222 protein-coding genes, 1 other RNA gene, 1 pseudogene and 1 riboswitch (2 of these 225 cut by a window edge) are annotated in these 230,686 nt (G+C 33.3%); of the genes and pseudogenes, 97 read left to right on the plus strand and 127 right to left on the minus strand.

The features are described 5' to 3' along the window. The 8 genes from BN3004_RS05790 to rpsI form a co-directional block, all read left to right on the plus strand. Window positions 1–2,072 carry the 3' portion of a DNA polymerase III subunit alpha gene (locus BN3004_RS05790; RefSeq protein ID WP_058260255.1) on the plus strand. The gene continues 1,381 nt to the left of window position 1, outside the view, so only the last 2,072 of its 3,453 coding nucleotides appear in the window; its start codon lies off the left edge, out of view; the stop codon is at window positions 2,070–2,072. 8 nt (window positions 2,073–2,080) lie between these two features. After that, the gene (pfkA, locus tag BN3004_RS05795; RefSeq protein WP_058260256.1) at window positions 2,081–3,040 is read left to right on the plus strand and encodes a 6-phosphofructokinase; all 960 of its coding nucleotides are present in this window, start codon (window positions 2,081–2,083) and stop codon (window positions 3,038–3,040) included. A gap of 10 nt (window positions 3,041–3,050) precedes the next feature. After that, window positions 3,051–4,817 (plus strand): pyruvate kinase, encoded by a 1,767-nt coding sequence (gene pyk / locus BN3004_RS05800; protein WP_058260257.1) that lies wholly within the window; start codon window positions 3,051–3,053, stop codon window positions 4,815–4,817. Then, entirely contained in the window at window positions 4,817–5,260 is a 444-nt protein-coding gene (locus BN3004_RS05805; protein WP_058260258.1) for a deoxycytidylate deaminase, read from the plus strand. The genes pyk and BN3004_RS05805 overlap by 1 nt, the downstream gene beginning before the upstream one ends. A 30-nt stretch (window positions 5,261–5,290) precedes the next feature. Further along, complete coding sequence (gene mscL / locus BN3004_RS05810; protein WP_058260259.1) at window positions 5,291–5,734, plus strand: large conductance mechanosensitive channel protein MscL; 444 nt, start codon at window positions 5,291–5,293, stop codon at window positions 5,732–5,734. 12 nt (window positions 5,735–5,746) lie between these two features. Next, the gene (gene pepF, locus BN3004_RS05815; RefSeq protein ID WP_058260260.1) at window positions 5,747–7,540 is read left to right on the plus strand and encodes an oligoendopeptidase F; all 1,794 of its coding nucleotides are present in this window, start codon (window positions 5,747–5,749) and stop codon (window positions 7,538–7,540) included. 114 nt (window positions 7,541–7,654) lie between these two features. Further along, window positions 7,655–8,083, plus strand: a complete 429-nt coding sequence (gene rplM / locus BN3004_RS05820) for a 50S ribosomal protein L13 (protein ID WP_058260261.1) — start codon at window positions 7,655–7,657, stop codon at window positions 8,081–8,083. A 16-nt stretch (window positions 8,084–8,099) separates the two neighbouring features. After that, complete coding sequence (gene rpsI / locus BN3004_RS05825; protein WP_058260262.1) at window positions 8,100–8,489, plus strand: 30S ribosomal protein S9; 390 nt, start codon at window positions 8,100–8,102, stop codon at window positions 8,487–8,489. Between the two features lie 60 nt (window positions 8,490–8,549). On the opposite strand, the gene BN3004_RS05830 is transcribed toward rpsI, so the two are convergent. After that, window positions 8,550–10,061, minus strand: coding sequence for an ATP-binding cassette domain-containing protein (locus tag BN3004_RS05830; protein ID WP_058260263.1), 1,512 nt, complete (start codon window positions 10,059–10,061; stop codon window positions 8,550–8,552). A 318-nt stretch (window positions 10,062–10,379) separates the two neighbouring features. On the opposite strand from BN3004_RS05830, the gene gcvT reads away from it, so the two are divergent. From gcvT to BN3004_RS05860, 6 genes are all read left to right on the plus strand, one after another. Beyond that, complete coding sequence (gcvT, locus tag BN3004_RS05835) at window positions 10,380–11,477, plus strand: glycine cleavage system aminomethyltransferase GcvT (RefSeq protein ID WP_058260264.1); 1,098 nt, start codon at window positions 10,380–10,382, stop codon at window positions 11,475–11,477. A gap of 28 nt (window positions 11,478–11,505) precedes the next feature. Further along, complete coding sequence (gcvH, locus tag BN3004_RS05840; RefSeq protein WP_058260265.1) at window positions 11,506–11,886, plus strand: glycine cleavage system protein GcvH; 381 nt, start codon at window positions 11,506–11,508, stop codon at window positions 11,884–11,886. Between the two features lies 1 nt (window position 11,887). Further along, complete coding sequence (gcvPA, locus tag BN3004_RS05845; protein ID WP_058260266.1) at window positions 11,888–13,240, plus strand: aminomethyl-transferring glycine dehydrogenase subunit GcvPA; 1,353 nt, start codon at window positions 11,888–11,890, stop codon at window positions 13,238–13,240. Beyond that, the gene (gene gcvPB, locus BN3004_RS05850) at window positions 13,234–14,700 is read left to right on the plus strand and encodes an aminomethyl-transferring glycine dehydrogenase subunit GcvPB (protein WP_058260267.1); all 1,467 of its coding nucleotides are present in this window, start codon (window positions 13,234–13,236) and stop codon (window positions 14,698–14,700) included. The genes gcvPA and gcvPB overlap by 7 nt, the downstream gene beginning before the upstream one ends. A 65-nt stretch (window positions 14,701–14,765) precedes the next feature. Beyond that, on the plus strand, window positions 14,766–15,617 hold the full coding sequence (locus BN3004_RS05855; RefSeq protein ID WP_058260268.1) for a YitT family protein: 852 nt from the start codon (window positions 14,766–14,768) through the stop codon (window positions 15,615–15,617). Between the two features lie 18 nt (window positions 15,618–15,635). Beyond that, window positions 15,636–16,799, plus strand: coding sequence for a MalY/PatB family protein (locus BN3004_RS05860; protein ID WP_058260269.1), 1,164 nt, complete (start codon window positions 15,636–15,638; stop codon window positions 16,797–16,799). A 31-nt stretch (window positions 16,800–16,830) separates the two neighbouring features. Here the strand turns inward: BN3004_RS05860 and BN3004_RS05865 are convergent, their stop codons facing one another. Beyond that, window positions 16,831–18,525 (minus strand): gluzincin family metallopeptidase, encoded by a 1,695-nt coding sequence (locus tag BN3004_RS05865; protein WP_058260270.1) that lies wholly within the window; start codon window positions 18,523–18,525, stop codon window positions 16,831–16,833. A 173-nt stretch (window positions 18,526–18,698) separates the two neighbouring features. Here BN3004_RS05865 and rpsD point away from each other — a divergent pair, with 173 nt between their 5' ends. Beyond that, window positions 18,699–19,292: a 30S ribosomal protein S4 gene (gene rpsD / locus BN3004_RS05870; protein ID WP_058260271.1), complete on the plus strand. Its 594-nt coding sequence runs from the start codon at window positions 18,699–18,701 to the stop codon at window positions 19,290–19,292. A gap of 83 nt (window positions 19,293–19,375) precedes the next feature. Here rpsD and BN3004_RS05875 read toward each other — a convergent pair whose 3' ends face one another. Then, the gene (locus BN3004_RS05875) at window positions 19,376–20,269 is read right to left on the minus strand and encodes a DUF4300 family protein (protein ID WP_058260272.1); all 894 of its coding nucleotides are present in this window, start codon (window positions 20,267–20,269) and stop codon (window positions 19,376–19,378) included. Window positions 20,270–20,443: 174 nt separating this feature from the next. On the opposite strand from BN3004_RS05875, the gene BN3004_RS05880 reads away from it, so the two are divergent. From BN3004_RS05880 to BN3004_RS06120, 47 genes are all read left to right on the plus strand, one after another. Then, window positions 20,444–21,733, plus strand: a complete 1,290-nt coding sequence (locus tag BN3004_RS05880; RefSeq protein ID WP_058260273.1) for a M18 family aminopeptidase — start codon at window positions 20,444–20,446, stop codon at window positions 21,731–21,733. Further along, window positions 21,733–22,758 carry a lysylphosphatidylglycerol synthase transmembrane domain-containing protein gene (locus tag BN3004_RS05885; protein WP_058260274.1) on the plus strand — a complete coding sequence of 342 codons (1,026 nt, stop codon included), beginning with the start codon at window positions 21,733–21,735 and terminating at the stop codon, window positions 22,756–22,758. The genes BN3004_RS05880 and BN3004_RS05885 overlap by 1 nt, the downstream gene beginning before the upstream one ends. Then, a complete protein-coding gene (locus BN3004_RS05890; protein WP_058260275.1) occupies window positions 22,751–23,428 on the plus strand; it encodes a hypothetical protein in 678 nt (225 codons plus the stop codon). The genes BN3004_RS05885 and BN3004_RS05890 overlap by 8 nt, the downstream gene beginning before the upstream one ends. 146 nt (window positions 23,429–23,574) lie before the next feature. Beyond that, the gene (locus BN3004_RS05895) at window positions 23,575–24,405 is read left to right on the plus strand and encodes a CvfB family protein (protein ID WP_058260276.1); all 831 of its coding nucleotides are present in this window, start codon (window positions 23,575–23,577) and stop codon (window positions 24,403–24,405) included. 1 nt (window position 24,406) lies between these two features. After that, window positions 24,407–24,901 (plus strand): TDE2712 family protein, encoded by a 495-nt coding sequence (locus BN3004_RS05900; protein WP_058260277.1) that lies wholly within the window; start codon window positions 24,407–24,409, stop codon window positions 24,899–24,901. A 22-nt stretch (window positions 24,902–24,923) separates the two neighbouring features. Continuing rightward, window positions 24,924–25,715: an ABC transporter ATP-binding protein gene (locus BN3004_RS05905; protein ID WP_058260278.1), complete on the plus strand. Its 792-nt coding sequence runs from the start codon at window positions 24,924–24,926 to the stop codon at window positions 25,713–25,715. Then, window positions 25,708–27,357: a hypothetical protein gene (locus BN3004_RS05910; RefSeq protein ID WP_058260279.1), complete on the plus strand. Its 1,650-nt coding sequence runs from the start codon at window positions 25,708–25,710 to the stop codon at window positions 27,355–27,357. Before BN3004_RS05905 ends, BN3004_RS05910 begins: the two co-directional genes overlap by 8 nt. 8 nt (window positions 27,358–27,365) lie before the next feature. Continuing rightward, window positions 27,366–28,748: an MATE family efflux transporter gene (locus tag BN3004_RS05915; RefSeq protein ID WP_058260280.1), complete on the plus strand. Its 1,383-nt coding sequence runs from the start codon at window positions 27,366–27,368 to the stop codon at window positions 28,746–28,748. Continuing rightward, window positions 28,748–30,139 (plus strand): bifunctional UDP-N-acetylglucosamine diphosphorylase/glucosamine-1-phosphate N-acetyltransferase GlmU, encoded by a 1,392-nt coding sequence (glmU, locus tag BN3004_RS05920; RefSeq protein ID WP_058260281.1) that lies wholly within the window; start codon window positions 28,748–28,750, stop codon window positions 30,137–30,139. Before BN3004_RS05915 ends, glmU begins: the two co-directional genes overlap by 1 nt. Continuing rightward, window positions 30,136–31,086: a ribose-phosphate diphosphokinase gene (locus BN3004_RS05925; RefSeq protein ID WP_058260282.1), complete on the plus strand. Its 951-nt coding sequence runs from the start codon at window positions 30,136–30,138 to the stop codon at window positions 31,084–31,086. The genes glmU and BN3004_RS05925 overlap by 4 nt, the downstream gene beginning before the upstream one ends. Continuing rightward, window positions 31,086–31,649: an aminoacyl-tRNA hydrolase gene (gene pth / locus BN3004_RS05930; RefSeq protein WP_058260283.1), complete on the plus strand. Its 564-nt coding sequence runs from the start codon at window positions 31,086–31,088 to the stop codon at window positions 31,647–31,649. Before BN3004_RS05925 ends, pth begins: the two co-directional genes overlap by 1 nt. A 7-nt stretch (window positions 31,650–31,656) precedes the next feature. Then, window positions 31,657–35,133: a transcription-repair coupling factor gene (mfd, locus tag BN3004_RS05935; RefSeq protein ID WP_058260284.1), complete on the plus strand. Its 3,477-nt coding sequence runs from the start codon at window positions 31,657–31,659 to the stop codon at window positions 35,131–35,133. Window positions 35,134–35,205: 72 nt separating this feature from the next. After that, entirely contained in the window at window positions 35,206–36,252 is a 1,047-nt protein-coding gene (locus BN3004_RS05940; protein WP_058260285.1) for a peptidylprolyl isomerase, read from the plus strand. Between the two features lie 24 nt (window positions 36,253–36,276). Then, window positions 36,277–36,921 (plus strand): 50S ribosomal protein L25, encoded by a 645-nt coding sequence (locus BN3004_RS05945; RefSeq protein WP_058260286.1) that lies wholly within the window; start codon window positions 36,277–36,279, stop codon window positions 36,919–36,921. 234 nt (window positions 36,922–37,155) lie between these two features. Further along, complete coding sequence (rodA, locus tag BN3004_RS05950) at window positions 37,156–38,286, plus strand: rod shape-determining protein RodA (RefSeq protein WP_058260287.1); 1,131 nt, start codon at window positions 37,156–37,158, stop codon at window positions 38,284–38,286. Further along, window positions 38,283–40,382, plus strand: a complete 2,100-nt coding sequence (locus tag BN3004_RS08630) for a glycine C-acetyltransferase (protein ID WP_082244105.1) — start codon at window positions 38,283–38,285, stop codon at window positions 40,380–40,382. The genes rodA and BN3004_RS08630 overlap by 4 nt, the downstream gene beginning before the upstream one ends. Beyond that, window positions 40,382–40,684, plus strand: coding sequence for a DUF503 domain-containing protein (locus BN3004_RS05960; RefSeq protein WP_058260288.1), 303 nt, complete (start codon window positions 40,382–40,384; stop codon window positions 40,682–40,684). Before BN3004_RS08630 ends, BN3004_RS05960 begins: the two co-directional genes overlap by 1 nt. Further along, window positions 40,665–41,312, plus strand: a complete 648-nt coding sequence (nth, locus tag BN3004_RS05965) for an endonuclease III (protein WP_058260289.1) — start codon at window positions 40,665–40,667, stop codon at window positions 41,310–41,312. Before BN3004_RS05960 ends, nth begins: the two co-directional genes overlap by 20 nt. Continuing rightward, window positions 41,309–42,730 (plus strand): VanW family protein, encoded by a 1,422-nt coding sequence (locus BN3004_RS05970; RefSeq protein WP_058260290.1) that lies wholly within the window; start codon window positions 41,309–41,311, stop codon window positions 42,728–42,730. Before nth ends, BN3004_RS05970 begins: the two co-directional genes overlap by 4 nt. Beyond that, window positions 42,727–43,545 (plus strand): Cof-type HAD-IIB family hydrolase, encoded by an 819-nt coding sequence (locus BN3004_RS05975; RefSeq protein WP_058260291.1) that lies wholly within the window; start codon window positions 42,727–42,729, stop codon window positions 43,543–43,545. The genes BN3004_RS05970 and BN3004_RS05975 overlap by 4 nt, the downstream gene beginning before the upstream one ends. A 9-nt stretch (window positions 43,546–43,554) precedes the next feature. Beyond that, on the plus strand, window positions 43,555–44,022 hold the full coding sequence (locus BN3004_RS05980) for a tRNA (cytidine(34)-2'-O)-methyltransferase (protein ID WP_058260292.1): 468 nt from the start codon (window positions 43,555–43,557) through the stop codon (window positions 44,020–44,022). An 8-nt stretch (window positions 44,023–44,030) separates the two neighbouring features. Continuing rightward, complete coding sequence (locus tag BN3004_RS05985) at window positions 44,031–45,632, plus strand: Na/Pi cotransporter family protein (protein ID WP_058260293.1); 1,602 nt, start codon at window positions 44,031–44,033, stop codon at window positions 45,630–45,632. A gap of 110 nt (window positions 45,633–45,742) precedes the next feature. Beyond that, a riboswitch (glycine riboswitch) is annotated at window positions 45,743–45,841 on the plus strand. A 145-nt stretch (window positions 45,842–45,986) separates the two neighbouring features. Continuing rightward, a complete protein-coding gene (gene trxB, locus BN3004_RS05990) occupies window positions 45,987–46,937 on the plus strand; it encodes a thioredoxin-disulfide reductase (RefSeq protein WP_148344913.1) in 951 nt (316 codons plus the stop codon). Window positions 46,938–46,981: 44 nt separating this feature from the next. Next, complete coding sequence (gene trxA / locus BN3004_RS05995) at window positions 46,982–47,296, plus strand: thioredoxin TrxA (protein WP_058260295.1); 315 nt, start codon at window positions 46,982–46,984, stop codon at window positions 47,294–47,296. 55 nt (window positions 47,297–47,351) lie between these two features. Then, the gene (locus BN3004_RS06000; RefSeq protein ID WP_058260296.1) at window positions 47,352–48,638 is read left to right on the plus strand and encodes a glycine/sarcosine/betaine reductase component B subunit; all 1,287 of its coding nucleotides are present in this window, start codon (window positions 47,352–47,354) and stop codon (window positions 48,636–48,638) included. Window positions 48,639–48,676: 38 nt separating this feature from the next. Then, window positions 48,677–49,150, plus strand: coding sequence for a glycine/sarcosine/betaine reductase complex selenoprotein A (grdA, locus tag BN3004_RS06010; protein WP_082244106.1), 474 nt, complete (start codon window positions 48,677–48,679; stop codon window positions 49,148–49,150). A 37-nt stretch (window positions 49,151–49,187) separates the two neighbouring features. Next, window positions 49,188–50,498, plus strand: a complete 1,311-nt coding sequence (gene grdB, locus BN3004_RS06015; protein ID WP_082244157.1) for a glycine reductase complex selenoprotein B — start codon at window positions 49,188–49,190, stop codon at window positions 50,496–50,498. Between the two features lie 119 nt (window positions 50,499–50,617). After that, window positions 50,618–52,159: a glycine/sarcosine/betaine reductase complex component C subunit beta gene (grdC, locus tag BN3004_RS06025; protein ID WP_058260300.1), complete on the plus strand. Its 1,542-nt coding sequence runs from the start codon at window positions 50,618–50,620 to the stop codon at window positions 52,157–52,159. A 10-nt stretch (window positions 52,160–52,169) separates the two neighbouring features. Further along, on the plus strand, window positions 52,170–53,351 hold the full coding sequence (grdD, locus tag BN3004_RS06030) for a glycine/sarcosine/betaine reductase complex component C subunit alpha (RefSeq protein ID WP_058260301.1): 1,182 nt from the start codon (window positions 52,170–52,172) through the stop codon (window positions 53,349–53,351). Window positions 53,352–53,533: 182 nt separating this feature from the next. Beyond that, entirely contained in the window at window positions 53,534–54,202 is a 669-nt protein-coding gene (locus tag BN3004_RS06035; protein ID WP_058260302.1) for a hypothetical protein, read from the plus strand. 69 nt (window positions 54,203–54,271) lie between these two features. Then, complete coding sequence (gene pyrB, locus BN3004_RS06040; protein WP_058260303.1) at window positions 54,272–55,195, plus strand: aspartate carbamoyltransferase; 924 nt, start codon at window positions 54,272–54,274, stop codon at window positions 55,193–55,195. After that, entirely contained in the window at window positions 55,195–55,617 is a 423-nt protein-coding gene (locus BN3004_RS06045) for an aspartate carbamoyltransferase regulatory subunit (RefSeq protein ID WP_058260304.1), read from the plus strand. Before pyrB ends, BN3004_RS06045 begins: the two co-directional genes overlap by 1 nt. A gap of 1 nt (window position 55,618) precedes the next feature. Next, window positions 55,619–56,485: an orotidine-5'-phosphate decarboxylase gene (pyrF, locus tag BN3004_RS06050; RefSeq protein WP_058260305.1), complete on the plus strand. Its 867-nt coding sequence runs from the start codon at window positions 55,619–55,621 to the stop codon at window positions 56,483–56,485. After that, window positions 56,478–57,227 carry a dihydroorotate dehydrogenase electron transfer subunit gene (locus tag BN3004_RS06055; RefSeq protein ID WP_058260306.1) on the plus strand — a complete coding sequence of 250 codons (750 nt, stop codon included), beginning with the start codon at window positions 56,478–56,480 and terminating at the stop codon, window positions 57,225–57,227. The genes pyrF and BN3004_RS06055 overlap by 8 nt, the downstream gene beginning before the upstream one ends. Beyond that, window positions 57,220–58,122: a dihydroorotate dehydrogenase gene (locus BN3004_RS06060; protein ID WP_058260307.1), complete on the plus strand. Its 903-nt coding sequence runs from the start codon at window positions 57,220–57,222 to the stop codon at window positions 58,120–58,122. The genes BN3004_RS06055 and BN3004_RS06060 overlap by 8 nt, the downstream gene beginning before the upstream one ends. Continuing rightward, entirely contained in the window at window positions 58,122–59,264 is a 1,143-nt protein-coding gene (locus BN3004_RS06065; RefSeq protein WP_058260308.1) for an NAD(P)H-hydrate dehydratase, read from the plus strand. Before BN3004_RS06060 ends, BN3004_RS06065 begins: the two co-directional genes overlap by 1 nt. Next, entirely contained in the window at window positions 59,265–60,440 is a 1,176-nt protein-coding gene (alr, locus tag BN3004_RS06070; protein ID WP_058260309.1) for an alanine racemase, read from the plus strand. An 82-nt stretch (window positions 60,441–60,522) separates the two neighbouring features. After that, complete coding sequence (locus tag BN3004_RS06075; protein ID WP_058260310.1) at window positions 60,523–60,867, plus strand: type II toxin-antitoxin system PemK/MazF family toxin; 345 nt, start codon at window positions 60,523–60,525, stop codon at window positions 60,865–60,867. Window positions 60,868–60,898: 31 nt separating this feature from the next. Beyond that, on the plus strand, window positions 60,899–62,167 hold the full coding sequence (locus tag BN3004_RS06080; RefSeq protein ID WP_058260311.1) for a nucleotide sugar dehydrogenase: 1,269 nt from the start codon (window positions 60,899–60,901) through the stop codon (window positions 62,165–62,167). A gap of 46 nt (window positions 62,168–62,213) precedes the next feature. Beyond that, window positions 62,214–63,398 carry a glycosyltransferase gene (locus BN3004_RS06085; protein WP_058260312.1) on the plus strand — a complete coding sequence of 395 codons (1,185 nt, stop codon included), beginning with the start codon at window positions 62,214–62,216 and terminating at the stop codon, window positions 63,396–63,398. Further along, entirely contained in the window at window positions 63,399–63,881 is a 483-nt protein-coding gene (locus tag BN3004_RS06090; RefSeq protein WP_058260313.1) for a DUF4330 family protein, read from the plus strand. Continuing rightward, on the plus strand, window positions 63,865–64,359 hold the full coding sequence (locus tag BN3004_RS06095; RefSeq protein ID WP_058260314.1) for a DUF4330 domain-containing protein: 495 nt from the start codon (window positions 63,865–63,867) through the stop codon (window positions 64,357–64,359). The genes BN3004_RS06090 and BN3004_RS06095 overlap by 17 nt, the downstream gene beginning before the upstream one ends. Before the next feature lies 1 nt (window position 64,360). Next, the gene (locus BN3004_RS06100) at window positions 64,361–65,896 is read left to right on the plus strand and encodes an O-antigen ligase family protein (RefSeq protein ID WP_242854206.1); all 1,536 of its coding nucleotides are present in this window, start codon (window positions 64,361–64,363) and stop codon (window positions 65,894–65,896) included. Then, window positions 65,874–68,063, plus strand: coding sequence for a polysaccharide pyruvyl transferase CsaB (csaB, locus tag BN3004_RS08455; RefSeq protein WP_196792488.1), 2,190 nt, complete (start codon window positions 65,874–65,876; stop codon window positions 68,061–68,063). The genes BN3004_RS06100 and csaB overlap by 23 nt, the downstream gene beginning before the upstream one ends. Then, a complete protein-coding gene (locus tag BN3004_RS06110) occupies window positions 68,053–68,820 on the plus strand; it encodes a WecB/TagA/CpsF family glycosyltransferase (RefSeq protein WP_058260316.1) in 768 nt (255 codons plus the stop codon). The genes csaB and BN3004_RS06110 overlap by 11 nt, the downstream gene beginning before the upstream one ends. A gap of 12 nt (window positions 68,821–68,832) precedes the next feature. After that, entirely contained in the window at window positions 68,833–70,812 is a 1,980-nt protein-coding gene (tkt, locus tag BN3004_RS06115) for a transketolase (protein WP_058260317.1), read from the plus strand. A 161-nt stretch (window positions 70,813–70,973) separates the two neighbouring features. Further along, a complete protein-coding gene (locus tag BN3004_RS06120; protein ID WP_058260318.1) occupies window positions 70,974–71,378 on the plus strand; it encodes a BlaI/MecI/CopY family transcriptional regulator in 405 nt (134 codons plus the stop codon). A 422-nt stretch (window positions 71,379–71,800) separates the two neighbouring features. Here BN3004_RS06120 and BN3004_RS06125 read toward each other — a convergent pair whose 3' ends face one another. Continuing rightward, window positions 71,801–72,880 (minus strand): IS30 family transposase, encoded by a 1,080-nt coding sequence (locus BN3004_RS06125; RefSeq protein WP_058259272.1) that lies wholly within the window; start codon window positions 72,878–72,880, stop codon window positions 71,801–71,803. A 119-nt stretch (window positions 72,881–72,999) separates the two neighbouring features. Between BN3004_RS06125 and BN3004_RS06130 the strand changes: the two genes are divergently transcribed. From BN3004_RS06130 to BN3004_RS06145, 4 genes are all read left to right on the plus strand, one after another. Further along, the gene (locus tag BN3004_RS06130) at window positions 73,000–74,013 is read left to right on the plus strand and encodes a M56 family metallopeptidase (protein WP_058260319.1); all 1,014 of its coding nucleotides are present in this window, start codon (window positions 73,000–73,002) and stop codon (window positions 74,011–74,013) included. 177 nt (window positions 74,014–74,190) lie between these two features. Beyond that, window positions 74,191–75,279: an amidase domain-containing protein gene (locus BN3004_RS06135; protein WP_058260320.1), complete on the plus strand. Its 1,089-nt coding sequence runs from the start codon at window positions 74,191–74,193 to the stop codon at window positions 75,277–75,279. 17 nt (window positions 75,280–75,296) lie between these two features. Further along, window positions 75,297–75,791, plus strand: coding sequence for a hypothetical protein (locus BN3004_RS06140; RefSeq protein ID WP_058260321.1), 495 nt, complete (start codon window positions 75,297–75,299; stop codon window positions 75,789–75,791). Between the two features lie 178 nt (window positions 75,792–75,969). Then, a complete protein-coding gene (locus BN3004_RS06145) occupies window positions 75,970–77,049 on the plus strand; it encodes an IS30 family transposase (RefSeq protein WP_058259272.1) in 1,080 nt (359 codons plus the stop codon). 98 nt (window positions 77,050–77,147) lie between these two features. Here BN3004_RS06145 and BN3004_RS06150 read toward each other — a convergent pair whose 3' ends face one another. Together BN3004_RS06150 and BN3004_RS06155 are read right to left on the minus strand one after the other, a co-directional pair. Continuing rightward, a complete protein-coding gene (locus tag BN3004_RS06150; protein WP_058260322.1) occupies window positions 77,148–78,341 on the minus strand; it encodes a coenzyme F420-0:L-glutamate ligase in 1,194 nt (397 codons plus the stop codon). Continuing rightward, a complete protein-coding gene (locus BN3004_RS06155; RefSeq protein WP_058260323.1) occupies window positions 78,338–78,913 on the minus strand; it encodes a 5-formyltetrahydrofolate cyclo-ligase in 576 nt (191 codons plus the stop codon). The genes BN3004_RS06150 and BN3004_RS06155 overlap by 4 nt, the downstream gene beginning before the upstream one ends. 95 nt (window positions 78,914–79,008) lie before the next feature. Between BN3004_RS06155 and ftsE the strand changes: the two genes are divergently transcribed. From ftsE to yihA, 15 genes are all read left to right on the plus strand, one after another. After that, on the plus strand, window positions 79,009–79,692 hold the full coding sequence (ftsE, locus tag BN3004_RS06160; protein ID WP_058260324.1) for a cell division ATP-binding protein FtsE: 684 nt from the start codon (window positions 79,009–79,011) through the stop codon (window positions 79,690–79,692). Then, window positions 79,682–80,581, plus strand: coding sequence for a permease-like cell division protein FtsX (gene ftsX / locus BN3004_RS06165; protein ID WP_058260325.1), 900 nt, complete (start codon window positions 79,682–79,684; stop codon window positions 80,579–80,581). The genes ftsE and ftsX overlap by 11 nt, the downstream gene beginning before the upstream one ends. Window positions 80,582–80,589: 8 nt before the next feature. Next, window positions 80,590–81,708 carry a murein hydrolase activator EnvC family protein gene (locus BN3004_RS06170; protein ID WP_058260326.1) on the plus strand — a complete coding sequence of 373 codons (1,119 nt, stop codon included), beginning with the start codon at window positions 80,590–80,592 and terminating at the stop codon, window positions 81,706–81,708. Window positions 81,709–81,719: 11 nt separating this feature from the next. Further along, window positions 81,720–82,952, plus strand: coding sequence for a S41 family peptidase (locus tag BN3004_RS06175; RefSeq protein ID WP_058260327.1), 1,233 nt, complete (start codon window positions 81,720–81,722; stop codon window positions 82,950–82,952). Between the two features lie 10 nt (window positions 82,953–82,962). Then, window positions 82,963–83,223 carry a YdbC family protein gene (locus BN3004_RS06180; RefSeq protein ID WP_058260328.1) on the plus strand — a complete coding sequence of 87 codons (261 nt, stop codon included), beginning with the start codon at window positions 82,963–82,965 and terminating at the stop codon, window positions 83,221–83,223. A 9-nt stretch (window positions 83,224–83,232) separates the two neighbouring features. Further along, window positions 83,233–84,834, plus strand: a complete 1,602-nt coding sequence (locus BN3004_RS06185; protein ID WP_058260329.1) for a hypothetical protein — start codon at window positions 83,233–83,235, stop codon at window positions 84,832–84,834. After that, on the plus strand, window positions 84,831–86,801 hold the full coding sequence (gene uvrB, locus BN3004_RS06190) for an excinuclease ABC subunit UvrB (RefSeq protein WP_058260330.1): 1,971 nt from the start codon (window positions 84,831–84,833) through the stop codon (window positions 86,799–86,801). The genes BN3004_RS06185 and uvrB overlap by 4 nt, the downstream gene beginning before the upstream one ends. Then, a complete protein-coding gene (gene uvrA / locus BN3004_RS06195) occupies window positions 86,791–89,628 on the plus strand; it encodes an excinuclease ABC subunit UvrA (RefSeq protein ID WP_058260331.1) in 2,838 nt (945 codons plus the stop codon). Before uvrB ends, uvrA begins: the two co-directional genes overlap by 11 nt. A 49-nt stretch (window positions 89,629–89,677) precedes the next feature. Next, on the plus strand, window positions 89,678–90,490 hold the full coding sequence (locus BN3004_RS06200) for a TPM domain-containing protein (protein ID WP_058260332.1): 813 nt from the start codon (window positions 89,678–89,680) through the stop codon (window positions 90,488–90,490). A 28-nt stretch (window positions 90,491–90,518) separates the two neighbouring features. Continuing rightward, the gene (locus BN3004_RS06205) at window positions 90,519–91,097 is read left to right on the plus strand and encodes a LemA family protein (protein WP_058260333.1); all 579 of its coding nucleotides are present in this window, start codon (window positions 90,519–90,521) and stop codon (window positions 91,095–91,097) included. Window positions 91,098–91,222: 125 nt separating this feature from the next. Further along, complete coding sequence (gene tig / locus BN3004_RS06210; RefSeq protein WP_058260334.1) at window positions 91,223–92,512, plus strand: trigger factor; 1,290 nt, start codon at window positions 91,223–91,225, stop codon at window positions 92,510–92,512. Between the two features lie 12 nt (window positions 92,513–92,524). After that, window positions 92,525–93,106, plus strand: a complete 582-nt coding sequence (clpP, locus tag BN3004_RS06215; protein WP_058260335.1) for an ATP-dependent Clp endopeptidase proteolytic subunit ClpP — start codon at window positions 92,525–92,527, stop codon at window positions 93,104–93,106. A 3-nt stretch (window positions 93,107–93,109) separates the two neighbouring features. After that, the gene (gene clpX / locus BN3004_RS06220; protein ID WP_058260336.1) at window positions 93,110–94,363 is read left to right on the plus strand and encodes an ATP-dependent Clp protease ATP-binding subunit ClpX; all 1,254 of its coding nucleotides are present in this window, start codon (window positions 93,110–93,112) and stop codon (window positions 94,361–94,363) included. A 76-nt stretch (window positions 94,364–94,439) separates the two neighbouring features. After that, a complete protein-coding gene (gene lon, locus BN3004_RS06225) occupies window positions 94,440–96,824 on the plus strand; it encodes an endopeptidase La (protein WP_058260337.1) in 2,385 nt (794 codons plus the stop codon). After that, the gene (gene yihA / locus BN3004_RS06230) at window positions 96,817–97,401 is read left to right on the plus strand and encodes a ribosome biogenesis GTP-binding protein YihA/YsxC (protein ID WP_058260338.1); all 585 of its coding nucleotides are present in this window, start codon (window positions 96,817–96,819) and stop codon (window positions 97,399–97,401) included. The genes lon and yihA overlap by 8 nt, the downstream gene beginning before the upstream one ends. Before the next feature lie 99 nt (window positions 97,402–97,500). Here the strand turns inward: yihA and rd are convergent, their stop codons facing one another. After that, window positions 97,501–97,659 (minus strand): rubredoxin, encoded by a 159-nt coding sequence (gene rd / locus BN3004_RS08280; RefSeq protein WP_082244110.1) that lies wholly within the window; start codon window positions 97,657–97,659, stop codon window positions 97,501–97,503. Window positions 97,660–97,770: 111 nt separating this feature from the next. Here rd and BN3004_RS06235 point away from each other — a divergent pair, with 111 nt between their 5' ends. The 6 genes from BN3004_RS06235 (at window position 97,771) to BN3004_RS06260 (ending at window position 105,734) form a co-directional block, all read left to right on the plus strand. After that, entirely contained in the window at window positions 97,771–98,166 is a 396-nt protein-coding gene (locus BN3004_RS06235) for an ATP-binding protein (protein ID WP_058260339.1), read from the plus strand. Between the two features lie 60 nt (window positions 98,167–98,226). Next, entirely contained in the window at window positions 98,227–100,053 is a 1,827-nt protein-coding gene (typA, locus tag BN3004_RS06240) for a translational GTPase TypA (protein ID WP_058260340.1), read from the plus strand. Window positions 100,054–100,064: 11 nt separating this feature from the next. Further along, window positions 100,065–101,492: a cardiolipin synthase gene (cls, locus tag BN3004_RS06245; protein WP_058260341.1), complete on the plus strand. Its 1,428-nt coding sequence runs from the start codon at window positions 100,065–100,067 to the stop codon at window positions 101,490–101,492. A gap of 184 nt (window positions 101,493–101,676) precedes the next feature. Continuing rightward, on the plus strand, window positions 101,677–103,227 hold the full coding sequence (gene rny / locus BN3004_RS06250) for a ribonuclease Y (protein ID WP_058260342.1): 1,551 nt from the start codon (window positions 101,677–101,679) through the stop codon (window positions 103,225–103,227). Between the two features lie 176 nt (window positions 103,228–103,403). After that, complete coding sequence (locus BN3004_RS06255; protein WP_058259272.1) at window positions 103,404–104,483, plus strand: IS30 family transposase; 1,080 nt, start codon at window positions 103,404–103,406, stop codon at window positions 104,481–104,483. A 276-nt stretch (window positions 104,484–104,759) separates the two neighbouring features. Beyond that, on the plus strand, window positions 104,760–105,734 hold the full coding sequence (locus BN3004_RS06260; protein WP_058260343.1) for a tyrosine recombinase XerC: 975 nt from the start codon (window positions 104,760–104,762) through the stop codon (window positions 105,732–105,734). Between the two features lie 35 nt (window positions 105,735–105,769). On the opposite strand, the gene BN3004_RS06265 is transcribed toward BN3004_RS06260, so the two are convergent. The 42 genes and pseudogenes from BN3004_RS06265 to BN3004_RS06465 all read right to left on the minus strand — a co-directional run bounded on the left by BN3004_RS06265 (window position 105,770) and on the right by BN3004_RS06465 (window position 150,400). Next, on the minus strand, window positions 105,770–107,044 hold the full coding sequence (locus BN3004_RS06265) for a methionine gamma-lyase family protein (protein WP_058260344.1): 1,275 nt from the start codon (window positions 107,042–107,044) through the stop codon (window positions 105,770–105,772). Continuing rightward, window positions 107,037–107,990, minus strand: a complete 954-nt coding sequence (miaA, locus tag BN3004_RS06270) for a tRNA (adenosine(37)-N6)-dimethylallyltransferase MiaA (protein ID WP_082244111.1) — start codon at window positions 107,988–107,990, stop codon at window positions 107,037–107,039. The genes BN3004_RS06265 and miaA overlap by 8 nt, the downstream gene beginning before the upstream one ends. After that, entirely contained in the window at window positions 107,990–109,939 is a 1,950-nt protein-coding gene (gene mutL / locus BN3004_RS06275; protein ID WP_058260346.1) for a DNA mismatch repair endonuclease MutL, read from the minus strand. Before mutL ends, miaA begins: the two co-directional genes overlap by 1 nt. Then, on the minus strand, window positions 109,940–112,480 hold the full coding sequence (mutS, locus tag BN3004_RS06280; RefSeq protein ID WP_058260347.1) for a DNA mismatch repair protein MutS: 2,541 nt from the start codon (window positions 112,478–112,480) through the stop codon (window positions 109,940–109,942). It abuts the gene before it with no gap. Beyond that, on the minus strand, window positions 112,470–113,783 hold the full coding sequence (gene miaB / locus BN3004_RS06285) for a tRNA (N6-isopentenyl adenosine(37)-C2)-methylthiotransferase MiaB (protein WP_349267125.1): 1,314 nt from the start codon (window positions 113,781–113,783) through the stop codon (window positions 112,470–112,472). The genes mutS and miaB overlap by 11 nt, the downstream gene beginning before the upstream one ends. A gap of 123 nt (window positions 113,784–113,906) precedes the next feature. Continuing rightward, entirely contained in the window at window positions 113,907–116,036 is a 2,130-nt protein-coding gene (locus BN3004_RS06290) for a bifunctional 4-hydroxy-3-methylbut-2-enyl diphosphate reductase/30S ribosomal protein S1 (RefSeq protein WP_058260349.1), read from the minus strand. Then, window positions 116,036–116,584 carry a lysophospholipid acyltransferase family protein gene (locus tag BN3004_RS06295; RefSeq protein WP_058260350.1) on the minus strand — a complete coding sequence of 183 codons (549 nt, stop codon included), beginning with the start codon at window positions 116,582–116,584 and terminating at the stop codon, window positions 116,036–116,038. The genes BN3004_RS06290 and BN3004_RS06295 overlap by 1 nt, the downstream gene beginning before the upstream one ends. Continuing rightward, the gene (gene cmk / locus BN3004_RS06300) at window positions 116,584–117,243 is read right to left on the minus strand and encodes a (d)CMP kinase (protein ID WP_058260696.1); all 660 of its coding nucleotides are present in this window, start codon (window positions 117,241–117,243) and stop codon (window positions 116,584–116,586) included. The genes BN3004_RS06295 and cmk overlap by 1 nt, the downstream gene beginning before the upstream one ends. Window positions 117,244–117,261: 18 nt before the next feature. Then, a pseudogene (locus BN3004_RS08565) lies at window positions 117,262–117,582 on the minus strand (chorismate mutase); the annotation flags it as partial. A gap of 8 nt (window positions 117,583–117,590) precedes the next feature. Continuing rightward, window positions 117,591–118,823 (minus strand): BaiN/RdsA family NAD(P)/FAD-dependent oxidoreductase, encoded by a 1,233-nt coding sequence (locus BN3004_RS06305; RefSeq protein ID WP_058260351.1) that lies wholly within the window; start codon window positions 118,821–118,823, stop codon window positions 117,591–117,593. After that, window positions 118,823–119,692, minus strand: coding sequence for a MurR/RpiR family transcriptional regulator (locus BN3004_RS06310; protein WP_082244115.1), 870 nt, complete (start codon window positions 119,690–119,692; stop codon window positions 118,823–118,825). The genes BN3004_RS06305 and BN3004_RS06310 overlap by 1 nt, the downstream gene beginning before the upstream one ends. After that, window positions 119,667–120,260, minus strand: a complete 594-nt coding sequence (mnmM, locus tag BN3004_RS06315; RefSeq protein ID WP_058260353.1) for a tRNA 5-(aminomethyl)-2-thiouridylate-methyltransferase MnmM — start codon at window positions 120,258–120,260, stop codon at window positions 119,667–119,669. Before mnmM ends, BN3004_RS06310 begins: the two co-directional genes overlap by 26 nt. Continuing rightward, window positions 120,257–120,973: a pseudouridine synthase gene (locus BN3004_RS06320; protein ID WP_058260354.1), complete on the minus strand. Its 717-nt coding sequence runs from the start codon at window positions 120,971–120,973 to the stop codon at window positions 120,257–120,259. Before BN3004_RS06320 ends, mnmM begins: the two co-directional genes overlap by 4 nt. Continuing rightward, on the minus strand, window positions 120,951–121,499 hold the full coding sequence (gene scpB / locus BN3004_RS06325) for an SMC-Scp complex subunit ScpB (protein WP_058260355.1): 549 nt from the start codon (window positions 121,497–121,499) through the stop codon (window positions 120,951–120,953). Before scpB ends, BN3004_RS06320 begins: the two co-directional genes overlap by 23 nt. Beyond that, complete coding sequence (locus BN3004_RS06330) at window positions 121,492–122,205, minus strand: segregation and condensation protein A (protein ID WP_058260356.1); 714 nt, start codon at window positions 122,203–122,205, stop codon at window positions 121,492–121,494. The genes scpB and BN3004_RS06330 overlap by 8 nt, the downstream gene beginning before the upstream one ends. Further along, window positions 122,205–122,807: a site-2 protease family protein gene (locus BN3004_RS06335; RefSeq protein WP_058260357.1), complete on the minus strand. Its 603-nt coding sequence runs from the start codon at window positions 122,805–122,807 to the stop codon at window positions 122,205–122,207. Before BN3004_RS06335 ends, BN3004_RS06330 begins: the two co-directional genes overlap by 1 nt. Beyond that, on the minus strand, window positions 122,807–124,108 hold the full coding sequence (locus BN3004_RS06340; protein WP_058260358.1) for a thymidine phosphorylase: 1,302 nt from the start codon (window positions 124,106–124,108) through the stop codon (window positions 122,807–122,809). Before BN3004_RS06340 ends, BN3004_RS06335 begins: the two co-directional genes overlap by 1 nt. Continuing rightward, window positions 124,095–124,649 (minus strand): NUDIX hydrolase, encoded by a 555-nt coding sequence (locus BN3004_RS06345; RefSeq protein ID WP_058260359.1) that lies wholly within the window; start codon window positions 124,647–124,649, stop codon window positions 124,095–124,097. The genes BN3004_RS06340 and BN3004_RS06345 overlap by 14 nt, the downstream gene beginning before the upstream one ends. Before the next feature lies 1 nt (window position 124,650). Continuing rightward, window positions 124,651–126,318: a DNA repair protein RecN gene (gene recN / locus BN3004_RS06350; RefSeq protein ID WP_058260360.1), complete on the minus strand. Its 1,668-nt coding sequence runs from the start codon at window positions 126,316–126,318 to the stop codon at window positions 124,651–124,653. Between the two features lie 4 nt (window positions 126,319–126,322). Further along, window positions 126,323–127,105 (minus strand): TlyA family RNA methyltransferase, encoded by a 783-nt coding sequence (locus BN3004_RS06355; protein ID WP_058260361.1) that lies wholly within the window; start codon window positions 127,103–127,105, stop codon window positions 126,323–126,325. 1 nt (window position 127,106) lies between these two features. Continuing rightward, a complete protein-coding gene (locus tag BN3004_RS06360) occupies window positions 127,107–127,595 on the minus strand; it encodes a hypothetical protein (RefSeq protein WP_082244116.1) in 489 nt (162 codons plus the stop codon). 798 nt (window positions 127,596–128,393) lie between these two features. Further along, window positions 128,394–132,647 (minus strand): PolC-type DNA polymerase III, encoded by a 4,254-nt coding sequence (locus tag BN3004_RS06365; protein ID WP_058260363.1) that lies wholly within the window; start codon window positions 132,645–132,647, stop codon window positions 128,394–128,396. A 4-nt stretch (window positions 132,648–132,651) separates the two neighbouring features. Beyond that, entirely contained in the window at window positions 132,652–133,704 is a 1,053-nt protein-coding gene (gene ispG / locus BN3004_RS06370) for a flavodoxin-dependent (E)-4-hydroxy-3-methylbut-2-enyl-diphosphate synthase (RefSeq protein ID WP_058260364.1), read from the minus strand. Then, window positions 133,701–134,720, minus strand: a complete 1,020-nt coding sequence (rseP, locus tag BN3004_RS06375) for an RIP metalloprotease RseP (RefSeq protein ID WP_058260365.1) — start codon at window positions 134,718–134,720, stop codon at window positions 133,701–133,703. The genes ispG and rseP overlap by 4 nt, the downstream gene beginning before the upstream one ends. Before the next feature lie 14 nt (window positions 134,721–134,734). Then, complete coding sequence (locus tag BN3004_RS06380; RefSeq protein WP_058260366.1) at window positions 134,735–135,499, minus strand: phosphatidate cytidylyltransferase; 765 nt, start codon at window positions 135,497–135,499, stop codon at window positions 134,735–134,737. Continuing rightward, the gene (gene uppS, locus BN3004_RS06385; RefSeq protein WP_058260367.1) at window positions 135,499–136,176 is read right to left on the minus strand and encodes an undecaprenyl pyrophosphate synthase; all 678 of its coding nucleotides are present in this window, start codon (window positions 136,174–136,176) and stop codon (window positions 135,499–135,501) included. Before uppS ends, BN3004_RS06380 begins: the two co-directional genes overlap by 1 nt. Before the next feature lie 48 nt (window positions 136,177–136,224). Then, window positions 136,225–136,782 carry a ribosome recycling factor gene (gene frr / locus BN3004_RS06390; protein ID WP_058260368.1) on the minus strand — a complete coding sequence of 186 codons (558 nt, stop codon included), beginning with the start codon at window positions 136,780–136,782 and terminating at the stop codon, window positions 136,225–136,227. Between the two features lies 1 nt (window position 136,783). Further along, window positions 136,784–137,491 carry a UMP kinase gene (gene pyrH, locus BN3004_RS06395; protein WP_058260369.1) on the minus strand — a complete coding sequence of 236 codons (708 nt, stop codon included), beginning with the start codon at window positions 137,489–137,491 and terminating at the stop codon, window positions 136,784–136,786. Window positions 137,492–137,494: 3 nt separating this feature from the next. Next, window positions 137,495–138,142 (minus strand): translation elongation factor Ts, encoded by a 648-nt coding sequence (gene tsf, locus BN3004_RS06400; protein ID WP_058260370.1) that lies wholly within the window; start codon window positions 138,140–138,142, stop codon window positions 137,495–137,497. A gap of 9 nt (window positions 138,143–138,151) precedes the next feature. Beyond that, window positions 138,152–138,895 (minus strand): 30S ribosomal protein S2, encoded by a 744-nt coding sequence (rpsB, locus tag BN3004_RS06405; RefSeq protein ID WP_058260371.1) that lies wholly within the window; start codon window positions 138,893–138,895, stop codon window positions 138,152–138,154. A 266-nt stretch (window positions 138,896–139,161) separates the two neighbouring features. Then, a complete protein-coding gene (locus tag BN3004_RS06410; protein WP_058260372.1) occupies window positions 139,162–140,262 on the minus strand; it encodes a CapA family protein in 1,101 nt (366 codons plus the stop codon). A gap of 117 nt (window positions 140,263–140,379) precedes the next feature. Beyond that, window positions 140,380–140,856, minus strand: a complete 477-nt coding sequence (locus BN3004_RS06415; RefSeq protein WP_058260373.1) for a PTS sugar transporter subunit IIA — start codon at window positions 140,854–140,856, stop codon at window positions 140,380–140,382. A 1-nt stretch (window position 140,857) separates the two neighbouring features. Further along, window positions 140,858–142,321, minus strand: a complete 1,464-nt coding sequence (gene citF, locus BN3004_RS06420; RefSeq protein WP_058260374.1) for a citrate lyase subunit alpha — start codon at window positions 142,319–142,321, stop codon at window positions 140,858–140,860. Next, a complete protein-coding gene (locus tag BN3004_RS06425) occupies window positions 142,308–143,177 on the minus strand; it encodes an HpcH/HpaI aldolase/citrate lyase family protein (RefSeq protein ID WP_058260375.1) in 870 nt (289 codons plus the stop codon). Before BN3004_RS06425 ends, citF begins: the two co-directional genes overlap by 14 nt. Further along, the gene (citD, locus tag BN3004_RS06430) at window positions 143,167–143,448 is read right to left on the minus strand and encodes a citrate lyase acyl carrier protein (protein WP_058260376.1); all 282 of its coding nucleotides are present in this window, start codon (window positions 143,446–143,448) and stop codon (window positions 143,167–143,169) included. The genes BN3004_RS06425 and citD overlap by 11 nt, the downstream gene beginning before the upstream one ends. Then, window positions 143,427–143,993, minus strand: coding sequence for a Fe-S-containing hydro-lyase (locus BN3004_RS06435; protein ID WP_058260377.1), 567 nt, complete (start codon window positions 143,991–143,993; stop codon window positions 143,427–143,429). Before BN3004_RS06435 ends, citD begins: the two co-directional genes overlap by 22 nt. A 14-nt stretch (window positions 143,994–144,007) precedes the next feature. After that, window positions 144,008–144,847 (minus strand): fumarate hydratase, encoded by an 840-nt coding sequence (locus BN3004_RS06440; protein ID WP_058260378.1) that lies wholly within the window; start codon window positions 144,845–144,847, stop codon window positions 144,008–144,010. A gap of 65 nt (window positions 144,848–144,912) precedes the next feature. Further along, complete coding sequence (locus BN3004_RS06445; RefSeq protein ID WP_058260379.1) at window positions 144,913–146,151, minus strand: methylaspartate ammonia-lyase; 1,239 nt, start codon at window positions 146,149–146,151, stop codon at window positions 144,913–144,915. A gap of 22 nt (window positions 146,152–146,173) precedes the next feature. Then, window positions 146,174–147,631, minus strand: a complete 1,458-nt coding sequence (locus BN3004_RS06450) for a methylaspartate mutase subunit E (protein WP_058260380.1) — start codon at window positions 147,629–147,631, stop codon at window positions 146,174–146,176. A gap of 9 nt (window positions 147,632–147,640) precedes the next feature. Beyond that, window positions 147,641–149,020, minus strand: coding sequence for a methylaspartate mutase accessory protein GlmL (gene glmL / locus BN3004_RS06455; protein WP_058260381.1), 1,380 nt, complete (start codon window positions 149,018–149,020; stop codon window positions 147,641–147,643). Continuing rightward, window positions 149,021–149,443, minus strand: a complete 423-nt coding sequence (gene glmS / locus BN3004_RS06460; RefSeq protein WP_058260382.1) for a methylaspartate mutase subunit S — start codon at window positions 149,441–149,443, stop codon at window positions 149,021–149,023. A gap of 219 nt (window positions 149,444–149,662) precedes the next feature. Beyond that, a complete protein-coding gene (locus tag BN3004_RS06465) occupies window positions 149,663–150,400 on the minus strand; it encodes a copper homeostasis protein CutC (protein ID WP_058260383.1) in 738 nt (245 codons plus the stop codon). A 134-nt stretch (window positions 150,401–150,534) separates the two neighbouring features. On the opposite strand from BN3004_RS06465, the gene BN3004_RS06470 reads away from it, so the two are divergent. Then, entirely contained in the window at window positions 150,535–151,434 is a 900-nt protein-coding gene (locus BN3004_RS06470) for an alpha/beta fold hydrolase (RefSeq protein WP_058260384.1), read from the plus strand. A gap of 18 nt (window positions 151,435–151,452) precedes the next feature. Here BN3004_RS06470 and BN3004_RS06475 read toward each other — a convergent pair whose 3' ends face one another. Together BN3004_RS06475 and BN3004_RS06480 are read right to left on the minus strand one after the other, a co-directional pair. After that, a complete protein-coding gene (locus tag BN3004_RS06475; RefSeq protein ID WP_058260385.1) occupies window positions 151,453–152,556 on the minus strand; it encodes a SpoIIE family protein phosphatase in 1,104 nt (367 codons plus the stop codon). 16 nt (window positions 152,557–152,572) lie between these two features. After that, window positions 152,573–153,697, minus strand: a complete 1,125-nt coding sequence (locus tag BN3004_RS06480; RefSeq protein WP_058260386.1) for a THUMP domain-containing class I SAM-dependent RNA methyltransferase — start codon at window positions 153,695–153,697, stop codon at window positions 152,573–152,575. Window positions 153,698–153,828: 131 nt separating this feature from the next. Between BN3004_RS06480 and BN3004_RS06485 the strand changes: the two genes are divergently transcribed. Then, on the plus strand, window positions 153,829–154,182 hold the full coding sequence (locus BN3004_RS06485) for a class II SORL domain-containing protein (protein WP_058260387.1): 354 nt from the start codon (window positions 153,829–153,831) through the stop codon (window positions 154,180–154,182). A gap of 106 nt (window positions 154,183–154,288) precedes the next feature. Continuing rightward, on the plus strand, window positions 154,289–155,509 hold the full coding sequence (gene tyrS, locus BN3004_RS06490) for a tyrosine--tRNA ligase (RefSeq protein WP_058260388.1): 1,221 nt from the start codon (window positions 154,289–154,291) through the stop codon (window positions 155,507–155,509). 77 nt (window positions 155,510–155,586) lie between these two features. Here tyrS and BN3004_RS06495 read toward each other — a convergent pair whose 3' ends face one another. From BN3004_RS06495 to BN3004_RS06635, 29 genes are all read right to left on the minus strand, one after another. After that, on the minus strand, window positions 155,587–157,074 hold the full coding sequence (locus tag BN3004_RS06495; RefSeq protein ID WP_058260389.1) for an alkaline phosphatase: 1,488 nt from the start codon (window positions 157,072–157,074) through the stop codon (window positions 155,587–155,589). A gap of 213 nt (window positions 157,075–157,287) precedes the next feature. Then, entirely contained in the window at window positions 157,288–158,367 is a 1,080-nt protein-coding gene (locus BN3004_RS06500; protein WP_058259272.1) for an IS30 family transposase, read from the minus strand. A 119-nt stretch (window positions 158,368–158,486) separates the two neighbouring features. Then, window positions 158,487–159,104, minus strand: coding sequence for a DUF1700 domain-containing protein (locus BN3004_RS06505; RefSeq protein ID WP_196792489.1), 618 nt, complete (start codon window positions 159,102–159,104; stop codon window positions 158,487–158,489). A gap of 7 nt (window positions 159,105–159,111) precedes the next feature. Further along, window positions 159,112–159,441: a PadR family transcriptional regulator gene (locus BN3004_RS06510; RefSeq protein ID WP_058260390.1), complete on the minus strand. Its 330-nt coding sequence runs from the start codon at window positions 159,439–159,441 to the stop codon at window positions 159,112–159,114. 135 nt (window positions 159,442–159,576) lie between these two features. Further along, window positions 159,577–161,337 (minus strand): M3 family oligoendopeptidase, encoded by a 1,761-nt coding sequence (locus BN3004_RS06515; RefSeq protein ID WP_058260391.1) that lies wholly within the window; start codon window positions 161,335–161,337, stop codon window positions 159,577–159,579. A gap of 47 nt (window positions 161,338–161,384) precedes the next feature. Then, window positions 161,385–161,783: a F0F1 ATP synthase subunit epsilon gene (locus tag BN3004_RS06520; RefSeq protein WP_058260392.1), complete on the minus strand. Its 399-nt coding sequence runs from the start codon at window positions 161,781–161,783 to the stop codon at window positions 161,385–161,387. Continuing rightward, the gene (gene atpD / locus BN3004_RS06525; protein WP_058260393.1) at window positions 161,776–163,185 is read right to left on the minus strand and encodes a F0F1 ATP synthase subunit beta; all 1,410 of its coding nucleotides are present in this window, start codon (window positions 163,183–163,185) and stop codon (window positions 161,776–161,778) included. The genes BN3004_RS06520 and atpD overlap by 8 nt, the downstream gene beginning before the upstream one ends. A 13-nt stretch (window positions 163,186–163,198) precedes the next feature. Further along, on the minus strand, window positions 163,199–164,053 hold the full coding sequence (gene atpG / locus BN3004_RS06530; RefSeq protein WP_058260394.1) for an ATP synthase F1 subunit gamma: 855 nt from the start codon (window positions 164,051–164,053) through the stop codon (window positions 163,199–163,201). 9 nt (window positions 164,054–164,062) lie between these two features. After that, entirely contained in the window at window positions 164,063–165,568 is a 1,506-nt protein-coding gene (gene atpA / locus BN3004_RS06535; RefSeq protein WP_058260395.1) for a F0F1 ATP synthase subunit alpha, read from the minus strand. Then, entirely contained in the window at window positions 165,569–166,120 is a 552-nt protein-coding gene (atpH, locus tag BN3004_RS06540; RefSeq protein ID WP_058260396.1) for an ATP synthase F1 subunit delta, read from the minus strand. It lies immediately after the preceding gene. Further along, a complete protein-coding gene (gene atpF, locus BN3004_RS06545) occupies window positions 166,108–166,623 on the minus strand; it encodes a F0F1 ATP synthase subunit B (protein ID WP_058260397.1) in 516 nt (171 codons plus the stop codon). Before atpF ends, atpH begins: the two co-directional genes overlap by 13 nt. 6 nt (window positions 166,624–166,629) lie before the next feature. Further along, window positions 166,630–166,887 carry an ATP synthase F0 subunit C gene (gene atpE / locus BN3004_RS06550; RefSeq protein ID WP_019213523.1) on the minus strand — a complete coding sequence of 86 codons (258 nt, stop codon included), beginning with the start codon at window positions 166,885–166,887 and terminating at the stop codon, window positions 166,630–166,632. A gap of 21 nt (window positions 166,888–166,908) precedes the next feature. Then, window positions 166,909–167,604, minus strand: a complete 696-nt coding sequence (gene atpB / locus BN3004_RS06555; RefSeq protein ID WP_082244118.1) for a F0F1 ATP synthase subunit A — start codon at window positions 167,602–167,604, stop codon at window positions 166,909–166,911. A gap of 45 nt (window positions 167,605–167,649) precedes the next feature. Beyond that, the gene (locus BN3004_RS06560; RefSeq protein WP_058260398.1) at window positions 167,650–168,021 is read right to left on the minus strand and encodes an ATP synthase subunit I; all 372 of its coding nucleotides are present in this window, start codon (window positions 168,019–168,021) and stop codon (window positions 167,650–167,652) included. Then, window positions 168,008–168,256, minus strand: coding sequence for an AtpZ/AtpI family protein (locus tag BN3004_RS06565; RefSeq protein ID WP_058260399.1), 249 nt, complete (start codon window positions 168,254–168,256; stop codon window positions 168,008–168,010). Before BN3004_RS06565 ends, BN3004_RS06560 begins: the two co-directional genes overlap by 14 nt. 9 nt (window positions 168,257–168,265) lie before the next feature. Further along, window positions 168,266–171,502 (minus strand): FtsX-like permease family protein, encoded by a 3,237-nt coding sequence (locus BN3004_RS06570; protein ID WP_058260400.1) that lies wholly within the window; start codon window positions 171,500–171,502, stop codon window positions 168,266–168,268. Window positions 171,503–171,509: 7 nt separating this feature from the next. Continuing rightward, window positions 171,510–172,208, minus strand: coding sequence for an ABC transporter ATP-binding protein (locus BN3004_RS06575; RefSeq protein ID WP_058260401.1), 699 nt, complete (start codon window positions 172,206–172,208; stop codon window positions 171,510–171,512). Between the two features lie 23 nt (window positions 172,209–172,231). Then, window positions 172,232–173,605 (minus strand): NADPH-dependent glutamate synthase, encoded by a 1,374-nt coding sequence (gene gltA, locus BN3004_RS06580; protein WP_058260402.1) that lies wholly within the window; start codon window positions 173,603–173,605, stop codon window positions 172,232–172,234. Next, entirely contained in the window at window positions 173,605–174,465 is an 861-nt protein-coding gene (locus tag BN3004_RS06585) for a sulfide/dihydroorotate dehydrogenase-like FAD/NAD-binding protein (protein WP_058260403.1), read from the minus strand. The genes gltA and BN3004_RS06585 overlap by 1 nt, the downstream gene beginning before the upstream one ends. A gap of 127 nt (window positions 174,466–174,592) precedes the next feature. Then, a complete protein-coding gene (locus tag BN3004_RS06590) occupies window positions 174,593–175,207 on the minus strand; it encodes a DUF2812 domain-containing protein (RefSeq protein ID WP_058260404.1) in 615 nt (204 codons plus the stop codon). Beyond that, entirely contained in the window at window positions 175,207–176,520 is a 1,314-nt protein-coding gene (gene brnQ, locus BN3004_RS06595) for a branched-chain amino acid transport system II carrier protein (RefSeq protein WP_058260405.1), read from the minus strand. The genes BN3004_RS06590 and brnQ overlap by 1 nt, the downstream gene beginning before the upstream one ends. 245 nt (window positions 176,521–176,765) lie before the next feature. Beyond that, window positions 176,766–178,391, minus strand: a complete 1,626-nt coding sequence (gene groL / locus BN3004_RS06600; RefSeq protein ID WP_058260406.1) for a chaperonin GroEL — start codon at window positions 178,389–178,391, stop codon at window positions 176,766–176,768. 11 nt (window positions 178,392–178,402) lie between these two features. Beyond that, entirely contained in the window at window positions 178,403–178,687 is a 285-nt protein-coding gene (locus tag BN3004_RS06605) for a co-chaperone GroES (RefSeq protein ID WP_058260407.1), read from the minus strand. Window positions 178,688–178,827: 140 nt separating this feature from the next. Then, window positions 178,828–179,718, minus strand: coding sequence for a DNA-3-methyladenine glycosylase family protein (locus BN3004_RS06610; protein WP_058260408.1), 891 nt, complete (start codon window positions 179,716–179,718; stop codon window positions 178,828–178,830). Beyond that, window positions 179,711–180,946 carry an ABC transporter permease gene (locus tag BN3004_RS06615; protein WP_058260409.1) on the minus strand — a complete coding sequence of 412 codons (1,236 nt, stop codon included), beginning with the start codon at window positions 180,944–180,946 and terminating at the stop codon, window positions 179,711–179,713. The genes BN3004_RS06610 and BN3004_RS06615 overlap by 8 nt, the downstream gene beginning before the upstream one ends. Continuing rightward, complete coding sequence (locus BN3004_RS06620) at window positions 180,936–181,841, minus strand: ABC transporter ATP-binding protein (protein ID WP_058260410.1); 906 nt, start codon at window positions 181,839–181,841, stop codon at window positions 180,936–180,938. The genes BN3004_RS06615 and BN3004_RS06620 overlap by 11 nt, the downstream gene beginning before the upstream one ends. Beyond that, window positions 181,841–182,584 (minus strand): redox-sensing transcriptional repressor Rex, encoded by a 744-nt coding sequence (locus tag BN3004_RS06625; RefSeq protein WP_082244120.1) that lies wholly within the window; start codon window positions 182,582–182,584, stop codon window positions 181,841–181,843. The genes BN3004_RS06620 and BN3004_RS06625 overlap by 1 nt, the downstream gene beginning before the upstream one ends. Before the next feature lie 69 nt (window positions 182,585–182,653). Further along, the gene (locus BN3004_RS08615) at window positions 182,654–183,250 is read right to left on the minus strand and encodes a response regulator transcription factor (protein WP_058260411.1); all 597 of its coding nucleotides are present in this window, start codon (window positions 183,248–183,250) and stop codon (window positions 182,654–182,656) included. After that, window positions 183,228–183,830 carry a sensor histidine kinase gene (locus BN3004_RS06635; RefSeq protein WP_148344914.1) on the minus strand — a complete coding sequence of 201 codons (603 nt, stop codon included), beginning with the start codon at window positions 183,828–183,830 and terminating at the stop codon, window positions 183,228–183,230. Before BN3004_RS06635 ends, BN3004_RS08615 begins: the two co-directional genes overlap by 23 nt. Before the next feature lie 103 nt (window positions 183,831–183,933). On the opposite strand from BN3004_RS06635, the gene BN3004_RS06640 reads away from it, so the two are divergent. Together BN3004_RS06640 and BN3004_RS06645 are read left to right on the plus strand one after the other, a co-directional pair. After that, window positions 183,934–184,092, plus strand: a complete 159-nt coding sequence (locus BN3004_RS06640; protein WP_196792491.1) for a hypothetical protein — start codon at window positions 183,934–183,936, stop codon at window positions 184,090–184,092. A 262-nt stretch (window positions 184,093–184,354) separates the two neighbouring features. Continuing rightward, a complete protein-coding gene (locus BN3004_RS06645) occupies window positions 184,355–185,434 on the plus strand; it encodes an IS30 family transposase (protein WP_058259272.1) in 1,080 nt (359 codons plus the stop codon). Window positions 185,435–185,669: 235 nt separating this feature from the next. On the opposite strand, the gene BN3004_RS06650 is transcribed toward BN3004_RS06645, so the two are convergent. From BN3004_RS06650 to BN3004_RS06660, 3 genes are read right to left on the minus strand one after another with little or no spacing between them, the layout of a single operon-like run. Then, window positions 185,670–186,311 carry a hypothetical protein gene (locus tag BN3004_RS06650; protein ID WP_058260414.1) on the minus strand — a complete coding sequence of 214 codons (642 nt, stop codon included), beginning with the start codon at window positions 186,309–186,311 and terminating at the stop codon, window positions 185,670–185,672. Next, window positions 186,302–187,015, minus strand: a complete 714-nt coding sequence (locus BN3004_RS06655) for a hypothetical protein (RefSeq protein WP_058260415.1) — start codon at window positions 187,013–187,015, stop codon at window positions 186,302–186,304. Before BN3004_RS06655 ends, BN3004_RS06650 begins: the two co-directional genes overlap by 10 nt. Next, window positions 187,012–187,674: an ABC transporter ATP-binding protein gene (locus tag BN3004_RS06660; protein ID WP_058260416.1), complete on the minus strand. Its 663-nt coding sequence runs from the start codon at window positions 187,672–187,674 to the stop codon at window positions 187,012–187,014. Before BN3004_RS06660 ends, BN3004_RS06655 begins: the two co-directional genes overlap by 4 nt. 129 nt (window positions 187,675–187,803) lie before the next feature. On the opposite strand from BN3004_RS06660, the gene BN3004_RS06665 reads away from it, so the two are divergent. From BN3004_RS06665 to BN3004_RS06675, 3 genes are read left to right on the plus strand one after another with little or no spacing between them, the layout of a single operon-like run. Then, complete coding sequence (locus BN3004_RS06665; RefSeq protein ID WP_058260417.1) at window positions 187,804–189,699, plus strand: ABC-F family ATP-binding cassette domain-containing protein; 1,896 nt, start codon at window positions 187,804–187,806, stop codon at window positions 189,697–189,699. 1 nt (window position 189,700) lies between these two features. Beyond that, on the plus strand, window positions 189,701–190,333 hold the full coding sequence (locus tag BN3004_RS06670) for an ABC transporter ATP-binding protein (protein ID WP_058260418.1): 633 nt from the start codon (window positions 189,701–189,703) through the stop codon (window positions 190,331–190,333). Window position 190,334: 1 nt separating this feature from the next. Beyond that, window positions 190,335–191,105 (plus strand): ABC transporter permease, encoded by a 771-nt coding sequence (locus BN3004_RS06675; RefSeq protein ID WP_058260419.1) that lies wholly within the window; start codon window positions 190,335–190,337, stop codon window positions 191,103–191,105. Window positions 191,106–191,144: 39 nt separating this feature from the next. Here BN3004_RS06675 and BN3004_RS06680 read toward each other — a convergent pair whose 3' ends face one another. Genes BN3004_RS06680 through BN3004_RS06705 form a run of 6 tightly spaced genes read right to left on the minus strand, consistent with a single transcriptional unit; the run spans window position 191,145 to window position 195,530 of the window. Further along, window positions 191,145–191,696, minus strand: coding sequence for a DUF6648 family protein (locus BN3004_RS06680; protein WP_058260420.1), 552 nt, complete (start codon window positions 191,694–191,696; stop codon window positions 191,145–191,147). Between the two features lie 17 nt (window positions 191,697–191,713). After that, window positions 191,714–192,133 (minus strand): hypothetical protein, encoded by a 420-nt coding sequence (locus tag BN3004_RS06685; protein WP_058260421.1) that lies wholly within the window; start codon window positions 192,131–192,133, stop codon window positions 191,714–191,716. After that, on the minus strand, window positions 192,126–193,085 hold the full coding sequence (gene mnmL, locus BN3004_RS06690) for a tRNA modification radical SAM protein MnmL/YtqA (protein WP_058260422.1): 960 nt from the start codon (window positions 193,083–193,085) through the stop codon (window positions 192,126–192,128). Before mnmL ends, BN3004_RS06685 begins: the two co-directional genes overlap by 8 nt. Beyond that, a complete protein-coding gene (locus tag BN3004_RS06695; RefSeq protein ID WP_058260423.1) occupies window positions 193,078–193,428 on the minus strand; it encodes a DUF1292 domain-containing protein in 351 nt (116 codons plus the stop codon). The genes mnmL and BN3004_RS06695 overlap by 8 nt, the downstream gene beginning before the upstream one ends. Then, on the minus strand, window positions 193,421–194,758 hold the full coding sequence (locus tag BN3004_RS06700) for a GTP pyrophosphokinase (protein WP_058260424.1): 1,338 nt from the start codon (window positions 194,756–194,758) through the stop codon (window positions 193,421–193,423). Before BN3004_RS06700 ends, BN3004_RS06695 begins: the two co-directional genes overlap by 8 nt. A 19-nt stretch (window positions 194,759–194,777) precedes the next feature. Next, window positions 194,778–195,530, minus strand: a complete 753-nt coding sequence (locus BN3004_RS06705; RefSeq protein ID WP_058260425.1) for a peptidyl-prolyl cis-trans isomerase — start codon at window positions 195,528–195,530, stop codon at window positions 194,778–194,780. A gap of 115 nt (window positions 195,531–195,645) precedes the next feature. Between BN3004_RS06705 and BN3004_RS06710 the strand changes: the two genes are divergently transcribed. Next, on the plus strand, window positions 195,646–197,103 hold the full coding sequence (locus tag BN3004_RS06710; protein WP_058260426.1) for a helicase HerA-like domain-containing protein: 1,458 nt from the start codon (window positions 195,646–195,648) through the stop codon (window positions 197,101–197,103). Window positions 197,104–197,186: 83 nt separating this feature from the next. Here the strand turns inward: BN3004_RS06710 and ileS are convergent, their stop codons facing one another. The 10 genes from ileS to BN3004_RS06760 all read right to left on the minus strand — a co-directional run bounded on the left by ileS (window position 197,187) and on the right by BN3004_RS06760 (window position 209,238). Continuing rightward, the gene (ileS, locus tag BN3004_RS06715; protein WP_058260427.1) at window positions 197,187–200,297 is read right to left on the minus strand and encodes an isoleucine--tRNA ligase; all 3,111 of its coding nucleotides are present in this window, start codon (window positions 200,295–200,297) and stop codon (window positions 197,187–197,189) included. Window positions 200,298–200,299: 2 nt separating this feature from the next. After that, entirely contained in the window at window positions 200,300–201,598 is a 1,299-nt protein-coding gene (locus BN3004_RS06720) for an NAD(P)H-dependent oxidoreductase (protein WP_058260428.1), read from the minus strand. After that, window positions 201,595–202,812, minus strand: a complete 1,218-nt coding sequence (locus tag BN3004_RS06725; RefSeq protein WP_058260429.1) for a BaiN/RdsA family NAD(P)/FAD-dependent oxidoreductase — start codon at window positions 202,810–202,812, stop codon at window positions 201,595–201,597. Before BN3004_RS06725 ends, BN3004_RS06720 begins: the two co-directional genes overlap by 4 nt. Continuing rightward, window positions 202,802–203,542, minus strand: a complete 741-nt coding sequence (locus BN3004_RS06730; protein WP_058260430.1) for an NAD-dependent protein deacylase — start codon at window positions 203,540–203,542, stop codon at window positions 202,802–202,804. The genes BN3004_RS06725 and BN3004_RS06730 overlap by 11 nt, the downstream gene beginning before the upstream one ends. Then, window positions 203,535–204,755: a uracil-xanthine permease family protein gene (locus BN3004_RS06735; protein WP_058260431.1), complete on the minus strand. Its 1,221-nt coding sequence runs from the start codon at window positions 204,753–204,755 to the stop codon at window positions 203,535–203,537. The genes BN3004_RS06730 and BN3004_RS06735 overlap by 8 nt, the downstream gene beginning before the upstream one ends. Window position 204,756: 1 nt before the next feature. Further along, on the minus strand, window positions 204,757–205,827 hold the full coding sequence (gene prfA / locus BN3004_RS06740; RefSeq protein ID WP_058260432.1) for a peptide chain release factor 1: 1,071 nt from the start codon (window positions 205,825–205,827) through the stop codon (window positions 204,757–204,759). An 11-nt stretch (window positions 205,828–205,838) separates the two neighbouring features. Next, the gene (gene prmC / locus BN3004_RS06745; protein WP_058260433.1) at window positions 205,839–206,654 is read right to left on the minus strand and encodes a peptide chain release factor N(5)-glutamine methyltransferase; all 816 of its coding nucleotides are present in this window, start codon (window positions 206,652–206,654) and stop codon (window positions 205,839–205,841) included. Then, window positions 206,648–207,553, minus strand: coding sequence for a DUF1385 domain-containing protein (locus BN3004_RS06750; protein ID WP_058260434.1), 906 nt, complete (start codon window positions 207,551–207,553; stop codon window positions 206,648–206,650). The genes prmC and BN3004_RS06750 overlap by 7 nt, the downstream gene beginning before the upstream one ends. A 42-nt stretch (window positions 207,554–207,595) precedes the next feature. Further along, entirely contained in the window at window positions 207,596–207,802 is a 207-nt protein-coding gene (gene rpmE, locus BN3004_RS06755; RefSeq protein WP_019213484.1) for a 50S ribosomal protein L31, read from the minus strand. A gap of 122 nt (window positions 207,803–207,924) precedes the next feature. Then, window positions 207,925–209,238 carry a S41 family peptidase gene (locus BN3004_RS06760; protein ID WP_058260435.1) on the minus strand — a complete coding sequence of 438 codons (1,314 nt, stop codon included), beginning with the start codon at window positions 209,236–209,238 and terminating at the stop codon, window positions 207,925–207,927. Window positions 209,239–209,411: 173 nt separating this feature from the next. On the opposite strand from BN3004_RS06760, the gene BN3004_RS06765 reads away from it, so the two are divergent. Next, window positions 209,412–210,587 (plus strand): ISL3 family transposase, encoded by a 1,176-nt coding sequence (locus BN3004_RS06765; RefSeq protein WP_058259271.1) that lies wholly within the window; start codon window positions 209,412–209,414, stop codon window positions 210,585–210,587. 265 nt (window positions 210,588–210,852) lie between these two features. Here BN3004_RS06765 and BN3004_RS06770 read toward each other — a convergent pair whose 3' ends face one another. The 28 genes from BN3004_RS06770 to BN3004_RS06900 all read right to left on the minus strand — a co-directional run. Then, the gene (locus BN3004_RS06770) at window positions 210,853–211,683 is read right to left on the minus strand and encodes a polyprenyl synthetase family protein (protein WP_058260436.1); all 831 of its coding nucleotides are present in this window, start codon (window positions 211,681–211,683) and stop codon (window positions 210,853–210,855) included. Then, entirely contained in the window at window positions 211,670–211,975 is a 306-nt protein-coding gene (gene xseB, locus BN3004_RS08285) for an exodeoxyribonuclease VII small subunit (protein WP_082244123.1), read from the minus strand. Before xseB ends, BN3004_RS06770 begins: the two co-directional genes overlap by 14 nt. Next, the gene (xseA, locus tag BN3004_RS06780) at window positions 211,959–213,299 is read right to left on the minus strand and encodes an exodeoxyribonuclease VII large subunit (protein ID WP_058260437.1); all 1,341 of its coding nucleotides are present in this window, start codon (window positions 213,297–213,299) and stop codon (window positions 211,959–211,961) included. The genes xseB and xseA overlap by 17 nt, the downstream gene beginning before the upstream one ends. Beyond that, complete coding sequence (nusB, locus tag BN3004_RS06785) at window positions 213,292–213,699, minus strand: transcription antitermination factor NusB (protein WP_058260438.1); 408 nt, start codon at window positions 213,697–213,699, stop codon at window positions 213,292–213,294. Before nusB ends, xseA begins: the two co-directional genes overlap by 8 nt. A gap of 81 nt (window positions 213,700–213,780) precedes the next feature. Continuing rightward, entirely contained in the window at window positions 213,781–214,137 is a 357-nt protein-coding gene (locus tag BN3004_RS06790; protein WP_058260439.1) for an Asp23/Gls24 family envelope stress response protein, read from the minus strand. Between the two features lie 8 nt (window positions 214,138–214,145). After that, window positions 214,146–214,496, minus strand: coding sequence for a CD1247 N-terminal domain-containing protein (locus BN3004_RS06795; protein WP_058260440.1), 351 nt, complete (start codon window positions 214,494–214,496; stop codon window positions 214,146–214,148). Between the two features lie 12 nt (window positions 214,497–214,508). Then, a complete protein-coding gene (gene efp / locus BN3004_RS06800; protein WP_058260441.1) occupies window positions 214,509–215,066 on the minus strand; it encodes an elongation factor P in 558 nt (185 codons plus the stop codon). A gap of 106 nt (window positions 215,067–215,172) precedes the next feature. After that, window positions 215,173–215,988, minus strand: a complete 816-nt coding sequence (locus BN3004_RS06805; protein WP_058260442.1) for a hypothetical protein — start codon at window positions 215,986–215,988, stop codon at window positions 215,173–215,175. Then, on the minus strand, window positions 215,985–216,458 hold the full coding sequence (locus tag BN3004_RS06810) for a PulJ/GspJ family protein (protein ID WP_058260443.1): 474 nt from the start codon (window positions 216,456–216,458) through the stop codon (window positions 215,985–215,987). The genes BN3004_RS06805 and BN3004_RS06810 overlap by 4 nt, the downstream gene beginning before the upstream one ends. Then, window positions 216,433–216,783 (minus strand): hypothetical protein, encoded by a 351-nt coding sequence (locus BN3004_RS06815; protein ID WP_058260444.1) that lies wholly within the window; start codon window positions 216,781–216,783, stop codon window positions 216,433–216,435. Before BN3004_RS06815 ends, BN3004_RS06810 begins: the two co-directional genes overlap by 26 nt. Further along, a complete protein-coding gene (locus tag BN3004_RS06820) occupies window positions 216,770–217,192 on the minus strand; it encodes a pilus assembly FimT family protein (protein ID WP_058260445.1) in 423 nt (140 codons plus the stop codon). The genes BN3004_RS06815 and BN3004_RS06820 overlap by 14 nt, the downstream gene beginning before the upstream one ends. After that, window positions 217,185–217,904 carry a hypothetical protein gene (locus BN3004_RS06825; RefSeq protein ID WP_058260446.1) on the minus strand — a complete coding sequence of 240 codons (720 nt, stop codon included), beginning with the start codon at window positions 217,902–217,904 and terminating at the stop codon, window positions 217,185–217,187. Before BN3004_RS06825 ends, BN3004_RS06820 begins: the two co-directional genes overlap by 8 nt. After that, window positions 217,901–218,497 carry a hypothetical protein gene (locus BN3004_RS06830; protein WP_058260447.1) on the minus strand — a complete coding sequence of 199 codons (597 nt, stop codon included), beginning with the start codon at window positions 218,495–218,497 and terminating at the stop codon, window positions 217,901–217,903. Before BN3004_RS06830 ends, BN3004_RS06825 begins: the two co-directional genes overlap by 4 nt. Continuing rightward, complete coding sequence (locus BN3004_RS06835) at window positions 218,494–218,934, minus strand: hypothetical protein (RefSeq protein WP_058260448.1); 441 nt, start codon at window positions 218,932–218,934, stop codon at window positions 218,494–218,496. The genes BN3004_RS06830 and BN3004_RS06835 overlap by 4 nt, the downstream gene beginning before the upstream one ends. An 11-nt stretch (window positions 218,935–218,945) precedes the next feature. Continuing rightward, window positions 218,946–219,338: a prepilin-type N-terminal cleavage/methylation domain-containing protein gene (locus tag BN3004_RS06840; protein WP_058260449.1), complete on the minus strand. Its 393-nt coding sequence runs from the start codon at window positions 219,336–219,338 to the stop codon at window positions 218,946–218,948. 14 nt (window positions 219,339–219,352) lie between these two features. Continuing rightward, window positions 219,353–220,570: a type II secretion system F family protein gene (locus BN3004_RS06845; protein ID WP_058260450.1), complete on the minus strand. Its 1,218-nt coding sequence runs from the start codon at window positions 220,568–220,570 to the stop codon at window positions 219,353–219,355. Further along, on the minus strand, window positions 220,560–221,702 hold the full coding sequence (locus tag BN3004_RS06850) for a GspE/PulE family protein (RefSeq protein WP_058260451.1): 1,143 nt from the start codon (window positions 221,700–221,702) through the stop codon (window positions 220,560–220,562). The genes BN3004_RS06845 and BN3004_RS06850 overlap by 11 nt, the downstream gene beginning before the upstream one ends. Continuing rightward, entirely contained in the window at window positions 221,695–222,930 is a 1,236-nt protein-coding gene (locus BN3004_RS06855; protein ID WP_058260452.1) for a peptidase U32 family protein, read from the minus strand. The genes BN3004_RS06850 and BN3004_RS06855 overlap by 8 nt, the downstream gene beginning before the upstream one ends. Window position 222,931: 1 nt before the next feature. After that, the gene (locus BN3004_RS06860; protein WP_058260453.1) at window positions 222,932–223,573 is read right to left on the minus strand and encodes an O-methyltransferase; all 642 of its coding nucleotides are present in this window, start codon (window positions 223,571–223,573) and stop codon (window positions 222,932–222,934) included. Then, entirely contained in the window at window positions 223,566–224,597 is a 1,032-nt protein-coding gene (mltG, locus tag BN3004_RS06865) for an endolytic transglycosylase MltG (protein ID WP_058260454.1), read from the minus strand. The genes BN3004_RS06860 and mltG overlap by 8 nt, the downstream gene beginning before the upstream one ends. Then, window positions 224,597–225,100: a QueT transporter family protein gene (locus tag BN3004_RS06870; protein WP_058260455.1), complete on the minus strand. Its 504-nt coding sequence runs from the start codon at window positions 225,098–225,100 to the stop codon at window positions 224,597–224,599. Before BN3004_RS06870 ends, mltG begins: the two co-directional genes overlap by 1 nt. 28 nt (window positions 225,101–225,128) lie before the next feature. Continuing rightward, window positions 225,129–225,459, minus strand: an RNA gene (gene rnpB / locus BN3004_RS08170) — RNase P RNA component class A. 37 nt (window positions 225,460–225,496) lie between these two features. Beyond that, on the minus strand, window positions 225,497–226,264 hold the full coding sequence (locus tag BN3004_RS06875; protein ID WP_058260456.1) for a Nif3-like dinuclear metal center hexameric protein: 768 nt from the start codon (window positions 226,262–226,264) through the stop codon (window positions 225,497–225,499). Beyond that, window positions 226,251–226,934 carry a tRNA (adenine(22)-N(1))-methyltransferase gene (locus BN3004_RS06880; RefSeq protein ID WP_058260457.1) on the minus strand — a complete coding sequence of 228 codons (684 nt, stop codon included), beginning with the start codon at window positions 226,932–226,934 and terminating at the stop codon, window positions 226,251–226,253. The genes BN3004_RS06875 and BN3004_RS06880 overlap by 14 nt, the downstream gene beginning before the upstream one ends. Beyond that, the gene (gene rpoD, locus BN3004_RS06885; RefSeq protein ID WP_082244126.1) at window positions 226,934–228,187 is read right to left on the minus strand and encodes an RNA polymerase sigma factor RpoD; all 1,254 of its coding nucleotides are present in this window, start codon (window positions 228,185–228,187) and stop codon (window positions 226,934–226,936) included. The genes BN3004_RS06880 and rpoD overlap by 1 nt, the downstream gene beginning before the upstream one ends. A gap of 17 nt (window positions 228,188–228,204) precedes the next feature. After that, the gene (dnaG, locus tag BN3004_RS06890; RefSeq protein WP_082244127.1) at window positions 228,205–229,605 is read right to left on the minus strand and encodes a DNA primase; all 1,401 of its coding nucleotides are present in this window, start codon (window positions 229,603–229,605) and stop codon (window positions 228,205–228,207) included. Next, window positions 229,602–229,931 (minus strand): CHC2 zinc finger domain-containing protein, encoded by a 330-nt coding sequence (locus tag BN3004_RS06895; protein WP_058260459.1) that lies wholly within the window; start codon window positions 229,929–229,931, stop codon window positions 229,602–229,604. The genes dnaG and BN3004_RS06895 overlap by 4 nt, the downstream gene beginning before the upstream one ends. Then, window positions 229,928–230,686, minus strand: the 3' portion of a protein-coding gene (locus tag BN3004_RS06900) for a deoxyguanosinetriphosphate triphosphohydrolase (protein ID WP_058260460.1). The gene runs 264 nt beyond the window's last position; 759 of the gene's 1,023 nt are visible here — the last part of the coding sequence; the start codon falls outside the window, past its right edge — the gene reads right to left on this strand; the stop codon is at window positions 229,928–229,930. The genes BN3004_RS06895 and BN3004_RS06900 overlap by 4 nt, the downstream gene beginning before the upstream one ends.

Raw genomic sequence — 230,686 nt, forward strand, 5'->3', positions numbered from 1 at the left:
TCACCATCGACAAAGCATTAGAGAGAAATCCTGAATTTAAAAAAGCTTACGATGAAGATGAAGAAGCAAAGAAGATTATAGATATATCAAGACAATTAGAGGGCCTACCTAGAAATATAGGTACACATGCGGCCGGCATATTGATTACGGAAGAGACTATTACAAATCACTTGCCATTGGTTAAAAATAAAGAATCGATATCAACGCAATTCACAATGACGGAGCTTGAAGAGCTAGGCTTTTTAAAGATGGACTTCCTTGGACTAAGGAACTTAACTGTGATTCAAGACGCACTTGATATGATAGAGCAAAACTATAGAAAAAAAGTCGATTTTGACCATATGGAATGCGACGATAAAAACGTTATAGGCCTATTTACAGAGGCTGAGACCATAGGCATATTTCAATTTGAGTCGGTCGGTATGAGAAGGTTCTTAAAAGATTTAAGAGCACAAAAATTCGAAGACCTTATAGCCGCTAACTCATTATTCAGGCCGGGACCAATGCAATCGATACCAAAGTTTGTTGAGGCAAGGCACGATCCATCGAAGATCACATATCTTGATCCGCATCTTGAACCCATTTTGAAAGAGACATACGGCTGCATCGTATATCAGGAGCAGGTAATGAGGATATTTAGAAATCTCGCTGGATACTCACTTGGCGGTGCTGATATAGTTAGAAGAGCCATGAGTAAGAAGAAGATGAAGGTCTTGGAGCAAGAGAGAAAGAACTTTATCTACGGCAAGGATGATGGCGATGAAGTGATTATCAAAGGCGCTGTGAGAAACGGTATTAAAGAAGAGGTCGCAAACGAAATTTTTGACTATATGCTTGACTTTGCAAACTATGCCTTCAACAAATCTCACTCGGCGGCTTACTCAGTCGTTGCTTATAGAACTGCTTATCTTAAATATTACTATCCAAAAGAGTATATGGCGAGCCTACTTAGCTCAGTTATGGGCAATACAACAGATGTAATTAAGTATCTTGAAGAGTGTAAGAGACTTGGTATAGAAGTTTTAAGACCAGATATAAATAAATCATTTAGAAAGTTCACGACTGAAGGAGATGGAATCAGGTTTGGCCTTTCAGCTATTAAAAACGTTGGAACTAACGTAATTGACTCTATACTTAAGGCAAGAGGCGAGATCGATGGCTTTTCTTCCTTCGAAGACTTTTTAACAAAGACACATAGAGTTGATTCGACTGCTATGAACAAAAAGTCGGTTGAGTCCTTGATTATGGCGGGAGCACTTGATTCACTAGGCCTTAATAGAAGTCAAATGCTTGGTTCGTATGACTACATGCTAAAGAGCATACAAAAGGACGCGAAGAACAACGCTCAAGGACAGATGGGACTATTTGGTCTTGGCGAAGAGAGTTCTTCGAACGTTCAGTACAAGATACCAGAAGCGACAGAGCTATCGAAGTTCATGCTACTTGAAGGCGAAAAAGAGATGACGGGTATATATTTTTCTGGTCATCCACTTGAAGAGTTCACTGAAGAGCTTAGACAAAGTAGCGATTTTAGCTCAATTGAGATGAAAGAAAAAGTTCTTGATGAGACAGATGCAGATCTTAGGGACAATATGTTCATTTCATATGCGGGCATGGTCTCAGCTGTAACAAAGAAGGTTACTAAAAACAATCAAATGATGGCCTTTATTGAGCTTGAAGACCTTTATGATAGCATAAGAGTCGTGATTTTCCCAAGAGTTTACGAAAACTATAGAAATCTTATTAAAGAAGGGGAAAACATTGTTGTTAAGGGAAGACTGCAAATAAGTGCCAATGATGAGATCAATATCATTGCAGATAGAGTTAAGAGGCTTGAAAAGCGTAAGGAAACTCTATATATAAGGATAAAAAATGGCTTAGGCGAAGAAGATAAAAGAAAGATTTTAGATATATTAAAGAAATACAAGGGAGATAACCCTGTAGTTGTCTACTTTGAAGAGACAAACTCAAGTATCGAATCGAATGATAGCACAGCCATTGACATAGACAATGAAAAGCTATATGAAGATTTAAGAATATATTTAGATGAAGACGATATAGTTATTAAATAGGAGGAGCTATGAAGACTATTGCTATATTAACAAGTGGGGGCGACGCGCCAGGTATGAACGCCGTTATCAGATCTGTTGTAAGAACTGCTATATATAACGATTTAAAGGTTTTAGCGATAAAGGAAGGCTACAACGGATTGATTAAGGGAGACATCGAAACGATGACATTATCAAGCGTTGCTGACATTATTCACAGAGGCGGAACTATACTTAGAACTGCTAGAAGCGATGAATTTATGACGGAAGAAGGAATTAATCAAGCGCTGGAAGTGATAAAGAAGTTTAAAATAGATGCCATAGTGGTTCTTGGCGGCGACGGAACTTTAAGAGGAGCGAGGGAGCTAGCTAGAAGAGGCGTTAAAGTTATAGGCGTGCCATGCACTATAGATAACGACCTTGGCTACACTGACTACACTATCGGCTTTTTGACAGCGGTTGAGACAGCTGTTTCTGCTATAAGCAAGCTTAGAGATACATCTGAGTCACACGGTAGAGCCATAGTCCTTCAAGTCATGGGCAGAAACTGCGGCGATATTGCACTTTACTCGGGTATAGCTGGTGGAGCTGAATCGATAGTCATACCAGAAGTAGAATTAAATACGGATGCTATTATTAAAAAGATAAAAAACGGTAGAAAGAGGGGCAAAAAGCACCACATAATCGTTGCGGCTGAAGGGGCGCTTGATGCTTATGAATTGGCAAGAATTATTGAAGAGAAAGGTGCTATAGAGACGCGTGTAACTGTTCTTGGCTATGTTCAAAGAGGCGGCGTACCAACTGTTCAAGACAGGATACTAGCAAGTGATTTTGGATATGAAGCAGTAAATTTATTATTAAGTGGCAAATCAGGTTTAGCTTTAGGATATAGGAGCGGCAAGATTATAGAAGTAGATATAGACGAAGCACTTGAAACAAAGAAAGCTTTTGACAAAGATCAGCTTAAGATGGTGGATATATTATCGATATAGGAGAATTAAGATGAAAAAAACTAAGATAGTTTGTACAATTGGACCTAGTTCGGACTCATACGAAGTGCTAAAGGCGCTTGTAAACGAAGGAATGAATGTTGCTAGACTAAACTTTTCACACGGCACTCATCCAGAGCATAAAAAGAGGATAGACACTATAAAGAAGCTTAGGGATGATATTGATGAGCCTATAGCAATAATGCTTGATACAAAGGGACCTGAGATAAGGATAAAGACTTTCAAAGACGGCATGATTAGGATAGAGCAAGGACAAGACTTTACTCTCACAAGTGAAGATCTAGAAGGTGACGAGACAAAGGTCTCTGTCACATATAAGGACATTGCTAAGGATTTAAAAGCAGATGATAGAGTGCTTATTGACGATGGCCTTGTTGAGTTCACTGTAATATCAGTCGATGAGAAGAACGTTTATATGAAGGCTGTTAATAGCGGCGAGCTAAGCGATAGAAAAGGCGTTAATCTGCCATCGGTTAAAGTTAATTTACCAACGCTCACTGAAAAAGATATTGAAGACTTAATCTTTGGCATTGAAAATGATGTAGACTTCATTGCGGCCTCTTTTATTAGAAGCGCAAAAGATGTTTTAGAGATAAGAAAGATACTTGAGAGCAATGGTGGAGACGATATCAAAATCATTTCTAAGATAGAAAATTTAGAAGGCGTTCAAAATATTGACGAGATTATAGATGCATCCGACGGCATTATGGTTGCCAGAGGGGACATGGGTGTTGAACTTGATGAAGAGGACATACCATTAGTGCAAAAGGACATAATCAGAAAGTGCAATCTAAAAGGCAAATTCGTAATTACAGCGACTCAAATGCTTGACTCAATGATTAGAAACCCAAGACCAACCAGAGCAGAGGTGACTGATGTTGCCAACGCCATCTTAGATGGCTCGAGCGCAATAATGCTATCGGGCGAGACGGCAGCGGGCGCTTATCCAGTCAAGTCATGTGAGATGATGAGGAAAATTGCAGTAAAGATTGAGGACAGTCTTGATTATAAAATTGTTGTTGATAGCACAAACGATGAACACGAAATTAACATCACAAACTCCATCGCCAAAGCGACAAGAGAAGCGGCACTTGATTTGGATGCGAAAGTGATTATAGCCGCCACTACATCGGGGCTTACTGCGAGAAACATTTCAAAGTTCAAACCAAAGTCACCAATCATTGCTGCTACAACTAATGAAAAAGTCAGAAGGCAATTAGCGATTGAGTGGGGCGTCTACCCAATCAGAGCGACTCTTGCATCAAGCATAGATGATTTATTCTACGAATCTATAAATATATTAAAGAATATAAAATTTGTAAAGGAGGGAGAACTGGTTATTTTAACAGCGGGTATGCCGCTTGGAAAGGCTGGTTCAACAAACATTATGATGGTAAAGACAGTTGGCAAACTTTTATGCAAAGGCATGGGCATAGGCAAACATAAGATAAGTGCAAGAGCCTGTGTCGCTAAAAATGCTAAGGAATTAGAAGAAACTTTTTCAGATGGCGATATAATAGTAACTATAGGGGTATATAAAGATATGCTTCCATATATACAAAAGTCATCAGGCATAGTAACAGTTGAAGGCGGTCTAACTAGTCAAGGCGCTATAGTTGGCATTAATTACCATCTAGCAACAGTTGTTGGCGCTGGTGATGCTATGAACAGTATAAAAACTGGCGACATCATAAGCATCGATGCAACAACTGGAGAAATTTACGAAGGTAAAATTTTTGATGAAGAGGAAGTGATTTAATGGCTGATACAAGAAGCTCATGGCAAGAGTATTTCATGTCAATCGCTCACATGATAGCGAAGAGATCTACCTGCGACAGGGCCTATGTGGGCTGCTTACTCGTTAATAAGGACAACAGGATAGTCTCAAGCGGTTACAACGGCAGTATAAAAGGCAACCCGCACTGCTCAGAGATAGGCCACACAATGAGGGACGGTCACTGCATAGCGACTATACATGCAGAGATGAACGCGCTTTTATATTGTGCAAAAGAAGGCATTAAGGTAGATGGCTGTGTGTGCTACGTAACACACTTCCCGTGCTTAAACTGCACAAAAGCTTTGATTCAAGCAGGTATCAGTAAAATATATTATTCAAATGCATATAGGATAGACGATTATGCACTTGAATTACTTGATAAAAACCACATAGAACACATAAAATTAGATGTGGACATGGCGTAGTTAAATTTTTTAAAATAGGAGGTAAAGAAGATGTTAAAAGAATTCAAAGAATTTATTTCAAAGGGCAGTGTAATGGACCTAGCAGTAGGTGTTATCATAGGTGGAGCCTTCTCTAAGATAGTTAGCTCACTTGTAGATGACATAATCATGCCACTTATTGGACTATTACTTGGCGGAGCTGACATTAGCAATTATTTCATTACACTTGATGGCGGCAAATACGCCACACTTGCCGAAGCACAAGAAGCTGGTGCAGCTACTCTAAACTATGGATTGTTCTTAAACAGAATTATTGACTTTTTAATTATAGCTTTTGTATTATTTTTAATAATTAAAGCAATAAACAAAGCTAGAGCACTAACTAAGAAGCCTGAAGCAGAAGCAGCACCAACAACAAAAGAATGTCCATATTGTAAATCAACAATAGACATTAACGCAACAAGATGCCCTAACTGCACATCAGAACTTAAATAATTGGGGTGTATTATGACAATATTAAACAGAAGCGAAGTTGATAAGAATTTAACTTGGGATACATCGGCTATATTTAAATCAAAAGAAGAAGCTAGAAAAGAAGCAAATGATTTGTTAGAAGCATCTTTAAAGCTAAAAGAAAACTATGAAGGAAAATTAAATGATTTTGATACTATAGTCAAAGCTTTTAAAGAATACGAAGAGATAATTAAAAGATTCTCCTTAGTTATAGATTATGCATATCTAAACAAGGATGTCGACATGACAAACTCAGCTGAACTAGCCTTTTTCAATGAGCTACTAAATATGTATAACAAGCTAGATGAAAACACATTGTTCGTTGAGCTTGAGATAGCAAAGCTAGATATTCCAATGCTTGAAAAGCTTGAGAAGGTAGATGGCTTAAAAGTATATTTCCACAGCATTATTTTAAAGAAGAAAACTTATTTAAGCGATGCTGAAGAAAAAGTTATTCAAGCCTTTACACCATTGAGAATGGCGCCTGAACAATTGTATAACACAATTAAGTTACAAGACTTGACATTTGAACCATTTGAGGTCAATGGTAAGAAGTATAGTAACTCATATGCTTTATTTGAAGAAAAGTATGAGTATGATGAAGATAAGGACTTAAGAAGAGAGTCATTTAATCATTTCTATAAAGATCTATCTAAGACTGTCAATAGTACAGCGATGGCATTTAATTTGAATATGCAAAAAGATAAAATCATGTCAAAGCTTAGAGGCTACGATAGTGTAACAGATTATCTACTTGCTGAACAAGAAGTGCCTAGAGAAATCTATGAAAATCATCTAGATACTATAATGAAAGAGCTTTCACCAGTAATGAGAAAGTTTGCGAGAGTATTAAAAGATGGACTTGGCTTAGAAAAGATTAATTACTACGATTTAAAAGCAAATATAGATCCAGAATTTGATCCAGAAATAACACTTGATGGAGCTAAGGACTATATCTATAGTGCGTTAAACGTATTAGGCGATGAATATCTAGAGCAAATTAAGAAAGTCCTCGAAGGCAAAAACATTGACTACGTTGAAAACAAAGGTAAATACACTGGAGCATATTGCTCTACGCCAGCTGGCTTCCCATCATATATTCTTATGATATGGACAGGCAAGATGGACAGTGTATTTACTATGATACACGAACTTGGCCATGCAGGTAACTTTATGTTATCGCAAAAGTATCAATCATTCTTTGACTGTAACCCATCTATGTTCTATTCAGAATCACCATCTACAATGAATGAGATGATGCTTGCTAATTACTTGATGAAGAAGACCGAAGACCCTAGAATGCTTAGATGGATTTACTTCTCAATCATTGCCAAGACTTATTACCATAACTTTGTTACACATTTCTTAGAAGCTTATTTCCAAAGAAAAGCATATAACTTAGTTGATGAAGGACAAAATCTAGATGCAGATACATTAAACAGACTATATAAGGAAACACTAGAAGAGTTCTGGCAAGGTGAAGTAGAATTAAATGATGGCTGTGAAATGACTTGGATGAGACAACCTCATTACTACTCAGGTTTATACTCATACACATACTCAGCTGGTTTATCAATTGCAACAAACGTATCAAGAAAGATACTTGAAGACGATGAAGAAGCAGTAAGTAATTGGTTAAACGCAATTAAGCAAGGCGGTCTATATAACCCAGTAGAGTGGGCCAAACTATCAGGTGTTGACATCACTACTACTGATTCACTAAAGAACACAATTAGCTATATTTCATCAATAGTTGATAAAATTGAAGAATTAAGCAAAAATTTATAAAAAATTAACGAAAATACTTGACAATTAGAGTATTTTGTATTAAAATGTTTGTTAGTGTTTTAGAAAAGACCCGGAAACTTTTTTAAAAACAATGTTTTTTAAAGGAGGAAAAAAATGAGTTCATTTATGGCCAACGCTCAAAATATTGAGAGAAAATGGTTAGTTATAGACGCTGAAGGCAAAGTCCTAGGTAGACTAGCAAGCGAAGTTGCTAAGATCTTAAGAGGAAAACACAAAGCAACTTTTACACCACACGTAGATACAGGTGATTACGTTATCATCGTAAACGCTGATAAGGTAAAATTAACAGGAAAGAAATTATTACAAAAGAAACACTACTACCACACAGGATATCCTGGAGGACTTAGAGAAATCAGTTACCAAGATATGATGCAAAACAATCCTGAGATGGCAATCAGATTAGCTGTTAAAGGTATGCTTCCAAAGAACAGATTAGGAAGACAAATGTTTAGAAAATTAAAAGTATATTCTGGCCCAGAACACAATCACGAAGCACAAAAGCCAGAAAAGTATGAGTTTTAGAAAGGAGGACGAATAGATGGAAAAACTTATTCAAGGAACAGGCAGAAGAAAATCTTCAGTAGCAAGAGTAAGATTAGTGCCTGGAGATGGTAAATTTACTATCAACCATAGAGATATTGATCAATATTTAAAAGAAGAATTGTTAAAAAACATTGTTCGTGAACCTCTTAACTTAACTGATACACTTGGTAAATTTGATGTATACGTTTTAGTTAACGGTGGCGGATTTACAGGCCAAGCAGGAGCTATAAGACATGGCTTATCAAGAGCTTTACTTGAAGTTGATCCTGAATACAGATCAATCTTAAAGAAGGCTGGATTCTTAACTAGAGATCCACGTATGAAAGAAAGAAAGAAATACGGACTTAAGAAAGCTAGAAAGAGTTCACAATTCTCAAAGAGATAGTTTTATTACTATATATAGAAGTAAGACCTTGCAGATGCAAGGTCTTATTTTTGTGCAATTTTATATTTTATCTATTTTACTTAAGCCATTCTCACTTAGCTCATATATCTCATCAGCTACGTGATTAATAAAGTACCTATCGTGTGAAACAAAGAAGATTGCTCCACCAAAGTTTTTCATCTCATCACTTATAGCTGGCAATGACAAAGGTGAGATGTTCCTCGTCGGTTCATCCAAAACTAAAACATCGGGCTCCATAAGCTGCATCTTAGCAAAGAAGAGCTTTGCCTTTTGCCCGCCACTTAGTTCAGAAATTTTATTAATCACTTCATCTCTGGTAAACTTAAGAGATGCCAAATAAGTTCTTATTTTAGTTTCTTCTTCCTTAGTATAGTCCACTTTTAAATATTCAATAGCGTTATTATGAGTAATTAATTCATCTTCATAATTTTGAGGCATGTATGAAATGCGCAGGTCTTTACTAATATTATCCTTTATAATACTTAGTAGAGTAGTCTTGCCGGCGCCATTCTTTCCGACTATGGCAATTTTATTTTTGCCATATGACTCTAAATCAATATTATCGGCAAGTTTTTTATCAGCAACTTTTAATTTATCCAAATGTAGACTTAAAACACATTTACCATTCTCAATAAGTTTTTCCTTATTATAGTTAACAAAAATTTGTTCTTCAAAGTCTGGCATTTGCGTCATATTTTCTTTTTCCCACTCAATAAGTTTCTCGTGTGCTTTTACTTCGTGCATGGTCTTTTTAAGGTATCTACCTAATCTGTCATTCTTTTCTTTTCGCAAATCATGTTCAACGCTGTCGTGAACACGCCTCCAGCGCTCTTCCTTCTCTTCAATACGAGCCTTGTCATTTTTAGCTCTTTGCGCCTGAGTAAGAATTTGATCCTCTCTAAGCTTAATATAGCTATCGTAATCATTGCCGCTCACAGTGATACGAGATTTTGTCTTGTTTTGTATTAGCTCAAAGTGCATAATCTTAGTAGCGACATTTTGTATGAAGTAAGTATCGTGACTTGCAAAAATGATTTTGCCGTTAAAGTCTTTAAGAATTTTTTCAAGCACTTCCATCGATTTAAAGTCGATATCATTTGTTGGCTCATCAAGAACAAGTAGGGAAGGGCCCCTTGCAATTGCAAGAGAAATTAAAATTTTCATTCTCTCTCCGCCAGAGTAAGTCTCAAGCTTTCTTTCTAAATTGCTCACATCAACATTAAAAGCGTTTATTGCTTTATAAAAATCACTTATGTCGACAGCAAGTCCATCACTAGTGTATATAAGATCACTCAAGCTTTTATCAAGCACATCACTTGTAGCTATCTGTGGAACCATGGCTATGGATTCGTCACGGCTAATCTCGCCACTTATTTCTGCGTAGCTAAGAAAATCTTCCGCGTTTGTAATTGCTTTAAGCAGGGTAGACTTTCCATTGCCTTCTTCACCAATAAGAGCAAGCCTATCACCATCATTTATCGAAAATGTTAAATTGTCAATTATAGTTCTTCCATCTTTTTTTAGTCTGATTGTTAAATTTTTTATCTGCATAGCGTGCTCCTTTACTCTTTATTATACTAATTATACTACAATCACTCACTGAATACAATTATTTACAAATTAGTAAAAATAATAGCTATTTTATTAGTAAAAAAACGATTTATATGGTATAATAATAGTGATGGTTTGTCTATGAACTATAGTAAAGTATTTTTATAGGCATTACCACTTAAACGATAAATTGCAATATTGTTTTACTAAGGAGGCCTTATATTTTGTATTAATGCCATATAGGCATATTTTAAAATATTCCTTGTAAAAAGATTAGAAATATTGTATATTATAATTGTAGATTAAGGAGGATGAAAAATGGAAGGCAAAAAAACTGCTTTATACGATGAACATGTTAAACTAGGCGGCAAAATTGTTAATTATGCTGGATGGTTACTACCTGTTCAATACTCAGGATTAATCGAAGAACACAATGCAGTAAGACAAAAACTTGGTGTATTTGACGTATCTCATATGGGTGAAGTATGGGTTACAGGTAAGGATGCATTTGATTTTGTAAATCATCTAATTACTAATGACCTAACTGTTATTGAAGATGGTCAAGTACAATACAACATTATGTGTTACGAAGACGGTGGTGCAGTAGACGACTTACTTGTTTACAGATTTAATCAAGATAAGTTCTACCTTGTAATTAACGCTGCAAACGTTGAAAAAGACGTTGAATGGATTACAAAACAAGCTAAAAACTTTGATGTTAAGGTTGAAAACGTTTCTGATCAAACATCTCAAATAGCTGTTCAAGGACCTCTTGCTCAAAAAGCTGTACAAAAATTAACTGATGTCGATTTAGACACAATCAAATTCTTCCACTTTATTGATGGATTTGAATTAGCTGGTAAAAAAGTTTTAATCTCAAGAACTGGTTACACTGGCGAAGACGGATTTGAAATTTATACTGACAACGAATCCATAGTACATCTTTATAAAGAAGTAATGAAGGCTGGAGAAGAGTTTGGTATCGAACCATGCGGACTAGGATGTAGAGATACACTTAGATTTGAAGCAATGCTACCATTATACGGTCATGAAATATCACAAGATATTTCACCAGTAGAAGGCGGATTAAACTTCTTCGTAAAACTTAATCAAGAAGCTGACTTTATTGGTAAAGAAGCTCTTAAGAAGATTAAAGAAGAAAAGAAGAGAACACTTGTTGGCTTCGAAATGATTGATAAGCCTATACCAAGAGAAGGCTATGAAATTGAAAAAGATGGCAAGAAGATTGGCTATGTAACAACAGGATATCTTTCTCCAACACTTGGCAAAAAGATAGGTAACGCTCTAATCGATGCATCTTACAAGGAAATGGGTGCTGAATTTGATGTAATTATCAGAGGTAAGGCTCAAAAAGCTAAACAAATTAGCAGAAAATTCTTAAAAGACGTAAAATAATATTATAAAAATATAGGAGGAAATTATTATGGAAATTAAAAAAGGTTTACTTTACACAGAAGATCATGAATGGGTTAAAGTTGATGGAAACATCGCTACTATCGGTTTAGCAGACTATGCTCAACACAACTTAGGTGACATAGTTTACGTTGAACTTCCTGAAATCGATGACGAATTCGAAAAAGGCGACGCAGCAGCTTCAGTTGAATCAGTAAAAGCAGCTTCAGAAGTATTTACAGCAGCAAGCGGAAAGATAGTTGAAGTTAACGAAGAACTTGATGATGAACCAGCTCTAATCAACGAAGGACCTTACGATGCTTGGATATTCAAGATTGAAATGAGTGACCCATCAGAATTAGACGACTTAATGGACGACGAAAAATACGCTGAATTCGCTAAGGAGGACTAGTATGTATCCATATCTTAGTCAAACTCCCGAAAATATAAAAGAGATGCTTGACAAGATAGGTGTAAAGTCTGAAGAAGATTTATTTGACTGTATTCCTGAAAGTGTTAGATTTAAAGGTGAATTAAATTTACCTAAACACAAATCAGAACTAGAAGTTAGAAAGATTATGGGCGAACTTGCAGATATGAACTGCTCAACAAATAAGAAAGTTTGTTTCTTAGGAGCAGGTGCATATGACCATTATATCCCATCAGTAATTGGAGCTATCGCTTCAAGAAGTGAATTCTATACTTCATATACACCTTATCAACCAGAAGTATCTCAAGGAACTCTACAAATGATATTTGAGTTCCAAACAATGATGTCTAACTTAGTAGGTCTACCTATAACAAACGCTTCACTATATGATAATTCTAATGGTGTTGTTGAATCAGCTCTTATGTGCTGCAACACAACTCGTAAGAAACAAGTTATAGTATCAAAAGCGCTAAGCCCATCAGCTAGAATGGTTTTAGGCACATATACACACAGCCACAACATCGAAGTTGTTGAAGTAGACATTAAAGATGGCGCTACTGACTTAGATGATTTAAAGAATAAACTTAGTGATGACGCTGCATGTGTAATTATGCAAAGTCCTAACTTCTTCGGTGTTATCGAAGACATGAAGGCTGCTTGCGACTTAACTCATGAGTTAAAGAAGACTTACTTCATCGCTGACGTTGACACTAACTCACTAGGTATACTTCAAAGACCTGGCGACTACGGCGCAGATATCGTTGTTGGTGAAGCACAACCATTTGGTATACCACTATCTTATGGTGGACCATACCTTGGATTTATCTCATCAACTGATAAGTTCATGAGAAAATTACCAGGCAGAATCGCTGGTCAAACAGTTGATAAAGATGGTAATAGATCTTGGGTACTAACATTAACAGCCAGAGAACAACATATAAGAAGAGATAAAGCTACTTCAAACATTTGCTCAAACCAAGGATTAAACGTACTTTGCGCAACAATTTACATGGCACTTATGGGCAAGAAGGGCTTAAGAGAAGTTTCTGAGCAATGCGCTAAGAAGGCTCATTACCTACAAAAAGAAATCTGCAAATCAGGCAAATATAAATTATTGTTTGATAAACCATTCTACAAAGAATTTGTTATCACTAGCGACATAAGCATAGATAAGATAAACGAAGCACTTAATGCTAACGGTTTCATGAACGCATTTAACCTAACTTGGTTCTATGGCGATGAATACAAAAACACATTTATGCTTGCTGTTACTGAAAAGAGAACAAAAGAAGAAATGGATAAATTAGTTGAAGTATTGGAGGGTATTGAATGTTAGATAGATATGATAAAATAATATTTGAAATTTCAAGACCCGGTAGAACTGGATACAATTTACCAGATCTTGATGTAGAAGATACAAAGATTGACAGTTTAATTCCTTCTGATTATCTAAATAAAGAAGAATTAGACATGCCTGAGCTATCGGAAGTGGATGTAGTTAGACACTACACAAACCTTTCTATAAAGAACTACGGTCTTGACAATGGTATGTATCCACTAGGATCTTGTACAATGAAGTATAACCCTAAGATTAATGAAGAAATAGTTGGCTTAAGTGGTTTTAAAAATCTTCACCCATATCAAGGCGATGGATGCACACAAGGCGCTTTAAAATTAATGTATGATTTAGCTGAATCATTAGCTGAAATTTCAGGTATGGATGCAGCTACACTACAACCAGCAGCTGGTGCTCACGGAGAATTAACAGGTGTTCTTTTAATCAGAGCTTATCATGAAGCAAGAGGCGATATGAACAGAAACAAGATGATAATTCCTGACTCTGCTCACGGTACAAATCCTGCAACATGCTCTATGGGCGGTTTTACTCCTATAGAAATTAAATCTGATGAGAATGGCTTAGTTGATCTAGAAGCACTAGAAGCAGCTATGACAGAAGAAGTAGCTGGTTTAATGCTTACAAACCCTAACACATTAGGCTTATTTGATAAAAACATTGAAAAGATTGCTGAGATAGTTCATAAAAAAGGCGGTCTACTATATTACGACGGAGCTAATATGAACGCTGTTATGGGACACTCAAGACCTGGAGACATGGGCTTTGACGTAGTTCACTTTAACACTCATAAGACTTTCTCTACACCACACGGTGGAGGAGGACCAGGTGCAGGTCCAGTAGGATGTAAGAAGGAATTAATTCCATACTTACCTAAGCCAGTTATAGCTAAAAACGGTGATAAATACTTCCTTGACTATAACAGACCAGAAAGTATTGGTAAAGTAAAAGACTTCTACGGACACTTCGCTATCCTAGTAAGAGCTTACACATATATCTTAACAATGGGCTCAGATGGTTTAAGAAAAGCATCAACAAATGCTGTATTAAACGCAAACTATCTACTAAGCTTATTAAAAGAAAATTACAATGTGCCATATGATACAATTTGTATGCATGAATTTGTTTTAGGCGGACTTAAGAATGCTGATGCTGGCGTAACAACACTAGATGTAGCTAAGGGACTAATCGACAGAGGATTCCATCCACCAACAGTATACTTCCCATTAATTGTTCATGAAGCATTAATGATTGAACCAACTGAAACAGAAAGTAAAGAAACATTGGATGCATATGCAGCTGCTCTTAACGATATAGCTAAGGTAGCTAAAGAAAATCCAGAAGACTTACTAAATGCACCATTAACAACAAAGGTATGTAGACCAGATGAAACATTGGCAGCTAGAAAGCCAGTTTTAGTCTACACTAAAGAAGAACAATAGTAAGTAATATATGGGGGCACAAACAAGTGCCCCTAATACATAATTATTTTGTAGGAAGGTATAAAATGAACGCAAAATTAAAGTCTAATTTATTAATAGTTTTGGGAGCCTTTATGGTTGCCATAGCTGTTTATTTCTTTTTAACTCCAACTAATATGACTATAGGTGGAGCAACAGGCATAGCCATAGTCTTGTCATACTTATTAAATTTGCCAATGAGCTATGTTTTATTTGCAACGAACATAGTTTTGTTCGCACTAGGTTTTTTATTCATAGGTAATAAATTTGGTATAAAGACAGTACTTACATCACTTGGTATTTCGTTTATAATATTTATTTTAGAAAAAGTAATTCCACTAGATGGACCGATAGTTGATGACATGCTCTTACAAATGATCATTGCAGTTATAGTTTCTGCAGTAGGTATGGCCATCATACTTAATCAATATGCATCTATTGGCGGAACAGATATATTATCAAAGATCATAAATAAATTCACAGGGCTTGATTTAGGTAAGGGAGTACTTTTATGTGACCTAGTAATCACATTATTTGTAGGCATAGTATTTGGCTTAGAGATAGGACTTTATTCCTTGCTTGGAATAATAATGAACGGACTTATTATAGATTTTACTATAGATGGTTTAAACACATCTAAAAACATTATCATAAACACTGAAGATCCAGAGCTTGTTAAGAATTACATCGTTAAGGACCTTAATCACTCAGCTAACCTTTATAAAGCTGTTGGAGCTTATACTGGCGAAGAGCGTACGGTTATTATGACTGTTTGTTCAAGAAGGGATTACTTGCTTCTTAAGAGATTTATTCAAAAGAATGCACCTAATTCTTTCTTGGTTGTAATGAATGCTAGTGAAGTATATGGATTTAGATGGAGAAATATTTTAGACTTATAATTTACTTTTGGAGGTACTATGTTTGATTTTGATGAAATAATTGATAGAAGATCTTTATCAAGTGCTAAGTATGAACTTTCTCGTTTAGCAGGCAATGATGATTCAGTAATACCATTTACAATGGCAGATATGGATTTTAAAACAGCACCTGAGGTTAAAGCTGCTTGTCTTAAGAGAGCTGATAAAGATTTTTACAGCTATACTAAAGCAGGTGATGATGTATATGAGGCCATAATCAATTGGCAAAAGGATATGCATGAGCTTGATATCAAGAAAGAGTGGATAGTATTTACACCAGGTACTGTTCCTGGTCTTGATCTTCTTATTAGAAGTATAATAGAAGATGGCGAGAAGATCATTATACAGACACCGGTTTATCCACCATTCTTTAAGTTCTCTAACTTAAAGAATATGGAGATTCTTGAAAATAAACTAATTTTTGAAGATGACAAATACAAGATAGATTTTGAAGATTTAGAAGAAAAAGCTAAAGAAGCAAAAGCACTAGTCCTTTGCAATCCACACAATCCAGTTGGCAGAGTATGGACTAAGCCTGAGCTTGAAAAGATATCTGAAATTGCTTACAAACATAATCTATATATATTAAGCGACGAAATGCATCAAGATTTTACTTTTAATGGCAATTTTTATACACCTATAATGAGAGTGTTCAAAAATTATGAAAAAGTGGTTTCATTTATGGCGCCGTCAAAAACATTTAACATAGCTGGTCTAACGACTTCATATGCTATAATCCCTGATGATGATTTAAGAGCAAAGGTTAATGATGTAGCTAGTAAATCGCTTATGGGCGGAGTAAATCCATTTGGTTTATGTGCTCTTAAAGCTGCCTACAATGACAGCAGAGACTGGTATAAAGAGATGATAAAGTACTTAGAAGGCAATATAAACTATGTTTCAGAAGAATTTTCTAAGATAGATGGCATTAAATTTCAAAAGCCTGAAGGAACTTATTTAATCTGGGTAGATTTATCTGATTTAAATTGTGACCCAAAGAAAATGCATGAGATATTTATTAAGAACAAGATATTCTTATCAGACGGAACAACATTTGGTGATAAGTATTCTGTCAGAATTAATCTAGCTTATCCAAGAAAGATAATTGAGTTCTTAGTAGAACGTTTCAACAAATCGATTGAAGAGATAAAAGCATTAAGTTAATATAAAGAAAAATATAGAGAGCCTGAGCCCTCTATATTTTTTTGTATTCACTGGCTAAATTGTCTATATATTTAATTACTATATCTTTAATATTTTCCTCGATAAATGGATTTTTAAGACCACTAAGCTCTATACTTTTTAAGAAATCTTCTTTGCTGGCGTTCTCCATAAGCGTAGTCATCTTTTTTAAAGCATTTTCTCTGTCATCTGTAAAATTATTATAATAATCAAGGCCACTTAAAGCGCCTAAAGCGTAGTTAATTGATAGCATTGGCGTATTGAATAAGGTGTGGTAATTAAGCCACCACATGCCGACATCGAAAACATCTTGTTCTATTTTTAAAAAAGGAAAATACTCTGAGTGAAGCTTTCTAAAGATTTCATATCTTTCGTCTACATCAGTCTTTATATCTAGGTAGAGACTTTCTTCAAACTCATTTATCAAGCAGTAGAAGAGTATGTCATACAAAACTTTTATCTTATATGCAAGAGCATATTTTTTGTCATCTTTAGTAAATAGTTCATCGGCAAAGCTTAAGATAATGAAGGCAAAGGCAGTTGAGTATGCGCGAACTATATCGTCCTGCGGATTGGTATACTCAATAAGCTCGTTATAGGAACTCACGTAGTTAATCAAAGTGTAGCTAAGACAAGTGATAAAATTCGAAAAGTCTTTGTCGCTTCCTTTATAATTTGTAAAGATGTATGAGATATCATAGTTATGAAGGTATGAGGCGTAGGTCATATTGACCTTATTAGCTCTCGGTTCTAAGTCTAGACTGTTCTCGTCAAAGATCTTATTAATTATTTTTGAAAGGTATGGATTGTATCTCTCTAAATTTTTTGCTATAGTCTTTAATAATAGGTAAGGATCCTTTAATGGTATTGGATTGTATTCTTTGAAGTAGACTCTTAGGTCGTAGGTATATAAAGCATCTATGCCAAGTTTATCCTTTTGTATATCAGCAATTATGTGAGCGTTAGAAGCAAGATACTTCTTTATCGCGTTTCTAAAACTAACAATATCATTGTGGTCGTAATCAATTCTGCATCTGTCTTTGTCAGAGAAGTCAAGGTAGCCATCAAAGCCAAGCCTCTTAGCTATTTTATGCCTAATAACAACAAGGTCTCTGTACTTTTCTTCGTAATATCCCTTACACTCTGTGTTATTGTTATTCATAGCAATAATTAGCTTTCTTCTTTTTTCTCTATCAGCTAAGGAAATGTATTTAGATAAGTTTTTATTAGTAATTTTCTCACCATCGCAATAGATGGCTCTCGAATCTCTATAGTCAATAATTTCTTTTAATATTTTGTTCTCGTTAATATTTAAGCCAATAACATCTTTAGAGTATAGGTTTTGCATTATCTTTAGCTTATCAAAGAAGTATTTGCCCCATCTTTTCTTAAGCCTATCCAAGTCATCATCATCTAATAAAGTCTGAGCAAATTTAATACAGGCCTTATTAAACTCATCCTCATTAGCTTCAAAATATTTAAACTCATCACTAAAAAACTTGTTTGTAGTATCCTGTGTATATCTTATAAACACATACTCGTAGAAGCTATCGTAGCGCCTTTTGATTATGTCTACAGCTCTGATTATGCTGTTCTTCTCATCATAGCTTTTAGTTCTTGCTAGGCGAGTAGCGTAAAAATTAATAAGGTTTGCTTCGCTGATTATATCTATTCTTTTGTAATACTTTTCTATGTCTTCGAATTTCATTTTATTCATCCTTTATATTTATATAAATAATTATATATCATTATCAAAGCTTTTTCAATCAAATATGAATAATTAGAAAAATTTAAAAAAAGTAGTTGACAAGGCTTATCATATGTGATAGAATGTGAATGTTAAAAATATACCGCGGCAAATATATTTTTAGAGGTGTTTTAATGTCAAGTTTAAACGGACCAAGAGTAAGAACGGTCAGAAGATTAGGCTTAAATGTCTATGGATTAGCGAAAGCTAATAAGGGTATGAAAAAAGGAGCTGCACGTTCAGATAAGAAATTATCTAACTACGGACTTCAATTACTAGAAAAACAAAGATTAAGAGCTTACTACGGAGTGCCAGAAGTTCAATTAAAGAAGGCGTTCTTAAAAGCTAAGAAATCTAAGGACCAAACAGGTCACGCTCTTATCAAATTACTAGAAACAAGATTAGATGCATTTGTTCTTAGAGCAGGATTTGCTCAATCAATCAGACAAGCAAGACAAATGGTTGTTCACGGACACATCCTTGTTGATGGTAAGAGAGTAGATAAACCAGCTTATCAATTACAAGTTGGACAAAAGGTTAGCTTAAAAGAAAAATCAAGATCAAACGAAATGTTTAAGGAAAACTTCCAAACAGTTGTTGGAAACTCATATCCTTACATCGAAAAAGATATTGATAAATTTGAAGCTGTTCTAGCAAGATTACCAGAAAGAGAAGAAATTCCAATAGAAATCGAAGACGTTTACGTAGTAGAATATTATTCTCATTAATAAATTAGCTCTCAGTACATATGTGCTGAGAGCTTTTTCATGTATATACTTATTTTATTTTAATGGGATTTATCCGTCTTTTATTAGTATGTGAAAACTTTATCGTTTTCTGTAATTATTGCTTCGTGAGTATTTTCACCCATATCTTGATTGTACTTCTTCATCAAGTAGTTATAAAGGTCTTTCTTTGAATTAAACTTAAGTAATTGATATGGCTCTTGGAAGCTTAATTTTTCTAAGAAGTAAACTTTGCCTTGATCTTCATACATGAGTCCAGTGTGACCAATGAACAAAATGTTGCCGTCAATTTCATCGTTTGAGTTTAAGTAGACAGAAACTACTTTTACATCGTCATTTTTAAATTTAATACCTCTTTCATTAAACCCCTCAATGATTAAATCTTCATATTTTGCTTTTTCGTCATTAACGTTTATTGGAGCATAATAAGTAATGAATTTCTTTAATTCATCTTCATTAAGCAAGTTCTTGTCGCTTATTGCTTTTTTATCAAAATCCAAAACAGAAGATTTATCTTCAATTTCTTTAGCGACATCTAAGCTATTTTTAATAAGTGAAAATGTAGTTATTCTGCAGTTAACGTCTAAGGAATCAGGATTCTTCTCAGCAAATTTATCCATGCTATTATAATAAGCCACTTCATCATTATACTTAGTGAAGTCACTAGCTAGTTCATTTGCATCCGCACTTTTATTGTACTCATCAAGATTCTTAATGAATGCACTTACGTCTCCATCGTCAAGGCCCTTATCGCTAAGAGTCTTTTTTAATTCGTCCTTAGTCTCATCCTTTGTAAGATTAGTGTACATTATAGTGTTATCGTCCTTGTCACTTGGAGTTTGTGCGTCACTATCAACTGGCCCATCTGTCACATTGTTTGCATCATTAGTCTTAGGCGAGCAAGAGATAAGTAAGGCCGCCATTGACAATGCTAATAGAATTTTAAATATATTTTTCATATAACCACCTCAAGTAAAATTATAATTTACTGGGGAGCGCCTGTCAATTAGGTAAAGCTTACAAAATAGTAACAATTTCACCATAATTATATTGATGGAGATGTATAAACTCTTTATCTTGACATAAAATAAAGCATCGTTTATAATTGAAGTATATAAAAAGGAGGAATCGATATGAATTCAAAAGATTTAGCAATGGATTTAATTAATTTTATTGACGCAAGTCCATGTGCTTTTTTTGCTGTTAAGGCAATTGAAGAAGAACTTAATAAGAATGACTATAAAGAACTTAAAGAAGAGGACAAGTGGGACTTAAGCTTAGGCGGAAAGTACTTTGTAAAGAAGAACGACTCAGCCATCTTAGCTTTTGACATTCCAAAGACTAAGGAAGATCTTGCTTTTAAGATCATCGCATCTCACTCAGACAGCCCGTGCTTTAGAATAAAGCCAGCAGCTGATATATATCAAAACGGCTATCACAAGCTTAATACTGAGGTTTATGGCGGTGCCATCTTGCACACATGGTTTGACAGAGCTCTATCAATAGCTGGTAGAGTATATACAAAGAACGAAAAAGAGGCACTTCACCCTCAAATGCACCTTGTAAATATTGACAAGGACTTAATGAGCATAGTAAGTCTATGTATACATCAACACAGAGAAGTAAATAAGGGTTTTGAAATAAATGCACAAAAGGATACACTTCCAATACTTGAACTGATTAATGATACTATGGAAAAACTTAAATTGGAAGATATTTTAGCAAAAGAACTAAAAGTAGCTAGAGAAGATATCCTTGATTTTGATTTATTCTTATACGATAGAGAAGGTGGTAAGATACTTGGCTTAAATGACGAGTTTATGCAAATAGGTAGACTTGACAATTTAGCTATGGCTCATCTTTCATACAAGGCTTTATTAGCTAACGATGCTTCAGATGCCATCAATCTAATCTATGTTTCAGATAACGAAGAAGTTGGTTCTATGACTAAGCAAGGCGCAAACAGTCCATTCTTAAAGAATGTTATGAGAAGAGTAGTTTTAGCACTTGGCTTAGATGATGAAGAATTTTATAGAGCAAAGGCAAAATCATTTATGATATCATCTGACCTTGCTCACGCTTATCACCCTAACTATCCTGAAAAGTGTGATATAACTAATATGCCTAAGATGGGCGAGGGCGTTTGCATCAAGTATGCTGCAAATCAAAGCTACACATCAGATGCAGAGTCAGCTTCTGTATTTAAGCAATTTGCAGAAAAAGCTGGAGCAAAGGTACAAGCTTTCTTAAACAGATCAGACGTTCGTGGCGGCTCAACTATTGGCCCAATAAGCTCAACACAATTAGATATAAAATCAGTGGACATTGGTAACCCAATACTTGCTATGCACTCAGTTAGAGAGTTTGGCAGCGTTGAAGATCATTATAATTTGTATAAGATATTTACAGAGTTTTTTAAATAATGAAAAATAAAAAAACGAAAATTTTTTCCTTAGTTGTTATAGCAATATCCATTGTTGCTGTAATTTTAAGCGCTTATTTTATAGACGGACCTGAAAAAATACTTCAAACAGTTCGCCAAGCAAAGGCGCCTTACTTAGTACTAGCTGCCTTTTTAATGTTTTTATTCTGGTTCTTTGGATCTTTATCATTAAATTCTTTGTTAAAGGTTCTTGGAGCTGGATTAAGACCAGTTGATTCATTTAAAGTAACTATGACTGGAGCATTTTTTAATGCCATAACGCCGTCATCAACTGGTGGACAGCCAATGCAAGTTTTAAGGATGAAAGATTATGGCTTGGCTCCGGGATTATCATCTTCAGTTATAATACTACTGATTATTATCAATAATTTGGTTACACTAATACTAGCGATATTCTCAATGATATTTTCATATAAGAATTTAGGAGAAAAATTATTTAGCTCAGTATTGATGCTAGCAGGTGTATTTTTAAGCCTTATAGTGACTTTTGCAATTACATCTGTAATTATATTTCCAAATAAGAGCAAGAAATTCATGGTAAAAGTAGTAAGGTTTTTTAACAAGAAGAATCCTGATGAAAAAATTAAAAAATTTGAAAAGCAAATAGATTCTTTTTATGACTCTTTTAGAGTTTTCAAGTGCGAAGGCTTATACAAATTGCTTCCGTGTGCTTTTTTTGTAGCGCTACAAAACATATCACTATGGACAGTTCCTCACGTTGTTTTCTCAGCTTTTGGAGCTGTAACTACTAATGCGGTACTAAGTGTATGTGCTGCTTGTTTAGTAGCTCTTATATCTGGCTTTGTACCACTACCTGGGGCTGCCCTTGGAGCAGAGGGAGCCTTTGTAAGCATTTTTAAACCTTTATATACTAATATCTCATCAGTTGGGATAGTAGTAATCTTATGGAGGCTATTTACTTTTTATATGCCAATTATAGTTGGGGCATTTTTCTGTATTAATTTTAAAAAAGAAGTAGAAAAAGAGGTAGAAAAAAATGAATAATGATGAAAAAAAGTATGTGCCAAGCGTTGAAACAATCCTTAGAAGACACGTACAAAAGGTGCCAGAAGCTGTTTATAGATGCTCGGGCATAAATATAAAGGGTAAAAGAATAAAATCATTAGTTTTCTCAACAGACGTTGCCATCATTAGAAATACCAATGCAGATGGGGTTATAGCTGTTTATCCATTCACACCAGAGCTATCTATAACTAAGGCGATACTTGATGTATCACCAGGACCTGTTTTTGTTGGCGTTGGTGGTGGCTTAACTACTGGGCAAAGAAGTATACAGATAGCTTTTCAAGCAGAATTATATGGAGCCTTTGGTGTAGTGGTTAACGCTCCAATGAAGAACGAAGTAATTAAAGAGATGTCTGACTATATTGACATACCTGTCATAGCGTCCATTGCATCATACAACGACGATATTGAAGGCAAGATCAATGCTGGAGCAAGGATACTTAACATAGCTGGTGGCAAAGACACAGCAAATTTAATTAGACACGTAAGAAAGATTGTTGGAGATAAGTTTCCTATCATAGCTACAGGCGGCCATAGTGATGAACATATACTTGAGACAATAAACGCAGGAGCAAACTGTCTTTCATACACACCAAGAACATCACCAGAGATACTCGAAGACATTATGATTGCTTATAGAGACAAATAAAGTAATTCACCTCTAGCTTTAGAGGTGTTTTTCATGTGCCAATGATTTTATTAAATCGATTAAGACTGTTATATTGACTAGACTTATATTGAAAAAAATTATTGTTTATGATATAATTATCATGAAATTTTATGTAGAGGTATTAAATGAACAATTTAGGTAAAACAATAGAAGCAAAAGTAATTAATCACAAAGGTGATGAATATACTCTTGAAGACTTTGATAAAAACACTTATCATATTAAGTCTAATGAAAGGAATTACGACGTAGGAGATACTGTTAAAATTTTCAACTATCCAGTTGATAATGAGATTGTATCTACTTTTCGCATGCCATTTATAGAAGTGGGCGAGATTAGAGAGCTAAAGGTAGTCAGCAAGACAAGGATAGGCTACTTCTTAAACATGGGCCTCGATAAGGACGTCTTGCTACCATTTTCAGAGACAATTAGAGAGCCAAAACTTAATTCCATGGTTCTAGTCAAATTGTATATAGATAAGTCTGGTAGACTTGCGACAACTATGAAGATAAGAAAGACTTTAGAGAGATCTAGTGGTATTCACAAAGGTGACATTGTAGATGGTGTTATTTATAATATTTCAAGAGAATTTGGCTTGTTTGTTGCAGTTGACGACAAATATGAAGCCATGGTTCAAAAGAAGGATGTCTTTGAAGACTACGATCTAGGAGAGAGAATGAAGTTTAGGGTACAAGCTGTTCGCGACGACGGAAGGCTTATACTAAGTACTAAGCTTGAAAAGTCGGCTTATGACGAGCACAAGAGTGATTCACTAAAGGTTTATGAAATACTACTAAAGAATAAAGGAAAGATGAATTACGCAGATAAGAGCGATCCTGACGAGATTAGGAAGGTCTTTAACATGAGTAAGTCATCATTTAAAAGGGCAATCGCCATTTTGTACAGACAAAGAAAAATAATTATTAATGACGATTCCATCGAAATTAAGGAGGATTAATATGTCAGTAAAAATTAACACAGAAGTAATTGAGATGATGCTTTTCTTTTGGCAAAGCATTTCAGAGAGAGAAAAGGTTTCAGAAGACTACATTAGAAGCGTAGCAGAAAGAGATGAAATGAAATACACATTCTGCGAAGGTTTCAATGAAGAATCAGTTAGAAAAGTATTATCAGCTATATCAAATAATGAACTTTTAAGCGACGCTTCAAAAGAAGAAAAGAAATTCTGGAACAATAATATGTGGATGACAGAAGACTTAGGCGTTGTTAACATGATGGTTGAGCCAATCAAAAAGCTTAACCTAGACGGAATTGACGCAGATAAGACACTTATCTTTGTTCCAGGACATTTAGAAGAAAAATATATTGACGGAGACACTATAGTAGTGAACTTCTTCAAAATAAGCGTAGATATTTTCGGAGGAACAGGAGCAGTTACAGTTAACGGTAAGGATTTTAAAGACTATATCGTAGACTTAGTTAAAGCTAATTAATCTATTAAATACAGGAGGAAATATGGAAATATTAAAAGTAGAGCACTTATCTAACGCTTTTGACGGGAAAGAAATCTTAAAAGATGTAAACTTTTCTGTCAATTCTGGCGAAATCATTGGCTACATTGGACCTAATGGAGCTGGTAAATCAACAACTATAAAAATAATTATGGGTCTAAATAGAGATTACTACGGAGATGTTTCTGTATTTGGAAAGAATATTAAAGACTCCCTTGATTATAAGAAGAGGATAGGCTACGTGCCAGAAGCAAGTGAAGTTTATGAGAATTTAACTGCAAGAGAAAATATAGAGCTAAATGCAGCTCTATATGAAATTGATCTAGAAAGTGCTGTTAAAAGAGCTAAGACTATGCTTGAAGTGCTTGATATGAAAGATGCGATGGATTCACAAATATCATCATTTTCAAAAGGTATGAGGCAAAAGTACCTATTTGTCTTGTCACTATTACACGACCCAGACATAGTCTTTCTGGATGAGCCACTAAGCGGTATAGACGCAAACTCTGTACTCGTTATAAAAGAAATTCTTGCTACACTTAAGAATAAGGGCAAGACTATATTTTACTCATCACATATCTTAGAGGTAGTTGAAAAGTTATCTGACAAGATTATACTTTTACAAAATGGCAAAGTTATCTTAAACGATAGCATTGACAATATCAAAAAATCACTAAATAACAGCGAGGACAATGAAGAATCACTTGAAAATATATTTAATGAAGTAACTGGTTTTACTAATCATAAAGAATTAGCGGAAGAATTTGTTGCGGCTATGGGTGAGAGCGATGTTTAAATTATTCTCACTAAAAGTGCTTGACTTATTCAAGCCGCTTTTTAGAGGACTAAAAGTTGATTATGACAAGCTTAGAGCAATACTTAAGGCTAAGCTAATTATGGAGAATAGAAGGACATCTGCCTTTTCCAACAGCTTTTCGGGTCAAGAAAGCAAGAGCAAAGTAAGTGAATTCTTTCAAAACAATAGCTTTTTCAAGAAAGGCTACATATTATTTTTGATATATGGCTTAATTTTAGCTGGACTTTGCTATGGAGTTGATGATCTAAAAACAAGGTACACAGTTCTTTTTGCTGTAGGTATATTTTTATTCTTTGCAGGTATAGTTGTTGACTTTACTGAAGTCCTTATAGATACCAGAGACAGAGATATACTTCTTTATAAGCCTGTTGGCGAAAGAGAAGTAAACTTAGCAAGATTAATTTCACTAATTATATACATTGTAAAGCTAAGCTTAATTATGTTTGGACCGGCACTAATAATCACATTAGTTAAAAGGCCACAAGAGTTTTTAATACTACTTTTAGAAGTAATTATGCTTTCAATAAGCCTTGTAATGTTTGAATACATTTTTTATTATGTATTATTTAAATTATTTAAAAATCTTAATATAAAGTCTATCATAACAACAGTTCAAGTACTTATATTTGTTATTATTATGGTAGGATTTCAAATCATTACTAATGCTATTGACAAAGAAACAGCTTTAAGAGTATTTACAAGTGAGTCATTTAAATATTTATTTATACCAATGTGGTTTACAGGACCATTTGAATTACTTTATGGCAATTTTGATACTGTAAATATTATTTACACTGTTTTATTAATAGTACTATTCGTAGCCCTTATAGCTATAAACACAGCTATATCAAAGGATTTTGAAGAGATATTATCTAAGAAGGATAAAGTTATAATAAATAAAAAGTCAAGCTTTCTACAAAGACTTACAAATAAATTTTTTGCTAAGAACGATATGGAGAAGGCTGGGGTAAACATGGCCTTTTGGATGAAGGGATCTGATGAAAAACTAAAGTTTCAACTCGGATCTTTATCTCTTATGCTGATAGTTTATCCATTGATATTTTATTTTGCAATGTTTAAAAAGGGTAGCGACCCAATGGCTGAAACAGCTTTAAAAGATCATGCGAGGTTTGTGACTTTAATTAATTATATGTCAGCTATGATGGCTATGAGCATTTGGCAAATTTTAAATTATGCTACAAACTATAAAGCTTCAATAATACACTTGATTACAGGCAATCTAAGACTTAAAGAATATAGAAATGGCGTAAAAAAAGGAGGCTTATTTGCTTTTATATTTGTGCCAATACTCATAAATGCAATGATTATGTCATTATTTATCAGAAATGCTTGGCTTATTGATTACATTAATCCAATAATATTTATTATGCTCTCAGCAATAATAGCTTCAGATCTTATGCTTAAGAATATACCATTCTCAATGGATGTTACAAAAATTAAAAATGGTCAAAAAGGATATTTCTTGGCAGGAATGGCTGCTATGCTTATAACAGCTGTGCTTACAGGACTTAATGCTCTATTAATATTCTTAAATACACCATTTATATATTTATATTCATTACTTGGTTTAGGAGCGCTAATATATTTACTAAAGAAATAGGGGACGAGATGGCTTTAGATTTAGAAGAAAGAAAACAATTAATACTACATGGTGATATGAGAAAAGCGATTATTACGCTTGCAACACCAATAGTTTTGAATAATTTAATACAAACATTATACAATTTAGTAGATTCATTTTGGGTCAGCGGCATAGGAGAAACAAGTTTTGCAGCAACAGGTTTTGTTTGGCCAATACTATTTTTATTTATTTCGATAGGTATAGGACTTAGTATAGCTGCTACTGGAATTATATCTCAGCTTATAGGACGATCTGATTATGAAAAAGCAAAAGTATATAGAGAAAACTTATATATATTAACTTTTATACTATCTATCATAGTAGTTGTTTTAGGCATACTTTCATCTGGTTCAATAATTAGACTTATGGGCGCCAAGAGAGATTTATATACAGAGAGTAAAGACTATCTAGAAATTCTTTATTTAGGCTTTCCCTTTGTTTATTTATATTTTGCAACAAACTCAATATTTCAATCTTCTGGAGACACTAAGACGCCAACAATTATAAGCGGTATTTCCGCTGTGATAAACATGATTTGCGACCCTATATTCATATACGAAAAGGTTCCATATCTTGGCTTTAAAGGCTTTAATTTGGGAATCAAGGGAGCCGCTATAGCAACAGTTATTTCACAAGCCTTTATGGCTGTAGCGATTATAATCATAGCTAGTAAAAAAGGATTAATAGATCTTAATTTTTTAAGCTATAAATATGATAAAGAAGCTTCAAACAAAATTTTATCCATAGCACTGCCATCTTGTGTAGGTCAGTCAGGTGAGGCACTTGGCTTCATTATCTTAAATGTATTTGTCTTGTCATACGGGCAAGATACACTTACAGCTTTTGTTACTGTCAATAGAGTAACTTCAATCATATCGATGCCACCGGGAGGCATTGGTCAATCTATAGTGAGTATAGTTGGGCAAAATAAAGGTGTCAAGAACTATGATAGAGTTGAGCTGGCTTTTAGAAAGGCTTGTAATATGTCAAATATCGTTACAATATCGGGCGCGATAGTCGTTTGGATATTTAGAGACCAAGTACTAGGGATATTTTTAAAAGAAGCAAGCGAAAATGTAATGTTTTTGTCTAGACAGTTTTTGTTTTTTATACTGATAACAAATTTCTGCATGGGTCTATATAGTGTCTATCAAGGACTCTTCCAAGGCTCAGGCAAAACAGATATGGCTATGAAGATGCTTCTAGGCAGACTTTGGGCACTTAGAATACCTATGATTATAATATTTAAATACGTATTTATGATGGGACCAATAGCGATATGGCTTGCAATGAGTTTATCGAATTTATTTACAGCACTATATGGATACATATTATTTAAGAGCGGTAAATGGAAAGGAGAAATTATATAATGAATCAAGCAATAATTCTAGCAGCCGGAGAAGGCTCTAGAATGAAATCATCATTGATTAAGGTTTTGCATAAGATTAATGGAAAAGTAATGCTAAAGTATGTTTTGGATGCATGCAAAGGAGCTGGCTTTGACAAGAGTTACTTAATCGTTGGTAATAACAAAGATAAGGTTATGGAGGAGTTTTCTTCAGATACTAGCATTTCGTTCATTGAGCAAAAGATGGGCCCAGGCGAGCCTTATGGTACAGGCTATGCTGCCTCACTTGCTAAAGAGCATGTAAATGCTGGGGACAATGTACTAGTTATTTTTGGAGACACGCCACTAGTTGATGAAGAAGTACTAAAAGATTTTCTTAAATATCACGAGGATAATGATAACAATATGACTATATTAAGCGCTGTCCTTGATGACTGCGAAGGCTATGGAAGGATTGTTAGAGATGCTGATAAGAATCTTACTAAGATAGTTGAGCAAAAAGATGCGAGTGATGATGAGCTTAATATAAATGAAGTTAACTCAGGCATATATTGCTTCAAAGGCGAAGACTTTTTAGACGCTATCAATAATCTTAAGAATGATAATGTGAAGAAAGAATATTACTTAACTGATGCTGTTTCATATCTACTAAGCAAAGGCAAAAAGGTAAATGCATATATAAGTGATGATCAAAATATTGCTTTAGGTGTTAATAATCAATTAGATTTATCTAAAATTGAAGAGATTGTAAGAAAGAAAATAATTACAAAGTGGATGCTCGAAGGCGTTTACTTCAAGAATCCATCCAATGTATATATAGAAGAAAATGTAAAAATTGGCAGGGATGTAGAGATATATCCAGACGTTATACTTGAAGGTGACACTACTATTGAGGACAATGTAAAGATATATGGCTATACTAGGATAGTTAATTCACATATAGCTAAAGATGTTACGATAGAGAGCTCCTTAATCGAAGACTCATTTATAGGAGAAAGAACAAAGGTCGGACCAAACGCACATCTTAGACCAAATTCAAAAATTGGTAAAGATTGTAAAGTCGGTAACTTTGTTGAAATAAAAAATGCAAGCTTAGGTGATGGCACTAAAGCTGGGCACTTAGCTTATGTAGGCGATGCAGATGTTGGACGCAATGTCAATATCGGCTGCGGCGTAATATTTGCAAACTACGATGGCAAGGATAAATTTAGATCAAAGGTTGAGGATAACGCTTTTATAGGTAGCAACTCTAATCTAGTTGCACCAGTTGAAATAGGTGAGAATGCTTATGTCGCTGCCGGATCTACTATAATTACAAAAGTTATGAAAGACTCTTTATCTATAGCTAGAGCTAGACAAGTTGATAAGATAGATTGGGTAAAAAATAAAAAAAATATGGAGGAAGAAAAATGAATTCATTTCTAGGACAACTAAAAGTATTAACAGGAAACGCTAACAGACAATTAGCAAAAGACGTATGTAAGCACTTAGGCGCAGAACTTATTGATTCTGAAGTAACTCATTTCTCTGATGGAGAGATAGCTGTAAACATCAAAGAAACAGTTAGAGGCGCTGACGTATTTATCGTTCAACCAACTCATGAGCCAGTTAACGATAATCTAATGGAGCTTTTAATCATGATTGACGCATGTAAGAGAGCTTCAGCAGGTAGAATCAACGCAGTTATTCCATACTATGGATACGCTAGACAAGACAGAAAGACTAAACCAAGAGAACCAATTACAGCAAAGCTTGTTGCTAATCTAATCGAAAAAGCTGGAGCAGACAGAGCAGTTCTTATGGACCTTCATGCAGGACAAATCCAAGGCTACTTTGATATACCAGTAGACCATCTATCAGCAATAAAGCACTTAGCAGAATACTTCAAGACATTAAATCTAGAAGATGTAGTAGTTGTATCACCAGACCTTGGTGGAGTTACTCGTGCAAGAAATTTTGCTAATGAATTAGACGCACCTATCGCCATAATCGAAAAGAGAAGACCAAAGCCAAACGTATCTGAAGTTATGAACGTTATAGGCGATGTTGAAGGCAAAACTTGTATTTTAGTTGACGATATCATAGATACAGCTGGAACTATTTGCCATGCAGCTGAATATTTAACTGAAAAAGGCGGAGCAAAGAAAGTTTATGGCTGTGCAACTCACGGTGTATTATCTGGACCAGCTATTGAAAGACTTATCACAAGCAAGCTTGAAGAGTTTGTAATTACAGATACAATTCCTCTAAACATTGGCAATGTAACTGATAAAATCAAAGTTGTAAGCATAGCTGATCAACTAGCTAAGGCAATCGAAAGAATTCATAACAACGAATCAATTAGTTCAATATTTGATTAATGAAACTCATAGTAGGACTAGGCAATCCTGGAGATCGCTTTGACGGAACTAGACACAATGCCGGCTTTGAGACTATAGATATATTAGCGGACGAACTGAATGTAAAGCTTAATAACGCTAAGTTTCATGCACAATTTGGCTATACTAATTATAATGGCGATAAACTATATTTAATGAAGCCAATGACTTATATGAACGAAAGTGGCATAGCTATAAGAGAGTTTATGGCATATTACAAACTTGATATCAAAGACCTTATAGTTATAGTTGATGATATCGATATTAGTTTTGCTACGATTAGAATAAAAAAGTCAGGAAGCGCTGGCACACATAACGGTTTAAAGTCTATCGTTTATCAGCTTAACGACGATAAATTCACTAGAGTAAAGCTGGGTGTTGGCAATAAGCCGGAACATTTTGATCTAGCGGATTTTGTTCTGTCTAGATACTCTAAAGAAGAAAAAGTAGATATAGAAAAAACATATAAAAACGCAGCTAAAGCGTGCCTTTCTATACTTGATAAAGGCGAAGATTATGCGATGAATATGTACAACGGAAAATAGGTGGAACATGGATATTTTACAAAAAGGTTTATTAGCTTTTCAATACAAAGATATAGTAAATGACGTCAAAGACGGCGTAAGTCCTATATTTATTAACGGTCTTGTAGAAGAAGCTATAGGTCTTAGCGTTAAAACTATCCAAGATGAAACAGATACTAGCTCAATAATAATTACTTATGATGAAGCAAGAGCTAGAAGAATTTATGAGGATTTAAAAAATTCTCATGCCAATGTATATTATTTAAAAAAGAGAGAGATGCTTTTTTACAATGTAAGCGACTCCTCTTTAGAAACTGAATATTCAAGGATACAGACACTTATGTCTGTACTTAAGGACAAAAACTCTATCTTGATAATGGATGTGAAGACTCTCGACGAAGAGCTTATTAGTCAAGATATCTATAAGAGTCTAAGTTTTAGCTTAAAGACCAATCAAGTCGTTGATATAGACGGCTTAATTACTTCTTTAACTGAGCTTGGTTATAAAAGAGCAAGTATTGCCTCTAATAAAGGTGAATTTGCTCTTAGAGGCTCTATTGTGGATATCTTTGACTCGATATCTGAAATGCCATTTAGGATAGAGTTTTTTGCTGATGAAATTGATTCTATAAGAATATTTGATAAGGATACGCAAAAGACCATTGCTACGACTGAAGAGATTACAATTAATCCTGCAAGAGAAATTTTAATTCTTGATGAGTACAAAAAAAGCATTATTGACAATTTAAAGAAAGACTTTGACAAGACAAAAGAGACGAACAAGAGCTCGTACTCCTTAATGAATGAAAAGTTTAAAGAGTATTTTGAGATGCTTAGGGAAGACAGCTTTGATAAGAACAGGTCTTTACTATTAAGATACATACCTGATAATTACAAATGTAGCATCTTTGATTATTTTGATGAGAACACTTATATATATTTAGATGAGAGCAAAAGGCTTGAAGATGAATATAATAAGTATATAAATTTTCATGCTCAAGAGATGGAGTCACTATATAAAAACGGTGAGATACTTCTTAAAGAGTTTAATGCCATCATGTCTTATACTGATGTCTTAGCTAGAATTAAGAAGAATAAACTAGCTCTGATCTCAAATATTTTATTAAACACAAAGGATTTTAATCCGAAAGCCATTTACAATTTGCATTTAAATTCTGTAACGAAGTACAATTCGAAGTACGAGGCACTGCTTGATGATTTAAGGCACTATAAGCTAAGAGGCTACAAGATTGTTTTATCGATTAAGGATATTGAAAGATACGATAGAATTTACTCGCTTTTTAAGGATAACGACCTAGCTTTCATTCAAGAGAATGAGATTGAGGATAAACTTTTATCATCTCAGCTATTATTAAGGAATGACTCATCGACGAGAGGCTTTGTCTTTAGCGAGAATAAATTTATAGTTTTATCTGAAAATGATGTATACGGTTCTCAAAAGGAAAAGATTAGAAAGAAGAAATCATCTAAGAAGCTTGATATATCAGATATATCAGAAGGGACATACATAGTTCACGAGGACCACGGCATAGGTATATATAAGGGCATAGTTAAGCTAGAAGTGCTTGGCACGAAGAAAGACTTCTTATATATACAATATAAAGGTGAGGATAAGCTTTATGTGCCTATCGCTCAGATGGATAGGATACAGAAGTTTTCTGATAAGGACAGCAAAGATGTTAAGATAAATAAACTATCTACAAATGACTGGATAAAGCAAAAGTTTAAGTCAAAGAAAGCTATTGAGAGGATGGCGGAGGACTTAGTCGAGCTATATGCAATAAGAGAAGAAAAAGAAGGCTATGCTTTTTCAAAAGATACAGCTTGGCAAAGAGAGTTCGAAGAGTCGTTCCCATATGAAGAGACAAAAGGACAGCTTGAGGCCATAATTGATATAAAGAGGGATATGGAATCAAATAAGCCGATGGATAGACTTTTATGCGGTGACGTTGGTTTTGGTAAGACAGAGGTTGCTCTTAGAGCCGCTTTTAAAGCCATCATGGACGGTAAGCAAGTAGCTTTCTTGTGCCCGACAACTATACTTTGTCAGCAGCACTACGAAACAATAATCGAAAGATTTAATAAATATCCAATACGTTCAGCTATGATGTCACGCTTTAGAACAAGCAAAGAACAAAAGCAAACAGCTGAACAGCTTCAAACGCATAGCATTGACATAGTTGTTGGAACGCATAGATTATTGTCAGATGATGTTAAATTTAAAGATCTTGGTCTATTGATTATAGATGAAGAGCAAAGATTTGGCGTTAGAGACAAAGAAAAGATAAAGAAGCTTAAAGAGAACGTTGACGTGCTATCACTTTCAGCAACACCTATACCTAGGACCATGCACATGGCCTTATCAGGCATTAGGAGTATGTCTGTCATAGAAGAGGCTCCACAAGATAGGTACCCGATACAAACATACGTTTTGGAATACAACAAAAGCCTTGTTAGAGACGCTATACTTAAAGAGATGGATAGAGATGGCCAAGTATTTTTTGTCTTTAACAATGTCGAAAAGATTGAGTACATGTATAATGAATTACAAAATTTAGTGCCCGAAGCAAGAATCGCCATTGGCCACGGACAGATGACTGAGGCAAAGCTTGAAAAAGTAATGATAGATTTTATGTATCATAAGTATGACGTTTTGCTATCGACAACCATAATCGAAACGGGTCTTGATATACCTAATGCAAATACCATCATTGTATATAACTCAGAAAATATGGGTCTAAGCCAGCTTTATCAACTGCGCGGCAGAGTAGGTAGAATGAACAGAATTGCCTACGGCTACTTTACTTACAGAGAAAATAAAGTGCTTACAGAAACGCAAGAGGCAAGACTAAAGGCGATTAAAGAGTTTATCGAGCTTGGTAGTGGATACAAAATTGCTATGCGTGATTTGCAGATAAGAGGCGCAGGTAACCTATTAGGCACATCGCAACATGGCCACATCGCTGCCATTGGCTACGACTTATATATTAAGTATCTAAACCTTGCCATAAAGAAGCTTAGAGGCTACGAAGTGAAAGAGGATATCGATACAAGAGTCGACATAAACGTAGACGCTTATATACCGGATGACTTTGCACCGGATGAATATGTTAAGATGGATTTATATAAGAAGATAGCTGCTGTTGAAAATGAAGAAATGAAGAGCGAACTTATAGACGAAATTGTCGATAGATTTGCTGACATACCTAAGCCGATAGTAAACTTAATCGATATTAGTGAGATTAGATCCATGGCGAAAGAGTTTTCAATCACGTCCATTAACGAAGTGAGTGGCGACTTTAGGATAGAGTTTTTAAACGAGAAGGTCATAAATCCCGAGTGGATAGCTGATATTTATAAGAAGTATAAGAACAGACTTTATATAAATAAGAGATATATGAACGTTATAAGAATCTCTATTGAGGGAGAAAACAAGCTAAAGCTTATAAAAGATATATTAATTTTGCTTAAAATGAGCAAATAGATAAAAAAAGCTTGAAAAAATATTCAAAAGGTTATATAATAATTTTATGAGTAAAATTTAAGGGGAGATATAATGAAGAAAAAATTTAAAATTGTTTTGCTTGCATTAACGATTCTTACAATGATTTTTGCAGTTTCTTGCAAGAAGGCAGATGAAAGTGCAGTAGCAACAGTTAATGGTAAGGCAATATCAGAAAAAGAGTTCACTGAAAACTATAAAGTATATGAACTTATGTATAAGCAACAACTTGGTGAAGAAGCGCTAAAGAAAACTGATAAAGATGGTGTTTCATTCAAAGATAAGCTTAAAGAAAATATACTTGAAAAGCTTATAGTTGATGAACTAATTAATCAAGAAATTGATAACAAAAAGATCGCTATCACTGATGAAGAATTAAATAATTTATATGAACAAACTATCAAGAATATGGGCGGACAAGAACAATATGAAGAGTTCTTGAAGCAACAAAATATCACTGATGACTTCATTAAAGATAGTAATAAAAAAGATTATAAGCAACAAAAGCTTGAAGAAGCCTTCTATAAGGACAATAAAGTTACTGAAGAAGAAATTAAAGACTTCTACGATGCTAATAAAGAAAGACTTATTAAGTATAGCTTAAGTCAAATCATGGCAGATAATGAAGAAGATGCTAAGAAGCTTTATGATAAGCTTGAAGCTGGTGAAGATTTTGCTGAACTAGCTAAAAACGAATCGAGCGATACTTACTCAGCTGCTAACGGTGGCAATATGGGTGAAGTACAAGCGTCTACTATGCCTAAAGAGTTTTTAAACGCAGTAAGCACTACTGAAATTGGATCTTACTCTAAAGTATTTAAGAGTGATATGGGTTATCATATAGTGAAAGTTGATGATAAGAAAGATCAATTAGAAGATTTAAGAACTGAAATCGAACAAACACTTAAGAGTCAAAAATTCATTGAATACATGAAAGATCTTAGAGCAAATGCAGACGTTAAGAAGATGGATTTACCTGAAATTAAAGATGAAGATGTAAAGACTAAAGAAGAAGACAAAGACGCTGATACAAAAGAAGACAGCAAAGACACTGAAACAAATGATGACAGTGAAGCTGAAGACAAGTCAGATAATAAATAAGTAATAAATTTTAAGGAGGATATTATGGCTGAATACAAATTAAAAGCAGAAAAGCGTGAAGCTGTAGGAAAAAATAAAGTTGATAAAATTAGACAAAACGAACAATTACCAGCAGCAGTATTTCAAAAAGGAAAAGAAACTGAAAACATCACTATTGATGATCTAGAATTTCAAATGTTATATCAAAAAGCAGGTATGACAAGCGTTATCGATCTTGACATCGATGGAGCAGTAAGACCAGCTATCATTAAAGAAATTCAAAGACATCCATTCAAAAATCAAATCTATCATGTTGGTTTCCAAGGAATTAACATGGACGAAAAGATTAAAATTGAAGTTCCAGTTGAATTAATTAACAGAGATGAAATCAGAAAGCAACCATCTGTATTAAATCAACAACTTGATACTATCGAAGTTTTAGTATTACCAAGCAATATTCCTGATAGTTTCTCAATTGACGTTCAAAATATGGATTATGATGACTCATTCACAGTTAAGGATCTAGTAGGAGACAACGAAGATGTTGAAGTACTTATAGATCTTGATGAAGTTGTATGTTCATTATCAATGCCAAGAGAAGAAAAAGAAGAGGAAGAAGTAGAAGAAACTTCAGCAGCTGATGTACCTGTAGTAGGTAAAGAAGAAAAAGAAGAAGCTGACAACGAATAATATTAATTATTATATGGCCTTGCCGCTCATTATGAGTAGCAAGGCTTTTTATTTTGCCTAAAAGCGATCTATAAAATTCTTTATTGAGTAAAATCATTTTACGCGATTCACATTTAAGAAAAAACTACTTAATTTGTATAAGATTATTAAGAATATTTAAAATAATAATCGCTTACTCCTTGACTTATAAGTGCCTTTATTTTATAATAAATATGTATGCAAAGGGAGAGTAATATGATTAAAAAACCTAAGTTTAGAGTAGATATAATACTTGTCTTATCAATACTAGCGCTGCTTGCCTTTGGAACCATCATGGTGTATTCAACTACACTATCATTTTCAAAGCCAGTGCAAAACGGTCTAATGAAGACACACTTTTTGTCTTTAACATTAGGCATAGTCATTATGTTTGCTTTAATGCTAATTGATTATAATATTTGGGGCAAATTATACTTAATAATATACGCTGGCTGCATCTTATTATTGATTGCAACACTTATCTTCGGTAAGACTGTTAATAATGCCAAGAGCTGGATAGAGATTGGCTCAAGATTTTCATTTCAGCCATCGGAGTTTGTTAAGGTAGGCTTAATAATATCACTAGCAAAATACATAGAAAACAATATTGAAAATATCAATAATCCATTTGTTTTATTAAAGATACTTGCTTTTGCTTTTCTACCAGTTGTATTAATATTATTACAACCAGACGTAGGAACAGCAATAGTTTATGTGTTTTTTATATTCATCATGCTATTTTCACAAGGGATATCTTTAAAGTATGTTGCGTACGCCATAGGCTTAGGAGTATTATCGATACCTGCTCTTTGGTTTTCTATGAACCAATATCAAAAGAACAGAATTTATGACTTCTTGGATCCTACAAGAGACGCGATGGGCTCAGGTAGACAAGTTATTCAAGGAAAGATTGCTCTAGGCTCAGGAAAATTATTTGGAAGAGGCCTATTCAAAGGAACGCAAAATATGTATAAGTACGTTCCAGAGAAGCATACCGACTCAATCTTTGCTATAGTTGGCGAAGAAACAGGCTTTGTGGGCGGAGCTATAATGATTTTCCTATACTATAGCATGCTAAGAAGAATGATTATTATTGCTAAAAATTCTGATAATGTTTTTGGCTCAGCCATGGTATCGGGATTTTTAGGAATGTTTTTCTTTCATATAGTTCAAAACATAGGCATGATACTTGGGATACTGCCAGTTACAGGTATACCGCTACCTTTCATAAGTTATGCGGGAACCTTCCAGCTAACGAGTCTAGCTTGTATAGGTCTAGTTCTATCTGTTAATTACAACAGAGGAGCTACAAGATTTACTGACGATAGCTTTGAACTACTAAAATGATTATCAAGCACACCGATGTTGAAAAATTAATTAAGAAATATGGCGTAGACGCCTTTAGAATTACTGACGCAGAACGGCTTGAAGCTATTGGAGTGGCGGCAAATGAATTTACAAAATTCAGTGAGGAAGAGAGGCTAAATCCAAAAGATCTTTTTCCTAATGCAAAGAGCATAATAGTTTTTGGACTGAGCTATAATTATAAAAAAGCCAAGAAAAAAGATGGTACTTATTTGCTTTCAAGATCTTCGTATGGTTATGACTATCATAAAGTGCTTACGGATAAGCTTAAAGCTATTGATAGAGAGCTCTTTATTGATGCAGAATCAGAGAGTCACGTCTTTGTAGATACTGGTCCACTAGTAGAAAGACTACTTGCACAAAAGTCAGGCCTAGGATTTTTAGGCAAAAACACATGTATTATCAATCCGAACTTAGGTTCTTTTATCTTTATTGGGTATATAATAAGTAGTGAGCCTAGTGATTATTATGATGAAAGCTTAAAAATTGATTGCGGCTCATGTGATATTTGCGAAAGAGCCTGTCCAAACGAAGCCTTGTGTGACTATAAGATGCAGATGTCTAAGTGCTTATCATACATCACTCAAAAGAAGGACGAGCTAAACGATTTTGAAAAGAAGAATATAAAGACTTACATATATGGCTGCGACATTTGTCAAGAAGTATGTCCATACAATAAAGATGCAAAAAAAGTATTTCATGAAGAGTTCCACGAGTCAGATGACTATGGACTTGTTTATAAAGAAGATTTTAAATTAAGCAATAGAGAATTTAAAGAAAAATACAAAGCTATGGCCGCTTTATGGCGTGGCAAGAAAATACTTGAAAGAAATGCAAATATTATAGATATAAATAAGAATGATTTATTTAATGAAAGGAAGGGTATTATGTCAAATGTACACGAATTAGGATTTTTAAAAGACAAAATCCAAGAGTTAAAGGATCAAGGAGTTTATAGAAAATTACCTATACTAAGCTCACCTGATGACGCTGAAATTATTTTAAATGGTAAAAAGGTAATTAACCTATCTTCAAACAACTACTTAGGTTTTGCTAATAACCCTAGAATCAAAAAAGCTTCTATCGAAATGGTAGAAAAATACGGAGCAGGTTCAGGAGCTGTTAGAACTATAGTTGGTAACATGGATATCCATGAAGAACTTGAAAAAGTTTTAGCGCAGTTTAAAAGAGAAGAGAGAGCCTTCATCTATCAATCAGGATTTAACTGCAACGCCGGTACTATCCAAGCGGTAACTGAAAAAGGCGACTTAATCATCTCTGATGAGTTAAACCACGCTTCAATCATCGATGGATCAAGACTTTCTAAAGCAGATAGAGCTATATTTAAGCACTCTGATATGGATAGTTTGGAAGACGTTTTAAAAGAAAAGAGAAAGAACTATAGAAACGTACTTATTATAACTGACGGTGTATTCTCAATGGATGGAGATATAGCTAAACTTCCTGACATTGTTGATTTAGCTGAAAAGTATGAATGTATGACATATGTTGATGACGCTCATGGATCTGGCGTACTTGGCGAAAATGGTAGAGGTACAGTTGACCACTTCAATTTACACGGAAGAGTTGACTTCTCAATTGGTACTTTATCAAAAGCTATAGGCTGTATAGGTGGCTATGTAGCAGGTTCTGAAACAATGTACGAATGGTTAATCCATAGAGCAAGACCAGTATTATTCTCAACAAGTTTAACACCAGCATCAGTTGGTGCTATAACAGAAGCTATCAAGATGCTTATGGAAAGCAGCGAATATACTGATAAACTTTGGGATAACGCTAAATACTTTAAGGAAAAATTAGGCAAACTTGGCTTCAACACTGGCCACAGCGAAACACCTATCACTCCAGTAATTATTGGCGAAGAAGCTAAAGCTATGGAATTCTCAAGAAAACTACTTGAAAACGGAGTATTCGTTTCAGCTATAGTATTTCCAACAGTACCAAGAGGAACAGGTAGAGTAAGATGTATGGTTACCGCAGGACATACTAAAGAACAACTTGACGAAGCATGCAGAATATTTGAAAAAGTTGGAAAGGAAATGAACATTTTACAATAATGTTCGTTACAAATATGCTTATCAGCATAACTATATATGATGCTTTGAGCTTAAAAGACAAACGCATGGTTGTTAAATCAATCGTTGAAAGGATTAAGTCAAGGTTTAATGTATCTGTTTGTGAAGCTTCGGACAATGATAAGTGGCAGATAAGTGATTTAGGCTTTTCCTTCGTTTCAAATGAAAGTAAATATAACGAGAAAACTATCGAGAAGATTATTAACTTTATTGACAATGACGATAGAGTTGAAATTACAAATATAGATAAAGAGATGTATAGTTATGAGAAAAGTATTAAATAAAAAAGAAGTAAATACAGTTTTGGACATACTGCGTCAGGATTATCCTGACGCAGGTCCTGAGCTGCACTTTAGAAATGAATTTGAGCTTTTGATAGCAACGATATTATCAGCTCAAACTACAGATAAGCAAGTCAATAAGGTTACTGATGTGATGTTTAAGATTATGCCAGAGCCTGTAGATTACATAGAAAGACCGCTTTCTGAAATAGAGGACATGGTCAAATCCATAGGCTTTTTCAGAAACAAGGCAAAAAATATACAAAAGACTTGCGATATATTAGTACATAAATACGATAGCCAAGTGCCAAGCACATTTGAAGAGCTAATTGAATTACCAGGGGTCGGTAGAAAGACTGCAAATGTTGTCTTAGCTAATGCTTTTGGTGAACAGAGGATAGCTGTTGATACTCATGTTTTTAGAGTGTCAAACAGAATCGGTTTAGTAAATGAAGACAATGTCTTAGATACCGAAAAGGCGCTTATGAAAAAGCTGCCAAAGGACACTTGGTCACTAGCACATCACCTCTTAATCTTTCATGGAAGAAGAGTGTGCAAGGCGCAAAGACCACTATGTGAACTTTGTAATTTAAGTGATATTTGTTTATATAGAAAGGGAATTGATAAATGAAAAAAGGATTAGCAATATTTATAGTACTAATATTGATTTTAGGCGGAGGGTACTTTGGCTACACAAAGTATGCTGAAGGAAAAAGAATTGAAGCTATGGAAGAAGCTCTTAAAGGAGACGATATTTATACGGGTATTACTATAGATGGTATAGACGTTGGAGGCTTATCTAAAGAAGAAGCTAAGGATAAGATACTTACCGCAAAAGCTGATGAGTTAGAAGGTAAAAATATCAATATTAATGTAGAAGATAAGAATTATACATTTGAGCTAAAAAATTTAGATCATAAGATGGACATAGATAAGGCCATAAGCGAAGCTTACGAATATGCTAGAGAAGGCGAACTAGAAGAGAGATACAGTAAGTTAGAGGCTCTTAAAGAAAATCCATTAAACGTAGTCATAGATAAAGAGATTGATTACTCACATGTAGATGATTTTGTAGCTAAAATTGCAAGTGAAATCGATACAGAAGCGGTAAACGCAGAATTTAGCGTAAACAACGGCAAAATTACATCTACTGAGAGTAAAGATGGTAAAAAATTAGATAGAGAAAAACTTAAAAAAGATATCTTAGATGCTATTAACAATAGCACTGAAACAATTACAGCAATTGTAGAAACTATTGAACCAGAAAAGAAACATTCTGACCTTGAAAGAATAAACGGACTTATAGGTTCATTCACAACAGATATAAGCACTAGCTCAAACGAAAGAAAGACAAACATCAGAGTATCATCAAACTCTGTTTCTAAAAAATTATTGCTTCCTGGAGAATCTTTTAACTTTAATAATGCCATAGGAGATATAACAGCAGCTAATGGATATAAAAATGCACATGTTTTAAAGGGAGGAGAGTATGAAAATGGTTTAGGAGGAGGCATGTGCCAAACTTCAACTACGCTTTATAATGCACTTGTTAGATCGGGAGTTAAAATACTTGAAAGACACCCTCACTCAAGAGCTGCAAACTATGTGCCAAAAGGACAAGACTGCGCAGTTTGGAAAGGATCTAAAAATCTAAGATTTCAAAATTCTTATGATTTTCCTATATATATAGACTCAAGCGTTACAAATAACAAAGTAACATTTTATGTTTATGGTGATAAAACAAAGAAAGATTACGATATAAGTTTTAAATCAGAGATAGTTGAAGTAATAAAGTCAGAAACTATCGAGAAAGAAGATCCAAGCCTAAAACCTGGCGAAAGAGTCGTTGATGTAAAAGGATACGATGGTTACAGAGTAGTAACAAACAAGATTGTTACAAAAGATGGAAAAGTTATTTCAAATAAACAATTTACAAAAAATTATTATCCAAAGAGAGACACTATAGTTAGAGTTTCTACTGAAACTGCTGGAGAAGAAAATCCTAGTGGAGATGCTTCAAATAGTGACGATGCGGTGATGCTGCCATGATAGATATAAAAGTACTTGCCTTTGATATGGATGGAACTTTACTAAATAGCGAGAAAATGGTAAGCAGAGGTACTTTGCTAGAGCTTGAAAGATTAAATGAAAACGGCGTTGAGATAGTTCTATCAAGCGGTAGACTTCATAAGTCAATCGAAGCATATGCAAAGATACTGCCATTTAAAACATCTATAGTAGCGACAAATGGCAGCGTTGTTACTGACAGTGAAGGCAGAAGAGTCTATGAGAAACCGATCGACACAGATGCATTTATAAAAGTAGTGAATCTGCTTTATGACTACAAGATGAATTTCCATTTTTATGGCGTAAATGAGTTCTACAGACTTAAAGGAACTACATCCTTAAACACTTACTCAAGAGTTCCTAAAAATATTAAAGATACTATTGACATAATTGAATACAATAACATAGGAGAGCTTAGAGATTCATGTGAAAGTAATTCTTATTTTAAGGTTTTATTAGTAGAAGATGATGAAAGTTATCTTGAAGAAATAAGAGCCGAGCTAAAGAAGATAGATTGTGTTAAAATATCGAGCTCTTGGTCTAATAATATTGAGATTGTTCCAGATGGGGTAAATAAAGCTAAATCACTTAAGTATTTATGCAAGAATTTAGGTTTAAGTTTAGATAATTTGATGTCATTTGGAGACAATAATAACGATATAGAGATGATTGAAGAATCGAAAGTCGGCGTTGCTATGAGTAATGCAACAAACGAATTAAAGCAAAAAGCTGATTTCATAACTGATTACGATAATGATCACGACGGAATTATGAAATTTTTGAAACAATATTTTTAGGAGGAGCTCATGGCAATAAACATAGTATTACATGAACCAGAGATACCTCACAATACTGGGGCCATAGCGAGAACTTGTGTGCTCACTAATTCTAGACTTCACTTAATTAAACCTTTCGGTTTTGATTTAAGTGATAAACACCTTAAAAGAGCGGGCTTAGACTATTGGAAGTATCTGGATCTTACAATCTACGAAAACCTGGATGATTTTTTTGAAAAGAATAAAGATGCAAACTTTTATTTAGCAACAACAAAGACTAAAAACATTTATTCTGATGTTAAATTTAAAGATGGCGACTTTATATTTTTTGGAAAAGAAACAGCAGGCTTGCCAGAGGACTTAATTAATAAATACAGTGAAAGAGCAATAAGGATACCAATGATTAAAGATTTAAAAAGATCATTAAACCTAGCCAACTCTTGTACAGTAATTTTATACGAAGCTCTTAGGCAATTAGATTTTATGGAACTTATATAGGTGATTTTATGGATTATGCATTAGGACTTATGGGCGGCCTAGGTTTATTCCTATACGGAATGAGTCTTATGGGGGACGGACTTCAAAAGGCGGCAGGAAGCAAATTAAAAAATATAATTGGAGCATTAACTAAAAACACCTTTATGGGTATATTAGTTGGTACAGTAGTAACTATGATTATACAAAGCTCATCAGCAACTACGGTTATGGTTGTCGGTTTTGTAAACGCTGGTTTAATGAACCTATATCAAGCGGTTGGAATAATCTTCGGAGCAAACATAGGTACAACAATTACTGGTCAGATGCTTGCTTTGAATATATCTAGATATGCACCTATAGCTATATTTGTTGGCGTACTGCTATTCATGCTTGGTAAAAAGAAAAAAATTAAGAGCTATGCAGAAATTATTTTAGGTATAGGCATACTTTTCTTTGGTATGGCAGCAATGGGAGAAGCAATGAGGCCATTAGGAGAAAGTACTGTATATGCAAATTTGATGACAAAACTTACCAATCCTTGGCTAGGAATGTTAGTCGGTATTGTTATGACAACTATACTACAGTCATCATCAGCTGCTCAAGCGATTATACTAGCTTTAGCATCGCAAAATATTATTAATATGCACATAGCCTTTCCAATATTATTTGGTCAAAACATAGGCACAACAACCACAGCACTTATTTCGAGTATTGGAGCTAGCAGAACAGCTAAACAAGCAGCTTTTATTCATTTTATTTTTAATGTCTTCGGCTCATTACTATTTATGCTTTTATTAAAGAACCCTATTGAAGCTTATGTTGTTAATAACTTTAGTCAAACAACAACACAAATCGCCATGGCACATACTTTCTTCAACGTTATTAACGTTTTATGGATGATGCCATTTGCGAAAGTACTTGTTAAATTAGCTCAAAAGATAATACCAGAAGGTGATGATAAAGCTGATAAGCACGCAATACATCTAGACTATCGTATACTTACTACACCAGCTTTAGCAATAGAAACAGTTATGGACGAATTAACAAGAATGAACGATTTAGTTCTTCAAAATATTGATGATTCAAGAGATTTATTGATTAACAAAAAGAACGAACTAATGGACGTTATTTACGATAGAGAAGAGCTTATTAATAGTCTGCAAAAAGAAATTATAGATTACTTAGTAAAGGTATCAACGTCAGGACTTTCTAAAGAACAGCACGAGACTGTCGACGATTTATTCTTTATTGTAAATGATATAGAGAGAGCTGGAGACCATGTTAAGAATATTACTCAGTTAAGCGAAGAAAAAACTAACATGGATATACATTTTACACAAGAAGGCAAGAACGAATTAAATGAAATGTATGATTTAACATATAAAGTATTTACTATGACTATGGATGCTTATAGATCTATGTCAGAGGATAAAGCATATGACATAGTTAATACTGAAAAAGAAATAGATATTTGCGAAGAAGCATTTAGAGAAAAGCATTTTAGAAGACTGATGACAAACGAATGTGAAGAAGAGCAAGGCATCATCTTCCTAGATACAATATCAAATTTAGAAAGAATAGGCGACCACGCAGATAATATTGCAGGATATATATTAAAACATTTTGAATGATTAAGTCATTTTCTTCATAAATTGTTTTAATTCAGATATAAAAAATTAAAATATAGAAATGCTTGTAAAATTATACTAATTGTGGTATAATGTAATTAGTAAAGAACTGGACGACAGATGCGGGAGAGAACATATGTCACCGAAGGGTAAAGAATTTAAGCTCACTACTTAAATTCAAAAGTCTCAGGTAAAAGAACCGCATTTTGACAGTACTCTGGAAAGCTTATAGCACCGATGGAGCAATCTTGTTTAAGAGAATCTCACAGGTTATAGACAGAGAACAAGAGTGGCTTGTTTTCTGTTTTTTATTTTACAGATAAATTTGTTAATAAACAATATGTAGTATAAGGAGGTATATCATTAATGTATGATGTAATTATTATTGGAGGGGGCCCTGCAGGACTAGCAGCTGGCTTATACGCTTCAAGAGCAAGACTTAAAACTCTTATCCTAGAAAAGGAAAAAGCTGGTGGACAAATAGTTATAACTGACGAGGTTGCTAACTATCCTGGTTCTGTTGAAGAAGCTTCAGGTCCAAGCCTAATTAAGAGAATGAAAGATCAAGTAGACAGCTTTGGAGCTGAATTCGTTTTAGATACTGTTGAAAAACTAGAACTAAACGATAAAGTTAAAAAAGTTGTTTGCAAAGACAAAACTTATGAAGGCAAGACTGTTATAGTTGCTACAGGCGCTACACCAAGAAAGATTGGTTGCCCAGGCGAAGTTGAATTTACAGGCAGAGGCGTAAGCTACTGCGCAACTTGCGATGCTAACTTCTTTGAAGACATGGAAGTTTATGTAGTAGGTGGTGGAGACTCAGCTTTCGAAGAAGCTATGTACTTATCTAAATTTGCTAGAAAGGTTACACTTGTTTACAGAAAAGGCAAAGAAGAAGCACGTGCAGCTGAAAGTATTAAAGAAAAGGCATACAAGAATCCAAAACTTGACTACATCTGGAACGCTAATGTTGTAGAAGTAAAAGGTGACGGAATCTTAACAAGCATAGTTCTTGAAGATACTAAGACAAAAGAACAACGCGAAATATTTGCTGACGAAAACGACGGAACATTTGGTCTATTCGTATTCGTAGGATATATTCCGAAGAACGATATTGTTGAAGGCATCCTAGATATGGAAGGCGGCTATATCGTTACTGATGAAAACATGCACACAAATATCCCTGGAGTATTTGCAGCTGGAGACAACAGAAAGAAAGAATTAAGACAAGTTGTTACAGCAACTGCAGATGGAGCTATAGCAGCTACACAAGCTGAAAAGTATATTAACGAAAACTTTGCAGACTAATAGTCTAAGTATATAAAGTAAAGAAATTTTAAGGAGGAATCGTAATGTTAGAAGTAACAAAAGACAATTTTGAACAAGAAGTTAAACAAGCAGAAGGCTATGTATTAGTGGATTTCTGGGGTCCTACATGTGAACCTTGCAAGGCTTTAATGCCACACATCCACGCAATGGAAGAAGAATTTACAAACGTTAAATTCACTTCATTTGATATTTCAAAGGGTAGAAGATTAGCAATTGGCGAAAAAGTTATGGGCTTACCAGTAATTGCTATTTACAAAGACGGTTCTCAAGTAGACTCAAGAGTTAAAGAAGACGCTACTAAAGAATCAGTTAGAGAAATGTTAGAAAAATATAACTAAAGTTTATTTACTATTTTATAGTTAAATATATTCAAATTTTAAGGGAGGTGAGATTATGCGTCTAGAAATAGGCAACGTGCTTATTAAAGATGTTCAATTCGGCCAAGAGACAAAGGTAGAAAATGGAGTTCTATATGTAAATAAAGAAGACATTATCAATCTTTGCAAGGAAGATGAACACATTAAATCCGTAGACGTAGAAATCGCTAGACCGGGAGAAAGTGTTAGAATCACACCGGTTAAAGATGTTGTTGAACCAAGAGTTAAAGTTGAAGGACCTGGTGGAGTATTCCCTGGAATTCTTTCAAAAGTTGACGTAGTTGGTTCAGGTAAAACAAACGTTCTTAAAGGTTGTGCAGTAATGACAACAGGTAAAATTGTTGGTTTCCAAGAAGGTATTGTCGACATGACAGGACCAGGTGCTCAATATACACCATTTTCAAAAACTAACAACATTGTAGTTATTGCTGAACCAATTGATGGTTTGAAGCAACACGAACATGAAAAAGCTCTAAGATATTGTGGATTCAAGACTGCAGCTTACTTAGCTGAAGCAGCAAGAAACTTGACTCCAGATGAAACAGAAGTTTATGAAACACTACCTTTAATGGAAGGTGCTGAAAAGTTCAAAGGACTTCCAAGAGTTGCATATGTTCAAATGCTACAATCACAAGGACTTCTACATGACACATACGTTTATGGTGTCGATGCAAAGCAAATAGTTCCTACAATTTTATACCCAACTGAAGTTTTTGATGGAGCTATAATTAGTGGTAACTGCGTATCATCATGCGATAAGAACCCATCTTATGTACACATGAACAACCCAGTTGTTAAGGAATTGTACAAAGAACACGGTAAAACTATCAACTTTGTTGGTATGATTATCACTAACGAAAACGTTTATCTTGCAGATAAGGAAAGAAGCTCAAACTGGACTGCTAAACTAACTAGATATCTAGATCTTGATGGAGCTGTTGTTTCACAAGAAGGTTTTGGTAACCCAGATACAGACTTAATCATGAACTGCAAGAAGATCGAAGGTCAAGGCGTTAAGACTGTAATAATTACAGATGAATACGCTGGTAGAGACGGTGCTTCTCAATCGTTAGCAGACGCTGATAAGGCTGCAGATGCAGTTGTAACTGGCGGTAACGCTAACCAAGTTATTGATCTACCTAAGATGGACAAAGTTATTGGTCACCCTGAATTTATCGATACGATCGCAGGTGGATTTGATGGCTCATTAAAAGAAGACGGATCAGTAACAGTTGAAATCCAAGCTATAACAGGAGCTACTTCTGAAGTAGGTTTTGGATATTTAACAGCAAGAGGCAAATAATTAATAAAAAAATAAAAATAGGAAAGGAGAGTTTTTGAATGTCAATATTTAATGAAAATTCAAAAGTTGTTATAATTGGCGACAGAGACGGTATTCCTGGTCCTGCTATGGAAGAGTGTATAAAGACAACACCTGCAGAAGTTGTATTCTCAGCTACTGAATGTTTTGTCTGAACTGCCGCAGGCGCTATGGACCTAGAAAACCAAAACAGAGTAAAAGAAGCCGTAGATAAATACGGTGCAGAAAACATTATAGTTTTACTTGGTGGAGGAGAATCTGAAACAGCAGGCTTAGCAGCTGAAACTGTTACAGCAGGTGACCCTACATGGGCTGGTCCTTTAGCCGGAGTCTCGTTGGGACTTAAGGTATACCATGCATTAGACCCTGAATTTAAGGAAAGTGTTGATGCAGACGTTTATGACGAACAAATAGGCATGATGGAAATGGTATTAGACGTAGATGCTATTACTAGCGAAATCAAGGCTATCAGAGATGAGTACACTCAATATTAATAGTGCCCAAAAATTTTAGTAAAAGGGGGGAAATATGATGAGTAAATTAAGAGTAGTTCATTATATTAACCAATTCTTTGCCGGTGTTGGTGGAGAAGAAAAAGCTGATATAAAACCTTACGTTGAAGAAAAGGTTATGGGTCCTGGTATGGCTTTAACTGGCCAATTTAAAGGAGAAGCTGAAATTGTTGCGACTATAGTATGTGGTGACTCATATTTCGGAGAAAACATTGAAGAAGCAAAAGCAGCTATACTTGAAATGGTTAAAAAATATGAACCTGATCTATTCATCGCAGGACCTGCATTTAACGCAGGAAGATACGGTGTAGCTTGCGCTACAATAACTGACGCAGTACAATCTGAACTTGGCATTCCTGCAGTAACTGGTATGTATGTTGAAAACCCAGGTGCTGATATGTTCAAGAAATCAGTATATATTATAAGTACAAAGAACAGTGCGGCTGGCATGGTTGACGCTGTTAAGAAGATGGCTCCATTAGCTCTTAAATTAGCTAAGAATGAAGAAATCGGTACTCCAGCAGAAGAAGGATACATCGAAAGAGGAGTAAGATACAATTTATTCGCAGAAGAAAGAGGAGCAAGAAGAGCTGTTAACATGATGCTTAAGAAGTTAAATGGTGAGGAATATGTTACAGAATATCCAATGCCTAACTTCGATAGAGTTGATCCAAATCCAGCTATTAAAGATATGGCTCACGCAACTATCGCTTTAGTAACATCTGGTGGTACTTGTCCTAAGGGCAATCCTGATCACATAGAAGCATCATCAGCTTCCAAATATGGAAGATATGATATTACAGGATTAGATGCATTCACAAGTGAAAATGCTGAAACAGCTCACGGTGGATACGACCCTGTATATGCTAACGAAGATCCTAACAGAGTTTTACCTCTTGACATCATGAGAGAATTTGAAAAAGAAGGTAAAATAGGAAAATTATATAATGCATATTTCACAACAGTTGGTAACGGTACTGCCGTTGCAAATGCTAAGAAATTTGCTGAAGAATTCTCAAAAGAATTAGTTGAAAACCATGTTGATGGAGTTATATTAACTAGTACCTGAGGTACTTGTACACGTTGCGGTGCAACAATGGTAAAAGAAATCGAACGTGCAGGAATCCCTGTAGTTCACATGTGTACAGTAGTTCCAATTTCATTAACAGTTGGTGCTAACAGAATAGTTCCAACAATAGCTATTCCACATCCACTTGGAGATCCAAAACTTGACCACAAGGAAGAAGTTTCTCTAAGAAGAAAGCTAGTTGAAAAAGCATTACATGCTTTAGAAACTGAAGTTGATGGACAAACTGTTTTCGATAAATAATTATTTTAGATAATTATATTCGCCCTTTCAATTAAGGGCGAAGTACATAATTAGTTTATGTCATAGTTATGCTATGTTATAGATAATTCATAATAAAAAAATATTACGGAGGTGTATGGATGAATTATTCAGTATTAAAGGGTGCGGCTTATGTATTATTGCAAGCACCTGATATGGTAATCCACAATGGAACTACTCAAACAACAGAAAGAACTCTACATCCAGATTCAGAGTATCTAAAGGCAGTTCCAAAACATTTAAGAAGTTTTGAAGACTGCGTTAATTATTTACCTAATCAAATTTATATAGGTAATGAAGTTCCTGAAAAGTTAAGAGAAGTGCCTGAACCATGGCATGAGCATTTATTAGAAGGTGCTGATAGACATGGCAAAAAGGGTGAAATTCTTCCGCAATCAGAACTTATCGGTATGATGAAAGTTGCTGACGTATTTGAATTAGTATTTTTAACTAAAGAATTTACTGAACAAGTAAAAAAAGAATTTGAAGAACATCCACTAATAAAAGAAGATCTAATAAAAAGATTAGGTGAAGGAACTGAATTAGCAGAAATTGAAGGTTTAATCAAAGATCACGGAGCTGAAGCAATCATGAATGAAGACAAAGTTGTTGGTTGTGTAAAGAGAGCTCATGATGTTGACCAAAACTTATCAGCTCACGTAATGTTTGAAAACTTAGTAGTTAAAGCATCAGGTATATTTGCTGCTTTAAACTGTATAGAAAAGAACCATATTGATCCTGAATCAATTGAATATGTAATTGAATGTTCAGAAGAAGCATGCGGTGATATGAACCAAAGAGGTGGCGGTAACTTTGCTAAATCTATAGCAGAATTAACTGGTTTAGTTAACGCATCAGGTTCAGACGTAAGAGGTTTCTGTGCTGCACCAACTCACTCTTTAATTTCTGCTTCGTCATTAGTACAAGCAGGTACATTTAAGAATGTTATGGTAGTTGCAGGTGGTTCTAGTGCTAAACTTGGCATGAACGGAAGAGACCATGTTAAGAAAAAAATGCCAATAATCGAAGACTGTGTTGCAGGATTTGCATTTGTTGTCTCTCAAAACGATGGAGAACATCCAATAATCAGAACTGATATAGTTGGTAGACACACAGTTGGCACTGGTTCATCACCACAAGCAGTTATCACTTCTTTAGTTACAAATCCACTAACAAAAGCTGGATTAAAAATCATAGATGTAGATAAATATTCAGTAGAAATGCAAAATCCAGATATAACAAGACCAGCTGGAGCAGGTGACGTTCCTGAAGCTAACTTTAAGATGATAGGAGCTTTAGCTGTAAAGAATGGCGAAATCGAAAGAACTGCACTTCCTGATTTTATCGTTGAACATGGTATGAAAGGTTGGGCTCCAACTCAAGGCCATATACCTTCAGGAGCACCTTATCTTGGATTTGTTATAGATGATATCAAGAGCGGAGCAGTAAAAAGAGCTATGATTGTTGGTAAGGGAAGCTTATTCTTAGGTAGAATGACAAACCTATTCGACGGTGTTTCTATAGTAATCGAAAAGAACCCAGGAAAGGTTAGCGAAGAAGGCGCAGCATCTGAAGAAACTATCAAGAAATATGTAGCAGATGCAATGAGAGATTTCGCTAAATCATTCACAGAAGAAAATTAGAGGTGACGATATGTCAGACAACATTAAGAAAATGATTGGACAAGTTTTTAATGACATCGCTGATGGCTTAGAAACTGGTTCATTCGGTAAAAAAGTACGTGTTGGCTTAACAAGTTTTGGTAGTGAACACGGTACTGAAAACTTAGTTAAAGCTGCAGAACTTGCTCAATCTAGAGATTCTTCAATCGAAGTTGTCCTTATCGGTCCTAAAGCAGAAACTGAATTAACTCAATATGAAGTTTCTGATGAAGATCAAGGCTACAAGAAGATGGAAGAATTGCTAGACGCTGGAGAGATAGATGCATGCGTTACTATGCATTATAATTTCCCAATCGGAGTATCTACTGTAGGTAGAGCTGTTACTCCTGGATATGGTAAAGAAATGCTTATAGCAACAACAACAGGAACATCTTCTGCACACAGAGTAGAAGCAATGGTTCTTAATGGTATCTATGGTTTAATCGTAGCTAAAGCATTAGGTAATCAAGATCCAAGTCTTGGTATACTAAATGTTGACGGAGCAAGACAAGTTGAAAGAGCTTTTAAACAATTAAACGAAAATGGATTTAATATAAAATTTGCTGAGTCACACAGAGCAGACGGTGGAGATGTAATGAGAGGGAACGACTTATTACAAGCTTCATGCGACGTTGTAGTTAATGACTCACTTACAGGTAACATCCTTATGAAGATGTTCTCTTCATTCACAACTGGTGGCTCATACGAAGCAGCTGGCTTTGGTTATGGACCTGGTATTGGTGAAGACTTCGATAGAACTATACTTATAGTATCTAGAGCATCTGGTGTTCCTGTTGTAGCAAATGCACTAACATATGCTGCAAGCCTAGTTAAAGGTAATTTACACAAAGTAGCAAAGTCTACTTTTGAAGCAGCTAATGCAGCTGGTTTAAAAGATGTTTTAGCATCATTAAATAAAGCTAACGAAAAGAAAGATGATGGTCCAAAGGGAGCAGTAGCAGCTCCAGCAAAGGAAGTTGTTGAAGAAGCTATCGCTGGTATCGACATACTAGAACTTGAAGATTCAGTTCAAGCACTTTGGAAAGAAGGCATCTATGCTGAAAGCGGTATGGGTTGTACAGGACCAGTTATCATGGTTAGCACAAAGAACCTAGATAAAGCTAAAGAAGTTTTAGCAAAAGCTGGATATATAACAAGCGATGCAAATTGCTAATTAAAAATGAGGCGCAAGCCTCATTTTTTTATGCAAAAATTCGTTTAAACACAGCTATATAGAAATATAGAAATTAAGAAATTAAAAAGATTAATCAATACAATCTAAATATTACTATTAAAAAATTAAGATAAAGCATATGAAAATTACTTATTTAGTGATATAATATATGTGGTGATACTATGGAAAGAAATAAACAATACTTTAAAGAATATATTATGGATTTGCGTTCCATTATCGAGATATCTAGTTTTTCTTTGATGGTACTTAATCTAATCTTGTTACCAATATCAAAGGTGCATAGACTGGATATAGCACTAAGCATATCATTAATCTTTTATTATCTAATTATAAGACCAAGAATCAAGGATACACAAACATTCTATGTCTTTAGGATTATTGCGAGTAATGCAACAAGAAGGGCTTTTTTACACTTTTTAATAGTGCGTGTGATAATAAAGAGTGACCTTGAGATGTATACAAATCACTACTTCATCAAGTACACTATCATCATGATGATTATATTTATCATGTATTTAATTATACTGGCTTATATTAGTAGTAAGAAGTTTGCTAAGAAAGAAAAGTTTTTTAAAAACTTCAAGTATAATGATAAATTATTTATTGAGAACTATACATTAGAGAACTTTGAAAACTTTAAATACTATACAAATTTAAGTGCACTTTACTCAGACGACAATACCGATAGTGAATTGCTTGATGCTAGACATGAGTATCTTAAGGCTTCACTTGCAGATGAAGAGGAAGATGAAGAATTAGAAAAGATAAGAAAAGAGATTTTAAAAAAATTAGATGAAGCATATAAGTTTGTAAAATTTGAAAAAAAGTAAAAAAAGTTCTTGACTTTTAAATTTATTAGTAGTATGATTATAAGGATAAAAAAATATAGGGAGGATATTATGCTTAAAGGAAGAAATTATATTGATCCGGAAGATCTAAGCCTAGAGGAGCTTGATGAGCTATTTGCACTAGGTAAAGAAATTGTTGAAAACGAAAAGGATTTTATACACGTATGTGATGGTAAAATCCTAGCTACTCTATTCTATGAGCCCAGCACCAGAACCAGATTTTCATTTGAAGCCGCTATGTTGAGATTAGGCGGAAATGTTATTGGTTTCTCGGAGCCGGGCTCTAGTTCTGTAGCAAAGGGAGAAACACTTGCTGATACACTAAGAACAGTTAGCTGCTACTCAGACATTATCGCAATGAGACACCCAAAAGAAGGTGCTCCACAATATGGTCACAACGCATGTACAGTACCACTAATTAACGCAGGTGACGGTGGACATCAACATCCTACACAAACACTTACAGACCTGTTTACAATACTAAGCGCTAAAGGCAAATTTGACGGCATGACTATAGGTCTATGCGGCGACTTAAAGTTCGGTAGAACAGTTCACTCACTAATCAAAGCAATGTCAAGATATAGCAATAACAAATTTGTTCTTATTTCACCAGATGAACTAAGAGTTCCAAAATACTTAAAAGAACAAGTTCTTGATAAAAAGTCAATTCCATATACAGAAGTTGAAAGACTTGAAGATGTAATCGACGATCTTGATGTATTATACATGACACGTGTACAAAAAGAAAGATTCTTCAACGAAGCTGACTATGTAAGATTAAAAGACAGCTACGTTCTAGACCTTGAAAAGCTTAAGAACGCTAAAAAAGACCTAGCAATACTTCATCCACTACCAAGAGTTAACGAAATAGCTGTAGATGTAGACGACGATCCAAGAGCTTGGTATTTTAGACAAGTTAAGAACGGTATGTATATAAGAATGGCACTGATAGCAAAATTATTGGGGGTTAAATAATGTTAAGTATAAATAGTATTTCAAAAGGTATAGTTATAGACCATATACAAGCTGGACATGGTATACAAATATTTGAATATCTAAATCTTAGAGAAGCTGACTACACTGTAGCATTAATCATGAACGCACACAGTGAAAAGATGGGCAGCAAAGACATGATTAAGATTGAAAATGAAATAGACTTAGATTTATCTGCGCTAGGTTTTATCGATCCAAACATCACTGTGAACGTAATAAAAGATGAAAAGATTGAAAGAAAGATAAATCTTACTCTTCCAGAAGTTGTAGAAGGCGTTATAAAATGCAAGAATCCTCGCTGTATAACATCTGTTGAAAGAAATATTCCGCACAAATTTGTCTTAGTTGATAGAGAAAAAGGCAAATACAAATGTGCTTACTGTGATCATGTTTACGGCGAATAATATGATTATAGATAGATTATTTGAAGAAGTTCAAAAATTTGGTCCAATCTGTGTCGGTTTAGACACAGATTTGTCCTATATTCCAGAGCATTTAAATAGTATAGAAAGCATCGCAGATAGAGTTTTTAAATTCAACAAGGACATAATCGATGCAAGCTATGATTTAGTAGCTGTATATAAGCTTCAAATTGCTTACTATGAAGCTTTGGGCGTAGAAGGACTAGTAGCATACAAAAAGACTTTAGAATACCTTAGAGAGAAGAATAAGCTAAGCATAGGTGATATCAAAAGATCTGATATTGCAAAGACAGCAGAAATGTATGCAAAAGCACACTTTGAAGGCGATTTCGAAGCTGACTTCATAACTCTTTCACCATTTATGGGTTATGACAGTATAAAACCTTATTTACAATATTTGAAAAGCGGAGAAAAAGGAATATTTGTTCTATTAAGAACATCAAATCCTGGTGCTTTAGACATAGAATACCTTGAAAGTAAAGGCGAAACATTGTATAATATAATTGGTGACAATCTAAGTAAGATTGCAGATAAATACATCGGTGACTATGGCTACTCATCTCTAGGCTTCGTTGTTGGTGATAACATCATGGACAGTGGCGAACAAGATGAGATAAGAAAGAGATTTCCTAGGGAATTTTTCTTGGTTCCAGGCTATGGCGCTCAAGGCGGAAAGGCTGCAACTGTAAGAAAATTACTTACAGAGCTTAACGGAGGCATTGTAAACTCATCAAGAGGTATAATAACAAGCCATATGAAGCACATGGAAGATGCCGATTATAAGTCTGAAAATTATTTAAAATACATTAGAGAAGCTGTTATAAATATGAAGGAGGATATCTGTGGCTAGAAATGCATACAAAGAGGGTACGATATTAGAAAACAATCACATTATTGACAATATCTACGTTTTAAAAGTAAGTGGACCATTCGAAGGCGCACCGGGACAATTTTATATGATTAAATCGTGGCAAGGAACAGACCCTCTTCTAGCTAGGCCTATAAGCATCTACGATATAGATGAGGAGGGCAATATCTATCTTTTAGTAACAAATGTTGGTAGAGGAACAGATATAATGATGAAGCTTAAAAAAGGCGATAAATTATATTTACTTGGACCACTAGGAAACAAGTTCCCATTACCTAATAAAGACGAAAAAGTGGCTTTAGTTGGCGGCTCTGTTGGTATAGCGCCTCTTAAGTACCTTGCTAGATCTATACAAGATATCACTAAGAATATAGATTATTATGCAGGTTTTAGAGATAATCCATACTTAATCGAAGATTTTGAAGAATATGTTGAAAATACATATATTTCAACAGAAAGTGGCAAAGTCGGCTACAAAGGCTATATCATAGATATTTTAGAATCTGAGAAATACGATAAGATATACACTTGCGGACCATTCCCAATGATGAAAGCCTTATTACTAAAGGCTCATAATAGAAATAAAGTACTTGTAAGCATGGAGTCAAGGATGGCTTGTGGCGTAGGTACATGCAGAGGCTGCAGTATAAAGACTAAAGTTGGCATGAGACGCGTTTGTAAAGACGGACCAATATTTGGAGGAGGTGTGTTTTTAATTGACTGATTTAAGAGTAAAGATAGCTGATATTGAATTTAAAAACCCACTAATCGCTGCGAGCGGAACCTACGGCTTTGGTAAAGAATACGAGGAGTACTACGATATCTCAAAGATAGGTGGTGTCTCAACTAAGGGTCTTACACTAAATCCAAAAGACGGTAACGAAGGCATAAGATTATTCGAAACTCCAAGCGGTCTTATGAATTCTATAGGTCTTGAAAACCCTGGTATACAAGCTTTTATCGATAATGAACTAGACTTTTTACTATCAAAGGACCTTATTACACTTGTTAATATTGGCGGCAATAACATAGAAGATTACCTAGAGGCAGTTAGATTAATATCTAAAACAGAAGCTCAAATGATAGAGCTTAATATTTCATGCCCAAATGTTAAAAGTGGCGGCATGGCCTTTGGTATAAAGACTTGCGTTGCAAAAGATGTTGTTAAAAAAGTAAGAGACATAACAGATAAACCACTTATAGTTAAGCTATCACCAAATGCTAACGACATAGTGGAAATGGCAAAGGCATGCGAAGAAGTCGGTGCAGATGCGCTAAGTCTTGTTAACACATTTAACGCCATGGCCATAGACATAGACAGACGCAAAACTATATTTAACAATAAAACTGCAGGTCTATCAGGCCCTGCAATCAAGCCTATTGCCTTAAGAATGACATATGAAGTAGCAAAGGCAGTTAATATACCAGTTATTGGCATGGGCGGCATACAAAACTATAGAGACGTAATCGAATTTATCATGGCTGGTGCAAGTGCTGTACAAGTTGGCACTATGAACTTTACAGAGCCTATGATTATGGCAAATATTGCTGAAGACTTAGAAAAATATATGAATGATAATAAGATAGAAAGTTTTGAAGAGATTAGAGGAATAATTTAATGAGTATAGGTGTAGATATACTTGAAATATCTAGAATTAGAAAATTAATGGAAAATGAAAAGTTTTTGAATCGCTTCTTTAGTGATGCAGAGATAAGCTATATAGAATCATCAGCTAAGGCTGATGAAACTTGTGCTGGAATTTTTGCAGCTAAAGAAGCTATTATTAAGGCTTTAAATGGCAATTTAGCTAGACTACAATATAAAGACATCTCTATAGAGAGAAAAAATGATGTACCATTTGCTTATGTAAATGGTATAAATTTTTTTGTCTCAATCTCGCATGATGGTGACTACGCTATAAGCATTGCAAGTACTGATGAAACGCTTAGCAAAATCACTATTGAAGATGAATTTAAGGTGTTTAGAAAAAGAGATGACTTTACTCATAAAGGTGACTATGGTAAACTTGCTATATTTGCTGGATCTCTCTCGATGACTGGAGCGCCTTACTTTGCTTCGCTTGCTGCGATGAGGACGGGCTGCGGCTTATCTTATCTATACGTAGATAAAAATATACAAGATATACTCAGCGTGAAGCTGCCTGAAACTATAATTAGATGCAATGACAATTATGATTTAGCTGATATGGACGCTGTGCTTTTTGGACCAGCTTGGTCATTTTTTGAGAATAGAGATAAAATTTACAAAGACATAATCGCTTCAAATAAAAAGCTTGTGATTGATGCAGATGGTCTTCATTATTTAAAAAAGTATGGAGATAAACTAGGATACAGGGCTATAATCACGCCGCATTTTGCTGAACTTGCAAGACTTATAGATGTTGACATAAAAAAAATTATAGAAGAGCCTAAAAAATATGCGCGCCTTGCTAGTGAAAAGTTTGAAGTCGTAGTTGTTTTAAAGGGTCACAATACTATTGTCATGGATAAAGACAATGAATACATAAATCACACAGGAAACCCTGGTATGGCGACAGCTGGCTCAGGCGATGTGCTTTCTGGAATTATTGCTTCGCTTCTTGTTCAAGGCTTCACGGTCTTTGATGCAGCGAAATACGGAGTATATTTGCACGGCTTAGCAGGGGATCTTGCAAAAGAAAAATACACAGAATATTCATTAATAGCGAGCGATATCATTGAGTTTATACCGAAAGCTATTAAGATGATGGAGGTAAAATAAATGAAGGGCAATAGAGCCGCTTGGCTTGAAATTAATTTAAATAATCTTGAGTACAATATCAATTCTATTAAAAAGGCTATAAGTCCTCAAACGAAGATTATGCCTGTTATTAAGGCTGATGCATATGGCCATGGAGCTGTAGCTCTTGCAAAATTTATGGAAGGCCTAGGTATTGATAGATTTGTAGTATCTGTTGCGAGCGAGGCAATGGAACTTAGAAAAGCTGGTATTGAAGAGGATGTACTTATGCTTAATTACTTAGAGGATAATTATTTAGAAGAAGTAGTTAAGTATAATTTAACGAGCGCTATATTTAGCTATGATAAGGCTAAAAAGCTTAGTGAAGAAGCTGTAAGACAAAATAAGATTGCCAAGATACACATTGTTCTTGACACAGGTATGTCTAGAATTGGTTTTCAAGCAGATGAAGTCCATAGAACAAAGTCTGTAGAAGAAATTTTAAAGATTGCAAGCCTTAAAAATATCGATATAGAAGGCATATTTACTCACTTTGCTAATGCTGATATCAAAGATAAAACTTTAACTCATAAGCAATATGACAATTATCAAAAAACCGTTTCTATGCTCGAAGAGGCTGGACTTAATATAAGGATTAAACACGTTTCTAACTCAGCATCTATCATGGATCTAAAGGATTTAAACCTTGACTATGTTAGAGCGGGCATCATCCTTTACGGCTACTATCCATCTGACGAAGTTATAAAAGAGAATTTACCATTAAAAAAATTGATGCAATTAAAAGCTTGTATATCAAATGTTAAAGAGATAGAAGCAGGTGAGGGCGTTAGCTATACATTCTCCTTTATTGCTGATAAAAAGACTAAGGTCGCGACTATACCTATAGGATACGCAGATGGCGTAAGAAGACTTTTACAAAACAAACTAAAAGTTCTTTATAAGGACAAGCTATTGAACAACATCGGAAACATTTGCATGGATCAATTTATGGTCGACGCAACAGGGACTGATGCAAAGATTGCTGATGTGGTAACTATAATCGGTGATGGCACTAACAAGGCCATGACTTATGATGACCTTGCTAAGATTGAAGGCACTATTAACTACGAAGTTCTAACTGATATGAAGGATAGAATTTCTAGAAAGTATTTTTACGATGGAGAAGAAATAAGCTCTCACAACTACAAAGATATATAGCTTAAACCCGTAAAGTTATTGACTTATAAGCGATTTTAACTTATAATATAATTGTCTTACTTATCAGAAAGGATGTGAGAATATGATTAAAAGAGGTGATATTATATATGCAGATTTATCACCTGTCATAGGCTCTGAACAAGGCGGTGTGAGGCCAGTTATTGTCGTGCAAAACGATGTCGGCAACAAGTATTCACCGACCATCATTGTTGCGGCAATTACAAGCCAACTGAATAAATCTAAACTACCGACCCATATAGAGATAGATGGACCGGAATTTGGCTTGCCTAAGGATAGTGTAATTTTGCTTGAACAGATCAGAACTATTGATAAGAAAAGATTAAGAGAAAAGATAGGCAGTGTAACTGATAAGCTTATGGCAAAGGTTGACGAGGGACTAAAGATAAGTTTAGCATTGACTAAATAATTTTTACATATAGAAAATTTAGGAGGAAATAATGAATATTAAAAGCATTTCCGTATTAGGATTAGGATATATTGGCTTACCAACAGCCACAATACTAAGTGATCATTTCAAGGTTTTTGGATATGATCCAGTTAAGGAAAAAATCGAAAAGATTAAGAATGGAACTTTAGAGATAGATGAGCCAGGACTTAAAGAAGTTCTAGACAAAGCTCTTGAAGAAGGAAGGATAGAAGTTTCAGATAGGATTCATGAAGCCGATATGTATATAATATGCGTAGGAACACCATTTAATGATGACAAGAGCTGCGACTTAAAGTACATTAAGGATGCTTGTCACGACATATTAAAAGTTATTAAAAAAGGTGATACTGTTGTTCTTGAATCAACATCGCCACCACGCACAACTGAAGATGTGGTCAAGCCTATACTTGAAAAGTCTGGCTTAAAAGTTTCAGAAGACATATATTTAGCTCATAGTCCTGAAAGAGTTATTCCAGGAAATATTTTATATGAGCTAAAGAACAACCATAGAGTAGTAGGTGGAGTAGATGCAAAATCTGCCGAAATAGTTAGAGATGTGTATAAAACTTTTGTTGATGCAGAAGTATTTACAACAGACGCAACAACAGCTGAAGTATGTAAGCTATTAGAAAACACATTCAGAGACGTCAACATAGCTCTTGCAAATGAAATGCTTAAGATTTGTGACACACTTGGAGTCAATGTGTGGGAACTAATTGAATTAGCTAATAAACACCCAAGAGTAAATGTTCATACACCAGGACCAGGTGTTGGAGGACACTGCATATCCGTAGACCCATGGTTCTTAGTAACAGCAGATAAGGAAAATTCCAAGTTAATTCATCAAGCTAGAGATATAAATGACTCTATGCCTAAGTTTACTGCGGATAAGATAAGGAAAATAGTTGATAAAGGCTCTAAGATAGCTATACTTGGTTCTTCATTTAAGCCAAATATAGATGACTTTAGAGAAAGCCCAATAACTCATCTTATTGCTTTATTGAAAGATGATTACAATGTAGCTGTTTACGATCCATTTAAGAATGATCAAATTCTTGAATTTAATGAACTTTATGATGACATACGCGCAGTAGTTACAGGCGCAGATTTATTGGTTTTAGGAGTAAATCATGGACAATTCTGTTTCCTTGACTACAAAGAAATAAAGAAAATTATGAATAAAAAGAATATTTTTGACACAAGAAACTATGTTGATAGAGAAAAAGTAGAAGCTTTAGGCTTTAATTATTATTTATTAGGTAGTGGGGAATTTGAGTAGGATATTATTTATTGCAAATCAATTCCCGCCAATAGGTGGAAGCGGTGTGCAAAGAAGTTTAAAGTTTGTAAAATACCTATCAAGGCTTGGCAATGAAGTTTTAGTTGTGTCGAAAGACGCTAGTAAGGATTTAAAAGACGATAGCTTATTAAAAGATGTTCCAGAAAATGTCAAAGTTATTAGACTTAAGGCCCATGATATTAATAACAGCGGTCTATTTAAAAAAGTCTATGCTAAGTTTTTTGCTCTTCCTGATGCAGAAGTTTTTTGGTATAAATTTAATAAAAAAGAGATAGAAAAGATAGCTCTAGAATTCAATCCAGATGTGATATATACTACAAGTTACCCATATTCGGCTCATCTATTTGGCTTATACTTAAAAGAAAAGTTTCCGAAGATGAAGTGGATAGTTGACTATAGAGATGAGTGGACAAATAATCCATTCCATTTGGATAGCTTTTCATCAAGAATGAAGATGAAAGCATCTAAAAAGACTGAGCTTGAAATAAATTCTAAGTGCGATTACTTTATTACAAACACTAGATTTATGCTCGATAACTTTATAGCAGACTTACCTGAGCTTAAGGGCAAGTCCACATATATACCGAACGGTTACGACGAAGAAGACTTTTTAGGCATATATCCTAAAGAAGAAAGCGATAAATTTACTTTTATTCACACAGGTGCTCTATATGGCAGAAGGAATTTGCATGAATTTTTATCAGCCTTAAAAGAGCTTGTAGATGAAGGTAAAATCGATAAGAATGAGATTAGGATAAATATTGCAGGCAATGTAAAAGAATCTCAAATAGAAGAGTATAAAAAAACATATAATTTTGAAAAAGAAATTAATTATCTATCTTATCTAGCTCATGAAGAGTCAATAAGAAAGCTACTTGAAGCGGATGTGCTATTGCTTCTTATTGGTAAGGGCAAAGGCTCTGAGAACTTCTACACAGGAAAAGTTTTTGAGTATCTAAGAGCATATAAAAACATTTTAGCTATAGTTCCTAAGCATGGAGCAGCAGGAGAGCTTATAGAAGAGACAAAGACTGGCCTTGTTGCAGAACCTGGAGAGACTATAGAGATTAAAAACGCTATAATGAGGCTATACGAAAACTATAAGAACGAGAATAATTATTATGGCGATAAAGAGCTAATAAAAAAATATTCAAGACAAGCACAAGCTGAAGAGCTAAACAATATTATAAATAAAATTTTGGAGGAATAAATGAAGAAGAAATTTAAGATTAATATTTTCGATATATTTATTATATTAATCTTCTTAGTGCTAATATTTTTACTTGTCAATAGAAAAAATATTAAGTCAAACATAGGTAAAGAAGAAAAAAGAACAGTTATCATCACCGCAGAAGCTAAAGATGACATTACAAGAGACGCTATCAAGGATTTGAAGCCGGGAGATAAGCTATTTGCGCAAGAAACATTTCAAGACGGCGAAATAATAAGCGTTGATATACAAGCTAAAAAGAATGAACTAGTAAAGACTAACGGTGAGATCGTTGTAGTTGACGATGCAGAATTTGTTAACCCTATACTTAAGATTAAGGCTAATGTCAACTATACTGGTCCTTACATGTCTTTAGGAGGACAAGAGATAAAAGCAGGCGTTGATATGTACGTTAAGACTAAGGATCACGCATATCTTGGCTATATAACAAATGTGGAGGAAGTAGATGAAAATAATAGATAATAAATTAAGATTATTTGGTAAAGTAAGTCTATTAGATATAATAGCTGTATTGATTGTAATAGCCTTAGTTTTCTTTGCTTCGCTAAAACTAATGAGAAAAGATGTTGCCGACATAACTTTAGGCAAAACAACTGAAAAGTATGAGGCGACACTATATTTATATGAAGATAAAGGCAATACAGATTGTATAAGAGTAGGCGACCAACTAGGCGAAATGAAAAATCACTTCGACATCTTCGTTAAAGATATTAAAAGAGAAGACTTCTATGTAAATACAGTTGATGACAATGGTGAGGTAAAAAAAGTAATTGATCCACTTAAGGAAAAGACTATAGTTACTATAGAAGGCGATTTTTCACATGTAAACAACTCGCTTAAGTTTGGCAAGCAAGAGCTAAGACTTGGCTCAACAATATTCTTAGAGTCTGACAATTATAGACTTAGTGCGCTTATAGCTGATAGGAAGAAAGTTGATTAAGATGGAAAAACTATTTAAAGAGAGCCTTTTTTATAGAATATACATCTATATACTGTCTCTACTTAGATCAAGCTTTCTATTTGACTATACAAAACCGCAATATAAACTAAGAACTTACAATGATAGTTTAAAAGGCAGTCATCTATACAAATTATTAGCTAAACTAGATGAAAAGATGTCTAGATTTTATAAAAAGTTAAATAAGGTATACAAAGAAAGCTTTATCCGTGACATAGTCGATAAATTTAATACTGCATTTCATGAGTCAATCATTTACAAGGGCTTTATTAAGCTTACTGGTGTAAACTACTTTGGCTTTATTTTTGTTTTAGTAATTGTAGCATATATATTTACTGACTATATAATCAGAAGGATACCTGGACTTAGCTCGTTTGCAAACTACTGGGATGAATTTTACTTTTTATTCATGGTTTTTTATATAGCAATGAGAAGGATGAACTCAAATGGAAGCATTAGATATAATTTCACTCCATTTGGCTTTGTGCTAGCTGTATACTTCATTCTAGGTGTAATACATGTGCTTGTAGTACAACCGAACACTAAGATAGCTATAGAAGGCTTTAGAGCTATGTTCCAACACATTCTATGGTACTACATCTTTGTACAATTTTTAACAAATGAAAATATTGTCAAGACAAGTTCAAAGTTTATAATGCACGGCGGATTTTTACTCGGTTTACACGCCTTATATCAATTCATATTCAAAGTCAAAATGCCAGGCAACTGGATTGACTCAAGCGAATCAATAAAGGTAAGAGCCTTTTCAATAGTAGGCTCGCCTAATATACTTGGCGTACTATTTGTACTAATAATACCACTTGCAATAGCTTTATTTTTAATTGAAAAGAATAAAAAATCAAAAGCCATATATTTTATTGAAGTCATGGTTATGCTCTTAGGATTACTATTAACATACTCAAGAGGCGCGTGGATTGCCTTTGCACTAGCCATCTTCGTCTTTATACTATTTACAAATGTGCGTGTACTTACGCCATTCGTAATACTCGGCTCTTTGTTTATAGTTTCAGGCAACTCACTATCAACAAGATTATTATACATGCTAACACCAGAATACATGTTTAAATCAGCTAGTGGAGGCAGGATATATAGATGGACAATTGGCTTAAAAGTTTGGTCAAAGCATAAGTTTTGGGGCGTTGGCCTTGGTAGATATGGCGGAGCAGTTGCTTTAAATAACGATTTATCGCCATTTTACTTAGATAACTACTACTTAAAAACACTTGTCGAAACAGGCTACTATGGTATATGTGCAATAGGTTTTATGATACTTGGATTTTTAATATCTACATTAAAAGTAGTTTTTACACAAAAGAACTTAGATAATAAGATACTAGCATGCGGACTATTTTGCGGCGCTTTAGGCGTCTTAATTCAAAACTCTGTTGAAAACATATTTGAGTTCCCAGCTATGATCATATATTTTGTTATGTATGCAGCACTTATCATGGGACTAAGAAATAAAGGAATTGATTATGAAAGTACTTCATCTAATTAGTGGCGGAGACACTGGCGGAGCAAAGACACACATCATAAATCTGCTATGCGGTTTAAAAGACAAAGTAGAAGTAAAATTAGTTTGCTTTATCTATGGACCTTTTGCTGAAGACTTAAAAAAGCACGGTATAGACGTAGAGGTCATTGAACAAAGAAGCAGATTTGATTTTTCTGTCGTTAATAAGCTCAAGGACCTTATTGAGAGTGAAAATTATGAGATAGTTCATTCACATGGAGCAAGAGCTAACCTTATAAGCTACTTTTTGAAGAAGAAAGTCAATGCTAAGTTTATAACTACAGTTCACAGCGATTATTTATTAGACTTTAAAGATAATTTTTATAAGAATATAGTTTTTACCAATCTTAACAAGTTTGCCTTAAAAAGATTTGACAATTACATAGCAGTTTCTGATAGTTTTAAGGATATGCTTGTAAGTAGAGGCTTTGATAAGAATAAAATATTTACTATATATAATGGTATATTTTTAGAAGATAGAGATATTAAGGACAAAGAAAGCTATTTAAAAGAAAAAAATATTGCTTATAAGGATAAGTTCATAGTCGGTATCTTAGCTAGACTAGATAAGGTTAAAGACCACGAGACATTTTTAAGAGCGGCAAGAGAAGTAATTGATAAAGATAAATCAGTCATATTCTTAATTGCGGGAGACGGTCAAGATAAGGAGCACTTATTGAGCCTAAGTAAAGAGCTAGCTTTAGAAGATAATGTTTATTTCTTAGGCAACGAAGAGCATCCATACGATTTTCTTAACGCGATAGATATAAATGTCTTATGCAGTTTGAGTGAGTCATTCCCATACGTTATCATGGAGGGAGGCTCATTAAAGAAGGCGACCATTGCATCTAAAGTTGGTGGTATACCAAAGATCATACTTGACGGAGAGACAGGAAAATTATTCGAAAAACAAGATTACAAGGCCTTAGCAGCGCACATACTTGATTTAAAAAATAATGCTGATGAGCGAAAAAAGCTTGGCGAAAATCTTTATAATAGAATAATTGATAATTTCACTCACATCAAGATGGCTGAGAAACATGTAGATATTTACAAGAAGATAGTCTCAAAGAAAATAATTATGTCGGGCTACTTCGGCTTTTCAAACTCGGGGGATGATGCTATACTTAAATCAATTATAGAATCATTTAAGTCATTGGATCCTTATCTAAATATTAAAGTTCTATCAAAAGATCCAGACTTAACTGAGAGGGAATATGGCGTAGCTGCCGTTGATAGATTTAAATTCTTTGATGTAAGAAAAAGTTTAAAGGCAGCTGATATGCTTATAAGTGGTGGCGGAAGTTTACTTCAAGACAAGACAAGTTCAAGATCAATTTGGTACTACTTGTTAATTATGAAGCTCGCTAAGCGCTACAAGAAAAAAGTTTTTGTCTACTCCAATGGTGTTGGGCCTATAAATAAGAGATTTAATAGAAATATCACACGAAGAGTACTTAATAAAGTTGACTATATTACGCTTAGAGACAAGGACTCGTATGATTTTATAAAGTCCATCGGCGTTAACAATCCAAATATAAAAGTCTTATCAGATCCAGTCTTTAATTTAAAAGAGGCTAGCGATGAAAGTGTTCACAAGAAATTTGATATAAATGAGGATACAGTTTTGGTCTCAATTAGATCGTGGATGGATGACGAAAAGCTTATAGCTGAGCTAAGTAAGTTTTTAAACTACCTTATTGATGAGGGCAAAAACATCGTCTTTATGCCTATGCAAACACCTAGAGATACGACTATCTCAGAAAAAATTGCGGCAAATTTAAAATCAAGTAAGATTATCAATGAAAAGTATCCAGTTGAGATACTCATGAGTCTTATGAAGAACGCTGACTTTATCGTGGCCATGAGGCTTCATGCTATGATATACGCAATACATCAAAACGTGCCATTCATTGGTCTTTCTTATGATCCAAAGACAGAGACACTGCTAAAAGACTTTGATGAGAGCATAAACATCGACGTTGACGCAATTAATTATGATGATTTACTAAAAGCGTATAAGTACATTAAAGAGAATAGAGAAGCTTTTATCTCTAATTTAAGTACTATTAATGAAGAGAATAAGAAAAAGGCGATAGAGGCAAGTAAGCTTGCACTAAAACTTTTAGAGGATGATGCTAATGGACATTAAAATATTAGGTGTTAGAATAAATAATATTGACATGGATGAGACCATGAACAAGATAGATGGTTTTTTTGATAGTGATGAACTAAATTATATATATACGCCAAATCCAGAAATAGTTATGAGAGCAGGAAGAGATGAGGAGTTTAAGAAAATTATTAACTCAGCCTCACTAAACTTATGTGACGGAATTGGATTAATAATTGCATCAAAACTAAAAAAGAAGCCACTTAAATCAAGAGTAACCGGCTACGATACATCAATTAAGATCTTAGAGCTAATGAATGAGAAATGCCTCTCACTATTCTTATTAGGAGCTAAGCCTGGCATAGCTGAAAAAGCTATTGAAAGAATCAATCATGATTATCCAAACATCGTCATAGCAGGCTACAACAACGGATATTTCAATGGTAGCCACAACGGTCACGCTTCATGTTACGAAGAAGAGGCTTTAATACAAAAGATAAATGATTCAAAGGCAGACGCCATCTTCGTAGGTATGGGCGCTGGCTACCAAGAAAAATTTATCTATTATAATAAAGATAAATTAAAAACCAAACTAGCTATTGCTAATGGCGGCGTCATAGATGTACTGGCAGGCAATGTCAAGATAGCACCAGCTTTTATAAGAAAAATAGGGATGGAGTGGCTATATAGGTTAATCAAAGAGCCAAAACGATTTAAACGACAATTAGATATACCAAAATTTTTAATTAAGATAATATTTACAAAAAACGCAGTAGAGTATATAGATAAAGAATAATAGGAGGTTAATATGGACGTTAAACAAAAGGTGATAAACACAATTAGAGTTCTATCAGCTGAAGCGATAGAGAAGGCAAATTCAGGCCACCCTGGCTTGCCACTAGGAGCAGCGCCAGCAGCATTTACATTATTTAATGAGCACTTAAAACACAATCCAAAGAATCCTGATTGGATAAACAGAGACAGATTTATCTTATCTGCAGGACATGGATCTATGCTTTTATACTCACTACTTAATTTATATGGCTATGGCTTAAAGATCGAAGACTTAGAAAATTTCAGACAATTTGACTCACTTACACCAGGTCACCCTGAGTACATGCACACAAAAGGCGTTGAAGCAAGCACTGGACCACTTGGCCAAGGTATTGCTATGGGTGTTGGTATGGCGATTGCTGAAAGGCATTTAGCAGCATTATTTAATAAAGATGATAACAAGCTTATTGACCACATGACCTATATACTTTGCGGCGATGGCTGTCTTCAAGAAGGTATCTCAAACGAAGCATCATCCTTAGCAGGAACACTTAAGTTAAATAAATTAGTTGTTTTATATGACTCAAACAACATTACCATAGAAGGAGATACAGAAGTAGCTTTCACTGAAAATGTCAGAGCAAGATATGAAGCACTTGGCTGGAATACTTTATTAGTTGAAGATGGTAATGATATCGAGGCCATATCAAAGGCTATAGCTGAAGCAAAGAAGAGCACTGATAAGCCAACACTAATCGAAATCAAGACTAAGATAGGTTTTGGCGCAACTGGCAAGGAAGGTACTGCAGGCGCTCACGGCGCACCGCTTGGAGCTGAATCACTTGCAGCACTTAGAAAGAATCTTACTTATGAAGAAGAAGGCTTTAATGTGAGTCAAGACGTTCTTGATTACATGAAAGAAAAGTGCGAAGAGCTTGATAAATATGATGAAGAATGGCACAAGCAATTAGAAGCTTATAAAGCTAAGTATAAAGCTGATTATGACAAGCTTATGAGTTTCTATGACGGAGAAGTAAGTGAAGAAGTATTAAAGGCTTGTACTGATATAGAGCTTAAAGACGACGCGTCAAGAGCTTCATCTGGAAAAGTTCTTAACAAAGTAAGCCATGTATTAGAAAATATAATAGGCGGTTCAGCAGACTTAGGTCCATCAAACAAATCAGTAATGAATGATGAAAAGTACTTCTCAAGCGAATGTCCAGAAGGAAGAAACATTCACTTTGGTGTTAGGGAACATGCAATGGCAGCTATTTGCAATGGTATTTTATTACACGGTGGTCTAAGATCATATGCGGCAACATTCTTAGTCTTCTCAGACTATATGAAGCCATCAATAAGACTAGCATCACTAATGAATTTACCAGCTATATATATATTAACTCACGACAGCATAGGCGTTGGCGAAGACGGACCAACACATCAACCTATAGAGCACTTAGCTATGCTTAGAAGTATACCAAACATCAACGTAATTAGACCTGCTGACTCAAGAGAAGTAATTTACGCTTGGCAAAGCGCACTCATGAGCAAAGAAACACCAACATGCTTGATACTTTCAAGACAAGGACTAAAACTTCTTGACAATTCATCTGAAGAAGCTTTAAAGGGCGCATACATTGTTCATAAAGAAGCAAAGGATGCAATCGACGCTATAATCATAGCTACAGGATCAGAAGTAGCTTTGTCAATAGAAGCAGCTAAGGATTTAGAAGCAAAAGGCAAATCGATAAGAGTTGTTAGTATGCCATCACAAGAGATATTCTTAAGACAAGATAAAGAATACATCGAAAAGATACTTCCATCAAATGTTAAGAGAAGAGTATCAGTTGAAGCACTTTCAACAATGCCTTGGGGCAAGTTTGTCGGCTTAGAAGGTACTGCAATAGGTATCGATAGATTCGGTTCATCTGCGCCAGGAAAAGTATTATTCGAAAAATACGGAATTACTAAAGAACACGTTGAAGAAGAAGTAAGTAAACTTATAGAAAAATAGTTAAAATTATAAAACCCTCTTTACTCATTAGAAGTAGAGAGGGTATTTTTATGCGTAAAAACAATTAATAATTTATAGAAAGTACTTGACTTTTCTTATGAAATATGATATATTCGAGTTGAAAATATTAAGATAAATGAAAATGAAATAGGAGGTATAATATGGATTTATCAAATGGTGAATTACAAGTTATGGAGCTTCTATGGCAAGGAGATGTTTTAGATGAGAACGGAGAAATACAAGCTTTAGAATTGTCCAAAATTTTAAAAGAAAAATATGGAATTAGTAAAACTTCTGCTTATACATTCATCGGCAGATTAATAGAAAAGGGAGTCTTGGATAGGCGTTATCCAAAATATACGATTAGTATTATTATGTCGCGTGAAGAAACTTTACTTAGTAAGCAAAAAGAAGCATTTCAAAAATTGTTTAAAGGATCTCTTGTAAATATGTGTAAAACATTTTTAAGCACAGAAAAAGTTTCAGAAGAAGAACTTGAAGAAATGAAAAACTTATTAGAAAATTTTGAGGTAGAGGATAGTAAAGGTGATAGTAGACATATATAATGAATATGCTTTGCTAAAAAGTTTTAAAAGTTTCTTGCTAATAATATTAATTTTACTCGTAAGAAAATATTTAAACAAAAATGCTTTTAAATCAGCAAGTATTATTTTATGGGCATTCTTATTTATATACTTAATATGTCCATATCAAATTTTAATCAGAATTGAAGAATTTAACTCCAATAAGGTATTTAATTTTATATTATACATCTTAAGTTATATTGACTCAGTTATAAGATTAATGTCACAGAAGGCAAGTTATGTATTATATCCAATTAATCGTTATATAGTAACAGTGATTATTTTGTGCTATGTTCTATATAAATATATAAAATTTAATTATAAATTGCAACAATAAGTTAGCCACCCAGACATCATATAGACTAAATGTATAGTATAGCTTAAAAGTATTTATTTTTATTAAACTAGATACTTTTAAGCTGTTTTATTTCCTTTATGAACTCTTCTTTTGCAGTTTTGTAATTAAAGATTTTTCTTGGCAAATTATTCATCCACTCGTTTATTCTGTATATTTTTTCTTTTGATACTTCTTCTATTGATGTGCCTTTTTGTATAAATCTTCGTATTAATTTATGTTGACATTCACTAGTTCCTCTTTCCCATGATGTATATGGATGACAAAAATATATATCTACATATTCTGCTAATTCTGATAAGCTTGAAAATTCTGAACCATTATCTGATGTTATACTTTTAAATATTTCTTTGTTTAACTGCGCATTATCTTTTAAGAATTTAAGTCCAATGTCTACTGCATCGGGTGTTTTTCCATGTATTTTTATCAGCTTTTCATATCTTGTTTTTCTTTCTACTAATGTAAGTAGTACTGGATCTGTCTTTTTCTTTTTACCTATAACTGTATCTATTTCCCAGTGGCCGAATTCTTCTCTTGTTTGTATTTTATCTGGTCTTTCTTCTATGGATATGCCAAGCTTTTTCTTGTTTTGTCTTGTTCTTCTTGTGCTATTTTTGTTTTTTCTCTTTACTTTTTCTAGTAGATCTATATTTTTTGTTTTCATTAGTGACTTATTTATCCAGTTGTAGAGGCTTTTTGTTGATGGTATTTCTGATGATGGAAAGAGTCTATTTGCTTTTGCGTATCCAACACATACATCTGGAGACCATTTATCTTTTAACATTTTATTGTCTGCCCATTTAAGAAATTCGACTATATCTATATATTTTGGTCTTCTTCCGCAAGAAGATCTATTGTTTATATATACCTCATAATTAGTTAAGGCAAAGTATTTTTCATCGTAGTAAGTATATGTTTTGTTATTACTTTTTATTATTCTCTTTTGCTTTACTGTGCCTTTCTTTATTGCGTTGTTTATTGTCTGCGGGGCTCTATTTAGCCTTCTTGCTATCTCTCTGTTGCTATGTCCATCTATTTTCCATGCCTGTATTAATGACATTTCATGTAGTGATAGATGTGAATTTTTCTTGCGTTCTGTAAATTCTATGGTATAATTTATATGAGTCATGTGTACCTCCGTATAGTTGTTTTTTTGTTTGTTACTAATACTATACCATATGTACACATGATTTTTTTATTTGGTGGCTAAGTTAATTATACAATCTTCCTATAAAATTTAATAAAATTATGAAGGACTCAAAAATAATACATGAAAATAAGTGCATAGATTATATAAAGTCTTTTAAATTAAGAAGGACAGTCAGTATTTATATAAATAATAATTTAAAAACACCAGTGACATATGGCTTATTTAAACCTAAAATAATTCTCCAGTCATATATACTAGATGATGAAGAGTTATTAAAGTATGTTATGATGCATGAGCTGACACATATAAAAAAATTTCATATCTTATTTAATCATATAGTAAATATTGTAGCTTGTGTATTCTGGTGTAATCCACTACTTATTGTAAGTTTGAAATATCTAGAGCAAGATATCGAAATCTTTACAGACAAAGAGGTCATTTCAAGATTGGGAGATACTTTAGAATCAAGAAAAGGCTACTGTAAGTCAATGTTTCAACTTATGAGCAATTCAGTAAAAAGAGATGAAGTAACTTTAAAATTGAATCCAAATTTAGAAAGGATGATTATAATGAAAAATTACAAAAAAACAATACTAGGCTCATTTATATTCGCTTTAACATTTCTTTTTAGCATACCAGTTTTTGCTAGTGTAGTTAAATTAGAGAAAGATAGGATAGAAGTTATTGGAACAGAAGTAGAGTTTCAAAGTGTTGACAATTCTGATGGAAGAATTCATATTATAAGTGAAGAAGAATATAGTAAACTAAAATTAAATGACATATATACAGCACAATTAAAATCTGTAAATGTAAATAATAATTTAAGACTTGGAAAATTAGAATATACTAATTATTTATTTGATAACTCAAACTGGGGAGGAACAAATTATAACGGATTTACTATTAAATTGTCTGGACTAAACTGCAATGGTGGAATTAAATACACTATCATTATTATAGAAAGTAATAAAGTGGTATATGAAAAAGAATTTAATGATAACGTTATAATTAAAATGAAGACTTTAGAGGATTGCAAATATGAGGTGTTAATTAGTAACAAGTCAACTAATTCTTTGACTGGAAGAATTAGCATAAAATCATATACAAGGTAATAACCTTGAACCTATATGGTAAGCCATTAATTACTTATAATTATTATGCTAACTAAAATTTTAAGTAATTAATATAATTGTATATAAAAGAGAACAAGTAGGTGTTAAAATTTAATTTACTTATATATTAGTATATAAACATTTAATTTTGTTCGTTATTAAAAAAGGAGGATTATTATGAACAAAAAGTTAAGATTAGTAACAATATTATCATTGGTTCTTGTAATGATATTTACAACCGTACAAGCAATTAGTGCTGACGAAATCGAAAGAAGAGAAGAAATTGATTTTTCTCCAATCGTGAATCAAATAATCAATGATTATGAAGACCTATATAAGTTAGAAAATTTTGAGTTTGAAACATTTTCATTCAAGTATAATAATGAAGATTATACTGGTATTAATGTGTATGTCGATATGACTTTAATTAAACATCCTAAAGATTTTGAATACTTTAAAGGTCTTAAAGATGGCGTTGAAAAACTTGATAATATAGAAAAGATGGAAATAGAAAAAGACATTAATGCACGTTTAGAAGAGATTGAAAAAGAATGCTATGGAGTAAGAGATCGTTCTACTTTTACTTATGCTGTTAAAACATCTGATTTATCTAATAAATATACAGTTAAATACAGCATGAACCCATTGGATAAGTTCTATTATAGAGTAGATGCAGATGAAGTAACACTTTATAGTGCGAACAATCTTGTTAAGCCTAATACTGAAAAAGACTATAATAATGGGCTAATGGAAACTAAAAATATGCTAGAAAAATTACAAGTACAAAAAATTAAATCTATATCTAGAAGGAGAACGTACTACGACAGGATAGCTGCAAGAAACTGGGCATTAGACAATGCATATTCAGAGCAAGAATTTCCTTCTAGCGAAGTTAATGGATCAGATTGTGCTAATTTTGTATCAAAAGCTTTAAATGAAGGAGGAATACCTGAAGATAGAAGTGGCGATTGGTATAGAGCAAGTCATTGGGGTGGATGGCCTGGAATTAATTGGTTTAGAACAGGTCATAATAATAACGGAGGAGTTGTTCCTTATATGGTTGATAACGGATATTTCTATAGAGAAAGAGATGAATCGAGTATAAGTGCTGGTTGCATTATGAATTGGTTAGATACATCTCATGTAGCTCTAGTAACATATGGGGATTCTGTTACTATAAAATATACTGAGCATGGTAGAAGAGCATCAAGAAATACTGTTTACAGACCAGATTCTATAAATGTTTCATTCTACAATTACTATTAATAATGCGCGTGGTAAATATGAACAAGAAAAAAATATTATTATTAACAACATTATTAATTTTTACACTTTCATTATTTGCTTGCAATAAAGATGTATCAAATAATGAAAAGGGTGATTCTAAGGAAAGCGTAGTTAAAACTTACAAATTTTTAAAAGTAAATGAAACAGAGATAGAAGCACAAGAAGTTATACTTTTAAATTACTTCTTAGAAGAAGATAAAAAGGAACTAGAAAGGTTAGAAATACCTGAAGATGAATATCCAGGTGGTTTTTATTATAAGGAATTAGATAATAAGGATATGCTAAAAGTTGATGAAAATACAAAAATAACGATTATTGATAACGCAGAGAAATATTCAAAGGATATTGGTGAAGACAGGAAATATACTTTTGAAAGTTTTAAGGATTTTGCTTCCTTATTTAAAACAAACGAGGATTTAGCAAATAGAATTTATATTGCTGAAACAAAAGATGGTAAAGTAATAAAAGCAGAGGAAAAACTTACAAATTAGTTTTTGCTCAAATATGATCGGAAAACATTTTAAAGGCGATTAGAATTATTTCTAGTCGCCTTTTATATTTATTCTTTAGGAAGATTGTATAATTAACTTAGCCACCAAATAAAAAAATCATGTGTACATATGGTATAGTATTAGTAACAAACAAAAAAACAACTATACGGAGGTACACATGACTCATATAAATTATACCATAGAATTTACAGAACGCAAGAAAAATTCACATCTATCACTACATGAAATGTCATTAATACAGGCATGGAAAATAGATGGACATAGCAACAGAGAGATAGCAAGAAGGCTAAATAGAGCCCCGCAGACAATAAACAACGCAATAAAGAAAGGCACAGTAAAGCAAAAGAGAATAATAAAAAGTAATAACAAAACATATACTTACTACGATGAAAAATACTTTGCCTTAACTAATTATGAGGTATATATAAACAATAGATCTTCTTGCGGAAGAAGACCAAAATATATAGATATAGTCGAATTTCTTAAATGGGCAGACAATAAAATGTTAAAAGATAAATGGTCTCCAGATGTATGTGTTGGATACGCAAAAGCAAATAGACTCTTTCCATCATCAGAAATACCATCAACAAAAAGCCTCTACAACTGGATAAATAAGTCACTAATGAAAACAAAAAATATAGATCTACTAGAAAAAGTAAAGAGAAAAAACAAAAATAGCACAAGAAGAACAAGACAAAACAAGAAAAAGCTTGGCATATCCATAGAAGAAAGACCAGATAAAATACAAACAAGAGAAGAATTCGGCCACTGGGAAATAGATACAGTTATAGGTAAAAAGAAAAAGACAGATCCAGTACTACTTACATTAGTAGAAAGAAAAACAAGATATGAAAAGCTGATAAAAATACATGGAAAAACACCCGATGCAGTAGACATTGGACTTAAATTCTTAAAAGATAATGCGCAGTTAAACAAAGAAATATTTAAAAGTATAACATCAGATAATGGTTCAGAATTTTCAAGCTTATCAGAATTAGCAGAATATGTAGATATATATTTTTGTCATCCATATACATCATGGGAAAGAGGAACTAGTGAATGTCAACATAAATTAATACGAAGATTTATACAAAAAGGCACATCAATAGAAGAAGTATCAAAAGAAAAAATATACAGAATAAACGAGTGGATGAATAATTTGCCAAGAAAAATCTTTAATTACAAAACTGCAAAAGAAGAGTTCATAAAGGAAATAAAACAGCTTAAAAGTATCTAGTTTAATAAAAATAAATACTTTTAAGCTATACTATACATTTAGTCTATATGATGTCTGGGTGGCTAACTTATTGTTGCAATTTATATATTTATTCTTTATTATTCTTCTGAAAAATTATCGAAGTAGCCTTTTATATAGACAACAGGAGTTCCTTTATCGCCGCTACCGCTTGTTAGATCACATAAGGAGCCTATAAGGTCTGTTAATTGTCTTGGTGTTGTTCCTTGTGACTCCATCGAGCCAACCAGATTACTGTCTTTATTGTGAATCTTTTCCTTAATTGCTTCTTCTAGCTCTTCTCCTTTTAATTCTGCAAAGCTATTGTCAGCGATGTACTTAAGTTTTATTTCGTTTGGCGTACCTTTTAAGCCATCTGTAAAAGCAGGGGAGACAACTGGGTCAGCTAGTTCCCATATCTTACCAACTGGATCTTTGAAAGCACCATCACCATAAACAAGGACTTCAATTTTTTTGCCAGTCTTTTCTAGAATTTTATCTTGAATAGCGTAAACGATTTTTTCGCAATCTCTTGGGAATAGTTTTATCTTGTTTTCTGTAGATTTGTTTGAGCCAAGTAGACCATATTTTTCGTTAAAGCCTGAACCGTCAATGGATGTATCAAGTATTTCAGATAGACAGAATATCTTTTCTGCGCCTGCTTTTTTAAGCTTTTCTTTAGTTCTGACGCGAGTGTGTATACTGCATACTAAGATGTTTTTAGTGTATTTCAGTACATTTCTTTCGTTATTGCCAAATAGCATAACTGCTTCAGCACCTGCTTCTTCAATTATTTCCTTGTAGTATTCAATATAGTCAACATTAGTAAATATGTGTTTTGTATTTGGAAAGCATTTCTTGAATTCTTTTTCTTCAACTATCTCACCATAAGGATTGATGTCAAAGTTATCTAGTTCATCTGGGTCGCATAGGTGGTTACCAACTTCGTCATGAGGGTAGCTAAATAAGACATATACTTTTTTGAAAGCTTTAGCAATACCTTTTAAGCAAATTGCAAATCTGTTTCTACTCATGATAGGATGTATTAAGGCAACCTCATCGCAGTTAAATTTGTTTTTTACGTCATGAGTTATGTCATCAACTGTTGCAAAGTTATTCATAGACTTAGCAACTATCGATTCAGTTAAGCCAACGACGTCTCTGTCATTAATTTTAAAATTACCGGCTTCGCTTGCTTTTAATATAGTGTCAACAGTGATGTCAACAATATCATCGCCAGCTTTTATTATAGGGCATCTCAAGCCCATTACATTTGTACCAATATATCTTTTCATCTTGATCTCCTTTGGAAATTTCTTATTTTTCTATCTGTTATAAGGACAGGAACTTTCATATCGTACCTGCTAATAATAACTCTATATACATATAGCTCCTCAAAATTGATAGCGACAATCTTAGTTCTCTTATCAAGTGAGGCTAAGAATCTGTCGTAATAACCGCCGCCGTAGCCCATCCTGAAGCCTCTGTGGTCAAAGGCAACACCGGGAACTATGACTAGGTCAAGTTTATTTCTATCAAAATTTTCTTTCTTCTCTGGTTCTAGTATACCATAAGTAGATGGTTTTAGTTCATCAAAATTTGTAATTTCTTGTAAAAAAAGACTTCTGTCTTCTTTGATTGATATAGGTAATATGATTCTCTTGCCATTAGCAAGTGAAGTCTTGATAAAATCGTGAGTATTAACCTCGGTATCAAAGCTAGCAAAGGCCATGATATTAGTAGCGTTCTTATACTCGTGAGTTGCCATCAGCTTATCGATTATTATCTTTGACTTATTAAGTCTATCTTCTTCGGAGATATTTTTTCTTGTCTCTAAGAGCTGAGATCTTAGTGTTTTCTTGTTCAAAGAAATTCCCCCTTTATTTTTTAAGCATTTTGTATTATAATATATATGTATATTCTACCACAAAACGATTATAAATGACAAGAGGTGTTATATTTTTGATTAGATTAGAAAACGTAAGTAAAAAATATGGCGAAGTTCTTGCTCTTAATGATATAAACATACACATCAAACCGGGTGAGTTTGTATTTTTGATAGGACCATCTGGGGCAGGCAAGTCAACTTTGACAAAATTAATATTGAAAGAAATTAGGCCCACGAGCGGCAAGATATATTTGAACAATGAAGACATAACTGATGTTAGTAACAGAAAGATTCCATATATCAGAAGGTATATAGGAGTTGTTTTTCAAGACTTTAGACTTTTACCTAACAAGACTGTTTATGAAAACGTTGCTTTTGCTATGGAGATTATCGGCAAGAAGCCTAGAGAGATTAGAAGAAGTGTGCCTATTATACTAAGCATGGTTGGTCTAAGTGATAAGGCAAAGTCTTATCCCCATCAACTTTCAGGAGGCGAGTGCCAAAGGACTGCTATTGCCAGAGCTTTAGTAAATAAGCCAGATGTTATCATTGCGGACGAGCCAACAGGTAACCTCGACTCAGATACTGCATGGGAAATAATGAACCTATTGCAAGATATCAACAATAGAGGCACAACCATAGTCATGGCAACGCATGCGAAGAACATCGTTGACGAGATGAAAAAGAGAGTAATCACTTTAAACCACGGTAATGTTATAAGTGATGTTTATGAAGGTGGGTACTACTGTGAAATTTAGAGAGATAATAAATATAATTAAAGATGGATTTAAAGGGATAGCAAGGCACTTCAACATGGCCTTAGCAGCAATAGTATCGATACTTTCGGTTTTGTTAATACTTTCAACTGTATTGATTATAGTTTTAAGTGTTAATAAAGTTGTTGGTGACACTAAAGAAAAGATAAATGAAGTAAAGGTCTTTTTACTAGATGGCGTTGATGATGATGGCATTAAGGACATGGAGGAAAAGATCAAGGATATAGATGAAGTTAAAGAAGTTAAATTTATCTCCAAAGATGAAGGCCTAGAAAGCATGTTTGAACAATGGGAAAATAAGAGCTACTTACTTGAAGAATACAAGGAAGATAATCCACTACCAAATGCGTTCAAGATTCATGTTAATGATATAGAAAAGATAAATGATGTTGCTGGAGAGATCAAGATGATGCCAGGCGTTGAAGATGTAAGGTATTTATCTGATGAAGTAATACATTTACTAAAAATATCTAAGTATATGCAGATAGGCGGTTTTGGTTTAATCATAGCTTTAATATTCATCTCAATATTTTTAATATCAAATACTATAAGATTATCCATAAGCTCAAGAAAGAAAGAAATTGAGATTATGAAGTATGTTGGAGCAACTAACGGCTACATCACTGGCCCATATGTATTCGAGGGTATAATGATAGGCCTAATTGCAGCGCTTATCGCAATACTATGTGTAAAATTTGGCTACTCATATGTATACGATTATCTAGCTGGATCAAAAAATGGAATGCTTAGTGATGCCTTAGTTAGCCCAGAGAATATTATTACAGACTTTAGTATTATATTTGTGACATTAGGAGTTGGAATTGGTATGCTTGGTAGCATCAGTTCACTTAAGAAGTTATTGAAGGTATAGGTGATTATTTGTTTAATAAGAAGAGATTGATAATTGTTTTATTAATATTAGCCTTAAGTTTTCAAACTGTGTTTGCTGCAGGAAAGCTAAAAAACAAGAAGAAAAATGTTGACAAGAAGATAAAGGACACTAAAACTGAGATAAACACGAAACAAAAAGAATCTACAAACGTTTATAACAATATAGTTAAGTATGGAAATAGTATTTCATCTTTAAACTCGAGTATAGATAGTCTGAACAACGCTATTAAAAATACTGATAATAAGATAGCTCAAAAGACTATTGAGCTTGATGATGCTCAAAAAAGACTAAAAGAAAATGATGCTTTGTTTAGAAAGAGACTAAGAAGTATGTATATGAATAGTGATGATAATTATGTTACAGTACTTCTTTCATCTAAATCTTTGGATGATTATCTTTCCAAGAAAAACATGGTTCAAAAGATGGCCAAGAGAGATCAAGATCTCATCGCAAGCATTGAAGGCGAAGTTGATAACATTGTTAAGATAAAATCTTCACTAGAAAGCTTAAAGAACACTCAAGTTGAGAACAAAAACAAACTAGCTAGTCAAAAAGATGAAGTATCCAAGTTAAAATCAGAACAAGAAAAACAATTTTCAATATTAAAAAATGATATAGAAAAGGCAAAAAAGAGTCTGGCAAAACTCGAGCAAGACTCTAAGAATCTTGGTGCGCAAATACTTAAGCTTCAATCGAACACTCAAAAGTTTGTAGGCGGTAAGCTTGGCTGGCCACTACCTGGTCATACTAGAATTAGTTCAGGCTATGGATATAGAAATCATCCTATATTTAAGATAAAAAGATTACACACCGGTATTGACATACCTGCTCCAACAGGTACAAATATCGTTGCAGCAGCAGATGGCACAGTAATTTTCTCTGGCAAATATGCTGGCTATGGCAACCTAATACTAGTTGACCATGGAGGAAAGATAGTTACTGGCTACGGACACTGCTCGAGATTATTAAAGAGTAAGGGAGCGAAAGTTAAAAAAGGTCAAGCAATAGCCAAAGTTGGATCAACTGGCTTCTCAACTGCTCCGCACTTACATTTTGAAGTAAGAAAGAACGGTAATTTCACAAACCCAATAAATTGGCTTAGATAACGGAGGATAAAATGAAATTAAAGAAAGTATTAATAACTATATTGGTCCTAGCTTTATTCTTTACTAGTAATCTTATTTCGTACAATATAGGCAATTCAAAGAGCAAAGGTGTTGATTCGACAATCATTGCCAAAAAAGAGGATAACGAAAAGACGGATAAAAAACTTGATGACGAATATGTTTTAGAGAGAATAAATGAAGTTAAGAGTATGATTGACAAAAATTACTATAAGAAGGCTGATGATTACGACGTTCTTATGGGCATGCTTAAAGGCGCTGTAAGTAGTTTAAACGATCCATACTCATACTACATGACTGAAGATGAATATAAAAAGTTTAATGAAGAGACTGACGGCGAGTTCGCTGGCCTTGGTATATACGTAAGTGGGTCAATTGATGACAACTTAATAACTATAGTTTCACCAATGAAGGGCACACCAGCTGATAGAGCGGGCTTAAAGACTGATGATAAGATCATAAAGATTAACGGAGAAGACTTTACTGCTGATAAGATGGATGACGCTGTAAAGATTATGAGAGGTAAGCCTGGTGAAAAGGTTAAAATAACTATATTAAGAAGAGATAAAAATGGTAAAGCACAGTTCTTAGACTTTGATATTGTTAGAGAAATAATTAAAGTGCAAACTGTTTCATCAAAGCTTTTAAAAGATAATATTGGCTATATAAGCATATCAGGTTTTGATACACCAACATATAATGACTTCGATAAGCAATATAAAGAGCTTAAGAAGCAAGGTATGACTAAGCTAATACTAGATTTAAGAAACAATCCAGGTGGACTCTTAACAACATCAACACAAGTAGTTAATACTTTTCTTGATGGCGGCTTAATCATGTACACACTTGATAAGCAAAACAATAAAGAAACGATAAACGCTACTAAAGGCGCAGACGATATCAAGATAGTTGTTCTTGTCAACAAGGGATCTGCATCAGCTTCAGAAATAGTTGCTGGCGCGCTTAAAGATAGAAAGAGAGCAACTATAGTTGGTACACAAACCTTTGGTAAGGGCATAGTACAAACTGTATATAATATGCCAGATGGAGAAGGCCTAAAACTTACAACGAGCGCTTATTATACACCTAGCGGAGTTAATATACATGGCAAGGGCATAGCACCAGATGTAAAAGTAGAATTAAATGAAGAAGTAAAAACTATATCTATAGATAATCTTGACAAAGACAATCAAATACAAAAAGCTATAGAAATATTAAATAAATAGGAGAATTAAAATGGCAAAAGATTTTGAATACGAAATACTAGAACAATTAGGAGAATTTTCTAACAATGGAAGAGGTATGGTTAAAGAGGTAAACGTTATTTCATGGAACGGTGCCGATGGCAAAGTTGACATTAGAAACTGGAGAGAAGACCACAGCAGGATGGGTAAGGGCATATCCCTAACACATGCTGAAGCTAGAAAGTTAAGAGATTTATTAAACGATATAGACTTAGGTTCGGATGATGAATCTAATGAAGACGAAGAAATATAATTTATTTAGATGAGAAAAAATATATCTTTATTACTTATATTTATCTCGATACTTGCACTAAGCGCTTGCACTAATGGACCACTATTCATCAAGGATAGTGATAAGCGCTATGGTTTTGACGACCTTGACGCTCCTATAAATGAAGGAGAAGAGATTGAATTAAGTGAAAATAAAGAAATTCCTTTTGTGCTTAGAAAGATTAATTATTTAAAGGATCTTGAAGTGCAAAATGATAGAGTAGAAATTGACAAAAACGATAGTTCATTATTAAGCATGGTTATTAAGCCATGCTTAACTGACGATATAGAGCTTTCGTCTCTAGTATACAAGAACGGAAAGTTTCATATATTACTTAATTCTAAGAAAGACTCGAACAATGTTTGCACGCCATATATAAGTATTAAGCTGCTTAATAAACTTCCTGATGATATAGAAGCGGATGATTTTGTTATTGACAAAAGTGGTATTAAGAATATCGATATAAAGTACACTAAGGACAATGCAATCAACTATGTTAAGCAAAAATATAAGCTTATTGCGAACTTACCTGATTCAGCTGAATTAATTTATACAGACAGGTCCATTTGGCAGATTAAATATAAATTTGTTTATGAAAAGGATGATCATGAGCACCCTATAAAAAATTTAAAAATAAATTTTGATGCGAATGAGGGTAAAGTTCTTTCACTTGATGAAGAAATTATTTCAAAGTTTATTGACAATGGTAATGTCTTTAAGCTTAATACAGATAAAGCTATATACTATAATAAAAAAGACGATGAACTTAACAATATTTATATCTATGATATAGCTAGCAGACGCTCTAAGAAGATATTGTCTTTTAGTGGCGATATTAAGTCTATATACAAGAAGAATGAAAATGATGACATAATTATCAACTTTAAAGACAAGTCATCGGCTTTAAGCAGTGCTATTTACAATGAAGCAAGAGATGAAATAAAGTTTATAGATTATAAAGATGATTTAAACATAATTGACGCAAATTTTAAGAGCGATGATTCACTACTTGCAATAAGTAAAGGCGAGGCTAATATGACTACTCTATACGAAGTGGATATAAATGACGATAGCTATATAGACTTATTCAGTGCTGAGGATAATATAATAAGAGCCTCTTATATCAACGGCTTCTATGTATACTTATCAAAGTATGATATTAATCAAATGCTATATATCACGAGAGACTTTGAAGATTATGACTTCATTGATGAAGTAGAAAACTATTATTATGCTGATGATAACTCCTTTGTATATAGAAGCGATAATAAGATTGAAGGCACGAGTCTTTATATTTACAACTTAAGTGAAAGATTTTACAAGATGATAATTAAGGGCGATTACTCTTACATCAAAAAGATAGATGAAGAATATGTTTTAGCAAAAAAAGATATAAATCTTGAGTCATATGATTTATTATTATGCAAATTGGATAATAATCTTAAAGAGGAAGTTCTTTTTGAAAATGTAGATAACTTAAGTTTATATTTGACTAATGATTTAAAGAAGCTATATAAAAGTACAAAGGTTATTGATAAGAATTATACGAAGAACATTATTTATGAGATAGATATTAGTAAAGGTGATGCATAGTGAAATTCAAATTAAAGTCTGATTATATTCCTACAGGAGATCAACCAAAGGCAATAGAATCACTATCTGAAGGAATTAATAAAGGCTATAGGGATCAAGTTTTGCTAGGCGTAACAGGCTCTGGTAAAACTTTTACTATGGCAAATATAATTAAAGAGACACAAAGACCAGCATTAGTCATCGCACACAACAAGACTCTTGCGTATCAGTTATATAGCGAGTTTAAGGAGTTCTTTCCAGAAAATTCTGTTGAGTTCTTTATAAGTTACTACGACTACTATCAACCAGAGGCTTATGTAGCTGCAACTGACACATACATCGCTAAGGACAGTCAGATCAATGATGATATAGATGAGCTAAGGCACTCGGCTACAGCAGCTTTATTTGAAAGAAAAGATGTAATCATTGTTGCCTCTGTTTCTTGTATATATGGACTAGGTGACCCTATTGATTATGAAAAGCTGATGGTATCACTTAGACCTGAGATGCAAATCTCAAGAGATGATGTAATTAAAAAATTAATTAGCATACAATATGTCAGAAATGATATAAACTTCATCAGAGGCACATTTAGAGTTAGGGGAGATATACTAGACATATTCCCAGCATCTGAAAAGACAAATGCATTTAGAATTGAATTCTTTGGAGATGAGATTGATAAGATACTTGAAATTGATTCATTGACTGGCGAAGTCATTGGCACTAGAGTGCATGTATCCATCTTCCCGGCGTCTCACTATGCGACAACTGATGACAAAGTTAAAAAAGCTATTGAAAGCATTAAGCTTGAGCTCGATGATAGGCTTAAGTGGCTACACGAGCAAGGCAAACTAGTTGAGGAACAAAGACTTAAAGAGAGAACTAATTATGATTTGGAGATGCTTAATGAGATAGGTTTTTGCTCGGGTATAGAAAACTATTCTAGGCACTTATCACAAAGACTGCCAGGATCAAGACCATATACCTTGATAGACTACTTTCCAAAGGACTTTATAACCTTTATAGATGAGTCACATGTAAGCGTACCGCAAATCAGAGCGATGTACGAGGGCGATAGGTCTAGAAAGACATCGCTTGTGGACTATGGATTTAGACTACCAAGCGCTCTTGACAATAGGCCCTTGAAATTCGCTGAGTTTGAAGCTATGATGAATCAAGTTATATATGTGAGCGCGACACCTGCTCACTATGAGCTAGAACGCTCTAAAAATACTGTAGAGCAAGTTATTAGGCCAACTGGTCTACTAGACCCAGTGATTGAAGTAAGACCTACTAAGGGTCAAATAGATGACTTGATTAAGGAAATTAGAATCAGATCTAAAAAAGACGAAAGAGTCTTAATCACAACGCTTACTAAGAAGATGGCTGAGGACTTAACTAAGTATCTTGATCAATTAGGTATCAATGTTACTTATATGCACTCAGATGTCACAGCAATAGACAGAATGCAGATTATAAAGGATTTAAGAGAGAAAAAGTTTGACTGCTTGGTCGGAATAAATCTTCTAAGAGAAGGACTTGACTTACCAGAAGTTTCTTTAGTAGCAATACTAGATGCAGATAAAGAAGGTTTTTTACGTAGTGAAACATCTTTGGTTCAAACAGCTGGTAGAACAGCTAGAAACTCTAATGGACTAGTTATTATGTACGCAGATACTATAACTAAATCTATGGAGAGCGCTATTAATGAAACAGCTAGAAGAAGAAAGATACAGATTAAGTACAATGAAGACAATAATATAACGCCTATGACTATTAAAAAATCCATTAGAGATGTTATTGAAGTAACTAAGGCGATGGATGAGGGCGAAAAGTACACTTATAGCGCAAAGGGCGTTCAAGATAAGATTAAGAAACTTACGACAAAGATGAATAAGGCGGCAAAGGATTTAAACTTCGAAGAAGCTGCTAAATATAGAGATATGATAGAAGAATTGAAGAAGGAGGAATTATTCATTGGAGAATAAAATAGTTATTAGAGGTGCCAATGAAAATAATTTAAAAAACTTAGATATAGATATACCTAGAAATAAATTTGTGGTTATAACAGGACTATCAGGTTCGGGGAAGTCTTCACTTGCTTTTGACACAATATATGCTGAAGGTCAAAGAAGGTATGTGGAGAGCCTTTCGAGCTATGCTAGAATGTTCTTAGGAAACACTACTAAGCCAAATGTTGAGTTTATTAGCGGCCTAAGTCCATCTATATCCATAGACCAAAAGACTACAAGCAATAACCCGAGATCAACAGTAGGAACAGTTACAGAAGTTTATGATTATCTAAGACTTTTATATGCAAGAATTGGCCAAATCTATTGCCCAAGCTGTGGTAAGAAGATTACATCACAAACCATTGATCAGATAGCTGATATAATCATGAGCCACGAAGAAGGACAAAAGATTTATGTCTTAGCACCTATTGTTAGAGGACAAAAGGGGCAACATAAAAAAGTTATTGAGCAAATTCAAAAAGACGGCTTTGTTAGATATATATTAGATGGCGAAATGCATGATATTACAGATAAAGTAGATATAGACAAGAACAAGAAACACGATATTGACATCGTTATCGATAGGCTTGTGATTAAAGATGGTATATTATCAAGACTAACTGGCTCACTTGAGACTGCAGTTCATTATTCGAATGGACTTGTTAAGATAAATTATTTAGACTTATATGAGAAATCTTATTCAACAAAATATGCCTGTATTGATTGCGGTATATCATTTGATGAGCTATCTACAAGATTGTTTTCATTCAACAGTCCTTTTGGTATGTGTGAAAGATGTAACGGACTAGGCTACTTTAGAAGCATTGACAGGGATTTAGTTATACCTGACTATTCACTTTCACTTGAAGAAGGAGTCATAGAGCCATTTAAAAATTCAAAGAAGGGCACTTATTATTATAAGATATTTAAATTTATATTAGATAAATATGACTTTAAAGAAGACCAGCCATTCTCAGAGGCACCTAAGAAAATGATAGATGATTTACTTAATGGTACTGACTACAATGTAAGGTTTAAGTACAATTCATTATTCACAAAAACATCTAGAGAATTTAATAAGAAGTGGCCGGGTATACTCTCTGTAATGATGGACAGGCTTACAAGCTCTATGTCCCAAGCGGTTAGAGATAACACTGAAGAGTATGTTGAAGAGATTGAATGCCCTGAGTGTCATGGTGCAAGACTAAAAAAGGAAGCACTTGCTGTTAGGGTAGGCGATTTAAATATTTATGAATTTACTCAGTTAAGTATAAAAGACGAACTTGATTATATAAATAATTTAAAGCTAAATAAAACGGAAGAAAAGATTGCTGAACAAATCTTGATTGAGATAAAGAAGAGATTATCATTCTTGATAACTGTAGGACTTGATTACTTAAATCTATCCAGAATGGCGAAGACGCTATCTGGTGGTGAAGCTCAAAGAATTAGGCTTGCTACACAGATAGGCTCTGCTCTAGTGGGCGTTATATACGTTTTAGACGAACCATCCATAGGTTTACATCAAAGAGACAATTTAAAGTTAATACAAGCGCTTAAGGAGCTAACAGATGCAGGCAACACCTTACTTGTAGTAGAACATGACGAAGAGATTATGCACCATTGCGACGAGATCATAGATATTGGTCCTGGAGCGGGTATACATGGTGGACATCTTGTTGTTCAAGGCAATATCAATAAAGTTATGAAATGTAAAAAATCCATCACAGGCGACTATTTATCTGGAAGAAAGAAAATTCCTCTTAAGGATGAGTATAGAAAGACTGATAAAGATAATGTTTTGAGGGTCATAGGAGCAAGCGAAAACAATCTTAAAAACATAGACGTAGAAGTGCCTCTAAGTGAATTTGTAACAGTAACGGGTGTTTCTGGTTCAGGAAAGTCAACTTTAGTTAATGAAATTATTTATAAATCACTAGCACAAAAGATTAATAAATCAAAATATAAACCTGGTAAGAGAAAAGCTGTTGAAGGCATTGAAAATATTGACAAGGTAGTAGTAATTGATCAAAGCCCAATAGGTAGAACGCCTAGATCAAATCCAGCGACATACACTGGCACATTTGATCTAATCAGAGATGTCTTTGCTATGACGCAAGAGGCTAAGATGAGAGGCTATCAAAAAGGAAGATTCTCTTTCAATGTTAAAGGCGGTCGCTGCGAAGCATGTAAGGGTGATGGTATATTAAAGGTTGAAATGCATTTCTTGCCAGATGTATATGTACCATGTGAGGTATGTAAAGGAAAGAGATACAATAGAGAGACGCTTGAAGTTAAGTTTAAGGACAAAACTATTGCCGATGTACTTGACATGACAGTTGAGGAAGGACTAAAGTTTTTTGAAAATCAACCGCGTATAGCAAGAAAACTACAAACGCTTTATGATGTAGGTCTTGGATATATAAAGATTGGTCAAAGCTCAACAGAGCTATCGGGTGGCGAGGCACAAAGAGTTAAGCTTGCAACAGAACTTTCTAAAAAGTCAACTGGAAGAACCATATATATACTTGATGAGCCAACTACTGGACTTCATTCGCATGACGTTGCAAAGCTTATAAAGGTACTAAACACACTTGTTGATCAAAACAACTCAGTCTTAGTCATAGAACACAATCTTGATGTTATTAAACAATCAGACTACATCATAGACCTTGGTCCAGAAGGCGGAGACATGGGCGGAACCATAGTTGCCACAGGAACACCTATAGAAGTAGCTAAGAACAAAAAATCATATACAGGAAAGTTTTTGAGAGAAATATTTGAAAAGGAAGGAAAGCTTTAATTGATTAAAAGCATGACATTTCGGGTATATTTTATATACGGAGGTAAATATGAAAAGGAGCTTTCTTAAAAAATTTATAATATTATTTATAGTTCAAATACTTTTCCTACAAGGCTTTACTGCAAAAGCAATCTCAAAGCCTGATTATGGATTTGTACTTGATAATGCAAATATTATCTCTCAAGATACTATTGATCATATCAATGAAATGAATTTTAAAATGAAAGACTATGGAAGTCAAGTTGCTGTACTAACAATTAATGACTTAGGCGGCACGGATATAGAATCATTTTCTAATAAAGTATTTAGAGATTGGGGCATAGGGGATAAGAAAAAGAACAACGGAGTACTTTTATTAGTAAGCCTTAATGATAGACAGGTAAGGTTTGAAGTAGGTTATGGGCTTGAAGGCGCAATAAATGATGCTAAAGCAGGAAGAATAATAAGAAATGTAATAAAACCAAATTTTCAAGCAGAAGATTATGATAAAGGTATTAGAGATGCGTTCGATAGCGTAATTTATTACATCGGAGAAGAGTACAATGTAAAGTTTGAAGAAATAGACGTAAATGAATTAGGACTTGAAAATGATTTATCTATAAGCCCAGTAATGATAATATTATTAATATTTTTATTTATTATGATTACATCTAGGCTTAATAGATCAAGATATATCTACGGCAGAAGAGGAAGAATGTATAGACGTAGACGTAGAAATATATTTTTCGATGACGATGATCCATTCGGTGGCTTTTTCGGAGGCTCTGGTGGTTCAGGCGGATTTGGTGGCTTCGGCGGATCAGGTGGCGGCAGCTTTGGCGGCGGTTCATCTGGAGGCGGCGGAGCATCAGGATCTTGGTAAATAAATTTTAAATAAAGGAGATAAAGAAATGGAAGAAAAAAGACAAAGAAGAGGTAGGTTTTCACCACTTTTAATTATACTAGTAATAGTAATTGCATTAGGTGCATTAGTAGCATCTAAGTACAACGGCCTAGTTAACAGACAAGAGAACGTTAATAAGACATGGGCAGAAGTTCAAACTCAATATCAAAGAAGAGCAGACCTAATACCAAACTTAGTTGAAACAGTAAAGGGTTATGCTAAACATGAAGAAGAAACACTTGAAAATATTGCTAAACTTAGAAGCGGTTATACTGAAGCAAAAACACCTGAAGACTATGAAGAGCTTGATACAGAACTAGCTAAAAATATTAACATAGTTGTAGAAAACTATCCAGATTTAAAAGCTAATGAAAACTTCTTAAGTTTACAAGATGAATTAGCAGGAACTGAAAACAGGATAGCAGTTGCAAGACGTGACTTTAATAACGAAGCAACTGAATTCAATAAATCAGTTAGGACATTCCCTAACAATATCTTTGCATCGATTCTTGGCTTTGATAAATTTGAAACATTTAAAGCTCAAGACGGAGCAGAGAACGCACCAAGCGTTGATTTTGGTAAATAATATAATTAAAAGTCAAACTTTGATTTTGTTTGACTTTTTCTTGTGTAATTAAGTAAAATATTTATTTACTTATAATGATATTAGTGATATAATAACAACATAAGTAATTTTAAGGAGTGAATTAAGTGAAAGTTAATTTTGACAAAAAAGAAAAAAATAAAGTTTACTTCAATGTAGACGTGGATTGGAAGGATTTTGAGCCTAAGATAGACGAAGCTTATAAGAAGATTAGATCAAAATTTAGTATTCCTGGATTTAGAAAAGGTAAAGTACCTAAGATGATTATTGAACAAAACTATGGCGTTCAAGTATTTTATGATGAAGCTATAAACATCATGCTTCAAGAAATCTATCCAAAGGCTTTAGAAGAATTAGATTTAAAAGTTGTTGACCAACCAGATGTTGACGTTAAAGACTTTAAAGAAAATGAAAATATTAACTTTACATTTGAAGTAGAAGTAGTTCCTGAGTTTGAATTACCAAACTTTGAAGAAATAGAAGTTAAAGATATTAAAGAAGAATTCGATAAAGAAGTTGTTACTAACGAAATTGAAAGATTAAGAAACGAAAATGCTAGATACACTATCATTGAAGATAGAAAAACTAAAAAAGGTGATATAGTTAAGCTTGACTTTAAAGGTTATGTAGATAATGAAGCATTCCAAGGCGGAGAAGCAAAAGATTATGAACTAGAAATTGGTTCTAATTCATTTATACCAGGCTTTGAAGATCAATTAGTAGATAGAGCTATAGGCGAAGAATTTGATGTAAATGTTAAATTCCCTGAAGAATATCATGCAGAAGATCTAAAAGGAAAAGACGCTAAATTTATCTGCACTATAAATGAAATTAAAGTTAAAGAATTACCTGAACTTGATGATAACTTTGCATCAGATGTTTCAGAATTCGATACATTAAAAGAATTTAAAGCAGATTTAAGAAAGAAATTAAAAGCTCAATTCAATGAAATGATTGACGCTCAAAGAGAAAACAAAGTACTTGATAAAGTTATTGAAGAAACAAAATTTGATGTTCCAAATAGAATGATTGAAGACGAAGTAGAAAACGAATTAAGAAACTTCCAATATAGACTACAAGCTCAAGGCTTAAACTATGAAGATTACAAGAAGTATACTGGAAATACAGACGAAGAAATCAAGGAAACATTCAAAGAACCTGCGGAAAAAAGAGTTAAACTTGGTTTAATTCTTGAAAAATATGCTAAAGAAAATAAATTAAAAGCTACAAAGAGAGATTATGACAAAGAACTTGATAAATTAGCTGAAATGTATAAAGCAGAAGATAAAGAAGAATTTAAAAAATCAATGAGTGAAGGATCTCTAGAATTCTTAGACAGAGGCATACTTAACTCAAAAGCAATTGACGATATAAAGAAAAAAGTAAAATATATTTAATGGGGTGATAAAATGGCATTAATTCCTATGGTTGTAGAACAAAGTTCCAGAGGAGAAAGGTCATATGATATCTACTCAAGGCTTTTAAAAGAAAGAATTATTTTCTTGTCAGGTGAAATAAACAATGAGATGGCTGACTTAATTGTAGCTCAATTGTTATTTCTAGAAGCAGAAGATCCTGATAAAGATATACAAATCTATATAAATTCACCAGGAGGCTCAGTATCAGCTGGCTTTGCTATATATGATACAATGCAATATATAAAACCTGATGTTTCAACTATATGCGTTGGCTTAGCTGCATCCATGGGTGCCTTCCTATTAGCAGCAGGTACTAAAGGAAAGAGATATGCTTTACCAAACGCTGACATCATGATACATCAACCACTTGGTGGAACTCAAGGACAAGCTGAAGACATTCGTATTCAAGCAGAAAAGATTCTTGAAATTAGAAAGAGAATAAATAAGATACTGTCAGAAAAAACTGGACAAGATATTGAGATAATCAATAGAGATACTGACAGAGACTACTACTTAAATGCAGAAGAAGCAGTTAAGTACGGTCTAATAGATAAAGTTATGGAGAAACATTAATAAATGTCTAAATATGATGAAATAAGATGTTCCTTTTGTGGCAAAACTCAAAATGAAGTAAAAAGATTGATATCTGGGCCAAATGTATACATCTGTGATGAATGTATTAACGTTTGTATGGATATATTAGAAGAAGATCAATTACTAAACGAAGAAAATTATGGCTTCGAAGATATGGTTTTACCAACACCAATGGAGATAAAGAAGTCCTTAGATGATTATGTCATTGGACAAGATGACGCTAAGAAGACATTATCCGTTGCTGTATATAACCATTATAAGAGAATCACAAAGGATACAATTGATAAAGATGTAGAAATAAAGAAAAGTAATATACTTTTACTCGGTCCAACAGGAAGCGGTAAAACACTTCTTGCTGAGACTCTAGCAAGGATACTTAACGTTCCATTTGCAATATGTGATGCAACTACTCTTACTGAGGCAGGCTACGTTGGTGAAGATGTTGAAAACATCATTCTTAAGCTTATCCAAAATGCGAACTACGATGTAGATAGAGCTGAAAGAGGCATAATTTACGTTGATGAGATAGATAAGATTGCTAAGAAGAGTGAAAACGTTTCTATCACTAGAGATGTTAGCGGTGAAGGTGTTCAACAAGCTCTTTTAAAAATCTTAGAGGGAACTATAGCTAACGTGCCACCACAAGGCGGAAGAAAGCATCCACAAGAGGAGTTTATTCAAGTTGATACAAGCAATATACTTTTCATAGTTGGTGGAGCCTTCCAAGGTCTTGACGACATCATTGCAAAGAGAACTAATAAAAAGTCTTACGGCTTTGGATCAGAAATTTTCGATAAATCTAAACAAAAGTCAGAAGCTTTAAAGCATGTTGAGAGCGAAGATTTAATGAAGTTTGGCTTGATACCAGAACTAATCGGCAGACTTCCAGTTACAGTAACACTTAACGAGCTTAAGGAAGATGATTTAGTCAAGATACTAACAGAGCCAAAGAACGCACTTATTAAGCAATACCAAGAGCTTATTAGGATGGATGGCGCAGAGCTTGAGTTTACTGATGATGCAGTTAGAAGGATAGCTCAAAAAGCTATAGAAATGAAGACTGGAGCTAGAGGACTAAGAAGTATTATTGAAAAAGTAATGCTTGACATAATGTATGAACTTCCATCTAAGAAGTACGATGGAACATTAAAGATAGATAGTTCTGTTATTGATGGAAAGAAGAAGCTTACTTATCATAGTGACGATAAGGATAAAGAAGAAAAAATCGTTTCATAGATTAAGCAGATTGCTTATTTAGAAGCTCAATAAGGCCGGACAAATATGTTTCGGCCTTTTATTAAAGGAGAAAGATATGGATAATTATGAAGAAATAATCGATAATTTTTCATTTGATGATGACTATGGTGAAGATGGCATTAAAGTGCCTATCGTTTCAATTCAAGATTTGAATCTTGTTAGTAATAACTTTTACAGTATCAATCTAGATAATGAAGACTTGGTTACTTCTATAGCGAAGGCATCTAAGACTAATGGTATCTTTGCTGTTTTTCAATTAAAAACAAATAGAAAGTCTATATCAAGCGCAAAATCAGTTCACGAGATAGGTATACTTGCTGAGATTGAATCCATAGTTCCTAATAATAAGTACATGAAGATGAACTTTAGAACTCTATCTAAGGTTTATTTGACTAATGTTTTTAAGAACGATGGCATTGTTTATGGTGATCTTATAAAATTAAATGACGAGAACGACTATTCATTTGACAATCCTGAGAATATTACATACTCTGAGGTAGTTAAGAGTTCACTCGATAAGTTAAATGCACTTATTATGGAGAGTCAATCAAGTAAGGATAGGATAGCTCCAAGTACTGTTGACTACGATGTATTTTTGGATAGTATATTCTCAAGGCTTGATATTGATAAAAAAATTACTCAAGATTATAATAACGCGCTTGACAAGAAGGAAAGAACTAAGATAGTTATTGATACTATCAATAAATCCATAGTTACAATTGAGGTTTTACAAACACTTCAAGATAAAACAAAAGATGCCATGGACAAAAATCAAAGAGACTACATCCTTCATGAACAGTTAAAGATTATAAAAAATGAACTTAATGCAGATAAATCTGGAGCTAAAAATATTTTTGATGCATATAGAAGTGACATTAAAAAATTAAAGGCTCCAAAAGAAGTAGAGGAGAAGGCTTTTAAGGAGATAGAGAAGCTTGAGCAAACGCCAGTTACATCACCTGATTATCCTTCTACACTTCAATATATCGAGTTAATTAAGGACCTTCCTTGGAATACTAGAACTAAGGATACAAAGGATTTAAAGTTAGCTAAGGAGATACTTGATAGGGATCATTACGGCTTAAAAGATGTTAAGGATAGGATACTTGAATACCTTGCTATACTTAATAATAAGAAAGCTATAAAAGGCTCCATCATATGCTTTGTTGGACCTCCGGGGGTCGGTAAGACATCTATCGCTAACTCCATAGCCAATGCTACGAACAGAAATTTTGTTAGGATGTCACTAGGCGGTATCAAGGACGAAGCTGATATTAGAGGTCATATGAGGACTTATGTTGGATCTATGCCTGGAAGAATTATTTCCTTGATGAAGAAAGCTAAGTCAAAAAACCCAGTATTTTTATTTGACGAGATAGATAAGATAGGACAAGATTTTAGAGGAGACCCATCAAGTGCACTACTAGAAGTGCTTGACAGCTCTCAAAATAGTGACTTTACAGACAGATACTTAGAGCTTCCATATGATTTGTCAGAAGTTTTATTTATAACTACTGCAAACTCGCTAGATACAATACCAGAAGCGCTTTTAGATAGGCTTGAAATTATAAGGATAGAGGGCTACACTGACGAAGAAAAACTTAATATAGCAAAGAAGTATCTTGTACCAAAGTCTTTAGAAAATGCTGGTTTAAGTAAGGACGCAATAAAATTCGATGATGAGGCTCTTTATAGACTCATTGATAATTACACAAGAGAGTCGGGTGTAAGAGAGCTTGAAAGAAAGATACAATCAATAATTAGAAAGCTAGTTTATAAAAAATATATGGATGATGATCTAGAAAAAAAAGTTGATGTAAAAACTGTTGATAAATTATTAGAAGGACCTATTTTTGAATACAACTTAGTTGATAAAGAGGACAGCGTTGGTAAGGCTGTAGGCCTTGCATGGACAAGGGTAGGTGGCGATACCATAAACGTTGAAGCTCAATTGATGCCTGGTGATGGCAAACTTAATATAACTGGTAATCTTGGTAAAGTTATGCAAGAGTCTTGTCAATTAGCGATAAGCTACTTAAAGGCAAACTACGAGTACTTTAATATTGACAAGAAGAAGTTCAAAGATTACGACATACATGTTCACGTACCAGAAGGCGCTATACCAAAAGACGGTCCAAGTGCTGGTATAACCATAACAACGGCGATACTATCAGCTTTGACAGATCAAAAGATTAACAGATACTTTGCTATGACTGGAGAAATTACTTTATTAGGCAATGTTCTTGCCATAGGCGGTCTTAAAGAGAAGGCGCTTGCTGCTAAGAGAATGAAGATTAGGGATTTAATTCTTCCTATGGAAAATAAGAAAGATTTTGAAAAGCTTCCAAAAAATATTAAAGAAAGTCTTAATGTACACTACGTTAATAACTTTAAAGAGCTTAGCAAAATTATTTTCATAGATGGTGATAAAGATGCTTAAGATTAATGAACCCTTCTTAGAGAGGATGGCAGTTGATGAGAAGAGCTACCCAAAAGATGGACTTAAGGAGATAGTCTTAGTTGGTAGAAGTAATGTTGGTAAGAGCTCATTTATAAATGCACTTACTAACAGAAAGAAACTTGCTTATACATCGTCTTCACCTGGAAAGACTAGAACTATTAACTTTTATAATATGGATAATAAGTTTAGAATAGTTGACCTTCCTGGCTATGGATATGCAAAAATATCCATGAAGGAAAGAGAGAAGTGGAAGAAGATTATAGAAGAGTACCTTGTAAAGTCTCAAAACATTGCTCTTATCTGTCAAATAATTGATATTAGGCATGAGCCAACAAAGCTAGACTTAATGATGTATGATTACATTCGATCAACTGGAACGGATTATCTCATCATAGCTAATAAGCTAGATAAGTTAAAATCATCACAAATACTAAAACAAGTAAGCATAATAAATAAATCACTTCACGACTTAGATAAGGATTTACTAATACCATTTTCATCGCAAGACAAAAGAGGAGTTAAAGAAGTACTAAATAAGTTTGAAGAGATAATTTAATAAGAACAAGAAAGGCGCTTATATCAATATTGATAAGAGCGCCTTTAAATATATAGTAAAATGAAAAAGCCGAAGTGATTCGGCTTTTAATTTACTTAGTTACATTTTAGAAAACATGTCCTTACCAACACCACAAACTGGGCAAACCCAATCATCAGGGATGTCTTCAAAAGCTGTTCCTGGAGCTATACCTCCGTCTGGATCACCTATTTCAGGATCATAAACATAACCGCATGCATCGCATTCATATTTGTCCATAATGCAACCTCCTTCCTTTCGATTTATTTATACCCAAAACAGATAATTTGTAACAATTTGCGTAATAATTTTTTATCACGGGTATAAATAGATTAGTAGAGGAAGGATATAATGTATAAATTTTATGGAACAGTATCTTCAAATATTGAAAGTGTCGAGATATTTGTAGATAGAATAGTAGAAAATCTATATGAATATTTGCCTAATGAGATGATATTTAATATTAGGCTTGTTCTTAATGAGCTTATGCTTAATTCCGCATCACATGGCAACCAATATAGCAAGGATAAAAAAGTTAAGCTATACATATCTATATGCAATGAGTCAATAAAACTTAGAGTTGAAGATGAGGGGGTCGGCACTCTTAGCATATGCTCGAATAATGCTGTCTGTGACCTTGGTGGAAGGGGATTAAAGATAGTTGAAGCCTTGACAGATAGCGTTGCTAGATTGGAACATGGTATAAAATGCACTATTTTTTCAAGCTTTATTGATGATAGAGAGTAAAATACTTGTAATTATTATAAAAAAGTATTATAATAAAAGGTAGTGTTTAGGAGGAATAATATGTTAAGAGAAGATTTAAGAAATATAGCAATAATAGCGCACGTTGACCATGGTAAGACAACCTTAGTCGATCAAATGCTTAGACAATCAGGAACTTTCAGAGAAAACCAAGTTGTTCAAGACAGGGTTATGGACTCTGGAGACCTTGAAAAAGAACGTGGTATTACTATACTTTCAAAGAATACAGCCGTTATACACAACGGTAAAAAGATTAATATCATTGATACGCCCGGCCATGCTGACTTCGGTGGTGAAGTAGAGAGAGTTCTAAAGATGGTTAATGGTGTAGTTTTGGTCGTAGATGCCTTTGAAGGGCCTATGCCACAAACAAAATTCGTATTGAAGAAAGCTTTCGATTTAAACCTACCAGTTATTGTATGTATAAATAAGATTGATAGACCAGAAGTAAGACCAGTTCAAGTAGTTGACGAAGTTCTAGACTTATTCATAGAACTAGGTGCTGAAGATGAAGCACTAGAAGCTCCATTTATCTTTGCATCTGCTAAAAAAGGCTACGCATCAAATCAAGCAACTATCGAAAAAGATAATATGGACGACTTATTTGACGCCATCGTCGAGCATATACCAGCTCCTGAATCAAACGAAGACGAGCCGCTACAATTACTTATATCAACAATTGACTACAATGACTATGTTGGTAGAATTGGTATAGGCAAGATTGAAAGAGGTACTATAAAGAATGGCCAAGAAGCTGTCTTAGTTAATAAGCTTCATCCAGAAATGCAAAGAAAAGTTAAGATAGGTAAACTTTATGAATTCATTGGTCTTGACAAAGTTGAGACAAATGAACAAAAGGGCGGGGCGATAGTTGCCGTTACAGGTATTGAAGACATATCCATAGGTGATACTATAGCTGATTCTGAATGCCCAGAAGCACTAGACTTCGTTAAGATATCTGAACCAACCATATCTATGAACTTCATTGTTAATGACTCACCATTTGCAGGAAGAGAAGGTAAATTTGTAACATCTAGACAAATAAGAACAAGACTAGAAAAGGAATTACAATCAAATGTATCATTGAGAGTTGAAGAAACTGATTCAACTGACGCATTTAAGGTTTCAGGTAGAGGTGAGCTTCACTTATCAGTTTTAGTTGAAACAATGAGAAGGGAAGACTATGAACTTCAATTATCAAAACCACAAGTACTATTCAAAACTGATGAGAATGGCAAGAAGCTTGAACCTATGGAAAAGGTTACAGTAGACGTTTCTGAGCAATTTGTTGGAGCGGTTATAGATAAATTATCAAGAAGAAAAGCTGAATTACAAGAGATGAAAGAAAACTCAGCTGGATACTCAAGACTAGTGTTTAAGATGCCTGCAAGAGGCTTAATTGGATACAGAGGCGAGTTTATGACTGATACACACGGAGAAGGTATTATAAACTCGAGCTTCTTAGGTTATGAACCATATAAAGGCGATATACCTACAAGAACTACCGGCTCACTAATTGCCTTTGAAACAGGTGTTGCATCAAGCTATGGATTAAATATCGCTCAAGGCAGAGGTATATTATTCATAGGGCCACAAACTGAAGTTTATGAAGGCATGGTTGTTGGAGAAAATCCAAAGGGTCTTGATATAGAAGTTAACGTTACTAAGAAGAAACAAATGACTAATACAAGAGCAGCGGGCTCTGATGATGCTATCAGACTTAGCCCACCAAGAGTATTATCGCTTGAGGAAGCACTTGAATTTATTGAAGACGATGAGCTAATAGAAGTGACACCAAAATCTATTAGAATAAGAAAGAAAATATTGGATACAAACAAGAGATATAAATCAAAAAATACTAAGAAATAGGAGATAATGCGATGGATGTCTCATTACAAGTTTTAATTGGTTATTTATTAAACTTGCTATTAGGCCTATTTATAGTTTTTAAAGAAAGAAAGAATATAAAGTCAACATGGCTATGGTTAATGATACTACTTTATTTGCCATTTGTTGGCTTTATACTTTATATGTTCTTTGGACTTAATTACAGAAAGAGAAAAACTTTTGATGAAAAGATGATGCTAGATGAGCAAGAGAAAAGACTTATTGAGCATCAAAAAAAGTATATAGCTCTAAGTAATTCAGATAGCTTAAATGCAGATCAAAAAGATTTAATAAATTTATGCTTATCAACAAGCGATTCCGCTTTTACCGATTATAACGACATTAAATTTTACTTTGATGGAAAAGATAAGTTTAAGGACTTATTTGAGGACATCAAGAATGCAAAAGAATACATCTATGTAGAGTACTACATCTTTAAAACAGATGAACTAGGAAGGGAGCTTATAAGCCTTCTTAATCAAAAGTTAAAAGAAGGGGTAGAGGTAAGGATACTTGTCGACGCAGTTGGCTCTAGAAGCATCAGAAAAAGACACTTTATAGAGTTTAAAAGATTAGGTGGCGAAGTAGACTCGTTCTTCCCATTATTTTTCTCTAAATTTACTACAAGATTCAACTATAGAAATCATAGAAAGATAGTTGTTATTGATGGTAAAATTGCATATAGCGGCGGTTTTAATGTTGGTAATGAGTATATTAACAATGATAAAAAATTTGGATTTTGGAGAGATACTCATTTTAGATTAGAAGGGGACATAGTTGAAGAGTACCTAAGAAGATTTAACTTTGACTATAGATTTGCTACTAAGATTAAAACAAAAGGTGAATTTTATAAAGATCATGACATTAAGACTTTAAGCAGAATGCAGCTAGTAACATCAGGACCAGACTCTATGTATGAAAGTATAAAGAATGTCTATTTAAAAATGATTAGCACGGCTAAAACAAGGCTATGGATACAAAGTCCGTACTTTGTTCCTGATGAATCTATATTTGAAGCAGTTAGGATAGCTGCTTTATCAGGTGTTGATGTTAGAATTATGATACCAGATAAACCAGATCACTTCTTCGTATATTGGGCAACACAAAGCTATGTGGGACAGCTGCTTGAAGACGGGGTTAAGGTTTATGAGTATGGAAAAGGCTTTTTACACGCTAAACAAGTTGTTAAAGATGATGATATATGCACGGTAGGAACAGCTAACTTTGATATTAGAAGTTTCTCATTAAACTTTGAAGCGAATTTGATTTTTTATGATAAAGATACAAATGCATTATTAAGTGAACAATTTTTGAGGGATATGGAAGAGTCGAAAGAGCTTACTCTTGATAGATACAATCAAAGATCAAGAGTTGCCAAGATTAAAGAGTCAATAACTAGATTGTTTTCACCAATGCTATAATAAATATATACTGTATAAGGCTAAATACGATGTTTAGTCTTATTTTTTCGCATTGATATGGAAGTGCTATAAAAAATATCTATATTAATCATACTAAAAACTTGCTAATAAATCAAAAATGTGTTATAATAACTTTAAGCGTGATGCTTAAAACCAATAAAATTTAATAGGAGGTGTTTTAAGTTTGGATAAGTTTTTAACAGGCGAAGTACTGATTACAGCTTTAATTGCTATAGTTCTAGGTTTTATCATAGGATATATAATTAGAAAGATTCTAGGCGAAAAGAAGATTAAAAGTGCTGAAATTGAATCAAGTAGAATTATCGAAGACGCAAAGAACAAAGCAAGTCAAGAAGCTAAAGAGAAGATACTATCTGCCCAAGAAGAAATTCACAAACTAAGAAATGACCTCGACAAAGAAGCAAAAGAAAAAGAAATCGAACTGAAAAAATCGGAAAAAAGATTGATCAACAAAGAAGAAAATCTTGACAAGAGAACACAATCTTACGAAAAGAAGGAAGAACAACTTAAGAATAAGATGAACTCTTTAAGTAAGAAAGAAGAAGAAGTTGAACAATTAATTGAAGAAAGAAGAAAAGAAATTGAGCGCGTTTCCAAAATGAGTACCCAAGAAGCAAAAGACATCATCTTGGATGAAGTTAAAAAGGAAATGACTCATGAGTGTGCTACTTATATCAGACAAGCTACATATGAAGCTAAAGAAGAAGCACAAAAGAATGCTAGAGAAATCATAGCTGACGCTATTCAAAAGAATGCATCTGACTATGTAACTGAAGTTAGTGTTAATGTTGTTAACCTACCAAATGACGAGATGAAGGGAAGAATCATCGGTAGAGAAGGTAGAAATATAAGAACACTAGAAACTTTAACCGGAGTAGATCTAATCATAGACGATACACCGGAAGCAGTAGTATTATCAAGTTTTGACCCAATTAGAAGAGAGATTTGCAAAATTGCTTTAGAAAAACTTATAGCTGACGGAAGAATTCATCCAGCTAGGATTGAAGAGATGGTCAACAAAGCTAAGGTCGAGGTAGAGACAGTTATAAAAGAAGAAGGTGAAAGAGCCGTTATCGAAGCCGGCGTACGTAACTTACATCCTGAGCTAGTAAAACTATTAGGTAGACTTAAATTTAGAACAAGCTATGGTCAAAATGTCCTAGAGCACTCTATAGAGGTAGCTAAACTATCAGCAACTATAGCTGAAGAGCTAGGCGCAGACATAAGGCTTGCTAGAAGAGGAGGTTTACTACACGATATAGGTAAATCCATTGACCAACAAATGGAAGGAAGCCATATCGAGATAGGTGTAAATACTTGCAAGAGATATAAGGAGAATAAAGAAGTTCTAAACATCATCGCATCACACCATGGTGACGAAGAGCCAACAACAGTTGAGGCTGTTATCGTTCAAGCTGCAGACGCAATATCTGCTGCAAGACCAGGCGCTAGAAGAGAAACATTAGAATCGTACATCAAGAGGCTAGAAACACTAGAGGGTATAGCTAACTCATTTGAAGGTATAGAAAAGTCATTTGCTATACAAGCTGGTAGAGAAATCAGAATAATGGTTAAACCTGAAGTTATAGATGAAGATAAAATGCTTTTAATGAGTCGCGATATTGCTAAGCAAATTGAAGAAAATTTGGAATATCCAGGACAAATAAAAGTTACTGTCATTAGAGAAACAAGAAGTACTGATTATGCAAAATAGTATTTAAATAAAATGTGTAGATAAAAAGTCTACACATTTTTTATTTGTTTATGATATTAAATACACAAATTATAATGGAAGATTGTATAATTAACTTAGCCACCAAATAAAAAAATCATGTGTACATATGGTATAGTATTAGTAACAAACAAAAAAACAACTATACGGAGGTACACATGACTCATATAAATTATACCATAGAATTTACAGAACGCAAGAAAAATTCACATCTATCACTACATGAAATGTCATTAATACAGGCATGGAAAATAGATGGACATAGCAACAGAGAGATAGCAAGAAGGCTAAATAGAGCCCCGCAGACAATAAACAACGCAATAAAGAAAGGCACAGTAAAGCAAAAGAGAATAATAAAAAGTAATAACAAAACATATACTTACTACGATGAAAAATACTTTGCCTTAACTAATTATGAGGTATATATAAACAATAGATCTTCTTGCGGAAGAAGACCAAAATATATAGATATAGTCGAATTTCTTAAATGGGCAGACAATAAAATGTTAAAAGATAAATGGTCTCCAGATGTATGTGTTGGATACGCAAAAGCAAATAGACTCTTTCCATCATCAGAAATACCATCAACAAAAAGCCTCTACAACTGGATAAATAAGTCACTAATGAAAACAAAAAATATAGATCTACTAGAAAAAGTAAAGAGAAAAAACAAAAATAGCACAAGAAGAACAAGACAAAACAAGAAAAAGCTTGGCATATCCATAGAAGAAAGACCAGATAAAATACAAACAAGAGAAGAATTCGGCCACTGGGAAATAGATACAGTTATAGGTAAAAAGAAAAAGACAGATCCAGTACTACTTACATTAGTAGAAAGAAAAACAAGATATGAAAAGCTGATAAAAATACATGGAAAAACACCCGATGCAGTAGACATTGGACTTAAATTCTTAAAAGATAATGCGCAGTTAAACAAAGAAATATTTAAAAGTATAACATCAGATAATGGTTCAGAATTTTCAAGCTTATCAGAATTAGCAGAATATGTAGATATATATTTTTGTCATCCATATACATCATGGGAAAGAGGAACTAGTGAATGTCAACATAAATTAATACGAAGATTTATACAAAAAGGCACATCAATAGAAGAAGTATCAAAAGAAAAAATATACAGAATAAACGAGTGGATGAATAATTTGCCAAGAAAAATCTTTAATTACAAAACTGCAAAAGAAGAGTTCATAAAGGAAATAAAACAGCTTAAAAGTATCTAGTTTAATAAAAATAAATACTTTTAAGCTATACTATACATTTAGTCTATATGATGTCTGGGTGGCTAACTTATTGTTGCAATTTATACACAAATTATAATTAGAATTAGTATTATTATTAGTATAAAGATTGGAGCTAATTTAAATTAAATAAATATAAGTATTATTTAAAAAGCTTTGACATTTATATAAAAGGGTGGTATAATAGATTTAGATAAAATGTCGCTAAATATAAATTTAGTGACATAAACACATAATATCGAAAGGGGCTTCAAATATATGGCAATTACACAAAAAAACGATCCTAACTACATAAAAGACTTTTTAGGATATTTAAAATCAGTTAAGGGTTTGTCTCCTAATACTATTCAAAGTTATTATTATGACTTAAAATCCTTCCTTAACTTTGTCGCTATTCGTTTAGAAATTTTAGATGAAAACGATGAATATTATTATACAGCTGTTACTATTGATGACATTAAAAAGCTTCAAATTAATGACCTATATGCTTTCATATCCTACGCTGATGAAGATCTTGATAACACTAACTATGGTAAATATAGAAAAGCTGCTGTAGTTCATGCTCTATACGCTTACCTAATGAAGGTTAATCTAATCGATAATAACGTTGCTAATGAGTTAGAAATGCCTAAGATTGATCAGCGTCTACCAATATACTTAAGTCTTAATCAATGCGAAATGCTATTAAATACCATTATGAAGAATGAAAATAACGAAATGCGTAATCGTGACTATGCTATAATTATGCTGTTTTTAAACTGTGGTCTACGTATATCTGAGCTTACTAGCCTTAATTTAGACTCTATTAATGAGGATAGATACATCAATGTTGTTGGTAAAGGCAATAAAGAAAGACAAATATATTTAAATGATGCTACCTTTAGTGCAATAAAGGACTATATAGAAGTAAGACCGAAAGATGTTAAAGAAAGTGACAAACACGCCCTGTTCATCTCTCAAAAGAAGGTTCGTATGTCAAATCGCGCTGTTCAGTACATGTTTGATAAGTATCTACTTGAGGCTGGTCTTGACAAAAATAAGTTTACAGTCCATAAATTAAGACATACTGCCGCTACCCTTATGTATAAATATGGCTCAGTAGATATAAGGTCTTTGCAAGAGATACTTGGTCACACATCAGTTGCTACAACACAGATATATACCCATCTTGATAATAGCACTCTTAAAAAATCAATTGAAAATAATCCACTAGCTAATAGAAAAAAGTATTAGATTCGCTCTAATACTTTTATTTTGCTTATATTTTATTATAATGATATCTTCCCTGCGTCTATAAGGTTTTGTAAGGCTATCATTAAGCCAAGTTTACCTTGTTCTAAGGACATAGATCCTTGGAAATATGCTATATACGGCTCTCTTATGGGACCATCAGCTGAAATCTCTATGGATGAACCGTCTATAAAGCTGCCTGATGCCATGATTATCTTGTTTTCATAGCCTGGCATGTCCCAAGGCTCTGGCGTTAAGAATGAGTCAACGCAAGCTGCCTTTTGGATCGATTTACAGAACTTTATAAGTATATCTGGGTCTTTGAACTTTATTGCACAAACAATATCTGATTTATGCTCGTTATATTCAGGTGTGCACTCAAAGCCAAGCTTTGTAAATACATATGAGAACAAGCTTTGAGTCTTTAAAGCTTCACATACTACTCGTGGCGACATGTATAAGCCTTGAAGTGTTGTTCTAAGCGTGCCATAAGATAAGCCTAGCTCTTTACCAAGGCCTGGTGCATATAAACGGTCTGCAGCTAGCTCTATAAGATCTTTTCTGCCTACTAAGTAACCGCCACCTAAACTTATACCAGCACCAAGATTTTTAAGCAGTGATCCAGCTATGATATCAGCGCCGATATCTGTTGGCTCAATACTATCAGTAAATTCTCCATAGCAATTGTCATACATTATAACAATATCTGGATGCTTCTCTTTAAACTTAAGCATATCATCTTTTATTGCGTGAAGATTGATTGCCTTTCTAAATTCGTAGCCAATTGACCTTTGCACGACTATAGCTTTGGTATTTTTTGTGATTTTCGCTTCTAAGGCATCAAAATCGATCGTAGCGCCTTTTAGCTCCACTTGGCTATACATTATACCTTTTTTCATTAATGAGTCCCTTAAATCGCCAATTAAGCCTATACTTTTTTGTATAGTGTCATAAGGAGTGCCAGTTACGTATATAAATTCATCTCCATGGTCAAGAATTGAGGAAAGCATTATATATATAGCATGAGTACCAGAAACTATAGAAGTTCTTACTAAAGCATCTTCTGCATTGAAGATGTCTTTGAAAATTTCTTCAATTTTGTCTCTACCGATATCTCCATAACCATAACCAGTAGCATAGTAAAAGTCTGATGCAGCTAAGTTATTTTTTTGCATAGCATGTATAACTTTTATTTGATTGATCTCTTTATTTTTTTCATACTCTTTGTATGTTTCGCTTAATTCATCACTTGCGTCATTAACTAAATTTATGACAGCATCTGATAAATCGTATTTTTTGTAAATATTATTCATTCTTCCACCTTTTCATTATGTCATTATATATTGTATTAATTGTTTGCTCTATATCTTCAAAGTTCATATCAATGAAATTTGCTTCACTTTCACGTCTAAACCATGTCAATTGTCTTTTTGCATAGTTCCTAGACTTTTGCTTAATCAGCTCAATAGCTCTTTCATAAGTAATTTCTCCTTGCAGATAACTTATAAGCTCTTTATATCCAATAGCGAGGAGAGCTCTATTTGAAGCAACTTCCTCACTACTCATATCCTTTATAATGTCTTTAACTTCATCTAAGAGACCAGCTGCAAACATCTTGTCAACTCTTTTATTGATTCTATCATATAAAAGCCCTCTATCTGTTTGAAGTATATAGATTAGCTTATCATATTCGTCATTGTATTCTCTGAAGTTTTTGTTTTCTTCGCTGTATTTATTGCCACTCTTGTATATAACCTCTAAAGCTCTAATTATCCTGAAAGTATCATTCACACTAAGCTTTTCAGCATATTCTGGATCAAGCTCTTTTAATTTATTATATAAATGCTCCTTGCCATATAGTTCTGCTTCTTTATTAAGCTTTTCTCTAAGCTCTTTATCTTCAGCTTCACTACTAAAGTCTAGCTTATATAATAAGGAATTGATATATAGACCCGTTCCACCTATGATTATAGGGATTGTGCCGCGCTCATTCATATCACTAATTAGCTTTTTTGCCTTCTTTTGATAATCGTAGACAGAGAAATTATCATGAATGCTGACTTCGTCTATCATATGATGCTTAATACCAGACATCTCTTCGTCAGTGACTTTTGCAGTCCCAATGCTCATTTCTTTATATATCTGCATTGAATCAGATGAGATTATCTCAGCATTTCCAAGCTTTTTAGCGAGCTCAACAGCGACCTTTGATTTTCCAATACCAGTTGGTCCTGATATAACTATAATTTTTTCTTTCATCATTGTATCCTATAGAACATCTTTTCAATCATATTCTTCTTAAGTATAATCATGCTTGGCCTGCCATGAGGACAAGTAGTTGGATACTTACACTTCTTAAGGTCTTCGATAAGTTTATCTATCTCAATATTAGATATCTTGTCTCCAGCCTTAATAGCATTTTTACAAGCGTATTTCATGATCTTTTCTACTTTATAGTCATAGATATTCGTCTTTTCTTCATCAAGTATACCAATTATATCTTTAATTAAGTCTAAGCTGTAATTACCGCCAAATATTATAGGTATACTTCTTACTACAACATTATGATCAGGATATATATCTATAGTAAAACCAAATTTATTAAGTAAATCCATGTTTTCTTTTATAGTTTCTTCCTCATTAACTGTTAGCTTTATAGGGCTTAGGCCTTCTATATATTGAGAATTTACTTTAGAATTCTTAAATTTTTCAGAAAACTCTTCGTAAAGAATCCTTTCATGCGCCGCATGTTGATCTATCATAACAACAAAGTCGTTATTGTAATCATAAAGCAGTATGAAGGTATTGAATAAAACGCCTTCTATCTTATAAGCATCAAGTATATTAATATCATCCATGACTATTCTGTTTTTATCATCTTCCGTTCTTTCGTCAAATATTAATATCTCTTCATATTCTTGTGAAGACTTTTTAATATCTTTATTTCTATTTTGTAATAAATTTATTTCATTTGTGAACTCGTCATCATCAAAGACTGGTATATCTGCATTATTTTGATCTATATCAATACGTTCGTTATTTATAAATTCATCATCATATTCAGTATCATTAGATTTAGCATAAACTGCCTTATCTTGGGCCCTCGTATCATCTTCATAAGTAATTCTTACTGCAGCATCACTAGCTTCTTCATCTTTTTCAACTATATTAAGCTTAGTCTCCTCTTCCCTCTCATCTTTTTTATCGGAAAAAGCTATCTTAAGCTCAACATCGCTATTGATGACGCGCTTTAGATTAGAGTTAAGTAAAATAAGTAGTTCATCCATGTCTTGTATCTTAACCTCAGTTTTAGCTGGATGTATGTTCACGTCAAGCATGCTAGGATCTATATCTATAAACAAGAAGAATACAGGGAATCTATTTAAAGGTATAGTAGATTTATAAGCTTCATTAATTACCTTGTTTATAGCGTCATTTTTAACGGTTCTATTATTTATATAAAGAAGCTGATTTTTCTTGTTGCTTCTATATAGAAGATTATTCGATATATAGCCTCTAATCTTAAACTTATCGCTTTCTATATTAACTTCCTTCATATTTATGGCTGTATCATAACCATAAAGGCTGTTGATCCTTTCGTATAAGCTTTGATCACTAAATAAGTCAAAAATAAGCTTATCATTATTCATATACTTAAAGCCTATACTAGGATTTGCTATAGCAAGCCTATAAAGAAGATCATTTATAAGATTTGACTCATAAGTATCTTTTTTTAGAAATTTCTTTCTTGCAGGAATATTATAAAAGATATCTTCGACTATTATGGATGTACCTTTATTAGTGGAAATATTTTCTATCCTTTTATTGCCATTAAAAAAGCTGATTTTAGATCCAATCTCTTCATCTTCGGTCTTACTTATAAGTGTAACATTGCTTATAGCTTTGATGCTTGCCAATGCCTCGCCTCTGAAACCCATAGTGTGTATCCTATATAAGTCATCAACATTCTCGATTTTGCTCGTAGAGTGCTTAATAAAGGCGAGATTAACGTCTTCTCTGTTTATTCCGCTGCCATTGTCAGAAATTGATATCTTTCTTTTTCCGCCATCATATATCTTGATAATGATATTTGTAGCGCCTGCATCTATTGAATTTTCTACAAGTTCTTTGACAACTGATACCGGTCTCTCAATAACCTCGCCTGCAGCTATCTTTTCAACTGTTTCTTTTGATAGTACTTTTATCATCTAATCACCTAATTTTTTTGCTCTTTCAATTATCTTATTTAGCTCGTTTAGAGCATCCATTGGGGTCATTGCATTTATGTCTATATTTTTGATTGAATCTACATAAGATCTGTACTTGTATTCATCTAAGCTAATGTTAGTCGTTTCTTTCTCTTTTTTTCTAACGCTAAGGTCCTGGTATTCAAGCCTATCCATCATCTCTTGTGCGCTTGATATAACCTCATCATTAATGCCGCTAAGCTTTGCTACATATATGCCGTAGCTCTTGTCTTGCGCTTCGTTTTTAATCTTTCTCAAGAATATAAGATCTTCACCATCATCTAATATATCCATAGATATTTGCTCAACATTTTTAAACTTTTCAGTTAAATGAGGTATCTCGTGATAGTGCGTACTGAATATGGTCTTAGCCTTAATCTTCTTTGATATATACTCAAGTATTGCAAAGGCTATGGATAAGCCATCGTTAGTGCTAGTTCCTCTGCCTACTTCGTCTAAAACAATGAAGCTATCTTTTGTCGCAAACTTTAGTATCTCATTTACTTCTTTCATCTCAACCATAAATGTCGAATTGCCTCTAGATATATCATCTGATGCGCCTATCCTAGTAAATATCCTATCTACTATAGGTAATTTTGCCTCGTTTGCTGGAACGAAGGAGCCTATTTGATTTAAGTATAAGGATATAGCTATCTGTCTCATATAAGTCGATTTACCGCTCATATTTGGCCCTGTGATGACTTTTATATACTTATTGCTATCAAAGTATACATCGTTCTCAATAAAGGCAGTATCTTTGAGATTTTTCTCAATAACTGGATGTCTTGAATTTTTTAATACAAGATCTTCATCGCTTATACTTGCCCTTACATATTTATTCTTTCTAGCAATATATGCAAGATTAACTATAAAGTCAAGATATGCAATCTTTTCGCTTAAGTTCTTTATCCTAGATAAGCTATCTAATAATTTATTTTTGATATCATTAAATAGCTCTCTCTCAAGTGATTCAAATCTATCTTTTGCTGTAAGTATCTCTGTTTCAAGAGCTTTAAGCTCTTCTGTTACGAACCTTTCACTATTAACAAGAGTAGCTCTTTTCATAAAATAGTCAGGAACCATATTTAAGTTAGATTTAGTAACCTCATAGAAATAACCAAGTATCTTATTATATTTTATCTTTAAATTTTTAATCTTTGTATTTTTTCTGTCCTTATCCTCAAGTAGTAGTATCTCTTTTAAAGAATCATTTTGTAGGCTTCTGTATTTATCAAGCTCCTCGTTGTAATTAAGCTTAATTATATATTCACTTTCCATTGAATCTATCGCTAGATCAATTAGCTTAACTAAGTCATCTAAGTCATAAAACTTGAAATTCTCTTTAATATTTTCATCTTTTATAATAGCTACAGCATTTTCAGCGTAGATAATATAGTCCTTAAGCCTTAGCATATCCTGCTTTGTAACTGTAATCTCATTGATTCTGTTGGAAATTCTGTCTATGTCACGAATATTCTTAAGATAGTTTCGTATGCCTGTCATTTCTATCTCATTTTTATAAAAATATTCGACTAAATCAAGTCTATCGTTTATATCACTAGCGTTGACAAGCGGCTTTAGCATAGCATTTTTAAGGTATCTTAAGCCCATAGCTGTCTTTGTATCATTAAGTATATCAAATAATGTTTTTGATTTAGTATTATAAGATGAGTCTATCTCTAGATTTAGCCTAGTTTGATCATCTAAGACCATTGTCTTTACATTATCATTGATATTTTCAAACTTAAAGTGCTTCAAATCATTCTTTTGAGTGTATTCAAGATAATTTATAAGATAATAGATAGCAATAGCTTTTCTATATTCATTTTTCTTGAGGCTTATATTATGGCTATCTTTTAAAATTGCTATGATATCATCAAGATTTTTTTCTACTCTATAAGTCTTTACATAGTCAAGAGATTTTTTATTTAGATACGTAATAAGGTCTTCTATATCTTTATAGTCATCATTAATAAAGACTTCGGCAACATTGTACTTAAATATGCTGTCAACGACATCATATATACTGCCCTTAAGAATGTAGTCATGAGCATCAATATCGCCTGTCAGGTAGTCGCACTTGACGATTGATGCACCAATATCGTCTATATATAGGTAGATGATATACTTATTTAGCTCTTCTTCGCTTGATGTTGTTCCTGGCGTAACTATCTTTACTATGTCTCTTTTAACAAGGCCTTGAGCTAGTCTTGGGTCTTCTACTTGATCGACAATTATAACTTTTTTATTATTTTGACCAAGCTTATTGATGTAGACGTCAACAGCTTTAGCAGGCACGCCGCACATAGGCGCTCTTTCATCTAGACCGCAGTCGCGTCCTGTTAAGACTAAGTCAAGTATCTCACTTGCTTCAACTGCATCATCGAAAAACATTTCAAAGAAGTCGCCAATCCTATACATGACTATAGCATCTTGATTCTTTTCTTTAAGTTCTACATACTCCTTCATCATAGGAGATAATTTATCTTTATCAATCTTCAACTTTCTCACCATTCATAGAAAATGATTTAACATCATTTATTATTACTTTAATAATATTGCCAATGTCTTCTTCATTTGCTTTAAAGTTTACTAATTTAAACTCTTCGGATCTACCTGAGTAGAAATTTTCATCTTTTTGAGATTTTCCTTCTACTAATACATTTAGTGTTTTACCTAGGTACATCTTGTTCTTTTCTAAGCTAATATCGTTTTGAACCTCGATTAGTTTTTGTAGTCTTGCGTTTTTAATATCATCAGGAATTTGATTTTCCATCTTAGCAGCAAGAGTACCTGGTCTTATTGAATATATAAAGGTAAAGGCTTGATCGTAGCCAACAGTTTTAACTAGATCAATAGTATCTTCAAAATCCCTATCACTTTCGTCTGGAAAACCTACTATGATGTCTGTAGATAAGGCAATATCACGTTTTAAGGATTTAATAAGCTCTATCTTTTCTAGATAATCTTCTCTAGTGTATTTTCTATTCATAAGCTTAAGTATTCTATTTGAGCCAGATTGCACTGGTATATGCAAGAATGGCATAAGTTTATCTATCTCATCAAAGGCATATATAAGCTCTTTAGATATATCCTTAGGATGAGACGTCATAAACCTGATTCTTTCAAGGCCATCTATATCAGCAATCTTATAGATAAGATCAGTAAATAAAATTTTGGGATCTAAGGTTTTTCCGTATGAGTTAACATTTTGACCAAGAAGCGTCACTTCTTTTACGCCGCCATCAACAAGGTGCTTAATCTCGGCTATTATATCCTTAGCCTCTCTTGATACTTCCCTGCCTCTAGTGTATGGTACAATGCAATATGTACAAAAATTATCGCAGCCATACATAATATTGACATAAGACTTGAAATTATATCTTCTATTTTGGCCAATCTTTTCTCTTGTCTTTAGATTGATTTGATCAATATTGATAACTTGTTTTTTTGTAGATAGATGTTCTTCAAGCAAATCTTCTAAAATGGCAATGGAATTAGTTCCAAATATGATGTCTACGTGTTTGAATTTTTCTTCTAGAAATTCTCTTGAAGAGTCAATCTCCATAACACAGCCGCAAACCATAATGATCTTTTTTAAATTATTTGCTTCCATTAGATGCTTTAAATCACCTAAGTTGCCTAATAGTTTATTCTCTGCATTTTGCCTTACAGCGCATGTATTGAATATAACTATGTCAGATTCAATCATATCATCTGTCTCTACAAAGCCTAGATTTGATAGTATCCAGCTTATAGACTCGCTGTCACGCTCGTTCATCTGACAGCCATAGGTTTTAATCATAAAGCTTGGTGATTTTTTATATTTACTTTGATAATCATCGATATATTTTTTTATACTATTCAATATATGTCTTACTCCTAACTAATTAAAGGCACGCCTAGGCGTGCCTTTAAAAATCAATTATTATTGTTCTTCTGATTCAGAATTTTCTATTGCATTTTTAAATAACGCACCCATATCTTCTGATAAGTCATCATTTTGTACAGGTAATTCTTTTACTTCAGCTTCCTTTATTTCTTTTTCTTCAACTTCAGGTTTTTCTTCTTCATGAACTTCTTCAGCTGCTGGAGCTTCTTCTTCGTATTCTTGTTCTTCTTCTTCTTCTTCTTCTACTGGTTCTTCAAGTCTTCTCTTAGATACACTAACCTTCTTGTCTTCATGAATTTCAGTAATCATAACTTCGAAGCGATCGCCAACTTTTAATACGTCCTTTGGATCATTAACTCTCTTATGAGAAATTTGTGAAACGTGTAGTAAAGCATCTACGCCTTCCATAATTCTAACGAAAGCGCCGTATGATTCAATATTAACAACTTCTACTTCAACAACATCGCCTTCGTGGTATTTTTCTGTAAATACTGTCCATGGTTCAGGTACTGTTTGTTTTAATCCAAGTGAAATTCTATTTCTTTCTTTATCTACTGATAAAACTTTAACTTCGATTTCTTCACCTTGTTTTAAAACTTCCTTAGGATTTCTAATTCTTCCCCATGTAAGGTCTGTGATGTGAACTAAGCCATCGATTCCGCCTAGGTCAATGAAAGCACCATAATCAACGATTCTAGCTACTATACCTTTGACTATTTCTCCTTCTTTGATGTTTTCCCAAGCTTCTTCTCTCTTCTTATCAAGCTCTTTCTTTTCAACAGCTTTTCTAGAGAATACTAATCTTCTTTTATTTATATCAACGTCGATAATTACAACGTCTAGATTTTGTCCAACAAATTCTTCAAGGTTTTCTTTATATCTAACTGATACTAATGAAGCTGGTATAAATCCTTGGATTCCGTTGTAGTTAACAATCAAGCCACCTTTAGTGACAGATTTAACTTTTACAGAAACTACTTCGTCTCTTTCCTTAACTTCTTCAATCTTTTCCCAAACTTCCATTTCTTTCAACTTCTTAGTTGATAGAACTACGTTACCTTCTCCATCGTCAATCTTAACTACATAAACTTTGATTTTATCGCCTTGTTTATATAGATCCTTTGGATTAACATCTTCTTCAGCTAGGTCTTCTTTTTTGATTATACCGTCGCTTCTAAAGTTGATGTTAACACTAACATCGTTGTCAGTTACATAAAGAACTTCACCTTCAATGATTTCGCCTCTTGATATTCTCTTGAAAGAATCATCAATAGCTTTAATCATTTCATCTTTTTTTGTTTCTTTAGCATCCTCCTTTTTCATTGTTTCATCGTGGTTTAAATTTTCCATTACTTTAATTGCCTCCTTAATTATATCATCAGGCACCGAAGCACCTGCTGTAATACCAATATTATAATCTGGTTTTATTAAACTCATGTCCAGCTCATGAATATTTTCAAGTAAATATGTTTTAGGATTAATAGTTTTCGAAATCTCATACAATTTTTTAGTATTTGAACTGAAATTTGATCCAAAGACTAAAACCATATCTACTTTATTTGCAAGCTCCCTAACAGCCTTCTGTCTGTTTTCAGTAGCGTTGCATATAGTGTTAAATACAAGTACATCCTCATTATGCTCTTCTAAGCACTTTGACATCTTATCAAATTTATCATGAATGAATGTTGATTGTGCAAAGAATGCAATATGATTTAAGCCAATAATTTCTTTAGCTTCATCTAAATCCTTAATGATGATTGCTTCTGTTTTAGAATGAGAAACTATAGCTTTTACTTCTGGATGTTCTTTATCACACGCTATAATAACATTATAACCTATATTTGAATATTTTTCCACTAATTCGTGAATATTTTTTACTTTTATACAAGTTGTATCGCAAATATTTTTATGATTATCCTCTAGGAGCTTAGTATTTTCAATGGTTTCACCATGCGCGCGTATGATTATATTATTTGAAAATATTTTTTTATAATCATCAATTTTTTTTAGCCCACGTCTAGTAAAATCATCGATAACTGTTTGATTGTGAATTAAGTCACCAACTATCTCCGCTTCTTTATTTTCTTTTAAAAAATCATTTGCTTTTTTTACGGCCAATCTAACCCCAGAACAAAAGCCGTAGTATTTTGCTAAATATATCTTCATTATAACGATGCTATCCTATCCATTAAGTTTTCGGAGAAATCTCCTTCTAGCTTCTCAAATTCGTCTACATCAATTATTTCACCAAAAGTCATTTTAACTTTAGAAAAAATTTTGTAGCTCGATTCAATATGGCAAGGGACGATGTTCGTGCCAGTTCTCTTTGCAATTAAGTGTATTCCATCCTTTGCCTTTGCTGTTCCATCTACATTTCTAGTGCCTTCTGGAAAGAAAATCAAATTATTGCCATTCTTAAGTGTTCTCATAACATCTTTTATGGCTTTAATATCAGCTTTTTCCCTATCTACTTTTATAGCGTTAGATTTATTAAGTATAAACCTTGTAAATGGGTTTTCGTAAAGTTCTTTTTTTGCAAAGAAAGCTATATTTGTACCTAAATTCATTGCTACAAATATAGGGTCCCAGTTTGATCTATGGTTTCCTGCGACTATAAAATTTGTATCTTGTTTTAAATTTTCCTTGCCTTTTATATCAAATCTGAATAATATTCTGCAAATTATTATTCCAACAAATCTAATGACTTTATACATTATTTATCTCCATTTATATAAGAAAGCATAAGCTCAACTGTTTCTTCGATGTTCTTATCATCTGTGTTAACTTCGATAGCATCACTTGCTTTTACTAGTGGATCTACTTCTCTATGTGAGTCGTAGTCATCTCTACGGATAAGATCCTTTTTGATATCATCAAAATTAACTTCTAAACCTTTTTCCAAGTATTCTTTGTATCTTCTTTTAGCTCTCACATCAGCTGAAGCTGTTAAGAAGAACTTGTAGTCGGCATCCTTTAATACAACGGTTCCTATATCACGGCCATCCATGATTACAGATGATTTAGAAGCTATCTCTCTTTGCAAGCTTACTAGTCTTTTTCTTACATCTCTATATTGACAAACATAGGAAACATTTTTATCGATACGCTCGTTTCTTATCTTGTCATCAACACAAAGCCCATCTAGGAAGATATGGTTTTCAAAATAATCTATCTTAGTCTTTTCAGCTAAGGCCACAACATCTTCTTCGGCTTTAGGATCAATATTATTGTTTAAAACCTTTAGTGTTAGTGCCCTATACATTGAACCAGTATCTACGTAATTAATCTTAAGTTTTTCTGCTAATAGCTTAGCTATTGTGCTTTTGCCAGCACTTGTTGGACCGTCTATAGCCACTTTTATATTATTACTCATATATTTATCCTTTCTTAGAGTTTGCGTTTTTCCTATATATACATCTTTTTTATCTAGATCTTTATTATAAAATACGCTTAGTCTTATAACGCCTTGCATTTGTCCTTCGACAAGCATTTCGTTTAAGCATATCAAAGCTGTATCATTTAGGCCAATATATCTAGCTGCAAGAGCTGGATATGCCTTGTCTAAGTCTTGAGTTACAGTAAATAAAACGCATTTAATCTCTTTTTTATCTAAATTATTTACGTTTATTATCTCTTCTAATAAAATTTTGCTTTGATTAATTATTGAACTTGCCGTATTTTGAGCATCTACTGCTCCTCTAATTACTACCACAACATCACCTACTCAATGCTTATTGCTGCTTGATAAGCTGTTGAAAATGCTATTTGTAAATTATATCCACCAGTTAAGGCGTTTATATCTAAAACTTCACCAACTATATATAGCTTATTTACTAATTTTGACTCCATAGTCTTAGGATCAATTTCTTTTACATTAACTCCGCCTGCAGTGATTATCGCTTCATCTATATCTCTTAATGAGTCGTACTTAAGATTGAAGTGTTTAAGATTATTAATAATGGCAGCTCTTTCAAGTTTTGTAATATCACATGCTTTTTTATAATAATCTAAGTCAATATTCTTTAGAAATATATTTATTAATTTTTTAGGAAGAAGCTTCTCTAGGACCTTGCCAATGGATTTAAGATGTTCTTCTTCAAATAGCATTAGAAGCTTATTATCGAGCTGTTCTTCACTTAGTGCAGGTTTTAAATCTAAATAGATAGTATAATCTTCATCATCTTTCATATATGAGGATGCGCTCAGTATTATTGGGCCAGATATACCAAAGTGAGTAAAGAGCATCTCTCCAAATTCAGTAAAGATAGTCTTTTTCTTTTGATTTATGACTTTTACCACAACATTTCTTAGTGATAATCCCATAAGCTCAAGCCTATCCTCTTTACTTAAACTTGTGTTCATTGCAACAAGTGAGGCCTTTATCGGCTTTATGCAGTGTCCAAACTTTTGCGCAAGTTTATAGCCATCACCATTAGAACCAGTTACTTTATAGCTCATACCACCACAAGCTATTACAAGGTTTTTTGCATAATCTACTCCAGAATTGGATACTATTTTAAATAAATCTTCATGTTTTTCTAGATTTTTAACTGTGCATTCATTTTTAAAATTTATATTCAAGTCCTTTATAAGCTTCTTAAACAATTCAATTATTTCCATGGCGTCATCCGATTGAGGGAATACTCTATTGCCTCTTTCAACTTTAGTTTTTATGCCATTGTCATTAAAAAATTTAATAAGATCATTAGCCGAATAATTATTTAATGAGCTATACATAAATTTTTCGTTGTGTACAATATTTTTAAGTATATTGTCATTGTCAGAGTAATTACAAATATTGCATCTGCCCTTGCCAGTTATTCTTAGCTTTCTTCCAGGGTATTTATTTTTATCATATAATATTACGCTTTTGCCGCGTTTAGCACAGTGAACAGCAGTAAAAAGACCTGCAGCTCCTGCACCAACTACAGCTACATCATATACTTTATTCATTATTTATCTTCATAAGGATCAAAATCGTATATGTCGTATGACTTATAAATCCTTTCCATTTCTGTTAAATAATCTTGTGTTGAATCTAAATTTTTAAAGCTTAGTCCTGCTATGATTATATTTATTAAAGATAGTGGTGCAACAAATGAATCAATAAATAGAATTATATCGTTTTTAGCAATTAAAACTAAGTCGCTGTTCTTAGCGATGGTAGTGTTTGTATTGTCTGTAAGTGATATAACTTTGCTTCCCTTTGATTTAGCGTATTTTAATATACTTACTGACTTTTTAGAGTATCTTGGATAGCTTATACAGAAGAATGTATCTTCTTCATTCATGTGTAGCATGCTCTCAAAAACAATATCATCGTCAGAATTTATTATAATAGCATCTTTGCCCATTAATTTTAAATAAAAGCAAAAGTAGTTTGCTAAAAATGAAGAGGTTCTTAAGCCTAGTACAAATATTTTTCTACTATTGTTTAAAATATCTATGCCTTCGTACAGCTTTTCTTTGTCAAGATCGTTTTTTAACCTCTTTACGTCGTGAGCATCAGTTGCTAAACATGATTCAACTAGCTCATCCATAGTTGATATCTCTCTAAGCTTAATTCTGTCTATATTTGATAGACTTATCTTGGCTAGCTCGTGTATATCATCTTTTAATTCTTTATATCCATCATAACCAAGTAATGTTGCGAATCTTACTACTGTTGACTCACTTAAACCAAGTTCCATAGCAAGTTTTTGAGCTGTTTGGAAGGTCGATTTGTGAAAATTGTTGAGAATATAGTCAGCAATTAACCTTTGACCCTTACTAAATTGCTTTTTGTTTTGTTCAATTCTATAAATTAGATTTTTCTCCATCATCTTCACTCCTCTTCTCTAAAATATATGTTTTACATGGTTTATTCTTTTGGTTAATAAACTCTAATTTGATAACATTAAATATTTTTTGATCTAAACTTTTTAAATATTCATAAATTTTACTATCTTCCAGACTGCCTTCTTCGTGGCCAGGATATGTAGTTATCATAACGATTGCACCATAGTTAAGTTTTTTTAATAGCTTTTCTATTGAGCTCATAGTAGTATATAATCTTGTTACTAGCTTTTTATCAGCTCCAGGTAAATAGCCTAGGTTATATATAGCAAAATCAATATTTTCTTCTATATCTGATAAATCATCGTGGCTTTTATTTAGATAGATACAATTTTTATACGCATAAGACTCCAAGAGAGATTTTGTGTTTTCTATTGCCTTCTTTTGTATATCATAAAGATATAGCTTTTCATAATTTGGCGCGTTTTGCAAAATTCTTAAGCTGTCGTGCCCGTTACCGCAAGTCATGTCAACAAGAATCTTCTTATCTTTAAGAAAAGTTTTTAATAAGTAATCAATAAAATGATTCGTGTTATCTAAGAATTTATATTTCATCTAAATGATTCAACTTCTTCCTTTGATAGTCTTCTGAATTCTCCTACCTTTAGTACGCCTAATTCTAGAGTGCCTATCTTAACTCTTTTAAGCATTAGGACCTTATATCCTAAGACTTTAAACATATTTCTGACTTGATGGTTTCTTCCTTCGCATATTGATATAGATACTAAGGAACTGTCATCATATACATTTAGCACTTTTACTATGCTTGGAGCTGTCTTAACTCCGTCTAGATAGACGCCGTTTCTTAATTTATTAAGATCGTTCTTATTAGGAGCCTTATCTAGTTTAGCAATATATTCTTTATATATTTCATTTTTTGGATGCATAATGCCATTGGACCATTGGCCATCATTTGTTAAAAGCAACAAGCCAGTAGTGTTTGCGTCTAGCCTACCCACTGGATAAATCCTCTTTTTAATCTTGTAATCATATAAATCCGATATAATGTTCTTAGCATATTTATCTTTTAGTGTTGTTACGTAGCCTAGTGGCTTGTTGAGTGCAATGTATATCTTTTTATCTTTATCTACATTAATTACTTCGCCATTTAATTTAACTACGTCAATCTCTGGATCAACGAAGAATGGCATTTTCTCAACTACTATATTATTTACTGTTACTCTCTTTTTTTCAATAAGTTCGTCTGCCCTTCTGCGAGATACTTCTGCATTTTCTGCAACAAACTTATTCAGTCTCACTTTCTCCATTGTCTTGCCTTTCTATATTTATATCCATGTTTATATCTGGAAGCTCTGATAAATCCTCTATGCCAAAGTTTCTTAAAAAGATATCACTTGTCCCATAAAGTATTGGTTTACCAGGCGTATCAAGCCTACCTACTTCTTCTATCAAGCCTCTGTCAAGCAAAGTATTAACAGGACCATCCGACTTTACAGATCTTATCTTTTCTATTTGAATCTTAGTAACTGGCTGTTTGTAAGCAATTATTGATAGTGTTTCAATAGATGCATTGCTTAGATTATTTTTCGGCTTTTCACTCAGCAGTTTTTTTACGTAATCAAAGTATATATCTCTACTTATAAGCTGATAAGAGCTATTCATTCTAATGATTTTTAATCCATCATTTGATGAATCCATTTCATTTCTAAGATCTTCTATAGCTCTTTCAATTTCTTCAATATCTACTTCGCATATATCGCTAATAGTTTTGATATCGAGAGGGTCTCCCCATGCAAATAGCAATGCTTTTATAATTTGCTTTATATCATTCATGATTATCACCCAAGTATGTAAAATCTATATCTGAGAATGTTGCTTCTTGTTCGTAGCTAATAACTTTGTTTTGTATAAGCTCTAAAACGCTTATAAATAGCGTGATTACATAAGCTACGTCCACTATTTCAGGAATAAACTCACTTAGTTTTACTTTTTTATTTTTCTTAAATTTTTTAACTATATCATTTGTCATCTTTTTGACACTATATTTTTCTCTACGTATACTGCTAGATTCTTCTTTGATAATTGTTCTCTTATTAGTCAAAAGTGATACAAGTACTTTAGATAGATTGTTCAGGTCAAAGTTAAGGTCAAGAGCATCATCTTTTTCATCAATCTCATCCATTGGCTTAAAAACAAAGTTATTCGACTCTTCATACATTGTGTTTAAGTACAAAGATACATCTTTAAATATCTTGTATTCAAGAATATTTTTACTAAGTTCTAGACGTGGATCTTCCTCAATATTATCCTTTTCTACTGGTATAAGCATCTTTGATTTTATCTCCAGCAATCTTGATGCCATAACTAAAAAGTCACTACTCATTTCGACATCTATCTCTTGAGAAGTATTAATATAGTCAAGAAATTTTTCTGTTATTTCATTGATGGGTATATCGAATATATCCATCTTGTCCTTATCTATGAGTTCTAATAGTACATCAAAAGGACCTTTGTAGCTGCTTATTTCAACGTTATACATCAGACTATCTTTCCTATCATATTAATCATAAAATTAACCATTGGTATAAGTATTTTATCAAGATTATCAGTCATTATCAGTAATAAGAGTAGTATATAGCCATATTTTTCGTACTTTATTAGATAATACTCATACTTTGGTGGTAGAAATGAAAACAACAGCTTTGATCCATCTAGTGGTGGAATAGGAATAAGGTTAAATACGCCTAAAACAATATTGAACCAGAATATATTCATAAATATCTCAAATACAAAGTCACTTAGTCTTATATGTTTCATAATAATTACTGAAATTATTGCCAAGATAAAGTTAGTTAATACACCAGCAATAGAGACGAAGAAAGTACCTTTTTTTCTGTCTCTAAAGTTATTTGGGTTTATCATAACTGGTTTTGCCCAACCGAATTTGAAGAAAATCAAACAAATAGTTCCGATTGGATCAAGATGATGAAGTGGATTTAATGATAATCTACCATCATTTTTTGCTGTTTCATCACCGCAAAGGTATGCTGCGTATCCGTGTGCCATCTCATGAGGTATTATTGCAACAAGCACAGCTATTGTTCTTATAATAATATCTTGTAAATTAATATCGCCAAACATTATCTAATCACCTCTAAAATGTGCTTTTCTTTTATAGCTTTGTCGCCATAGACGACGCTAGCTTTTAAATTAGCTAATTGTTCAGAACTTAGTTCCTTATTTGATCTTATTGTAAATAATAAGTCGCTTTTATCAATCTTATCGCCAATACATTTTTCATTTATCAAGCCAACTGTGTAATCAATTTTGTCTTCTTTCTTTAATCTACCTGCGCCTAATTCATTGAGTGTCTTTGCGATATCTTTAAGCTTATACGAATTTAAATAGCCACTAGTATCTGCCAAAATCTCAGTCTCATATCTAGCCTTATCAAATTTATTAATATCTTCAATATATGATATATCTCCACCTTGATTGTGAACAAATTTTAAAAACAATTCAAAGGCTTTTCCATTATCTAAAACTCTTTTTATCTTATCTTTTACTTCATTATAATCTACATCTTCAAGGTTTAGTAGAAGTTCATAAACAATATGATTTATCTCATCATATATATCATCATAAGCTTTAAAATTACCTTTTAAAAAGTCGACTACTTCTATAATCTCTAGATTATTTCCAGCTCTCTTACCAAGAGGTTTGTTCATTGAGCTTATTATACAAGTAGTTTTTCTATTGAATGCTTTGGATACATTAAGCATAGCGTCACAGAGCTCTTTTGCCTTATCAAAGCTTTCCATAAAGGCACCGGTACCACACTTAACATCTATAAGCAAGGAATCATTTCTAAAGCTAAATTTTTTACTAAGTATAGATGAGGCTATAAGAGGAATTGAATCGACACTTGCACAAACATCTCTTAGTGCATATAAAATCCTATCTGCCTTTGCAATATTTTCTGATTGGCTTACTATGAAGAAGCCTAAATCATTAGCTGTTTTTTCTATCCACTCATCGCTTTGATCTACCTTAAATCCAGGAATTGATTCTAATTTATCAAGAGTGCCGCCTGTAAAACCAAGACTTCTGCCGCTCATCTTTAAAAATTTATATCCCATAGACGCAAGTATTGGACCAAGTATTAAGCTTATCTTGTCACCTACTCCACCAGTTGAGTGTTTGTCAAGGATTGTCGAGTCTACTCCTTCGAAATCAATATATTCACCGTTATCAATTATTGCTTTTGTTAAGTAATAAGTTTCTTCGTCGTTAAGTCCATTTAAAAATATTGCCATAAGTAAACTTGATGTTTGATAATCAGCTATAGATTCGTCTAGAATACCTTTTATAAAGAAATCAATTTCATTCTTATTTAATAATTTTTTATCTCTCTTTTTCTCAATGATGTTAATTATGTTCATTTTTACTCTTTATATAATCGTATGCATAATTAATTGCAATGATTGAGCTTGCGTTTTGAACTTCACCATACAATACTTTTTTTCTAAGCTCTTCAATTTCGATTTCTTCTACTTCTAAAAATTCGCCGTCATCAAGATTTTGTTCTGTTTTAGCTAAGTCTTCAGCTAAAAACAAATCTATCTTTTCGTCAGAATATCCTGGTGATGTATAGAACTCCATAATGTATTTTGGATTCTCGCAGAAGTATCCTGTTTCTTCTTCAAGCTCTCTACTTGCAGCTTGTACTGGAGTTTCTTGTACCTCAACTAAGCCAGCTGGTACCTCTAACAAAGTTTTTTCAACAGCTTTTCTAAATTGTCTAACCATTAAAAGCTTTGTGCCCTTTATTGCAATGATGACCACAGCAGGTTTATGCTCTACTATCTCTCTCTTTGAATACTTTTTATTAGGCATTTCAATAGTATCAATACGTAAACTTAATATTTTACCTTGATAAATCTTTTCACTTTTTAATGTTTTTTCTACTTCAATATGTTCCATTCTAGTCCTCACTTTTTAATAATTCTTTTGCATTTTTTATTGCTATATCACTTATCTTACCTGAGCTTAGTAGCCTTGCTAGTTCAATCACTCTTCCGTCGTAATCTAGTTTTTTAACGTGACTTATAGTTGCCTCGCTATCGCTAGCTTTTTCTACTAAGTAGTGTTCCTCAGCTTTAGCTAATATCTGTGGTAAGTGTGATATTGATATTATTTGATATTTATCTTTTAATTCTCTAAGTTTATTCGCAAGGCAGCTAGCAGTGTAGCCGCTAAGCCCTGCGTCTATCTCGTCAAAGATGATTGTGTCAATATTGTCAAAATCAGCGCCTAAATTTTTAATTGCAAGCATTAGTCTTGACATTTCACCGCCAGAAATGATTTCGCTTATGGGTTTAACTGATTGACCTTTATTTGCGCTCATTAAGATTTCAACGTCATCATAGCCATAATCTTTCATAGTTTTCTTTGCTTCGACCGAAATCTCGACTTGAATATTGCTCATATTTAAAGTTCTTAACTCATCTTCAAGCATTTTTGCAATCTTTTTAGCAAGAGCTTTTCTTTTGAGACTTAAATCACTCGCTTTTTCATCATAAGATTTTTTATCTTCTATGAGTGACTTTTCTAATGCTGCTTTTTCTAGCTCTATATTTCTTATTTCATTTAGCTTATTATCTAAGTCTTCTCTATATGCGTTTATTTCAGCAATACTATTGCCATACTTATACTTAATTTTATTTATTTCATCTAGCCTCTTACTTAATTCATATAGCCGCTCTTGATCGTAGTCAATAGAGTCTGAAAAGTATTTTATTTCTTCATTTATATCCTTAATAAGCTCTTGATAGTCCATAAGTTTTTCATACCAAGACTCAGCGTCTTTTGAATACTCTTTTAAGTCATCAACTAAATTACTCGCGTCGGATAAGATTGAATCTACGCTGTAATTATCACTATCTCTAAGCATTTGATTTATATTATATGCAGTCTTTTTGATATCTTCGCTCGAGTTTAGTCTTTTTATCTCAGTCTCTAGATCTTCATCTTCTCCATCTAAAATTTCAGCTTCGTCTATTTCATTTTTTTGAAATTCTATAAAATCTATTTGATTGTCGATATCTTTTTGATTATTAGGAAGCTCTTTTAAACGCTTATTGCTTTTTTCTATCTTTAAATATAATTCATTTATTTCTTTGAGCAAGGTCTTGTAAGCATTATCACCAAAATAATCAAGTATATTTATGTGCTCATTTTTGTCAAGCAGTGTAAATTGTTCTTTTTGTCCTAATATATCAATACTTAAAGCACTTATTTCGCTTAAATCTTTTAGACTTACGCTTATATCGTTGATGTAGTTTTCACTAGGCTTATCTCTATATATAATTCTCTTTAAAATAAGTGGACTCTTAATTTTAGCGTTTAAAATAGAATTTATTTTGTCTAGTTTTTTATTATCTATATCAATATGAGCTTCTATGCTTGATGAAGCATAGCCGTCTCTTATTTGATTTTTACTAGCTTTTGCGCCTAGAACTACAGCTAAGGCATCTACTATGATGGATTTACCACTACCCGTTTCTCCAGAAATAGCTGAGAATCCATCGTTGAAATCAAGATTTAATGAATCAATTATAGCAAAATCTTTTATATATAATTTACTAAGCATTTGTTCACCTACTTAAAGATTCTTTAACCAATCTTCTTATATCGATATTACTGTGATTATCATCTCTTGTAAATAGAGCGAGATACTCAATATTTCCTTCTCCTCCCTCTATAGGCGACTTGCATATATCATTTAAATATATACCTTTCTCCCTGAAAGATAGAATCACATTATTTATTGCGTTTATATGTAATTTGGCATCATTAAATATACCGTTTTTTCTCTTTATCTTACCTGACTCAAACTGAGGTTTAATTAAGACTATAAGCTTTGTATCTTCTTTCACAAGTATATTAAAAGCATCCGTTAATAATGTGAGTGAAATAAAGCTAAGATCAGATGTCACTATGTCAAAGTTTTCATTAAAAGTTTCCTTAGTAACGCCTCTAGCATCAAAAGATTCATATGAAATAACTTTTTCATTATTCTTTAATGATGGATGCAGCTGATCTTTTCCAACGTCAAGTGCATAGACTAAACGCGCTCCACGCTTTACTAAAACGTCTGTAAAGCCTCCTGTTGACGCGCCTATATCAATACATGTCTTATCATTTATATCGAGTTTAAAAGCCTCTATAGCCTTAATTAGCTTTAGAGCACCTCTAGATACATATCTTGTTATGTCGTTATCTGAGTAAATATCTATGTCGTCTTCTTCTTTGACATCATAGCTTGGATATAGTAAAGCTTTTCCGTTAACTAAAACAAAACCAGCTAAAACTAATTTCTTAGCCTTAGTTCTGCTATCAATATTTTTAAATTCACTTATATATTTATCTAATCTCATACTATTTATTCTTCTTAAATATGTTTTTAAATTTTAAAATAATTTTTGATAGAGCAAAAATAATATCTCGATACTTTAACATTGCTACAGACTTGCCTAATGATTTGCCTCCAACAGTTGCAGCAGCAACAGATGCAGTTATTAAAGTCCCTAAGATGGCGACATTAACATTATCAAAATGCAAAGCTATCTTTGTCAAAAGCGTCGCACCTAATGCACCTGAGATAATGCCCGCCATATCTCCAATTACATCATTGCAAAAACTTGATACTTTATCGGCGTTTTTAATTAGTCCTATGGCGATTTTACCTTCTTCAATATTATTTGATGCCATAGCATGAAATAGTTTTTCTTCAGCTGTTGTAACGCTTACCCCAATAATATCAAACAATATACCTATCATCATTACAAGTAAAAGAAGTATAACTCCAACTAAAATTCCAACATCTTCTAATAATATATCAATTATAGAAGAAAGTATTATAGACATAGCAAAAGTAAAGATGGTAATAGATAGCGTCCATTTTAAATCACTTTTACCAGCTTTATGTTTTTTATCTTTATTTATTTTATCAATGCTTTTATCTTTATACTTTTTTTTAAAATCTGAAATTTCTTACACCCCTTATAATTAATCGGAATTACATTGTTATTATACCATAAACAAAGCTTATATACAACAAAAAAAGCTGATAGTAATCTATCAGCTTAGTGGAAACTAAAAAAGTAAATATTACGGCTTAGGTCCAGTTGGTTTTCCCTTACTAAGGCTATATGTCACCAATCATAGCGGTTTCCCATTAATTTAGTAATTATATTGTCGCCAAATATAATACTGGATTGCCACTTAGTCCGCACTGTAATCCCTTTTTAGTCATCTTACGATTTAGTCTAGAAGTTTTCCCAAACAGTATTTTATATCCTTAGCCTCTTTTGCAATTTAGGTTTCGATAACTTTTCTTATTGATCTTTGGCCACAAGTTCAATAAAAAGACCTTATCATCCGCACTAGATCACTCAAGGCAAGCTACACTATTTAAAAAAATAGGTCTACATAAGATAAATCTCACGCCTCCGCGACAGCAGGGTCAACGCCTACATGCCGTTGTAGATCGCCCCATCTGCCTTACTCTCAAAGAATGCCCATGACTGGGCGTCACAAGCACAAATCAAGAACTTCATCGATACGCTCTTTGGCGGATTTTTAGCCCCGCCTTCATGATATAGAATACTGACTAGAATACTACACCACTATGATAATTATACTATAATTGATGTATTTTGTCAATTAAAATAAGCTTATCTGATTGGTATCATGCATGTCTTTAAAAAAATTAATTGATTTTAAATATGCGATTACCGTAGCATTTACTTGAGTCCTCTTTTGGAAGTCCTCAATGGAGTTAAACTCTTTAATCTCTCTCTCCCTTATAATGTTATTAGCAGGGTCTTTTCCAAGTCCAGCTATAACTGTGAATGGCGGAATAATTTCCCTATCGATAACAGTAAACTTTGTAGCTAGTGATCTATCTAGATCAATTGGTGCTATCTTTATATTTCTTAGCTCCATCTCTTTAACTACTTCAGCTAATGACAATAGGTCCTCATCTTTTTTCTTTGGATGAGGATTTTGGGTAATCTCTCTTACTAAGGAATCTAAATTTTCAAGTCTATGGACAAGAGCATCATAATCAAAGTCATTTATCTTTTGTGTAAAGTATGTTGCATAAAATGCTTGTGGGTAGTATACCTTATACCAAGCAAGTCTATAGCTCATCATAACATAGGCCGCAGCGTGCGCCTTTGGGAATAGATAAGATATCTTATGACAGCTGTCAAGATACCACTCAGGAAGTGGATACTTTTTAATCTCATCCTCATAATTTATAATTATAGTTTCATTGTCAACTATTTTCTTTTGTATTAATGGTTTTCCTTTTCTAACGAACTCCATAATTTTAAATGCAGTAGACTTATCCATGCCGGCATCAATCAATTGGTTCATAATGTCGTCTCTTGTTGAAATAACTTCAGACATCGGCACGTTCATTTCATTAACTAGTTTTTCAGCGTTACTGTTCCACACGTTTGTACCATGTGAAAGACCACTTATTCTTACTAAGTCTGAGAATGTTTTTGGCTTGGTATCTTTAAGCATGCCTCTAACGAAGTTTGTACCAAATTCAGGTATGGCAATAGTGCCAACGCCAAACTTTAAATCATCGCTATTAATACCTAGGGATTCTGTTGATGAGAAAAGTGATAATACTTTTTCATCGTCAAAAGGTATATCTTCAATTTTGGTATTAGTTAAGTCTTCAAGATTTTTGATTATGTTTGGAACATCATGACCAAGTAGGTCAAGTTTTAGTATCTTACCGCTTATCGAGTGGTAATCAAAATGAGTTGTTATTATATCAGTTCTCATATCATCAGCAGGTTTTTGTACTGGAGTAAAGTCTAGTATGCTCTTATTTTTAGGCACTACCATTACCCCACCAGCATGTTGACCTGTAGTTCTCTTAGAACCTTTTATTCTCTTGCTTAAGAACATTGCGTGTAGATATGAAATGCTTTTATTTTTCTTTTCAAGATAGTCTAAGATACAAGCGGCAGCAGTCTTATCAGCTAGTGTACCAATAGTTCCTGCTCTAAAGACAAAGTTTTCGCCAAATATCTTTTCAGTATTTTTATGAGCTGTAAGTTGATAGTCGCCAGCAAAGTTTAGATCTATATCTGGCTCTTTATCACCGTTAAAGCCTAGGAAAACCTCGAATGGTATCTTTTGTCCATCCCTATTCATCTCATGTGAACATACAGGACAGTTTTTACGAGGAAGGTCAAAACCCGAATCATATTTCGGATCATCAATAAATTCACTGTGTTTACAATTTGGACATACATAATGAGGTATAAGTGGATTTACTTCAGTTATATCACTCATTGTTGCCGCAAATGATGAACCAACAGAGCCTCTTGAGCCGACTACGTAGCCATCAGCATTTGATTGCAAAATAAGTTTTCTTGCTATGATGTATAAAACAGCATAACCGTTGCCAATTATTGAATCAAGCTCCTTATCAAGTCTCTTCTTGACAATCTCTGGAAGAGGGTCTCCATATATGCTCGTTGCTTTATTATAACAGCAGTCCCTTAAGTCTTTATCAGAATTTTCTATAAATGGCGGAAAGGTATCCTTAGGAATTGGTCTGAAATTTTCAAATTTTTCAGCAAAAGCAAGAGTATTATCAATAACAATTTCCTTAGCTTCTTCTGCGCTTAAATATGGAAAATTCTTTAAAAGTTCTTTAGTAGTTTTAAAATAATGATCGGTATTATTACACTCTTTTCTGCTTCCCACAAAGTTTTTTCTATTAAAAACTAAAACGGATCTATATACACTGTCGCTTTGATCTATATAGTATACATCGCCATTAGCAAGGACAGGTATATCAAGTTCTTTTGCATTATCATATACTCTTCTATTGATGTTTTTAATAGCGTTCATTTCATGAAGACTTTCATCTTCGATCAAGTATAGATATTGATCTATTGGCTGAAGTTCGATAAAGTCAAAATACTTCATCATTTCTTTTAATTTATCGTTTTCTTCGCATCTAATACAAGCGTTATATATAGGGCCATTATAAGTGCCGCTTCCGATTAAAAGGCCATCTCTGTTCGCATCTATTTGACTCTTATATACTATTGGCTGTCTATTATAATTATCTATATGTGATAGCGAAATTAGTCTATATAGGTTTTTTAAACCAACTAGATTTGTAGCAAATATTGATATTTTATAAACATTGTAATAGTTATTTGACTTTATTTTCGAGAAAGCTTCAAGATCGTTACAGCCTTGCTCTTTTAATAAATCTAAGAGCTTTAAGAAGACAAAGCCAGTTGCTGTAGCATCATCAATGGCTCTGTGATGATTTTCTAGAGTTATGTTGAATAAAGATGTTAATGTGTCAAGTTTATGCTTTTTTAAATCTGGTAGTAAGTATCTCGATAGCTCAAGTGTATCAATATATTCAAAATCAAATTTAACGCCCTTTCTGTGCATGGAACTTTTAATAAATGAAATATCGAACTCAGCGTTGTGAGCTACAAGAACTGAGTCTTTACAAAATTCCATAAACTTTTCTAGTAGATCATCGAAAGATGGACAGCCTGCTACGGTTGCATCATCAATTGTTGTTAACTCAGTTATTCTATATGGTATATGAAAGCCTGGATCAGTGAATTCAGAGAAATTATCTATGACCTTACCATCTTGTATCTTTACAGCACCCATTTCAATAATTCTGTCGTCAATAGCTGAAAATCCAGTTGTTTCCACGTCAAAAACGACAAAGGTATTCTTATTATCTCCTTTGTAATTATTAACTAGTGATTTTGTATCGTCAAATAGATTTGCTTCAACACCATATAGAGGCTTAATACCTGTTTCTATAGCTGCATCCATGATTTCTGGATAGCTTTGTACAACATATTTGTCCATAAAACCAATGGATTCGTAGCCTCTCTTTTTAGCTTCTTTAAAGTATTCTTTTGCTGATATGAAACCTTCTTGGCTTGACATTTTTGTGTGAAGACCAATCTCTACTCTTTTAATATCTTCTTCAGCTTCATCTAATTTTTCTTCATTAATAATTTCATAGCTATATATCTTTATGCTCATTATATTTTGGAAGAGATTAACATTGCCGCAAAGGTATAGCTTAACGCCATTATCTATATCATAGTCATAGTCATATTGACCTTCTTTATTCTTTCTAATGAATTTACTAACTCTTATAGCCTCTTCACCATCATCAACGGCAAACTTAAGTAAAGCGTATTCATCTCTATCAACAAATTCATACTCAAACACTTCTCCTTGTATAGTAATAAAGTCCATATCTGAGCTAATGTCTTTTATTTTAATGCATTTGTTCTTATCAATTTCCTTTTTCTTTCTGAAGAATGATTTCTTTCCGCTCGCTTCAGCGCTTGGCTCGCTCTTTTTCTTTTCTTCTTTAACAATTTTAAAGTTTTCACTTATTTGTTCGGCATTGCTCTTTAATTGATCAATAAATTCTTCCTTATTTATAATAATCTCTTTGCATTTAGTTTTTATAGTTTTACCCTCAAAGCTTGAGCATAAAGATCTCATCAATTCTAAATATGGATTTGCATTGAAACTATCAAGCAAAAGCTGATTATCAAGTGTAAATGTATATACATTATCACAGTCTTCGCAGTTAAATGATTTATCATCAATATCAGTAAACTCACTTCTTATCAAATCAAAATATACATTGCATTTTGTATATGCTACTGCATTAATATTTACATTTGATAAAGAGAATTTTAAAAAAGTAGACTTAATTACTTCGTCTACTTTTTGGCTTAGACTTTGATCTTTCAAATTATAATAATAAGTTATTTTAAGTGTCTTATCCTTAAGCACAGGACTTTCAAAAAATATCTTATCTTCATTTGAAAGAAAGTCTATATCAATATTCAGTTCTTCAGGTTTAAATAATTTTATCATTACTTCACATTCTTTCGATTTCTTTTAAGAGTTCTTCAACTACTTCACTTCTATCAAGCTTTTTTATAACCTTACCCTTTTTAAATAGATAAGCAAATTCTTTGCTCATGCTTATACCTATATCAGCGCTTTTAGCTTCACCAGGTCCATTAACCGGGCAGCCCATTACAGCTACCGTTATATCTTTTTTAATATTATTAAGTAGTGGCTCTAGTTCTTCAACAATAGGTATGATATTTATCTTAGTTCTAGCACATGTAGGACACGAAACAAGGTTTACTGAGTCTCTACGTATGCCCAAAGCGCTCAGAATCTTCTTAGCGGCTATAACTTCCTCAAGTGGATCAGATGTTAGCGATACGCGAATAGTGTCGCCTATACCATCTTTAAGAAGCGTTCCTATGGCAATAGATGATTTAACTATACCAACGGATGGTGAGCCTGCTTCTGTTAGTCCTAGATGAAGTGGATAGTCACATAGACTTGAGAACAATCTATTTGCATCTATGCATGTATTTACATCTGATGACTTTATAGAAACTTTTATATTATAAAAATCAAGTTTATTAAGCATCTCTACTTGTTCAAGAGCTCCGTATACTAAGGAATTCTCATTAAGACCCTTGTATTTATCAAGTATTTTTTTAGAAATAGATCCAGAATTTGCTCCTACTCTTATAGGCAGATTCTTATCTTTGCATATTTCGACTATTTCTCTAAGCTCGGCCTCTGAATTAAGATTGCCAGGATTTATTCTTATGCAATCGTAGCCCTCTCTTGCCGCCATTAGCGCAAGTTTATAATCAAATTGTATATCAGCGATGACTGGAACATGAATTTTTTTCTTTATTTCATTTATAGCTTTAGCGTCTTCTTCGTCGTTCACGGCCATCCTTATTATGTCTAGTCCATGATTTTCCATGTCAATAACTTGTTTAACAGTCGCTTCAATATCTTTAGTATCAGTATTTGTCATTGATTGTATTGTTATAGGCGCATCGCCACCTATGGCAACTCCACCAACAATTATTTTCTTTGTTTTCTTTCTAATTATCATTTAATCAATCCTTTGATATCATTATACGTTACAAATAAGAATAAAAGCATTAGAAGTGAAAATCCAATGATGTTCACAATATATTCCACTTTTTTATTTGGTTTTATGCCAGTTATCATTTCAAATAGAATAAACACAGCCTTTCCCCCATCTAAAGCTGGAAATGGTAATAGATTAAAGAAGGCAAGGTTTATACTAATTAAACCAAGTAAGAACATAACTGAACTAAATCCGACTTTAGCTGCACTCGATATGGTCTTAATGATAACAACTGGTCCTGAAACTTCATTCTTTTTTACTTTACCTTTAAATGCTCTTCCTAAAAATTCAAACATAGATCTGTATGCGTATCTACAGGTATTTATACTCTCTTTAAATGAGCCTAAAAAATCATAACTTACTTTAGGCATTATGCCAAGTTTTTTATACTCAATAACTTGACCATCGTCTTCAATTGTAGCCAGTTCAGGTTTAACTTCTATGTCTATAAGTTCGCCGTCTCTTTTTACTCTAAGAGTATCACTTTCATTGTTTGAATTAATAATCATATTTCTTAATTCTAAGAATAGTAGTGGCTTTTTACCATTATATGAAATTATTTCGTCATTTTCTTGTATACCGGCTATATATGCAGGTGAATTTGCTTCGATTTTATCAATTCTCAAATCTGTATATCCACTTTGCATATTAACAATCAAAAAAGCCAATATAGCCAAAACTATATTCATAAAAGCACCTGCTAGTATAACCACAAGTCTCTTATATGCTTTTGCATTGTCAAAACTTCTTTCGTCAGAGCTGTCCTCGTCCTCACCTTCCATAGCGCAGTAGCCACCAAGCGGGAAGGCTCTAAGTGAGTAAAGGGTCTCACCTTTTTGCTTTTTGAATATTGCTGGGCCCATACCCACGGCAAATTCATTAACCTTGATGCCAGCCCACTTAGCCACAATAAAGTGACCAAATTCATGAATTGTTACTAAAACTAAAAATACTAAAATTGCTACTATTATACTCATTTATAAATTGCTCCTTAAAAAAAACATATTAGTACGAACGGACATACGAGTAAAACACTATCAAATCTATCCATAATGCCTCCATGTCCTGGGAATATGTAACCGTAATCCTTAATATTATAATATCTTTTAAGCTTTGAAAATATTAAATCGCCAAATTGCGCAACAACAGGCGCTAAAATTAAACCTATATAGTAATAAGGATTTAAATTTAGATTAAAGTATCTTGTATAAAAATATGTAATCGCTACAGTTGCGATGTATGAGCCAACCGAGCCTTCTATAGTTTTATTAGGACTTATCCTTTCGATAAGTTTATGCCTTCCAAAAAGCGAGCCAAAAACATAAGCAAATACATCACTTGATATGGCGATTAAAAATATTAGTATGAGTTTATCCCTATCAATAAAGTTGTAGAAGATCGAGAACGGAAATATTATAAAATATGTTGTAAATATCAAACTTACAAAAGTTCTTGATGAAAACTTTTCGTCCACAACACTTATGATTGAAAATATTATACTCATCATCATAAATATGTATTCATTTGGAAATGTGTTTGTATAAGTATTAATATAAACTAAAATATTAAGTAAGATAGCTAGAGCATAAGAAAAATTCTTTCTTGTATCTGCCATCATGTGTAAGACTTCATATGAAGCAATAGAGGCGCATAAGAACATACCAAATCTATAGATATGGTTCATGTCATAAATTATTAATATAAGTAGTAATAAAACCACTACTGATGTAGCTAGTCTTTTAAAAAAACTCTTCATTATATTCCTCCATATCTTCTATGTCTAAGAGCAAAGTTCTCTATAGCTTCTGCAAAATCTTCTTTATGAAAGTCGGGCCATAGTTTTTGAGTAAAGTAAAGTTCACTGTATGCAGATTGCATAAGCAAAAAGTTTGATAACCTTTCTTCCCCACTAGTTCTGATTATTAAATCAGGATCTGGTATAGATGGATTGTAGAAGTACTCCTTTAAATCCTCATAAGATTTAATTTCCTTATTATCTTTTTTAGCAAGATTAATAGCCCTAATTATTTCATCTCTCGAGCCATAGTTTAAGCAGATGTTTAGAACAAGGCCAGTATTTTTAGATGTTCTCTCAATTGCTCCATCTATAACCTTCTTTGAGTCAGAATATATTTCATCCAAATCTCCAGATACAACGATCTTAACATTGTTCTTATCAAGTTCATCAATTTGGCTGTTAATATATATAATTATAAGCTTCATTAAAAACGACACTTCTTCCTTAGGTCTCTTCCAATTTTCTTTAGAAAATGCATATAGAGTAAGATATTTTATGCCTGTATCTGAGGCGTACCTTACATTCTCTATAACCCTATTCATACCTTCTTTGTGACCATAAGTTCTAGGCATATTTCTCTTCTTTGCCCATCTACCATTGCCATCCATAATTATTGCTACATGATTTAAAATCATAACTATCTCCTTGTAAATAACCCCCCTATAAAGAGGGGGGTTAATATTTTACACTTCCATTAATTCTGCTTGTTTAGCTTTTATAATCTCATCAATCTTATCAGTGTATTTATCAGTTAATTTTTGAGCATCGTCTTCAAAAGTCTTTCTATCGTCTTCACTGATATCTCCATCTTTTTCAGCCTTCTTAATAGCATCCATAAGGTCTCTTCTAAGATTTCTTATAATAATCTTAGTATCTTCACCTTTTTTAGAAACTATCTTAGTTAGTTCTTTACGTCTGTCCTCAGTTAATTGAGGGAATGGTAAACGAATAAGCTTGCCATCGTTTGACGGTGTTATACCAATGTCTGATTTTTGAATTTCTTTTTCTATTTCTGGTATTGTTGATGCATCATATGGTTGAATAACTAGTAGTCTTGCTTCAGGTGCTGAAACGTTTGCAAGTTGTTGCAGTGGAGTCATTACACCATAATAGCTAACCATAATTTTATCAAGTAGCGCTGGGTTAGCTCTGCCAGCCCTTACTGAGTTAAGATCTTCTTTAAAAACTTCTATTGTTTTATTCATCTTTGGTTCATATTCTTGACTAAATCTATCAGGCATATTAATCCTCCTTTACAATAGTTCCTATCCTTTCACCTTCAACAACTCTGACTATGTTATCAGGGTCATCTATACCAAATACTACTAGCGGTATATTGTTATCCATACATAAAGATGTTGCTGTTGCATCCATTATCTTTAAATTCTTGCTAAGTATGTCAAGATAAGATAATTTATCAAACTTTTTAGCATCTTTATTTATCTTTGGATCGCTGTCGTAGATACCGTCTACACCCTTCTTTGCTAATAGTATAGCCTCTGCATTGATTTCAGCAGCTCTGAGTGCAGCAGTTGTATCTGTTGAAAAGTAAGGATTACCAGTTCCTGCAGCAAATATAACAACCATCTTCTTTTCAAGTTGTCTAATTGCCCTTCTTCTTATATATGGTTCTGCTACAGCTCTCATTTCGATAGATGTTTGTACTCTTGTAAGTACATCCATCTTTTCTAAAGCATCTTGAAGTGCAAGTGCATTCATAACAGTGCCAAGCATGCCAATATAATCTGATGTTGCTCTTTGTATATTAAGTGAGTCTCTTCCTCTCCAGAAGTTACCGCCACCAACAACTATACCTACTTCAACACCCATTTCAGTTATAGTCTTTACTCTTTTAGCGATTGACTTGATAACCTCGTTATCGATGCCAGTCTTTTCGCTACCAGCTAAAGCTTCACCACTTAATTTTAAGACGATCCTCTTATAAGCCATATATTAGTTGCCCATTTGCTTTGCTACTTCAGCAGCAAAATCTTCTTCTCTCTTTTCTAAGCCTTCGCCAACTTCGTATCTAACGAAACGTCTAATCTTGATGTTTTCACCAATCTTAGCAATTTTATCTTTTAATAAATCATTTACAGTTATGCTTGGGTCCTTGATGAATGGTTGGTCTAATAAGCATACTCTTTCATAGAATTTATGCATTCTACCTTCAACCATCTTTTCTGCTATGTTTTGAGGTTTTCCTTCGTTTAGAGCTTGTTGAATAAGAACTTCTTTTTCTTTATCAATAGCTTCTTGAGGAACATCTTCTTCGCATAGGTATTCTGGGTTTGATGCAGCTACTTGCATAGCTATATCTTTAACAAAATCTTTGAATTCATCTGTCTTAGCAACGAAGTCAGTTTCTGAGTTAACTTCTACTAAAACACCGATTCTTCCTGAGTGAATATAAGAAGCAACTAAGCCTTCTGATGCAATTCTAGAAGCTTTCTTTTCAGCTGATGCTAGTCCTTTTTCTCTTAAAAGATCTATAGCCTTATCGATGTCACCATCAGTTTCAACTAAAACCTTTTTGCAGTCCATCATGCCTGCGCCAGTTTTTTCTCTTAATTCCTTAATTAATTGTGCACTTATAGCCATATTTACCTCCTAGTTTTCTTCGTTATTTATTTCTTCTTTTTCTTCTGTTTTTTCTTCAGAACGTTCTTGTTTACCTTGTTTTCCTTCGATAACAGCGTTAGCTAAAGTTTCAGTGATTAACTTAACCGCTCTGATAGCGTCGTCGTTACCAGGTATAGCTATATCAACTTCATCTGGATCGCAGTTAGTATCAACTAAACCAATAACAGGTATACCAAGTATTCTTGCTTCGTTTATAGCTATCTTTTCTTTCTTAGGGTCTACAACAAAGATTAATTGTGGCATTCCGCCCATTTCCTTAATACCATCAAGGTATTTAGATAATTTTTCTTTTTCTGCTCTGATTGTAGCAACTTCTTTCTTAGGTAAAACACTTAAAGAACCGTCTTCTTCCATCTTATTGTATTCTTCAAGTTTTTTGATTCTACCCTTAATTGTGTTGTAGTTAGTAAGCATACCGCCTAACCATCTTTGGTTAACGTAGTACATTTCACATCTTTTAGCTTCTGATTCGATAGCTTCTTGAGCTTGTTTCTTAGTTCCTACGAATAGAACCTTTCCGCCTTCTTCAACAACATCTTTAACCAATTTGTAAGCTTCTTCAACTTGATCAACTGTTTTTTGTAGGTCGATGATATAGATTCCGTTTCTTTCTGTGAAAATAAATCTAGCCATCTTAGGGTTCCATCTTCTAGTTTGGTGTCCGAAGTGAACACCTGCTTCTAATAAGTCTTTCATTGCAATTACTGCCATGTCTTTCTACCTCCAAGTTTTTTTCTTTACACTTCATTCACCTGCCGCCTTAACTAATGTTTAGCACCTGAGGCGTACATCGTGAAGTGTGCATATTTTTACTAATCAATTATAACATATAAGTTGATAAAATACAAGCATTTTCTATTTATAAAATTATTTTTATCTTTATCTTCTTGAATATGTTTTTCTTATGCTAATGTCATTAATAAAAATGGATGCAGAGCTAATATATAGCCTTGCATCCAATCGTTACTAATCAAATATTATTTTTCAAGTTTAATCATATATCCATTCGCTTGTACGTATGAATTGAACTTCTTGTTAATAGCGTTCATATAGTATAGCTCATTTAATCTTTCTTGGTCTTTTAATAAGACAGGCCTATTGCCTAGCATCTTTGTCGGAATGTACTTAACTTTGATTTCTTCATCAGCGCTTGGATCTATCTCTAACTGAACTATAGCTGCCTTATCTGCCCTGCCTCCCATATTTGGGAAGATAAAGTTTCCTAAGCTGTAAAAAATTATACCATGCTTATAATATTCTGTCGCTTGCATTAAATGAGGATGCGTACCAACGACAACATCAACTCCCGCATCAATTAGTTTATGTGCTGCATTGATATAATCCTTTTCGTTTTTATGATTACTTAAGCCTTGCCAATGTATCGATAGAATTAGATAATCAACTTGCGACTTAATCTCTTTAATATATGCTAGTCTTTTGTCAACCTCATATGGGTACATACTTACCTGACCAGCCCTTTTGTCTGTAGCAAGCCATGTTCTGCTAGGCACAACTGCATTGAAGGCTAAAAAGCCTATCTTTTTGTTTTTAACTTCAATTATCTTTGCGGAAATTGCCTCATCTATCTTTCTTCCACCGCCAACGTATTGTATACCAGCTGTGTCAAGTAAATTCATCGTATCAATAAAACCTTCTTGGCCATAGTCAAGTGCATGATTATTGGCAAGATTGACTAAGTCTATGGATGAATTAGCTAGCTCCGCAGCTGTATTAGAATTTGATGCGAAGTTATATTCTTTTTTTATATTTGCTGGCTTCTTACAATCTGTAATGGCAGTTTCTAAATTTATAAAGCTCATATCATCATTTTGGAATATTTCCCTAACATTCTCCATTGGGTAAGTCACGCCAAATTGATTAACTTTATTCTTTACATAAGTTGAATATAATACATCACCTGCTAGTGATATAGTTATCTTCTCATCTACTAGAATCAAATTTTCATCGCTTACTACCACATCTTCAACATCTTCTGCATCTTCAGCGAATGCACTATTGCAGATTAGCATAGATAAAAGTAATGCCAATACTATAGCAGCTTTAAATTTTTTATTCATTTAATCACCCTTTTTACATATTATAATGATTATATAATATAAGAAGAAAATATTCAAGCTTTCTATTAATAAATAAAAGGAGATATGCTCATACATACCTCCTAGTAATGAATAATATTAAAGATTAATTTTAAGAGCTATATCTTGATTGGCAACGATGTCTTTTGTCTCGCTCTTATTAAGTGATTTAACTGCATCCATATTTGTTATGACTATAGGTGTAGTAGCCTCTTTGCCTTGTGACTTGATATAGTCTATGTCAAACTCGATAAGCTTTTGGCCTTTCTTAACATGGTCACCTTCATTAACAAAGCCTTTGAAGCCCTCGCCATTAAGCTCAACTGTGTCCATGCCGATGTGAACAAGTAGTTCCACATCTTTTGCCTTTAAGCCAATTGCGTGAAGCGTATGAAATAATTGAACTACTTCACAATCGCATGGTGCATATAGAACGCCTTCTTTTGGTTCTATAGCAATGCCATCGCCAAGTATCTTTTGTGAAAAGACTTGGTCTTTAACTTCTGTTATGTCTATAAGCTTACCTGTGATTGGCGCATATAAATCAAGTTCTTTTTTCTTTGAAAATAGTCCCATATTACACCTCATAAATTGCGTCTAATATGGATCCGTCTCTATATTCACTATAGCCAATAATTCTATCTTTCTTCTTGATGTCATTAGGTTCACCCATAAAGTTATCTGCAATTGCCTTTAGCTCTTGTATTGTCATAACGTTTAGGCCGCTTGCTTTGAATTTTTCAATTAAATCTTGTCTTAATGGGTTAACTGAAATGCCTCTTTCAGTAACAAGCACGTCTATAGTTGTTCCAGGTGTAGCGATTACATCAACTCTGTTTTTAATAACTGGTAGTCTTGATGAAAATAGTTTTGAAACGATAATTGACATCTTTGCTCCAGCTGCTGTATCTTGGTGACCGCCCGAGCCTCCCATTAGCATACCGTCTGCTCCTGTAATAACGTTAACGTTAAAATCAAGGTCAATTTCAGTTGCGCCCAGGATAACTACATCAAGGTTATCAACTACTGCAGATACTTCTGGATTACCATATTCAGAGCCGCTCATTCTTAAATGATTAGCGTTCTTCTTAATGGATTCGATTGCTTTTAAGTCAAAGCATTGTACATCGTATAATGAAGTGAACAAACCTTCTTCGAGCATATCTGTTAAATAACCAGTAATACCGCCACTTGCAAATGAGCCCTTGATATTTTCTTTAATCATGTAGTCTCTTAAAAAGTCGGTAACTGCAAGTGAAATTCCACCTGCGCCACTTTGGTAACTAAAACCATCTTTTAGTAGACCTGATGCCTTCATTACTTTTAATGTATCCTTAGCAATCTTAAGTCCAACTGGGTCTTTAGTAACTTTTGTTGTACCGGATACTATACCGTTCTTATCACCAATGCTATCTACCTTTAAGATATAGTCAACATAGTCTTCAGTAATGTCGCTTGGGTAGTTAGGATAAGCAACAATAGTATCTGTTATAGCAATTTTCTTTTTGGCGTAGATAGCGTCTGCTATTGCATAACCCATTGAGCCGCATGATGCTTCCCCATTAACACCAGAGATGTTTCCCATAGGGTCGCATGATGGAGCTGCGATGAAAGCGTAGTCAATGACAACATCTTCATCAATTATACTTCTAGCTCTTCCTCCATGTGATTGCATTAGTATTTTGCCCTTTAATTTACCTTTTGAAATAGCTTTTGCTAAATCACCTGATATATATGATGTGATTATATTTGTTATAGTGCCATCTTCAAGCAAAGGAATAAGTTCTTTGTGAACTGGGAATAGTGATGAAGCCACAAGCGTTATGTCTTTTATGCCTCTTCTTTGAAGTTCAAGCATCATCATGTTTAACACAGCATCACCATTTCTTAAATGATGGTGCGATGAAACTGTTATACCGTCCTTTAAATCAAGCTTATCAAATAAATCTTTGATGCTTTCATAAACTTTGCTTGGCTTTGCTTCTTTTTTAGGATAATCTTTCTTATCTAATATTTTAATATCATCATTATAAAAGCTCATCATATTCCTCCTTATAATTGCCAGACATCTTTAATGTATTTGTTGCTCTTAGTATGATAGGTCTGTCAACCATCTTACCATCAAGTGAGAATGCGCCAAGACCTTTTTCTTTAGCCTCTTTAAGAGCTTCCATAACTCTGATTGCATGATCGATATCTTCCTTGCTTGGTGAGAAAATTTCATTAACATGATCAACATGTCTTGGAGATATTAAAGCTTTACCAGTCATACCCATAGCCTTAGCTTTCTTAGTATCCATAACTAAGCCTTCGATATCGTCTGTATCTGTCCAAGGTGTATCTATAGCTTGTAGACCTAAAGATTTAGCACATGAAACAATTCTCATTCTTGAGTATTTTATTTCATCTGATTCTTTAGTTCTCTTTGCGCCTAAATCAAGTGTTAAGTCTTCTGCACCTAGTAAAACGCCTTTTACTCTCTTTGATTTAGCAAGTATATTTCTTGCATCTTCAACGCCTTGAGAAGTTTCAATTAAGCAGAATATATCGTATTTTTGATTATTATCATCTAAGTACTTAGAAAGTGCTCCTACTGATTCTTGAGATGCTTTTGCAAGCATGATACCATCGAAGTTTAGATCTTTAAGAGCATCTAAGTCTTTGTAGAAGTAATCAGTATCAAGAGGATTAACTCTTACATATATATCTGATCCTTCTTTTTCTTCGGACTTAAATGTTTTTAGATATTCTTTAACAAGTCCTCTTGCCGCATCCTTTTCTGGTAATGATACCGCATCTTCTAAGTCTATAATTATAGCGTCTGCACCTAGTATATCAGACGATTGTAACATGCCTGGATTGTTTCCTGGCATAAATAACATTGTTCTATAGTTCATTTTGACTCCTTTCGATTGCAGTTCTCATTCTTGCTCTGATAGTAAAGTCTAAAGCGCCCTTATCTTCAATTACAATATTTGCCTTAGTAACGCCTTCTTCATCAAGAACTTCATTTATTGCCTTCAAAATCTTATCACCATATTGTTCCTTAACTACTGAATTTAGTGTGATATCTAATTTATCTGAAGGCTCTATCATAATCATTAGATCATTTGATTCAAGCGAGCCCGCTTTAGCAGCTTTACTTATTACTCGTTCTTTTCTTTCCATTCCAAATACTCCTTCTTACCTTCTATATATAGATCTTTGCCTGTAGAGTCAACTATAACAGTTGCTGGGAATTTTTCTACAGTTATCTCTCTTAAAGCTTCAGCTCCTAAATCTTCATAAGCAATTATCTTTGCAGTTTTAATTCTATCAGCTATGATAGCAGCAGCTCCGCCTATAGCGGCAAAGTAGCAAGCACCGCATTCTTTTATTTTATCTTTAACATTGTCATCTCTTTTGCCTTTGCCTATCATACCCATAACACCTGCGTCCATCATTTGTGGCGCATATGGGTCCATTCTATAGCTTGTAGTAGGTCCAGCTGAACCTATAACTCTACCTGGTTTTGCAGGCGAAGGACCTACATAGTAGATACAAGCTCCCTTTGGGTCAAATGGTAGTTCTTTTCCTTCATTAAGAAGATCTACTAATCTTTTGTGAGCAGCGTCTCTTGCAGTATATATAGTGCCTGTAATTAATACGTTATCTCCTGCTTTTAAATCCTTAAGCGTTTCTCTTGTAAATGGTGTTTTAATTTCTATAGCCATAGTAATATCCCCCTTTATAATGAAATAACTTTATGTCTAGCAGCGTGACATTGGATGTTAACAGCTACTGGTAGACCAGCTATGTGTGTTGGATGAGTTTCTATAAATACTCCTAATGCTGTTGTCTTGCCACCAAAACCTTGAGGTCCTATGCCTAGTTCGTTTATCTTTTCTAGCAATTCTTTTTCTAAATCTGCATAGAATGGATCTTTGTTATAATCATTAACATCTCTCATAAGTGATTTCTTTGCCATGATACATGATTTTTCAAAGTCTCCGCCGATACCTACACCTACTATGATAGGTGGACATGGGTTTGGTCCTGCAGCTTCAACTGATTCTAATATAAATTTCTTAACGCCTTCAAGTCCATCTGCAGGTTTAAGCATTTTTTGCTTAGACATATTTTCTGAGCCAAATCCCTTTGCTGCGAAAGATATTTCAAATACATCTCCTTCAACTAATTCATAGTGAATGATAGCTGGAGTGTTATCTTTTGTATTAACTCTATTTATAGGGTCCTTAACAACTGATTTTCTTAAGTAACCTTCTGTATATGCTTCTCTAACAGCTTCATTTATAGCGTCACTTATAGATCCATCTACATGAACATCTTGACCAATCTTAACAAAACAGATAACCATACCAGTATCTTGGCACATTGGAACGCTATCTCTCTCAGCTAGATTGTCATTATCTATAATTGTTGTGATAGTTTCTTTAGCTAGTGGCCACTTTTCTTTATCTCTTAGTTCAACAAGTCTATCCATTACATCTTTTGGAAGAACTGAAGCTATATCCAAAAGACCTTCTTTTAATTTTTTAGTGATATCACTACTTTTTACTTCTCTCAAAATTATAACCCCCTATGTATATTATGAAAGTAGCAATAAAATATTGCTACTTTCAATAAAAAATATTATCTGTTATTAACTAGTGCAACTACTCTGTTCATTTCGTTATTAACGATCATGATACCTTCGTCAACACCCATACCTGGTTTAGCTAATTGTTGGTCAGCTCCTGTAGCCATAGAAATATTTACTAAAACTTCTGCAGATCTGTTAGTTTCGTTGCAAGTACCACCGCAGTAAGCTCCTACGTGGTGATCTTTACAATACTTAACAGCTTCAATAGTGTTATTGATACCGCCTAAGTCTGGAGTCTTGATTTGAATCATGTGTCCAGCACCGTTATCTACGAAGTAAACAACATCTTCGTAAGTGTTACACCATTCGTCAGCAACTAATTCTACGTGAATGTTTTCTTCATCAAGCTTCTTAGTTAAGTCTCTAAGAACTTCCATTTGTCTAGTTCTTTCGCCCATATCCATAGGTCCTTCAATTCTAAGCTTGAATGGTTTAGCAGCTTCTTCAAGAGTCTTTAGGTATTCAGCCATCTTATCTACGTCGTTGTTGAATGCATCGCCTATAGTTCCATATACGTCGATGTGGAAGATTGGGCTATATGATTCATTGTGTCTGTGTTCGATAATTCTGTTTCTTAACCAAACAACATAGTCTCTTAAAAGTTCACCGTTTTTACCAGTTTTTTCTTCAACGTTGTTGAATAGACCGTGTGGTAAAACGTCAGCTTCTTTTATAATCATCTTATCAGCGTTAAGGTATCTGTCATCACCTGATTGAGCAAATATAGGTACTCTATTAATTTCTACGCCTGTATTATATTCTTTCTTAACTACTTCAGCCATAGTTACTTTGTTTGTCTTAGCAACTGCATCAAGTATTGCTTGAGTGATACCATATCTAATTGCTGTATGAAGTCTCTTGCCATCTACTTGCATGTGGTCGAATTCTTCAGCCATTTCCTTGAATGTAGTTATTTCTCTACCTTCTAGTTTAGGTGCAATGTTTTTATTGATAAATTCAATAAAATCTTCAGCTAAGAAAAGTGGGTCTCTTCCACCTGCTCCTGAGTATTGAACAGCTGAGCAGTCACCGTGAGCAACTTGTCCGTCTTCAAGAACAAGCATGACTGAGATTGATTCTCCTGATTGTCTTATAGCTTTAAATCCAGGAGTAACTGGATCTCCTAAGTAGAACATACCATCATGTTTTGCTCCTAATTTGATAGCCTTTTGGTCATCAAAGTAAAAACCTGTTTTACCTGCTGAGCAGATAACTTTTTTAATTTTCATAATCAAGTCTCCTTTTTATATATTAATTATTTTTTGGTCTACCAATTAATTTACCGAAGCCAACTGCAAATATGTCGTCAGTTGTCATGTCAAAGCTTACTGGACGTCCTTCGAATTTTGCTCTTTCTTCAAGTTTTGCTTTATTGATGTCTAGTATATCTTTTGTGAATGGTAAGTTTCCTGTAAATAAATATCTAACAGCACCGTTATTGTCTCTTGCTGGCATCATCTTGCCTGCATTGTACTTAGATGGTGCAAATGGTACGTCCATAACGCCTTGTGCAAAGCCTTCAACAGTACCTACCGCTAAATCGCCCTTACCTAATTCAAATAATTTATCAACTATACATTTTGTTTCAGCTTTAATTAATTCAATTTCAGCTCTTAATTCTTTACCTTCTGGAAGTAATTGTCCTTCAGTCATGTTTAGAACCATCTTAGTAGCTCTGATACCTTCAGCATTTGCTTCCTTAGTAGGAATACCTATAGCTTCATGAGGTGTCTTAACAATAACTTTTGTAGCTCCCGCTAATGAGCCAGTTGCTGCACCCCAAGAGATAACGCCAAATGCCTTAGCTTCGTCTTGAGGGAAACCACCCATCCATTGGTGGAATACAGTAGTTATTAAAACATCGTTGTAGCCATATTTCTTTAAATATTCATTTACTTGTTCTTCAAGTGATCTAATAGCTGCAACGTCTTGAATTAAGTTACCGCATTGGCCATAACCAACTGTAATGTTCTTTACACCTTGTTCAGCAGCTAAAAGTGCTTCTACTATAGCAACAGCGTTTGATGTTGATGGTGGGCAAAGTGTACCAGTTAGTGGCCCAAATGGTTCTCTGTTTATATGAACGCCATTTTCTTCATAGAAACCAACTAATCTGTCACAATATTGCCAATCATGTAAGCATCTGTCTATTGGTACTGATTTTGCATATGGAACGTTATAGCTTATAGCACCACCTTCGTTTGATGTGAAGCCACCTGCGTGAATGATTTCAGCAAGTAATCTTGAGTCTGGTGTGCCGTGTCTTGCTTGAAGTGGTTTAGATACAGCATTATAAACCATTCTACAGCCTTTAACACCATGGTTAACAGCTGGGAATCCATTTAATAATGATCTGCCTTCTTTCATTGATTCTTTGATACCAACTTCACATTCGTCGTATCTATTTTGTCTTGTATATGAGTCAATTGTTGATGGAAGTAAGTCTGCTCCGCCTTGATCTGTTAAGAACGTTAATAGTTCTATGTGTTTATCAATAAGCGCAACACCAGCTCTTGGTTGTGCTAATGTCTTACCTTCTCTTTTTGCTTTTGCCATAACTTCGGCAAAGTTCTTTTCTGCAGGTATTTTCTTTAAAAAGTCAATTGCTTCTTGTGAATCAACTTCAGCTCCTGTGGGCCATTGTTTAAGAACTTTCTCACGCTCAGCGAAAAATTCTTCATCAGTCCATCTTTTATTTTCTACTTTCATAGCTTCCCCCTATATAACTATATATTTCTTCATCATTCTAACTGCCATGTTCTTATCGACCATTGTTAGTAAACCCATAGCAGATAGAATATAATTTTTATCTACTGAAAATTCAGGATATCTTGGCTTTAATGAGTTTAAATCTTCACTATCATAAAGCCCAGCTTTTAATATTTCTTGTGGGTGTTCTGAATTAACCAGTATACCTCCAGTACCTATCATAAGATTAAGTTCAGTTAAGTCCTTACCTATCTGTTGATACATTGTTCCTAGAGGTGAATAAACAGCTTCTACATAGCCGCAATGTCTTTTCATTGATATATCTACACAAATCTTTGCCATCATTTCATCGAATTTTATTTCTTTTTCATCGGTGAAAACTAAATCAGTGTGATCGTATCTTCTTTTGAATTCTTCTTCTACATCATAATCACTGATATCTAAGTACTTCTTAATCATCCTCATTCCAGCCGCTTCATATATACTTTCGGCTGAGTATCTCATACCTAAGTCGCCTTCAACAGTTCTCTTAGAAATAGGTTCTTCCAAGCCTCTGTAAATTACTCCAGGTTTAGATGGTGCGCCATCAGCTATTGAGTGAATATCTGTTGTTGCTCCGCCTATATCAACCACAACTAAGTCACCAACGCCATCTTCATCAGGTGTTCCTAAGCTAAGTGCTTCGGCCGCTTTTAAAACAGCTTGTGGTGTAGGCATTAGTATGCCTGAGATATCATCTTCTATATGAGTCATGCCTTTAGCTTTTGTGATTCTTTCCATAAAAATGTCTCTGATTGTTTCTCTTGCAGGATTAACATTGATTTCATTAAGTTTAGGCATAACATTTTCAGTAAGTCTGTACTCAATCTTATCTTTAAATACTTTTTCAATATCGTCGTAGCTGCTCTTGTTACCCGCAACTACAACTGGCTTTGTAATACCAAAGTCAGCAATTAATTGAGCATTATGCAAAATTACTTCAGTGTTGCCTCCGTCAGTTCCACCTGCAAGAAGAATCATATCAGCATTCGAATCTCTAAGCTCTTCAATCTCATGATTGTTCATCTTATATGAATATGTCTTAATAACTCTAGCTCCTGCTCCTAAGGCTGCTCTCTTAGCTGCTTCTGCAGTTAAATCAGGTACTAGGCCTATGGCAGCTATCTTCAAGCCACCTGCTGCAGAAGAACAAGCTAGCTTCTTAACTATATCAAGTTCTCCATCGACTTTTGACATAAGCTCCTTATAAGCATTGTGATATCCGTTTGCTACATCTGTTTCAACAGTTGTGTAGCTCTTTGCTGTAGCAATAATTTCTTCTTTTTCGATATCTATTAGAGTTAATTTTGTAAATGTGCTTCCAAAATCAATAAAAAGATATGCTTTCATCTAATCAATTCCCAAGTCTTTTTTCATGTCTGCAATTGTTACGTCAGGACTTGTTCCTGGTGGATAAACCCTGTTAAAGCCCATAGCTTTAAATCTAGGTTCAACTTCTTCCCACTTTTGTTTACCAACAACGATGTTGCCTCCAACATATAGCGGAATGTCTTTAAGACCAGCTTCATCGCACGCTTCTCTCATGCCTTTACAGTCAATTTCTCCTTGACCATATAGTGATGATACACAGATAAGGTCAGCGTTAGTTTCAACAGCTGCGTTGATGAAGTCTTCTTGAGGTGATAAAACACCTATGTTAACTACGTTGAATCCAGCATTTGTAAAAGCATGGTCCAATATAGTTAATCCAACTGCGTGACAATCTGATCCGATTACCCCTAGGACGATTGTCTTACCATTTTTTTCTTTCATAGTACTCCTCCTATTTGAATTATATACTCATTTTACCACATGTCTGAATAATTTTAAAGAGCAAATAATGATTTTTTATGTGTAAAAACAAGCAATGAATAAAATTAATGTTAATTTTCAAAATATGTCATATATGTCATAAATATTGATGCATTTTTAACATTTTTGCAATTTATATTTTTTTACTTGCAAATAAGAATTGTTAAATTTTTGTCATAATTATCTAAAAGATTTTATTATCCTCTTAAGATAGTCTTCATCAGCTAAATAATATGTTCCCTCATCTTCATTTGGGTTTGTGCCAAAATATAATTTATCGTTTGCAAGAGTCGATTTATCTATACATACTTTATTAGATGATATATGGAGCTGATCAACGAGTAGATTGTTTTTAATAAAATCTACGTTATTCTCCCTCACTCCTCCAGTGATAAATTCAAGCTTGTCATGATACTTTTCATAAAGCGAATTAATTATCTTATATGTATCTGTAATCTTGTTGTCTCCGCCTTTAGTTAATACACGTTTAAAGCCAAGGTCTATAAGCTTTTTGCAATTGCCATCAAGATCTGGATCTATATCAAAGGCTCTGTGAAAAACGTTATCCATGCCTTCGCAGTACTTAAGTAAGTATTCATTAGCCTTCATATTAATGCTTCCATCATCATTTAAAGAGCCAAAGACAAAGCCTTTTACACCAAGCTCTTTGAGAGCAATGATATCTTCTTTCATAACATCTAAATCATATTCAGAATAAGAAAAACCTGCTTGTCTGGGTCTTATCATAGCGACGAAGGGTATGTCAAGTTCATTAAGTACTTTCTTGCACAAGCCATATGACGGCGTTATTCCACCAAGTACTGTCGATGCAATAAGTTCAACTCTATCTGCCCCTGCTCTTTGAGCTATAAGAGTTGATTCGAATGAATCAGTGCAAATTTCTAAAGTATATTTCATAAAAATTCCTCCAATGTGATTTCAGTACTTTTATTATATCATAAATTGACTTATAATACTTAAAATATTGATTATTACTTAGAAATATAGTATAATATCCAAAAGGGGAAGTAATATTTTTAAAGGTGAGGTAAATGGAAAAAAATTATTTAGAATTCACGGCAAAGGACAAAACTAAAATAAAATATTTAGAATGGAAAGCTGAAGACCCCAAACTTTGTGTGGAAATAGTCCATGGCATGCACGATCACGCTATGAGATACGATGAGTTTGCTAGATTCTTGCAAGATAATGGCATATCGTCATATGCGCTTGACCTTAGAGGCCACGGTATGACTGCTGAAGATAAGGATCACTTAGGTATCGTACCTAAAAACAATGCTTGGATGAAGATGGTTGATGACATCGATATGCTAAATTCAATTATTAGAAAAGAAAATCCAGGTAAAAAAGTCGTTTTGCTAGGCCACTCTATGGGCTCAATACTTGCTAGAACATATGCTTATAAGTATGGCGACCACATTGATAAAATGTTTTTACTATCAAGCGTTAAGTGCCCTATCTTCTTAAATCAATTATTTAAGGTATTCTTAAAAGTAGTTATTTCAAAGGAAGGCTACGACGCGAAGAATGAATCGCTTAATCAAAAATCCTTCGACTTCATGAGTAAAAACGTTCAAGAAGATATGCTAACATCAGATCCAGAGGAAAGAGCCAAGTTCTTGCAAGATGAATTGTGTATCTTTGAATACAGTAACGGCTTCTTCCAAATGCTTATACATGGCGTCGATAAAGCAACTAGAAGAGAAAATTTAAAATATATACCAAAAGACTTACCTATATATTTATTTTCAGGTAAAAAAGATCCTCTATCAAACTTCGAGTTAGGCATTAAACAAATATACGGCCTATTAAGAAGCGTTGGTATAGAAGATCTAGAACTTATAGAGTATGACAATTTAAAACATGAACTACTTCATGATATTGAAAAGGAAAAAGTGTTTCAGGACATATTAAAAGCTCTTCTTGCTTAAGAAGAGCTTTTGCTTTATCTATTCCATTTCGTCTATATCCACTAATAGCATCGCGAAGTCATCTCTTTGATCGCCAAAGGAGTATTGAAGCACTGCTATGTCTATAGCTTTAAGTAGTTTATTTGGCTTACTTAGTATTGTTGTTATAAGTCTATCCATACCAAATTCTTCGCCATGAGCGTTTTTACTCTCGACTATACCATCTGTATATAAAAACAATTTATCGCCTGCCCTGAGTGCAGTTTTCTTTACTTCATATTCATTTCCTAAGTCTATACTCATTATAGGTCTGCCTTTTGCCTCTAAAACAGATATCTTATTATCATTAAATATTATTGGCATCGAGTTGTGACCAGCATTTGCGTAAACAAATTCTTCTTTGTCTGCGTAATAAACCCCGTAGAAAATAGTTATATATCTGTCACTTTGTAAATTAAGTTCCAAAAACTTATCACTTATATGCTTAAGAGCAATTTCAGGCTTGTAATTATTCTTATTTAAATTTCTAACAGTTTGTCTAATAAACATAGTTAGCATAGAAGCTGCTATACCATGGCCTGCAACGTCAGCGATGTATATTACATAAGTATCCTTCTCTATCTCAAATATATCAAACATATCGCCAGATAGCGTTTCAGTCGCTTCATATAGGTAGTCTATATCAATATTTTTATACTTAGTTTTTACTGGAAGAATGCTCTTTTGTATTCTTTTAGTTATTTCCATATCATGAAAAACATTTTCATTGCTTTGAATAAGTTGAAGTTCTAGAACCCTCTCTCTTGTAACATCTCTAAAAACTTCAACTATGGCGATGGGATTCATCTTCTCATCATATATTGGTGAGCACTTCACTTGGTAGTAGTTGTCACCAATGTTTAATTCCTTTTGTATAATCTCATTCTTTTCAATTGCGCTAGTTGTTTCACTCGTATCAAGCTTTAAAAAATCATCTAAATCATCAGTATTAGTACCAGTTGGGTCGTAGCCTATCGCATCTTTTAGAGCTTGGTTAGCATAAAGTATCTTGCCTTTTATATTAACCACCTTAACCCAATCTGCCATGGCATCCAAAACTTCGACGGAGAGTATTTTATCTAATATTTCATCTTTTCTTTCCATACTTAAATATCCTCCCCTATTTCTCAGGCTTCTTGCCATAAAATTGATAGTAATACGTCTTTAAACTTCCGTTGTAAAGCTTTCTGTTCTTGTCAGCCTTTCTAGAAAAGTCTCTTTCTATATCTTCATATGAAGTCAAAACATATATCGACCATGTATCTAAATTTTTTATCTTTTTACCAAAATCACTGTATAAACTCCTTAGATTATCTTCCTCGAGACGCTTACCATATGGCGGATTTGTAATCATTACTCCGTAGTTATTCTTGATATCTACATCTCTAAAATCTTTTACAAAAAACCTTATATCATCACTTAGGCCAAGATTTTCAAGATTATGTTTCGCTATGGCAATGGATTTGTGTGATATATCACTCGCGTCGATGTACACCTTTGATTTGTAATCAATCTTTTCCATCGCTTCCATCCTTGCCTTTTTATATAAATCACTGTTTAAAAATTTAAAATTCATGCTATCAAAGTCTCTATCTAGTCCAGGAGCAATATTTCTAGCAATTAATAGAGCTTCTATAGGTATAGTACCTGAACCACAGAAAGGATCAAAGAAAGGTCTATCCTTATTGTAAAACGAAAGTTTTACAAGTGCCGCTGCCATAGTCTCCTTTAAAGGAGCAGCGCCTTGTTTGTCCCTATAGCCTCTCTTGTGAAGGCTGTCTCCTGAAGTATCAAGCGTGATACTTGCAATGTCATTTAAGAGAGATATCTCAAGTCTGTGTCTATGCGATGACTTTGTGAATCTACTTATATCATGCTTCATTTGTAGTTTCTTTATTATAGCCTTCTCAGTAATCCTTTGGCAGTCAGATATTGAGAATAGCTTTGATTTGTGCGAACGTCCCTCAACTATAAAATTAGAGTCTTCATCTAAAATATCATTCCATGGAAGTTCATATATGCCATCAAAAAGCTCTTCAAAGCTCTCTGCCTTGAAGCTCTTTAAGTTTATTAGTACTCTGTCAGCGCATCTAAGATTAATATTTGCCCTTGCTATGTCTATGGCATCGCCATTGAAATAAATGTGACCGTTATCAGTTTTTGTAACTTCTAAACCTAAATCATTTAATTCTCTTTTAACTATTGCTTCTAAGCCAAAAGAACTTGTTGCAATTAATTCATACATACTATCACTTCCATAACAATTATAACATATATTAGCTTATTAAACAATGAATATATTAATAAATATTTTCGTATAAATGTGTATTAAAAATCATCTTTGGGTATAGATTAACTACAAGGGGGTTGATAAAAATGAAATTATCAGAATTAGTTAAAAGCGCAGATTGGAAGAGCGAAAAGCACGTTCCAGTTATACACGTATCAAAAGAAGCAGACGATTTAAAGGTTTGCGTTAGTGTTGGAGATGAAATTGCTCATCCAAACACTCTTGAACACCACATAGCATGGATGAAGTTATTCTTCGTGCCTGAAGGAAAAGAAATTCCTGTTGAAGTAGCTAGCTATGTAGCATCAGCTCATGGCGAATCAGATTTATTCACTGAACCATCAATGAGCGTTAAGCTAAAAGCTAATGCTAAGGGTACTCTACTTGCATTAAGCTACTGCAATATCCATGGTTTATGGGAAAACTCAGAAGAAATATAATTTAAGCTTATAAGGATGGGACAAGTGCCCATCCTTTTTCATGCTTATAGATTGACAAATTATTTAGAAATATGTTATAATCAAGGCAGTTTAAAGGAGTGATTTTATGAACGTTTTTGACGTGTTAAAAGAAAGAGGTTACATAGATAACTGCAATTATGAAGATGAATTAAGAAATTTATTAAATAATGAAAAAATTACATTCTACACTGGTTATGATGCAACAGCAAACTCATTAACTATAGGTCACTACATTACGCTTATGGTTATGAAACACTTGCAAGCAGCTGGACACAGAGCTATCTGCCTTACTGGTGGAGCAACAACTATGATTGGTGACCCATCTGGTAAGCAAGATATGAGAAAGCTTCTTACTGAAGAAACTATTAACGAAAATGCTAGAATCTTTGTTGAGCAATTATCAAGATTTATTGATTTTTCTGATGGCAAAGCATTGCACGTTGACAATAAAGAGTGGCTTCGTGATCTTAGATACCTTGATTTCATGAGAGATATAGGTGTTAACTTTAACGTTTCTAAGATGCTTGCTTACGATTGCTATAAGAATAGAATTTCTTCTGGACTAACATTCTTTGAAATGGGTTATATGTTAATGCAAGCTTATGACTTCTTAGAGCTATATAGAAAATATGGCTGCGTTCTTCAAGTTGGTGGATCGGACCAATGGGCTAACATGCTTGAAGGAACTGAGCTTATAAACAAACTTGAAGGTAAACAAGCCTACGTTATGACTCTTAAGCTATTAACAAATGCTGATGGCGTTAAGATGGGTAAAACTGTTTCAGGTGCCGTTTGGCTTGACAGAGAAAAAACTACTCCTTATGAACTTTTCCAATACTTCAGAAATGTTGATGACAGAGATGTTATAAAATTCTTAAAGCTTCTAACTATGCTTCCTATGGAAGAAATAAACGAATTAGCAAAGCTTAAAGACAACGAAATTAACAAAGCAAAAGAAATACTTGCTTATGAAATCACTAAGGATGTTCATAGCAAAGAAGATGCTGACAAAGCACTAGAAGCAAGCCGTGCCCTATTCAGTGGCAATGCCGATTCAGAAAATATTCCAAGTACTACTATGGATAAAAAGCTATTTGAGGACGGTATTGGTCTACTAAACTTACTAAAAGAACTTAATTTAACTAAATCAAACTCAGAAGCAAGACAACTTATTTCACAAGGGGGCATACTTCTTAATGGCGAAAAAGAAAGCGATGCATCTAAAGTAATTACACTTGATGACTTTAAAGATGGAGAACTTTTAATTAAGAAAGGTAAAAAAGTATTTCATAAAGTTATTTATTAGTTAATATCAATATAAAAACAGGGAGCTTCGGCCCCCCTGTTTTCATCTGTAAGCTAATTTTATTTTATTAAAGTTTATTATTTTGCTCCTAAAGATTCCATAAGTTTACTATAGATTTCACTATCGTGATAAGTTCCTTCATATAGTTCTGCGGTTGCGCCTAGTGCATATATAGGAACTGGAACAGCTGTGTGAGCAAATGTTGACCAGCCTATACCAGCTTTATTGTCAATTATATGAGTTAGTGTAGCGCTAAATGGATCATATCCGCCATATAAAAGGTTTGTTTCTATAGATTTAGTTCTCTTGTCTTTTTCTTTCATTGATTCAGCAAAAGCTGCTTTCAATTTGCCAAGTTCATAATCATTTAATACGAATAATTCATCTTCCTTCTTAGTGTTTTTATCTTTAACTATTAGTCCAAATGATTCCTTTACTAATTTTAGTGCATCTTCAAACTTAAGATTCTTGTTGTTTTTCTTTAATTCTTCAAATTTCTTATCAAATTCAACATAGCTTAATTTTTGCTTGTCAAATATTTCAAAGTGTGTGTCGTATCCTGTTCCTTGATAGCCAAGGCTTAGTCCGCCTGTTTCATGGTCAGCAGTAACAAGGATTAGTGTTTCATCTGGATGTTTTTTATAAAATTCTATAGCTTCTTGAACTGCATCATCAAGTGCTAACACTTCATGTATAGATGAGAAAGCATCGTTAGCATGGCAAGCCCAGTCAACTTTACCAGCTTCAGCCATGATGAAGAAGCCCTTTTCATTGTCTAGTACTTCGATAGCTTTTCTAACTGTATCTCTTAAAGTCATATCACCCTTCTTTTGATCAAGTGTATATGGCATAGATCCAGAATCTTGTATTCTTTCAGTAACAGCAAATACTTTACCAGTATTTTTGTTAATCTTTTCAAAATCCTTTTTAGTTTCAGTTACTGTGTAGCCATTGGCTCTTAAAATATCATAAAGATCTTTTTCTTTTTTATTCTTATCGTCACCAGTTCTGTGTTCAAGTGAGCCACCTGCGAAGTAATCAAAACCACTTGTAGCCATTTGTTTACCTATTTCGTAGTATTGTTTTCTAGATGTAACATTAGCATAGAAAGCTGCTGGTGTTGCGTGATTTAATGTAACAGTTGATATAATACCTATCTTTTTGCCTTGAGCTTTCATCTTTTCAGCAACAGTATTAACGTTCTTTTGAAGATCACTTGTCTTACCTATTACTCCAGATTGAGTTTTATTGCCTGAGCTAATAGCTGTAGCCGTTGAAGCTGAGTCTGGGCAGAAGCTTGTAGAGTCTTCAGTGTTAACAAGACCAACTGTTGGGAACTTATAAAACTCTAATGGTTTTATCTCTACTTTATCCTTGTTTCCAGTGTAGATTTGAGCAGCGTTAACTTGAGCGGCTCCCATACCATCACCTATAAACAAGAAGACATACTTAGCCTTTTTGGCATTTTTGCTTTCAGCATAGCTTGTTTCGCTTAAAAATGAAAAACTAGATACGAATATAGCTAGTGCTAAAACTAATACAAAGAATTTAAAATTTTTTTTCATAAAATTCTCCCCTTTCTTTGTATTGATTATAGTTCTAATATGTTAAAAATAAGTATAAATGATGTAAACTTTTTGTAAAAAAACAAAAGTGTATAAAATTAATACACTTTTTCTTGTTAATATTAAATTATAAATTGCAACAATAAGTTAGCCACCCAGACATCATATAGACTAAATGTATAGTATAGCTTAAAAGTATTTATTTTTATTAAACTAGATACTTTTAAGCTGTTTTATTTCCTTTATGAACTCTTCTTTTGCAGTTTTGTAATTAAAGATTTTTCTTGGCAAATTATTCATCCACTCGTTTATTCTGTATATTTTTTCTTTTGATACTTCTTCTATTGATGTGCCTTTTTGTATAAATCTTCGTATTAATTTATGTTGACATTCACTAGTTCCTCTTTCCCATGATGTATATGGATGACAAAAATATATATCTACATATTCTGCTAATTCTGATAAGCTTGAAAATTCTGAACCATTATCTGATGTTATACTTTTAAATATTTCTTTGTTTAACTGCGCATTATCTTTTAAGAATTTAAGTCCAATGTCTACTGCATCGGGTGTTTTTCCATGTATTTTTATCAGCTTTTCATATCTTGTTTTTCTTTCTACTAATGTAAGTAGTACTGGATCTGTCTTTTTCTTTTTACCTATAACTGTATCTATTTCCCAGTGGCCGAATTCTTCTCTTGTTTGTATTTTATCTGGTCTTTCTTCTATGGATATGCCAAGCTTTTTCTTGTTTTGTCTTGTTCTTCTTGTGCTATTTTTGTTTTTTCTCTTTACTTTTTCTAGTAGATCTATATTTTTTGTTTTCATTAGTGACTTATTTATCCAGTTGTAGAGGCTTTTTGTTGATGGTATTTCTGATGATGGAAAGAGTCTATTTGCTTTTGCGTATCCAACACATACATCTGGAGACCATTTATCTTTTAACATTTTATTGTCTGCCCATTTAAGAAATTCGACTATATCTATATATTTTGGTCTTCTTCCGCAAGAAGATCTATTGTTTATATATACCTCATAATTAGTTAAGGCAAAGTATTTTTCATCGTAGTAAGTATATGTTTTGTTATTACTTTTTATTATTCTCTTTTGCTTTACTGTGCCTTTCTTTATTGCGTTGTTTATTGTCTGCGGGGCTCTATTTAGCCTTCTTGCTATCTCTCTGTTGCTATGTCCATCTATTTTCCATGCCTGTATTAATGACATTTCATGTAGTGATAGATGTGAATTTTTCTTGCGTTCTGTAAATTCTATGGTATAATTTATATGAGTCATGTGTACCTCCGTATAGTTGTTTTTTTGTTTGTTACTAATACTATACCATATGTACACATGATTTTTTTATTTGGTGGCTAAGTTAATTATACAATCTTCCGTTAATATTAAATTATAATTTATATACTTTTATTATAAATGCTAAGCTTTTTATTTTGTAAATATCTTATTATAGCTACTGTTCCTCTCCAAGTTAATATTCCTAATGTAGCAAAAACAATTGCAAATAAAATACCAACAATTAAAGCAGATATTCCTTTCAATTCATAATAAACAAAAATAAATTTAATCTTATCTAAAAAAGATATATTAATAAATCCTTTTAATAATCCCATTATACCAGCTACAAAACAAAGAATTCCTGATAAGAACAAGCCAATAGCTAGTGTGAAAAGCGTTGGTATAACAGCTAGCCAAATTAATGAAGAGTATGAAAAAAATAATATATATTTACATAGTGTTTTAATAGATAATTTATTAGTTTTAACGAAAGTATCATCAATATAATTACCAGCTAAATCTTTTGCTGAAGGCATTTTAGCAAGAATCTCTTCACTTGATTGACCAGAGATTAACCTTTCATAAAATGAACTTTTTAACTCAGATAAAATATCTGTTTTCTCACTTACAGGCAAATATCTTAAGTATCTATCAACATGAGTTAAATACTTTTCTAAATCATTACTTATTTCTACATCTTTCATGTCAATATCACTCCTTTTCTCTTCATCTTTCATATCAATATCACTCCTTTTCTATATCGTTAATATTCTCAATAAGTTTACACCAGTCACACTTAAGTTTATCCAAATATAAAGTTCCAGATTTTGTTATTCTATAGTATTTTCTTGGAGGTGTACCTTCTTCTATGTTTTGCCAATACGATTCAAGATAGCCATTTTTCATAAGTCTTCTAAGAAGTGGATAAATTGTACTCTCATTAGTATTAAGCATTGTATACTTGTTTAAAGTTTGAATTAAATCATAACCGTATCTATCACATTTATTAATTAATAACAAAACAGCATATTCTAAGGTACCTCTTTTTATTTGTGAAATCCAATCTGTATTCATTTTATTCTCCTTTCATATATACATTGCTTATCTATATACATTGTACCACATAGTATATTTAATGTCAATATATTTATACAAAAAACCTCTCTACTTAATTTAGTAAAGAGGTTTAATAATATTTATTTAATAATTTTATTCAGTTAATTTTAAGAACTCATCAATTTCTTTCTTTATAGTTTCTAGTGATGCGTCAAAGAATTCTTCTTTAGTAACGTCTATGCCAACTGATTTGCAGCAATCCTTAATGCTCATCTTGCCTGTGTTTCTTAGAAGTGTATCATATTTATCTATGAAGGCGTCTCCTTCTTTCTTATATATACTATATAAGCCTCTTGCGAATAATAATCCAAAGCAATATGGGAAGTTATAATAACCAAGGCCGCTACTGTAGTAGTGAGACTTGCATATCCACATACCCTTATTAAGCATTTCTGGATCTAGTCCGTCTTTAAAAGCTTCTTTTTGTGCATTCATCATGATTTCATCGAAGTCATCTGCATCAAGCGCACCATTTTTTCTTCTTCTAAATACTTCATCTTCAAATAAGAATCTTGAGTAGATATCAACAACTGTTTGAGCTGCGCCTGAAATAATATTTTCAAGTATAAATATCTTTTCATCATCATTTTTAGCATCTTTAAGTGCTGCGTTATATGTTATTGTCTCAGCAAATATGGATGCAGTCTCTGCTATAGGCATAGTGTAGTCTTGATTGATAGGCTCTTCATCAAATATTATTCTTCCATGATAAGCATGACCAAGTTCATGAGCAAAGGTAATCATCGAGTCAAAAGTGCCGCCGAAGTTTGCTAAAACTCTTGATTCTTTTATTGCTGAGCAACTTGAACAAAATGCGCCGCCAACTTTTCCTTCTCTAGGCTCTGTATCTAGCCAATTGTTTTCAAAGGCATGTTTAGAAAAATCACCTAATTTATCTGAGAACGAATAGTATTGCTTAATAACAAAGTCTTTTGCTTCATCAAATGTATAAGTGATACATCCCTTGCCTACTGGCGCGAATGTTTCGTAGTAAGGAAGCTTATCATAGCCAAGTAATTTTGCTTTTCTATTGAAGTACTTAACAAAATCTGGTAAATACTTTCTAACTGATGACCACATCGCATCAAGTATCTCTTTATCAAATCTTGAATCGATAAGTGTTTTTTCAAGTGGACTTTCGTAGCCTCTTAACTCGCATTCATTAATAACTTCGCCCTTGATTGAGCTTAGTGACATTGCTACTGAATCTCTGATCTTTTCATAACATTCTTCTTCAGCTACAAAACTCTTTTTTCTAAGCTCTTTATCGTCTTCATATTGTAAGTTTCTTATAGCTGGTAGATTTATTTCTTTTACTTCTCCATTTGGGAATTCCACTTTGCTAGTTACTTTACTTGTTAAATTAGAGTGAAGTCTGTTCCACTCGTATGAACCTGTTTCTTTTATACGAGCAACTGCTATCTCTACGTCATCACTTAATGAGTGTTTAGCTTGTTCACAGCCTTCATTCAAAATAAATTTATATTCTTTAAGAGTATCATCTTCATCTATTATCTTATTGATATCATCTATACTCTTTAAAAATTTTGTGTAGACAACATTTAGCTCAGTAAACTCTCTACCTATAGCTATAAGCTTTGATTTTTCTGTTAGTGCCTCTTTATTGTTAACGTTTTCACTTAAGTTTAGTGAAACATAACCATATAGTCTTGCAGCATAGTTTTCTATAAGATTGGCTTTGTCTACATATTGAAGTAAAACTTTTTTCTTGTCGTCAAAGTTATCTGTGATAAATGCTTTTAAATCTTTTACTTCTTTTAATATATTGTCATAGTCTTCTTTATATTTAGGATCTGTAAATGATTTATAGTACGCCGATAAATCCCACTTCATAATATTCCTCCTCTTTCAAAAAGAGGGTAGCAAATTGCTACCTTCTTTTAATAATTTTTATTTCCAACATTGATTCTGTTGATTGCCTTCTTAAGCGCAAGCTCTGCTTTGAATGTGTCTGTACCCTTGTCTTCAAGTCTCTTGCTTGCTCTTTCCTTAGCTCTCTGGGCTCTGTTGATGTCTATCTCTTCTTCCCATTCGCAAGCGTCTGAGACTACGGTTATATTATTGTTTCTTACGTCAATATAACCGCCAGCGCAAGCAGCAATCTTTCTTTCATCTCCATCCTTAATAACAAGTCTACCAATATCCAGTATTGTTACCAGTGGAGAGTGATTAAGAAGTATTCCTACGTCCCCTTCAATTGTTCTAGCGACAAGCATGTCAATCTCGCCTTCGAAAAACAATTTATCAGGTGTAACAACCTTAAGATATAATCTATTCATTATCTTGCCTCATACTCTCAGCTTTTTTAACAGCATCATCTATAGTACCAACGAATAAGAATGCTGATTCAGGTAAATCATCATGTTTACCATCAAGTATTTCTTCAAAGCCTCTGATAGTTTCAGCTATAGGAACGTATTGACCTTCTATACCTGTAAATTGTTCAGCAACTGAGAACGGTTGTGATAAGAACCTTTGTATTCTTCTTGCTCTAGCAACAGTTATCTTGTCATCTTCAGATAATTCATCCATACCAAGTATAGCGATGATATCTTGAAGTTCTTTGTATCTTTGTAGTATCTCTTGTACACGTCTAGCAACTTCATAGTGTTTTTCTCCAACTACTTGTGGATCAAGTATTCTTGATGTTGAATCAAGTGGGTCTACAGCTGGATATATACCTAGTTCTGAGATTGAACGCGAAAGAACTGTTGTCGCGTCAAGATGGGTAAATGTTGTTGCTGGTGCAGGGTCTGTTAAGTCGTCGGCAGGTACGTAAACAGCTTGTACTGATGTGATTGAGCCGTTCTTTGTAGATGTGATTCTTTCTTGTAATTGACCCATCTCTGTAGCTAGTGTTGGTTGATAACCTACTGCAGATGGCATTCTACCAAGAAGTGCAGATACTTCCGAACCCGCTTGAGTAAATCTGAATATATTATCAATGAAAAGTAATACGTCTTGATGCTTTTCATCTCTAAAGTATTCAGCCATAGTTAAACCTGTTAGAGCAACTCTCATTCTTGCTCCTGGCGGTTCATTCATTTGACCAAATACTAAGGCAGTCTTGTTAATAACACCAGACTCTTTCATTTCGTAGTAAAGGTCATTACCTTCTCTTGTTCTTTCTCCAACGCCTGCAAAAACTGAAAGTCCACCATGTTCCTTAGCGATATTGTTGATTAACTCTTGTATAAGAACAGTCTTACCAACACCGGCACCACCGAATAGACCTATCTTACCTCCTCTAGCATATGGAGCTATAAGGTCGATAACTTTGATACCAGTTTCAAAGATTTCTCTTGATGTAACTTGTTCATCATAAGTAGGTGCTTGTCTGTGTATTGGATCGTATCTATCATACTTAGCCTTAGGATCTTCATCAATGTTTTCACCTAAAACATTAAATAGTCTACCTAAAGTTTTATCGCCAACAGGCACCTTTATTGGGCTTCCTGTATCTAAAGCTTCAGCGCCTCTAACTAGTCCGTCAGTAGATGACATTGATATACATCTAACTATATCGTCACCTATATGTTGACTTACTTCAGCTATAAGCGGCTTGCCATTTAAATCAATTTTAATCGCGTTAAGAAGGTTTGGTAGAGAATTTTGTTTAAATCTTATATCAAGAACCGGTCCAATTATTTGTACAACTTTACCAATGTTTTGATTTTCCATAATTTCACCCCTTCTAATTTAATGCATTTGCACCTGAGACTATCTCAGTAATTTCTTGTGTAATTTGAGCTTGTCTTGCTCTGTTGAATCTAAGAGACAAACTCTCAAGCATATCGTTAGCATTATCAGTAGCATTCTTCATAGAGTTTCTTCTTGATGCTTGTTCTGAAGCTGCCGACTCAATCATAGCTCCAAATATAGTTATGGATATATAATCCTTAACTAATCTGTTTAATACTTCTTCAGCAGATGGTTCATACTCAATAAGTCTGTTCTCCATATTGCCTTCCTTTTCTATAGATTCGGCTGGTAATAGCTTAACCATACTAGGCACTAAGCTTAGTACAGTAGAGAAATGAGTATAAACTAATAGAACTTCATCAATTTCTTTTTTTCTGTATAAATCATAACAGATGCTACCTATCTTAGCAGCATTATTATATGAAGGTTCTTCTGAAATATATGAAAATTCTTCTACTATGCCATCGTATCTTCTTTTAAAGTACTCTCTTGCTTCAACACCGACAAGTATAAACTTTGTTCCTACTTTGTCATCAATATATGATTCAGCTTTTCTTATAACGTTAATGTTATAACCACCAGCTAAACCTCTATCAGATGTTAAAACAATTATGAGTCTGTTCCTAACTTCTCTTCTTTCAAGTAAATCATACTTAACACCCTTAGTGTTTGCTAGTATTTCTCTTATACTTGATTCAACAGTGTTATAATATGGCCTTGTAAGTTCAAGTTGTTTTCTTGATTTACGAAGTTTAGAAGTAGATACTAATTCCATAGCTCTAGTAATTTGCTTTATATTAGATACACTTTTTATTCTTCTTTTAATTTCTTTACTTTGTTCAGCCATAATAAACCTCTAGTTAAAAGTCTTTTTAAATTCTTCTATCTTTAGTTTTAGCTCTTCTTTTATTTCATCAGTTAATTCTTTTTTCTCTAAAATCTTCTTAGCAGTTTCGCTAGAAGTATTTTCCATGTACTCTAGAAAATCATTTTCAAAAGCCTTAACTCTGTCTACAGGAATATCATCAAGATATCTGTTAGTAACAGCAAATAAAATCATAACCTCTTCTTCGACTTTTAAAGGTTTATATTGTGCTTGTTTAAGTATTTCCATGATTCTTTGACCATGATTTAGCTTGTCAGCAGTGTCCTTGTCAAGCTCAGAACCGAATTGAGCAAATGCCAATAATTCTCTGTATTGAGCAAGTTCAAGTTTAATACCGCTTGAAACTTTCTTCATAGCCTTGATTTGTGCAGCTCCACCAACACGAGATACCGATAAACCTGCGTTTACTGCTGGTCTTTGTCCTGAGAAGAACAATTGTCCTTCAAGGAAGATTTGTCCGTCAGTGATAGATATAACATTAGTTGGTATATAAGCAGAAATATCTCCAGCTTGTGTTTCTATGATAGGAAGAGCTGTTATTGAGCCTCCACCTAATTTATCAGATAATTTTGCGGATCTTTCAAGTAGTCTTGAATGTAGATAGAAAACGTCTCCTGGGTACGCTTCACGTCCTGGTGGTCTTCTAAGTAGCAATGACATTGAACGATAAGCAACGGCGTGCTTTGATAAGTCATCGTAGATGATAAGTACGTCTTTACCTGCATACATAAACTCTTCAGCCATAGCAGTTCCTGCATATGGAGCAATGTATTGTAGTGGTGCTAATTCACTTGCTGATGAACTTACTACTATAGTGTAGTCCATCGCACCATGTTCTTCTAGTACATTAACTAATTGAGCTACAGTTGAGTTCTTTTGACCAATAGCAACATATATACATATTACGTCTTGATCCTTTTGATTTATTATTGTATCTATGGCGATGGCAGTCTTACCTGTTTGTCTATCGCCTATAATTAACTCTCTTTGTCCTCTACCTATAGGGATGATGGAGTCAATAGTTTTGATACCAGTTTGTAACGGTTCAGATACAGACTTTCTGTCGATGATACCTGGCGCATTAGCTTCGATAGGTCTATACTTTTTGCTTTCAATTTTGCCTTTTCCATCGATAGCTTGTCCTAGTGAATTAACTACTCTACCAATAAGCGCTTCGCCTACTGGAACTTCAACGATTCTACCAGTTCTTTTAACTGGATCTCCTTCTTTTAAGTTCTTATCACTACCTAAAAGTACACAACCAATATTATCTTGTTCAAGGTTTAGTGCCATAGCGTAAACGCCACCAGGTAGTTCAAGTAATTCACCAGCCATAGCATTATCAAGTCCGTAAACTCTAGCTATACCGTCTCCAACTTCAATAATAGATCCAACTTCAACCGTATCTAATTTTTTGTCATAATTTTTTATTAATTCTTTTATAACTGAGCTAATTTCTTCTGGTTTTAACCCCATTTAGATACTCACCTCACTATTATTTATTAATTCTTTTCTTAATTCGTTCAATTGACCTTTTAGTGTTGAGTCGATAAGCTTGTCACCGATCTTAACAATTGAGCCACCTATTATAGAATCATCTAAAACATTTTTTAGCTTTACATGAGACTTTAAAGATGCAGTCAATTTTTCTTCATATTTTTTTATTTCTTCATCGCTAAGACTGTTTTTAGTAATTATAGTTCCATTCAAAATATTGTTATCTATATCATACACATTGTTAAATTCATCGATTATAGACGATATCATGTCAAATCTCTTAGCATCAATTAAAACATATAAAAAATTCATAGTTAAAGTAGATAGATTTTTTTCATAAATATCTTTTACAATATCTTTTTTATCATTATTTGATAACAATGGATGCTTAAATACTTCCATCAGTCTAGGGTTTGAATCAATACTTTCCTTTACTAAGTTTAGCTCTTCATAAACTAATTTAAGACAATCATCTTCTTTAGATGCTTCGAACATAGATTTTGCATATAAAGTAGTAGCTAATTCTTCCATTGTCCACTACCTACTTCTTCTATAGACTTTTCTATGATTTCTTTGTCTTTCTTCGTGCTAATATTTTCACCAATTAGTTTTTCAGCAGCTAAGATGGCAATATTAACCATATCGCCTTTCATTTCGTCCATTGCCATTGACTTTTTATTAGCAAGTTCTTTATCAGCTTTTTCCATAATTTTTCTAGACTCTTCTTTAGCATCATTAACAGACTTATTAACGATATCGTCAGCTCTCTTTTTAGCTTGATCAACTATATCGTTTGCTTCCTTTTTAGCTTCTTTTAACTTAAGCTCATAGTCTCTTAATGCTACTTGAGATTTCAAATTATTTTTCTCGCTATCTTCAATGTTCTTCATTACATAGTCTTGTCTTTTCTTTAGTAAATCTTTTATAGGATAGTATAAAAATTTACGCAAAATAAAATACAATACGAGAGTGGCTGTAAGCTGAACAAGCATATTGACTAAATTAAAGTCAACGCTTACATTTAAGCCTTCCATACTAAACTATACTAAAGGTTTAACTAAGATAAGAATTAGGGCAATAACTAGTGAATAAATACCTGTTGTTTCGGCAACAGCTTGTCCTAAAATCATTGTTTGGATGATATCACCTTTAGCTTCTGGTTGTCTACCTACTGCTTCAGCTCCTTTACTAGCTGCAATACCTTGACCAATACCAGGGCCTAAACCTGCTATCATTGCTATACCAGCTCCTAAAGCTGACATACCTAAAATAAAATCGTGACCTGAAATTCCTTGCATTTAAAATTTCTCCTTTCAAATTTAATTTTCTTCTTGTCCCATACCCATTGCAATGTAAATCATTGTTATCATTGCGAATATGAAAGTTTGCAGTACACCTGAGAATACATCGAAGTAGATGTGAAACCATGGTGCTACTATTGGTGTAAGTAAATTACTTACGAAACCTAGCGCAGCATATACAAGTGCCATGATTAATGAACCACTGACTATGTTACCAAATAAACGGAATGATAGTGATACTGGAAGCGCAATATCACCGATAATGTTTATTGGGAATAGTATAAAGATTGGTTCAAAATAACCTTTTATGGAATCTTTTAAGCCATTAACTTTTATCTTGTTATAATGAATCAAAACAAAAGTAATTAGCGCTAATGTGAGTGTAACATTAAGATCTGATGTTGGCGGTTTAAAGCCAAATAGTCCCATCAGATTCGCTGTCAATAAAAACATCATCAAGCTAAGAATGTAAGGTGCAAAGCCTTCTCTGTTCTTTCCCATAGTTTGTTCGATTAGTGAATCAATTGATGTAACTAAGGTTTCCAGAACACTAACAAGGCCACTTGGTCTAGCTTTGTAATCTGTCTTTTTAATTTTGCCATAACAAATAAAGATAAAAATTACTAATGCTAAGACAACTATCACCGAATTGATAACGCTTGGTGTTAGTGAATATACATTCTTACCTATCTGAAAGCTTATCGACAATTCCATCTTATTACCCCCTTTTCATATATTCAAATCTACTGATTTGCAAAATTATTTACCTATGCCAAACAATTCAACTATAAGAATTGAAAATTTGATCATAGTAAAGCCTATTGCTGTCGTATAAAAATCGAAATTAGGATTCTTATATGCCGCATAGAGTATTATACCATATAATAAGAGTCTTAGATAATAATTATTTGTAGTAAACCTCTTACTAGCTTTTGCATCTTTCTCCACTGCCTTTATTGCATTTTTGTACATAAGCCTGAAGAATAGCACACTTATGAGTGTTCCTAAGTACAAACCTAAGAGTAAATCCTTTCTGAAACCAAAAAAAATTACAATAATAAGGCTTGAAACTATAGCTAAAATTATAGCAACTCTTATATATTTAAACGTAAAATCTTTATCTTTTTTCATCTTTATCTTTTTCTTGATCTTTATTATCTTTTTGTTTTACATAGTATTTAATGCTTCTATAGAAATTATAAAAGCCTGCTAACACTCCTATGACTATGAAAATTATAGAAAAAGTACCATCTGTCTTAAATAATTTGTCAAGTCCATAGCCAACAAGGTATGAAATAACAATGCTTGATACTATGTCTATGCCGATTTGACCAACTAAGGCTAAAGGTTTTAGTTTTTCTATCATATTATCACCTTATTCATATGCTTTTAAAGCTCCAACCATATCTGTAGTCTTTAACTTTTTATGAACTATAATCATAACCATGAAGATAAATACATATGTTAAAGCTGCAGAAATAACATAGTTATACCACATAATGTGCGATACTAGTTGAATGTTCATAGGCGTAATATATTCAAGAATTAAATTATTTAATCCAATACCGCCTAAGAAGCCCAAAAGTATTCCCAGTGTTGATAAAAGTATCGTTTCTCTATATACATAGCTTGTTAGTTCGCGCGGATAAAAACCAAGAACTTTTAGTGTAGCTATCTCTCTAATTCTTTCAGATATATTAACACTATTTAAATTATATAATACTACAAAGGCTAGAGTCGCTGATACAAACAATATAAGTATTATAACATATGTTAAGTTTGATAACCAGTCTTTAGCTATGTTTATAGTTTTGAATACATTAAACACATACATTACACTGTCAATTTTTGAAATATCTTTTGTGAAATTGTCTTTGACTTTAACGTCATTACTGTTTAATTTAATTATATCTGAATTATAATCATAATCTTTCTTGAATACTTCTTCATAATAAGTCTTTGAAACATAGGCATAATGTCCTAAGTAGTTTTCATTTATAGCCCTTACTTTCATTTTGAAGTAATTATTATATGAATCTCTTAGTTCTATCTCATCGCCTACGTTTTTACCTAAAGAGTCTAATAGCTTTTTATTAACAATAACTCCATCGTCTGGGATTATCATTTCACCATTGTTATTTAAGTGAACATACTCAGAAAACTTTTCGTTGTCATCAATAGCCATAAGTATAACGTTTTGATCTGGTATATCAACGGTATCTGCTATTAAATTCTCTGTTCTTATAGACATTTTGTTTTTAATTTCTTCATTATTATTTACAAAATCGTCATAATCTTTCAATTTATTCTTAGAAAAATCTTTATCATAATTTACAATTACGTCATAATCAAATATTTTTCCATATTGTCTATCAATTACTTGAGCTACTGATCCTTTTAATGCAAAACCGAAGAATAAAAGGCTCATGCAACCCGCAACTCCTAGCAAGGTCATAAACATTCTTGACTTATATCTAAATGTATTTCTAAATGTTACTTTGTATAGGAAGCTTAATCTCTTCCATATAAATGGTATTTTCTCTAAGAATATCTTTGATCCTGCCTTCGGTGCCCTAGGTCTCATAAGTTCGCTAGAGTTATGTTTCAAATGCTTTGATAAAACTATGCTTACTGGAACCACTATTGAAAAGTACGAGATAAATGCACTGATTAGTGGGAAAGTCACATTAAAATATGCTATTGGCTTTTTAAGTGTAAATGATGCTGAATATGTTTTAAATACCATATTTGTTAATATGCTTTGTCCTAGTGCTATGCCTATGAATACTCCTAATGTTGTCGCTACAAAGCCATAGAATAAATACTTCTTATATATATCAAAGTTATTGTAACCAAGTGCTTTGAAGGTACCAATTTGAGTTCTTCTTTCTTCTGCCATACGCATAAGTGCAGTTAGTGCAACAATTGAAGCGATTAAGAAGAAAAATGCTGGAAAGACTAAGGCTAGTATATCCATTCTATAACCTGAGTCGTAGAACAATTGTAGACCTTCGATATTTTCTCTATCTAAGATATTAAATGTTGGTCTCTTCATGTTTTTAAGGACTCTTTTTGCTTCATCTAGGTCGCTCTTGGCGTCCTTTATCTTTTTATCTGCCTTTATCTTTTCTGAATCATATTTTTCGATTCCGTCATCATATTCTTTTTGTCCATCAGAAATTTTCTTATTAGCATCATTAAGTTCTCTAAGTCCAGAAGCCTTCTTGTCCTCAAACTCTTTAAGACCGGTGTTGTACTTTTCTAAGCCGTCGTTATATTTATCAAAGCCTTCGTTAAGCTTAATCATGCCTTCATCGTATTTAGCTTTGTTTTCAATATAAGTTATTTCTAGCTTATCAATATTTTCTTTTAATTCATCTAATTGCGCTTTTGCCTTATCTAGCTCTTCTTTGCCTTTTTTGAACTCTTCAGCTTTATCTGCTGGTATACTTGCTTCTGGAATTCCAGCCATAGCCTCTACAGCTTTGTCAAATTCTTCCTTTTTAGCAGTATACTCAATCATAGAGCTTTCATAAGTATCTTTTAGTTCATCTAATTTAGTCTTTAATTCATCTATTTGGACTTTAGCATCATCTAGATTGCTTTTGTTTTCATCTAGTGTGATTTTGCTATCTTCTAATTCTTTTTTACTGTCAGCAAGCTTTTTCTCAGCTTCACTTATTGAGTCATTGTATTTCTTTTGACCGTCTTTATAAGATTTATTAGCCTCATCTAATTTTTTCTTTGCATCATCAAGCTCTTTTTTAGCGTCAGCAAGCTTTTTCTCAGCATCTGTTATCTTGTCATCAGCATCATCAATTTCTTCTCTAATATCGGCTTTTATGCTCTCGAATTTTTCTATAGATCTCTCATTAAAAGCTGCTATTAAATCTCTTCTGTTTTCTCCGACTATATTTTTATATTCTTTATCTGTTGTCTTTAATCCATCTGTCCCATCAATAATAATTCTTGCTTTGCTCTCATCAGTATCATTAAAAGCATCTTTAAGAACATATGCAAAAGAATCATAATCTCCTAAGCCCTTCTTGCTAGTGCCTTTCATTACTGTAGACATATTCTCAGGAGAAATAACTTTACCAACTACTTTGAATTTGTAATTCTTAAGTATCTTCTTGTTCTCAAACTCAAATTTGGATTTTTTACTATCAAATTCTATAGTATCTCCAATATTAAAAGAATGTTTTATAGGGTATGCATCGACAAGTATCTCATCGTTCTTCTCTGGTAACCTGCCCTCAACAAGTTTAGGCATAGAAATTCTCTCAGGAAGTGACTCAAGATTAATTATTGTTTCGCTTCCCTTCTCAAGAACGTCCTCACTATAGACATACTCTATGTTTTTAATATCTACTACAGATTTAATAATTTCTTTATCTTTATCCTCTAATGAAAATTGTGAGTTTAGATAAATATCCGCAAGATTTGACTCATCAATAAAAGTATCTGCTGTTTTTCTCATAAGAGGACCCACAGACTTTAGGCCAGTGTAGACAAATACTCCTAACGTGATTAAAAGAACTATAGAAATGAATCTGCCTGGAGAATTTTTAATTTCTCTAAATATATCTTTCCATAAAGCAGTTTTTTTCATAAAATCACTACCATTCTATCTCATCTATAGATTGAATATTATCATTAACAAAGACGTTTCTAACCTTTGAGTCGTTAATCTCTATAACTCTATTAGCTATTGGGGCGATGGCTTTGTTGTGAGTAATAATAACTACCGTATTACCGTCCTCCAAGCTCCTGCTTTGCAATAGCTTAAGTATCTTCTTACCTGTATGATAATCCAATGCTCCTGTTGGTTCATCACATAACAATAGTTTTGGATTTTTTGCTATGGCTCTCGCTATAGCAACTCTTTGTTGCTCGCCACCAGAAATTTGTGATGGGAAGTTATTTGCTCTGTCTTCAAGACCTACATCTATTAGAACTTGCATTGGATCAATTGCGTCCTTAACTATTTGGCTAGCTAATTCAACATTTTCAAGGCAAGTTAAGTTTTGAACTAGATTATAGAATTGAAATACAAAGCCTATATCGTATCTTCTGTAAGTGGTAAGTTCTTTTTCATTGTATTTTTGTATGTCTTTGCCATCGATAATTATCTCACCTTCATCAGCTGTATCCATGCCTCCAATAATATTTAATAGAGTTGATTTACCAGCTCCGGATGGACCAACTATGACAACCAATTCACCTTTATTAAATGAAAAATTGATATCGTTATTAGCAACTATAGTGCTGTCACCCATTTGATATCTTTTATACATATGTTTTACTTCTACAAACATTTTCTCACCACTACCTTAAATAATTACTTTGAAAGCGCCTCATCAATAGCCTTGGCAGCTCTTTTACCCGCTCCCATGGCTTCAATAACTGTTGCACTTCCAGTTACTACGTCTCCACCAGCATATATATAGTCACGTGAAGTTTTTTCTTCTTCATTAACAATTATGCCGCCCTTTTCATTAAATTTGATTCCAGTACTTGTTTCTTTTATAAGTGGATTTGGTCTTGTGCCTAGTGCCATGATTACAACGTCAGCTTCTATCTCAAATTCTGAGCCTTCAATCATAACTGGTCTTTGTCTACCAGATGCATCAGCTTCGCCAAGCTCCATCTTTACACATTTTACTTTATTAACATCGCCGTTTTCATCAGCTAAAATTTCTACTGGATTTGACAAGAACATAAAATTGATGCCTTCTTCTTTTGCATTTTCAATCTCTTCTCTACGAGCAGGCATGTCCTTATCTTCTCTTCTGTAAACAACTGTTACATTCGATCCAAAACGTCTTGCTGTTCTAGCAGCGTCCATTGCAACGTTTCCTGCACCTACTACAACTGTGTTAACACCTACTCTTATAGGTGTAGCAGTATCTTCTAGATATGCTTTCATTAAGTTTGTTCTTGTTAAATATTCATTTGCTGAGAAAACACCGTTGTAATTTTCGCCTGGAATGTTCATAAATACAGGAAGTCCAGCTCCTGTGCCAATAAATACAGCATCGTATTCATCCATAAGCTCATCAACCGTAACTGTTCTGCCAACAATTGTGTTTAGCTTAATCTTAACTCCTAATGACTTAATATTTTCAATTTCTTTCTTTACAACTTCGTCCTTTGGTAGTCTAAACTCAGGTATTCCGTATGTTAATACTCCACCCGCTTCATGAAGTGATTCAAGCATAGTAACATCGTACCCAAGCTTTGCTAAATCTGCTGAGCAAGTGATTCCAGAAGGTCCACTTCCTACTACAGCTACCTTTTTCCCATTATTTTCAGCGTTCTTAGTAAGTCTTATGCCGTGCTTTAATGCGTAATCACCAGCATATCTCTCTAATTTACCTATAGCAATAGCTTCGCCTTTCTTGCCTAAAACACAAGTCATTTCGCATTGATCTTCTTGTGGGCAAACTCTTCCGCAAACTGCTGGTAATGTTGTATAATTAAATAAAACTTCAGCAGCTTCCTTTGGCTTATTATCAGCAAGTTTTTGAATAAATGAAGGTATATTAATATTTACTGGACACATCTTCACACATTGAGGATTTTTACATTGAAGACATCTTTTTGCTTCTAAAATGCATTCTTCTTCTGTGTATCCATAACAAACTTCATCAAAATTATTGATTCTTTCATTAGGATCTTGATATTTTATTTCAGTTCTTTTAAATCTATCCATTATCTCAATCCTCCTATTAAGTTACAGAAGTGTTTACCTTCTTTTTCTATCTTAGAATATTGTCTTGACCTTCTTAAGGCTTCGTTCCAGTCAATTAAGTGACCGTCAAATTCAGGTCCATCAACACAGGCAAAAACAGTTTTTCCGTCAACAGTTAATCTGCATGCACCGCACATACCGCTACCATCTACCATGATGGTGTTCATTGAAACTATAGTTTTTATATTGTGTTCTTTTGTTTTTAAACAAGCGAACTTCATCATTATCATAGGTCCAACAACTATCGCATAAGTATATTTTTTGCCTTTATTTGAAATTAAATCTTCTAAACAATCAGTTATAAGACCGCTAAAACCATATGAGCCGTCATCTGTTGCTACATAAACGTTCTTAGCAACCTTTTTCATCTCATCTTCAAGTATAATTAACTCCTTGTTTCTTGCAGCGATTATAACGTCAACATCAACGCCATGATCGTGCATCCACTTAACTTGTGGATAAACAGCTGCAGTTCCTAAACCACCTGCTAGGAATATAATTGATTCTTTTTTTAATTCTTCTAATGGAATATTGATAAAATCACTTGGTCTGCCAAGTGGACCAGAAACATCCTTTAAAGTGTCGCCTACATTAAGCTCACCAAGCTTTTGTGTAGTCGAGCCAATTTTTTGAACAGCTATCATAACTGTTCCTTCTTCAGGATTGCTATCGCATATTGTAAGAGGTAGCCTTTCTGACTTTTCGTCGATTATAATAATTAAAAATTGTCCAGGTTCTGCTTTTCTAGCAATGTCTGGAGCTTTTATGTACATAAGAAATGTATTTAAAGCAATATCTTTTTTCTCTGTAATTTCGTACACTTTAAAAACCTCCTAAAAAAATAAATAAAATTACTCAAATATATCTATATAATATCATAAAACAATTAAATTTTCAATATTTATAAGCAAATAGGCCCATGTTTATGAGCCTAATTATCTTATTAATTTACTTCTTATTTTTACTTCTTAAAAATCTATTCTTTTTGAAGTTTAAGAATAGGATAAATATCAAGATCAATACTTCAACAGCCATCAGCACTTGTACGAAGAGCTTATTTTGTTCAAATGTTCCGCCAAAGACCCTAAAGTACGTTAATAGTAGTGGTATCATAAGTATTAGAGCTAATATAAGCTTGTTCTCCATCTGTCTTTTGTAATAATAAAGATTGTCATCTTCGCCTAATATCTCCTCTATGCTCTCTCCTACTTTTGGTTTCATAAGTACATAGATGTGTGTTGCAAATAAACTTGCCTTGTAGCTAATGTCTTGTGAGTTACTATCAAATGTAGCCGCCATAAACGAGAACAAAGAAATTTGAGAAGCGCTTATAGGATATTGAAAAATCTCAATATCCTTTTTTCTAGCATAGGTTAAAAACGACTTAACGTCCTTTTCAGGTCCTTTGAAGTAATATACCTTGTACTCATATTTAGATTCAGTTTTATCAAAATAAAAGTATGAGCCTCTTAAATTGTTCAGCTTATAATTTTCTTCTCCTACTTTATTTAGCCATTTCTCCAAAGAATAAATAGGATCTAAAAACTTTTTATATTTTTTCACTAAATAACACCCTTTTGATTATTATTATCTATCGCCATTTCCAGTACTATAAAGGCAAAGCCAAAGACTATGGCTGGTATTACCCAGGCAAAACCTTCTGATCCTAGTGGGATTCTATCTAAAAAGCTTCTTATATTTTTAAAATCGCCAATATTAGCAACAGTATCTAACAAGCTTGCCATAAATGCTCCAAGTGTAGCTCCTTTATATATAGCTTTGTATTTTATTTTACTATCAAATATATTTAATAAAATGATTACAATAGCAACTGGATATAAGACTGAAAGTATTGGTCCTGAGAATGTTATTATTGAGTCAACTCCGTTTGTTGCGATTATTCCGCTAAATAAACAAGTGAATATAACTATAGACTTGTATGTTAATTTGCCATGTGTAAGATCTGAGAAGAACTCTCCAGCTGTTGCTGTAAGGCCTATAGATGTTGTTAAGCAAGCTAAAGCTACTGTTAAAGCTAAAGCTGCTGTTCCATATTGACCCATAATCTTATTTACCATGAAAATTAAGTTAGCTACTCTATTTGGGCTTTCTGGATCAATAGTGAAATAAGCACTGCCAGTTCCGCCGATGTAAACTAGTCCGCCATAAACAAAAGCTAAACAAAAGGCTGCTATGATGCCAGATATAACTGTCATTCTAAACATGTCTTTTTGACTAGTATAGCCTCTTTTCTTAACACTGTTAATTACAATAGTCGCCATAATTATTGAGCCTATGGCATCCATTGTTTGATAACCTTCTTTAAAGCCTTTAACAAAATTTTGTGTACTTCCTGTATTTTTTGGTACACCTATTGGCTTAACTATTGAAGAAATAATAATTGTAAATAGTATAACTAATAGTATTGGTGTAAGTATCGAACCTATCTTGTCAACAACTTTTGATTGATTTAATGTAAAAAATAATGTCAATCCAAAAAAGATTATAGATACTAGTATCGGGCTAACATTACCAAATAGTGGTTGAACAGCTATCTCATATGTAGTGGCGCATGTCCTAGGTATCGCTAATAAAGGTCCTATGCATATCATAATTAATGAGCCAAATAAAATTGAGAAAGTTTTATTTACTTTGCCTGCAACATCTTCAAGTCTTCCTCCTGCCTTTGCCGATGCTACAACTCCAAGTATTGGTAGTCCTATGCCTGTCATCATAAAGCCAATCATTGCTTTGAACCATTGATCTCCTGCTATGGCTCCTAATGTCGGCGGGAAAATTAAGTTTCCTGCACCTAAGAACATCGCAAATAATGCAAAGCCTACTACCATTGTGTCGATGATTTGTTTTCTTTTCACTTCCATCCCTCCATTACCATAGACATTATACTATATCCCCGAGCTAAAGTAAATATATTTTTAAGATTTTGTAACGTTTTAAAGTATTATTAGCAGCACTGTTAGGTGCATTTAAATAGCAGTGATAAAGCAGCGATGATGAAGAATGATTTATCTATCTTGATATAAGCATCAAATGTAAGTTTAAGCAAAAAAATAACTCACAGCCTGAGCCATGAGTTATTCTATACTTTATTTAATTGATTTTACATCATTGGCATTCCGCCAGGCATGCCACCTGCCATAGGTGCATCGTCCTTAGGAATGTCTGCTACTGCTGCTTCAGTAGTTAGTATCATTGATGCTACTGATGCTGCATTTTGAAGTGCTGATCTAGTTACCTTAGTTGGATCAACAATACCCGACTTAATCATGTCAACGTATTTGTTGTTAAGTGCGTCAAAACCAATGCCAGGTTTTTCGTTCATAACATTTTCAACAACAACTGATCCTTCTAGACCTGCGTTTTCTGCGATTTGTCTAACTGGTTCTTGTAGTGCTCTTAAGATTATCTTAACACCTGTCTTTTCGTCGCCTTCAAAGTCATCTACTATAGCTTCTAGCGCCTTGATTGAGTCTGCAAGTACAGTTCCACCTCCTGGTACTATACCTTCTTCAACTGCTGCTCTTGTAGCCGATAGAGCGTCTTCTATTCTTAATTTTCTTTCCTTTAATTCAATTTCACTAGCTGCACCAACTTGAACAACTGCTACGCCGCCAGTTAATTTAGCTAATCTTTCTTGAAGTTTTTCTCTGTCGAAGTCTGAGTCTGATGCTTCGTATTGAGTCTTGATTTGTTTTACTCTTGCTTCGATTTCATCTCTTTCTCCTGCTCCGTTAACGATAACTGTAGTTTCTTTGTCAACTTTAACTTTTTGAGCAGTTCCTAGCATATCTATAGTAGCTTCTTTTAAGTCATATCCAAGTTCTTCAGAAATAACCTTAGCTCCAGTTAATATAGCTATATCTTGTAACATTTCTTTTCTTCTGTCGCCAAAGCCTGGTGCCTTAACTGCAACGCAGTTGAATGTACCTCTAAGTTTGTTAACAACAAGTGTTGCCATAGCATCGCCTTCAATATCTTCAGCGATTATTAATAATGGTTTTGATTGTTTAACAATTTCTTCTAGTACAGGAAGAATTTCTTGTATATTTGTTATCTTCTTATCAGTTATTAAGATGTAAGGATTGTCAAGTTCAGCTACCATCTTGTCTGTATCTGTTACCATGTAGCTTGAAACGTATCCTCTATCAAATTGCATACCTTCAACTACTTCAAGTGTAGTACCCATAGATTTTGATTCTTCAACAGTAATAACGCCGTCATTACCAACTCTATCCATAGCATCTGCAATTAGCTTACCTATTTCTTTATCTCCAGCTGATATTGAAGCAACTTGAGCTATAGCATCTGATGATTCAACTTTTCTTGAATATGATTTGATGCTTTCAACAGTTTTATCAACTGCTTTTCTAATACCGCTTTGTAGAATCATTGGATTTGCGCCAGCTGCAATATTCTTAAGACCTTCTCTTATTATTGCTTGAGCAAGAAGTGTTGCTGTTGTTGTACCGTCACCAGCGATATCATTTGTCTTAGTAGCAACTTCTTTTAATAATTGTGCTCCCATGTTTTCAAATTTATCTTCTAATTCTATTTCCTTAGCGATAGTAACGCCGTCATTAGTGATTAGTGGTGAGCCAAATGATTTATCAAGTACAACGTTTCTTCCTTTTGGTCCAAGTGTTACTTTTACAGTATCAGCAAGTATGTTGATACCTTCTTCCATTTTATGTCTTGCATCTGCATTGAATTTAATTTCTTTTGCCATATAATTACCTCCTAGTCTTCAACTACTGCAACGATGTCAGCGAATTTTAATACAGTGTATTCTACGCCGTCAATCTTTGCGCTTGTTCCTGCATATGTTGAGAATATAACCTTATCTCCTACTTTTACTTCTTTCGCCTTCTTTTCATCATTAGCGATGTCAGATCCTATTGCTATAACTTCAGCCATAACAGGAGCTTCTTTTGAAGCGCTTGGTAGCACTATGCCTGATTTAGTTTTTTCTTCTGCTTCTAATTTCTTAATAACTATCCTATCGGATACTGGTCTTAAATTCATAATCTATTCCTCCTTATAATATTGTTAATATTTTCTTGTTAGCACTCGTCTCTATTGAGTGCTAACAATTATATTGTAGTAAATATACCTCAAATATACAAGATAATATAATCGTATTTATTCATATTTATCATTATTATTTATTTATTATCTTGCTCATCCTCTTCTTTTTTCATCTTTTTATAATTTTCTCTCATGTAGTAAAAAAGATATTGCTGTGCATAGCCAGATAAATCGCCAAATCTTCTCATGCCATCCTCTTGTATAAGCTTCTTATTTCTCTCTTCTCCACCGTAGTATAGCTCTTCCATAACTCTCTTAACCCAAACATCGACTGGGAATGAATCAGTTCTACCTAGTCCAAAGAGTAATATGCATTGAAAGACTTTCTCGCCTATACCAGGCACTTCTAATAAAGTTTTTCTAATATCGTCTACGCTTCTTTCTTTAAGCTCTTCAAAATTTATTATACCCTCTTGAACCATTTTTGAAGCAATAACTATCCTTTCAGATCTAAAGCCAGCTCTTGCATACTCCTTTATGTCCTCAGGCTTTGCATTAGACAGAGCCGCTGGACTCGGAAAAGCATAGTACTCTTCTTCATCAAATGGATTATTTAGCTTCTTTCCGTACATTTGAGATAGTTTCTTAATTGTATTCTTAATGTTCTTAATTTGATTATTGGCACTTATAATAAAGGAAATATATGTCTCGAATGGATCCTGTTTAAGTATCCTCATTCCGCCGCCAAAGTCAATAGCTTTTCTAATAACTTCATCATTAGCTGATAGCGTCTTCTTAATTGCATCGTAATCTGTATTTAAGTCAAAATAATTTAAGATGTCCTTTTCATCTTTAAAGTCACCCGCTATCTCTATAGCATCATCTATGGCACGTGCCTCTAAGACCATGTCCCTAAATATAAATCTATATGTTTCTTCATCTAGCTTTTTCCATCTGAATGCTTGGCCACACTCAAATATATGAGAAGGGACAAAGCTAGTCTGTCCCTTTAATATTATCTTATTCATTACTCTTTGTCTTTTTGTCCTCTCTTAATGCTTTAAACGCTTGTTTAAGCGTCATTCTGTTTCCGTATTGCAGTGTTCCTAGTCTATAGATATCGCATGCAAGCTTATATATGAAGTATGCTGATACCACCAATATAGCAAAGGATGCAGCTATCTCTATGATAGAAATATTTAACATACCAGCTCTTATAAACATAACGAATGGAGATGTTAATGGAAAGTATGATAAGAATGTAACTAAACTAGATTCCGATCCAGTAGTTAATGCAAATATAGCTCCAAAATAAGCAAGCACAATCAAAAGTGTTGCTGATGATATTGATTGACTTACTTCTTCTATCTTATTAACTAGTGCTCCAAGTGTTGCAAATATGAACAGATATAAGAAGAAACCTGCTATCATAAACAAGATGAATGTTATAACTAATTGTATAGGTGCACTTGTTATGCTAAATATGTCTGACCAATACTCTTTATTAAATAAGTATCCTACAGCAAAGCCTATAAACAAGAATGATACTTGAATAACCGCACTTAGTACTGTCGCTAATACTTTACTTAGTATCAAGTATTTAGGCTTAGTTGATGTTATAAGCAGCTCCATAGTCCTGTCATTCTTTTCTTTAGCTACTGATGTTGCAGTAATTTGGCCATAAGTTAGTATAATCATATATAGCAAGAATAACAAGAAATATATGATAAAATAGTTTTGCTTTGAGTCTTTTCCTAAAACTATTTCATTTACTTGGTACTTATTTTCTTCTAAAGTTTTGATTTTTGTATAATCAATTCCTTCTGATTCAATAAGTTTTTTGTATCTGTATTCATTTAAATTTCCATCTAAGCTATCGCCCATATCAGTAAGTTTAGAGTTTAAAACGAATTTTTGAATTGAATCTACATCAATTATTGCTCCTCTATCCAGCTCTTTACTTAGTACATCATCTTTAAGTTTTTCTTCGTCAGTATATAAATGAACTTCATAATTAGATAAAAATGATTTTAATTCGCTTTTGTCAATACTCTCATCATTTATAATTACACCTAGCTTTTGTGTTTTGTTAAATTCATCTGTGATAGACTTAAATAAATTTCCTTGTATAAGTCTTGGTACAAAAGCCCCTAATAAAGCTAGAACGAAAAATACTACTGTAGTTATCTTATAAGACTTAGTCTTTATAAGCTGTTTAAACTCAAATGATGTTATTAAACCAACTTTATTCTTCATCCTTATCACCTACCGCTTCTATGAATATCTCTTCTAGACTTGGTTCATACTTTGCTATGGCTCTAAAATTGTCCTTGCTTATAGCAAACTTAGCTAGTTCATCAGCTTTATCACTTGTTCTAACGATGATGTCATTATCTTTGATGCTAACATTATCTTGTCCAGCTAAATCAAATATATCTTGTAAATAGTTTACAGCATCGTTGTAGAAGCTTATTCTTAGCTTGCCCTCGCCCATATTTTTCTTAATTTCTTTAAGATTACCAGTTAAAACATTTTTGCCATCTTTAATAAGAGCAATATTGTCACAGAAATTTTCTACGTGGCTCATTTGATGAGATGAGAATATAAGCAAAGGACCGCTCGCAACAGCTTCTTTGATTAAATCAATAAGTATTTGAGAGTTAACTGGGTCAAGACCAGAGAATGGTTCATCAAGAATAATGATGTCAGGCTTATTAATAAATGTCTGAATGATTTGTATCTTTTGTTGATTACCCTTTGATAGAGTATCAAGATTTTTAGCCTTGTATTCACTAAGCTTAACCTTTTCAAGTAGCTCTATAGCATTGTTATGGCTTTCTTTTTTATCAAGCCCTTTAATCCTACCAAAGTAAATTAACTGATCAAGTATAGCGCTCTTAGCGTACATGCCCCTCTCTTCAGGCAAATATCCTAGCTTAATCTCTTTTCTGTCGATTGGCGCGCCGTCAATCAGTATCTTGCCGCTGTCAGCTTTAAAAACGTCCATAAGTATCCTTATAGTAGTCGTTTTGCCAGCTCCATTCCTTCCTAAGAAAGCAGTTGAACTACCAGAACTAGTCTCTAGATTAATTCCGTGTAAAACTTCTTTTCCAGCGAAGGATTTTTTAATGTCGATTAATTCTAACTTCATTATTTACTCTCCTTTCTAGGTCTTCCCCTCTTTTTTGACTCTCTATACCTTCCTAATTCCTTATCATAAACAATATCTTTCGCCCTATTGACATAATCGTCACTTGTAAAAGTACCATCGTTTTTACATTTAAGTAAATAGTTTAGCGTGAATAAGCTCTCAGATAAAGGCACGTTCTCAACTATAATGTCCTTATCTAAATCAAGTACAGTCGGAGCAAAATTCCATATCGCCTTTATACCAATCTTTTCATAAGTTCTTGCAACGTCTCTAGCGCTATTACTAGTAACAGCTATGACACCTATATCAATAGTATTGTTCTTGGCAAAGTCCTCAAGCTCCGATATGTTTCTAACTTTGATACCATTAAAGCTAAGACCTATCATATTGGGATTGCTATCAAATAGCCCAATAAACTTAAATCCGCTCGATTCAAACTCACGCGATTGTATTATTGCTTGACCAATATTCCCAACGCCAGTCAAAATTAAATTCTTTTTATAATCAAGACCAAGAACGCCTTTGAGGTCCATGTATATGGTCTCAACATTATATCCATAACCTTGTCTACCCTCAGCGCCAAAAGTATTTAGATCGACCCTGATCTGAGAGGCAGTAAACTTAGTGTAAGACGATAGCTCACTTGAAGAGACCCTATGAACGCCCCTTGCGTATAGGTCTTCAAAAATCACATAGTATATGGGTAATCTTTTAATTGCGTTTATTGTAATATCACGAGCCATATCTCCACACCTTTCATTATTAAAGCAATTATAGTATAACATATAGCGAATTTCTTAGCAATAATTTTTTTACATAAGCGGATCTATGTAACCAAGCTCTATAGCTTTATTAAATGCTTGTATAGCGTTATTTACTCCCAGTTTTGAATATATGTTAGATATGTGATTATATAAAGTTCTTTCGCTGATAAATAATTTATTTGCTATATCTTTTTTATTACTGCCTTTAACTAATTCTTTCAAAACAATTTTTTCGCTATTAGTTAATAAAGGCTTATCATTGATTTCAACAATTTTATTATTCCCTTTATAAATTCTAGCTAGTCTTTCAATCAATTCATCAATTTCAATTGATTTATTAATAAAATCTCTAACACCTAATTTATAAGCAGTTTCCCTATAGTTTTTTAAATCATAAGATGTTAGTATTGCGATATTAATATCAGGATAAATTTCAAGCAAATCTTTTATTAAATCAAGACCAGTTTTTTCTGATTTTAAATTTATATCCAAAAGTACTATATCATAATTTTTTATTTGTAAATACTTGAATAAATCGTCTATTGTTGATACATAGTCACAAAGCTCAATTTCATCATGTTCTTCAAGAAGCAATTTTATTGATGCTCCAAATAGTTTATGATCATCTAATAATATTATCTTCATCACTTACCTCCAGAATTACTTTTGTTTTCAATATATCCTTATTTAATTCATAATCAAGACTACCAGAGTTCATATCAATTAAAAACTTTAGTAAAAGCAGTCCTCTTTTTGAGTCATTAATCCGTTTAAAATCTTCATCATTAGAGCCATCGCTTTCAATTTCAATAATAATGTTTTTTTCTTCTCTATATAAATTGTAATTTAAAAAGCTTGCTTTTGAATGCTTGTAAATATTGTTAATAAGTTCCTTTGAAACTACTGATATAAGTTTAATTAGTTTTACATCACTATCACTTAAGAAGTTTTCATCAATATTTAGATCAATATTTAAACTTTTATTATATAATGACGAAACATTGTCAATTATTGATCTTATTGATGTATTTATATCTGCTCTTTCAAAAAGATTAGCTTGATAAAGTTTCATTATCTGTCTTAATTTAGACTCTAGATTCGATAAAACTTTTTTCGCATACTCTACATCAGGATTTTTAAGTGATAGATAATTTCTACTTGCATAAATATCTTGTATTATCTCATCATGAATTACTCTAGCAAAATTATCTCTTTCCTCGCTCATATATTCTGCTAAATAATATAATCTATAAGTTTTTTCATAGCTAAGTTCTTTTTCTTTGATAAAAATAAGGAAAAAGCTTTCTATGAGAAGCATAATTATATGCATGAAGACATTTATTACAAATGAATTTATATCAAATAAATATATCATCAATAAAGATAAGACAGCTAAAAGAATTGTAAACACTTGTGCTGAAGCTTTAGATATAGGCAAGATGTTTATATCTTTAGCGTTATCTATGAGTAAATATCTTTTAGCATAAATAAATGAAGATACAAGACTAAGTATTATAAAAATGTATTTATAAGAGATATTTTTTTGTAAACTAAATGCTATAGGTACTAAAGATAATAAATAAAATATAATTGTATGTTTTTTATCAATATTTTTGTTAGAAAGCTCAGTATAAATAAATATATATATTGGAAGATTGTATAATTAACTTAGCCACCAAATAAAAAAATCATGTGTACATATGGTATAGTATTAGTAACAAACAAAAAAACAACTATACGGAGGTACACATGACTCATATAAATTATACCATAGAATTTACAGAACGCAAGAAAAATTCACATCTATCACTACATGAAATGTCATTAATACAGGCATGGAAAATAGATGGACATAGCAACAGAGAGATAGCAAGAAGGCTAAATAGAGCCCCGCAGACAATAAACAACGCAATAAAGAAAGGCACAGTAAAGCAAAAGAGAATAATAAAAAGTAATAACAAAACATATACTTACTACGATGAAAAATACTTTGCCTTAACTAATTATGAGGTATATATAAACAATAGATCTTCTTGCGGAAGAAGACCAAAATATATAGATATAGTCGAATTTCTTAAATGGGCAGACAATAAAATGTTAAAAGATAAATGGTCTCCAGATGTATGTGTTGGATACGCAAAAGCAAATAGACTCTTTCCATCATCAGAAATACCATCAACAAAAAGCCTCTACAACTGGATAAATAAGTCACTAATGAAAACAAAAAATATAGATCTACTAGAAAAAGTAAAGAGAAAAAACAAAAATAGCACAAGAAGAACAAGACAAAACAAGAAAAAGCTTGGCATATCCATAGAAGAAAGACCAGATAAAATACAAACAAGAGAAGAATTCGGCCACTGGGAAATAGATACAGTTATAGGTAAAAAGAAAAAGACAGATCCAGTACTACTTACATTAGTAGAAAGAAAAACAAGATATGAAAAGCTGATAAAAATACATGGAAAAACACCCGATGCAGTAGACATTGGACTTAAATTCTTAAAAGATAATGCGCAGTTAAACAAAGAAATATTTAAAAGTATAACATCAGATAATGGTTCAGAATTTTCAAGCTTATCAGAATTAGCAGAATATGTAGATATATATTTTTGTCATCCATATACATCATGGGAAAGAGGAACTAGTGAATGTCAACATAAATTAATACGAAGATTTATACAAAAAGGCACATCAATAGAAGAAGTATCAAAAGAAAAAATATACAGAATAAACGAGTGGATGAATAATTTGCCAAGAAAAATCTTTAATTACAAAACTGCAAAAGAAGAGTTCATAAAGGAAATAAAACAGCTTAAAAGTATCTAGTTTAATAAAAATAAATACTTTTAAGCTATACTATACATTTAGTCTATATGATGTCTGGGTGGCTAACTTATTGTTGCAATTTATAAAATATATATATTGTAAAAATCAATAGAACTGATACTAAGTTTATTACAGGAGCATCATTTATGCTTAAATTTAATTTATATAATATTCCCCAATATAGTATGACCGCTAAATGCCCTAATATAATTTTTAATAATTTTTTATACATAATTTAATAATAAGTAGTAACTATCCTTTCATTTTTTGTATTTATACCCAATAATATTAGAAAAACAATGAGTATTAAAGCTTTTATTATAAAATATAGCGCTAAAACATTCGTAAATATATAAGTTATATAAGAGACACTTAAAATAATTATATGCAAAACAGCGAAATTTATCTGCAATCTATTTATCTTGTTCATATTTGTAATAAAAAGTATTGTATATATAATAAGTAAAGTATATATTAAACTTGTTATGAGCATATTAAAAATTAAATAAATTGATAAACTCATTGTATACATACTTAAAACTATTGAAGGTGCTAATATTATAAGTGTTGAAAAATATAATGATGCTATATAATTTATAATGATTTTATTCTTAGAAACACCATTAGCTAAGATAAACTCTATTCTTTTACTGATCTTATCATTTACAATCGTTGACTTTGCAAGCTCAAGTGCAAATATTATAAATAGCATAACTAAGCTATCACTTTTTAATATCTGCATAATTATCTCATTATTTATTGTGCTCTGTCCTACTAAAACAGGTATTAGAGTAAATATAAATGCCATAAGCGCCATTAGAAGTGCATTCTTATCAAGATTTTTTTCTATATCGTTTTTTATTAAGTCTAAGACCATGTGCCCTCCTTATCTATAACAGCTTCATTACTTAATTTTTTGTATTTAATTATTGAAAAAGATGCAAATATTATTAATAATACAATGTTTATCCCTAATAATACATATACTAAGTTTACATTATGCTTATCTATAAACTCTATGATATGCTTTGAAAAAGAAGCTACTAAATAAATTAATAAACTTGAAACAAAGAATACTAAATTTTTAAAAAACTTAAAATTCTTTTGATATAAGCTTATTATATTAAATAAAAGCACTTCAAAATACAACATTATAACTAAACTAATATATACTGCAAATATTAGTTTAAAATCAATTTTAAAATCATATATTAAATAAGTCATGAAGAATAAAACGAATGATGGAATTGAAGAAATCACCCACATTTCTTTAGTATATGATTTTATTATATCTTTTATATCAAATCCAGATGCAAGTATGAACTCAATACGTTTATTTAATTTATCTTTAGCTGTTAAATTAACGACCATAGCGTTCGAGCCAATTATTGTAAAGCCTAGTATAAATACATATAGCATCAATAATATATAATAATCACCACGAGATGCGAATACATTTTTGTATAATAAAAAATTAAATACAATAGCTATTAATAATGTTAAAACAATATTTAAGCGCACATCAGTATCTTTTAACAAATATTTTCTACAAGCTTTATTTATATTTAAATTATCATTCATTTTCTTCCCTCCTCAATAAATAATTCTTCAAGGCTTTCTCCCTTGATATCATCTATGTTTTTTGTAAACAAAATTTTTCCATCTTTTATCATAGTAACATTATCAGCTACTTTTTCTATCTCTGCTAAATCGTGGCTTGTTATTACTATAGTCTTGCCTTTATCCTTTAGTATTTTTATTAAGTCTCTTATTTGTACTCTAGATATAGGATCTACACCGCTAGTCGCTTCATCTAAGAAAACTATATCTCGATTCATAAGAACTATAATTAAAAGAGAAAGTTTTCTTTTCATTCCTTTTGAATAAGTTGATACTTTTCTATCTAAATCATCTGTAATTCCTAATAAGTCGCTGTACTTTTTATATACATTACTTGCATATCCAAAATACAAGCCATAGATATTAATATTTTCTAAACCTGTTTTATCTTCATATAAGTAATCATTTTCAAGAAGCATTGCATGGTCGCCATTAACCAGAACACTACCTTTGTCCTCTTTGTATAAACCCGTTAATATCCTTAGTAAAGATGTTTTACCAGAACCGTTTGGTCCTACAATCGCATGAACGGTATTGGCTTCAATATCTAATGAAAAATCATTATAAAGTTTTTTCTTCTTAAAATTTTTGCTCATATTTTTTACTTCAATAATATTCATAATAAACCTCCTGTGTATTATTTGTAATTTGATTATATATTGACTAAAATTGAAATTCATGAGTAAAAACTGCAATTTTATCTTATTTTCATCTAATAAAATATGTTATAATATAATCGAGGTGTTTTTATGACTGTACTAGCATGTAATAATATAAAAAAAGTTTTTATAGACAAGTTAATTTTTGAAAACGTTTCTATTAATATAAATGAAGGCGAAAAAGTTGCCATAGTTGGTATGAATGGTACTGGTAAGTCAACTTTACTTAATATTTTATCTGGCATGCTTAATTATGATGAAGGCGATATATTTATTTCTAAAGATACTAAAATCGCCTACCTTGAGCAAAATACAACGATCAGAAGTTCTTTAAGTGTTTATGATGAGATGAAGAAGTCCATGAAGCACTTGACTGATCTTGAAGAGGAGCTTAGGAATTTTGAAGATATCATTGCCAAGGATCCTAGTCAAGAGAACTTGGATAGATATGCCTTTTTACTTGAAGACTTCGAAAAGAAAGGCGGATATACATATGATGCTGAGATAAAAAAGGTTTTGACTGGGCTTGGTTTTGGCGAAGAACAGTTTAGCCAGGCTTTTAACTCTCTTAGCGGCGGACAAAAGTCTAAACTAATGCTTGCCAAAGCACTTATACAAGAGTCTGATATACTTTTCTTGGATGAGCCGACCAACCATCTTGACATTGACTCAATGGAATTCCTTCAGGAATACATCAATTCGTTTAATAAGACTGTTGTTATGGTCAGTCACGATAGATATTTTCTAAATGCTACATGTAATAAGGTTATTCTTATAAAGGATCACACAACTCATGAGTACAATATGGGCTACGAGCAATATATCAAGCAAAGAAAGATAAATGAAGCGATTCAAGAGAAGGCTTATATTAATCAGCAAAAAGAAATTGAAAGGCAAAAAGAAATTATCAGAAGATATAGGTCTTACGCTACTGAAAAAAGCATTATTAAGGCAAAGTCTCGTGAGAAGATGCTTGCTAAGATTGAGCTCTTAAGTGATGTCAATGATGACAGCGAGATTAATTTCAAGTTTAGGATGAAGGTCGAGTCAGGTAACGATGTCTTAGCTGTTGAAAATATCAATAAAAGCTTTGGTGATTTTAAATTATTAAATGATATAAACTTTAACATATATAAGCGTGAACATGTTGGCATCATCGGTGCTAACGGTATTGGTAAATCAACTCTATTTAAAATTATTCTTGGTGAAGAAAGTCATGACTGTGGTGAAATACGCTTTGGAACTAATGTCAATGTCGGCTACTTCGATCAAGAGCTAGAAAAGCTTGACGTGAATAAATCCATTGCCGAAGAGATATGGGACAGCTTCCCTCGCCTTACTTACTTTGAGCTAAGAAAGGCTCTTGCAAAGTTTTTATTTATTGATGACGATATCTACAAAATGATTGATGAGCTATCGGGTGGAGAAAAAGCTAGAGTTTCTCTATGTAAAATAATGCTTTCTGATGTAAACTTCCTTGTCCTAGACGAACCTACAAATCACTTGGACATCGAGTCAAAAGAAGTTTTGGAAGAGGCTCTTAATTCATACGAAGGAACTCTGCTTGTAATTAGCCACGATAGATATTTTCTAAATAAAGTTGTAAATAAAATACTTGAGCTTAAAGCCGATGGTATTCATGAATTTTTAGGTAACTATGATTATTATCTTGAAAAGAAAAAGCGTATGCGTGAAGAAGAAGCTTTCTTAGAAGAGCCTGAAGAAATTACAAAGACGCAAGCAAAGCTTAATAAAAAGCGAGAGAGAGAAGAAAAAGAAAGATTAAAAAAGGAAAAACAAGCAAAGGATGCTCTTGAAAAAGAAATTTCAGAGCTTGAAAAACATAAGGATAAGATTCATAATGAGCTCGCAAATCCAGATATATACGATGACATAGACAGGGTTAACGATTTGAACTTTAAACTTACTGAGATTGATGAGAAGCTTGATGCTTTATATGAAGAGCTTATTTATATGGAGGATTAAGATGTTTGAACTGAAAAATGTAAAATTCAAAGATATTATTAACATAGAGCATCTGTCTATTGGTGATAGTGGCCTTACTATGATTATGGGGCCAAGTGGCAGCGGTAAATCTACTCTTCTAAAGATGCTTGATAACCTTATAAGCCCTGATAACGGCGATATTTTATACAAAGGCGACAATATTAAGTCATTCAAAGCGCATGAATTAAGAAGAAAAGTTATTATGCAGTCTCAATTCCCCGCTATCTTCGAAGGCAATGTGAGAGACAATTTAAATATAGCTAGAAAATTCAGTGATATAGACACTCTTGATGATGCGAAACTAAAAGAACTGCTTGATATAGTTTTGCTTGATAAAGATCTTAATGATAATCCAAAGGACTTCTCTGGCGGAGAAAAGACTAGACTATCGATAGCGAGGGTCTTGGCAATGGATGCTGAAGTCTATCTATTTGACGAGCCAACATCCTCACTTGATGAAGAGACCGAATACAAGCTTATAAGTAATGTGATTAAGTACTTAAAAGAAAGAGATAAGAAGATAATTATGGTATCGCACTCAGAAAAACTATTCTCCCTAGCTGATCAAGTGATTAGCATAAAGAATAAGATAGCGACAATTAAAGAGGCCTAGTATGTTAACTGAAATTTCAATATTACAGCTAGCCCTATCTTTTGCATTTATCATAGTACTTTTAGTAATTTCTAAGATAAAGGGTTTATCAAATCAAGGACTAATTATAGTCGCTTCTCTTAGAATGACAATTCAATTGATTATAACAGGCTATTTACTAAAATACATTTTAAAGAGCGATAGTCCGTGGATAACAGTTTTGATACTTATAATTATGGAAGCGTTTGCAATATTTAATGTCTACAAAAGAAGCAAGGTTAAATCTATCAAGCTTAAAGAGCTTATAGCAATATGCTTTATAGGATCGAGTTTAGTGTCAATATTCTACTACATCATAGTCGTTGTAGGCGTTAGACCATGGTACGACCCAAGGTACTTCATAACTATCTCAGGAATGCTTATTGGTAATACAATGACGGGCATGAGTCTTGCTATTAACTCTTATAAAAATTCTCTCAATGATCAAAGAGATACGATTGAGTCGGCACTTATGCTTGGCGCAAAACCTAAGGATGCTGTGTTAAGAATATCGAGAGAAGCATTTGGCTCCGCCATACTACCGACACTTAACTCAATGCTCGGCATGGGCATAGTGCTTTTGCCTGGTATGATGACAGGTCAAATACTATCAGGAACTGACCCAATGTCTGCTATACTATATCAAATAACGATCATGATAGCCATAGTCGGAACTGTCGGTATCACTACAAGCATATTTACATCGCTTGCGTACAAAGCTTTCTTTAATGATAGAGAGCAAATACTATTCTAATAGAAAAGTCAATATAAAAAACAAACTCTACTAAAAATACTAGTAGAGTTTATTTATATACGAATCTATTACTGACTCTTTCTTCTTTTCGCTAAAAACGTTCTTCTCTCTCAAAATGTCTACAAGCCACAAAGCTTTCGAATGGAAGATTGCTTCATTATAATCACTTAAGACTATCTCATAAAGCTTGCCATTTAAGAACTTTGAATTTGTTTTAACGTAGTACGCATCAACATTCTCAAAGTCAACCAGCCTTAGTATGCTTATAGTCGTTAAATCTTTTTGATGATACAAACTTAGCCCAGTGTTTTTGTACTCAACAAAATACTTTCTGTGCTTGTTTGTATTTTTTATCTCATTTGCAAGCATCAGATAGTACTTAGCAAGCGAATTATAGTATTGGTAGTTAAACATGCCCTTTTCAAATGAATCAATCTTAATAAAAGGTTTGATGTTTAGACTAGTAATAAAATTGAAATTCTCTTGAAGAAACTCCTTCTTCGTCAAGTCACCATTGTTGAACTGTATGATCAAAGAATGTCTCTTCTCGAAAAATACCTCAAAAAGATTCTTCCTCTTTACATAAAGCATTAAATACCACTTTCTAATTATTTGACTTCTTCTACATAACTCCTTAAGTCACTGTCTACTTCATCAGCTACGTAGTCAACGTTGATAAGTATGTCTACATCATGCTTTTCAGAAATTTCATCTAAATTCTTTACTAAGCATTTTAAATCTTCTTTCTTAATATCGATAATCTTATAAACACTGTCGATATAAATTTTTTCTAGGTCGAAGTCCATAGATAGCATTCCAAGCAAGAAGCCATAGAACTTTTCAATAGAATTTACACTGTAGTCGCTTAAGTTAATAAGTCTAACGTTAGTGTCTAGAGAAAATATGTGTTCGTCCTCAACATCTAAGAACGTAATGTTGCCGTTACCTGACTTAATGTCATCGTTAGCACCATTGATTAACCACTTAGTCTTTCCTGCACCTTTTGCTCCTAAGATTAATTTAACCATAAAAATCATCCTCCTTAAAATATTTACCTTGGTAATTTGATTTTCTTTTCATTTGTTCTAATATGGAATCTTTTATTCTCCACCAAGATTCGCCCCAGTTGCAATGAATCGTTCCCTCTTCATCGGACCTTCCAACCAATCTTTGTATAATTATATCATCTTTTATATGAGTTAAGAAAATTTCTACTCTATCTACATAGTCTTCTCTGTTTAAGAGTTTAAACTCATGAGCTTTATACATCTGGGCTATCTTAGTTCCTTCCATGATATATAAACTATGTAGTTTAACTTCATCCATCTTTGTCATGTTAATGAGCCTAGCGTCATTATATATGTCATCTATGCTATCCCACGGCAAATCAAGTATCAAGTGAGCTGCCTTTCTTATGCCGTACTTTGATAATGTTTCACACGCATCTATATAGTCCTTAGTATTGTGACAGCGGTTTAATATCTTAAGCGTCTCATCATTTGAGCTCTGTAAGCCAAGTTCAACAGTTATCTCAAGATTATACTCATCTTTTACATCCTTCAATAACTTCATGTAATCATCAAAGATTAAATCAGGCCTTGTCGATATGTTAATCCCAACAACGTCTTCCTGTATTGCGTTCATTATATTTTCCTTAAACTGATCTAGTGGCATATAAGTATTAGAAAAGTTTTGAAAATAAGCTATGAACTTAGTAGCCTTATGGTTCTTCGTGATATTTATCTTGTTTTGTTCAATCTGCTCTTTGACAGATAGTTTGTTAGATAAATTCTCAAAGCTGCCTCCCTCTGCTGTGCAAAAGATGCAGCCGCCATAAGCCTTTGAGCCGTCTCTATTGGGACAAGTTATGTTTAGACTGATAGGAAGCTTATAAACCTTAGTGTGAAATTTATTTCTTAAGTACTCTGAGTAGACTCTATAGAGTTTTTTCTCTTCCTCAAAGCTTATAATATTACTCATCTACCTCGTTTTTATTATAAAATTCTTCCATAAGTTCGTCTATGATTGCGTCATCTACGACTTCTAGTTCAACATCGACACCATTTTCATGCTCGATGTACTTATAAGGATAAACGTACTCTTCTTCCTCTTCTACGTCTAGTGGGAATAAGAAGATGTAGTCGTCTCCTTTGTAATTAAATAGATCAAGTACAGCGCATTCAAGCTCTGTTCCATCATCTAAAGTGATGATCATTGTGTCTTCACAGTCACAATCATCATGTTCGTGATCATGTCCGCAGCCGCAGTCTTCGTCGTGGCAGCAGCAATCGTGTTCATCAATGAAATCTTTATCTTTACTCATCTGTTTCTCCTCTTTCTAAAATTTGTTCGGAAAAGTCCTCAAAATTAGATATATTAACTAATTCGAGGCTTATATTTTTATTAATTTCGTTAATATTTTCATCAGTTATAAATGAAAGTTCAGGTTTTTTCTTGAACTCGTAGCTTATTTGATCAAGGTAGTAGTTAATTAAAAACTCTTTCTCTTCCTTTGACATATCCTTATTTCTAATACTTAGAGCAACTGATTCGTAGAACTTATATCTTAAAAATATTATGAAGCCCTCGAAGTCTTCAACATTAGTACCCTTTTCAATAATAAATATTATCCTAAAGAATAAATTCCACTTAAAATCAGTATTTATAAGTTTTAGTATTTCGTCACCTAAGCTTTGAGTGAAAGTATCGTTAAACACAGGCTTTCTCTCAAACTCTATATAGTTTGTTATAGGACCAAGATTTTCCTGTATATCTGATAATCTTCCTACTAAATCAACAAACTCTTGTGATGTATCCTTAGCAGATTTTCTTTGAGCCTTCATAAATAAGTACTCACTAATCATGTCGCAGGAGTCCTTGTAGTCTATAATGTAACCTAAGTCGCTCTTAACCTTTGATTTAAATATATCGTGTATAGTCTTTGATACAAGCTTAACAAGTTGCTTCTTCTTATTAACCTGTATCGTTGAGTCAGACCTATTAAGATGGTTATAAACACTCATAAGCTGCCTATCAACCATAGTTAAATTATCCTTAATAGTTGCCATGATGTCTATAAAGAAATCTTCTGTAAGAACATAGTTGTAGTTCTTATATAGGACTTTGTGGTCTATGTCTCCCCAGAATACATTGACAAGTGACTTTATTTGAAGCTCAAAGTGTATCTTCTTGCCGTCATCATCAACATACTTGCCGTCTATCTTGTAGATCTCAAAACCATTCTTTTGTAATTGTGGCTGCTCTTCAGATAGCTTTAGATATATCTTTTTATTGATATGGCTTGAGTAATAACCTCTGTCCTCTTTATAATTGAATAAGTTTAATAAGTCTCTATAAATTTTCTTTTCGTCATCAATGAACCTACATTCAATTCTAACACCTATGATATCTGAGATGTTCTCCATAAGATTCTCTGGCGTCTTGTACTCAGTATATAAATTGTTTCTAAGTATCTTCTCTCTAAGTGAAGTAGCTTCCTTCACTCTGCCTCTTGCGGCTAGAAAATGATCCTTAGCACAGAAAGTATTAGTAAAGAAATTTTCTAGAATTTCCATTACTTCTTCTAATTTATCGTTATTTTCTTCAAGTAAATCTATAGTGTCATCTATAAAATCAAATAATTCAAGCCTCATCAGCTCTCATATCCTTTCATTAAACAAATATTTCTGGTTTGTATTTATCCTTTAAGCTGTCAATTACTGCCTTAAATGCGTTCATTTGTTTAATTTGCATAACATGAGCACGCACTTCATCTTTAACTTCGTCAAATGATCTAGCTTTTGCATCATTAATCTCATTTAACTTGATTATATGGTAGCCAAATTGAGTCTTAACTGGCTCAGAAATTTCTCCAAGACTCATTGAGAATACCTTGTCGTCAAATTCCTTAACCATTTGTCCTCTGTGGAATGTACCTAAGTCTCCACCATTAGCCTTAGATGGGCATGCAGAGTGTTCTTGAGCAAGGCTAGCAAAGTCCTCACCATTATCAATTTTAGCCTTGATATCCTTTGCTTTATCTTCACTATCAACTAAGATGTGGCTAGCAGATCTTGATTCAGGTTCAGAAAATTCATCCTTAAATTCATTATAATAGTTTTTAAGTTCTTCATCTGTCGCTTCTTCACATTCAAGAGCCTTTTTAAAAGCCATATTAGTTAAGATGTTTTCTTTAGCCTTTTCCATCTCAGCTTTATATTCTTCACTCTCGTCTAGTTTTTCATCGATAGCATTATTATATAACATCGCTTGATTAACCATCTCTTCAACTAATTTTTTAACTCCGTCCTTTGATTGGAACTGCATAGTTAGTTGTGGTCCAAGCATATTTGCAAAGTTTACAACGTCTTCTTTTTTAATTTCTTTGCCGCATACTTTAGCGACTACTTCCTTATTTATTTCCAAAATATCCTCCTTAAAATTTAATCTTTCACATATTTATATTATCATATAAATTATTATTTTGCAAGACTATTTTTAATCTTCAAAATGTGTTATAATACTTATGAGAGGTGATTTTATGAAATATTTACTAGGTGGAGAGAACGAAAAAGCATATTTGAACTCTAAGATGCTAAATAGACACGGCATCATAGCTGGAGCGACTGGTACTGGTAAGACTGTTACTTTAAAAGTAATTAGTGAGATGCTTAATAACGATGGTATCAACACATTCATTACCGATGTTAAAGGCGACATTATGAGTCTAGCTGAGAATGGCGAGAGAAATGATAAGATCGACGAAAGACTTAATAAGCTTGGTATAGATGACTACCAAGTTGATAGCTTCCCTGTTGAAATTTTTGATATATATAAAAGAGGTGTTCCGCTAAGAGCATCTGTTACTGATATAGGTCCAGTTTTACTATCTAAGATGCTTGGACTGAATGATGTACAAAGCGGCGTCATCGATGTTATGTATAAAATTGCCGACGAGAACGGTCTAAAACTTATTGATTTTAAAGATTTAAAGATTATGCTTAAGTATATGGCGGACTTCTCTAGTGATATTTCAAGTAAATATGGCAATGTAGCTAAGCAAAGTATAAATGCTATACAAAGAACTCTTATTAGATTTGAAAATGAAGGTGCGATTGACTTCTTCGGCGAACCATCTTTCGATGTAGATGATTTATTAGTGAAAAATGGTGAAAAAGGCACAGCAAACATACTTAACTGTACAGAGCTCTACCTTAACTCAAAGATGTATCAATCAGTTGTAATCTATCTACTTAGTCAGATATTTACTAGTCTTGATGAAGTTGGTGACCTTGATAAACCTAAACTAGTATTATTCTTAGATGAGGCTCACTTAATTTTTAAAGACTTGAATAAAAAGATGCTTGAAAACATCGTTACTATTATCAAGCTTATCAGGTCTAAGGGTGTTGGCATCTTCTTTGTTACGCAAAACCCTAAGGATATACCTGAAGAAGTTTTAAGCCAGCTATCTAACAGGATCGAACATGCTTTAAGAGCCTACACTCCTAATGAAATTAAGAATGTTAAATATGCTGCAGATAGTTTTAGAAAAAATCCAAACTTCGACAGTGAAAAAGCTATACTTAATCTAAAAACTGGTGAAGCCTTGGTCTCAACGCTTAATGAAGATGGCGAGCCATCCATAGCTGAGATAACTCTTATAAGGCCACCTATGTCAAAGATTGGTATGATAGATGAAGCTGTGTTTAATGACATTATTAATAGTTCAGATTTTAACTCTAAGTACAAAGAGCCAATTGACAGAGAATCAGCATACGAGATACTTAGTGAAAGATACATCCAAATCAATAAAGAAATGGAAGCAGAAAAAGCAGAAAAAGATGCACAAAAAGAATACAGAACAAAACAAAATCAAAAGAAGAGAAATGAAAGTACTGCCGATAAAATGTTAAAGAGAGTCTTCAGTGCCTTTACTTATCAAATAGGTAGAACCGTTGCAAGAGACATAATGAATACGATTAAAAGAAAAAAATAATTTATAAATCAATGGCCAGAGCATTTGCTCTGGCCTTTTACTTGCAAAAAAAGACTAGAGCATCTGCCCTAGTCTTAGTTAATTTATATTCTTTCAACAAATATCTTTACAGTCTTACCATTTAAGTCTGTTTCTTCTACATCAAGTTCTTTGTATTCAATGCTATCTGCAACTGTTTCTTTTAGTATAAAGTCTTTGAACTTTTCAAAGATAGCTTTCAAATCATCATTTGCATCAACATAGATCTTTATCTTGTCTAGTACATCAAAGTCATTTTGCTTTCTAAGTTGTTGTACCTTTGATATAAACTCTCTTAAGTAGCCTTCATCAAGAAGTTCACCTGTTAACTTAGTATCAAGTATGATAAAGACACCATTTTCCATTTCAACATTAAAGCCTTCTTTGGACTCAATTCTTACATCTACATAATCTTTTTTGATTTTAGTCGCTTCGCCATTAAGCTCAACTGTTTGATCAGCGTGGTCAAGCTTGTCCACAAAGTCTATGCTATCAACATTTAATAGATATTTAGTGAAGTCCTTAATCTTTGATCCAAGTATTGAGCCAGCAACTTTGAAGTTCGGCTTCAAGTTGAAGTTCATGTACTTTTTCAAATCATCTTCGTAGTAAACGTGCTTAACATTAAGCTCTTCCTTGATTAAGTCAGTTAAGTCCTCTAAGTCTTCCCTATACTTACCGTCGATAACTATCTCGTTAAGAGGTATTCTTACCTTGATCTTAGCGTTTTCTCTTGATGATCTACCAAGTTTAACAAGTGTACGAACTAGATCCATCTTGTAAATAAGTTTTTCATCGACTAGGTCTTTATTAGCCTTTGGATAATAGTCTATGTGAACTGATTCTAAATCGCCAAGTCTTTGATAGAATTCTTCTGCTGTATATGGAGCAAATGGAGCTATGACCTTAGATACTCCAAGAAGTATTTCGTAGGTTGTTTGTAAAACTGCCTTCTTGTCATCATCAAGCTCTGTAGCCCAGAATCTTCTTCTTGAACGTCTGATATACCAGTTTGATATATCTTCAACAACAAAGTCTTGTATCATTCTAACTACATTTGTTAGCTCAAACTTATCCATCTCTTCTTCGATATTTAGAAGAAGTTTGTTATATTTAGCAAGTATCCACTTGTCTATATCGCTTCTCTTTTCATATGGCACGTCTAATGTCTTTGGATCAATGCCATCAGTTTGTAAATACATGTAGAAGAAGTTATATACATTTCTAAGTGTGTTAAAGAATTTTGAGCTAATATCTTTTAGACCATCTACATCGACTTTCTTAGTAGTCCAAGCTGGTGATACGTATAATAGATACCATCTTACAGCATCTGCACCATATTCATCAAATAGCTCGAATGGGTCTATGGTATTGCCCCTGCTTTTACTCATCTTTTTGCCGTACTTATCAAGTACTAAGTTGTTTACAAGAACGTTTTTATATGGAGCCTTGCCAGTCATATATGTTGATATAGCAAGTAAGCTGTAGAACCAGCCTCTTGTTTGGTCTATACCTTCACAGATGAAGTCTGCTGGGAACTTGTGGTCAAAGTCATCAGTATGCTCGAATGGATAGTGCCATTGGCTAAATGGCATTGCGCCTGAGTCAAACCAAACGTCGATTACATCCTTTTCTCTAGTCATCTTGCCATGACAGTGTGGACACTCTAGATGAACGTCGTCAACATATGGTCTGTGCAATTCGATATTTTCATCTATATCTTCAATAGCTTTTTCCTTAAGCTCTTTTCTTGAGCCAACGCTTTCCATGTGACCGCAGTCTTCGCACTTCCAAATTGGTAGTGGTGTTCCCCAGTATCTTGATCTAGATAGAGCCCAATCCTTTAGGTTATCTAACCAGAAACCAAATCTCTTTTCACCAACATAGTCTGGATACCAATTAACAGTATTGTTATTTTCAACAATTTTATCTTTAAACTTAGTTACTTCTATATACCAAGATGGTTTTGCATAATAAAGAAGTGGTGTGTGGCATCTCCAGCAATGTGGATAGTTGTGCTCAATCTTTTGTTTTCTGTATAATTTATTTTCTTTCTTTAATTCATCAATGATTAATGGGTCAGCATCCATAACCCACATGCCATTCCAAGGAGTATCTGTGAACTTACCTTCTTCATCAACTGGATTAAGAACTGGTAAATCATATCTTCTAGATGTGTTATAGTCGTCTTCACCAAAAGCTGGTGCTGTGTGAACTATACCAGTACCATCTTCCATAGTAACGTAATCAGCCTCTGTTATGAAGAAGGCTTTTTTATCGCATGGTAAATATGGTAATAATTGTTCGTACTCTCCACCAACTAGGTCTGAGCCTTTCATCTCAGCTATTATTTCATAATTTTCTGCATCTTTTTCAAGTGCTTGTTTGAAAAGTGCCTTAGCTAAGTAAAGTATCTCGCCATTTTCTTTGTGTTTTATCTTTATATAATCAAAATCTTTATTAACTGTTAAGCTTACGTTTGAAGGAAGTGTCCATGGTGTTGTTGTCCATGCAAGATAGTACTCGTTATCAGTACCTTTCTTTTTGAACTTGACATAAGCTGATTCAGTTTTAATCATCTCATAGCCTTGAGCTACTTCATGTGAAGCAAGTCCTGTACCGCATCTTGGGCAATAAGGCATAATCTTGTGACCTTCATAAATTAGTCCATCCTTAAACATCTTATCAAGTATATGCCAAGTAGATTCGATGTAGTCATTATCAAGAGTTATATATGGATTGTCAAGATCGATTAGATAAGCCATCTTTTCAGTCATCTGTCTCCATAGTGACTCATACTTAAATACTGACTCTTTACATTTTTCATTAAACTCTTTTACGCCATACTTTTCTATATCTTGTTTATTATGAAGTCCTAATTGTTTTTCAGTTTCAATTTCAACAGGTAGTCCGTGTGTATCCCAACCGGCTTTTCTGTTTACGTAGTAGCCTTGCATAACCTTATATCTGCAGACAGAGTCCTTTAGTGTTCTACCACTTACGTGATGTATACCAGGCTTGCCATTAGCAGTTGGTGGGCCTTCGAAGAAAACATATCTATTGTCCTTATCTCTTTTATCGTTTGTTAATTTAAGTAGATCGATACTCTTCCAATATTCAGATATTTGATGTTCTCTATCGGCTACGCGATCATTTGATAAAGCTTTTAAGTCCATAATTACCTCCTTGAAGCTTCGTACTTTGCTTCTATTTCTTTTCTAAGTTTATATACAAGCGTCTCACTATCAAGTTCTACGCTATTATAATCAATATTTTCGCCCTTTTTAATGTCTCTACTAAGGACTGCGCCTTCGTTTATGACGGATATAGGCACTAAATTCTTTTCTCTTGACTTTTCAAAGTCTATGCACTTGCCATAAAAAGTGTAGCCTCCGATGTAATCAAGCTTCTCGCCTTTCTTCATGTCCTTCTTAGCAATAGCAACTACATCTGAGTATGGTATTTCAGATATAGGTTTTATAGCTTCGAGCTTGTCGAAATGTGCCTTTAATACTGTATTTATAGTCTCTATGCTGGTCAAATGGTAAGGTCTGTATAAAACATAATTTGGACCTTCGCCCATCTTTAGAAATCTCATTAAGTGATCAATCTTCTTCAAGTCGCTCTTAACTATGACAAAGACGCCTGGCGCTATGCCATTGACATAATCAACTATGCCGTATGAATTAAGCACGCCGCCTTCTGATTTAAGACAAAGTTTCTTGTCGAGCGATTTGATATCGGATTTGATTCCGTGTCCGCCATCGACATCCACTCTAAATCCAGTCGCATTACTCATAGTAGCCATCTCGACCATGGTCTTAGTGCCATCTACAAAGCTTGCTAGCATCTCTTTTTTAATTCCCTTTTCTTTGGCAGATTCACTTACTGTGTCTGGATTAGCTTCTAAATCGACTACATTGTTCTTTCCTTTGCCAATGGCTAAAACATCAAAGCCCATTATTTTAGCTTCATTGTAAAGCTCAAGAACTGTTCCTGGCTCGTCTCCATCTATGCCTGTATATATAAGTCCTTTTTCTTCAGCTATCTTTGAAAACACTGTTCCAACGCAGACATCGCTCTCTAGATTGAATGTAATTACGTTTTTGCCATTCATTAAAGCGTTGTAACTGATTTCAGTGCCGACAATTGGCTCACCTGTCGCATCTATTACATAATCAATGTGCTCTGATTTGTATAAAAGCTCTTTGTCCTCACATATATAATACTTATTTAAATCACTAATTTCGTCAGCGCTAGTGATTTTAATAATATCTTCTCTAGCAATACCCGCTGCAAGATAAGCATCAATCGCATCTTCAATATGTCTTGAAGATATTAATAAGGGATTTAAAACCCCGCTTTGTATATATTGACTTACCAGCGCCTTACCCATAAAGCCGGCTCCTAGTAAGGAAACATTTATCTTTTTACCTTTTTCTTTATATTCATAAAATTTCTTTTGATAATTTATCAAGCCTTCCACCTCGATCTTATATCGTCATATGCCGCCATGGCAGATAACCACGCAAAGCTTAGATTGTAGCCTCCACATGGGCCGTCTATGTCAATTACCTCCCCGATGAAGTATAGTCCATGAACTTTCTTTGACTCCATAGTCTTATTATTTATCTCTTTACTAGCTACTCCACCAAGGCTTATCTGGCCAATGCCATAGCCTTTATTTTTTATAATATCTAATTCAAAATCTTTTAATATTTTTATTATTTTATGTAAATCATTATCGCTTAAATCCTTAGCAAGCATTTCTTTAGCAAGGCCAAGTCTATCTATCACAGGAATTATAAGCCTTTTGTGTATAAGACCAATAAAAAATTCATCCAGACTCTTGTGCCCTAAATCTTTTCTTCTTTCGCTTAATAAAGCAAACATTTCTTCTTCAGTAAAAGTATAAAAAAAGTCTATGCTAAATTTATAAGCACTTTCCTTGCCCTTAATGTATCTAGATAATTGAAAGACTGTTGGCCCCGATAAACCATATTTTGTAAATAAAACATCATCTACATCATCTTTAATAATCTTACCTGCTTTTTTTAAACTTAGTTTTGCTTTTACTCTAAATCCATCTAAGTGCTTTAAGTACTTATAATCACACTCGTATGGTACTAGTGCTGGCTTTGTATCAATTACAAATATACCAAGCTCTTTTATTTGCTTAAATAGATTGGCGTCTGAACCAAATTTCGGCATAGCAGCGCCGCCACAAGCTATAACTAAGCTCTTGCTCTTGTAAATATTTGCGTTTTGATCCTTAAGTATAAAGATATCACCATCTTTATGAAAGCTTTTTACAAAGACATCAGTTTTTATATCTATATTATTTCTATCATTTTCATATCTAAGTACGTCAAGGACGCTTGATGCTTGTAATGACATAGGATAGACTCTATCATCCTCCATATATGGATATATGCCCATGGCTTTGAACTTTTCTAAAATTACCTCATAGCCATATTTCTCAATCATATATGAAGTAAAGTTCTTATCGTTATAAAGGTTTTCATTAAGCTTAGTGTTAGTATAGTTGCACCTGCCATTGCCAGTAGTAAGGAGCTTTTTGCCGACTCTATCGTTCCGCTCAAGCATAAGTATATTTAATTTATCCTTATTAAGAGCCCCAAAAAATAGTGCTGCTGCACCTGCTCCTATGACTATAGCATCATATGTCAATTCTATCCACCACTTCTTTTAATATCTTTCCAAAACCCTCATGAAAAACAAGTTTTGCATATCTATCGTAAGATGTTTTATCCTTATTTATAATTACTAAATTGTCTGAATTAAAGTATCTAATTAGTCCCGCTGCTGGATATACCTTTAGTGATGTCCCAGCAACTAAAAGCAAATCAGCCATAGATATTTCATTTATAGCTTCAGACATAACATTATTGTCTAGTGCCTCTCCGTATAAAACAACATCCGGCTTAATCAATGCGCCGCACTCATCACAAGTACAAGCACCTTTTGAGTGCTTGATATACATTGCGTCAAACTCTTTATGGCACTTAGTACAATAAGATCTGTTAATATTGCCGTGAAGCTCAATAACTTTCTTGCTGCCAGCGTCTTGATGTAGATTATCTATGTTTTGAGTGATAACTGCTTTTAATATACCCATCTCTTCAAGTCTTGCAAGCGCCTTATGTCCTTCGTTTGGCTTAACATTTTCGTAAATAACTTTATCTCTACAAAAGTCAAAGAATATATCCGGATGCGCATGATAAAATAAATTGCTCAAAACTACTTCTGGTTCATATCCTTCATAAAGCCTGTCATTGTAAAGGCCACCTGCTCCTCTAAAGTCAGGTATACCGCTCTCAGTCGAAACACCTGCACCTCCAAAGAAAACCATATGCTTTGATTTTTTTACTTCTTGGACCAAAAGATCAATATCAAGCATCCTTCTTCACTCCATTAAGAATAGCATTTAATAAAATACCAACTATAGCTGCTAAGCTTAGTCCGTTAAGACTGATACTTTCAGTTATAGGAAGCTCTATAGTAAAGCCGAACAGCTCTTTAAATAAACCGCCTGAAAATCCTATGAAAAGAATTGCTGCCATAACTATGATATTTTTTATATTTAATTTAACATGATTATCTCTAATGTTTCTAAAACCAATAAAGCCTATCATTGAGAATAGCATAATTGATATGCCACCCATAACTGCTTGTGGTATAGTTCTTAAGAAACCTCCAAGCTTGCCAACAAAGCCTAGGATGATGGCAAAGACTGCTGCAAGTCTTAGTATTGATGGATCGTAGTTCTTTGTAATAGCTAAAACTCCTGTATTTTCGCCATAAGTAGTGTTAGCTGGTCCACCTATAAGTGAAGCAAATACTGTTGCTAAACCATCGCCAAGTAAAGTTCTGTTAAGACCTGGATCTTCTACAAAGTTTTGTCCAACTACTGCTCCATTAGTAGTGATATCGCCTAAGTGTTCCATAAATACAGCAAATATTATTGGAACAATGATTATAATGGCTTCAATATTAAACAGTGGCAAAGTAAAGTTTGGCACCGCAAAATATTGAGCATTATTAATTTGTGTAAAGTCAACAAGATTTAAAGCAACTGATAGTATATAGCCAAATATTACTGCAACGAGTATAGATATTTGCTTTAAGAAACCTTTAACTAAATATGGCCAAGCTACAGCAACTGCAAGTGTAAGTCCAGCTACTATATATGATGTCTTCGCCATATTAAACGCTGTTGGCAATAGATTGAAGCCTATAACTATAATCATAGGTCCAATTACTTGTGGTGGTAGTATCTTTTGTATTTTTTCTATGCCTATGCCTCTAATGAAGAACGAAAATAATACATAGACTAAACCTGCTACCAGCATACCGCCTTGAGCGTATCTAAGATCGCCATATTGCTCAGCTACTTGCACTATAACTGGTATAAATGCAAATGATGAACCCAAAAATACTGGCACTTTTTTCTTTGTGCAATAGTGGAATATAAGTGTACCACAGCCAGCACTGAAAAGTGCTACAGAAGGATCAAGTCCTGTAAGTATAGGAACTAAAACTGTAGCCCCAAACATAGCAATCAAGTGTTGCAAAGCTAAAATCGATTTCTTAATACTAAGAGATGCTTTCATCTTATGCCTCCAATTCTTTTAATTTTTCTGCTTGTTCGTGAGTTAGTAGAGCGTCTATCATCTCATCTAAATCCCCGTTCAAAAAGTCTTCCAATCTATATAAAGTTAAATTGATTCTATGATCAGTTACTCTTCCTTGTGGGAAATTATATGTTCTAATTCTTTCAGATCTGTCTCCTGAACCTACTTGGCCCTTTTTAAGCTTAGCTAGTTCATCATTTTGTTCTTGTAGCATCTTGTCATATAGTCTTGATTTAAGAACCTTCATTGCTTTTTCTTTGTTCTTTAATTGTGATTTTTCGTCTTGGCAAGTAACTACAAGTCCTGTAGGAACGTGAGTGATTCTAACAGCAGAGTCAGTTGTGTTAACGCATTGTCCGCCGTGACCACTAGCTCTATAAACGTCTATCTTTAAATCGTTTTCATTGATTTCTATCTCAACGTCATCAGCTTCAGGCATAACAGCAACAGTAGCTGCTGATGTGTGTATACGACCGGAGGCTTCTGTTTCAGGAACTCTTTGAACTCTGTGAACGCCTGATTCGTGTTTTAGTCTTGAGTAAGCGCCTTTACCATTTATCATAAAGATAACTTCCTTAAAGCCGCCTATACCAGTTTCGTTCGTACTCATGACTTCAGTTTTGTAGCCTCTCTTGTCAGCGTACATAGAATACATTCTAAATAAGTCTCCAGCAAATAGTGCAGCTTCTTCGCCGCCTATACCGCCTCTAATTTCTACGATAACGTTCCTATCGTCATTAGGGTCCTTTGGTATAAGCATAATTTTAAGGTCTTCTTCGGCCTTAGCAATATTTTCTTGTAAATTCTTTAAATCTTCCTTAGCAAGTTCCCTCATCTCATCATCAAGGTTCTCGCCAAGCATCTCTTCAGTATCCTTAAGTTCATTTAAATAACCTTGATACTCTTTATATCTATCAACTATTGGCTTTAAGTCAGAGTATTCCTTCATTGTCTTTTGATACTCTTTCATGTCCTTCAAAAGATCTGGATCCATGACTTTTTCGCCAAGTTCTTTATACTTGTCTTCAATAAAATTTAATTTTTCTAACATTTTCTCATCTCCTAAATGCAGGCAGAAACAAATCTATCAAAGCCTTCAAGGTCTTTGTAGATTTTAATATCTTTATAATTATTCTTTTCTAATATATCTTTTACAATATTTCCTTGATTGTATCCAATCTCGAAAAATACCATGCGTTTAATCTTTTCTCTAGCCTGTTTAATGATTTTCTCGTAGTATTCATAGCCCAAAGTTCCGCCTACTAAGGCAAGCTTTGGCTCCTTAAATATATCCTCTTCCAAGCCCATATATTCTTCACTAGATATATATGGTGGGTTCGATATTAGTATATCATAAGTTCCACTAATATTCTCAAATAAATCAGATAAAATGAAATTTATAGATAAATTGTTTAATTCAGAATTTTCCTTAGCTAAATTAAGTGCATCTTCAGAAATATCCGAGCAAGTAACATCAACTTTTGTATTTTCTTCTTTAATAGCAAGAGCTATAGCTCCAGTTCCCGTACACATGTCTAATACACTGTCATTTGGTTTTATAAAGCCATTAACAATGTCAATTAATTCCTCTGTACAAAACCTAGGTATCAACGCTCTTTCATCAGTTTTTAGAACAATGTTTCTAAAATACTTCTTGCCTATGATGTAAGCCATGGGCGTGTCATTTAACCTCCTATTAAGAAGCGCAAAAAACTCTTCTTCATTAATATCAAAATCTTTGTTCAAGCTTAAAAACAGCTTATCCTTGCCCGTTATATGCTCTAGAAGTATATATATCTCGCCCATTGGATTAAGTATATTTTTTCCCGATGCTTCAATATCAGCTAAAGCTTTTCTTATAATATCTTTAACTACCAAGCGTCTAAACCTTCTTCACTAGGTATTACTTCTTTAACCGCCGCTATCGCTACTTCAACCATATCGTCATCAGGCTCTTTGACAGTAGCAATCTTTTGTAACCATAGTCCTGGTTTAGCAACAGCCCTACAAAAGCCCACGTTATCGTACTTGCCTATGAGTCTATTGATCTCGTATGATATAGCAGCTACTAGTGGCAGAGCTATAATTCTTGAGACTACTCTCATTACTGGAGATGGCCATCCAAAGAATGACAGCACTACTATTGATACAAGCATAACCATAAACAAAAAGCTTGTTCCGCATCTTGGATGGTACTTGCTCATCTTTTGTACATTTTCAACAGTAAGATCAAGGCCATTCTCATAAGCGAAGATAGTTTTGTGCTCAGCGCCGTGGTACATGAATACTCTCTTTAAATCCTTTTGATTCGATATTAAACTTATATATACTAAAAATATAGATATCCTTATCAAGCCTTCAACAAAGTTTAGTAAGAATATATTATTGATTTTATCCTTTAAGAAGTTAGCTATGAATGTTGGAATTACAACAAAAAGTGCTATAGCTATAAAAAAAGAAAAAACAAAAGTAAAAATATTAAACAAAGTATCCTTAAATTTACTAGTTTCTTTTTTATCCTCTTCATCGTCATAAAAAGAGGCAGAATAATAGAGAGCTTTAGTGCCTTCAGACATTGAGTCCACAAGCTTAGATATACCTCTTATGAATGGTATCTTAAAGATGAGCTTATTATTTTTCTTGCTATCATCTTTTACACTTACCTCTATCTTGCCATCAGGTTTTCTAACGGCAATAGAAGTCTTCTCTGGTCCCTTCATAAGTATACCTTCGATTAAAGCTTGTCCACCTATACTTGTTTTAAAATTCTTTTTCATTTTTTTCACCTATATAATGAAAAATTAGCAGAAAAAAGTCTGCTAATTTTCGTCTTTTTTGTATCTCTTCTTGAATTTCTCTACACGGCCACCACGTTCAGTAAACTTTTGTTTACCTGTAAAGAATGGGTGACATTCAGAGCAAACTTCTACTTTTAACTCGTCTCTTGTTGATCCTGTAACGAATGTGTTGCCACATGCGCATGTAACAGTTACTTCTTTAAATTCTGGATGTATGTCCTTTTTCATTTTTTTCACCTCTCTTATCACATTAACCATTAGATTATATCATATAAGTATCAATATTTCAAGTATTTTTTATAAATTTTTTATAAATTTTCTTTCAATACATATTGTATATTACTTCATATCTATTTACTAAGACCAGCATCTCTCATCACTGCTTTTATAATTCTTTGATTTTCTAAATAGCCTGTCTTGTCCTCTTCACTCTCTTGAACAATTATATCTGGCACTGTTTGATCTAATTCGTTTATAGAACCAGACTCAGTTACACCCATTACATTTGAGAATCTCATAACAAAGGCCGTATTAGGAAGGTCTACTTGCATTGGGTCAAAGCCAATACCGTCACCACCTGTTCTGCTTCCTACCAAGGTAGCCAATTTAGTTTCTTTGCAAAATGAGGCAAGCATCTCAGCCGAAGAATAAACTCCATTATCTACTAAAAGATATATCTTTCCTTTGAAGTGAATAGAGTCTTCACTTGGCCCTATTATACTACCACCAACTAAATAGCCATCAAAATCTTTAAGAATATCTTTCACATCAATACTAAATGAAGACTTATCTAAAAATGTTTTTAAGTCATTATTAAAATGCATTTGTTCAAATATTTTTTTATATAATTCTCCTGATTTAATAAAAAGATAATCTTTTGTTTCGTATTTTTTATCTATTATTTTAGGAAGTAAAAAATCAGCCCAATATCTGCTGTCACCACCGCCATTGCCTCTTATATCGATTATTAAGAAAGGATAATCTTTTATTTCATTCAGATAATTAATAACAATGTCTCTATCTTGATTGATGTATTCCATACCTATAAGTGAGCTAATTCTGATATAAGCAAGTTTATCTTTAATTATATTCTCAGTCATAAGATTTTTAGAATAAGTCTTATTTACTTCATCGTCCTTCTTTATATTTGCATCGACATATTTCTTTACTGTTTCGTTATTAATATTGTATCTTCTTCGAACATTGTCTTTCTCATACATTTTAGCAATATCATGTCTCCAAGCATTCTTTGGCGTAGGATAATAATTGACATACATAAACATTGCATAATCTTCTGGCATTAAATGAGTATGTCTATTGTGAAGTTCGTCTAAAACAGAAGTCATTCTACTAAAGAAGTCTGCATCATTTTTTGATTCTGCAATATATGCTTCATACTTCTCTTTATTATTTAGCCAATCAACACCATATAATTTTTTATTAACTTCAAAAAATGGATAATGCTCTTTCAAGGTATTGTATGCGAAATTAAAATCTTCTATGTAATCCTCTTTACTTAAATTAAATTCTTTATGCTCCAAGTCTTTTAAATTAATTGCCCTTATGTCATTAGTCTTAGTGTTAATATAGTTATTATAAGAAAAAATTGATACTATTAATAATAGCATTATAAGACAAAATGATATGATAGCATTCTTCTTCATGATTTATAGCCCCCTCATTGCAAATTTATATCTATAAATATTGGCTGTATAATATCTATTGGGGAGTAAAACCTCAATAGATATTTTTTTGATAAAATTACAAAAAAAAGTTGCACTTGCACACATTTTATCCTATACTTAAAATACCACTACAACATAGGAGGTGTGTACAAGTGCAAGAATATAATACCATAAATTTGCTAGCTTGTAAAGATGTAGTTGTTAACAATTTTAAAGAAGGTGAAAATGTAGTAGTTATAGAAGCACAGACAAAAAAGTTAAAAAGCTGCCCATACTGTGGTTCTAAACATATCTGGGTTCATGATCACAGAACTCAAAAGATAAAAGATACACAGATGCATGGTAAAAAATGCATAATAAACCTAAGAAAAACTAGGTACAACTGTAAGTGCTGCGGGAAAAGAATTGATAGCAAAACAGAACTAGTAGCAAAGAAAATGACCATGACAAAAAGACTAGTAGCATCCATAGCTAGAGAGTTTAGAGAACTTTACTCAATAAAGTCAATATCAAGAAGATACTCAGTAAGCACATCAACAGTTACAAGAGTCCTATCTTACCTATCAGTAGAGAGAAAAAGTCTTCCAAAAGTACTTTTAATAGACGAGTTTAAAGGCGACAGCGGTTCATACAAGTATCAATGCTCACTTCTAGATGGCATAACACATGAAATCATAGACATAGTTAAAAGTAGGCAAGAAAATATTTTGTTTGAATACTTTAAAAACATACCAAAAGAAGAAAGAGAAAATGTAAAGATATTTGTTAGCGATATGTCAAAAACATTTAAAAACGTTAAAAACGCATACTTTAAAAACGCAGTACACATAGCAGACAAATATCACTTCGTAAGACAAGTCTCTTGGAGCTTAGAAAACGTAAGAAAGAGAATACAAAAAGATACATCAGCAGAAATGAGAATATACCTAAAAAGAAGTAAAAGCATACTTACAAAACCAATGCCAAAACTTAATGATGATCAAAAGCGAGAAGCAGCTCTAATGCTAGAGATAAGCGAAGAGCTAAGACTAGCATATGGCTTAAAAGAATCCTTCTATCAAGAAGTTCTAGTGCAGAAAAACAAAGAACAAGCACAATACAAGGTAAACGCATGGATAGACATATGTAAAAAATCAAAACTTAAAGAGTTTAAATCATGTATAACAGCCTTTACAAACTGGTCTGATGAAATTACAAACTCATTTGACTACAAACATTCAAATGGAGCACTAGAAGGAAAACATACAAAGATAAAGACACTAAAAAGAAACAGCTTTGGTATGAGAAACTTCGAGAGGTTCAGAAAAAGAATAATGCTTTTAGACTAAAATATATATATAAAACATCATAAAAACCTAATAAGCCTATATAGGTTTATTAGTCATGCAAAAATTACATAAATTTGTGTTATTTTAAGTATATAAATTAAAAACGTGCAAATGTTAGTTTTAACATAAAAAGAGAGACTTAAATCAATAAGTCTCCCCAATATTTGACATAGAGCCTAAATATTATATCACATACAGATTAATAATCAACTTAAAAAAATAAAAAAAACATACTGATTTAAAATCAATATGTTTTAGATATATATTATTTAATTAATTCTAATGAGTACTTTGTTGTTTCATAATTAAGCTTTGCTTGAAGTGCCTTCATCTTCTTTAAATTTTCTTCAAGTATCTCTTTTGCTTCTTCAAGTGAATGAAACTTAAGTATATTGTTGCCATCTATCTCTTTATTTTCTTTCAAATCATCTAAATCGTCATTAATTTGAAAGCTCATTGCAAATAGTCTTGAGAAGATTAATACGTTTTTCATTGTCTCTTCATCTTTGTCTGCTAATATGCACGGAACAAGAAAAGCTATATTAAAAAGTCTTCCTGTCTTATTAAGTATCATCGCCTTGTATTCATCATAAGTATATTCGCCTGTCTCGCCACTTTCCATGCGAATATCTTCTGACTGGCCAAGTATCATGCCTTTAATGCCTGATGATCTATACATATAGCTCATTGCTTTTAATATGTTTTTATTATCATTATCTCTAAGTTTGTGAGCTAAATACTCCATTGATAAGTTCAAAAGTGCATCACCGCACAAAATTGCGTTTGCTTCGCCAAATTTCTTGTGAACTGTGAATTTGCCGCGTCTATACTCATCGTTATCCATAGCTGGCAAATCATCATGAACTAAGGAGTAATTGTGTATTAGCTCAAGTGCGACTGCAAAGGCATTAATTAACTTCTTATCGAGCTCTAGCTCATTTCCAAGGCTATATAGTATAAAGGGTCTAAGTCTCTTGCCTGCATCGTATGAAGCGTATTCTATGGCCTCTGAGATGACGTCATCATTAAGGTAAGGCTTTAGCTCCATAGGAAGCCTCTTGTCAAAGGCCTCTTTAAATGTATTAATATTCATCATCGTCATAGTCCAGTTCGTCGTCACGTGCTTCGCCAAAGTCTTTGAATGAGTCTATAGTTTCAAAGTCATTGTCTTCAACGTCATAATCAATCTCTTTTGATAGATTTAAGTCGTCTATCTCAATCTTTTTAATTTTCATCTTAGCTTCGCTTAATTTTTTATTCAATTCTTTGTAAAGTTTAACCGCTTTTTCGAATTCATCTATGCTTTCATCCAAACTTAGCTCTTGACTTTGTAGTTTTTCAAGAATATCGTCTAAGTTATCTAATGTTTTTTCATAATTTAATGTCATTATTTACCTCCAACACATGAGCTTTAATACTGCTATTGTACGATTTAATAAATATATCCGAGTCTACTTTTATATCATTAGCATCTTTTATGGTTTTATTATCTAAATCACATACTAAGAAGTAACCTCTTCTTAAAGTCTTGTAAATATCGTTTATTGTAAGCCTTAGCTTAAACTTTTGCAAATCCTCTGTCATAGCGCTCAGCTTATTGTTCATAGCTTGATTAATATTAACAATTCTCTTGTCAATGGTGTTGTTCGCTTCGTCTATCCTTTTACTTACGGATGAATAAATTAGTCTTGAAGCAAGCATATCGACTTTTTTCTCCTTCGCATAAATGTACTTATCCATCTCTTTTTTAATTAATATCATAAGATTATTTGTCTTTGAATAAAAATTATCAATTAGGGTTTTAGTGTTTAAGCTATTAATCAAATCTCTTTTGTTCTTTAAATTGGCTTCTTCACTTGAAATATAGTGATTCATTAAAAAACTTATCTGTATTATGCTTTGATCAAGCATATCAGGTAGTTCATAATAGTACTTGGATATAATTTCAGCCGCCTCAGATGGCGTTGCGCATCTCTTATCTGCTACAAGATCAGCTATAAAGCTATCTATCTGGTGACCAACAGCTGTCATAACAGGAATCTTTGATGCAAATATCTTTCTCGCCATGCTCTCATCGTTAAAAACAGCTAGTTCTTCGTAACTGCCGCCGCCTCTTGCAATAAGAATGAGATCAACATCGTTCTTTTGATTGAAGTAATCCAGTCCACTGTTAATATTAGCTACAGCCATATCCCCTTGAACGAAGGAGTCATATAAAATTATGTCAATCATATTTGTCCTTCGTCTAAGCACCTTTACTATATCTCTAAAGCCGGCACTTGTTGATGAAGCGATTAAGCCAAGTCTTCTAGGGTACTTTGGTATTTCTTGTTTAAATTCTTCGTCAAAAAGGCCTTCCTTTTCAAGCTTTTCAAGCGTTTTTCTAAACTCTCTCTTAAGCTTACCTATACCAAGCTCTTCCACATAATCAACATTGATCTGGTAAGTGCTGTTTTGGTCGTAAGTAGATATCTTTCCTTTGATAAAGACCTTCATGCCATTCTCAAGCGTGATCTCTTCTTCATTCTTATAACAATAGAAGGCGCACTTAATCTTGGAGCTCTCATCCTTAATCAAAAAATATAAATGGCCCGAATTGTTTTTCTTATAATCAGCAACTTCCCCTTCAACGTATATCTCTTGCAAAAGAAAATCGCTGTCCAGAACGTCCTTTATGTAGTCGTTAAGAGCCGTTACCGTGAATTTATTCATGGTAATAGTTCCTTACGTAATCACCAAGTATAGCGTTAATAAATTTGTATGAGTTATCGTCTGAGAAGTTCTTTGCAATTTCTACTATATCGTTGATAATAATTTGATAAGCAATTTCTTCTTCTATATATATTTCAAAGATGGCAAGTCTTAGTAGTGCTCTGTCAATGTATGATAGTCTTTCAAGCTTAGCATCTTTAAACGCTTTTTTAAGTTCTGTATCAATTAGATCGACATTCTCAATAAATTTCTCAAGTCTATTACTAAGCTTCATTTTATTCTCATCACTTATCTCAAGCGCTTCAAAATACCCATCTAAATCACTTACTGAAGTATATTTATTTAGGTCAATTTGATATATTGCATTCATTAAATTTAATCTAGTCTTGTCGTATGACATATTATCCCTCACTTAGAAGGCAGCTGTGTGCCTAAGTTTTTATTAAAAAAACTCCAGCGCAATTACTGGAGTTTAATCAAATTATTTATTAGCCTTTTGTATTTCTTTAACGCCCTTTACATGAACATTAACTTGCAAAACATGTATGTCAGTCATCTCTTCAACAGCCGATTTTACACTTGATTGAATATCGTATCCAACCTTGTCAATCTTTGCACCATATTCGATGTCAACATATATGTCTATTATACAACCTTCTTCACTGCTTTCAATTTTAATTGGTTTATTAAAATTCTTTACTCCTAATAAATCAGTAATGTTCGATCCAATACCTGCTGATAACGAGCAAACATGTTCTACTTCACATGTTGCATTGCTAGCAATAGTTGCTATAACATCATCAGATATAGTAATCTTTCCAATATTGTTATTTTCCATATCTTACTCTATTTAGAGTCTTCCTCCTCATCTTCATCTTCTTCTGGATATTCGAAGTAATCATCATCATAATCAAAGTCGTAATCATCATCGAAATCGTAGTCGTAGTCGTCATCATCATAATCTTCGTAGTCATCGCCATAAACATCATCTTCTAAGTAAGAAAGATCTTCGTCAACTTCGAAGATGTAGTCTTCTAAGTCTTCGATAGCTACTTCGTTATCACAAACAACTTCAGCCATTTCATCAAGAATGTCGATGATTTCATTTAAAATCTTTTCTTCTTTACTTTCTTCCTTCAAGCCTAAGCCTTCTGCAAGTCCCTTTAAATAAGAAACTCTCTTTGATAGTTCGTACATTTTTCTACCTCCTTAAACTCTAGATAAATATTCTCCACTTCTTGTGTCTATTTTAATTCTATCACCAATATTAACAAATAGTGGTACATTTAATGTAAATCCTGTTTCAACTGTAGCTGGTTTAGTAGCTCCAGTAGTAGTATTTCCCTTAACACCAGGTTCTGTTTGAGTAACTTCTAGTTCAACAAAGTTAGGTGCTTGTACTGAAAATGCTTTGCCTTTGTAGAATCTTATAACTGCTGTATCATTTTCTCTTAAGAATTGAATAGCTTCGCTAACTTCGTCCTTATTTAATGGAAGTTGCTCATATGTTTCGTTGTCCATAAAGTAGTAAAGTGCATCATCATTGTAAAGATATTGCATTTCTTTTGTTTCCAATTGTGCGTCATTGAACTTTTCAGTTGGGTTGAATGTTAATTCCTTTGTTGCGCCGCTTAATACGCTTCTGATAGTTGCTCTAACAAAAGCAGCTCCCTTTCCTGGCTTAACATGTTGAAAGTCCAATACTTGATAAACGTCTCCATCCCATTCGAATGTAGCGCCATTTCTAAAATCACTTGCCGATAACATATATTTCCTCCTAAATTCTAATCTCTAAGACTATTATATCAGTTAATTTGTAATTTAACAAGTATTTTTTTAATAATATCGATATTTTTATAAATAAATATTATCTTTAATAGTTTGACCTAGTCACCTTTATTATTCCTTTGAATATTTTGCACCTTCTATACATCATATTAAGCGATTTTGAATAGTCAAGATTAGATCTCTTATCTATATCAATAAGAGCTCCCATTATATCGCTATCGCCCTCAACGCTTAGACTGCCATCAATAATTAAAAGACCTCTAAACTTAAAATTTGCTTTTATATTTACATCGCCATCTATAATCATTATACCCGAGCCGTTAATGTTCGCGTTTAGATCTTCATCGTCAGCTGTGATTTTGACTATGGCATTGCCATTGCCATAATCAAAGTTTCTTGCATCGATGTCCTCAATATCAATAAAGTAATTATTGATTTCGCTCGTGCTAAAGTTTTGCACTTCATTATCTTGAATGATTTCTTCGCAAAAATCTTTTTTCTCTTTAGTGCTAGGATTGTCTTTGAAAAATATTCTGTTTAGTAATGAATATTTTGTACTTTTAGATATTTTCTTTTTATTAGAAAATTTTTCTTCGTAATAAACATTAATAGCCTTCTTTGCCGTTGGATCATTTAGTGAGACTATCGCTTTTTGATTTTCAAAAACTGAGTAATCTTTACCAATGATATCATATATGTCGCCACCATTTAAGTAAGTCTCTTGTATATCCTTAGTAATTATATTGTGTAGCGATTCTTCATTATAAGCATATTGCTTCATCTTTGACCTATTGAGATACATCATTCTTTCAACGCTTACGTATTCAAAGAGATATATTAAGAGAGCCGTTAGTAAAAATATTACAGATAAAACTACTAAACTTGCACTGCCCTTCTTCATTCTATCACCTCGAGATACTTTGTACTAAATAACTTTTTATAGTCTTTGCCACCTACTTTGATTTGCATGCTTACAAAGCCGTCCTCAGCATTATAAGCAAAGGAAAGGTCTTCAAGTCCTGATAAAAAGTATGTTACGCCAATAGACTTAGCACCTGCAACTCTCTTTATTCTATCGCCGTCCATATAATAGTCAGATGATTTAAGTTCTCTCGAGCCTTTCTTTTCAAAATGGATAGAGTCAGCCTTAACACTCACTGCGTTATATAGAGTAAAATCATTTTCAATGAATGAAAAGAATAAATTGATGTCATCTTCTTTCTCTAAGCTTTCTTCATATCTTTTAGAAAAACTAGTAAAGTTTTTAAGTAATGAGCTTGCTTGGAACAAAACTATTGACAAGAGAAATAGAGCGATAATTAGCTCAATTAAAGACTCTGCTTTTTTATTTGATGATCTGATATTCTTCATATGTATTTCCTTCTTCATCAATTATATATAGTGTAAATGTATATAAATCTCCAGTATATGCTTCTTTAACGAGATTAAATTTACATTCTTCGCCTAAATTATCTTTTATCTTATCTGATATAGCATAGACATCGTTTGTTTCATCTGATCTAAGAATTTCCATAGCATTACTTGCAAAGGCATCAGCTTTTCTAAGTTTCTTTGTATCTGCCTCGAGCGACATAAAATTCTTCAAAAAAATAGACAGAAAAAGTATGAAGCAAGAAAGTATAGCAAAGGAAACTACAATATCCATCATTGTAAGTGCTTTTTTATACTTCTTCATACCTAACCTGTCCTCCAACTGCTGCTATAATCACATTATATTTCTTTTTACTCTTGTTTGAAAGTAATATCATATTATATGAGCCCTTAAAAGATTTTGTGCCGCCTTCACTAGTGAATTGAAAACTTTCACTCGATTCAAACTTAAGATGCTCTAGCTTATAAACTTTCTTCATATCATTGATATTTGAGACAAGAATCTCATCACCATCAAGAACTACTTCAACATCAACCATCTGCATGATAGCGCTAAGTCTAGCCTTTTTTATTATTTGAACAACATTTTTGACCTCAGCTCTCTCGCTATAATTACTGAGCTCTCTATACGCAAGTATAAACATAGATATAATTATAGCTGCCACGCATAAAGAAATGACTGTATCGATGTATGTAAATCCTTTTTTATTCATAATCAATCTCACCTATAGATAAATAAAAAGCCATATCCTTATCTCTTATAAATTCGATAGACTCTATCCTTGCCCCTTTAAACTCGTTGCCAATATAGAAGTACTTAAAATCAGATGCACCCTCTAAATCAATTACTGCTTCTTTCCCATCTTTAATGATTTTTAATTTTGCCTCACTGCAGCCAGTAAAATCGATACTTAAATATTCTTTCTTTATCAAAATATCATTCTTAGGCACTATAATAATATTTTTATTATTATTATCATCATTGCAAAAGACTATGCTCTTCTCATCTTGATAATACACGCTTCCCGCCTTTGCTTCCCACGTGTCCAGCATATGATTACTTATTTCACTTTCTAATACTATGGCCTCTTCATTACCATCTTCATCTTCTTCACCAAATTCATCTAAGATATCAAAAGGGTCTTCTTCATCAAAATCACTATAGCTAATAAAGCTATTAGTCGTAGACATTATGACCTTGTTAATGATTTCATCTTTGCTAATGGCCTTAGTGTCACTATCGTGTTTTGCAATATCAATCTTTTTTGCCTTCTTTAGCTGTGTGTCGTTCTTATCTTTGGCAAGAGTAAATCTCTTTTTTACTTCGCTATCCGCATAATTTGGCTCCTCGCTATTTATAGGTAGAAAAAGATTAGCTAGAATAAGTAAAATTATGATTAGCCCTTTATTTATATACTTTCTCATCTTATAAACCTCAGTACAAGTATTACAATTAAAGCTAGTATAATGATATCTAGAGCTATGTTTATTATAAGTGATATGTTCACCTTATTTGTATATTTTTTAGAGGCTATCTCAAATAAATCTTTTAAGTATAAAATATTATTTACTTCTTCAAATTCTTTTGTCTTAAGTAAGAGAAGAACCTTACCATCTGTGTTATTAGCTTGATTCAAAATATAGTTATTAAGCTGATCCTTGTCAAGACTGTAAAGATTGATATCAAAGTTTGATTTTTCATATGAAGAAGTGATTGCGTCATACTTATACAGCGCTTCGTCTGTAATGATTTTCATAATTTTTTCTTCTTTTAAGTTTAAGGATAAAAGATTAATTGTATCTAGGCTAGCTAAATAAAAATCTAAATCACTATCATAATCGTTTAGCTTTATAATGAGAGTATCTTTATTTAAGTATTTATTGTCTCTAAACTTTTTAAATAAGTACTTAAGGCTAGCACTTTTATCACTATCATCATAAGTAATTTGCTCAACAATGCTAGTTTTTTTATTGTTTAAAAACACATAGGATGAATCGATGTACATAATGTTCTTCATAAGACCTTCCCCTTAAATAAATCAAAGAGCATCAAGATAAAAAATGCAAAGCTTATATATGGAACTAGTCTAACTCCACTATCCTTTTTCTTACGCCAATAGTTTTTAGCTAGATTTACAAGTATTGCGCTTAGAGTTGATATTATTATTAATATCAAAAATTTTTCAAAATCAAATATCATAAATAGCAAAATATATAGGTCAACGTCACCATCGCCAATGTAATCTATGTACTTAGTCTTTAAAATGTGCGAAAGAAATAAAGCTAGGTATATAAGGCATATCTTAATATAAGATACTTCTTCTAATATAGCTATAGCTGAGATAATTATTATTAAAAAGTAAAAATAAAAACTATTGTACTCGGCTTCTTTTATGTCTTTGTACGAGATGAATAAAAGAAGAAGTGACAGAAGTATATAAAAGGCTATAAGCATTATGAATTAAATTAATGACCAGTTCCGGTCTCGTTCTTCTTCTTAGCTTCTACCTTGTCTGGGCTAACTGTTATAACACCTTGATCGTCATGAGTCACAGTATAAATCCTGCTTGTATTACCGTCTCCAGCAGGTATTGATGAAGGAACTGTAACTTTACTCTTTAAATATCCTTGAGCGTATAATTCATCTGATGTTACATCAGGATCGTCCGGAAAATCAGTAAAGTATAATAAAGCAACTGAACTGATTTGATCAACATTGGCGTTGTGAGCAGTTCTTTCAGCGCTAGTCTTAATCGCTTTGTACGCAGGTATAGCAACAGCTATAAGTATAGCAACTATCGCTATAGAGATAATTATCTCTACAAAAGTAAAACCTTTTTTCTTCTTAAAGTTCTTCATAATATTTCCTCCTCCTATGAAATAATACTAGTCATCGAGTCATACATCGGCTTAAATACCATTACAAGTATTAGCATAATCACTAGTCCCATGATTATGGTCATAAGTGGCTCGATAGAATTTACAAACTTATCTAGTCTTCTCTTTAAATCTCTCTTGTATAGTGAGAGAACGTTTTCAATAATTTCAACTAAGTGCTCTGATTCATATCCTGTTATAAGTATGGTCTTGACATCATCTAAAAATATATAGCTAGAGTCAAGAACGTTTTGCAGGGTCTCTCCTTCATTTAGCATCTTAGTCATTCTTTCGAACTCTTTTCTTAAGTATACCAAATCAAAATTTTTTGCAAAGAAATCAAAAATCTCATTAACTTTGCTGCCTGATCTAAGCATGCTAAGCATATAATACAAAATTCTGTAATTTACTCTATACTTATATAAACCGTTCTTCGATTCGAGTAAATATCTTTGCTTGATATAAAGGTAAGCGTCGTTCTTATTTAGTATAGCGAAAACTATAATTATTATAAATATAGCCGCGATATAATATATGTAATGATTTTTAATAGAATTGCTAACGACTAGAAGTATTCTTAAGCTATCAGGCATTAAGTTCATGTCGTTATCAAATAAATAAGAAAATTGCGGCACTAAGAAGACTATAATCATAATTATAAAAGCAAGTAAAGTCAACATTAAAAATTTTGGCTTAATCATGATGTTGTTTATAGTGTTTTTATACTCTTCTTTTTCATAAAGATTTTCACTAATCTCAAGTATTTGCTCTGACAAGTCTTTTGAGTTTTTGCTTGACTTTATATGCTCTGACTTTTCAGCTATCCTAAGACTTAATAAGGATAAATTGTCAAGTATATCAAGCTTTGCCAATATATCTGATAAAGTAAAGCCGTGTTCTATAAGCTCCTTGATTAGTAAATAATAATTCTTAAGTGGATCGCTAAGAGCTGATGAGTTGTTATACATTTGCTCTAAAATTTGTGGCAGGTTATTATTTATCTTTAGATTAAAGGCGATGATTCTAAAGAAGTTAGCAATATGCTTTTTGCTTACACTATTGATCTTAAGCGCTCTATAGATTTTTGCTGGCCTAAAGTATTGGACGTGCATAAAGTCAATATCTTTTTCTTTAGTTAATTTAAAAGCTTCGTAAATGTTTTTAGCTCTTAAGCTTTTTGTCCTTCCATCTTCAAAAGTGATTTCAAATTTCATTGATATCGCCCTCTTTGAACTCATCATAAGTCTTATCGTCTATAAACTTATGCTCAAGTAGATAATTTATAGAATCTTCAAAGCTAACGTAGTCAGTGAATTTCTTCATCTCATTATAAATCTCACTTGTAAGCTTTGTATTGTTCTTTAATAAAAGGTCTCTGATCTTGTCATTGATAAGCATTATTTCAAAGACAGCAATTCTACCGTAGTACACGCTGTCACTTGTATCATCAGTAAAATCAATATCATCATACGATGACTTTAAACGTTTTACAAGACGTTGATTGACTATAGCATTTAATGAGGTAAATAAATACGAAGCCTCTACATCCATCTCCAAAAGTCTGTTGATGCTAGTTACGGGGCTCATACTATGTAGAGTCGTAATAATCTTGTGACCAGTTAGAGAAGCTCTTACAGCTATCTGTGCAGATTCTTCGTCTCTTATTTCACCTATGGCTATGACATCAGGGTCCTGTCTAAGTATGGCCCTAAGTGTATTTGCAAATGTTATGTCCTTGTAATCATGTATTTCAATTTGATCAATATCGTTAACTCTGTACTCAACAGGATCCTCAACGCTAACTATGCTTAGACGCTCCTTGTCTAAGTTGTTAAGCATAGTATACATAGTTGAGTTCTTGCCTGAGCCTGTTGGTCCAGTGATTATAGTCATTTGATATTTATATTTAACTATCTTTTTAAATAGTTCTTTTGCCTTGTCTGACAAACCTATATTGTCAATGGTAAACATCTCTTTATTGTTTAAAATTCTTATACAGATTTTCTCTCCATAAATAGCCTCGATAAAGGAAACCCTTAGGTCAACATCGCCGTGACTAAATCTTCCGTCTTGTGGAGCAAATTTAATCGCAGTATCACAATCGGACTTAATCTTGATTATATTGACAATGTTTTGATAAGAGCTTTTATTAATCTTTTTAAAAAACACAAGTTCGCCATCAATTCTAAGCCTAATCAATATATACTTACTATAAGGTTCAAAGTGTATATCGCTAGCTCTATTATCAATGGCGTAGTCTATGGTATTTTTAATAAATTCTTCAGCTTTACTGCTTTGTATCTCTACTATGCCTTTATCATCATATAGAGAAGATAATCTATTCATTGGCCTTCCTTCTTATCATATAATTGTATTCAACCTTCTTATAATATGCTAGATAAGCTTCCTTCATAGGTGTATTTATATTGTCGACCTCGTTCATGTCCTCATCGTAGATCTCGTTTATGGTGAATTTGTCATAAAACTTTGGTCCAAATATCTCTACTTCGTCGCCTATAGAGAACTTATTTCTCTCTTGCACCTTCATTAGCTTTTTGTCTTCATCATAGTCAAGAACTTTCGCAACGAAATCATATAGTCTGATATATGAAGAATTGTCATAAGTTAATGAGGCTTCCTTCACATCGCCAAAGAAAAAGGCTGTAGTAAAGTCTCTATGACTAACTTTTTCTATCTCTTCTAGATAAATATTATTGTCTCTATTGTAATTATATTTTTCAATATCTTCATAATAATCATCTATAGCTCTTCTGTATTGGTTAATGACTGTCGCTACATAATATTCAGACTTTACTCTACCTTCGATTTTGAATGAATCAACTCCTGCTTCAATAAGCTCAGGAATGTAGTTAATCATGCAAAGGTCTTTTGAGTTCATGATGTATGAGCCATTTTCATCCTCTGTTATTTGGAAGTACTCACCAGGTCTTTTCTCTTCCATAAGATAGTATTTGTATCTACATGGATGTGCGCAGTCGCCCATATTAGCGCTTCTGCCTGTCATGTAGTTTGATAAAAGGCATCTACCTGAGTAGCTCATGCACATTGCTCCATGAACAAAGGTCTCAATCATTATACTGTCTTTAACTTCATCTTTTATTTCTATTATTTCATTTAAGCTTAATTCTCTAGCCAAGATAACTCTATCTGCCCCAAGGCTTTTCCAAAACTCTACTGTAGCAGTATTTGTGATATTAGCTTGAGTGCTTATATGAATCTCTTTGCTTGGTGCAAGTCTTTTTACCTTTTGAAATATGCCAGGGTCTGAAACTATAAATGCGTCTACACCTGCTTCATCTAAGCTTTGTATATACTCATCAACACCTTCTAGATCCTTGTTATGTGAAATAACATTAAGTGTTAAGTAAACTTTTTTATCTAAATCATGAGCAAGCTTCGTTGCTTCCCTTATATCATCTAGGCTAAAATTTTTAGAAGCAGTTCTTAAACCTAGCTTGTCTCCAGCTAAGTAAACAGCATCAGCTCCATATTGTATCGCAGTTTTAAACTTTTCTAAGTCTCCTGCTGGTGCTAGTAATTCAACTTTTTTCATCTTACTCCTTCCTTAAAAGCAATAAGCCGTCGTGAACAGTGAGTAGACTCGCTGTAAATCTCTTATCGCTTTTAACATCTTCTATAAATTTTTTTAAATTTTTTATTATTGTTCTATATCTTTTATTGTCTTCGTCTTTAGCTACATAGCCTCTGAATAAGATATTGTCAATAACTATGATGGCATTCTCACTTGTTAAATCGTATACTAAGTTTAAGTACTCTTCATACTGTGATTTGTTAGCATCAATGAAGCAAAAATCAAATTTCTCTTCTCTATCCATCTTTTTTAATACGCTTATAGCGTCGTCATTGACAGCTTTTATCTTATTATCTTTATCATATTCTTTAAGATTATTTTCTAGTATCTTAAATGTGTCTTCATCTTTTTCAATAGTAAATATATTAGCTCCAGAAGCATTTTGCATAAGCAAAGATGAATAGCCTATAGCCGAGCCTATCTCTAATATATTCTTAGGCTTAATCGTTTTTAGTAAAAACTCTAAAAATCTAGCCACATCCTGTGAGACTATAGGAACTCTATTTTCTTCAGCATAGCAGACTAAATCTTTAAACTTTTCTCTCTCAGAAGAAAAATCTTCTACATAGCTAAAAACATCTTCATCAATAAACTGACTAATCATTATTACTCTTGTAATCCTTTTTATCATCTAAGAACTTATTATAATCAGAAGAAAAATTATGTGCACCGTCCGAACCAGGTTTAACTACAAAGTATAAGTAGTCAACATCAGCTGGGTGAAGGCTCGCAACGATTGACGCTTCGCCAGGATTGCATATAGGTGCAGGGGGCAAACCATCATGTGTGTATGTGTTATATGGCGAATCAACCTTTAAATCTTCATTACTTAAGTTAGGCTTTCTCTCGCCAAGTGCGTATTGAATTGTGGCGCATGATTGAAGCCTAATATTCTTATCGATTCTATTTAAGAAAACTTTTGCAATGATAGGTCTTTCTTCTTCAAGTTTAGCCTCTCTCTCAACTATAGAAGCTAAAGTGATAAGCTTATTTAAGTCATCAACTTCCCCACTAATCTTGCTATAAATATTGTTAAAAGCATTAAGCATCATAGTGATGATCTCTTTGCTGCTTGAACCCATGGCAATATCATAAGTTGCTGGGAACAAAAAGCCTTCTAATGTATCATTATTAATACTTGATAAAAATTCATATTTTTCTTTGTATTCATCTACATTTTTGCATTCATTTAAAAACTCTTCACTAGATACTAAGCCCTTTTCCTCAAGTCTTTGTGCTATACGTGTAAGCTCAAAACCTTCTGGTATGGTAACTTTAACAGTTTCGCCCTTCGGAGCTTCTTCTGCTTCGCCAGCAATTACATTAGCAATTTCTAGCAAAGTCATAGATTTTTTCACCTTGAATGTACCGCTCTTAATGTGCTTTTCAAGGTCATTTTCCTTTAGCACTTCTTTAAAAGCAGTACCATTCCTAATGATTTTCATCTCATAAAGCTCTCTAGCTACATAAGACGCACCGCTACCTTCAGGTATTTCTATAGTGTATTCAGTATCATCATTTGGGTCATAAGGCTTATACATGCCTGATATGCATGAATTAACCTTCCATATAATTGCAAGAACTATAAGTATTAGTATAGTTATTGTAATTATTCTTCTTTTTTTCATTAAATCACCTTTTTTAATCTTTTATCGTAAATATAATAAATTAATGATCCAAATACTACAACACTTATTGCTTCTCCACCCATGATTCCTAAAACTGTTGTAAAATATGGTATACCAGAGAAATATGACACCCATATTGATACTAAGAAACCATTTAAAATAATTGGTGGTAACATAGCTAAGTATTTAGATTTTGCTTTTCTAGTTAAATATGCTGCAAGTAATGTAACTAAACTTCCGCATATAATATCTATCATGCCATAGCCCGACATAAATGATAAAAAAATGTTTGAGACTAAACATCCTACGAATAGTCCAGGTACTGCAGCTGCCTCCATTAGTGGAAGAACTGTAAGTCCTTCTGCTAGTCTTAATTGTATTGGTCCAAATGTCAATTGTTGGAATGGTAATACTGTCTGTAATAGTATTAGTATTGTGTATAGTGTGGCGATTACTGCCGCTTTTGTTATTGTTATTGTTTTTGTACTTGTTTTTGCTTTCATTTCATTGCTCCCTTGTTGAAAATTTATGTAAATGAGTAAACCTATAAGCCGTGTTCTGTATTAGATGGTTATCTATCTAGTTTTAGTGTTACCACTAAAATCAAGCAACTTACCTTACAGGAGGTTACGAGCAGCAACCTTTGATCCTTGTTTGTTTTGCTCCGAATGGGGTTTACATGTCACCTTTAGTCGCCTAAAAGTAGGTAGTCTCTTACACTGCCTTTCCACCCTTACCAATATGGCGGTTTATTTCTGTTGCACTATCCTTGAAGTCACCTTCACTGGACGTTATCCAGCATTCTGCTCTACGGAGCACGGACTTTCCTCATGCCTAAGCACGCAACCATCTGGTTTACTCATTACAAATTTAATTATACTACAAAATCTATAAAATTTCTATAATATTTCAATATTATCAGTAAAAGAAGAGAAATTTTTTATGATTTCTGCGTCTTCAAAATCTTTCTTGATAAGTTCTTCCATGATATTAACGAAAGCACTTTCGCTACTGTTATGGTCTTGCATAATTAAGTTGATTTTCGCGTTTCTTAGTGCTTGTACATCGTGGTAGCCTAGGTCTGATGTTATAAGAGTATCGGGTCTTTTCTCAAGAACATTGTCTAAAAAATCTTTTCCACTACCATTTAATATTATTACTCTTGTATTCTTATCGTTATTTTTATAAACTTGAATGTACTTTGCCATGTTTATGGCTTTTATTCTATTAGCTAAACTCATTATATCCATATCATAAAGCTCGCCCGCTATGCCATAGCCCAAGCCATCGTCTACTTTGATGGCAAAGTCTGTATTGACTAAGCCTAATTTATTTTCATAAAATTTATAAAAACCTGCTCTTTGTATATCAAAGGAAGTGTGCGCACTGTAGTATACTATGTCATGCTTAATCATATACTTGATGAGCTTTGAGCTCGCGCTCATGTCAATCTCTTTTATGCCATTAAAAATTAAAGGATGATGCGTTATGACCATATCCACATCATCCAGTTCATTAATATTATCATATAATAGATCAACGCTTAAATAAATTTTATTAATATCTTCTTTATCTGCATCTATAATCAATCCTGAATTGTCCCAAGGCTCTGCGTGCTCCTTTGGGAAGATGCTTTCAATTGCACTAATAATTTTATCTTTTTTCATTGATCTTCTCCATGTAATGTAAAATTTTATTTAATTCTTCTTCTAGTTCATTATACTTACTCAAGTTCTTTTCTTTATTGATCTTTTGAAGTATAGACTTTATATTTTTAATCTCATTGTCATAGTAAGTATTTAAGTAAGAAATATCATTTCTATCAAAGTTTACAGGAAATTTATAGTCAGCTACATTGGTCTTTTTATTTCTTATCTCGTAAAGCCTGTAGTATTTCTCTTTCTCTATGAAGAGGCGTTCTTTTTCTATAAAGAAATCATTCTCCATGAAATACTTTCTTATGTTTGAGCCTTCGCCCATAGCTTGCAGGATGATATGCTTAAAAGATCTTACTTTATCAATGCTCTCATTTAGTATACTTATTATAGTCTCTTCACCAATGCCAGCAATTAAAAGTGTGTCATAAGTGCTTGTGTCAATGCCTAGGAGTCCGTCGCTCACAATGAATTTAACTTTGGCCATGTACTTTTCTCCTGAAAGAAGCAGCTTTGCCTTTTCAAGTGATTTTTCACTAATATCGCTCTCTATAACTTTGACTATGGTATTTGAGTCTAAAAGCATCTTAGCGATGTAGCCGTGATCACAGCCAACATCGACTAAGGATGATCCTTCTTTAACTGATTTTGCTATCTCAGTAAGTCTAAAAGAATAATTCATTATAGTTCAAGGAAGTCTCTAAGCTTTTTAGATCTGCTTGGATGTTTAAGCTTTCTTAGTGCCTTTGCCTCAATTTGTCTTATTCTTTCTCTTGTAACGTCAAAGGCTTGTCCAACTTCTTCAAGCGTTCTTGTCCTGCCATCGTCAAGGCCAAATCTTAATGCTAGAACTTTTCTTTCTCTATCTGTTAGTGTATCTAAAACTGAAATCAATTGCTCTCTAAGCATAGTGTTTGTAGCTGCATCAGATGGTGAAAGTATTTCTTCATCTGGAATAAAGTCCCCTAAGTGTGAATCTTCTTCTTCGCCTATAGGTGTTTCAAGCGAAACTGGCTCTTGAGCTATCTTTTGAACTTCTCTTACCTTTTCTACATCCATGTTCATAAGCTCTGCAACTTCTTCTGGAAGTGGGTCTCTACCGAGTTCTTGGACTAGTTGTCTTTGTGCTCTAACAAGTTTATTTATAGTTTCTACCATGTGAACTGGTATTCTAATTGTTCTTGCTTGGTCTGCAATTGCTCTAGTGATGGCTTGTCTAATCCACCATGTAGCGTAAGTACTAAACTTAAATCCTTTTTTATGTTCGAATTTGTCAACAGCCTTTATTAGGCCCATGTTGCCCTCTTGTATAAGATCTAAAAATTGCATACCTCTACCCACATATCTTTTGGCAATACTTACTACTAGTCTAAGGTTTGCTTCAGCTAGTTGATCCTTAGCTTGCTGATCTCCTGATTCAATCCTCTTAGCTAGTTCTACCTCTTCTTCATATGTTAATAGTGGTATACGTCCTATCTCTTTAAGATACATTCTAACAGGGTCATCAGTTATAACAACCTTGTTCTTTCCTTTTTCTCTAATAGCTTCAAGTTTATCTTCTTTGCTTAATTCTTCTTCAAAAGATCTTAATTCATCTAAATCAATATCTTCGTCTTCATCATCAGAAACAATATCAAGATCCTTTTCTAAATCTATCTCCTCTTCATCTGAGTTTTTTGAGTCGACAATAGTAATTTGCACAGCATCTAAAGCGTCGTAGAAAGATAGAATCTCGTCTTCACTAAGATCATATTTGTCCAAGCCATCTTCAATATCTCTATATTCGATAAAGCCCTTTTGTCTGCTAGCATCAATTAGATTATACATAGATTGTCTTTTTTCTTCACTGACTTCTTCTTCTATTATCTTTATTGCCTCTTCATTTAAATTATCTTCTTGAATATTATTCGTCTTAGCATTCTTTTCTTTCTTCATAAGAACACTTCCCTTCATCATTCATTATCTTTTTGCTTTTTAATTAATTTTAAAAGCTCCATCACGTCACTTTTGCCATCATTAATCTGGCTCAATAAATCGCTTACGTAATCCTTTGATTTTAGCTTCTCTCTTTTTTCTAATAATTCTTCGAGATTCATGTAAGTAGATTCTTCCGATTTCTTTCTAATACTATCAATCTCTAAAAGCGCATTTTCTTTATCGGCTAAATCAAAGTCATCAAGCTCTATCTCGCCATTGCCCTCGTATTTGGACTTAAGTAGTGGCATATTAACTTTAAACACTTTACTGTAATTATCTATAGAAATTTCCTTATTAATATATTTAAAATATTTAATATCTGCAAGAGCATATATTAAAAGATTCTCATCGATAATTTCTATATCTAACTTTTTAATTCTTGGTACCTCTGGTACAGTGTATTTTTCTTTATAATTGTTAACGTACTTTGTTTTTGAAACTTGATTTGTTAATAGTCTATTGTCTATAGAGTAGACCCTTGAAATGTAGTCTATGTAAATCTCTCTTTCAATCTTATCGTTTATCTTTGATAATAAATCTGATAGTTCATTGATAAGCTGAAGAAGGCTTTCAGGATCGTTAACGTCATAAAGCTCCATAAGCTCTGAAACTTCGTACTCTACAGAATTTTTTGCTTCGTTTATCTTTGCTGTAAAGCCAGCAAGACCATACTTCTTAATATAATCATCTGGATCAAGACCCTCAGGTAGTTCAACTACATTTGCCTTAGCGTCTATTGACCTAAGTATATCAATCGCCTTGTGTGTTGCGTTTTTACCTGCCTTATCACCATCGTAGCAGATATAAATCTTCTTCGCATTTCTCTTAAGTAGATTAGCTTGGTTTATGGTAAAGGCAGTGCCAAGATTGGCAACAGCGTAATTAACGCCCGCTTGATAAAGACTCATTACATCAATGTTTCCTTCTACCAATAGTATTTTATCTCTATCAGCTTCTTTTTTATATATATTGTAGCCAAATAATAATTCTCTCTTCTTAAAAACGATATTTTCGCTAGTGTTTAAGTACTTAGGCATACTATTATCCAAACTTCTTGCGCTAAAACCGAGAACGTGGTTATGTGAGTCCACTATAGGAAAAACTAGTCTGTTTCTAAAAGTGTCGTATGAACTATCTTTTCCTTCTTTTCTCTTCGCAAGGCCTGCTCTAATTATGAAGTTTTCGTCATAACCCTTGCTTAGTAAATAGTCTTTAAGCGCTGTCCACTCGTTTGGTGCGTAGCCTAATTGATATTTTAATACAGTGTCTTTATCTAACTTCCTCTTCATCAAATAATCAATAGCAATCTTTGACTTTAGTATTTGATTTTGGAAGAAGTCAAGAGCTGTTTTATTGATATCATAAAATTTCTCTATGAGATCATTTTCAGTTTTTTTTTTGCCGTTGCTTCTTGAAGCGTAATATTTGCCCTATCTGCAAGGTACTCAACTGCTTCTTGGAAAGAGTAGTTTTTATACTTTTCTATAAAAGTAATAACGTCGCCCGCTTCACCGCAGCCAAAGCACTTGTAGTAACCGTCCTTGCTATTAACGTGGAAGGAAGGAGTCTTTTCTTTATGAAATGGGCACAGGCCAGTATAAGATGTGCCTTTTTTCTCAAGTTTAATATTTTCTCCAATCACATCTTCAATATTATTAAATTCTTTAATTTTATCAATGACTGCTGCATTAATTACTTTCATAGTATAACCTCATTTTTCCACGTTTGTGGTACATATATCTTGTTAAATTCGTTTATTGCATATATATCAGACATACCCGCGATATAGTCACATATTTGTTGATTAAGACTTGCATCTATCTCTTTAATATTCTCAGGTAATTTTTCAGGATGCTCCACATAATAATCATATAACATTGATATTATGTTTTTCGCCTTATCATGTTCTTTGGTAGTTATTGGATTAAAGTAAACTTCCTTAAACATGAAAGTTCTTAAAGCCTCCATTGCTTCGCCAATCTCCTTCGACATGGCTATGTGATTTTGTCCGTAGCTTTCATTTAATATGTCTGTGATTAAGGTATTTATTCTCTTTGAGTGAGAATCTCCTAATATTTCTATCAAATCTTTTGGTATATCCTTTTCTGATAATATACCCGCTCTGATGGCATCGTCTATATCGTGATTGATATAAGCAATTCTATCTGCAAACTTTACTAACTTTCCTTCAAGAGTAAAGGCTTCATTTTGTCCGCTATGATTAAGTATACCATCTCTTACCTCTTCAGATAAGTTTAGACCGAAGCGACCATTTCTCTTTTCAAGTACATCAACAACTCTTATACTTTGTTTGTAGTGCTTGAATCCACCAAAGTCCTTACATTTTTCATTTAATGCGCTCTCACCAGCGTGACCAAATGGTGTGTGTCCTAAGTCGTGACCTAAGGATATAGCCTCAACCAAATCTTCGTTTAGTCTTAAGGCTCTAGCTATGGT

Source organism: Fenollaria timonensis, from assembly GCF_001457835.1.
Taxonomy (GTDB): domain Bacteria; phylum Bacillota; class Clostridia; order Tissierellales; family Peptoniphilaceae; genus Fenollaria; species Fenollaria timonensis.

What these genes read in the sequence shown, in the direction of transcription:
- pfkA (WP_058260256.1), top strand. Translation starts at nt 2,081, where the DNA reads ATGAAGACTATTGCTATATTAACAAGTGGGGGCGACGCGCCAGGTATG.
- pyk (WP_058260257.1), top strand. Translation starts at nt 3,051, where the DNA reads ATGAAAAAAACTAAGATAGTTTGTACAATTGGACCTAGTTCGGACTCA.
- BN3004_RS05805 (WP_058260258.1), top strand. Translation starts at nt 4,817, where the DNA reads ATGGCTGATACAAGAAGCTCATGGCAAGAGTATTTCATGTCAATCGCT.
- mscL (WP_058260259.1), top strand. Translation starts at nt 5,291, where the DNA reads ATGTTAAAAGAATTCAAAGAATTTATTTCAAAGGGCAGTGTAATGGAC.
- pepF (WP_058260260.1), top strand. Translation starts at nt 5,747, where the DNA reads ATGACAATATTAAACAGAAGCGAAGTTGATAAGAATTTAACTTGGGAT.
- rplM (WP_058260261.1), top strand. Translation starts at nt 7,655, where the DNA reads ATGAGTTCATTTATGGCCAACGCTCAAAATATTGAGAGAAAATGGTTA.
- rpsI (WP_058260262.1), top strand. Translation starts at nt 8,100, where the DNA reads ATGGAAAAACTTATTCAAGGAACAGGCAGAAGAAAATCTTCAGTAGCA.
- BN3004_RS05830 (WP_058260263.1), bottom strand. Translation starts at nt 10,061, where the DNA reads ATGCAGATAAAAAATTTAACAATCAGACTAAAAAAAGATGGAAGAACT.
- gcvT (WP_058260264.1), top strand. Translation starts at nt 10,380, where the DNA reads ATGGAAGGCAAAAAAACTGCTTTATACGATGAACATGTTAAACTAGGC.
- gcvH (WP_058260265.1), top strand. Translation starts at nt 11,506, where the DNA reads ATGGAAATTAAAAAAGGTTTACTTTACACAGAAGATCATGAATGGGTT.
- gcvPA (WP_058260266.1), top strand. Translation starts at nt 11,888, where the DNA reads ATGTATCCATATCTTAGTCAAACTCCCGAAAATATAAAAGAGATGCTT.
- gcvPB (WP_058260267.1), top strand. Translation starts at nt 13,234, where the DNA reads ATGTTAGATAGATATGATAAAATAATATTTGAAATTTCAAGACCCGGT.
- BN3004_RS05855 (WP_058260268.1), top strand. Translation starts at nt 14,766, where the DNA reads ATGAACGCAAAATTAAAGTCTAATTTATTAATAGTTTTGGGAGCCTTT.
- BN3004_RS05860 (WP_058260269.1), top strand. Translation starts at nt 15,636, where the DNA reads ATGTTTGATTTTGATGAAATAATTGATAGAAGATCTTTATCAAGTGCT.
- BN3004_RS05865 (WP_058260270.1), bottom strand. Translation starts at nt 18,525, where the DNA reads ATGAAATTCGAAGACATAGAAAAGTATTACAAAAGAATAGATATAATC.
- rpsD (WP_058260271.1), top strand. Translation starts at nt 18,699, where the DNA reads ATGTCAAGTTTAAACGGACCAAGAGTAAGAACGGTCAGAAGATTAGGC.
- BN3004_RS05875 (WP_058260272.1), bottom strand. Translation starts at nt 20,269, where the DNA reads ATGAAAAATATATTTAAAATTCTATTAGCATTGTCAATGGCGGCCTTA.
- BN3004_RS05880 (WP_058260273.1), top strand. Translation starts at nt 20,444, where the DNA reads ATGAATTCAAAAGATTTAGCAATGGATTTAATTAATTTTATTGACGCA.
- BN3004_RS05885 (WP_058260274.1), top strand. Translation starts at nt 21,733, where the DNA reads ATGAAAAATAAAAAAACGAAAATTTTTTCCTTAGTTGTTATAGCAATA.
- BN3004_RS05890 (WP_058260275.1), top strand. Translation starts at nt 22,751, where the DNA reads ATGAATAATGATGAAAAAAAGTATGTGCCAAGCGTTGAAACAATCCTT.
- BN3004_RS05895 (WP_058260276.1), top strand. Translation starts at nt 23,575, where the DNA reads ATGAACAATTTAGGTAAAACAATAGAAGCAAAAGTAATTAATCACAAA.
- BN3004_RS05900 (WP_058260277.1), top strand. Translation starts at nt 24,407, where the DNA reads ATGTCAGTAAAAATTAACACAGAAGTAATTGAGATGATGCTTTTCTTT.
- BN3004_RS05905 (WP_058260278.1), top strand. Translation starts at nt 24,924, where the DNA reads ATGGAAATATTAAAAGTAGAGCACTTATCTAACGCTTTTGACGGGAAA.
- BN3004_RS05910 (WP_058260279.1), top strand. Translation starts at nt 25,708, where the DNA reads ATGTTTAAATTATTCTCACTAAAAGTGCTTGACTTATTCAAGCCGCTT.
- BN3004_RS05915 (WP_058260280.1), top strand. Translation starts at nt 27,366, where the DNA reads ATGGCTTTAGATTTAGAAGAAAGAAAACAATTAATACTACATGGTGAT.
- glmU (WP_058260281.1), top strand. Translation starts at nt 28,748, where the DNA reads ATGAATCAAGCAATAATTCTAGCAGCCGGAGAAGGCTCTAGAATGAAA.
- BN3004_RS05925 (WP_058260282.1), top strand. Translation starts at nt 30,136, where the DNA reads ATGAATTCATTTCTAGGACAACTAAAAGTATTAACAGGAAACGCTAAC.
- pth (WP_058260283.1), top strand. Translation starts at nt 31,086, where the DNA reads ATGAAACTCATAGTAGGACTAGGCAATCCTGGAGATCGCTTTGACGGA.
- mfd (WP_058260284.1), top strand. Translation starts at nt 31,657, where the DNA reads ATGGATATTTTACAAAAAGGTTTATTAGCTTTTCAATACAAAGATATA.
- BN3004_RS05940 (WP_058260285.1), top strand. Translation starts at nt 35,206, where the DNA reads ATGAAGAAAAAATTTAAAATTGTTTTGCTTGCATTAACGATTCTTACA.
- BN3004_RS05945 (WP_058260286.1), top strand. Translation starts at nt 36,277, where the DNA reads ATGGCTGAATACAAATTAAAAGCAGAAAAGCGTGAAGCTGTAGGAAAA.
- rodA (WP_058260287.1), top strand. Translation starts at nt 37,156, where the DNA reads ATGATTAAAAAACCTAAGTTTAGAGTAGATATAATACTTGTCTTATCA.
- BN3004_RS08630 (WP_082244105.1), top strand. Translation starts at nt 38,283, where the DNA reads ATGATTATCAAGCACACCGATGTTGAAAAATTAATTAAGAAATATGGC.
- BN3004_RS05960 (WP_058260288.1), top strand. Translation starts at nt 40,382, where the DNA reads ATGTTCGTTACAAATATGCTTATCAGCATAACTATATATGATGCTTTG.
- nth (WP_058260289.1), top strand. Translation starts at nt 40,665, where the DNA reads ATGAGAAAAGTATTAAATAAAAAAGAAGTAAATACAGTTTTGGACATA.
- BN3004_RS05970 (WP_058260290.1), top strand. Translation starts at nt 41,309, where the DNA reads ATGAAAAAAGGATTAGCAATATTTATAGTACTAATATTGATTTTAGGC.
- BN3004_RS05975 (WP_058260291.1), top strand. Translation starts at nt 42,727, where the DNA reads ATGATAGATATAAAAGTACTTGCCTTTGATATGGATGGAACTTTACTA.
- BN3004_RS05980 (WP_058260292.1), top strand. Translation starts at nt 43,555, where the DNA reads ATGGCAATAAACATAGTATTACATGAACCAGAGATACCTCACAATACT.
- BN3004_RS05985 (WP_058260293.1), top strand. Translation starts at nt 44,031, where the DNA reads ATGGATTATGCATTAGGACTTATGGGCGGCCTAGGTTTATTCCTATAC.
- trxA (WP_058260295.1), top strand. Translation starts at nt 46,982, where the DNA reads ATGTTAGAAGTAACAAAAGACAATTTTGAACAAGAAGTTAAACAAGCA.
- BN3004_RS06000 (WP_058260296.1), top strand. Translation starts at nt 47,352, where the DNA reads ATGCGTCTAGAAATAGGCAACGTGCTTATTAAAGATGTTCAATTCGGC.
- grdC (WP_058260300.1), top strand. Translation starts at nt 50,618, where the DNA reads ATGAATTATTCAGTATTAAAGGGTGCGGCTTATGTATTATTGCAAGCA.
- grdD (WP_058260301.1), top strand. Translation starts at nt 52,170, where the DNA reads ATGTCAGACAACATTAAGAAAATGATTGGACAAGTTTTTAATGACATC.
- BN3004_RS06035 (WP_058260302.1), top strand. Translation starts at nt 53,534, where the DNA reads ATGGAAAGAAATAAACAATACTTTAAAGAATATATTATGGATTTGCGT.
- pyrB (WP_058260303.1), top strand. Translation starts at nt 54,272, where the DNA reads ATGCTTAAAGGAAGAAATTATATTGATCCGGAAGATCTAAGCCTAGAG.
- BN3004_RS06045 (WP_058260304.1), top strand. Translation starts at nt 55,195, where the DNA reads ATGTTAAGTATAAATAGTATTTCAAAAGGTATAGTTATAGACCATATA.
- pyrF (WP_058260305.1), top strand. Translation starts at nt 55,619, where the DNA reads ATGATTATAGATAGATTATTTGAAGAAGTTCAAAAATTTGGTCCAATC.
- BN3004_RS06065 (WP_058260308.1), top strand. Translation starts at nt 58,122, where the DNA reads ATGAGTATAGGTGTAGATATACTTGAAATATCTAGAATTAGAAAATTA.
- alr (WP_058260309.1), top strand. Translation starts at nt 59,265, where the DNA reads ATGAAGGGCAATAGAGCCGCTTGGCTTGAAATTAATTTAAATAATCTT.
- BN3004_RS06075 (WP_058260310.1), top strand. Translation starts at nt 60,523, where the DNA reads ATGATTAAAAGAGGTGATATTATATATGCAGATTTATCACCTGTCATA.
- BN3004_RS06080 (WP_058260311.1), top strand. Translation starts at nt 60,899, where the DNA reads ATGAATATTAAAAGCATTTCCGTATTAGGATTAGGATATATTGGCTTA.
- BN3004_RS06090 (WP_058260313.1), top strand. Translation starts at nt 63,399, where the DNA reads ATGAAGAAGAAATTTAAGATTAATATTTTCGATATATTTATTATATTA.
- BN3004_RS06095 (WP_058260314.1), top strand. Translation starts at nt 63,865, where the DNA reads ATGAAAATAATAGATAATAAATTAAGATTATTTGGTAAAGTAAGTCTA.
- BN3004_RS06100 (WP_242854206.1), top strand. Translation starts at nt 64,361, where the DNA reads ATGGAAAAACTATTTAAAGAGAGCCTTTTTTATAGAATATACATCTAT.
- csaB (WP_196792488.1), top strand. Translation starts at nt 65,874, where the DNA reads ATGAAAGTACTTCATCTAATTAGTGGCGGAGACACTGGCGGAGCAAAG.
- BN3004_RS06110 (WP_058260316.1), top strand. Translation starts at nt 68,053, where the DNA reads ATGGACATTAAAATATTAGGTGTTAGAATAAATAATATTGACATGGAT.
- tkt (WP_058260317.1), top strand. Translation starts at nt 68,833, where the DNA reads ATGGACGTTAAACAAAAGGTGATAAACACAATTAGAGTTCTATCAGCT.
- BN3004_RS06120 (WP_058260318.1), top strand. Translation starts at nt 70,974, where the DNA reads ATGGATTTATCAAATGGTGAATTACAAGTTATGGAGCTTCTATGGCAA.
- BN3004_RS06125 (WP_058259272.1), bottom strand. Translation starts at nt 72,880, where the DNA reads ATGACTCATATAAATTATACCATAGAATTTACAGAACGCAAGAAAAAT.
- BN3004_RS06130 (WP_058260319.1), top strand. Translation starts at nt 73,000, where the DNA reads ATGAAGGACTCAAAAATAATACATGAAAATAAGTGCATAGATTATATA.
- BN3004_RS06135 (WP_058260320.1), top strand. Translation starts at nt 74,191, where the DNA reads ATGAACAAAAAGTTAAGATTAGTAACAATATTATCATTGGTTCTTGTA.
- BN3004_RS06140 (WP_058260321.1), top strand. Translation starts at nt 75,297, where the DNA reads ATGAACAAGAAAAAAATATTATTATTAACAACATTATTAATTTTTACA.
- BN3004_RS06145 (WP_058259272.1), top strand. Translation starts at nt 75,970, where the DNA reads ATGACTCATATAAATTATACCATAGAATTTACAGAACGCAAGAAAAAT.
- BN3004_RS06150 (WP_058260322.1), bottom strand. Translation starts at nt 78,341, where the DNA reads ATGAAAAGATATATTGGTACAAATGTAATGGGCTTGAGATGCCCTATA.
- BN3004_RS06175 (WP_058260327.1), top strand. Translation starts at nt 81,720, where the DNA reads ATGAAATTAAAGAAAGTATTAATAACTATATTGGTCCTAGCTTTATTC.
- BN3004_RS06180 (WP_058260328.1), top strand. Translation starts at nt 82,963, where the DNA reads ATGGCAAAAGATTTTGAATACGAAATACTAGAACAATTAGGAGAATTT.
- BN3004_RS06185 (WP_058260329.1), top strand. Translation starts at nt 83,233, where the DNA reads ATGAGAAAAAATATATCTTTATTACTTATATTTATCTCGATACTTGCA.
- BN3004_RS06200 (WP_058260332.1), top strand. Translation starts at nt 89,678, where the DNA reads ATGAAAAGGAGCTTTCTTAAAAAATTTATAATATTATTTATAGTTCAA.
- BN3004_RS06205 (WP_058260333.1), top strand. Translation starts at nt 90,519, where the DNA reads ATGGAAGAAAAAAGACAAAGAAGAGGTAGGTTTTCACCACTTTTAATT.
- clpP (WP_058260335.1), top strand. Translation starts at nt 92,525, where the DNA reads ATGGCATTAATTCCTATGGTTGTAGAACAAAGTTCCAGAGGAGAAAGG.
- clpX (WP_058260336.1), top strand. Translation starts at nt 93,110, where the DNA reads ATGTCTAAATATGATGAAATAAGATGTTCCTTTTGTGGCAAAACTCAA.
- lon (WP_058260337.1), top strand. Translation starts at nt 94,440, where the DNA reads ATGGATAATTATGAAGAAATAATCGATAATTTTTCATTTGATGATGAC.
- yihA (WP_058260338.1), top strand. Translation starts at nt 96,817, where the DNA reads ATGCTTAAGATTAATGAACCCTTCTTAGAGAGGATGGCAGTTGATGAG.
- rd (WP_082244110.1), bottom strand. Translation starts at nt 97,659, where the DNA reads ATGGACAAATATGAATGCGATGCATGCGGTTATGTTTATGATCCTGAA.
- BN3004_RS06235 (WP_058260339.1), top strand. Translation starts at nt 97,771, where the DNA reads ATGTATAAATTTTATGGAACAGTATCTTCAAATATTGAAAGTGTCGAG.
- typA (WP_058260340.1), top strand. Translation starts at nt 98,227, where the DNA reads ATGTTAAGAGAAGATTTAAGAAATATAGCAATAATAGCGCACGTTGAC.
- cls (WP_058260341.1), top strand. Translation starts at nt 100,065, where the DNA reads ATGGATGTCTCATTACAAGTTTTAATTGGTTATTTATTAAACTTGCTA.
- BN3004_RS06255 (WP_058259272.1), top strand. Translation starts at nt 103,404, where the DNA reads ATGACTCATATAAATTATACCATAGAATTTACAGAACGCAAGAAAAAT.
- BN3004_RS06260 (WP_058260343.1), top strand. Translation starts at nt 104,760, where the DNA reads ATGGCAATTACACAAAAAAACGATCCTAACTACATAAAAGACTTTTTA.
- BN3004_RS06265 (WP_058260344.1), bottom strand. Translation starts at nt 107,044, where the DNA reads ATGAATAATATTTACAAAAAATACGATTTATCAGATGCTGTCATAAAT.
- miaA (WP_082244111.1), bottom strand. Translation starts at nt 107,990, where the DNA reads ATGAAAGAAAAAATTATAGTTATATCAGGACCAACTGGTATTGGAAAA.
- mutL (WP_058260346.1), bottom strand. Translation starts at nt 109,939, where the DNA reads ATGATAAAAGTACTATCAAAAGAAACAGTTGAAAAGATAGCTGCAGGC.
- miaB (WP_349267125.1), bottom strand. Translation starts at nt 113,783, where the DNA reads ATGATTAAAACCTATGGCTGTCAGATGAACGAGCGTGACAGCGAGTCT.
- BN3004_RS06290 (WP_058260349.1), bottom strand. Translation starts at nt 116,036, where the DNA reads ATGAAGATATATTTAGCAAAATACTACGGCTTTTGTTCTGGGGTTAGA.
- BN3004_RS06295 (WP_058260350.1), bottom strand. Translation starts at nt 116,584, where the DNA reads ATGTATAAAGTCATTAGATTTGTTGGAATAATAATTTGCAGAATATTA.
- cmk (WP_058260696.1), bottom strand. Translation starts at nt 117,243, where the DNA reads ATGAGTAATAATATAAAAGTGGCTATAGACGGTCCAACAAGTGCTGGC.
- BN3004_RS06305 (WP_058260351.1), bottom strand. Translation starts at nt 118,823, where the DNA reads ATGAATAAAGTATATGATGTAGCTGTAGTTGGTGCAGGAGCTGCAGGT.
- BN3004_RS06310 (WP_082244115.1), bottom strand. Translation starts at nt 119,692, where the DNA reads ATGATGGAGAAAAATCTAATTTATAGAATTGAACAAAACAAAAAGCAA.
- mnmM (WP_058260353.1), bottom strand. Translation starts at nt 120,260, where the DNA reads ATGAAATATAAATTCTTAGATAACACGAATCATTTTATTGATTACTTA.
- BN3004_RS06320 (WP_058260354.1), bottom strand. Translation starts at nt 120,973, where the DNA reads ATGGAGAAAGTGAGACTGAATAAGTTTGTTGCAGAAAATGCAGAAGTA.
- scpB (WP_058260355.1), bottom strand. Translation starts at nt 121,499, where the DNA reads ATGAATGATATAAAGCAAATTATAAAAGCATTGCTATTTGCATGGGGA.
- BN3004_RS06330 (WP_058260356.1), bottom strand. Translation starts at nt 122,205, where the DNA reads ATGTATAACGTTGAAATAAGCAGCTACAAAGGTCCTTTTGATGTACTA.
- BN3004_RS06335 (WP_058260357.1), bottom strand. Translation starts at nt 122,807, where the DNA reads ATGTTTGGCGATATTAATTTACAAGATATTATTATAAGAACAATAGCT.
- BN3004_RS06340 (WP_058260358.1), bottom strand. Translation starts at nt 124,108, where the DNA reads ATGAACATAATTAACATCATTGAGAAAAAGAGAGATAAAAAATTATTA.
- BN3004_RS06345 (WP_058260359.1), bottom strand. Translation starts at nt 124,649, where the DNA reads ATGGAACATATTGAAGTAGAAAAAACATTAAAAAGTGAAAAGATTTAT.
- recN (WP_058260360.1), bottom strand. Translation starts at nt 126,318, where the DNA reads ATGCTTAGTAAATTATATATAAAAGATTTTGCTATAATTGATTCATTA.
- BN3004_RS06355 (WP_058260361.1), bottom strand. Translation starts at nt 127,105, where the DNA reads ATGAGATTAGATAAATATATAAGTGAATTTAAAAATATTGATAGCAGA.
- BN3004_RS06360 (WP_082244116.1), bottom strand. Translation starts at nt 127,595, where the DNA reads ATGTCTATAATACTTTCTTCTATAATTGATATATTATTAGAAGATGTT.
- BN3004_RS06365 (WP_058260363.1), bottom strand. Translation starts at nt 132,647, where the DNA reads ATGATAAAATTATTTAAACCTGAAGAACTGAATATTGATATAGACTTT.
- ispG (WP_058260364.1), bottom strand. Translation starts at nt 133,704, where the DNA reads ATGATAATTAGAAAGAAAACAAAGAAAATAATTGTTGGTGGAGTTGCC.
- rseP (WP_058260365.1), bottom strand. Translation starts at nt 134,720, where the DNA reads ATGAGTATAATAGTAGCAATTTTAGTATTTTTAGTTTTAGTAACAATT.
- BN3004_RS06380 (WP_058260366.1), bottom strand. Translation starts at nt 135,499, where the DNA reads ATGAAGAGTTTTTTTAAAAGACTAGCTACATCAGTAGTGGTTTTATTA.
- uppS (WP_058260367.1), bottom strand. Translation starts at nt 136,176, where the DNA reads ATGATTTTAAATCATGTAGCAATAATTATGGATGGCAATGGTAGATGG.
- frr (WP_058260368.1), bottom strand. Translation starts at nt 136,782, where the DNA reads ATGCCTGATAGATTTAGTCAAGAATATGAACCAAAGATGAATAAAACA.
- pyrH (WP_058260369.1), bottom strand. Translation starts at nt 137,491, where the DNA reads ATGGCTTATAAGAGGATCGTCTTAAAATTAAGTGGTGAAGCTTTAGCT.
- tsf (WP_058260370.1), bottom strand. Translation starts at nt 138,142, where the DNA reads ATGGCTATAAGTGCACAATTAATTAAGGAATTAAGAGAAAAAACTGGC.
- rpsB (WP_058260371.1), bottom strand. Translation starts at nt 138,895, where the DNA reads ATGGCAGTAATTGCAATGAAAGACTTATTAGAAGCAGGTGTTCACTTC.
- BN3004_RS06410 (WP_058260372.1), bottom strand. Translation starts at nt 140,262, where the DNA reads ATGAATAAAAAATTTAAAGCTGCTATAGTATTGGCATTACTTTTATCT.
- BN3004_RS06415 (WP_058260373.1), bottom strand. Translation starts at nt 140,856, where the DNA reads ATGGGACTATTTTCAAAGAAAAAAGAACTTGATTTATATGCGCCAATC.
- citF (WP_058260374.1), bottom strand. Translation starts at nt 142,321, where the DNA reads ATGAGCTTTTATAATGATGATATTAAAATATTAGATAAGAAAGATTAT.
- BN3004_RS06425 (WP_058260375.1), bottom strand. Translation starts at nt 143,177, where the DNA reads ATGAACTATAGAACAATGTTATTTATGCCAGGAAACAATCCAGGCATG.
- citD (WP_058260376.1), bottom strand. Translation starts at nt 143,448, where the DNA reads ATGGAAAGAAAAGAACGAGTAATAAGTAAAGCTGCTAAAGCGGGCTCG.
- BN3004_RS06435 (WP_058260377.1), bottom strand. Translation starts at nt 143,993, where the DNA reads ATGGCTATAGAAATTAAAACACCATTTACAAGAGAAACGCTTAAGGAT.
- BN3004_RS06445 (WP_058260379.1), bottom strand. Translation starts at nt 146,151, where the DNA reads ATGAAAATTAAAAAAGTTATCTGCTCAGCAGGTAAAACAGGTTTTTAC.
- BN3004_RS06450 (WP_058260380.1), bottom strand. Translation starts at nt 147,631, where the DNA reads ATGAAAGTAGAAAATAAAAGATGGACTGATGAAGAATTTTTCGCTGAG.
- glmL (WP_058260381.1), bottom strand. Translation starts at nt 149,020, where the DNA reads ATGAAAGCATATCTTTTTATTGATTTTGGAAGCACATTTACAAAATTA.
- glmS (WP_058260382.1), bottom strand. Translation starts at nt 149,443, where the DNA reads ATGAAAGAAAAAAATGGTAAGACAATCGTCCTAGGGGTAATCGGATCA.
- BN3004_RS06465 (WP_058260383.1), bottom strand. Translation starts at nt 150,400, where the DNA reads ATGAAATATACTTTAGAAATTTGCACTGATTCATTCGAATCAACTCTT.
- BN3004_RS06470 (WP_058260384.1), top strand. Translation starts at nt 150,535, where the DNA reads ATGGAAAAAAATTATTTAGAATTCACGGCAAAGGACAAAACTAAAATA.
- BN3004_RS06475 (WP_058260385.1), bottom strand. Translation starts at nt 152,556, where the DNA reads ATGGAAAGAAAAGATGAAATATTAGATAAAATACTCTCCGTCGAAGTT.
- BN3004_RS06480 (WP_058260386.1), bottom strand. Translation starts at nt 153,697, where the DNA reads ATGTATGAATTAATTGCAACAAGTTCTTTTGGCTTAGAAGCAATAGTT.
- BN3004_RS06485 (WP_058260387.1), top strand. Translation starts at nt 153,829, where the DNA reads ATGAAATTATCAGAATTAGTTAAAAGCGCAGATTGGAAGAGCGAAAAG.
- tyrS (WP_058260388.1), top strand. Translation starts at nt 154,289, where the DNA reads ATGAACGTTTTTGACGTGTTAAAAGAAAGAGGTTACATAGATAACTGC.
- BN3004_RS06495 (WP_058260389.1), bottom strand. Translation starts at nt 157,074, where the DNA reads ATGAAAAAAAATTTTAAATTCTTTGTATTAGTTTTAGCACTAGCTATA.
- BN3004_RS06500 (WP_058259272.1), bottom strand. Translation starts at nt 158,367, where the DNA reads ATGACTCATATAAATTATACCATAGAATTTACAGAACGCAAGAAAAAT.
- BN3004_RS06505 (WP_196792489.1), bottom strand. Translation starts at nt 159,104, where the DNA reads ATGAAAGATGAAGAGAAAAGGAGTGATATTGACATGAAAGATGTAGAA.
- BN3004_RS06510 (WP_058260390.1), bottom strand. Translation starts at nt 159,441, where the DNA reads ATGAATACAGATTGGATTTCACAAATAAAAAGAGGTACCTTAGAATAT.
- BN3004_RS06515 (WP_058260391.1), bottom strand. Translation starts at nt 161,337, where the DNA reads ATGAAGTGGGATTTATCGGCGTACTATAAATCATTTACAGATCCTAAA.
- BN3004_RS06520 (WP_058260392.1), bottom strand. Translation starts at nt 161,783, where the DNA reads ATGAATAGATTATATCTTAAGGTTGTTACACCTGATAAATTGTTTTTC.
- atpD (WP_058260393.1), bottom strand. Translation starts at nt 163,185, where the DNA reads ATGGAAAATCAAAACATTGGTAAAGTTGTACAAATAATTGGACCGGTT.
- atpG (WP_058260394.1), bottom strand. Translation starts at nt 164,053, where the DNA reads ATGGCTGAACAAAGTAAAGAAATTAAAAGAAGAATAAAAAGTGTATCT.
- atpA (WP_058260395.1), bottom strand. Translation starts at nt 165,568, where the DNA reads ATGGGGTTAAAACCAGAAGAAATTAGCTCAGTTATAAAAGAATTAATA.
- atpH (WP_058260396.1), bottom strand. Translation starts at nt 166,120, where the DNA reads ATGGAAGAATTAGCTACTACTTTATATGCAAAATCTATGTTCGAAGCA.
- atpF (WP_058260397.1), bottom strand. Translation starts at nt 166,623, where the DNA reads ATGGAAGGCTTAAATGTAAGCGTTGACTTTAATTTAGTCAATATGCTT.
- atpE (WP_019213523.1), bottom strand. Translation starts at nt 166,887, where the DNA reads ATGCAAGGAATTTCAGGTCACGATTTTATTTTAGGTATGTCAGCTTTA.
- atpB (WP_082244118.1), bottom strand. Translation starts at nt 167,604, where the DNA reads ATGGAATTGTCGATAAGCTTTCAGATAGGTAAGAATGTATATTCACTA.
- BN3004_RS06560 (WP_058260398.1), bottom strand. Translation starts at nt 168,021, where the DNA reads ATGAAAAAAGATAAAGATTTTACGTTTAAATATATAAGAGTTGCTATA.
- BN3004_RS06565 (WP_058260399.1), bottom strand. Translation starts at nt 168,256, where the DNA reads ATGATAGAAAAACTAAAACCTTTAGCCTTAGTTGGTCAAATCGGCATA.
- BN3004_RS06570 (WP_058260400.1), bottom strand. Translation starts at nt 171,502, where the DNA reads ATGAAAAAAACTGCTTTATGGAAAGATATATTTAGAGAAATTAAAAAT.
- BN3004_RS06575 (WP_058260401.1), bottom strand. Translation starts at nt 172,208, where the DNA reads ATGTTTGTAGAAGTAAAACATATGTATAAAAGATATCAAATGGGTGAC.
- gltA (WP_058260402.1), bottom strand. Translation starts at nt 173,605, where the DNA reads ATGGATAGATTTAAAAGAACTGAAATAAAATATCAAGATCCTAATGAA.
- groL (WP_058260406.1), bottom strand. Translation starts at nt 178,391, where the DNA reads ATGGCAAAAGAAATTAAATTCAATGCAGATGCAAGACATAAAATGGAA.
- BN3004_RS06605 (WP_058260407.1), bottom strand. Translation starts at nt 178,687, where the DNA reads ATGAATTTAAGACCAGTATCCGATAGGATAGTTATTAAGAAATTAGAA.
- BN3004_RS06610 (WP_058260408.1), bottom strand. Translation starts at nt 179,718, where the DNA reads ATGAATAAGATAATATTAAAGGGACAGACTAGCTTTGTCCCTTCTCAT.
- BN3004_RS06615 (WP_058260409.1), bottom strand. Translation starts at nt 180,946, where the DNA reads ATGAAGAATAAAGTTGGTTTAATAACATCATTTGAGTTTAAACAGCTT.
- BN3004_RS06620 (WP_058260410.1), bottom strand. Translation starts at nt 181,841, where the DNA reads ATGAAGTTAGAATTAATCGACATTAAAAAATCCTTCGCTGGAAAAGAA.
- BN3004_RS06625 (WP_082244120.1), bottom strand. Translation starts at nt 182,584, where the DNA reads ATGGCTCGTGATATTACAATAAACGCAATTAAAAGATTACCCATATAC.
- BN3004_RS08615 (WP_058260411.1), bottom strand. Translation starts at nt 183,250, where the DNA reads ATGAAGATAATATTATTAGATGATCATAAACTATTTGGAGCATCAATA.
- BN3004_RS06635 (WP_148344914.1), bottom strand. Translation starts at nt 183,830, where the DNA reads ATGAGCGAGGAAAGAGATAATTTTGCTAGAGTAATTCATGATGAGATA.
- BN3004_RS06640 (WP_196792491.1), top strand. Translation starts at nt 183,934, where the DNA reads ATGAAGACATTTATTACAAATGAATTTATATCAAATAAATATATCATC.
- BN3004_RS06645 (WP_058259272.1), top strand. Translation starts at nt 184,355, where the DNA reads ATGACTCATATAAATTATACCATAGAATTTACAGAACGCAAGAAAAAT.
- BN3004_RS06650 (WP_058260414.1), bottom strand. Translation starts at nt 186,311, where the DNA reads ATGGTCTTAGACTTAATAAAAAACGATATAGAAAAAAATCTTGATAAG.
- BN3004_RS06655 (WP_058260415.1), bottom strand. Translation starts at nt 187,015, where the DNA reads ATGAATGATAATTTAAATATAAATAAAGCTTGTAGAAAATATTTGTTA.
- BN3004_RS06660 (WP_058260416.1), bottom strand. Translation starts at nt 187,674, where the DNA reads ATGAATATTATTGAAGTAAAAAATATGAGCAAAAATTTTAAGAAGAAA.
- BN3004_RS06665 (WP_058260417.1), top strand. Translation starts at nt 187,804, where the DNA reads ATGACTGTACTAGCATGTAATAATATAAAAAAAGTTTTTATAGACAAG.
- BN3004_RS06670 (WP_058260418.1), top strand. Translation starts at nt 189,701, where the DNA reads ATGTTTGAACTGAAAAATGTAAAATTCAAAGATATTATTAACATAGAG.
- BN3004_RS06675 (WP_058260419.1), top strand. Translation starts at nt 190,335, where the DNA reads ATGTTAACTGAAATTTCAATATTACAGCTAGCCCTATCTTTTGCATTT.
- BN3004_RS06680 (WP_058260420.1), bottom strand. Translation starts at nt 191,696, where the DNA reads ATGCTTTATGTAAAGAGGAAGAATCTTTTTGAGGTATTTTTCGAGAAG.
- BN3004_RS06685 (WP_058260421.1), bottom strand. Translation starts at nt 192,133, where the DNA reads ATGGTTAAATTAATCTTAGGAGCAAAAGGTGCAGGAAAGACTAAGTGG.
- mnmL (WP_058260422.1), bottom strand. Translation starts at nt 193,085, where the DNA reads ATGAGTAATATTATAAGCTTTGAGGAAGAGAAAAAACTCTATAGAGTC.
- BN3004_RS06695 (WP_058260423.1), bottom strand. Translation starts at nt 193,428, where the DNA reads ATGAGTAAAGATAAAGATTTCATTGATGAACACGATTGCTGCTGCCAC.
- BN3004_RS06700 (WP_058260424.1), bottom strand. Translation starts at nt 194,758, where the DNA reads ATGAGGCTTGAATTATTTGATTTTATAGATGACACTATAGATTTACTT.
- BN3004_RS06710 (WP_058260426.1), top strand. Translation starts at nt 195,646, where the DNA reads ATGAAATATTTACTAGGTGGAGAGAACGAAAAAGCATATTTGAACTCT.
- ileS (WP_058260427.1), bottom strand. Translation starts at nt 200,297, where the DNA reads ATGGACTTAAAAGCTTTATCAAATGATCGCGTAGCCGATAGAGAACAT.
- BN3004_RS06730 (WP_058260430.1), bottom strand. Translation starts at nt 203,542, where the DNA reads ATGCTTGATATTGATCTTTTGGTCCAAGAAGTAAAAAAATCAAAGCAT.
- BN3004_RS06735 (WP_058260431.1), bottom strand. Translation starts at nt 204,755, where the DNA reads ATGAAAGCATCTCTTAGTATTAAGAAATCGATTTTAGCTTTGCAACAC.
- prfA (WP_058260432.1), bottom strand. Translation starts at nt 205,827, where the DNA reads ATGTTAGAAAAATTAAATTTTATTGAAGACAAGTATAAAGAACTTGGC.
- BN3004_RS06750 (WP_058260434.1), bottom strand. Translation starts at nt 207,553, where the DNA reads ATGAAAAAGAATTTTAAAACAAGTATAGGTGGACAAGCTTTAATCGAA.
- rpmE (WP_019213484.1), bottom strand. Translation starts at nt 207,802, where the DNA reads ATGAAAAAGGACATACATCCAGAATTTAAAGAAGTAACTGTTACATGC.
- BN3004_RS06760 (WP_058260435.1), bottom strand. Translation starts at nt 209,238, where the DNA reads ATGAAGAAGAATGCTATCATATCATTTTGTCTTATAATGCTATTATTA.
- BN3004_RS06770 (WP_058260436.1), bottom strand. Translation starts at nt 211,683, where the DNA reads ATGATGAATATTAATACATTTAAAGAGGCCTTTGACAAGAGGCTTCCT.
- xseB (WP_082244123.1), bottom strand. Translation starts at nt 211,975, where the DNA reads ATGACATTAAATTATGAAAAAACATTAGATAACTTAGACGATATTCTT.
- xseA (WP_058260437.1), bottom strand. Translation starts at nt 213,299, where the DNA reads ATGAATAAATTCACGGTAACGGCTCTTAACGACTACATAAAGGACGTT.
- nusB (WP_058260438.1), bottom strand. Translation starts at nt 213,699, where the DNA reads ATGTCATACGACAAGACTAGATTAAATTTAATGAATGCAATATATCAA.
- BN3004_RS06790 (WP_058260439.1), bottom strand. Translation starts at nt 214,137, where the DNA reads ATGGAAAATAACAATATTGGAAAGATTACTATATCTGATGATGTTATA.
- BN3004_RS06795 (WP_058260440.1), bottom strand. Translation starts at nt 214,496, where the DNA reads ATGTACGAACTATCAAAGAGAGTTTCTTATTTAAAGGGACTTGCAGAA.
- efp (WP_058260441.1), bottom strand. Translation starts at nt 215,066, where the DNA reads ATGTTATCGGCAAGTGATTTTAGAAATGGCGCTACATTCGAATGGGAT.
- BN3004_RS06805 (WP_058260442.1), bottom strand. Translation starts at nt 215,988, where the DNA reads ATGAAGAAGGGCAGTGCAAGTTTAGTAGTTTTATCTGTAATATTTTTA.
- BN3004_RS06810 (WP_058260443.1), bottom strand. Translation starts at nt 216,458, where the DNA reads ATGAAGAATATCAGATCATCAAATAAAAAAGCAGAGTCTTTAATTGAG.
- BN3004_RS06815 (WP_058260444.1), bottom strand. Translation starts at nt 216,783, where the DNA reads ATGAAGAAGTATAAAAAAGCACTTACAATGATGGATATTGTAGTTTCC.
- BN3004_RS06820 (WP_058260445.1), bottom strand. Translation starts at nt 217,192, where the DNA reads ATGAATAAAAAAGGATTTACATACATCGATACAGTCATTTCTTTATGC.
- BN3004_RS06825 (WP_058260446.1), bottom strand. Translation starts at nt 217,904, where the DNA reads ATGAGAAAGTATATAAATAAAGGGCTAATCATAATTTTACTTATTCTA.
- BN3004_RS06830 (WP_058260447.1), bottom strand. Translation starts at nt 218,497, where the DNA reads ATGAAGAACATTATGTACATCGATTCATCCTATGTGTTTTTAAACAAT.
- BN3004_RS06835 (WP_058260448.1), bottom strand. Translation starts at nt 218,934, where the DNA reads ATGCTTATAGCCTTTTATATACTTCTGTCACTTCTTCTTTTATTCATC.
- BN3004_RS06840 (WP_058260449.1), bottom strand. Translation starts at nt 219,338, where the DNA reads ATGAAGAACTTTAAGAAGAAAAAAGGTTTTACTTTTGTAGAGATAATT.
- BN3004_RS06845 (WP_058260450.1), bottom strand. Translation starts at nt 220,570, where the DNA reads ATGAAATTTGAAATCACTTTTGAAGATGGAAGGACAAAAAGCTTAAGA.
- BN3004_RS06850 (WP_058260451.1), bottom strand. Translation starts at nt 221,702, where the DNA reads ATGAATAGATTATCTTCTCTATATGATGATAAAGGCATAGTAGAGATA.
- BN3004_RS06855 (WP_058260452.1), bottom strand. Translation starts at nt 222,930, where the DNA reads ATGAAAAAAGTTGAATTACTAGCACCAGCAGGAGACTTAGAAAAGTTT.
- BN3004_RS06860 (WP_058260453.1), bottom strand. Translation starts at nt 223,573, where the DNA reads ATGATTAGTCAGTTTATTGATGAAGATGTTTTTAGCTATGTAGAAGAT.
- mltG (WP_058260454.1), bottom strand. Translation starts at nt 224,597, where the DNA reads ATGAAAAAAAGAAGAATAATTACAATAACTATACTAATACTTATAGTT.
- BN3004_RS06870 (WP_058260455.1), bottom strand. Translation starts at nt 225,100, where the DNA reads ATGAAAGCAAAAACAAGTACAAAAACAATAACAATAACAAAAGCGGCA.
- BN3004_RS06875 (WP_058260456.1), bottom strand. Translation starts at nt 226,264, where the DNA reads ATGAAAAAAGATAAAATTATTAGTGCAATTGAAAGCATCTTCCCAAAG.
- BN3004_RS06880 (WP_058260457.1), bottom strand. Translation starts at nt 226,934, where the DNA reads ATGAATTATTCTTTTAGACTTACTGAGATAGCAAAATCAGTTAAAGAA.
- rpoD (WP_082244126.1), bottom strand. Translation starts at nt 228,187, where the DNA reads ATGAAGAAAGAAAAGAATGCTAAGACGAATAATATTCAAGAAGATAAT.
- BN3004_RS06895 (WP_058260459.1), bottom strand. Translation starts at nt 229,931, where the DNA reads ATGAAAGTAATTAATGCAGCAGTCATTGATAAAATTAAAGAATTTAAT.